We start from the raw sequence: 223,760 nt of genomic DNA, 5'->3' as shown, positions 1-223,760 counted from the left end.
CCTGCTACATGCGCGAGGGGCTGTTCGACCTTTACCGTCAAGTGCTGCGCCAGCCCGACCGGCTGCCGCTTCCCTTTCTCGCCGAAGCACTACCTAAGGCGCAAGACCCCCGCTGGTCGCGCCTGTTTGCGCGTCCGCGCACACCGGGTTTCGCATTGCCCTCGTTCCAGCGTGCGGCAAAGTAGAGCGGAACCTGCCGCCTAACCTGACGGAGACCCCATGATCGACCTTTATTATTGGCCCACGCCGAACGGCTGGAAAATTTCCATCGCGCTCGAAGAGATGGGCCTGCCCTACGAGACCCACCTGGTGAATATCGGCAAGGGCGAGCAATTCGAGCCGGAATTCCTGAAAATCTCGCCCAACAACCGGATGCCCGCGATCATCGACCGCGACGGCCCGGATGGCGAACCCGTTTCGATCTTCGAGAGCGGCGCGATCCTGCAATACCTCGCCCGCAAGACTGGTCAGTTCTACGGTGAGACCGAGCGCGACCGGATCGCAGTCGACGAATGGCTGTTCTGGCAGGTCGGCGGGCTCGGCCCGATGGCCGGTCAGGCGCACCATTTCCTGAAATACGCGCCCAAGCTCGAGCCGCCGCAAGACCTGCCCTATGCGAAGGATCGCTACCGCGCCGAAACGGGTCGGCTCTATGGCGTCATGGACCGCCGTCTGGCCGAGACCCGCTACCTTGCTGGCGACTTCTACTCGATCGCGGACATGGCGTCCTGGGGCTGGGCTTCGCTCTGGGAAGGGCAGGAGCAGACGCTCGACGACAAGCCGAACCTGAAGCGCTGGCTCGACGAAGTCGGCGAACGCCCGGGCGTCAAAGCGGGCCGCGCCCTGTCTGCCGATGAGCGCAGCGACAATTCGAGCCGCGAAGCGCAGAAGCATCTCTTCAAGCGCTGAACGCCAGACCCAATACATGAAAAAGGGCGCCTCACCGGGCGCCCTTTTGCTTTGATTGATCAGGACTGGATCAGTTGATAGTCAGGTCCAGCGTGATCTCGCAGTTCAGAAGCTTCGAGATCGGGCAGCCTTCCTTGGCGCCCTCGGCCGCCTTGCGGATGGCATCTTCGTCGCCTGTGCCCTTCACGGTCGAGGTCAGTGCGGATTTCTTCACCGCGAAGCCGTCGCCCTCCTTGTCGAGCGAGATTTCCGCCTTGGTGTCGATCACGACATCCGAGACGCCTGCCTGCTCGAGCTGCAGCGACAGCGCCATAGAGAAGCAGGACGCGTGAGCCGCGCCGATCAATTCCTCGGGATTCGAACCGGGCTCATCCTCGAACCGGGTGTTAAAACCGTAGGGCTGCGACTTCAGCGCGCCGCTCTCGGTCGAAATCGTGCCTTTGCCGCCCTTGATGGTGCCTTCCCAATGGGCCGATGCGTGCTTGCGGATCATGAATCCCTCCTATGCGTTGCATTCGCGGAGACAACGAGACGGAACGCCAGTTGTTCCGCCTCAGCGCCCGCGCCCCACCAGCCTATCATATTCCTGAATGGCGAAACGGTCCGTCATCCCGGCCACGTAATCGAGCACGACCCGCGCCAGCGCCTGCTTCGATTCGGGCCGGGTGCAGTCGCCGCCAAGGATGCGCGCGCGGGAGACTTCCTCCTGCCATTCCTCGGGCAGAAGCTCCGGGCGTTCCATGAACAGCGGAAAGAGCGCGTTGATCATTTCGGTCACGCGCTTGCGCTCCACCACGACGGAGGGCGCACGATACATACGCTCGAACAGGAATTGCTTGAGCACCTTGAGGCTTTGATAAAGCGGCTTAGAGAAGCGGATGATCGGCCCGTCCATCTGCCGGATATCGTCGACCGATTGCGGCCCGAGCGAGGTCAGCCGGTTCTCGGCCACCGCGATCACGTCTTCGACCATCACGCCGAAGACCCGACGCAGCGCCTCGTGCTGGCGGCGCGTGCGGTCGAGACCGGGATGCAGCTTGTCCACCTCGGCGAAACAGGCCCCGATCACCGGCAATTCGCACAGGTCATCCTCGTCGAAGAGCCCCGCACGCAGGCCATCGTGCAGATCGTGGTGGTTATAGGCCACATCATCGGCGACTGCCGCCACCTGCGCCTCGGCGCTGGCATTGGTCTCCAGCTCCAGATCCCAGGCCGCATCGACCTCGGCCAGCGCATAGGGCAGCTCCTCGCGGCTCGGGAAGCTGTGCGAGCCGCCCTTGTCGGAAATCGCAGGCCCGTTGTGCTTGGCGATACCTTCCAGGGTCTCCCAGGTCAGGTTCAGCCCGTCGAAGCCCGCGTAATGCTTCTCCAGCTTTGTCACGATCCGCAGCGCCTGAGCATTGTGATCGAAGCCCCCATAGGGCTTCATCAGCTCGGCCAGCGCGTCCTCGCCGGTATGCCCGAAGGGCGGATGGCCCAGATCATGCGCCAGCGCCACTGCTTCGGCCAGATCGGTGTTCAGCCCCAGCGTCCCCGCGATGGTGCGCGCCACCTGCGCCACTTCGATCGTATGGGTCAGGCGCGTGCGGTAATAATCGCCCTCGTGCTCGACGAAAACCTGCGTCTTGTGCTTGAGCCGTCGGAAGGCTGAGGAGTGGATGATCCGGTCCCGATCGCGCTGGAACGGCGAGCGGAAAGTGGACATGCTTTCGGGGTGAAGCCGCCCGCGGCTCTCGCCGGGCTGGCAGGCATAGGGCTTGAGCACTGGTAAAACCTCGTCTTGTCGGCACGCTTCGGCCCTCCTATATCTCGGATGTGACGGAAATACAGGCCCCGTGGGGTCAGGAAGGCCAATCCGATGCAACTCCCTCCGAAAGTGACCGAGCGCGCCTTTGCGCGTCTGGCGGAAATCAATGAAGGTCGCGAAGCGCCGCAAGCGCTGCGTGTGGCCGTCGAGGGCGGCGGCTGTTCCGGTTTTCAGTATGATATCAAGCTCGAAGAGACGCCTGCAGGCGACGACATCGTGCTTGAAGGCGCGGGCCAGAAGGTGCTGATCGACCCGGTCTCGCTGCCCTTCCTCGAGAACGCCACGATCGACTTCACCGAAGAACTGATCGGCGCGCGCTTCGTGATCGAGAACCCGAACGCATCCAGCTCCTGCGGCTGCGGCGTCTCATTCGCGATGTGACGATGCAGGCGATGCGCCTTATCTGAAAGGCGCATCCTCGCTTCCTCTTGATATAAATATCCCCGCCGGAGGCTCCCTTCCCTCGGCGTCACTCCTCCAGTGGCAATTTGCGAAAATCGAACCCGTCTTCCAGCGTCGGCTTGATCACATCGAAATAGGGCGAGAGATCGAAATCGCGCGGCGTGAACAGCGACGAGTGCCGGATTTGCAGGATCTCGCCCTGACTGTCGGCGCTGCCCATCTCGATATCGGGCAGGATCGGGTAATGGACCGAATGAAACGCCTCGGCGATCACGGTCGAGCAAATCGCCCGCGTCGGGTCGCCTGATCCCAAAGCCAGCATCCGCCGCCGAAACCGATGCGGCACGGGCGGGCGCGGCAGAAGATACCGCACCAGGTCGATCACGTTCTTCAGATCGTATTGCCGCCCGACGGCGCTCTGCATGTAGTCGATCACCTCTTCCAGCCGATCATGCCCAAGCCCCACGGGGCGGCAGATGCGGGTGTTGAGATGCGCATAGGCCGCGAGCCCCGCGATCCGCACGCCCGCCTCAAGATCGGCCTCGATCAGCTCGCCGCCGGGCGGGCCACCGGAATAGAAGGCCGCATGCGACCATGTGGAATGGGTGAGATACTTGATCGCCGCCGAGATCCGCCGGTCGCCCTCGACCAGCAGCACATCGCCCGGACGTAGCGTGGCGCGCAACGCGCGGGTCGGGATCACGCCGAAGGGCTGGTAGAAGCGCGTCTGCTTTTGCAGGAACCGCGCCATTCTCTTGCCGGACATCCGAGACAGCTGCGCCATGATCTCCTCCTTGCTCAGAGGTAGGTCCGGCGCGCGCTGCTGCACAGCTCAGGCGCAGAGATGTGATTTTCGTTACTTGTCGCGCGATGCGCCTGCGCTCATTTCGGCGGCAGCGGCCCGCCCATATCGAGCCCGGTATCCATCGCCGCCGCGCGCGCCTTCTCGATCCGCGCCCAAAGGGTGGGGTCTTCCTCGCCCTGCGGCCAGACCCCCGTCAGCGCAAAGCAGAAGCGCGCGGAATGGCGCGCCTCGCGCTCGATCCGCTCGATGAACTCCGCGCCATGTTCCGCCACCAGATCCTCCAGCGGCCCGGCGGCGAGCATCACCACCTGCCAGATCGTCGTAGCCCCCGTCAGCGCCTTGCGGATGAAGGTCCAGAGCACCTCGGGATATTCGCGCAGCTCGAACACACAGAGCACCGACCACGGGAACTCCTCGCCCTCGGGCTCCTCGGCATTGTCGGCCAGCCACAGATCGACCAGCGCCTCGACCGTGCGCACGTCTTCCGGCGCGCTGGCCTCGTTGCACAGGATCGAAACGAGTTCGGGGGGAAGGGGGGTGGTCATGTCGCGCGCTCCTAAACGGGGATCCATTCGAGTTTTCCCGGCAATCGCTTAACCAGCTTGTCAAGCGCGCCGATCAAACGGGGTTGGTATTCAGCGGGCGCGCCAAGGAGGAACAACAGATTTGGGGCCAATCTTGCGCGAAGAACCGGAAGTTTTCCATCTTCAACGAATCTCTCCGACCGGCGGTCGCGCAGATCGCTTGCACGTTGGATCGGATTGCACTGCCGAGCAAATTGGATGGATACGGTGATCTTGGCCCGAGCACGATAATCGTCAATTTCCTCGTGCAAAGCGTATTTGGGAGATGTCTTCCGACGCATGGATTTCACTTCGAACCCGTTGTCTGGGTCGACGAAAACAACCTGGCATGGTTCCAGCTTCAACAATGCTTCCTGATGCCACCGCCGTCTGGCGCCGGGTTCAGCGGGAACAAAATCGTTGTGGAATATTGTATCTTCAGGAACGATTTGCGCGCTTTCCGCCTCGTTGAGGCTTCGAGCTTCAGGAAGCCGGAACCTCTCAAGTTTTTCCAGAAGATCGGCGTCACAGCGTCTCCAAATCGGCTGATTGAAATGGTGCCGTTTTTCACCATCGGCATTTCCGATTTCGTCAACGCTATGAGGATCGGTTAGATACCAGTTCAGACCAAGCGGACCTCCGAACTCTGCGTGCAAACTACGCAGGATAGCGTATTTGACAAAGTCGTGACTGTCTCCGAGGTATCGTTCCTGCATAGCGTTTACTGCATCATTTCCTTGGTCGCCGACAGCGTCACGCCCTCATAGTCGCGCTCGACCCGGTCGATGTCCCATTGCAGGCGGGTCAGGAACACCACGTCGCCGTCGTGATCATAGGAGATGTGCTGTTTGTTGGCGTTGACCAGCTTCTCGACCGCAGCTTTGTCGCCCAACACCCAACGGGCCGAGGTGAATTGCGAGGCTTCGAAGCGCACGGGGATGCCGTATTCCTGCTCGATCCGGCTGGCCAGCACCTCGAATTGCAGCGCGCCGACGACGCCCACGATGAAGCCCGAGCCGATCGCGGGCTTGAACACTTTCGCAGCGCCCTCTTCGGCGAATTGCATCAGCGCCTTCTCCAGATGCTTGCCCTTCATCGGATCGGTCGCGCGCACCGACTGCAGCAGTTCCGGCGCAAAGCTCGGGATGCCGGTGAAGCGCAGCGCCTCGCCCTCGGTCAGCGCATCGCCGATGCGCAGTTGGCCGTGGTTCGGAATACCGATGATATCGCCGCCCCAGGCCTCTTCCGCCAGTTCGCGGTCGGCGGCAAGGAACAGAACCGGGTTCGACACGGCCATCTGCTTTTTCGAGCGCACATGCAGCAGCTTTTGTCCGCGGGTGAAATGACCCGAGACGAGGCGTACGAAGGCCACGCGGTCGCGGTGCTTGGGGTCCATGTTCGCTTGCACCTTGAAGACGAAACCCGCGACTTTCTTCTCCTCGGGGGCCACATCGCGCTCAGCGGATTTGAAGACCTCCGGCTCGGGGCCGAATTCGCCGATCCCGTCCATCAGTTCCTTAACGCCGAAGCTATTGATCGCCGAGCCGAACCAGATCGGCGTCAGGTGTCCCTCGAGGAAGCTCTGGCGATCGAAAGCGGGCAGCAACTCGCGCGCCATCTCGACTTCCTCTTTCAGCTTTTCGAGCTGGTCGGCGGGCACATGCTCGGCCAGTTTCGGGTCGTCCAACCCGCTGATCTTGATCGATTCCGCCACCTTGTTGCGATCGGCGCGATCCATCAGCTCCAGCCGGTCGTGCAGCATGTCGTAGCAGCCGAGGAAATCGCGGCCCATCCCGATCGGCCAGCTGGCAGGCGCCACGTCGATCGCGAGGTTTTCCTGAATTTCGTCGATGATCTCGAACGTATCCCGGCTCTCGCGGTCCATCTTGTTACAGAAGGTCAAGATCGGCAGGTCGCGCAGACGGCAGACCTCGAAAAGCTTCCGGGTCTGACTTTCCACGCCCTTCGCGCCGTCGATCACCATGATCGCCGCATCGACCGCCGTCAGCGTCCGGTAGGTATCTTCCGAGAAATCCGAGTGGCCGGGCGTGTCGACGAGGTTGTAGCGGAAGTCGCGATACTCGAAGGACATGGCCGAGGCCGATACCGAAATCCCGCGATCCTGTTCCATCTTCATGAAGTCCGAACGCGTCCGTCGCGCCTCGCCCTTGGCACGCACCTGTCCCGCCATCTGAATGGCGCCGCCGAAAAGCAGGAACTTCTCGGTCAAGGTGGTCTTGCCCGCATCCGGGTGCGAGATGATCGCGAAGGTGCGGCGACGGGCGATTTCGGGCGGGAGCGCGGGACGGTTCATCATGCGCGCTCGTTTAGCCTGCCCGCGCGCGCCTTGCAATCGCGGCGATGGGGGGCGCAGCGATGGGGGCTCCGGCCCCTCGCACCTTGAACCTTAGCTTACCAGACCCGGCACCGGCAGCCCGGCCGATTGCCAGAGCAGCACGAAATTCAGCCCCAGCACCATGAGCGCGCCCAGCACCGCGAGCCACAGAAGCGGCCCGCGCAGGGCGAATTTGCCCATGATGTCGCTGCGCCGTGCGAAGATCAGCAGTGCGACCATCGGGACGGGCAGGGCGATCGACAGCACCACCTGACTCATCACCAGCGCGTCGGTCGTGTTCACCCCCAGCCACACGACGACGAAGGCGGGCGCCATCGTGATGACCCGGCGCAGCCAGACCGGGATGCGACGGCGGATGAAGCCTTGCATGATCATCTGCCCCGCCATCGTGCCGACGACCGACGAGGAAACCCCCGAGGCGATCAGCGAGGTCAGGAAGGCTGCGGCCGCGAAACCGCCCAAGAGCGGCGTCAGCGTGTGATAGGCGGTCTCGATCTCGGCCACTTCGGAATGGCCGCTATGGAATGCCGAGGCCGCCATGATCACCATCGCCATATTGACCATCCCCGCGATCGCGAGCGCGATGATCACCTCGCGGTTGGAGAACTTCACCAGCCGCGCCTTCTGCACCGGATCACGCGTCAGGGCGCGGTTCTGCGTCAGGCCGGAATGGAGGAAAATCGCATGCGGCATCACGGTCGCACCGATGATGCCCACCGAAATCGTCAGCGCCGTCGCATCGGGCATTGAGGGCGCGAACATCCCCGCCACGGCCCCGGACCAGTCGACGGGCGCCACGAACATCTCGGCGAGGTAGCACGCCCCGATCAGCGCCACGAGCGCACCGATCACGATCTCCATCGGGCGGAAACCGCCGCGTTCGAACATCAGGATCGCATAGGTGACGACGGCGGTGACGCCCATCCCCCAGATTAGCGGCCAGCCGAACAGGAGCGAAAGCCCCAATGCGCCGCCCAGAAACTCCGCCAGATCGGTCGCCATCGCCGCGATCTCCGAGACGATCCACATCGCGATCGTCACGGGTTTCGAGAAATTCTCGCGCGAGAGTTCTGCGAGGTTCTTGCCGGTGACGATGCCCACGCGCGCCGAGATCGCCTGAAACAGCATCGCGATCAGGTTCGCCCCCAGCACGACCCACAAAAGCGCATAGCCATAGCCCGCGCCCGCCTGAATGTTCGTCGCGTAATTGCCCGGGTCCATATAGGCGACCGAGGCGATGACGGCTGGCCCGAAGAACAACAGATACCCGCCGCGCCGGTTGCCCGACAGCACGGCCTCCATCGCCGTGCGGGTGCGGCTCGTCATGTTTTCCTTGCGGGTCAGTTCAGTCATGGGGGTCCTCGTCAATGCTGCTGCTGCGAAATGTAGCCGCGGCTACAAGATTAGCAAGTGGCTAATTTTCGTTGGCAGGACAACAGGCGCCGCGCGAAGCTTTGCTTGGCATATCGGGCGCGACAGGTTATCCGGTCCGCTCCGGAAATGGTGCCCGAAAGGCCCCGACCGGTATTGAGACAAGGACCGTCAAGGCAGGCGAATGACTGAGACCGATCCCTCCCAGATCAAGGGGTTCAACCGGGCCCGAGAGCGTGCGGCGCGCGCGCTTCTGGAAGACTATGTCGAGATGATCGCCGATCTGACGGCGGAATTCGGCGAGGCGCGGATCACCGAGATCGCGGCGCGACTCGGGGTGGCCCATCCGACCGCGACGAAAGCCGTCGCCCGGCTCAAACGCGAGGGGCTGGCCGTGTCGCGGCCCTATCGCGGGGTGTTCCTGACGGAGACGGGGGAGGCGCTGGCCGATCAGGTGCGCGAACGCCACCGGACCGTCTTGGCCCTGTTGCGCGCTGTGGGCGTGCCGGAAGAGGTCGCGGAGATCGACGCCGAAGGGATCGAGCACCATGTCTCGTCGCGCACGCTTGAAGCGTTCGAGGCCTTCCTCGCTTCAAAGGCTGGCAAATAGCTCCGACAACCGCTCGGCCTCGCCCGCAAGACCCCAGGGCGGGTTCACGATGAACATCCCCGAGCCGATCATGCCGTGGCCTTCACGCGCGGGCGGAAAGCGAACCTCATGGCTCAGCGCATCGGGGAAGTCGCGGCGCAGAGTGCGCACCATTGCCTCCTGCGCGCCCGAGGCGAGCATCGGATACCAAAGCGCGATGATGCCGACATTCCATTTCTTCGCGATATGGCCGATCAGCTTCGGCATCGCCGTGTAGTCGGCCTTCTCCTCGAAGCTCGGGTCGATCAGCATCATCCCGCGACGTGGCGTCGGAGGTGTCAGCGCCAGCGCCATCTCGCGCCCGTCGGCCTTGTGCAGGACCGCGCCGCTTCGCCGCGTGGCCGTGCGCAGGGCGGAAAACTCCTGCGGGTGCAATTCACATAGCTGAATCGTGTCCATCGGCCGCAACAGCGCCTGTGCCACCAAAGGCGAACCCGGATAGGTCTGCGCGCCGTGCTGCGCCCGCACAGCGGCCAGCGCGCGCATATAAGGGTGATCGGAGGCGAACCAGCCCAGGCCTTCCACCCGCGTAATTCCGGCCGCTGCCTCTCCCGTTTTCGCCGCCTCCGCCCCGTCGAGCGCATAAAGCCCGCGCCCGGCATGGGTTTCGAGATAGCTCAGAGGCTTGTCCTTGCGCGTCAGGTAATCGAGCGCTGACGCAAGCAGCGCGTGCTTGTGCACATCGGCCAGATTTCCGGCGTGATAGGCGTGTTGGTAAGACAGCATTGGTTCGGTCTCCTTGCGCCCTTCCTGCCGTTCACTGCGCGCGAGGGCAATGCCGTTCTTCTTGGCAGAAATATCCCAGGGGCACGCGAAGCATGCGGGGCGGAGCCCCTCCGACAGATCAGCTTGGGAAAGAATAAAAGAAAACGGCGGCGCCCAGGGAGGAGGAGGGGCGCCGCCGTCTCTTTTCTGCCGTCAGGTCTCAGGGAGGAGGAGAGAGACCCTTCGGCACTGTCGACACCGCTTCAGGGAGGAGGAGGAAGCGGCGTCACACCCTCGGGTCCAGGGAGGAGGAGAGGACCCTCGGTATTTTGTGGCGGCACCCTCAGGGAGGAGGAGGAGAGTGCCGCCGAAACGATCGGCCCAAGGAGGAGGAGAGGGCCTTTCGTATCACATTGGACCTGTCGGCCCGGATATCAAGTGCTGCACTGCAGCATGCGACAGCCTGTCGCAGCTTTCCGCCGGTGATAGGCGGCGACCTCAGGGAGGAGGAGAGAGATCGCCGCCTGCTCGGCGCGGATCTCTCAGGGAGGAGGAGAGAGAGATCCGGGCAGCTCGGATCCGGCATCGCGGCGTCGTGCCGCTTGGGGCCGGTATGTTTGGTGTGGCGGCGCTCTCAGGGAGGAGGAGAGAGAGCGCCGCCGCAGTCCTGAGCCCCAGGGAGGAGGAGAGGGGCTCGGGAAGCGAATTACTTGCCGTATGCGGCCTCGTAGGCCACGCGGGTGATCATCGAGCTGTGCAGCCCGAGGTCGTTCAGCTCGCGGCTGTTGAGCGAGCGCAGTTCGTTGAGCGTCTGGCGATACACCTTGCGGCGGGCCAGGGCTTCGGTCAGTTTCGATTTCAGCGCGGCGAAGCCGCCTTCGTTCAGTTGGATGTCTTGTACGAGTGCCATCGTTTCAGCCTCATCTATCTACTTGCGAGGGCCGCTGCCGGTTCCAGCTTGTCGACCCGAATTCGTTACTTCGTGTTCCGTCGTTGGGCTAAAGATGGCGCTAATGCTGCGACTGCACAATGCCGGGAAGCCTCATTGCCGCCATGCAGAAAATGCATGAATGATTCTGACCCATTTTCGAGACGCAGACGCAAGATATGTGCGCTTGCCTTGGGGCGTTTGGGGGATTCCTGACCATTTGGGCAGTTCTCGACTTGAACTGCGCGGCAAAAACGCCACAGTTCCGGCCAAATCACGAGCAGTCGGGCCGATGACGGACCCGGGAATGGAGGAATCTGCATGGCTCTGAGCAAGGAAACGGTTCTCGCGACGTTGCAATCGGTAGAAGTGCCGGGCGGCGGGACCGCGATCAGCCGCGATCTCGTGCGCGCGCTTGCGGTGCAAGACGGCGTGGTGCGCTTCGTGCTCGAAGGCGCGCCGCAGCCCGAACTGGAAGCGATGCGCCCCGCGCTGGAAGCGGCAATCAAGGCGCTTCCCGAGGTGACGAGCGTGACGGTGGTGGTGCCCGCGGGCGCGCCGCGCGGTCTTGGCGGTGCCGCTCAGCAATCGCAACAGCGCGGCCCCGCGATCGGCGGCCATCCCAAGCCCCAGCAAGGTCCGCAAAAAGTGCCGGGCGTGAAGAAGATCATCGCCGTGGGGTCGGGTAAGGGCGGCGTAGGCAAATCCACCGTCGCCTCGAACCTCGCCGTGGCGCTGACGCGCGCGGGCAAGAAGGTCGGTTTGCTCGACGCGGATATCTATGGTCCCTCGCTGCCGCGCATGATGGGCGCGAGCAAGCGACCCGCCTCGCCGGACGGCCAGACGATCCTGCCGCTGCAGGCGCATGGCGTCACGCTGATGTCGGTCGGTCTCATGCTAAAAGAGAGCGAGGCGGTTATCTGGCGTGGCCCGATGCTGATGGGGGCGATGCAGCAGATGCTGTTCCAGGTGAAATGGGACGAATACGGCCCGCTCGACGTGCTTTTGATCGATCTGCCGCCGGGGACGGGGGATGTGCAGCTCACGCTGTGCCAGAAAACCGAGCTGGACGGGGCGATCATCGTCTCCACCCCGCAGGATGTTGCGCTGCTCGATGCGAAGAAGGCGATCGACATGTTCCAGCGGCTGAAAACGCCGATCCACGGGCTGGTCGAGAACATGTCTTCTTATGTGTGCCCCAATTGCGGCCACGAGGCACATCTCTTCGGGCATGGCGGGGTCGCTGCGGAAGCGAAGGCGCTGGGGCTGCCCTTCCTCGGTGCGCTGCCGGTCGATCTGGATGTGCGGCTCGCCGGCGATGCGGGCACCCCGGTCGCGGCGGGCGAGGGGCCGGCGGCTGAGGGCTATGCCGCTCTTGCGCAGGGGCTGGTCGACCGCGATCTGATCTGACCTCGGAACCAAGGTCACATTTGGAAAGGCGCCCGATCCGGGCGCCTTTTTTCTGGTCACAGGGGCGTTATGGGAAATCATGGCACCTTTCATGGAACTTCACGGGAGCGTAGAAGGCATGTGAGCGGAGATTCGCCATTATACTGGGCGGAATCACGCGCGCTTCACGCGTCCTCGCGCAAAATCACCCTGTGGTGAGCGCTGAAATCAGTGGTGTCGCGGGTTCAAATTGCGGCTCAAAAACCACAGGTTCCGCATTGGGTGAAATTTTTTGGGATTTTACGGGAAGCTCTGACGGCTCCGGTTTTTCTACCATATATAGTAAATTACCGCAAGGACTGCGCTATATGTGGTCTTATTTCGGCACAACACCTGGTAATGGAGTCTCTTCGCGAACAACATGCGCCCAGTATTCGGCAACTTTTTTCTTGCGTGCCATGAATTCCCATGGCATCCCTAATTCATCGGAAGCGAAGACAAATAGAGGCGCCAAGACCTCACGGCGAAATGCAGGTTTCATACAGGCCATCGCTTCACGAAAACAAAGAGATCCGGCGCGCGAGCGAGCAGATATCCCCATCCCCCCAGGTGGCGCGTGCAGTCGGGCATACCCAGTAATGGGAACGAGGGCGGCGGATTGGGCAGTGGCAGCAGCCCAATCCGCTGTTTTCATTTCGGGCCCCGCCCGGCGGGACAGGTGATAGGAGCGCGCTTTGGCGGGCATGTTCATAGGCGAATACACCTTCAAGGTGGACAGTAAGGGTCGCGTGTCGATCCCCGCACTGTTTCGTCGTGAGCTGGAAGAGGGCGACCCCGAGCGCCCGAACAAAGATCGCCCCCGCATGGTCATCGTCTACGGCGCCGACACCCAGAAAATGCTTCAGATCTACACGCAGGCCGCCTTCGAGGCGCTGGCCGCCGATATCGCGGCGCTGCCGCGCGGCTCTAAGCAGCGCACGATCCTGCAGCGGATGGTTTTGTCCAAATCGCACCCGACCGAAGTCGATCCCGATGGCCGCCTGGTTCTCCCGGCGGCTTTGCGCACGAAGATCGGTCTCGACAAGGAAGCCTATTTCTCCGGCGTGGGGGAGACCTTCGAGATCTGGAACCCCGAGACCTTCGCCGCTGCCGATGAAGCCAATATCGATCAGTGGATCGAGGAGCAGGGCGAAGATTTCGACCCGCTCAGCCTATTGTCGCAGGGGTGAGCCATGACGGATCGGGACGCCCTGCCAGACGCCCCCCACGTCCCGGTATTGCTGCGGCCGCTCCTTCGGGCGGTCGCGCCTGTCTCTGGGACTTGGCTTGACGGAACTTTCGGCGCGGGCGGCTATGCGCGCGGATTGCTGGAGGCGGGCGCGGACAAGGTGATCGGCGTCGATCGCGACCCGGCGGTCTTCGAGATGGCCGAGGCGTGGCGCGGCGAGTATGGCGACCGGCTGGAGCTGGTCGAGGGCACTTTCTCCGAACTCGATACTTATAGCGACGACTTGCTCGACGGGGTGGTGCTGGATCTCGGCGTCTCCTCGATGCAGCTCGATCAGGCGGATCGCGGGTTTTCCTTCATGCGCGACGGGCCGCTCGACATGCGGATGTCGCAGGAAGGGCCCTCGGCCGCCGATCTGGTGAACGAGACGGACGAAGCCGAACTCGCTGATATCCTTTATCAATATGGCGAAGAGCGCGCCTCGCGCCGGATCGCCAAGGCTATTGTCGAAGCACGCAAGACCCAGCCTTTCGAGACCACGCAGCAACTGGTCAAAGTGATCGAGCGTTGCCTGCCGCGCCCGAAGCCGGGGCAGAGCCATCCCGCCACGCGCAGCTTCCAAGGCTTGCGCATCGCGGTGAACGACGAATTCGGCCAGCTCATCGAGGGGCTGGAAGCCGCAGAGCGCGCGCTGAAACCCGGCGGGCTTCTGGCCGTGGTCAGCTTCCATTCGCTCGAAGACCGGGTGGTGAAGCGCTTCTTTGCGGCGCGCTCGTCGACGGGCGGCGGCGGTTCGCGTCATGCGCCGGTTCAGCAAACCCTTGATCCCGCGTTCGAAATTACAGTGAAGGGCGACGGGCCCGACGCGGAGGAACTGGCGGAAAACCCGCGCGCACGTTCGGCCCGGCTTCGGGTAGGACGGCGCACCGAGGCGCCCGCTGGCAAGGCCGATCGCACGCAACTGGGGCTTCCGAAGCTCGTCACCGGGGAAAAGAAGGGGAAACGCCGTTGAGACTGCTTGCCTATCTTGCCGCCTCCGCCTGTGTCCTCGCGCTCGCCTTCTGGGCCTATCACGTCAATTACGACACGCAGGACCGGATCGACGAGCTGCGCGACCTCAACCGCGAAATCGCCTCGCTCAACGAGGGGCTGTCCGTGCTCAACGCCGAATGGGCCTATCTCAACCGCCCGCAGCGCCTGCGCGAACTGGTCAATCTCAACTTCACCTCGCTGCGTCTCCTGCCGATGACGCCCGAGCAGTTCGGGACCGTGGCGCAGATCGCCTATCCGACGCCGCAGGCTGATGATGCCGACGCGTCGAACGCCGATTTGTCCGGCCTGTCCGACCCGATCGAGGTCAAGGCCGATCCTGAGGGAGGGAACTGATGCGCACGCCCCTTCGTCCGCTTGCTCGTATCCTCGACGCCCGCGAAAAAGGTGAGAACCCCGACGCGATCGAACGCGAGAACCGCCGTCTGCGCGGCGAGGCCACCCGTGACAAGGCGCGTCAAAGCGCCGAAGGCCGCCTGCTGGTCATGTCGGTGATCTTCCTCGCGGCCTTCCTGACGGTGGGGCTGCGCATGGGCTCCTTCGCCGCCGCGCGCCCCGAAGAGCCGCAGACCGATTCCACGACCGAGCAGATCCACGCCCAACGCGCCGACATCGTCGACCGCAAGGGCAGGGTGCTTGCGACCAACCTGCTGACCCACTCGCTCTATGCGCAGCCGCCGATGATGATCGACCCGCTGGGCACCGTGGACAAGCTGGTGAAGATCTTCCCCGATCTCGACCGCGATCGGCTGAAGAAGGATTTCACCGGTCATCGCAAATTCGTCTGGATCAAGCGCCGCATCAGCCCCGAGCAGATGCAGGCGGTCCATGATATTGGCGATCCCGGCCTTCTGTTTGGCCCGCGCGAAATGCGGCTTTATCCCAACGGCCACCTCGCCTCGCATATTCTTGGCGGCGCGCGCTACGGCACGGAGGGCGTGAACTCGGCCGAGATCCTCGGCGTGGCCGGGATCGAGAAGGAATATGACAAGTGGCTGCGCGATCCGGCCAATGGTGGGCAGCCGCTGAAGCTCTCGCTCGACCTGACCGTGCAGTCCGCGCTCGAAGACGTGCTCTCGGGCGGCATGAAGCTGATGAACGCAAAGGGCGCGACGGCGGTGCTGATGAAGGTTCAGACCGGCGAGATCGTCGCCATGGCGAGTCTGCCCGATTTCGACCCCAACGACCGCCCCGCGCCGCTTCTGAAGGGCGATCCCTCCGACAGCCCGCTGTTCAACCGCGCGGTTCAGGGGATGTACGAGCTGGGCTCCACCTTCAAGATTTTCGCGGTCAGCCAGGCGATGCAGGACGGTCTGGTCACGCCCGAGACGATGATCGACACCAAGGGGCCGCTGCGCTGGGGCAAGTTCCGCATCCACGATTTCCACAATTACGGCAAGCAGTTGTCGGTCACGGATGTGATCGTGCACAGCTCGAATATCGGCACTGCGCGGATCGTCCAGAAGATCGGCCCCGAGAAACAGCGCGAATTCCTCGGCAAGCTGGGCCTTCTGGAGCCCTCGCCGGTGGAGCTGATCGAGGCACCGACGGGCCGACCGATTCTGCCGAAAAACTGGTCGGAGCTTTCGGCGATGACCATCGGCTACGGCCACGGTCTCTCCGACAGCCCGCTGCAGCTCGCGACGGCCTATGCGACGATCGCGAATGACGGGCGCCGCGTGCTGCCGACGCTGATCGCCAAAGGCGGCCCGCGCAAGCCGCATAAGCAGGAATTCGGGGCCCCCGAAGGCGCGCAGGTCGTGTCTCCGGCGGTGGCCCGCAAGGCGCTGGCGATGATGCGCGCCGTGGTGACGCGCGGCACGGCGAGCTACGGCAATGTCGCGGGCTATCAGGTCGCGGGCAAGACCGGCACCGCCGACAAGCCCGATCCGCAGGGCGGCTATTACGACAAGAAGGTGATCTCGACCTTCGCGGGCGTCTTCCCGGTGACCAATCCCGAATATGTGCTGGTTCTCACGCTGGACGAGCCGACGGACACCTCCGGCGACACGCCGCGTCGCACCGCAGGCTGGACCGCCGTGCCGGTCGCGGCCGAGACGATCCGCCGTGTCGCGCCGCTTCTGGGCCTGCGCCCCGAACCGACCACGCCCGACATGCTCGACGGCATCAGCCTCGTCAAGAAAGACTGACCTTTCCGGGCTGGCAGCGGGTCTCGCGCCACGCGCATGAACTCGCGCAAAGAGACCGGGGGCAGGGCCTGTCGCCTTGACCTCGCAGACGCGTCGCCGGATAAGTGCGGCAAGCTGAATGAAGGACGGATACGATGGCTGCGGGCACCAAAATGCTGAGCGAATTGGGGCTGACGCCGCTGCAGGGCGCAGACTGCGCGATCTCTGGGCTGTCGGTCGACAGTCGGCAGGTCAAGCCGGGCCATCTTTTCGCGGCTCTGCCGGGCACCCAAATCCACGGGGCCGAGTTCATCCCCTACGCATTGCGCATGGGCGCGGCCGCGGTGCTGACCGATCGCGCGGGCGAGAAAGCCGCGCGCGAGGCGCTCGAAGGCACCGACACCGCCATCGTCATCACGCAAGATCCGCGTCAGGCGCTGGCCTTCGCAGCGGCGCTGTGGTTCGAGCGCCAGCCCGAGACCCTGATCGCGGTGACCGGCACCAACGGCAAGACCTCCGTGGCCACCTTCACCCGCCAGATCTGGCAGCTCATGGGGTTCGAGGCCGCGAATATCGGCACAACCGGCGTGGAAGGCAGCTATTCCGCCCCATCGCCGCATACGACGCCCGAGCCGATCACCTTGCATCGCTTGCTCTCGGATATGGCGGCCGTCGGCGTGACCCATGCCGCGATGGAGGCCTCGTCCCACGGGCTGGCGCAGCGCCGGCTGGATGGCGTGACGCTCTCGGCGGCCGCGTTTACGAATTTCACGCAAGATCACCTCGATTATCATGCGAGCTTCGAGGAGTATTTTGCCGCCAAGGCCGGGCTCTTCACCCGCGTTCTGCCCGAAGACGGGGCGGCGGTGATCAATCTCGACGATCCCAAGGGCGAGGAACTGGCGCGCTACATCACCGCGCGCGGTCAGGAACTGATCGGCATCGGCCATACCGAGCAATGCGAAATGCAGATCCTTGGCCAGCGATTTGACGCGACCGGGCAGGATGTGCGCTTCTCGTGGGAAGGCTGGACGCAGATGACCCGCCTGCCGCTGATCGGCGGGTTCCAGGCGATGAACGTGCTCACGGCGGCGGCGCTCGCCATCGCCTGTGGTGCCGACCCCGAGGACGTCTTCGCGACGCTGCCGAAGCTCTCCACCGTGCGCGGGCGGATGCAACTCGCCGCCACCCGCGACAATGGCGCGACGGTTTTCGTCGACTACGCCCATACGCCCGACGCGGTGCAGACCGCGCTCAAGGCGCTGCGCCCGCATGTGATGGGCCGCCTGATCGCCATCGTCGGCGCGGGCGGCGATCGTGACGCGACCAAGCGCCCGCTGATGGGGCAGGCCGCCGCCGAGAACGCCGATATCGTCATCGTCACCGACGACAACCCGCGCTCGGAAGATCCCGCGACGATCCGGGCCGCCGTGTTGGAAGGCGCGCCCAAGGCGATGGAAGTGGGCGACCGTGCCGAGGCGATCCTGCGCGGCGTCGATCTGCTGCAGCCGGGCGATGCGCTCTTGGTGATGGGCAAAGGCCACGAGAGCGGTCAGATCATCGGCTCTGACACCTATCCGTTCGACGATGCCGAGCAGGCCTCGGTCGCCGTCGCCGCGCTGGACGGAAAAATCTGATGGCCGTTCTCTGGACCTCGAGCGACGCGGCCGCCGCGACCGGTGGCGAAGCCACGCAACCCTTCGCCGCGACCGGGATTTCCATCGACACCCGGACGATCCACCCCGGCGATCTTTTCGTGGCGCTCAAGGATGTGCGCGACGGCCATGACTTCGTGCGTCAGGCCCTCGACAAGGGCGCAGCGGCGGCGCTGGTCAGCCGCATCCCCGAGGGCTGCTCGAAGGACGATCCGCTGCTGATCGTGGATGACGTCCTCGCAGGCCTAGAGGCTTTGGGACGGGCAGGGCGCGCGAGGGCGCGGGCCCGCGTGCTCGCCGTGACCGGCTCGGTCGGCAAGACGTCGAGCAAAGAGATGCTGCGCGCCGTCCTCTCGGCTCAAGGCACCGTCCACGCCGCCGAAGCCAGCTTCAACAATCACTGGGGCGTCCCGATCACGCTGGCGCGCCTGCCGCAGGATGCCGATTTTGCCGTGATCGAGATCGGCATGAGCAATCCGGGCGAGATCGCGCCGCTGGCGAAGATGGCGCAGCCCCATGCCGCGATGATCACCACCGTCGCGCCGGCCCATCTGGCCGCTTTCGACAGCATCGAAGGCATCGCGCATGAGAAAGCGTCGATCTTCGAGGGGCTCATCGACGGCGGCATCGCGATTGTGCCGTCCGGCCTCGAGGTGTCCGACATTCTGCGCAAGGCCGCCCAGCAGGCCGGAACCATGGTCAGCTTCGGTCCCGAGCCGGGCTCGGATTACCGTCTGATCGACGCCCGCATCGCGGGCGACGCGACCGTCGTTCAGGCCGATCACCACGGCACGTCGATCCTGTTCAAGGTGATGACCCCGGGGCGGCATTTCGCGAATAACGCGCTCGGCGTGCTTGCCTTGGCCGAAGCTGCGGGCTGCGATCCGACCATTGCCGCGATGGATCTGGGCAACTGGCAGCCCCCCGCCGGGCGTGGCCAGCGCGAGCGGGTCTATATGGATGTGGTGGACGAGGCCGAGAGCTTCGATCTCTTCGACGACGCGTTCAACGCGAACCCGGCCTCGATGTCGGCAGCTCTCGAGGTCCTGGCAGGCGCCAAGCCGCGCGACGGGGTGGGGCGCACCGCGAAAGGGCGCCGCATCGCAATCCTCGGCGACATGCTGGAGCTTGGCGACGACGAGGCGGCGCTGCACGCGGCCATCGCCGATCACCCCGCCATGGCGAAGATAGACCTCGTGCATCTCGCGGGACCGCGCATGGCGGCGCTCCGTGAAGCGCTTCCGCGCGCCAAACGCGGCGAATGGTATGAAAAGGCGGACAAGCTGGCAGAGCGAGCCCGCCACCTGATCGACCCCGGCGACGTCGTTCTGGTCAAAGGATCCAAAGGCTCCAAGGTGAGCGTCGTCGTGAGCGTATTGAAAAAACTCGGCCAGCCCGGCGCGGCCGAGGCCCATAAGGGAAAAGACTAATGTTGTATTGGCTGACTGACCTCTCGGATGGCGGGGGCGTCTTCAACCTGTTCCGCTACATCACCTTCCGCGCGGGCGGGGCATTCTTCACGGCGCTTCTGGTAGGGTTCATCTTCGGCCCCTGGCTGATCGGCATCCTGCGCCGCACGCAAGGCAAGGGGCAGCCGATCCGCGACGACGGGCCGGAGGGGCATATCTCCAAGGCCGGGACGCCCACCATGGGCGGCATCTTGATCCTGACGGCATTGCTGGTTTCGACGCTTCTCTGGGCGCGGCTCGACAACGGCTATATCTGGGTCGTGCTGATGGTCACCTATGGCTATGCCGCAATCGGCTTCGCCGATGACTACGCCAAGGTCTCCAAGCAGAACACCAAAGGCGTCAGCAGCAAGGCGCGGCTTGCGCTCGGCTTTCTGCTCGCGCTGCTCGCGTCGCTCCTGACATGGTATCTGCACCCCTCCGATCTGGAAGGGCGTCTGTCGATCCCGTTCTTCAAGGACCTCGTGCTGAACCTCGGCTATTTCTACATCCCCTTCGCGATGATCGTGATCGTCGGCGCGGCCAATGCGGTGAACCTCACCGACGGGCTCGACGGGCTCGCGATCATGCCGGTGATGATCGCCGCAGGCACGCTGGGCGCCATCGCCTATGTCGTGGGCCGGACCGACTTCACCGAATATCTGGGCGTGCAATTCGTGCCCGGCTCCGGCGAGCTGGTGATCTTCACCGCGGCGCTGATGGGCGGCGGTCTGGGCTTCCTGTGGTATAACGCCCCGCCGGCTGCGGTCTTCATGGGCGATACCGGCAGCCTCGCGCTTGGCGGCGCGATCGGCGCGATCGCGGTCTGCACCCAGCACGAGATTGTCCTCGGTATCGTCGGCGGCCTCTTCGTGGTCGAGGCGCTGTCGGTGATCATCCAGGTCGCTTATTTCAAACGCACCGGGAAGCGGGTCTTCCTGATGGCTCCGATCCATCACCATTTCGAAAAGAAGGGCTGGTCGGAGCCGCAGATCGTCATCCGCTTCTGGATCATCTCGCTGATCCTCGCGCTGATCGGTCTGGCGACGCTGAAAATTCGCTGAGAATTCCTTCCCGTATACCTCTTATTTAGCGCGTATGCGGGTGCGCGCGAAGTCGCAAAAGGGCGTCGCGGTTCCACCGCGGCGCCCTTGGTTTACGTCACCTTTATTTGAGCGAACCAAAGCGAAATCCACTGGTTGTCTCCCCGAACCGCGACGCGAGACGTCGTAAAAGTTTTAACGAGGAGAACCCGATGACCCGCAAGTTCAACATTATTCTGTCGACGACTGCTCTCGCTGCCACGCTGTCGCTGGGCACTGTTGCCAGCGCTGAAGACGGCGTGACCACCGGTGGCTCGTCCGAAAATGGCCAATATGGCTTGGTCGACTACAAGATGCAGATCGTTCCGAATGACCAGAGCTCCGACGGCACCGCACCCGCGGTCAACGTCACCTCGGGCGGTGATGTCAACAACACCGCTGGCGTCGCAGACGAAAAGGTCGGCGCTACGATGACCGACCAGACCTCCAACGGCGAAGAGTCGATCCCCGCCGAGAACCAGCTGAACAAAGATGCTGGCATCGTCGGCAACAAGGTCCAGACCGGCGTTAACGATGCAGTCGTGTCCTCGGACGGCGCTGCAATCGGTACGATCGAGAAAGTCATGAACATGGGCGACAGCGACGAAGTCTATGTCCGCACCGACGACACGCTCGACACGACCGTTTCGATGTTCAAGATCACCGTTCCGGCCTCCGAAGTCGGCTCGGGCAAGCTGATGCTGAATGCAAGCCTGTCGGACATTCTCTCGACGCTCGAAAAGCAGCAAGACCAGAAGTCGTAATCTAGCGATCTTCGCTTGAAGACCCTTTGCGGCGCGCACGGTTCCTCCCCTCCGTGCGCGCCGTTTTTGCATGTCCGGCGACTTGCGCGCTGCGTTCCCCCTTTCCCCTTCGTATTGGTTCAAATATCCCGGGGGTGCGGGGGCTGGCCCCCGCGATAGGACGACGTGATAGAACGACGAAAGACGCGAGGCGGCCCCCGCTGCCCTTGCGCGAGGCGACAGGAGAGACCCATGATCCCGGTGCAGGGCTTTGACGGACAGAAGGTGGCGGTGCTCGGGCTCGGGCGCTCGGGTCTGGCGACGGCGGCCGCGCTGCGCGCAGGCGGGGCCGAGCCGCTGTGCTGGGATGACAGCCCCGAAGGCCGCGCCCGCGCCGAGGAAGCAGGGTATAGCTGCCGCGACCTGACGCGCCACGGCGCCTTCGAGGAGGTTGCGGCCCTGATCGTCTCCCCCGGTATCCCGCATCTCTATCCCAAGCCCAACCAGGTGATTTCGGCTGCGATGGAGGCGGGCGTGCCCGTCGATAACGATATCGGCCTGTTCTTCGCCTCCTGGGCCACCGATGATTTCATGCGCTACGATCAGGCGCCGCGCACGATCTGCGTCACCGGCTCGAACGGGAAATCCACGACGACGGCGCTGATCCATCACATTCTGGAAGAGGCCGGGCGACCGACGCAGATGGCGGGGAATATCGGGCGCGGTGTGCTCGATCTGGAGCCTGCCGAGAATGGCGAAGTAGTGGTGCTGGAGCTGTCCTCCTATCAGACCGATCTGGCGCGCGCGCTGACGCCCGACATCGCGGTCTTCACCAATCTCTCGCCGGACCATTTGGATCGCCACGCAGGCATGGGCGGCTATTTCGCGGCCAAGCGTCGTCTCTTCGCGGAAGGCGGCCCGGATCGCGCGGTGATCGGGGTGGACGAGCCCGAGGGCGTCTATCTCGCCAATCAGATCATGATGGGCCGCAACGATGACAGGCTGATCCGCGTGTCCTCGGCGCGCAAGCTCGGGGATTGGGGGTGGTCGGTCTATGCGCGCAAAGGGTTCCTCTGCGAATGGCGCAAGGGCAAGCAGGTGGCCTCGATCGACCTGCGTGATGTGACCGGGCTGCCCGGTGCGCATAACCATCAGAACGCCTGCGCGGCCTATGCCGCCGTGCGCGCGCTGGGAATTGCGCCGCGCGTGATCGAGCAGGCGTTCCATTCCTTCGCCGGTCTTCCGCATCGCAGCCAGACCATCGCGGAGAAGCGTGGGGTGCGCTGGGTCAATGACTCCAAGGCGACCAACACCGACAGCGCCGCGAAGGCACTCGAGGCCTTCCCGAACATCCGCTGGATCGCGGGCGGTCTGGGCAAGGAGGGCGGGGTGGCCTCGCTCTCCGAACATCTCGGTGCGGTGAAGAAAGCCTATTTCATAGGCCACTCCGCGCGCGACTTCGCGCTGGAACTGGCCGTCGAGCATGAGATTTGCGAGACGATGGAAGCCGCCGTCGCCGCCTGCGCCCGCGACGCCGAAGAGGGCGATACGGTCCTGCTGGCGCCTGCCGCGGCCAGCTTCGACCAATATCCGAATTTCGAGAAACGCGGCGATCACTTCGCCCAACTCGTGGACGCGCTGCCCGGCTGAGGGTTGAGCGTCAACGCCGTCCGCTCTCACATCTCGCGAAAACGGCAGTCCCGCTTCGGGGCTGTCGAAGATCCCGGTGCCTCTGTCACCGAAACCGTGCGCGGCCTGTAGCTCGAACGGTGTAGCGTCCTGAACGGCATCGTTCCGCCGCACGCGTCAAACCTCCGAAACAAGACGAAAATCGCGCGCCTCAAGCCGAGTCGCGAGAGCGGCGCTGCTGGGTGATCGCTCCTCCAAACGGCGTATCTGGCGTCCAGATTTCGGCATCGCTGCCAAGAAATACAATCCATGGTTGTGATTTCGCGACGTTGAACCGATGCCGCGACGTCAAAACGCTCGCAATCTGAATCTTGGCTGCCCGGCTCAACAGGGGACACGGGGCCAGATTTTAACGCCGGGGTGGGCCGGCATTTCAGAAACGGAGAAAGACCATGAAACTGTTCAAACTCGCTTCGCTGCGTCGTCTGAAGAAGGACGAAGAGGGCGTCACCGTCGTCGAATACGGCCTTGCTCTGGCCATCGCTTTGGCAATCGCGGGCACCGTCTACACTGCCCTTGGCGATGCCGTGGAAACTCAAATGACCAGCGCCACGACCATCATGACTGGCGGCTAAACTTATCTGGCGGTTCGCGATTGGGGGCGGGCCGCCAATATCTTTTTCAATTCCACATAACGGAGAGCGCCATGCGTATCGCATCTTTGCTGACCTTCACCGCAGGACTCGCCGTGGCAGGTGGCTCGGCTTACCTGGCGCGCGATTTCTTCGAGGCGAAATACAAACGTGACCTCGCCGCCGAGCGCGAAGGGCTCGTCGAGGTGCTCGCCGCTGCACAGAACATTCCCTTCGGCCAGACCATCGAGGCGCAGAAGCTGACTTCGATCTCCTGGCCGAAAGAGGCGCTGCCGCCGGGTGTCTTCACCGATTACGCGGCCCTTCTGCCCAAAACGGGGGGAGAGCCGCGCCGCGCCCGTGCCGAGATCGCGCAGGGCGAGCTGATCCTCGCCTCCAAGGTCTCGAACTACGGCGAGAAAGTCACCATCGTTCAAACCCTCGGCCCGAACAGCCGGGCCATGGCGATCGAGGTCAACGCCTCGAGCGGCGTCGGCGGCTTCGTGACGCCGGGCGACCGCGTCGACGTCATGATGACCCGCGGCAAGAACGAGTCGCTCAAGACCGTGACGATCCTTCAGGACGTTCGCGTCATCGGGGTGGATCAGGAAGCCGATGAGAAGGTGAAAACCCCCGGCGTGGCGCGCACTGTCACCGTTGAGGTCTCGCCCGATCAGGGCCAACGCCTCGCGCTGGCGCAGAAGGCGGGCACGCTCAGCCTGACGCTGCGCACGCTCGACGAGGCCGAGAGCGATCCGCTGCCCTCGATCGGGTTGGCGGATATTCTCAGCGAACGCTCGGCCAACAAACTCGAACCCACGCCCGTGCGCACGGTGACGATCCGGCGCGGCACGGAAGTGACCCAAACGACGGTCAAGTGAGGCTCGGGGTCGATGGGGCGCATCCAGAACAGCATCCGGCGTTTCGCCCGCGAGGAAGACGGGACGATCCTCGTCTTCTTCGGGATGAGCCTCGTGGTGGTGCTCGGTCTGGTGGCGCTCTCCTTCGATCTGGGCCGGCTCGGCAGCACCCGCTCGGAGCTGCAATCCTTCGCGGATTCGGTGGCGCTGGCGGCCGCGGGCGAACTTGACGGCAATTCCGACGCGATCACCCGTGCCGATGCGGCCGCTCAACTCATCGTCGACAGCCAGACGTTTGCGACTGGCGCGCAGGTGCTGGGAGCTGCGAACGATGTGACCCTGACCTATCTCAGCGCCCTGCCGGACAGCGACAGCGACGCGACAAACGCGGTGACCACCGATCCGGCGAAGGCGGCCTTCGTGCGCGTTGATGTCAATGAGCGCGAAGTCCAGGGCGTTTTCGCAGCCGCTTTCACCACGATGGGCGGCTATGACGCGTTCGACGGCTCGGCCACGGCGCAGGCGGTGGCGGGGCTCGAAATTCTCGCCTGCGATGTCACGCCCTTGATGTTCTGCGTCCCGCCCGGGTTCGACGCCGAGAAGAATATCGGACAGATGATCCTGCTGCGTTCCGGCGGGGGTGGCGATGCCGCCTGGGGGCCGGGCGATTTCGGGTTCCTCGATCCGAATGGCGCGAAAATCGATGACGAAGGGCCCTGCGCGAAAAAGACCGGCGCCCAGCTCGACGCTTGCCTCCTCGGCGCGGTCAGCAAGATCACCCAATGCTTCAACCAGCGCGGCGTCGATCTCGAACCGGGCCAGAAGGAAGGGCGCAACGCGGCGATCTTCAACGTGCGCTTCGACATGTATCAGTCGATCATGAACGGGCTCAGCAACGATCCCGATTACGCGCCCGCGCCGAATGTCATCAAGGGGATCGTCGCCGCCAATCCGAGCGGTAAGGATGGCACCACGTCGAATGGCGGCGGAAAAAACGCCTGCATCAAGGAAAATGAAGAGCTTTCGCCCGACACGGTCGGCCTGCCGCGTGACGATTGCTTCATGGAGGGGGCCGCTGAGCCCTGCGGTCGCTTCGGCGATGGCGACTGGTCGCAGGGCCGCATCACCTACATGCAGAAGAATTATGGCATCGACATCACGGCGGAGGGTGCCACGGATCCCTTCGCGGATGCCGACACCCGCTATGACCTATATCTTGCCGAGATCGCGGCGGCGGCTGGCGGCGACATTCTATCCGGGCGCGCCGAGACGGGCCTGCCGAGCTGCGCGCCCGCGGCCGCCCCCAATGCCGACCGCCGCGTGCTGATCGTCGCGGGCATCGATTGCAGCGCCGAGACGGGCACGGTGATCAAGGGCGCGGCTACGAATGTGCCGGTGAAGGAATTCGTCAAAGTCTTCCTGACCGAACCGGTGGGCGAGGACGGATCGAGCCCGCCGACGATGGATATCTGGGGCGAAGTGATCGGATCCGCCAGCAATGGCGACCAAGAGGAGCTGGGCACGGGCGGCATGGTCCGCGACGTCGTCCAGCTTTACCGGTGAGCGCGATGCGGTGGTTTCGCGCATATCGCCTCCGCGCCCCGCGCCGGATCTGGCGCGACGATGAGGGCGCGCAGCTGGTGGAATTCGCGCTGGTGCTTCCGCTGATGCTCATCCTTTTCGCGGCGATCATCGAGAGCGGGCGGATGTTTCTTGCCTATCAGACGGTGATCGGCGGCGTGCGCGATGCAAGCCGCTACCTCGCCCGGATCACTCCGCGCAGCATCTGCGAAACCGGCGGCAGCGTCGATGATCAGGCGGCGACGCTCGCGAATATCGTCGGCAACGCGATCACCGGCGGCAGCGTTCTGGGGGGCGGGATCACCGTCACGACGGTCGAGCCGAGCCTCGACTGCATCGAAGGCAGCTACCGTTTCGGCGATGCGCCGATCGTCGAAGTGGCGGCGAATGTCACGATCACCTTCCCCTTCGCCGGTCTCTTCACCCTCATCACACCCACGACGCTCGGCACCGTCACCACGACGATCGCCGACCAGAACCGGGTCTTCGGCTCATGACCGGGCCTCTCGCATATCACGCGCGCGCACTGCGCCGCTTCCTGCGCGACGAGGAGGGGGCGACCCTTGTCGAGTTCACGCTGGTCTTCGGCCTCTACCTTCTGGTGTTCTTCGGGCTTCTCGATTTCGGGCGTCTGGCCTTTCACTATGTGAATATGCAGCGTGGGTTGCAGGTCGCGGCGCGAGTGGCAGCGGTGCGTCCGGCGGCATGTGCCGGCGTGCCGGAGACGAATGAGCGCGGCGTGACGCCGAAAGACGAGACCGAGCCGCAATTCGGTACGAATTGCAGCGCCAAGAGCTGGGTCTGCGCGGCGCCCGCCACGGTGAGCTGCTCGGGCGCGACGACGAATGCGACCGTGGCCGAGATCTGGCCGATCGTCGCCCCGGCGCTGCCCAATGGCTCGACCGCGGCGAACCTGTCCTTCAGCTATTCCTACGATTCCGAGCTTGGATTTCTCGGCGGGCCCTATGTGCCGATGGTCACCGTCGAATTGCAGAATGTGAGCTTCCAGTTCGCGACGCCGCTGGGCGCGCTGGTGGGGCTCGTGACCGGCACTGCCGATGAAAATCTTGATGCAGATATCGCCTTCCCGAGCATGAGCACGTCGATGCCGGGCGAGGATCTCGCGCAGGGCGCGGGAAGCTAAAGCAAGGGGAGACATGAAATGACCCGTAGAACCAAACCGATATTCCTGGTGCCCGAGCCGAGCGCGCGCGACCTTGCCGCGCCCGCCAAGCGCCGGCTGACCTTTTCCGCCGAGGCCGAGCGCCTGACACACGCGCGGGCGCCCGATGAGGAGGGGCAGGTCATCGCGGTCGCGCGGAGCCGCGGCGGGATCGGGGCCACGATGCTGGCGGTGAATCTCGCCCATCAACTGGCGGCTCAGGGTGTGAAAAAAGGCCAGGCGCCGCGCCGCGTCGGGCTGATCGACCTCGATCTGCAATTCGGCATGGTCGCGGGTTTCCTCGATCTCGATCCGAGCCCGGCGCTCTATGACATGGCGCGCAGTGGGGCGGTGCCGGACGAGACCTTCCTCGATCAGTCGATCCAGCATTCGAAAGACGGGCTGGAAGTGCTTTGCGCCCCCGCTGCTTTCGCGCCGCTCGGTGCGCTCGGGGCCGATCAGGTCACCGAACTCATCACGCTGATGCAGGCGCGCTGCGATTACGTCGTCGTCGATCTGCCGCATGCGCTGATCGACTGGGTCTCGCCGGTGCTGGCGCGCGCGTCGCTGATGTATCTGGTGACCGATCTCGCGGTGCCCTCGCTGCAGCAGGCTCGCCGCCTGATCGACGCCTATCACGAGGAGAACCTCGCGCTGGAGATCGAGGTGGTCGTGAACCATCAAAGCCGTCCGCTGATGCGCTCGCGGGTGCAGCAGGAGGCGGCGAAGGCGCTCGATCGCGATCTCAGCCACTGGTTGCCCGACGACCCGCGCGCCGCCAAGGAGGCTGCCGATCGCGGCGTGCCTCTTGCGCGGATCGGGCGGCGCTCAGCGCTGTCGAAAGCGATTGCCGGTCTGGCGAAGGGGCGGCTCGCACAGAGCGCGGCCCGGACGAATTGAGGGGGAGCACGAGATGTTTCGCAATTTCACGGATCGCGGGTCGAAACCGACCGAGACCGAAAAGGTGATCCCGCTCGGCAAGCCTTATGCGGGCAGCCCTCCGAAAGACGCGCGCGAGATGGCCGCACAGCAAGTTACGCCCAAACCGCCCGCGGCAGAGGTCGACGAAGACGCGCAGCGGCGAGCGCTGGAACTGAAAAGCCGCCTGCATGACGCGCTTCTGGACCGGCTCAACCTGTCGATGCTCGACAAGGTCGTGCCCGAGGAGCTGCGCCGCGAAGTGGCGGCGCTGGTGAGCGAAGAGCTGCGCGACGCGAAAACACCGCTGCGCGCGGAGGAATTCAAGACGCTGGTCGACGAACTTCTCAACGAGGTGCTGGGGCTCGGCCCGCTGGAGCCGCTGCTGGCCGACCCGTCGATCAATGACATTCTCGTCAATGGCTGCAACCGCGTCTTCGTCGAGCGTCACGGCGTGCTGGAGCGCACGGCGGTACGCTTCCGCGACGAGCGCCACCTGCTGCGGATCATCGACAAGATCGTCTCGCGGGTGGGGCGCCGGATCGACGAGAGCAACCCTTGGGTCGATGCGCGTCTCGAAGACGGCAGCCGCGTGAACGCGATCATCCGGCCCTGTGCGATTGACGGGCCGAGCCTGTCGATCCGCAAATTCGCGCGCCAACCCTATACGATGGAGCGGCTTGTCGAGACCGGGATGATGACGGGGGCTGCGTCGCGGTTCCTCCACGGGCTGGTGCATGCCCGCAAGAATATCCTGATCTCGGGCGGTACCGGCTCGGGCAAGACGACGCTCTTGAACGCGATTTCGGCTGCCATCGACCCGCGCACGCGGATCGTGACGATCGAGGACGCGGCCGAATTGCAGCTGCAACAGGAGCATGTGGTGCGGCTGGAAACCCGCGCGTCCAATCCGAACGGGCAGGGCGCGGTGATCCAGCGCGATCTGGTGAAGAACGCGCTGCGGATGCGTCCCGACCGGATCATCGTCGGCGAGGTGCGCGGCTCGGAAGCCTTCGACATGTTGCAGGCGATGAACACGGGCCATGACGGCTCGATGACCACCGTCCACGCCAATTCAGCGCGCGACGCTCTGGGGCGGATCGAGCAGATGGTGACGATGATCGGCCTCGACATGCCGCTCAACGCGATCCGCTCGCAGATCGCGTCCGGCCTCGACATCGTCGTGCAGATCGCGCGCATGTCCGACGGTCGCCGCCGGGTGCTTTCGATCTCCGAGATCACCGGGCAGGAGGGCAATATCGTGATGATGCAGGACATCTTCACCTTCCGCAAAACCGGCACCTCTGCCGATGGCGTGATCGAGGGCGAGTTTACCGCCACCGGCCTGCGCCCGCGCTGCCTCGAAGACCTGATCGCGGCGGGTGTCGCGGTCGATCCGTCCGATTTCAAGATGCGGGGGAACTGAGCCATGTGGGAGATCATCGAAAAGGACCTCGCCGCCTATGTCGCCTATAGCGGCATCGCGCTTGGCGTTCTGCTGGCACTGACCGGCGGGCTGCACCTGCTCAACCGCACCGAGACCAGCGGTGAGGCGAAAAGCCGTCGGATGAAGATGATCGCGAAAGGGCGCGACACCGAGGAGATGCTCGCGCTGCTCAAGCCCAATCCGCGCAAGGGCTGGATCGCCCGGCTGCCGAAGCGGTTCGACCTGCCGCGTCTGCTGCATCGCGCGGGCTTCCGGATCGGGCCGGACAAGTTCCTGCTGATCTGCGCCGCGCTTGCGATCGGGAGTTTCGTGCTGGCGCTTGCCCCGCTCGGCCCGCTGCGGGCGGCCTCTGCGGCTGTGACGATCGGGCTGGCGCTGCCCTTCATGATTCTGCGCGCGCGGGCGACGCAACGGATGAAAGTGCTGACGAGCCAGCTGCCCGATGCGCTCGACATGCTCGCGCGGGGTCTGAAGATCGGCCACCCGCTGAACATGTCGATCGGTGCCGTGGCCGAGGAGATGCCCGATCCGATCGGCACCGAATTCGGCATCATCTTCGATCAGGTGACCTATGGCGAAGACCTGCCCGACGCGGTGCTGGAATTCGCCGAGCGGGTGGGGCTGGAAGACGCCGACTATCTCGCGGCCAGCATCGGTATCCAGCACGGGACGGGCGGCGATCTCGCCCGCGTGCTCGAGGTGCTGGCGGCGACGACGCGGGGCCGGATCTCGATGCGGCGCAAGATCCGTGCGATCTCGGCGGAGGGGCGCGCCTCGGCGTGGTTCCTGACCGCGCTGCCCTTCATCATGTTCGGCTTCACCTCGCTGATTTCGCCGAATTACTACGGCGAAGTCGCCGATCATCCGATGTTCCGCACGATGGCGATCATCGTCGTCACGCTGATCATCCTGAATGCCGTGGTGCTGCGCCGTCTGGTGCAGTTCCGGATCTGAGCCGGGGAGAGAGACCATGTTGATGACACGGATCGAGGATTTCGCGCTTCGGATGGGCATCGCGCCCGAGACGCTTCTGGCCGCCGGGATCGGCTTCGGCCTGCTGCTGCTGATCGTCGGGCTTCAGGCTGCCTTCCAGCGCGACCGCGCCGCCGAGCGCATCGCGGCCATCGGCGGGCCGAAAACGGGGGGGCGCGCCGAGCATGGCTATCTCAAGGCGCCGGAGGCACGTCCGGGCCAGATCCTGAAGGCCTTCGTGCCCGCCGACCGCCAGACCCGCTCCAAGCTGGAACGCAAACTTGCGCAGGCCGGGCTTTCCGGCGCGAGCGCATTGCGCCGCTTCACCCTGGTCCGGATCGCGCTGGGGATCGGCCTGCCGGGCATTTTCATGGGGCTTCTGTTTGCCGCGCGCAGCCCCGAAATAGGCCTGCCGATGGGGCTGGATGCCCGTCTCGGAAGCCTGAGCGGCATGGCGACCTATCAGATCCTGACCGGGCTCGTCGCAGGCGGCTATCTGCTGCCGCTTATGTGGCTCAACAGCCGGATGCGCGAGCGGCGGCTGCGGATCGAAGAGAGCTTCCCGAACGCGCTCGATCTGATGCAGGTCGCGATCGAAAGCGGCATGGGGTTCGATGCGGCGATGACCCGCGTGGGTAACGAGCTGGCGGACACCTCGCCGGAGATTTCCTTCGAGTTCCTCTCGGTGCAGCGTCAGGTTCAGGCTGGGCGCGAGCGTGAGGCGGCTCTGCGCGACATGGCCGACCGGACCGGGGTCGAGACCGTGCGCGCCTTCGCCAATGTCGCGAGCCAGTCGCTGCGCTTCGGGGCCTCGATGGCGCAGGCGCTGACCACCTATGCCGCCGATCTGCGCGGCATCCGCGAGATGCGCGCCCAGGAAAAGGCCAACCGCCTGCCGGTGCAGATGTCCGGGGTTCTGGCCTCGTTAATGTTACCGGCGCTCATCCTGATCGCAGTCGGCCCCGTGGTGATTCGATATTTCATGAATTTCGCGCTCTGAATCGAATCGTTTCTAATTCCGCGCTTTTTCCAAGGCATTGTTTACGGGCCATTTTTTTGGCCAAAATGTCGACTTAAATGCCGAATATACAACCTTTGATTGCAAGTGGCGTCTCGGCATTCATCCACAGCGGTCTGTGGAGATAGTCCAAATGGATAGCTTAGGAATTAACGCATTTAGGGGTTACGCTTAGAGATGGCCTACGCGCTGTCACGCACATAAGTGGGCCGCATATAATAGTTTCTGGGGATGGTGGGGACCATGCGAGACTATGGAACAGCCGGGGCTTCGCCCGGGCAAGAGCGCGCTATTGAAGCGGGCATGATTGGGGCCGTTGCACAGTGGTGTGAGTGTCTGCACGGGACGAACCCGCTGCGCATGGCGTTGAAATATCTGACCGACAGTATCGGGGCCGAGGCCGTCATATTGGCGCGCTATCCGCGGGATGCGGGCGCACCGGCACGGGCGTTGGTTCATGACAGGGCGCGATCGGGCTGCCGGATCCCGCTGGAGCAAAGCTTCGCAGGCGATCTGCTGGGCGACTATCTCGACAAGGCCAAACGGGGCTCGACCTGGTATCGCTCGATGCAGGACGAGGATGTGCCGCAGGTGGTCGCTTCGGCACTCGCCCGGCGCAACCTCGTCGAAATGGTGGTCATTCCGCTCGAGATCAGCGATCGCTGGGTCGATACGCTGGAGCTGCATTTCACCGAGAAGCTGCGCCAGTATCAGCAAGCGGTGCTGACCACGCTCGGCGATACGCTGAGCCGCACCTGGCACAACCGCGCCCGGGGCATGTTCACCGAGACCTTGCTGAAATCGGCCGCCAAGCAGGCCGCGCCGCTCATCGGCTCGCCGATCCTGAGCGCGGACAACCCGGCGCGTCTGAGCCGCTCGGAATATCGCGTCTGCCTGCTGCTGCGCCACGGCCAGTCGCCCGATCAGATGCTTGCGGAGCTGGGGATCAAGGAATCCACCCTGCGCACCCATCTGAGCAATCTCTACGCCAAGACCGGCGCGCGCAATCTGGCGGAACTGACCTTCCAGCTGGTCTCTGAACTGCCCTTCGAGCTCGCCGGCGCCAGAGCCGGACGGGTCGCATGACCGGGCAGCTCCTGCCGCTGGCGGCGCTGGCCCCGGTCTTGATCTGGGTCGCGCTCAGCGATCTGCGCGAGATGCGCATCCCGAACAAGATCGTGCTGATCACGCTCGGCTTCTTTGCGCTCTGCGCGCCGTTCCTGGCTCTGCACGAGCTGAGCCTGCGCCTTGCCGCGGGCGCGATCACCTTCCTCGTCGGCTACGTCTTTTTCGTGCTGCGCGCCTTCGGGGGCGGGGACGTGAAATTTCTCGCGGCCCTGATGCTATTCGTGCCCTCTACGGCGATGGGGGAGTTTTTGATCGCCTTTTCCGTCGCGCTTTTTGCAGGCTCGGCGCTGACGATGGGGCTACAAAGCGCGCCGGTGGCGGCGCGGATTGGGCCCCGCTTGGGTTGGAAAAGTTGTTACGCACGGGGAAAGCTCCCGATGGGCGTCTCGATCGCGCTTGCGGGTCTGGCTTTGCCTTATCTGGTCGGCGGGTAGGCCCCGCCAAGGGAGGACCTATGTCACGCAAGATTTGGACCAAACCGCTCGGAGTGGTCGCTCTGGCTTTGTGCACGGTCAGCGCACCGCTCTTCGCGGACGAAACGAAGCCCGACGTCACCGAACGCGCGCAGGCGCTCGTCTGGGGCTCTGGCGATGTGAAGCCCGATCCACAGGCCGGGCTCTCGATGTTGGAGGACGCCGCGGCGCAAGGCGATCCCGAAGCGGCTTTGGCCGCAGGTGACCTGCTCCTCTGGGGCGGTCCTGTCGCTGCGGATCGTGATCGCGCCGTCGGCTATCTCGAACAGGCGGTCGAAGCTGGCAACTGGGAAGCGCACCGTCTGTTGGGCAAGCAATTGATCGGCGGCTGGGCTTTGCCACGCGACACTGCGCGCGGGGTCGACCTGCTTGAGACGCAGATCGCAAAGGGCGATGCGAAAGCGGCGCTGATCCTGGGCGAGGCCTATCTCTACGGAACGGGACTGCCGCGCGATTATGCCAAGGCGCGCGACCTGTTCGAGACCGCAGCAGAGGCGGGCGACGCGACCGGATTGTGGAAATACGGCGAGACGCTGATGTGGTCGCAGCGCGATCCGAAGACAGCGCAGGCGTTTCTCGAACGCGCAGGCGCGGCGGGTGTCGATGGCGCCTATGCGACGCTGGCCGAGGGCGCGATGTATGGCTATCTCGGTGGCGGCAAGGTTTCGCGGGCGAAGTTCGATGGCTATGCCAAGGCTGCCCGAGCGGCCGGGAACGAGCGGATCGAAGTGCTCGACGCCACGCGCCGCATCTGGGGCATCTCGATGCGCGGCGATGGCAAGCAGGCGGTGGCGCAACTGCGCGAGGCTGCCGAAGCGGGCAACAAGACCGCAGCGCGCTATCTGGTCGGGCTTCTGCGCGACGGCAATTCCTATAACGTCCGGCGCGATCCCGAAGGGGCGGCGGACTTCCTTGAAGCGCATAACGATCTGTTCACGCCCGAAGAACTTGCGAATTACGCGATGACGATCCGTGTGGCGAGGCATCGGCACGACGCCGATTTCGCGCCGCTCGCAGGAGAGATCGCGCCCGCCCGGGCCAAGATGAACGCCGCCGAGGCCCGCGATCTGTTCAAGGCCAATCCTCGGCTCGCGGTCTATATGATCCAGAAAGACCTTGCCGATAAGGGGCTGTATCGCGGCCCGCTCGACGGGTTCGCGGGGCGCGGAACGCTGCGCGCGATGGAGCGTGCCTGTGGCACGATGCCGGGCGATATGGCCTGCCGTGACGGGGTTCTGGCGCCCGAGATCGTCGGCGCGATGCTGCGCGAAGGGTGGGGCTCGTAAGTGACATCGAAGGTTCTGGTCACCGGCGGCGCGGGCTTCATCGGGTCGCATTGCTGCAAGGCGCTGGCTGCGGCGGGGCACGCCCCCGTCGTCTTCGACGATCTGTCGCGCGGCCATGCCGATGCGGTGCGCTGGGGGCCTCTGGTCGAGGGCGATCTGCGCGACCGGGATCTGGTCGAGGCAGCGCTCAAGGACCACCGGATCGACGCTGTGATCCATTTCGCGGCGCTGGCCTATGTCGGTGAGAGCGTGGCCGAACCCACCCGCTATTACGACGTCAATCTGGGCGGGATGACCGCGCTTCTGGGCGCGATGCAGGCGGTAGGGCTGGACAAGATCGTCTTCTCGTCGAGCTGCGCCACCTATGGCACGCCCGAGACGCTGCCGATCTCCGAAGACACGCCGCAAAACCCGATCAACCCCTATGGCCGCAGCAAGCTGATCTGCGAATGGATGCTCGAAGATGCCGCCGCCGCGACTAATCTGCGCTTCGCGGCCCTGCGCTATTTCAACGCGAGCGGCGCCGATCCGAGCGGCGAGATCGGCGAGCGGCACGATCCCGAGACCCATCTGATCCCGCTGGTGCTGCGCGCGGCCTCGGGGCAGGGCCTAGCGGTGAAGGTCTTCGGCACGGATTATCCGACGCCCGACGGCACCTGCATCCGCGACTATATCCATGTCGACGATCTGGCCCGCGCGCATCTTCTGGCGCTCGATCACCTGCAGGGCGGCGGCGACAGTCTGAAACTGAACCTCGGGACCGGGCGGGGCGCGTCGATCCGCGAGGTGATCGCCTCGGTTGAGCGGGTGACGGGGCGCAAAGTACCCTTCGAGGACGCCCCACGCCGCCCCGGCGATCCGGCGGAACTGGTGGCCGATCCATCGCGGGCGCGCGACGCTCTGGGCTTTAGCGCGCGTTACCGTGAACTTGACGAGATCGTGTCCCATGCCGCCCCGTGGTTCGGCCTCTGACCTCGGGTTCGTGCTCTGCCGGGGTTGAGCCTGCCGCCCAGCCATCTATCTTGCGCCTCAACGCAATTCAGGAGGCTCTCATGGCAAGCGACGCAATCGATCCGCAACTTCTCGACCGGCTGGCCGAAGTTGCCGTGCAGGTGGGTCTGAACCTGCAAGACGGTCAGGATCTGGTGTTGACCGCGCCCGTCGAGGCGCTGCCGCTGGTGCGCCGGATCGCCGCCGAAGCCTATCGCGCGGGCGCAGGCACCTTCACCCCGATCCTCAGCGATGGTCAGATCACGCTGGCCCGGTTCGAGAACGCGAAGGACGAAAGCTTCGACCGCGCACCCGATTGGCTCTATCAGGGCATGGCGAAAGCTTACGAGAGCGGCGCGGCCCGCATGGCGATCGTCGGCGAAGACCCGATGCTGCTGTCCGAACAGGACCCGGAGAAAGTCTCGCGCGCAGGCAAGGCCAACTCCATCGCCTATAAACCGGCGCTGGAGAAAATCTCGAATTTCGAGATCAACTGGTCGATCGTTAGCTACCCGACGGTGGCCTGGGCCAAGCGCGTCTTCCCCGATCTTCCCGAAGACGAGGCCGTGGGCAAACTGGCCGACGCGATCTTCGCGGCCTCGCGCGCCGATCAACCCGATCCTGTCGCCGCATGGGAGGCGCATAACGCAGCCCTGCGCAAGCGCCGCGACTGGCTGAACGAGCAGCGCTTCTCGGCGCTGCATTTCACCGGCGGCGGCACCGATCTGACCGTGGGCCTCGCCGACGATCACGAGTGGAGCGGTGGCGCGTCCGAGGCCAATAACGGCGTCGTCTGCAACCCGAACATCCCGACCGAAGAGGTCTTCACCACGCCCCATGCCGAGCGCGTCGACGGGGTCGTTCGCGCGACCAAGCCGCTGTCGCATCAGGGCAGCCTGATCGAGAATATCGAGATGCGCTTCGAGGGTGGTAAAGTGGTCGAGGCGAAGGCCAGCCGCGGCGAGGCGGTGCTGCAGAAGCTGATCGACACGGACGAGGGCGCACGACGTCTGGGCGAGGTCGCGCTGGTGCCGCATGGCTCGCCGATCTCGGCTTCGGGGCTGTTGTTCTTCAACACGCTCTATGACGAGAACGCGGCCTGCCACATCGCGATGGGGCAGTGCTATTCGAAGTGCTTCATCAATGGCGGCGAGCTGAGCGAGGACGAGGTCGCGGCCAAGGGCGGCAACAGCTCGATGATCCATGTCGATTGGATGATCGGCGGCCCCGAGACCGATATCGACGGCATCAAGCCCGATGGCACGCGCGTCCCGGTCTTCCGCAAGGGCGAATGGGCGTGATAGGCCGCTGAACCTGACTAAGTATAGCGCCCGGCACGCCGATTGGTGTGTTGGGCGCTTATTTTTTGTGCGGACGTGAGGAATTCCGCCTCATCTCGCGCAGTTCGATGCACCCGGCGTAGGATGGCGCCGCTGAACGCGGGCGCTGCTTGACGGAAACGGAAACTGGGCGAAATCTGAATATACGGGTCGGGCTTGGCCGACCCTTTTGGGCAACTCGCGCACCCTTGCGCTGTGTGAAGGGCCGCCCGGCCGACGCAGGTTTTCGATCCTCCTCCCCGAAAACGCGTTCAGGCCGGGCGGTGCCCAGCCTGACAAGCAAGAATTCGAAATTTTCGTCCGCTTAGTTGCCGGTATCGAGGCTCTTCGAGATCAGTTCTTCGCGGCTCTTGGCGAGAGAGGGATGGATCAGCGCGTTCTCGATAGCGGCGACCTGCGTGAAGCCGATACTGTTGAGCTTTCTACCCTTAGCGAATTCCGCAGCCCGCGCTTGGTCGAGCATACTGAGATGCGGGTCGGCCGGCATGAAATAGGCCGGGTCGGACCCGCTCGAGCTCTGCTTGGGCGACTGCGATTGCGGGCCAAGGTCACCGGGCGGCTGCGACGTGACACCGGCTTGCGCGATCCCGACGCCAAGGCCAAGCGCCACTGCAAGGCTGCAACCGAATGTAGCGGCGGTAAAACGGGTCGTCATAGGCAGTTTCCTCATTTCTTCTTCAGGGCCATACGGATCAGCGTTTCCTTCGCCGTGCGGTCGACATTCTGAACCAGCGCTTCCTTGATCTGCACGATCTGGCGGTCAGTCAGGTTGGACAGGTCGACATTGCCGACGAGGAAATGCACGCGTTGGATCTCCAGCGCATTGAGCGGCTGCTGCTGCTGCGCGGCGGCTAGCGACGGCAGCGCGGCGCAGGTGAGGGCGGCGATCAGGGCGATCGATTTCATCATGAGTCTCCTCAGGGTGCTCTTCCCAATGAAAATGCAGTTGCGCGCGCGTGGGACAAGCGTGGTCGCGCGCAAGTTTCGGTGAAGGTCGCTTGCCCTATGCGTCAAGATGGGGATTCACATCGCGAATTCATCATGATACCGTAACTATTAACAAGCAGAGGGCAGACATAAGCTCTCGCGAAATACGGGCAGGATCGAGGCAGTGAAGGCGGGCTATCAGGGCACCTTCGTCATTTCATGGGCGCAGACGGAAATCGACGGCACACCGGTGCCGCCGCTTGAGGTCGTGACCGTGGGCGCATGTTGGCGATGGACGGGGCAGGCGATTTGCGTGGACGGGCCCAATGATCGGCTCATCTTGCACAACGCGCGCGGCGAGGCGGAGCGGCGCACGAAAGCCGCCCGCGCGGTGCGCCGCCTGCTGGGCGAGGCCGTGGGACATCCGCGAACGCTCGACGATCCCGACGAGACCGAGACGCCCAATCAAAGCTTTACCGTGACCGATGGTTACCACGCCTATGTCGTGACCCTGATCGAGCTGCCCGAAAGCGGTACGCGCATCCTGATGTTCGCCGGTCGGATGCCGCCGGTGGACAGCGATCTCTGGGTGGTCGACCGTGCGCTTGATCTGCGCCCGAAAGCGGCGCGGCAGGGGCCTGCGGGCGTCATCTGTTTTACCCCCGGCACGCTGATCGAGACCGACCAGGGCCGCCGCCCCGTCGAGGCGCTGCGCGAAGGCGACCGCGTGCTGACCCGCGATGACGGGGCGCAGCCGATCTGCTGGATCGGTCGGCGCGACATCTCGGGCGCGCGGCTCCATGCGATGCCGCATCTGCGCCCGGTGCGGATCTCGGCTGGGGCCTTCGGTATCGCCCGGCCCGATCGCGATCTGATCGTATCGCCGCAGCACCGGATGCTGGTGCGCGGACGCGCGGCGCAGGCGCTGTTCGCCGAGGACGAGGTTCTCGTGCGCGCCTGCGATCTGGTCAACGGACGTCAGATCCGTTTCGAAGGTGCGCTGCGCGGTCTGAGCTACATCCATCTTATGTTCGAACGCCATCAGGTGCTGACCGCGAACGGGCTGGAAACCGAAAGCTTCCACCCGGCCTCCACCCGGCTCGAGATGATCGCCCGCGACCAGCGCGCCGGGCTCGAGGCGCTGGTGCCGCAGGTCGAGGAAAATCCGCTCAGCTACGGTGCCTTCGCGCGCCGGGCGCTCAAGCCCTCCGAGGCTGCGATCCTGCGCCACGATCTGGCCGCCTGAACGAGCAAATCCGCTGGAAATCGCTGCAGGCTTGGGCTGTGCGTCAGATGCACGGCTTCGTGCGCATTTTGCGCCTTTTCTCTGCCCGAACGTCGCCTTAGCTTCGGGACAAAGGAGAATTCAATGACCAGACCCGTCGTCGGCATCATCGGCAATAGAGGCCTCGTAGGTGACCGCTACCCCGTCCATGAAGGCGGGCAGCTCAACTCGGAAGCGGTGAGCAAAGTCTCCGATTGCATCCCGCTGCTGATCCCCGCCGATCCCGAATATGTGTCCGTTCAGGAATTGATGGAGGTCTGCGACGGCTTCCTGCTGACCGGCGGGCGGCCGAACGTCCATCCGCATGAATATGGCGAGGAGCCGACCGAGAAGCACGGCACCTTCGACCGTGCCCGCGACGCGATCACCCTGCCGCTGGTGCGCGCCTGTGTCGAAAGCGGGCAGCCCTTCCTTGGCATCTGCCGGGGCTTTCAGGAGGTCAACGTCGCGATGGGCGGCACGCTGCACCCCGAGATCCGCGAGCTTCCGGGGCGGTTGAACCACCGGATGCCGCCGGAGGGGACGCTCGAAGAAGGGTTCTCCAACCGCCACATGGTCACGCTCACCCCCGGCGGCCGGTTCGCGCGTCTCTTCGGCGCGGATGAGGTCGAGACCAACACGCTGCACGGGCAGGGCGTCTGCACCGCCGGTACCCGGATTGTGATCGAAGGGCGCGCCCCCGATGGTACGCCCGAGGCGATCTATGTTAAGGACGCGCCGGGGTTTACCCTATCGGTGCAATGGCATCCCGAATGGCGTGCGGCGGAAGATCCGGTCTCGCGCCCTCTGTTCGAGGCATTCGGCGATGCGGTGCGTGCTTGGGCGCGCGGCGAACGGCCCGCCGCCTGCGTCGCCTGAGCCGCTAAGACAAAACGGAGAGACAGATGAAACGCTCGCGCGTGAACGAAATCATGGCCGCGGCCGAGGAAATGATCCAGGAATTCGGCTTCCGCCTGCCGCCCTTCGCATGGTGGAGCCCGGCCGAGTTCAAGGCGCGCCTGCCGCAGGCACAGCGCATCGTGGAAGCCGCGATGGGCTGGGATATCACCGATTACGGGCAGGGCGATTTCGACAAGCTGGGTCTGTTTCTCTTCACCCTGCGCAACGGCGATCTGCGCGATCTTCAGGCGGGCCACGGCATGGCCTATGCCGAGAAGCTCCTGATCTCGCGCAAGGACCAGATCAGCCCGATGCATACACATATCATCAAGGCCGAGGACATCATCAATCGCGGCGGCGCAGACCTCGCGATCGAGCTCTATGGCTCTGACGCGGATGGCAAATTCGACGAGACCGCAGGCGGGCAGGTGATGTGCGACGGCGTCCCGCGCAATTACGAGCCCGGCGAGGTGCTGATCCTGCGCCCAGGCGAGAGCGTGACCCTGCGGCCCGGTGACTGGCATGCCTTCTGGGGCGAGGGCGGCGACGTTCTGATCGGCGAGGTCTCGACCGTCAACGACGACAACACCGACAATATCTTCCGCGAAGATATCGGGCGGTTCTCCGAGATCGAGGAAGACGAAGCGCCGCGTCACCTGCTCGTCAGCGACTACGACAAGTTCCTGTATTCATAAATATTTACTGGCTTCCTTGCGGGCGAAAGGCTTCAGCCTTTCGCCATGCTCGGCCAGCCAGGCCTGCACGCGGGCCGGGTCTTTCTTGCTCAGCTCGCGCAGCCACCACGCGATCGCTTTCTGGATGAACCAGTCGCGATCCTCGGCCAGTTGCGTGGCCCAGCCCAGAACCTCGTCACGCACCGCCTCGTCCTCGGGCTTGGGATTGCGCTGCTTGGTCCAGGGCAGGGTGAAGACGAAGGCCGCGCGCCGCGTCCACATGTGATCCGAGCGCACCCAGTCCGCCACCTCGTCAAGCCGCGCGGGCTCGGCCTGAAGCCGTTTCGAGCCCGCCTTGGCGGCGTGATCGGCAATCGCCCAGGCGTCGAATTGCGGCACCCAGCTCGCGATCAATTCCCATGCGGCACCGTCAGGGCGCAGCCGCGCCTGCGTCAGCAGCTTGGCCGCCGCGATCCGCGCCTCGTGAATGTCGCTGTCCCAAAGCCCACGCGCCAACTCAACGCGTCCCGGCACGTCGAGCTGGCCACGCCACAGCGCGACCATGTCCTCGATCGCAGGAACGGAAACGCCCAGATAGCGCCGCTCCGCCTTGTGATAGGCAGCCATTTCGGCGGCTTTCTCGGCATCCGCCCAGCTTTCCAGTGCGAAAAGCGCGTCTTCCAGCGTGGGCGGGGGCCCGAGCGGCGCGTCGGCGTCCTCTTCCTCGGCGAAGGCCTCGTACTCCGCATCCGAGGCCGCATAGGCCTCGGCCTCGGCGCGCAGTCTCGCGTCTTCCGCCGGGTCGAGTGGCGCGTAATCCGCCGCGCGCGGCCGCGCGACGCGCTTCTTGCCCCGCTTGCGGCTCATTCGACCGTCACCGATTTGGCGAGGTTGCGCGGCTGGTCCACGTCGGTGCCTTTCGCGACCGCCGTGTGATAGGCCAGCAGCTGCGCCGGAACCGCATAAAGGATCGGCGCGAAAGGTTCCGCAATATCAGGCATTTGCAGCGTGCCCCAAGTGCCGTCCTGCGCCGCGCTGATGCCCTTGGCATCGGAGACCAGCAGCACCATCCCGTGGCGCGCCATCACCTCCTGCATGTTCGAGACGGTCTTGTCGAAGAGCTTGTCATAAGGCGCCATAACGATCACCGGCACGGTGCGATCGATCAGCGCGATCGGCCCGTGTTTCAGCTCGCCCGAGGCATAACCTTCGGCATGGATATAGCTGATTTCCTTGAGCTTCAGCGCCCCTTCCAGTGCCAGCGGATACATCGCGCCGCGTCCAAGGAAGAGGATGTCCTGCGCCTCGGCGAGTTGCTCGGCCAGATGCGCGATCGGCTCGGAGATCGACAGGGCCTGATTGAGCAGGCCGGGCAGGGCGCGCAACGTATCGGCATGGGCGCTAAGCGTGGGCCCGTCGGTGACGTCCCGATCACGGCCCGCTTTCAGCGCCATGACGGCCAGAACCAGCAGCTGCGCGGTGAACGCCTTGGTCGAGGCCACGCCGACCTCGACGCCCGCGAAGATGGGCAGCATGATGTCTGCCTCGCGCGCGATGGATGAGGTGGGCACGTTGACCACGGCCACGGTCTTCGCAACGCGCTCGGAGCAATAGCGCAGCGCGGCCAGCGTATCGGCAGTCTCGCCGGATTGGCTGACGAAGACGGCGAGGCTGCGCTCGGACAGGGGCGGCTCGCGGTAGCGGAATTCAGAGGCCACGTCGATCTCGACCGGGATGCGAGCGAATTCCTCGAACCAGTATTTCGCCACCGCGCAGGCGTAATGCGCCGTGCCGCAGGCGATCAGGACAATCCGGTCAATGTTGGAAAAGTCCAAGTCTTCCGGCAGATTCAACCCGGTTTCGGGCAGATAATGTCGCAAAGCGTCAGCCAGCACGACGGGCTGCTCGGCGATTTCCTTCGCCATGAAATGCTTGTAGCCGCCCTTTTCGACTTGCGCCTGACCCAGATCGATGCGGCTTTCGTCGCGGTTCGCACGGCGACCCTCGGCGTCGAAAATCTCGGCGCCTGCGCGGGTGACGAAGGCGTAATCGCCCTCTTCGAGATAGGTGATCCGGTCGGTCATCGGCGCGAGCGCAATCGCGTCCGACCCCACGAACATCTCGCCATCGCCATGCCCGATCGCGAGCGGCGAGCCCTTACGCGCCGCGATCAGCAGATCGTCCTCGCCGTCGAAGAGCCACAGCAGCGCGAATGCGCCTTCGAGCTTGCCAAGCGTCGCCACGGCGGCCTCGCGCGCATCCATACCGCGATCCATGAACATCCGCGTCAGCAGCGCGACGGTTTCGGTATCCGTCTGCGTCTCCGGGGTAATCCCGGCCTCGGCCAGCTCGGCGCGCAGCTCGCGGAAATTCTCGATGATGCCGTTATGCACGACCGCGACGGGCCCCGAGCGATGGGGGTGCGCATTGCCTTGAGTGGCAGCCCCATGGGTCGCCCAGCGGGTGTGGCCGATGCCAGACTTGCCCGGGAGGGGCTCATGCACCAGCAGATCGGACAGGTTCCACAGCTTGCCAACCGCCCGGCGGCGGTCCAGCTTGCCTGCGTTTACCGTCGCGATCCCGGCACTGTCATAGCCGCGATATTCCAATCGCTTGAGGCTCTCAACGAGCCAGGGGGAAACCTCGTGCTTCCCCAAAACGCCAATAATTCCGCACATTTATCAATCTTTCTTCATGCGACGCGCTTTCTCCGCGCGCAGTTTCGCAAATAGCTTCGTAGCGAGGCCCGGACGGTTCACCTGCTCGGAGCGTTCGATCGCGATCGCCTCGGCAGGGACGTCTTTCGAGATCACCGATCCCGAGCCCGTCAGCGCACCGTCGCCCACCGTCACCGGGGCCACCAGCATCGTATCGGAGCCGATGAAGGCATTCGCACCGATGGTGGTGCGATGCTTCATCACTCCGTCGTAATTGCAGGTCACCGTGCCCGCGCCGATATTCGTATGCTCCCCGATATCGGCATCGCCCAGGTAGGTCAGATGGCCGACTTTCACACCCTCGGCGAGGATCGCGTTCTTCACCTCGACGAAATTGCCGATATGCACGTCCTCGGCGAGTTCCGCGCCGGGGCGCAGACGGGCGAAGGGGCCGATCGTGGCGCCGCGCGAGATGTGGCAGCCTTCGAGATGGCAGAAGGCCTCGATCACCGCACCGGATTCGATGGTCACGTCGGGGCCGAACACGACATTCGGGCCCAGCACGACATCGCGGCTGATATAGGTGTCGAGCGCGAACCAGACGCTGGTGGGCTCCACCATGGTCACGCCGTTTTCCATCGCCTCGGCGCGCATCCGTTCCTGGAAGAGGGCCTCGGCGCGGGCAAGTTCGGCGCGGGTGTTGATGCCCAGCGTTTCGGCCTCATCACAGGTCACGACCTGCGCGGTCAGGCCCTTCTTGCGCGCGGCTTCGACGATATCGGTGAGGTAGTACTCCTGCGACGCGTTCTCGTTCGACAGCCCCGCGACGAGTTCGGTCAGAAGCACCGCGTCACAGGCGATAACGCCCGAGTTGCAAAGGGTTATGCCGCGTTCTTCATCCGTGGCATCCTTGAATTCCACGATCCGATCCAGCGTGTCGCCCTGCGCCACCAAGCGCCCATAGCGGCCCGGATCGGCCGCCTCGAAGCCGAGCACGGTCACCGCCGCATCGGACGACGCCAGCCGCTCCAGCGTCTCTGGCCGGATGAAGGGGGTGTCGCCGTAAAGCACGATCACACGGCCGTCGAACCCGTCGAGCGCGGGCAGGGCCTGCGCCACGGCGTGGCCGGTGCCGAGCTGTTCTTCCTGCAGCACGATCTGCGCCTCGGGATCGACCTTCGCGACGGCTTTCTTCACCTTGTCGGCACCGTGGCCCGCGACCACGATCACGGTCTCGGGTTCGAGGGCACGTCCGGCAGCCAGCGCATGCGCCACCAGCGGCGCGCGGCCCACCTGATGCAGCACCTTCGGCAAGTCGGATTTCATGCGGGTGCCCTGTCCCGCCGCGAGGGTGATCAATGCAATCGCCATTAGAAACCTTTTCTTCTGCTCGGCCCCGTTTTAACCATTGGCTTGCTTGCCGCAAGTGGTGCGTCTTCACGCTTCCTTTCGCGGTGTTACGGAAGGAGCAAAAGGCAATGCGCACAGTGGTTTTCGACCTCGACGGGACTTTGGCGGATACCTCCGCCGACCTGATCGCAGCGGCAAATTCCTGCTTTACGGCGCGCGGCCATGCGCCGCTTCTCGATCCGGCGGGGGACGCGCTGACCGCCTTCCATGGTGGCCGTGCGATGCTCAAGGCCGGCTATGGGCGGCTGGGGCTGCCGGAGGCGGAGGTCGCCGAGCTGGTCGAGGCCGATTATCACCCGCTGCTTGCGCATTACGGCGAGAATATCGACCGCCATACGCAGCTTTATCCCGGCGCGGAGTCGGCAGTGAAAACGCTGCGCGATCAGGGTTTTGCGACGGCCGTCTGCACCAACAAGCCCGAAGGTCTCGCGCGTGATCTGATCGACCGGCTCGGGATCACCGCGCTTTTCGACGCGCTGATCGGCGCCGATACGCTGCCGCTGCGCAAACCTTCGCCCGATCCCTATCTCGCGGCGGTCGAGCGGGCAGGTGGCAAGCTGGAAGCCTCGCTGCTGGTGGGCGACACCAATACCGATCGCGAGACCGCCCGCGCGGTCGGCGTCCCCTGTGTTCTGGTGACTTTCGGACCAGAGGGGCGCGGCATCGAACGGCTCGCCCCAGAGGCGCTGCTCGATCATTTCGACGATCTGCCCGCGCTGGCCGCGCGGATGCTCGGGTGAGCGCCTCGGCGGGGCTGTGCCGCCCCAAACCACCCCTCAGACGCGGCCGCCGACGGCCATGACCGCAGCCCCCATCGGTCCATCGCGCTTTCACGCCACCGCCTTCGTTCTGATCGCGGTGTTTCTCGACATGGTGGGGTTCGGGTTGATCATCCCGGTGCTGCCGTCCCTGATCGCGGATGTCGGCCATGTCGATCTGGCGCAGGCGAGCCGGATCGGCGGCTGGATGTTCGCGGCCTTCAGTCTCGCGCAGTTCCTGTTCGCGCCGCTGATGGGCAACCTCTCGGATCGGTTCGGACGCCGCCCGCTTTTGCTGCTCGCGATCGGCGGTCTGGGCGTCGATTACCTCTTTCACGCCTTCGCGCCGACGCTGCTCTGGCTCCTCGTGGGCCGGATCGTCGCGGGCATCTGCGGCGCATCCTACGTCATCGCGAACGCCTATCTCGCCGACATCACCCCACCGGCCGAGCGTGCCCGCGCCTTCGGTCTGATCGGCGCGGCCTTCGGCTTCGGCTTTATCGCAGGGCCCGCGCTTGGCGGGTTTCTGGGCGAGCTTGGCCCGCGTATTCCCTTCTTCGTGGCCGCCGCGCTATCGGGGCTGAACCTGATCTACGGGCTGATCGTGCTGCCCGAAAGCCTGCCGCAGGGCCTGCGTCGTCCGGTGAACTGGCGCGCCTGCAACCCGCTGGGCACGTTGAAAGTCTTCGCGCGCTATCCGGGCGTGCTGCCAATGGGCACCGCCCTTGGCGTCTATCTGTTCGCCTCCGCCGTCTATCCCGCGATCTGGCCCTATTGGGGGATGGCGAAATTCGGCTGGTCCGAGGGGACGGTGGGGCTGACGCTTGCAGGCTACGGGGTCGTCGCGGCGATCTTTCAGGGCGGGCTGGCCGGTCCGCTCGCATCCCGTCTGGGCGAGGCGCGGGTGGTGGTGATCGGGCTGATTGTCGGGATCGGCATGACCATCGCACTGGGTCTGTCGACCTCGCTTGCAATGGTCCTGATCGTCCTCTTGATCACCGGGATCGAGGGGCTGGTGCATCCGATGATCGCCTCGCTGATGTCCAATGCGGTGCCCGAGGATGCGCAGGGCGCGCTGCAGGGTGGCATATCCGCGCTGATGAACCTCGCAATGCTGGCGGGCACCTTGTTCTTCACCCAAGTCTTCGGGATATTCCTCGCCGAGAACGCTCCGATCCGCACGCCGGATATGGCCTTTTACGTGGCTTCCGTGATCCTGCTGGTGGCATTGGCGCTGTTCATCCGCGCAAGAAAGGTCTGAGCGATGTCCGAGGTCTTCAAAGGCAACTTCACCCAGCAGGAGCCGATCCCCGAAGACGCGATCGAGCGCGCCGTCGAGGTGATGCGCTCGGGTCGCCTTCATCGCTACAACACCCTGCCCGGAGAGCCGGGCGAGGTGGCGCTGCTGGAGGAGGAATTCGCCGGATTGACCGGCGCGCCCTATTGTCTTGCGGTGGCCTCGGGCGGCTATGCCTTGGGCTGCGCGCTGCGCGCCGTGGGCGTGGGGCCGGGCGATCCGGTGCTGACCAATGCCTTCACGCTCGCCCCCGTGCCCGGCGCGATCGCGGCGGTCGGTGGCAAGCCCGTGCTGGTTGAGGTTACCGACCAGCTGACCATCGACCTTGACGATCTGGCGGCGAAAGCCCCGCAGGCGCGGGTGCTGATGCTGTCGCATATGCGCGGCCATATCTGCGACATGGATGCGCTGATGGAGATCGCGCGCGACCATGATCTAACGGTGATCGAGGATTGCGCCCATACGATGGGGGCGACATGGGCCGGGGTTCACTCGGGGCGGCACGGCGCGATCGGGTGTTATTCGACCCAGACCTACAAGCACATGAATTCGGGCGAGGGCGGGCTGATCGTGACCGACGATGCCGAGCTGGCGGCGCGGATGATCCTGCTGTCGGGCAGCTACATGCTTTATGAGCGGCACCGGGCCGCGCCGGGCCCTGAGGTGTTCGAGGGGCTGAAATACGACACGCCCAATGTCTCGGGCCGGATGGACCATCTGCGCGCCGCGATCCTGCGTCCGCAACTGTCGACGCTGGCGGATCGGGTGGCGCGCTGGAATGCGCTCTACCGTGAGGTCGAAGCCGGGCTTGCCGGGGCAGAGGGCATCGCGCTGATCGAGCGCCCCGAGGCCGAGAGCTATGTCGGCTCGTCTTTCCAGTTTCGCCTGCCGGGGCGCTCCGCCCCCGAGATGCTGGACTTCGTCGCCCGGGCTGCGGCCCGCGGGGTCGAGCTGAAATGGTTCGGCGCGGATGAGCCCGCGGGCTTCACCTCGCGCCATGACAGCTGGCGTTATGCCGAGGCGCAGAACCTGCCGCGCACCGATGCGGTGCTGGCGACGCTGCTGGATCTGCGCCTGCCGCTGACTTTCTCGACGGATGACGCCGCCCAGATCGCGCGCATCCTGCGCGAAGAGGCCGAGGCCTGAAGAGGTGGCGTGCTGATACTCAGCCCGCGCGCGAGATCCAGTCGGCGATCATCAGGTCGAGATGCGCGCCACCGCCATTCTTGTAAAGCGTGATCTCCTCGGCGCTTTCCCGCCCGCGCGCGCCGCCGATAAGATCGTAGAGATCGGCCTTTACCGCCTCGGGTGTGATCACCCCTTCGCGGATCGGGATCAGCAACTCGCCGATATGACCCAGCGTGGTGTCGCGGCTGTCGACGAAGAGGCTCGCCGTCGAGATCAGCGCATCGTCTGCCTCGCGCATATCGGCCTTATAGGCTCCGATCAGATCGACATGGGTGCCGGGCTTTACCCATGCACCCTGCAGGATCGGCGCGCGCGCCATCGTGGCGCTGCTGACGATATCGGCCTCTGCCACCGCTTCGGCCAGATCGGTCACCGCGCGCAGGCTGATGCCCTCGGGGGCGGGGCCAGCCGCCAGTTCCTGCGCCTGTTCGGGGCGGCGCGTCCAGAGCGTGATCTCCGTCAGCCCCGGGAAGCCCGCCGCATAGGCCGCGATCAGCGAGCGCGCGACCCGGCCGCCCCCCACGATCAGCAGTCGGTGGCTGTCGGGGCGCGCGAGAAGCTGCGCGCCCAGAACGGAATCGGCGGCGGTCTTGAACTCCGTCACCAGCGGGCAATCGACGATCGCAGTGGGCTGGCCATGCTCGGGCTCGAACACCACCATCGCGCCTTGCACCGTCGGCAGCCCCGCCTGCGCATTGCCGTCGCACACGGTGAAGGATTTCACCCCGTAGCCGAGCGCCGGAATATAGGCCGCACGGCTCAGCAGGACCGCGTCAGAGGGCCCGAGAAACGTATCGCCCAGCTCCGCCTTCGGGCGCGTATGGCCTGCGCGCAGTGCAGCTATCGCGCCGGGCCAGTCCAGCTTCTCGGCGATGTCATAGGGGATGATCTTCGGGCTCATGTCGTCTCCTTCATTGTCTCGGGCGTCACAGAGGCGCCAGCCAGCGCGCCGGGGCCGACACCTCGCGCGGCCCGTTGGCGGCACCGGTGATCGCATCGGCCAGAAGCGCACCGCAGCCCGCCGAGAGCGTCCAGCCCAGCTGACCGTGGCCCGCATTGACCCACAGATTGTCGTAAGCTTTCACCCGGCCAAGGAAGGGCGGGCCATGCGGGGTCGAGGGCCGCAGCCCGGTCCACAGCACGGGCGGCGCATCGCTCACCGCATCGCCGAAACGCGCGGCGACGTAATCGGTCAGCACCTTGGTGCGATCCTCGCGCAGCGTCCGGTCGCGTCCGGCGAATTCGGCGATCGCGGTCACCCGCAGCGCGCCGCCATAAGAGGCCACGGCCAGCATCGCGGCCTCGTCGATATAGGGGTGGCGGGGCAGGCGGCTCGGGTCTCGGACTTCCCACGTCCCCGAATAGCCCTTCACCGGGTAGATATCCGGCGCAAAGCCCAGAGGACGCGCCAGATCGGGCGTCTCGATCCCGGCGGCGAGGATCACCTGCGCCGCAGGCAGCGTCTCGTCGGCGAGGTTGACCCCGGTGATCTTGCCATGAGCCTGGGTGAAGCCGGTCACCGCGCTGTTGTAGCGAAACTGCACGCCGTGTTTGGCGGTAAGGGCCTTGGCGGCGGCGCGGGTCACCTCGTGGCAATTGCCCGCGGCATCCATCGGCGAGAGGAACCCGCCCGCAAAACCCGCCTCTGCCAAGAGCGGATCGTTTTCGGCCAGCCAGTCCGGGTCGATCCGCGTCAGCCGCCCGTCGTCATGCGCGTCGATCTCGGCGGTGGAATTGTGCAGGTAGAGCCCGCCTTCAAAGCGGATCAGCGCGTCCAGCCCCAACTCCTGCGCCATGTCGGGCAGGGCGGCACGGGCGGTCTCGGCCAGCCGCATCATCCGCGCGGTATTGCGCGCCTGCGCGGCCCCGGTGCAGTTGCGCAGGAAGGTCGTGCCCCAGCGCCACAGCGCTGGATCGAAGGGCGCGGTCAGCTTCACGCCGGGATTGCGCCCCGCCATCGCGCGCAGCAGTTGCGGCAAGGCATCCGGCCCCGCCCAGGCGCTCGCATGGCCGATCGAGACGATCCCGGCATTCGCGCGCGAGCACAGCTCAGCCGGACCGGGCAGGCGGTCGATCACCGTCACCGGCAACCCGCGGCGAGCCAGCGCCCATGCGGTCATCGTGCCGACGATCCCCGCTCCGATCACGATATGACGTGGCTGGCCCATCTGCGCTCCCGTTGGTTTCCAAGCTCTCAGGTCTCTTTGTGGCGGCAATCACTGCAAGTGACCAGCCCCTGTGCCAGTGGCTCGTGCCGCTGCGTCCTTTGCCCGCGTCCCAGCCCACGGGCCTTGACCCGACTCGGCAATTGCGCATAAATGAACGTGCGTTCAATAAACCGGGGGAGGAGATCCGATGTTCGCAGGTTCGATGGAGTTCGATCTGGGCGAGGATATCGCCGCACTGCGCGATATGGTGCGCCGTTGGGCGTCCGAGCGTGTGGCCCCGATCGCGGCCAAAACCGATCTGGATAATGAGTTTCCGAACGAGCTTTGGACCGAGATGGGCGAGCTTGGCCTGCTCGGGATCACCGTGTCGGAAGAATATGGCGGGGCCGGGATGGGCTATCTCGCTCATGTCGTGGCCACCGAGGAAATCGCGCGGGCTTCGGCCTCGATCGCGCTCAGCTACGGCGCGCATTCCAACCTCTGCGTGAACCAGATCAAGCTGAACGGTTCTGACGCGCAGAAGAAGAAATACCTGCCCGGGCTGATCTCGGGCGAGTCCGTCGGCGCGCTCGCGATGTCGGAATCCGGCGCAGGCTCGGATGTGGTGGGCATGAAGCTCAAGGCCGAGAAGCGCAACGGCTACTACGTCCTGAACGGCCATAAATACTGGATCACCAACGGCCCCGATGCCGATACGCTCGTGGTCTATGCCAAGACCGACCCGGAAGCGGGCTCCAAAGGCATCACCGCCTTCATCGTCGAGAAGGATTTCAAGGGCTTCACCACCTCCAAGCATTTCGACAAGCTCGGCATGCGCGGCTCGAACACGGCGCAGCTGTTCTTCGAGGATTGCGAAGTGCCCTTCGAGAACGTGCTGGGCGAAGAGGGGCGCGGCGTGCGCGTCCTGATGTCGGGCCTCGATTACGAGCGCGTGGTGCTTTCGGGCATCGGCACCGGCATCATGATGGCCTGCCTCGACGAGGTCGTGCCCTATTGCAAGGAGCGCGAACAGTTTGGCCAGCCGATCGGGAATTTCCAGCTCATGCAGGGCAAGATCGCCGATATGTATGTCGCGATGAACACCGCGCGCGCCTATACCTACGAGGTCGCGAAGGCCTGCGATCGTGGCGCGGTGACGCGTCAGGATGCGGCTGCCACCGTGCTTTATGCGTCCGAGCAGGCGATGGTGCAGGCGCATCAGGCGGTGCAGGCCCTTGGCGGCGCCGGGTTCCTCAACGACTCCAACGTCTCGCGCCTGTTCCGGGACGCGAAGCTGATGGAGATCGGCGCGGGCACCTCAGAAATCCGCCGGATGCTCATCGGTCGCGAGATCATGGGAGCCGTCTGATGCGAGCGGGCGCTCTCCTCCTGATCGGGCTTGCAGCGCCTCTGGCGGCGCAGGCCCAAGGGGCAGGGGCGGATTTCGATCCGGCCCCTTTGGAGAGCTGCCTGTCGAGCGCAGGCGACCCTGCGTCCTGCATCGGCAAAGCGGCGGATAACTGCATCGGTGACGATGCGAGCGTCCCCGGTCGCCGCGCCTGCTATGATGCCGAGCGCGCCCTCTGGTCCGACCATGCGGCGACAGCCCTCGACAGCTTGCGCCGGGCGGCGGCGGCCAGTGACGCGGCGCAAATCGTGGCGGGCAAGTCACCGTCGGGATTGCAGGGCGCGCAACTGGGTGAAGCGGAAGCCGCCTGGGCGCGCTACCGTGACGCCGCCTGCGCCTATGGAGCCGCGCTGCAGGGCGCGGGCGCGGAGGCGGACGAGGCGCGGTGCCTGATGCGCAAGACCGCCGAACATGCGCTGGAATTGCAGGACTGGGCCGAGACGCTGTCCGCTCATGGCAAGGGAGGGACGCAATGAAGACGCTTTGGATGATCGGTGTCGCCATGCTGAGCCTATCGGCCACTGCCGCGCGCGCCGAAGGCATTCCCGTCGCCTATGATCCGCAGGTTATCACGGCCTGTCTCGCAGCTAAAAACGGACCCGCCCGCAGCGCCTGTATCGGGCTTGGGGCTGCACATTGCATGACTGTAGACAATGCCGGGTCGAGCAATGCGGGCATGGGCTTTTGCTTCGGCGCAGAACGCGACGATTGGGACAGCCGCCTGAATGCAGCCTATCAGACGGTCGTCGCGCAGGACGGCAAGATGGATGCGGAACTGCAAGAGCTGGGTTCCGCCGCGCCGCCGCAGGTGCCTGCGCTGAAAGAGATGCAGCGCGCATGGATCGCCTATCGCGATGCGTCCTGCACCTATGAAATGTCGACTTGGGGCGGCGGCTCGGGCGCAGGCCCGGCCGGATCGCAATGCGAAATGCAACTGACTGGAGCGCAGGCGCTGCGCCTGATCGCGCGGGCCGAGCAGCTTGAAGGAGATACCCAATGAAAGGGCTTTCAATCGTCGCGGCACTAATCTGTGCCTCGCCCGCCTTGGCGCAGGAGCCGAGCGTCGATACGGACGCGGTACGCGCCTGTTTCGACGGGGCGAAGGATACCCATCCCGCCTGTATCGGCGAGGCGGCCGCCGCCTGTCAGGGTCAGCCGGGCGGCGATACGACGCTTGGCATTTCGGCTTGCCTGCAAGGCGAGGCGCAGGTCTGGGACGATATCGCGAAGTCGCAATATAAGGCGGCGCGCGCCCGTCTGCTGGAGCAGGGCGGCACGAAGCTCGCCAACAAGCTGCTCGATGCGCAAAGCGCGTGGGGGCAGTATCGCGACGCCGATTGCGGGCTGCTCTATGATATTTGGAAGGATGGCACGATCCGCACGGTCGTGGCGTCGCAATGCTACCTCGAGCGTACGGCGCAACGCGCGCTGGAACTGCGCGATTTGGGGAGGATGGAATGAAGCTTGTATCGCAGGCCCTGACCTCGTCGGAGGACTTTCAGGCCAATCGCAAGGCGCATCTCGACGCGCTGTCGCAGATCGAAAACGCGGCTGCACAGGCAGCGGCTGGCGGTGGTCCCGCCGCGCTGGAGCGGCACCTGTCGCGCGGCAAGATGGCGCCGCGCGAACGGGTGGCGGGGCTCTTGGATCCCGGCTCGCCGTTTCTGGAAATCGGCGCGACGGCTGCGCATGATATGTATGGCAACGCGGCACCCTGCGCAGGCGTGATCGCCGGGATCGGTCGGGTGCAGGGCCAAGAGGTCATGGTGGTCGCCAACGACGCCACCGTGAAGGGCGGCACCTATTACCCGCTGACGGTGAAGAAGCACCTGCGCGCACAGGAAATCGCCGAGGAAAACCATCTCCCCTGCATCTACCTCGTCGACTCGGGCGGTGCGAACCTGCCCAATCAGGACGAAGTCTTCCCCGATCGCGACCATTTCGGGCGCATCTTCTACAATCAGGCCCGGATGTCCGCGAAGGGCATCGCCCAGATCGCCGTGGTGATGGGGTCCTGCACGGCAGGCGGCGCCTATGTGCCCGCGATGTCCGATGTGACGATCATCGTGAAAGAGCAGGGCACGATCTTCCTCGCAGGCCCGCCTTTGGTAAAGGCCGCGACAGGCGAGGTCGTCACCGCCGAGGATTTGGGCGGCGGCGATGTGCATACGCGCCTCTCCGGCGTGGCCGATTATCTGGCCGAGGATGACGCCCATGCTTTGGCGCTGGCGCGCCGCGCGGTTGGTAATCTCAACTACACGAAACCTTCGACGGTGAACTGGCAATCCCCCGAGGAGCCCGCCTACGACCCCGAGGAAATCCTCGGCGTCGTCCCGGCGGACCTGCGCACCCCCTATGACATCCGCGAGGTGATCGCGCGTCTGGTGGACGGCTCGCGCTTCGACGAGTTCAAACCGCGCTTCGGCGAGACGATCGTCACCGGCTTCGCCCATGTGAAAGGCTGCCCCGTGGGCATCGTCGCCAATAACGGCGTGCTGTTCTCGGAAGCCGCCCAAAAGGCCGCGCATTTCATCGAACTGTGCTCGCAACGCTCGATCCCGCTGGTCTTCCTGCAAAACATCACCGGCTTCATGGTGGGCCGCAAATATGAAAACGAGGGCATCGCGCGCCATGGCGCGAAGATGGTCACCGCCGTCGCCACCACCTCGGTTCCGAAGATCACGATGCTGGTCGGCGGCTCCTTCGGGGCGGGCAATTACGGCATGGCGGGCCGCGCCTATTCCCCGCGCTTCCTCTGGACCTGGCCCAACTCGCGGATCTCCGTGATGGGCGGCGAACAGGCGGCCGGCGTGCTCGCCACCGTCAAACGCGACGGTATCGAGCGCAAGGGTGGCCAGTGGTCGGCGGAAGAAGAGGCCGAGTTCAAGCGCCCCACCATCGAGATGTTCGAGCGCCAGTCGCACCCGCTCTACGCCTCGGCGCGGCTCTGGGATGACGGCATCATCGATCCGCGCAAATCGCGCGACGTGCTGGCGCTCTCGCTCTCCGCCGCGCTCAACGCTCCGATCGAGCCGACCCGCTTCGGCCTGTTCCGGATGTAACTTTCATGCCTCCGGCGGGGATATTTGGACCAAGAGGAAGTGCAAATCTTCGACTTGGCCGAAATATCCCGGGAGGCTCCGCAGGAGCGGGGGCAGCGCCCCCTCCGACGCTCTCAAAGGGGAGACCGACATGTTTTCCAAGATCCTGATCGCCAATCGCGGGGAGATCGCCTGCCGCGTGATCGAGACCGCACGCAAACTGGGCGTGGCGACCGTCGCCGTCTATTCCGAGGCCGATAGCGAAGCGCGCCATGTGGCGATGGCCGATGAGGCGGTGGCCATTGGCGGCCCCGCGCCCAAAGACAGCTATCTGCGCGGTGATGCGATCATCGAGGCCGCCAAACAGACCGGCGCGCAGGCGATCCATCCGGGCTACGGGTTCCTCTCGGAGAACCCCGATTTCGTCGATGCCGTCGAGGCGGCGGGGCTGGTCTTCATCGGCCCCTCGGCGAAGGCGATCCGCGCGATGGGGCTCAAGGATGCGGCCAAGGCGCTGATGGAGAAGGCGGGCGTGCCTGTCGTGCCGGGTTATCACGGCGACAATCAGGACCCCGAGCATCTCGCGGGCGCCGCCGACACGATCGGCTATCCGGTGCTGATCAAGGCGGTCGCGGGCGGCGGCGGCAAAGGGATGCGGCTGGTCGAGGCACCGTCCGAATTCGCGGATGCGCTGGCCTCGGCGCAAGGAGAGGCGCAGACCGCCTTCGGCAATCCTGCCGTGCTGATCGAGAAATTCATCGGCTCGCCGCGCCATATCGAAGTGCAGGTCTTCGGCGATGGCGAGGAAGCGGTGCATCTGTTCGAGCGTGACTGTTCGCTCCAGCGTCGCCACCAGAAGGTGATCGAGGAGGCCCCCGCGCCGGGCATGACGCCCGAGATGCGCGAGGCGATGGGGCAGGCGGCGACGCGCGCCGCCGAGGCCATTGGCTATAAGGGCGCGGGCACGGTGGAGTTCATCGTGGACGGATCGGACGGGCTGCGCCCGGATCGGTTCTGGTTCATGGAGATGAACACCCGCCTGCAGGTCGAGCATCCCGTGACCGAGGCGATCACCGGGGTCGATCTGGTCGAATGGCAATTGCGGGTGGCGAGCGGTGAGCCGCTGCCCTGTGCGCAGGACGATCTGACGATCACCGGCCACGCGTTCGAGGCGCGTCTCTACGCAGAAGACGTGTCCGCGGGCTTCCTGCCCGCGACCGGGACGCTCTCGCATCTGCGCTTCGCCGATGGGTGCCGTGCCGATACCGGGGTGCGCACGGGCGACACGATCAGCCCGTGGTACGATCCGATGATCGCCAAGGTCATCACGCATGGGCCGACGCGGGCGACCGCGCTGGGGCAACTTGCGCGCGCCTTGGAAGAGACGGAAGTGGCGGGCACGGTGACGAACCTCGCCTTCCTCGCGCGGCTTGCGCGGCACGAGGGCTTCGCGCAGGGCAAGGTCGATACCGGGTTGATCGGGCGCGAGATCGACGCGCTCGCCGCCCCGACCGAGACGCCGGTTGCCGCAAAAGCGCTGGCCGTGATCGCCGCGGCCGGGCTTTGGGACGGCGATGCGAGCGGCTTCAGCCTTTGGCAATCGCCGCGCCGGGCCGTGTCCTTCGAGGAAGAGGTCGCGATCCGCGTACACGGACTGGGCCATGTCACGGTCGAACTGGGCGAGGAGGCCCATGCGTGCCAGCTGGCCGAGGATGGCTGGCGGGTGGATGGTGCTAAGACCGGGGCGCGGATGGCGCAGTCGGACGGGGCGATCACGATCTTCCTGCATGGCGCGCACCGTTTCGACATTCCCGACCCGCTGGCGCGTGGTGCGGATGCCGACGCCTCCGATCTGACGCTGGCGCCGATGCCGGGGCTGGTGAAGGCGGTCTTCGTCTCTGCCGGCGACACGGTGGCGGCGGGCGACCGGCTTGCCATCATGGAAGCGATGAAGATGGAACACACGATGCGCGCGGCCCGCGACGGTGTGGTGGCCGAGGTTCTGGTGACTGAGGGCGCGCAGGTCGAAGCGGGCGCGGCGCTCATTCGGCTGGAGGACGAGGCATGATCCGACTGCATCACATCCCCGGCGCGCGCTCGATGCGGGTGCTGTGGCTGCTGGAGGAGATGGGACTCGAGTACGAGCTTCAGACATGGTCGCTCACCGATGGCTCGCTGCGCAGCCCGGAGTTTCGCGAACTCTCGCCCGCCGGGCGCATCCCGGCGCTGGAGGTCGACGGGCGGTCGATCTTCGAGAGCGGCGCGATCGTCGAATACCTGACCGAGACCCGGCCCGAGGCAGGGCTGGCCCCGGTCACGGGAGAGCCGACCCGGGCGGATTTCCTCGAATGGGTGCATTTCGCGGAGACGCAGGGCAACATCCTGCAAAGCCTCAATATTCAGCATATCTTCCTGCGTCCGCCCGAGGCGCGCTCGCCCGCGATGATGGCGCTCGAGACGAAGCGGCTCGGCGTGACGATGAAGGCGCTCGAGGCGCATCTGGTCGGGCGCGACTGGCTGATCGGGACGTTCTCGGCAGCCGATTGCATGATGGGGTTCAATATCGACGCGATGTTCCGCTTCGTGCCGCGCGAGGGCTTCCCGAACATCTCCGCCTATCGCGACCGGATCGAGGCGCGGCCTGCCTATCAGCGTGCGGTCGCGAAGGGCGGGGCGAGCATGTATGCGCAGGATTTCTACGAGCTGCCCCCGATGGAGCAAAGCAATGGCTGAGACTGTCGAAATCTTCGAGATGGCCCCGCGTGACGGGCTGCAGAACGAAAAGCGGCAGATCGCGCTTTCCGACAAGATCGCGCTGGTCGATTGCCTGAGCCGGGCCGGGTTCCGCCGGATTGAGGTGGGGTCTTTCGTCAGCCCGAAATGGGTGCCGCAAATGGCCGACTCGGCGGCGGTCTTCGCCGGGATCACGCGCCGCCCCGGTATTTCCTACGCGGCGCTGACGCCGAACATGAAAGGCTACGAGGCGGCGAAAGCGGCCAAGGTCGATGAGGTTTCGATCTTCGCCTCCGCCTCCGAGGGATTTTCGCGCGCGAACCTCAATTGTTCGATCAGTGAAAGCCTGGAGCGGTTTGCGCCAATCATGGAGGCTGCGAAAGTCGATAATATGAAAGTCCGCGGCTACATCTCTGTCGTCACGGATTGCCCCTTTGACGGGGAAACGCCGCCGGAGAACGTGGCCCGGGTCGCGGCGCAGCTGCGCGACATGGGCTGTTACGAGATCAGCCTCGGCGACACGATCGGGCAGGGTACGCCCGAAAGCGTGACGGCGATGCTGCGCGCGGTGTTGGGTGAGGTCCCGGCGGAAAAGCTCGCCGGGCATTTCCACGACACCTCCGGGCGGGCGCTGGAGAATATCGAAGCCTCGCTGGCGATGGGCCTGCGGGTATTCGACGCCTGCGTCGGCGGTTTGGGCGGCTGTCCCTATGCGCCGGGCGCGGCAGGCAATGTCGCGACCGAAGCGGTGCAGGCGCGGCTCGGGGCTCTGGGCTACGAGACCGGGCTGGATACGGCCGTTCTGGCCGAGGCGGCCGCGATGGCGAAGAAGATGAAAGGGCAGGGCGATGTTTGAGACAATCAAGACCGAGACCGATGCGCGTGGCATCGCGCGGCTCACGCTGGCGCGTTCGGAGAAACATAACGCGCTCTCCGAGCAGATGATGGAGGAGATCACTGCGGCGATCGGCCAGCTTGGCACCGATGACGCCGTGCGCGTGGTGATCCTCGCTGCCGAGGGGCGCAGCTTCTGCGCGGGTGGCGATCTGAAATGGATGCAGAGCCAGATCGCGGCGGGCGCGAAAGAGCGCGCGGCGGCGGCGCGCAAGCTGGCGGGAATGCTGCAGGCGCTCAACACCTGCCCGAAACCGGTGATCGGCGCGGTGCAGGGCAACGCTTTCGGCGGCGGCATCGGCATGATGTCGGTCTGCGACGTGGCCATCGGCGTCGAGGGCGCGAAATTCGGGCTGACCGAAACGCGGCTGGGCCTGACGCCCGCGACGATCTCTCCTTATGTCGTCGCGCGCATGGGCGAGGCCCGGGCGCGCCGCGTCTTCATGTCCTCGCGGATCTTCGAGGCCGCCGAGGCGCGTGATCTGGGATTGCTGGCCAAGGTGGTTTTGCCCGAGGTGCTGGAGCGCGCCGTGATGGCCGAGGCCGAGCCCTATCTCGCCTGCGCGCCGGGCGCGGTGGGCGAGGCCAAGGCCTTGGTCCGCGCGCTGGGGCCGCGGATCGACGAGAGCGTGATCGACATGACGATCGAGGCGTTGGTGACTCGCTGGGAATCCGCCGAGTCGGATGAAGGAATCACCGCGTTTTTCGAGAAGCGCGATGCGGCGTGGAAAGCTTAAGGCAGCCTTAAGCGGCACCCTGCGGCGCGCAGGTCGAATATTCCGAAAATTCAAAGCGCCGTTAAGTTTGATCGAAGGCTGCGCTGCTGCAAAAGCGGCGCAGTCCAACGCGGGCAGGCTCTGAGCGGCGCTCGAAGCGCAAAAAATTCGCATACATTCGTATGCAAAAAGCATCTGTGGCCCGCATTTGCATGATTTTCCGGCCTGCTCTCGGTTGACCCCAATGGGGCGCAAGGCTATTGCTCGCCTAGCCAGAACCTGCGCGACAAGTCGTCGCGATGTTAGGGAGCCAAGCCCATGCATGACATGCTGCGCGAATATCTTCCCATCCTCATCTTTCTCGCCATGGCGATCGTGTTGGGCCTTGTGCTCATGCTCGCTGCGGCAGTGGTGGCGGTCCGCAATCCCGACCCTGAGAAGGTGTCGGCCTACGAATGCGGCTTCAACGCCTTCGACGATGCCCGGATGAAGTTCGACGTTCGTTTCTACCTCGTTTCCATCCTCTTCATCATTTTCGATCTCGAAGTGGCCTTCCTCTTCCCTTGGGCGGTGGCCTTCGGTCAGCTTTCCATGGTCGGATTCTGGTCGATGATGGTCTTCCTGACGGTTCTGACCGTAGGATTCGCATATGAGTGGAAGAAAGGGGCGCTGGAATGGGCGTGATGACCTCTGCCAATACCGCCGGTGCGGATCGCGAAGTCGCGACGCAGACGCTGAACAAGGAGCTGCAGGATAAAGGCTTCCTGCTGACCTCCACCGAAGACATCATCAATTGGGCGCGCAACGGCTCGCTGCACTGGATGACCTTCGGCCTCGCCTGCTGCGCCGTCGAGATGATGCAGGTGTCGATGCCGCGCTACGACCTCGAGCGCTTCGGCACTGCGCCGCGCGCAAGCCCGCGACAGTCCGACCTGATGATCGTCGCCGGCACCCTGACCAACAAGATGGCGCCCGCTCTGCGCAAGGTCTACGACCAGATGCCCGAGCCGCGCTACGTGATTTCGATGGGCTCCTGCGCGAATGGCGGTGGCTATTACCACTACAGCTATTCGGTGGTGCGCGGCTGCGACCGCGTCGTGCCGGTCGATATCTACGTTCCGGGCTGCCCGCCCACGGCGGAGGCGCTGCTTTACGGCATCCTTCAGCTGCAACGCAAAATCCGCCGCACCGGCACGCTGGTGCGCTGAGGAGAGCGAGAGATGGACGATACTGCCCTTCGCGAACTGGCCGGCCATATCGAGCTGAAGCGCCCCGATGACGTGGTCTCCACCGAGATCGCCTTCAACGAGCTGACGGTCACGATCACCGCGCAATCCGTTCCCGGTTTCACCGAGTTCCTGCGCGACGATCCGAATTGCCGCTTCACCAACCTCGTGGACATCACGGCCATCGACTGGCCCGAACGCCCGCAGCGCTTCGATGTCGTCTGGCATTACCTGTCGATGTATCGCAACCAGCGCATCCGCATTAAGGCGGCGGTCCGCGAAGAGGACATGGTGCCATCGATCACCAAACTGCACCCCTGTGCCGATTGGTTCGAGCGCGAGATCTTCGACATGTTCGGCATCCTGTTCTCGGGGCATCCGGACCTGCGCCGTCTGCTGACCGATTACGGCTTCCGCGGCCATCCGCTGCGCAAGGATTTCCCGACGACGGGTTATGTCGAAGTGCGTTACGACGAAGTGCTCAAGCGCGTCGTCTATGAGCCGGTGAAGCTGACGCAGGAATACCGGCAGTTCGATTTCCTCTCGCCATGGGAAGGTGCGAAATACATCCTTCCCGGTGACGAGAAGGGTGAGGAGGCGAAATGATGGACGGCGATATCCGCAACAATGTCTATGATGACGGCTCGAAGGACACGCTGACCGACGAGCAGCGCATCCGCAACTTCAACATCAACTTCGGTCCGCAACACCCGGCCGCCCACGGCGTGCTGCGTATGGTGCTGGAGCTGGACGGCGAGGTGGTGGAACGCGCCGACCCGCATATCGGGCTGCTGCACCGTGGCACCGAGAAGCTGATGGAAAGCCGCACCTATCTGCAGAACCTGCCGTACTTCAATCGCCTCGACTATGTCGCGCCGATGAACCAGGAACATGCGTGGTGCCTCGCCATCGAGAAGCTGACCGGCGTGGAAGTGCCGCGTCGTGGCTCGCTGATCCGGGTCCTTTATTGCGAGATCGGGCGCATCCTGAACCACCTGCTGAACGTGACCACGCAGGCGATGGACGTGGGCGCGCTGACGCCGCCGCTCTGGGGTTTTGAGGAGCGCGAGAAGCTGATGGTCTTCTACGAGCGGGCCTGCGGCGCGCGCCTGCACTCGGCCTATTTCCGGCCCGGCGGCGTCCACCAGGACCTGCCGCCGAAGCTGCTCGACGATATCGAGGAATGGGCGCATCACTTCCCGAAAGTGCTCGACGATATCGAAGGGCTGCTGACCGAAAACCGTATCTTCAAGCAGCGTAACGTCGATATCTGCGTCATCTCCGAGGAAGAGATCCAGCAATGGGGCTATTCCGGCGTGATGGTGCGTGGCTCCGGCCTCGCATGGGACCTGCGCCGCGCGCAGCCCTACGAATGCTATGACGAGTTCGACTTCCAGATTCCGATCGGCAAGAACGGCGACTGCTACGACCGCTATCTCTGCCGGATGGCCGAGATGCGCGAGTCGACCAAGATCGTCCTGCAGGCGATCGAGAAGCTGCGGATGCCGGAAAATCAGGGCGACGTGCTTGCCCGCGGCAAGGTGACTCCGCCGAAGCGGTCGGAGATGAAGCGCTCGATGGAAGCGCTGATCCACCACTTCAAGCTCTATACCGAAGGCTTCCACGTCCCCGCGGGCGAGGTTTATGCCGCCGTCGAAGCGCCCAAGGGCGAGTTCGGCGTCTATCTGGTGGCCGACGGCACGAACAAGCCGTATCGCGCGAAGATCCGCGCTCCGGGTTACCTGCATCTGCAATCCATGGATCACGTCGCCAAGGGGCACATGCTCGCCGACGTTTCTGCAATCATCGGCACGATGGACATCGTGTTCGGGGAGGTTGACCGCTAATGCTTCGCCGTCTTTACCCGGAACAACCCGATAGTTTCGAGTTCACGCCCGAGAACCTTGCATGGGCCAAGGCCCAGATGACCAAGTTTCCGGTCGGCCGTCAGGCCTCGGCGATCATCCCGCTGCTGTTCCGCGCGCAGGAACAGGAAGGCTGGCTGAGCCGTCCGGCGATCGAAACCGTCGCCGAAATGCTCGACATGCCCTATATGCGGGCGCTCGAGGTCGCGACCTTCTACTTCATGTTCCAGCTGGCCCCGGTCGGCTCGGTCGCCCACTTGCAGATCTGCGGCACCACCTCGTGCATGATCTGCGGCGCGGAAGACCTGATGAAGGTCTGCAAGGAAAAGATCGCCGCCGAGCCGTTTCAGCTCTCGGACGATGGCAAGTTCTCGTGGGAAGAGGTCGAATGCCTCGGCGCCTGCGCGAACGCACCGATGATGCAGGTCGGCAAGGATTACTACGAAGACCTGACTGAGGAGAGCCTCGCGAAGCTGATCGACGAGATGGGCAAGGGCGATGTACCGAAGCCCGGCTCGCAGACCGGTCGCTTCTCGTCCGAGCCCGCCTCGGGCCTGACCGCGCTCACCGAGTCCAAGGGCGACAAGGAAGAGTACAACGCCTCCGTTGGCTGGGCGCTGGCGATCGGCGACACGATCAAGCGTATCGACGGCACGGAAGTGCCGCTCGCAGCACCGTGGCAAAGCTCGGGCCAGCGCGGTCCGATCGGCACGATGGGGCAGGAGCGTCCGCGCTCTGCCGCGCAACAGGACGAGGCGCGCAAGGCCGCCAAGAAAACCGAGGCCAAGCCCGCCAAGGACACGCCCGCCGACAAGACCGGTGTGACGAAATCCGAAGCTCAGGCCACCTCGAAGGCCCGCCCGGAGTCCAAGCGTGAGCCCGAAGGCACCAAGGCCGACGCGAAACCCGAGACCGCGCAGGCAGAGGCGGGCGAGAAGCCCAAGCTGCTCGACGCACCGCGCGACGGCGGGGCGGATGACCTGAAGATGATCAAGGGCGTCGGACCGAAGCTCGAGACGCTCCTGCATTCGATGGGCATTTATCACTTCGACCAGATCGCTGGCTGGACCGATGCGGAACTCGCATGGGTCGACAGCAATCTCGAAGGGTTCAAAGGTCGCGCGACGCGTGACGACTGGAAAGGTCAGGCAGAGAAACTGGCCAGCGGGGCGGAGACCGAATTCTCGTCGCGCGCAAAGAAAGATGGCATTTACGAGTAATCGCAACAGGGTAGAGACCGCCGTTCGGCGGAGTGAATGGAGAGACGGGAATGGGTGATCAGACACAAGGGTGCCGCGGCAAGGCGGGTATCTGGGCAGGTATTACGGGGCTTGTGGTCACCGTATTCCTGATGGTCGTGGCGCATGAGCCTTTCCTCGTGGCTCTGTTCCTCGGTCTGATGACCTTCCTGCTGTTCGGCGCCTTCCTGATCTGGGCGTTCTGCTCCGAACATGGCGCGCCGGGCGCGGCGGACGGCGCCGGCGCATCCTCCGAAGATTCCGCAATTCCCGATAGCCCGGTCGAAACCTTCAACGCCTCCTCTCCCGAAGGGGTCGCGGCGCAAGCGCAGGCGGCAGCGGCGGCACCGACGCCCGCAGCCGAACGCGAAGTGGCGCGTGCCGACACGATGACGCCCAAGGACGAAGAGGCTACGCCCGAGGCTGACAAGCCCGAGCCCGGCCCGACCACCAAGCCTGCGACGGAAGAGGCTGAGGCCGAGGAGCCCAAGGCTGAACCGAAGGCGGAAGAGCCTAAAGCCGAAGAACCGAAAGCGGCGCCCAAGGCCAAGTCCGAGAGCGACGACACAAACCCGCTCTCTGCCATGTCGGCGCAGGTCGCGGACAAGCCCGCCGCGAAAAGCGCGGCAGGCCAACCCGAGGCCGCCGAGGGCGACGGCAAGAAGCCGCGCGGCCTCAAGCAGCCACGCAAGGCGGGGGCCGACGATCTCAAGAAGATCGAAGGCGTCGGCCCGAAGCTCGAAGAAGTGCTGAACGGCTGGGGTATCTACCATTACGACCAGATCGCGAAATGGGGCCCCGAAGAGATTGCCTATGCGGACCAGAACGTGCCGCGTTTCAAGGGCCGCTGCACCCGCGACAAGTGGGTCAGCCAGGCGAAAATCATCGTCGAGGACGGCATGGATGCCTTCCTCGAACGGGCGAAGACGAACGATTACTGAGCGGGGGTGAATGAGCCAGATCGACGAGCACGACAGGGCGTTGGGGCGTAAAGTCGCCCTTATCATTGCCGTCGCCACGATCCTCTGGCTCCTCCTGCAATGGATCGGACAACAACAGGGCTGGTCGGCGCAGATCGCGCTGATCGGCGATCTCGCGGCGATAGCCGCCTATATCTACGCGCTGGCACTCGTCTGGCGCATCTGGCGCCGGAAATCCGGCAAGTGAGGGAAGCGATATGCTGAAGGATCAAGACCGGATCTTCACCAATCTCTACGGGATGCATGACCGCTCTCTGCAGGGCGCGAAGATGCGCGGGCATTGGGACGGCACTGGCGAGATCCTGTCGAAAGGCAAGGATTGGATCATCGAGCAAGTGAAGGCCTCCGGCCTGCGCGGGCGCGGTGGGGCAGGCTTCCCGACGGGTCTCAAGTGGTCCTTCATGCCGAAGGAAAGCGACGGGCGTCCGGCCTTCCTCGCGATCAATGCCGACGAATCCGAGCCCGCGACCTGCAAGGACCGCGAAATCATGCGCCACGATCCGCATACGCTGATCGAAGGCGCGCTGATCGCCGGTTTCGCGATGGGGGCCGCGGCCGCATACATCTACATCCGCGGCGAATATGTCCGCGAGAAAGAGGCGCTGCAGCGCGCGATCGACGAGGCCTATGAAGACGGGCTGATCGGCAAGAACGCCTGCGGCTCCGGCTACGATTACGACGTCTACCTGTCGCACGGCGCGGGGGCCTATATCTGCGGCGAGGAAACGGCGCTTCTGGAGAGCCTCGAAGGCAAGAAGGGCATGCCCCGGATGAAGCCGCCGTTCCCGGCAGGTGCGGGCCTCTATGGCTGCCCGACCACGGTGAACAACGTGGAATCCATCGCAGTTGTCCCGACCATCCTGCGTCGCGGCGCGGAGTGGTATGCGGGCTTCGGTCGTCCGAACAATACCGGCGTGAAGCTGTTTGCGATGTCGGGCCACGTCAACACGCCCTGCGTCATCGAAGAAACCATGTCGATCTCGATGAAGGAACTGATCGAGAAGCATGGCGGCGGCGTGCGTGGCGGCTGGAAGAACCTCAAGGCGGTGATCCCGGGCGGCGCGTCCTGCCCGATCCTGCCCGCCGATCAATGCGAAGACGCGATCATGGATTACGACGGCATGCGCGAGCTGAAATCCAGCTTCGGCACCGCCTGCATGATCGTCATGGATCAGAACACCGACGTGATCAAAGCCGTCTGGCGCCTCTCGAAGTTCTTCAAGCACGAGAGCTGCGGCCAGTGTACGCCCTGCCGCGAAGGCACGGGCTGGATGATGCGCGTGATGGACCGTCTGGTGCGCGGCGAGGCCGAGATCGAAGAGATCGACATGCTGTTCGACGTGACCAAACAGGTCGAGGGCCACACGATCTGCGCGCTCGGTGACGCAGCCGCCTGGCCGATCCAGGGTCTGATCCGGCACTTCCGCGAAGAGATCGAAGACCGCATCAAGGCCCGCAAGACGGGCCGCACGGGCGCGATGGCTGCCGAATGAAGCAACCTGCCGGATATCACCTGGCCGAGCTGAATATCGGCCGACTGGTTGCCGAACCGGGCGACCCGCGTGTGGAGGCTTTCATGAAAGCCCTCGACGCGGTGAACGGCATTGGCAAGCGGTCGGACGGGTTCGTCTGGATGATGGAAGGCTCGGGCGAGCCCGGCACCGGCAATACCGAGGCCAAGATCGGCGGCGACCCGTGCTTCGTGTCGAACCTGACGGTCTGGGAAGACGTGGAAAGCCTCGAGAAATTCGTCTGGAACACCGTGCATCGCGCTTTCTACGAGCGTCGCGCGGAGTGGTTCGAACTTCTCGGTCAACAGCATTTCGTCATGTGGTGGGTGCCCGCGGGGCACCAACCGACGCTCGACGAGGCGCTGGAACGGCTCGAAGACCTGCGCGCGAATGGCGCGTCCGAGCGTGCTTTCGGCTGGAAAGACCTGCCGCAAGCCACGCTGTGGAAGACCCGCGCCTGCATGGCGGAGGCGGCATGATGCGGGCGGTGATCATATCGGGCTGCGCGCTGGCGCTCGGTGGCTGCATGGGCACTCCGGGCGGCAACGAGGCCTCGAAAGGCCCGCGCCGTTTGGCGGCGGTCGAGGGCTATACGGCGGCCTATGACGCAAACGGCGCGCTTGTCGTGATGCGGCAGGCTGCGCCCTTTGGAAATGACGAGGGCGCCGAGGCCAAGCGGGCCGCGAACGCCATCTGCGGCGGGGCCGTGGCCTCGTCGATTAACGATACATACCGGGACGGCGCTTGGGTCTTCCCGATGGGCTGCGGACACGCGGCCTGACCTAAAACCCGCGCGGGGGCAACCTCGCGCCCGAAGAGACGAGACGGATAGCCATGGCTGACCTGAGAAAGATCATCATCGACGGGAACGAGGTCGAGGTCGATCCGAACCTCACGCTGATCCAGGCGTGCGAGCAGGCGGGGATCGAGATCCCGCGCTTCTGTTACCACGAGCGTCTGTCGATCGCGGGCAACTGCCGGATGTGTCTGGTGGAAGTCGTGGGCGGCCCGCCGAAGCCTGCTGCCTCCTGTGCGATGCAGGTGCGCGACATGCGCCCGGGGCCGGAAGGCGCGCCGCCGGTGATCAAGACGAACTCGCCGATGGTCAAGAAGGCCCGCGAGGGGGTGATGGAGTTCCTGCTCATCAACCACCCGCTCGACTGCCCGATCTGCGACCAGGGCGGCGAATGCGATTTGCAAGACCAGGCAATGGCTTACGGGGTGGACTTCAGCCGCTACCGCGAGCCCAAGCGCGCCGCGACCGAGCTGAACCTCGGCCCGCTAGTCGAGACCCATATGACGCGCTGCATCTCCTGCACCCGCTGCGTACGCTTCACCACCGAAGTCGCGGGCATTACCCAGATGGGCCAGACCGGTCGGGGCGAGGATGCGGAGATCGCGAACTACCTGAACATGACGCTCGACTCCAACATGCAGGGCAACATCATCGACCTGTGCCCCGTGGGCGCGCTGGTCTCCAAGCCCTACGCGTTCACCGCGCGTCCGTGGGAGCTGACGAAGACCGAGACCGTCGACGTGATGGACGCCGTGGGCTCGAACATCCGCGTCGACACCAAGGGGCGCGAAGTGATGCGCATCCTGCCGCGCAACAATGACGACGTGAACGAGGAGTGGATCTCCGACAAGACCCGCTTCGTCTGGGACGGCCTGCGCCGCCAGCGTCTCGACAAGCCTTACGTCCGCGTCGACGGCAAGCTGAAGCCCGCAAGCTGGGGCGAGGCGCTGCGCGCCGCCGCCGAGGCGATGAAGGGCAAGAAAGTCGCCGGTCTCGTGGGCGATCTGGTCTCGACCGAGGCAGCTTTCTCGCTCAAGCAACTGATCGAAGGTCTGGGCGGCACCGTCGAATGCCGCACCGATGGCGCGCGTCTGCCGATCGGTAACCGCTACGGCTATGTCGGCAACGCGACGATCGCCGATCTGGATAACGCCGAGATGGTGCAGATCATCGGCGCGAACCCGGCGGTGGAAGCGCCTGTTTTGAACGCGCGTATCCGCAAGGCCTGGGCCAAGGGCGCGACTGTCGGTCTCGTCGGCGAAGCCTGCGATCTGACCTATGACTACGTCCATGTCGGCACCGACCGCGCGGCGCTTGCCGAGCTGTCGGGCAAGACGATCTCGGACGAGACCAAGGCGAAGAACACCGTCGTCATCATCGGGCAGGGCGCTCTGAACGAAGCCGATGGCGAGGCGGTTTTGGCCCATGCGATGAAGCTGGCCGAGAACTCCAACGCCAAGTTCATGGTGCTGCACACCGCTGCGGCCCGTGTCGGCGCGATGGATGTGGGCGCTGTGACCGAGGGCGGTCTGCTCGCGGCCATCGACGGCGCCGAAGTGATCTACAACATGGGCGCCGACGAGGTGGAGATCACCCCACGCGCCGAGGGTGGCCCCTTCGTGATCTATCAGGGCAGCCACGGCGACCGCGGGGCCAACCGCGCCGACGTGATCCTGCCGGGCGCGGCCTATACGGAAGAAAACGGGCTCTTCGTGAACACCGAAGGGCGTCCGCAGCTTGCCTTCCGCGCGGCCTTCCCGCCGGGCGAGGCGAAAGAGAACTGGGCGATCCTGCGCGCGCTCTCGGCCGAGCTGGACGCCAAGCAGCCTTGGGACACGCTGGCCGGTCTGCGCCGCGCGATGGTGGCAGAGGTGCCGCATCTCGCGCAGGTCGATGAGGTTGTGGAGAACGAAGTGCAGGCGATCGAGCCGCGCGACATGGGCAAGGCGACCTTCCGTCTGCCGATCCACGAATTCTACCTGACCAACCCGATCGCACGGGCCTCCGTCGTGATGGGCGAATGCGCCAGCCTCGCGAAAGCGCGGGCCGAAGCGCCGGTCGCCGCCGAGTGAGGTTGAGACGGATGATGCAGACCCTGCCCAATATCGCACCGCTCGCCCCCGGCCTTCTGGCCGGTCTGGCGGCGTGCACGCCGACTGGCGGGGCGCAGGGGGATAGCGCGGTCAAACCGGACTATCGGGGCACCGAGACACGGCTCCTCGACAGCGATCTGGTGGAGATCCGCGCGCGTGTCTCGGGCGAGGGCGCCAGCGAGAAAGCGGCGACCGATTATGCCCAATGCGCAGCCGCGCAATATGCGCTGGTGCGTGGCTATGGATTTGCGCGCCACGTGCGCACGAATGTGACTGAAGAGGGTGGCATCTGGCGGGCAGATGCGGTCTACACCATCTCGCCCGCCTTGCCGCAGGGACTCAAGACGATCGACGCGGAAGTAACCGTCGCCGATTGCAAGGATCGCGGCATTCCGACCGTATGAAGAGAGTGGGACATCATGGCTGAATTCTTCGCGACACCTTTCGGGATCTTCCTGCTGATCGTGCTGCAGAGCTTGGCGGTTATCGCCTTCGTGATGCTTTCGATGATCTGGCTGGTCTATGGCGACCGCAAGATCTGGGCTGCCGTGCAGATGCGTCGCGGGCCGAACGTCGTCGGGCCCTGGGGCCTGATGCAGACCTTCGCGGATGCGCTGAAATATGTGGTCAAGGAAATCGTCGTGCCGGCGGGTGCCGACAAGTTCGTCTATTTCCTCGCCCCGATCCTGAGCTTCGTGCTGGCGATGCTGACCTTCGCGGTGATCCCCTTCGCCGACGGTTGGGTGCTGGCCGATATCAACGTGGCCCTTCTGTTCGTCTTCGCGGCCTCCTCGCTCGAGGTGTACGGCGTGATCATGGGCGGCTGGGCTTCGAACTCGAAATACCCGTTCCTCGGCTCGCTCCGCTCGGCCGCGCAGATGATCTCTTACGAGGTCTCGATCGGCCTGATCATCATCGGGGTGATCATCTCGACCGGCTCGATGAACCTGTCGACCATCGTGCGCGCGCAGGATACCGGCTGGGGCCTTCTGGGCTGGTACTGGCTGCCGCACCTGCCGATGGTGGCGCTGTTCTTCATCTCGGCGCTGGCCGAGACCAACCGCCCGCCCTTCGACCTTCCGGAAGCGGAATCCGAACTCGTCGCGGGCTTCATGGTGGAATACAGCTCGACCCCGTATCTGCTGTTCATGGCCGGCGAATATATCGCGATCTGGCTGATGTGCGCGCTGATGTCGATCCTGTTCTTCGGCGGCTGGCTGTCCCCGATCCCGGGCCTGCCCGACGGGGTGCTGTGGATGTTCGCCAAGATGGTGTTCTTCTTCTTCATGTTCGCGATGGTGAAGGCGATCGTGCCGCGCTACCGCTACGACCAGCTCATGCGGATTGGCTGGAAAGTCTTCCTGCCGCTGTCGCTGGCGTGGGTGGTGATCATCTCCTTCCTCGCGAAATTCGAAATCTTCGGGCACTTCTGGGCCCGCTGGGCGATGGGGAGCTGATAGATGGCTTTCGACTATAACCGCGCTGCCAAGTATTTCCTGCTGGTGGACTTCATCAAAGGCTTCGGTCTGGGGATGCGCTATTTCTTCGCGCCGAAACCCACGCTGAACTACCCGCACGAGAAGGGCCCGCTGTCGCCGCGCTTCCGTGGCGAGCACGCCCTGCGCCGCTACCCCAACGGGGAAGAGCGCTGCATCGCGTGCAAATTGTGCGAGGCGATCTGCCCGGCGCAGGCGATCACGATCGACGCGGAACCCCGCGCCGACGGATCGCGCCGAACGACGCGCTACGACATCGACATGACGAAATGCATCTATTGCGGCTTCTGTCAGGAAGCCTGCCCGGTGGATGCGATCGTCGAAGGTCCGAATTTCGAATTCTCGACCGAGACCCGCGAGGAGCTGTTCTACGACAAGCAGAAGCTCCTTGAGAACGGGGCCCGCTGGGAAGCCGAGATTGCCCGCAACCTCGAACTGGATGCGCCTTACAGATGACCGACGATTTTTCGAAACTCTTTAGCAACATGATGGAGCAGTCGGCCGAGATGGCGCGGCTGTTCAATCCGGCGCTGGAAAGTTTCAATCCGGCTGCGATGGAGAAACTCTTCCCCACCATGTCGAAGGACATGATGGAGATGTGGTTCGGCAAGACCTTCAACCGCGAAGGGCTCGACAGCCGGACGCGGCTTCTGGTGACGATCGCCGCGCTCACGGTGCTGGGCGCGCAGGCGGACTCGCAGCTGCGCCTGACGATCCGCCACGCGCTCGAGGCCGGGGCCACGCAACGCGAGATCGCCGAGGTGATCTTTCAGATGAGCATGTTCGGCGGGGTGCCCGCCATGACCCGCGCGCTCGAGATCGCGCAATCGGTCTTCGACGAGAATTCGGGAGAGAACGAATGACGGTGTTTGCTTTCGCCTTCTACCTTTTCGCCATTACGGCGGTGGTCGCGGGCTTCATGGTGGTGATTTCCAAGAACCCGGTCCATTCGGTGCTCTGGCTGATCCTCACCTTCCTCTCGGCAGCGGGGCTTTTTGTGCTGCTGGGCTCGGAATTCGTCGCGATGCTGTTGATCATCGTCTATGTCGGCGCGGTCGCGGTGCTCTTCCTCTTCGTGGTGATGATGCTCGATGTCGACTTCGCCGCGCTCAAGGGCGAGCTGGCGCGCTACATGCCGCTGGGCCTCCTGATCGGGGTCGTGATGCTCGTGCAGCTGGGCATCGCCTTTGGGGCGTGGCAGACCTCCGGCATGGCGGAAAGCCTGCGTGCTGATCCGGTACCCGAGGGCATGACCAACGCGCAGGCGATCGGCCTGCTCGTTTATGACAAATACCTCTACCTCTTCCAGACGGCGGGCCTGATCCTGCTGGTCGCGATGATCGGGGCGATCCTTCTGACGCTGCGCCATCGCACCAACGTCAAGCGCCAGAACGTCATCGCGCAGATGCATCGCGATCCGTCCAAGACGATGGAAATGGTGGACGTCAAACCGGGGCAGGGGCTGTGAGCGAACAAAAGCAAGCGAAAAACGCGAGTTCGGAAACGAGGGTGAACGCATGATCGGATTGGAACATTACCTTGGCGTGGCTGCCGCGCTGTTCGTGATCGGCATTTTCGGGATCTTCGTGAACCGCAAGAACGTGATCGTCATCATGATGTCGATCGAACTCATGCTGTTGGCGGTGAATATCAACCTGGTGGCCTTCGCGGCCTATCTGGATGACCTCGTCGGACAGATCTTCACCCTCTTCGTGCTGACCGTTGCGGCAGCCGAGGCCGCGATCGGCCTTGCGATCCTTGTGGTCTTCTTCCGCAACCGCGGCTCGATCGAGGTCGAAGACGTCAACGTGATGAAGGGATAAGGGACGATGGAAACGATCATTCTCTTTGCGCCGCTGGTCGGTGCGATCCTTGGTGGCTTCGGCTGGCGGGTGATCGGCGAAAAGGGCGCGATGGTCCTGACCACGGGCCTTCTGTTCCTCGCCGCTCTGCTCAGCTGGATCGTCTTTCTCACGCTGGGCGATCAGACGCAGCACATTCACGTCCTGAACTGGATCACCTCGGGGGAGCTGGACGTCTCGTGGGCGATCCGGATGGACCGACTGACCGCGATCATGCTGATCGTGGTGACGACGGTCTCCTCGCTCGTGCATCTCTACTCGTGGGGCTACATGGCCCATGACGAGAATTTCGACGAAGGGAAGGGCGAGAACTACAAGGCGCGCTTCTTCGCCTACCTGTCCTTCTTCACCTTCACCATGTTGATGCTGGTGACCTCGGACAACCTGCTGCAGATGTTCTTCGGCTGGGAAGGCGTCGGTGTCGCCTCCTACCTGCTGATCGGCTTCTACTACAAGAAACCCTCGGCCAACGCGGCCGCGATGAAGGCCTTCATCGTCAACCGTGTCGGCGATTTCGGCTTCCTGCTGGGGATGTTCGGCCTGTTCTACATGACCGGCTCGCTGCAGCTGGACGACGTCTTCTCGGCGGCCCCGGCCTTGTCCGAGACCAATCTCGACTTCCTCTGGGGGTCCTGGAACGCGGTCGAGCTCTGTGCCTTCCTGCTCTTCGTGGGGGCGATGGGTAAATCGGCACAGCTCTTCCTGCACACATGGTTGCCGGACGCGATGGAAGGCCCGACGCCTGTGTCGGCACTGATCCACGCCGCGACCATGGTGACCGCAGGCGTGTTCCTCGTCTGCCGCATGTCGCCGGTCTATGAATACGCTCCGCATGCGCAGACCTTCATCGTCGTGATCGGCGCCTCGACCGCCTTCTTCGCCGCGACCGTGGGTCTGGTGCAGAACGACATCAAGCGCGTCATCGCCTATTCGACCTGTTCGCAGCTGGGCTACATGTTCGCCGCGGCCGGTGTAGGCGTCTATTCGGTGGCGATGTTCCATCTGCTGACCCACGCGTTCTTCAAGGCGCTGCTGTTCCTTTCGGCGGGCTCGGTCATCACCGCGATGCACCACGAGCAGGACATGCGGAACTATGGCGGCCTTCGCAAAAAGGTGCCGCTGACCTTCTGGGCGATGATCTTCGGCACGCTGGCGATCACCGGGGTCGGTATTCCCTTCACGCCGATCGGCTTCGCGGGCTTCCTGTCGAAAGACGCGATCATCGAGAGCGTCTGGGGCGGTTCCGGCGCGGGCTATGCCTTCTGGCTTCTGGTTATCGCGGCGGCCTTCACGTCCTTCTATTCGTGGCGGCTGATCTTCATGACCTTCTTCGGCAAACCGCGCGGCGATCATCATGCGCATGATCACGCGAAGGAAAGCCCCTGGGTCATGACGGTGCCGCTGGTGGTTCTGTCCTTCGGCGCGATCTTCGCCGGGATGATCTGGTACAACGTCTTCTTCGGCGATCACGCGAAGCTGGTGAAATTCTTCGGGCTTCCCGCCCATGCCGAGCAGACGGCGGATGCGGGTCACGCGACGAATGGCGAGGCTGCGCAGACCGGCGAGGGCACCCATGGCGCAACGCCGCCGGTGCCGGATGCGACCATGTCCGAAGATCAGGCCGAGGCCGAGCTGATGGACGAGGCCAAGACCTCGCCGGATGTCGGCGTCTCGACGGCGGTGATCAAGTATCCGGGCGTCGCACCTCAGGGCGCGATCTACATGGGGCAGGAAAACGAGGTCATCGACAAGGCGCACCACGCGCCGGCCTGGGTCAAGGTTTCGCCCTTCGTGGCGATGCTTGCAGGGCTTCTCGTGGCATGGCTGTTCTACATCAAGGACACCAGCCTGCCGAAGCGGTTCGCCGAGGCGCAGCCGGGCCTTTACCGCTTCCTGCTCAACAAGTGGTATTTCGACGAGCTGTACGAGCGCATCTTCGTGCGCCCGGCGCTCTGGTTCGGCTATCAATTCTGGAAGAAAGGGGACGAGGGCTCGATTGACCGAGTTATCGACGGCATGGCCGTCGGCATCGTCCCGACATTCACGAGGTTCCTTAACAGGATGCAATCGGGCTATCTGTTCCACTACGCCTTCGCCATGGTGATCGGGATTGTCGGTCTCATGCTCTGGGTCGTCCTCAACGGGGGGGCGAACTGATGCAACACCTGCTTTCCATCGTCATCTTCACGCCCGCCGTGGCGGCGCTGATCCTCGCGCTGGTTCTGCGCGGCGGCTCGCCCGAGGCGGACCGGAACGCGAAATGGGTGGCGCTGACCGCGACGTCGGTCACCTTCCTGATCTCGCTGTTCCTGCTGGCCGGGTTCGACCCGTCCAACACCGGCTTCCAATTCATGGAGAAATACAGCTGGATCATGGGGTTCCAGTACCGCGTGGGTGTCGACGGCCTGTCGATCCTCTTCGTGATGCTGACCACCTTCATGATGCCGCTGGTGATCGTCGGTAGCTGGAATGTCACCGACCGCGTGAAGGAATACATGATCGCCTTCCTCGTCCTCGAGACGCTGATGGTGGGCACCTTCGTCACGCTCGATCTGGTGCTGTTCTACCTGTTCTTCGAAGCGGGCCTGATCCCGATGTTCCTGATCATCGGTATCTGGGGGGGCAAGCAGCGCGTCTACGCCGCGTTCAAGTTCTTCCTCTACACCTTCTTCGGCTCGGTCTTCATGCTGGTGTCGATCATCTACATCTACTTCCACACCGGAACGACGGACATGCCGGGGCTGCTCGTCTACGAGTTCCCATACACACCGGTGCACATACTCGGGATAACGATCCCCGGCGGGGTGCAAACGCTGCTCTGGCTCGGCTTCTTCATCTCGTTCGCGATCAAGATGCCGCTTTGGCCGGTGCACACTTGGTTGCCTGCCGCGCACGTGCAGGCGCCGACGGCCGGTTCGGTCGTGCTCGCCGCGGTGCTGCTGAAGCTCGCCGATTACGGTTTCCTGCGCTTCTCGCTGCCGATGTTCCCGGTGGGCAACCTCGTGGTCGGCCCCTGGGCGATGTGGCTCGCGGTGATCGCGATCATCTGGACGTCGCTGGTCGCGCTGGTGCAGACAGATATCAAGCGCGTCATCGCCTATAGCTCGGTCGCGCACATGGCCGTCGTGCTGCTCGGGATTTTCTCGGGCACGCAGCAGGGCATCGAAGGCGGCATCTTCATGGTGGTCGCGCACGGTTTCACCTCGGCGGCGCTGTTCCTCGCGGTGGGTGTGGTCTACGACCGGATGCATACGCGCGAGATCTCGGCCTATGGCGGCCTTGTGAAGCGCATGCCCGCCTATGCGACGATCTTCATGTTCTTCACGATGGCCAATGTCGGCCTTCCCGGCACCGCCAATTTCGTCGGCGAGTTCCTGATCCTCGTGGGCGTTTTCCAGGTGAATACGTGGGTTGCGCTCTTCGCCACGACGAGCGTGATCCTGTCGGCGGCCTATGCGCTCTGGCTCTATCGCCGGGTCGTCTTCGGCGATCTGATCAAGGAGAGCCTGCGTTCGATCACCGACCTGAGCACGCGCGAGAAATGGATTTTCGCGCCGCTGGTCGCGATGACACTGTTGCTCGGTGTCTATCCCGATCTGGTGACCAACATCATAGGGCCGTCGGTGACGCAACTCGTCCAGAACTATCACGATGCCTTGCCGGACAACCTTCTGTCCGACCTGGTCGAACACTGAGGAGCTGAGGGATGACTTCTGCGGATTTCTCGATCGTCCTTCCGGAGTTTTTGCTCGCCATCTACGCGATGGTGGCGCTGCTCGCGGGTGTGTGGTTCGGCAAGGACAAGCTTGCGCCGACCCTGCTGTGGATCACCTCCGGCGTCATGCTGGTGATCGCAGCCTGGATCGGTCTGGCCGAGGTAGGGTCGCATGAGGCCTTCGGTGGCCTCTTCATCGACGATGCGTTCTCGCGCTTCACCAAGGTGATGATCCTGGTCTCGGCTGCGCTGGTTCTCGCGATGGGCACCGATTACATGCAGCGCCGCGGGTTGCTGCGTTTCGAATACCCGATCCTCGCGACGCTGGCCGTCATCGGCATGATGATGATGGTCTCGGCGGGCAACCTGATGTCGCTCTACATGGGGCTCGAGCTGCAATCGCTCGCGCTCTACATCGTGGCCGCGCTGCGCCGCGAAAGCGAGAAGAGCTCGGAAGCGGGTCTGAAGTACTTCGTGCTCGGCGCGCTGTCCTCGGGCATCCTGCTCTATGGCGCCTCGCTAACCTACGGCTTCGCGGGCACCACGCAATTCGCGGGTATCATCGGGGTGGTTCAACAAGGTCACCTGCCGATCGGCCTGCTTTTCGGCATGGTCTTCCTGATCGCCGGTCTCGCCTTCAAGGTCTCGGCGGTGCCGTTCCACATGTGGACGCCCGACGTCTATGAAGGCTCGCCCACGCCGGTCACCGCCTTCTTCGCCACCGCGCCGAAAGTGGCCGCGATGGCGCTGATCGCACGGCTCGTCTTCGACGCCTTCGGTCAGGTCCCGGCGGAGTGGGGCCAGATCCTCGCGCTGCTCGCGGGCCTGTCGATGGTCTGGGGCTCGGTCGCGGCAATCGGTCAGACGAACATCAAACGCCTGATGGCCTATTCCTCGATCACCCATATGGGCTTCGTCCTGCTGGGCCTCTCGGCGGGCACTGCCGAGGGTGTGCAGGCGATGCTGACCTATATGGCGATCTACGTAACGATGAATGTCGGCGTCTTCGCCTTCATGCTCTCGATGGAGCGGGACGGCCAGCCGGTGACCGATATCAAATCGCTGAACCAATATGCCCGTCAGGATCCGACCAAGGCGCTGGCGATGCTGGTGCTGCTGTTCTCGCTTGCAGGCGTGCCGCCGTTCTTGGGCTTCTTCGCCAAGTTCGCGGTGCTTCAGGCGGCGCTGCATGCGGGCTATATCTGGCTCGTGCTGCTGGGCGTGATCGCCTCGGTCGTGGCGGCCTTCTACTACCTACGGATCGTGTTCTACATGTATTTCGGCAAGGAGACGGACCCGCTGGACAACCGGATGCCCGCGATCCAATGGGGGCTTCTGATGGTCTCCGCGCTGGCGATGCTGCTCGGTATCTTCAACCTCTTCGGCATCGAGGGCGCAGCCCAGGCTGCGGCGGCGGCTCTTGTCAACTGAGCGCGATGACTGGCCCGAGGGTGTGGCGCGACATGTCCTGCCCTCGGTCGATAGCACCATGGATGAAGCGGCCCGGCTAGCGCCGGGCCTCTCCGGTTCAGCGTGGATCTTTGCGCATGAGCAGACCGCGGCCCGCGGTCGGCGCGGCCGTGCCTGGCGCGCGCCCACGGGCAATTTCTCGGCGACGCTGGTGATGCGGCCCGAGGGCGGGCTCGGGCAGGCGGCGCTCTATTCCTTCGTCGCGGCTCTGGCGCTCGAGGCGGCGCTCGCCCATGTCGGGGGCCCGCATGCGCGGCTCTCGATCAAATGGCCCAATGACGTGCTGCTGAGCGGTGGCAAGATCGCGGGTATCCTGCTGGAGAGCCTGCGGGGCGGAGAGCAGATCGCGATCGGCATCGGGGTGAACCTCGCGCAGGCGCCCGACCGCAGCGAGGTCGAGCCCGAGGCGATGGCCCCGGTCAGCCTGATTGGCGAGACCGGGATGCAGATCGCCCCGGTCGACTTCCTGCCGATGCTGGCGCAGGCCTTCGATCACTACGACCGGCAATTCCGCGATTACGGCTTCGACGCGATCCGCAATGCGTGGCTCGCCCGCGCGGCGCGTCTGGGCGAGGAGATCACCGCCCGGGTCGGCAACGAGACCTATCGTGGCACCTTCGAGACCATCGACGAGACCGGGGCGCTTATCCTGACCACGCCCGAGGGCCGTCGCGCCATCTCGGCAGCGGATATCTTTTTCTGAGCGGAAAGGGGGAGCCATGCTTCTCTGCATCGACTGCGGTAACACCAATACGGTCTTTTCGGTCTGGGACGGGACGGATTTCGTCGCCACTTGGCGGATGGAGACCAATCACCAGCGCACGGCGGACGAATATTTCCTCTGGCTGTCGGGCATGATGCGCGTGCAGGAGATCGCCGGCGAGATCACCGAGGTGATCATCTCGTCGACCGTGCCGCGCGTCGTGTTCAACCTGCGGGTCCTGTCGAACCGGTATTTCAACTGCCGCCCGCTGGTGGTGGGCAAGCCCGAATGCCGTCTCCCGGTCGAGCCGCGCGTCGATCCGGGCACGACCGTGGGGCCGGATCGCCTCGTGAACACGGTGGCGGGCTATGACCGGCATGGCGGCGATATCGTCGTCGTCGATTTCGGCACTGCGACCACCTTCGACGTGGTGGCCTCCGACGGGGCCTATATCGGCGGCGTGATCGCGCCCGGCGTGAACCTCTCGCTGGAGGCGTTGCACGCCTCCGCCGCCGCCCTACCTCATGTCGATGTGACGATGCCCGAAAAGGCCATCGGCACGAATACCGTCGCCTGTATCCAATCGGGCGTTTTCTGGGGCTATATCGGCCTCGTCGAAGGCGTCGTGCGCCAAATCCGGCTCGAACGCGACCGGCCGATGAAAGTCATCGCGACCGGCGGTCTGGCCGAACTGTTCTCGCAGGGCTTTGACCTCTTTGACAGTGTGGATTACGACCTTACCATGCACGGCCTTCGCCTCCTCAACGACTATAACAAGGATCTTCCCGCGTGAGTGACAGACTGATCTACCTCCCCCTCGGCGGTGCCGGCGAAATTGGCATGAACGCCTATGTGTACGGCTACGGCCCAGAGGGGAAAGAGCGGCTGATCGTTGTCGATCTGGGCGTGACTTTCCCGGATATGGACGGCACGCCCGGCGTCGATCTGATCTTCGCCGATCTCGAATGGCTGGAAGCGAATGCCGACCGGATCGACGCGATCTTTATCACCCACGCCCATGAAGACCATATCGGCGCGCTGCCCCATGTCTGGAACAAGCTGCGCAAGCCGGTCTATGCGCGGGCCTTCACCGGCCGCATCGGTCAGCTGAAGCTGGAAGAGGCGGGGATCCCGCCCGAGACGATCCAGATCGTCGAGCCGCGCCCGAAGGTGATCGAAGCCGGTCCGTTCAAGGTGCAATTCGTGCCGATCTCGCACTCGATCCCCGAAAGCTCCGGCCTCATCATCGACACGCCCGCCGGGCGCGTTGTCCATACGGGTGATTTCAAGCTCGACGGCAACCCGATCGTGGGCGAACCCTTCGAGCCCGAGATGTGGCATGCCATCGCCAAAGAGGGCGACGGTGTGAAGGTTCTGGTGAGCGATTCCACGAACGTCTTCTCGCCGCTGCCGGGTCGGTCGGAGGCCACGCTGGCCGAACCGATCTCGGAACTGATCCGCGCCCAGACCGGTATGGTTGTCGCGACCACCTTCGCCTCGAACGTCGCGCGCCTGAAGACGCTCGCCGAGGCAGGCAAGGCTGCGGGGCGCTCGGTCTGCCTGCTTGGCCGCGCGATGAAGCGCATGGTCTCGGTCGCGGAAGAAACCGGGGTGCTCAAGGGCATGCCCGGCACGATCTCGGCGGAAGAGGCGAGCGATGTGCCGCGCCAGAACCTGATGCTGATCGTGACCGGCTCTCAGGGCGAGCGCCGCGCGGCCTCGGCTCAGCTGAGCCGTGGCAAATATCTGGGTCTCGAGCTGAAAGAGGGCGACACGTTCCTGTTCTCCTCGAAGACGATCCCGGGCAACGAGCGCGGCGTGATCCGCATCATGAACGCGTTCTCCGAGATGGGCGTCGACGTGGTGGACGATCACGGCGGGCTCTATCACGTCTCCGGCCACGCGAACCGCCCCGATCTGGAAGCCGTCCATGAACTGCTCGCGCCGAAGATGCTGATCCCGATGCATGGCGAGCACCGTCACCTGCGCGAGCACGCGAAGCTGGCCTCGGATAAGGGCATTGCGTCAGAAGTCGCGACGAACGGCACGATGATCGACCTGACCGGCAAGACGCCGAAAGTCGTCGAATATATCGAAGCGGGCCGCACTTACCTCGACGGTTCGGTGCAGATCGGCGCGATGGATGGCGTGGTGCGGGACCGGATGCGTATGGCGCTGAACGGGCTGTGCCTCGTGACCCTGATCCTCGACGAGGAAGACCAGCCGCTGGGCGAGCCCTGGGTCGAGCTGAACGGCCTGCCGAAACTGGGTCGCTCAGGCGCGCCGCTGGCGGAAACGATCGAAGACGAGATGACGCAATATCTCGAACGCGCTTCGATCAAAGTCCTCAAAAATGACGACAAGATCGACGAGGGCCTGCGTCGCATCGCACGTCAGGTCTCGATGGAAGAGATCGGCAAGAAGCCCGAAGTGATCGTCGTCACCAGCCGCCTGACCGAGTGAGCGTGGCTCCGCGCCTGTGAAGGGCGCGGATCGCCCTAGGCGCAGGCGGGCAGGGGCGCGCGCCATCCCTAAAGACAAAGAAAAACCCCGCTGGAGGAAGCCTCCGGCGGGGATATTGTTACCAAGACGAAAGCCTCAGCTGTCCGCCTTGTCCTCGGCGGTCTCCTCAACCGCGCCGGGGCGGAAGGAGACGGTGAGGAAGTCCGGAACGTGATCGCCCATGCCCACGACTTCGTTGTCGCGCTCGCGGCGGTTGCGGCCACCGCGCGACCGGCGGGCGTTACCGCCCTCGTCGGAAGACTGGCTGCGCGATTGCGGCTTCGGAGCGCTCGCGGCCTCGGGGGCCTCGCTGCGGGCCTCTTCGGGCTGAGCCTCAGCTTTCTTGGGCGCCTGCTCTTGCTCCTGCTGCTCCTGCGGCGCGGCGCTTTGCGGCTGCTGCGTCTCTTCGCTGCGCTGGTCGCGTTTCGACCCACGCCCGCCACGATCCCGGCTGCGCCCGCCGCGCGAACGACCGCCCTTGGCGTCTTCGCGCTTGCGCGCCGGTTGCTTCGCACCTTCGGACAGCTCGAAATCTTCCGGCGGCTCGGCGCGCGGGATTTCCTGCTCGACGAGGCTTTCGATCTGGCTAAGGAACTTCTCGTCCGACGGGACCGCGATCGAGATCGCCGTGCCCTTGCGGCCCGCGCGACCCGTGCGGCCGATCCGGTGGACGTAATCCTCGGCATGCATCGGCAGGTCGTAATTGAAGACGTGGCTCACCGAGGGCACGTCGAGGCCGCGCGCGGCCACGTCGGAGGCGATCAGCAGTTTGAGCTTGCCATCGCGGAAATTCTCGAGCGTGCGCGTGCGCTGGCTCTGATCGAGGTCGCCATGGATCGGGGCGGCGTCGAAGCCGTATTTCTGCAGGCTCTTGGCGACGATATCGACATCGACCTTGCGGTTACAGAAGACGATCGCATTGGTGCAGGCCTCGCCCTCGGCCGAGATCACCGCGCGCAGCAATTCGCGCTTGGCCTTGGCCGTCTGGTCGCGGCGCGCCGGTTCGATCTGGATCAGCTTCTGGGTGATGTTCGCACCGGTGGTCGCCTGACGCGCAACTTCGACCCGCGTCGGCGCATGCAGGAAGGTGTTGGTGATCCGCTCGATCTCAGGGGCCATCGTGGCCGAGAAGAACAGCGTCTGGCGCGTGAACGGCGTCAGCTGGAAGATGCGCTCGATATCCGGGATGAAGCCCATGTCGAGCATCCGGTCGGCCTCGTCGACGACCATGACCTTCACATCGGTCAGGATCAGTTTGCCACGCTCGAAATGGTCGAGCAGGCGGCCCGGCGTCGCGATCAGCACGTCGACGCCCTTGTCGATCAGCTTGTCCTGCTCGCCGAACGACACGCCGCCGATCAGCAGCGCGCGGGTCAGCTTAGTGTTCTTGGCGTAGAGGTCGAAGTTCTCGGCGACCTGGGCTGCCAGTTCGCGGGTCGGGCAGAGCACGAGCGAGCGCGGCATCCGGGCGCGGGCGCGGCCCCGACGCAGCAGCGTCAGCATCGGCAGGGTGAAGCTGGCGGTCTTGCCGGTCCCGGTCTGCGCGATGCCGAGCACGTCCTTGCCTTCGAGCGCGGGCGGAATGGCGCCAGCCTGAATGGGCGTGGGCTCTTCGTAGCCAGCGTCGACAACGGCGGAAAGGACTTTCGGGTCCAGCTTCAGATCGGTGAATTTAGTCATGGGTTTCCTTGGTTTACCTTTGATCGCGTCCTGTCGCGACCCGCATCGGGCGGGGCCGCTATCGGGCGCTTTAGGAACCGGGCGCCCAGGAGAAGCTCCGCCGGATTACGGAGCTTGACTGCGCCCTACCGGATTGCGACGCAAAGGTCAATCTTTTCAGGGGGTGACCCGGGGCTGCGCGCGGAACATAGCGCGGTCCTGCGCGATATTCGGCCTCTTGCAAAAGGGCACGGAACCTGACCTCCTGAACGGGGTTTGATCCCGAAGCGTGACGAGGGACAGGTATGGCAGTTGCGGAATCGGCGGGTCTCGGCCCGGTATTGGCCTTTGCGCTGGTGGGTGTGTGCGGTGTCGGGGCGCAATGGCTGGCCTGGCGCCTGCGCCTGCCCGCCATCGTGATCATGCTGGTCGCAGGGCTCATCGCGGGACCCGCGACGGGGCTTTTGAACCCGAGCCGGGATTTCGGAGAATTGCTGAGCCCGTTGATCGCGCTCGCGGTGGCGGTGATCCTGTTCGAGGGGGGCTTCTCCCTCGATTTCCACCGCTTGGGCGACGCGAAAACCGGCGTACGGCGACTGGTCTTCATCGGCGCACCTCTGGGCTGGTTCCTCTCGGTGCTCGCGCTCGTTTGGGGCGCGGGGCTCAGCTGGGAAAGCGCGGCTGTTTTCGGCGGCATCATGGTCGTGACCGGCCCCACGGTGATCGCGCCGCTTCTGCGTACGGCAAAACTCGCCCGCCGCCCCGCGCGTCTGCTGCAATGGGAAGCCATCGTGAACGACCCGATCGGCGCGCTCGCGGCGGTTCTGGCCTTCGAGGTAGTGTTCACGCTGCGATCCAACTTGCCGATGGGCGAGGCGGTGTGGCATCTCGCGCTCGGTATCGGCTTTGCGGCCGCGATCGGCGGCGCGATCGGCTGGGGCATCGCGCGCAGCTTCTCGCGCGGGTGGGTGCCGGAATTCATGAAGGTGCCGGTGCTCTTCGCGACGCTTTTGGCCACCTTCGCGGTGACCGACCACGTGCTGCATGAAAGCGGGCTGCTGGCGGTCACCGTGATGGGGCTGGTGATCGGCAATGCCGACCTGCCGTCCTACGAGGAACTGCGCCGCTTCAAGGAACACGCGACCGTGCTGTTGGTCTCGGGCGTGTTCATCCTGCTCGCGGCGAATATCGAGATCGACCAGCTTGCCGCGCTCGACTGGCACGCGCTCCTCTTCGTTATTCTCGTGGTGCTGGTGGCGCGGCCGCTGACGGTACTGATCTCGCTGATCGGGACGGCACTGCCGCGCAACGAACGGCTGCTGATCGCCTTTACCGGCCCGCGCGGGGTGGTGCTGGTCGCGGTGGCGGGCCTCTTCGGGCAGCGCCTGGCGGAGATCGGCGTCGCGGACGGGTTGCGGATCGGGCCGCTGGCCTTCGTTCTGGTGCTGGTGACGGTAATCGTGCACGGCTTCACGCTGGCGCCGCTCGCGCGGAAGCTGGGGCTCGCCAATGCCGACAAGCCGGGCCTGCTGATCGTGGGCGGCTCGCGCTTCACCACGGCGCTGGCCGAGACGCTGAACAAGGCCGAGGTGCCGGTGCTGATCACCGACCCGAACCATGCCCACCTGATCCGCCCGCGCGCCAATGGGCTCAAGACCTTCTACGGCGACATTCTGGGCGAGGCGGCGGAGGACAAGGTCGAGCTGATGGCCTATTCGACCCTGCTCGCCGCCACCGACAACGACGCCTACAACACGCTGGTCGCGACCGATCTCGCGCCCGAGCTGGGCCGCGACAAGGTCTGGCAGGTGCCGCGCCAGAAGGACGACCGCGAGCGCCACGCGCTGCCGACGCAGCTCGGTGGGCGCCGCTTTGGCGAGGGGCGGACGCTGGAGAATTGGGAGAAGCTGCTGTCGGAGGGTTGGCGTTTCCGCGTGACCCGGATCACCGAGGAATACACGCTGACCCAGTGGCGCGAGAAGCGGCCCAAGGCGAAGCCCGTAATGGTCGTGGCGAAAAGCGGCGATCTGCGCTTCGTGATCGATCCGGCCGAAATGAAGGTCGAGCCGGGCGGGCGGTTGATTTCGCTCCTGCCGCCCGAGGCTTTTGAGGAAGAGACCACGCAGAAGGCCAAGGCCGGGGAGAAGCCCTCGGGTCAGCCGGGGCCTGCCGCACGGATTCCGTGAGGGCTAGTCTATCCGAACGGAGGCGGGGCGGCGGGCGATCACTGCGCCGTCGCGGCTGAGCGTGATCTGTCCTGCGTAGGTGCCTTTGGGCCAGCCGCTAGGTGGGGTCTTCTTGCCGACATAGCGGAAGAACCGGGCCTTGGACGCGTCGACCTCGCTGGTCGTCCTGATGCTGATCCCGTCCGGGCCGGTGATCGCGAACCCGATCGTGTCCCCCGCACGCAGTCCAAAACCGTAGCCCCACAAGACAAGCGCGGGTCCGGTTTCGCGGGGCGGGGGCAGGGGAGCGCCGGCCAAGACTGTCTCGAAGCGTGGCACGGTGGCGGTGAGCCCGGCGTCGAGCCAACCGCTCGAGGAATATTTTACCGGATCGGTCCAGAGCGTTTGCGTCGCATCGCTGGCGCAGGCGTCCTGCATTTCAGGGTCGAACGGGTCAACTACGGTGTCGTCGTGGCGCAGCGAGAGATGCAGATGCGGGAATTCCGCTTGGCCTGATTGTCCGACGAGGCCGAGCGGTTCGCCGGCTTTTACCCGGTCGCCCCTGTTCACGGAAATGGAGCCTTCGCGCAGATGGCAATATTGGGACTGCCAGCCATTGCCGAGATCGATGATGATCCCGTTTCCGCATTCCTTGCCCGCGACTTTCTTTCCGCTGGCATAAGCCCCGTCGCGCTCTTCGTCGCGGGTGGCGACCACCCGGCCCGGGGCGGCGGCGATCACCTGCACGCCCGCCTGCATCTGCGCTTCGGTCAGCAGCGCGAAATCGGTGCCCTTGTGGCCGTCATAGGTCAGCCCGCCGCAACCCGCATCGCGCACACCGGAGCCGGGGTCGCGGTCGACGTAGTTCTGGATGTAGCAGTCTTGGCCAAGTGTGCACTCGACCGGCATTTGCAGCTTCGGCGCGTCGGATAGAAAAGTCCCGGCCATGCAGGGCACGGCCGGGACGAGTAGGCTTATCAATACCGCGCGGAGCACGGTCTAGATCATTCGGCGGTCAGCAGGCGCGGCTTGGAGCCGGAAATCCGCTTCTTGCCCGGTTCCTCGACCTTGATGACGATCTTGTCGTCCTTGACCGAGACCTTGGCGACGCCGCCCTTGGTGAGCTTCCCGAAGAGCAGCTCTTCGGCGAGCGGCTTCTTGATATGCTCCTGAATGACCCGGCCCAGCGGACGCGCACCCATCTTGTCGTCGTAGCCCTTCTCGGCGAGCCAGTTCGCGGCGGCCGGGGTGAGCTCGATATGGACGTTGCGGTCGATGAGCTGCGCTTCGAGTTGCAGCACGAACTTGTCGACCACCTGCAAGATCACCTCGCGCGGCAGCGGCGCGAAGCTGACCACCGCATCCAGACGGTTGCGGAACTCGGGCGTGAAGGTCCGCTCGATCGCGGCAGTATCCTCGCCCTCGCGCCGATCGCGCCCGAAGCCGATTGCGGTCTTCGCCTGCTCGGCGGCGCCCGCATTCGAGGTCATGATCAGGATCACATTGCGGAAGTCGACGGTCCGGCCGTTATGGTCGGTGAGCTTCCCGTGATCCATCACCTGCAGCAGGATGTTGTAGACATCCGGGTGGGCCTTTTCGATCTCGTCGAGCAGCAGCACGCAATGCGGGTGCTGATCGACGCTGTCGGTCAGCATGCCGCCCTGATCGAAGCCGACATAGCCCGGAGGCGCACCGATCAGACGCGAGACCGCGTGCTTCTCCATGTATTCCGACATGTCGAAGCGCATCAGTTCCACGCCGAGCGTATCGGCGAGCTGCTTGGCGACCTCGGTCTTGCCGACGCCGGTCGGGCCCGCGAAGAGGTAGTTGCCGATCGGCTTCTCCGGCTCGCGCAGACCCGCACGGGCCAGCTTGATCGCGGAGGACAGCGTTTCGATCGCCTTGTCCTGACCGAACACGACGCGCTTGAGGGACTTCTCGAGATCCTTGAGCACCTCGGCATCGTCCTTCGAGACCGATTTCGGCGGGATCCGCGCGATCTTGGCGACGACCGCCTCGATCTCTTTCGGGCCGATGGTCTTGCGCCGCTTGCTTTCGGCCACGAGATGCTGGGCCGCGCCCGCCTCGTCGATCACGTCGATCGCCTTGTCAGGCAGCTTGCGGTCATGGACATAGCGCGCCGACAGTTCCACCGCCGTCTTGATGGCGTCATTGGTGTAGCGGATGTCGTGGTGCTTCTCGAAATAGGGCTTCAGACCCATCAGGATCTTGATGGAATCCGGCACCGACGGCTCGTTCACGTCGATCTTCTGGAACCGGCGGCTCAGCGCGCGGTCCTTCTCGAAGTGCTGGCGGAACTCCTTGTAGGTGGTGGAGCCCATGGTGCGCAGCTTGCCGCCCTGAAGCGCGGGCTTCAGGAGGTTGGACGCATCCATCGCGCCACCCGAGGTCGCGCCAGCACCGATCACGGTATGGATTTCGTCGATGAAGAGGATCGCGTCGGGATGCTCTTCGAGCTCCTTCACGACAGCCTTCAGACGCTCCTCGAAGTCGCCGCGATAACGGGTCCCCGCGAGCAGCGCGCCCATATCGAGCGAGTAGATCGTCGAATTGGCGAGGATCTCCGGGGTTTCGCCGCGCGTGATCTTCAGCGCGAGACCTTCCGCGATCGCGGTCTTGCCCACGCCGGGATCGCCCACCAGAAGCGGGTTGTTCTTGCGACGGCGGCACAGCACCTGAATACAGCGCTCCACCTCGTGCTCACGCCCGATCAGCGGATCGACATCGCCCTTCTCGGATTTCGCGTTGAGGTTCACGCAGTATTTCTCGAGCGCGGAATCCTTGGCTTCGGCCTGGGTCGCCCCTTCGGCCTTGGCCTCTTCCTCGGCCCCCGACACCGGGCGCGTCTCGCCGAACTCGGGGTCCTTCGCCACGCCATGCGCGATGAAGTTCACCGCGTCGTAGCGGGTCATGTCCTGCTCTTGCAGGAAGTAGGCGGCGTTGCTTTCGCGTTCCGCGAAGATCGCGACGAGCACATTGGCCCCGGTCACTTCCGAGCGGCCCGAGCTTTGGACATGGATGGCCGCGCGCTGGATCACGCGCTGGAAGGCGGCGGTCGGCACAGCTTCCGAGCCTTCGATTTCGGTCACGAGGGTGGACAGCTCATCGTCGATGAACTCCACCAAGGTCTGGCGCAATTCGTCGGTATCGACGGCGCAGGCCTTCATCACCCGCGCGGCGTCCGGCTCGTCGATCAAGGCGAGGAGCAGGTGTTCTAGCGTCGCGAGTTCATGCTTTCGGGCATTGGCGAGCGCCAGCGCCCCGTGGATTGCCTGTTCGAGCGTATTGGAAAACGACGGCATTATCTGCTCCTTTCCTCGGAGGGCGGCGCGGGAGGATACCCAGCCTAGTGTTGCCCTATAAGATTAAAGTTCGGTGGAAATCGCCGCGCTTCAAGTCTTTTCATGCCCAAAATCCGACCGGACTCCGATTCGTGCGGAAAAAACGGTCATTTAACGGGCGCGACGGTGCAGGGATACCGATGAGGCGCGCAATATCTTGGGGGGTTGCGTGTGACCTCTCCCATATGGGGAGGGTTTTCGCGCGTTCAAGCGTATTGCCGGTTACTTGGGCGACTCGCCGCGGCTTTCAGCGGTGTCGTATTGCGTGTCCTCATAGACCGGCGGACGGCGCGCGGTGCTCTGGTGCAATTCCGCGGCCAGTTCGGCCTCTTCGGGGTCAGTGTTGCCCGCGCGCTCAGGGGTGTCTTCGGCGCTCGCGGCGGGTGTCGATTTGGACGAGGGCTCCTCTTCGTCGTCGTAGACTTCCTCGTCGAGCTCCGCCTCGGTATGGGCGGCAGGCGAATGTTCCAGCAGCAGCGCCATGATGTCGGTCCGGGTCAGGATCCCGACGAGCCGTCCGCTTTCGGTCACCGGCACGACGCGCGCCTCGCGCCGGGCCAGCCGTTCGAGCAATTCGCCCACCGGCGTGTCGCCCTCGACCGTCTCGATATCGGTATGGAAGATCGCGCGGACCTCGGCCTCAGGGGGCGCCGCGCGAAAGCGCAAGGGGCGGCGCAGGATGTCGAATTCCTTGAACAGTTCCTCCAGCGCGTCGTGCTGATCGACCACGCCCAGATAATAGCCGGAATTGTCGACCACCGGCAGCGTGTGCACGTTGAGCGCGGTCATCTTGCGCACGATTTCCGACAGCGGCGCTTCGGGGCTGACGGTGACGGGGTTCTGCGTCATCAGATCGCGCACATGCGTATCGGCGAGAAGCGACTCGGCGGCGCGGTGTTCGGCCACCGCCATCAGCCGTGCCAGATCGGCGGGGTCCATATTGGCCGACTGGTTGAACTCGACCAGAAGGTTCGACAGGTCGCGCTGGCTGAGCGAGCGGGCCGGGCCGCGGGCGCGTCCGACATGGGCCGGGTGATAGGCGAGCGGGCGCGTCGGATAGGAAATCCCGAACAGCCGGTTCCAGAGCATCGCGAAACCGATCATCAGCACGGTCATCACCGCGATCGGGAAGATCGCGAAATCGAAGCCGAGCCGTCGCCCGGCCTCATGTTCCAGCACCACCAGCAGCGCGATCCCGGCCGCCGGCGGATGCAGAGCGCGCGCGGCCATCATCGCCGCAATCGACCCGCCCACCGCGAGCCCGTCCGCATAGGGCGGCGGCGTCACCATCAGCACCGCGACCGGCACCACGGCGGAGATCATCATCCCCATCATCGCGGACCATGGCTGCGCCAGAGGCGAATTCGGCAAAACGAACAACAGCACCGCCATCGAGGCGAAGCTGGAGACGAGGTAGATCCCGGCCTGTCGCGAATGGGGCAGGGTGGCCACGATGAAGGTCACGACGAGGATCGCCACCCCCGCACCGACCGCGCCCCGCAGAATGTCGACCGCGGGCCTGCGCCCCATGGAGGGGCCGAAGCGGCGCAACTGGCGGCGGACATTCTTGGGCAGGTGTGAGATCGGCATCGGTTCGCTGGGGTCGGAAAAGGTGAAACAGGTATCGCGCCTGGCACGCGCGGATGCAAGCGCGGGGGCGGCGAGGGCGCAGTGGCGCGGCGTCGCCGGTTCGGGGCTGGGTGACGACTGCACGGGCGTCTGACATCTTGCCATCATGCGCGGTGCCTCTATGGTGCGGCGCGACTTTACAGGCGGGACAGAACACGGAGACAGCGCGATGGCCGGACCGATAGACAAGACGCTGCGCACGGCGAAGACCCATGCGAAAAGCGGAGCCTTTGCCGAGGCCGAGGCGCTCTATCGCGAGGTGCTGGCAAGGTTTCCCGGCAACAAGCGCGCGCAAGCCGGGCTGGCCGAGATCGCGCAGACCCGCGCCTCCACCCGTCCGATGAACCCGCCGCGCCCGGTGATCGACCAGCTCTTCGGCCTTAAGAAGTCGGGCCGTGACCGCGAGGCCGCCGAGGCCGCCGCCCGCGTTCTCAAGCAATTCCCGCGTGCGCCGGCTGCGATGGAAGTCCGTGCAGCGGCGCTCTCGGCTTTGGACGATCACGAGGGCGCGGCGGCGCTCTATCGCGAATTGGTGGGGATGTTCCCTGACGCGCCCGACGCGCATGGCAGCTACGGCAACGAACTGATGGCGCTGAACCGCGACGGCGAGGCCGTGGCCGAGTTCGAGCGCGTGTTGGAATTACGGCCCGGCGATCCGGTTTCGCTCAACAACATCGGCAATGCGAAACGCCGGGCGGGTGACGACAAGACCGCGCGCAAACTCTATCACGCGGCCCATGAGGCTGCGCCCGATTTCGCCGAAGCACAGCTGAATCTGGGGAATATGCTGGCGAAAGATGGAGAGCTGGAGGAGGCGGAATTCCACCTCAAGGCCTTCTTGCACAAAGTACCCGATCACTATCTGACCCTGTCTTCGCTGGGCGATCTCCTTCTCGCAAAAGGCGACAAGCAATCGGCGCGCGAGAGCTACGAGCGCGCTTTGCACTACCGGCCCGGCTTCCCGGATGCACTCGCCGGGCTCGCCCATATCCAGCGCGCCACGGCGGACGATCCGCTTTTCGATGCGCTCACGGATTCGCTCGCGCAGCCGGGCCATAGCGCGAAGCAACGCGCGGGGCTCGAATTCGCACTTGGCAAGCTGCGCGAGGAGTCGGGCGAGACCGAGGCCGCTTTCGGTCACTACACGCGCGGCAATGCGCTGCGCAAAGAGGCTCAGGGCTACACCATTGCGCGCGACGTGGAGCGTTTCGCTCAGATCAAACAGGCGTTTCCCGCCCCGCCCGCGGACATCCCCGAAGCCGCGCCTGACGGCCCCGAGCCAATCTTCATCGTCGGCCTGCCGCGCTCGGGCACGACCCTGACCGAGCAGATCATCTCGGCGCATCCGCAGGTCGCACCGGGCGGAGAGCTGACCGAGCTGAGCCAACAGTTCAACGAGTTCGACTGGACCGATCCCGATCTGCTGGCGCAGAAAGCACCCGAGATCCGCGCCGAGTATTGCGAGAAACTGCGCAAGCTCGGGCAGGGCGCGCCCTTCGTGACCGACAAGATGCCGCTCAATTTCCGCTGGTTGGGCGCGATCCGGGCGATCTTCCCGCAGGCGAAGATCGTCCACACCAACCGCGATCCGCGTGCGGTGATCTGGTCGATCTTCCGGCTCAATTTCAGCTCCGATGGCAATGATTACGCCTATGATCTGGATGATCTCGTTGCCTATCATGGCCTCTATCGCGACCTGATGGCGCATTGGCGCACGCTGTTCGGCGCGACGCTTTACGATCTCGATTACGAACAGCTGACCGCGACGCCGGAGCCGGTGATCCGCGACATGCTGGCCTATCTCGAACTGCCTTTCGACGAGGCGTGTCTTCGCCCGCAGGACAATACGCGCATCGCGCGCACCGCGTCGCGCGATCAGGTTACGAAACCGATCTACAAGGGCAGCTCGCAGGCGTGGGAGAAATTCGCGCCCCATCTGGAGGCAGCTTTCGCCAAGCTCGATTAAGCCTGGGCTTGTCCTCTGAAGGCCCCGCCGATTTAGTCGGGCCTTGAGCCATGTCGCTGAGACCGGCTCTTGGCGGCGCTTGTCATCGTCCGGGTGCTCGCTATGGTCGGGACGAATTTGCGAAGGAGAGCCAATGGCCGGGTCCGTTGACAAGATTCTGCTTGCCGCGCGTGGTCATGCAAAGCGTGGGGAAATCGCGCAGGCCGAGGCGCTTTACCGCGAGGTACTCGGGCGGTTTCCCGGCAACAAGCGCGCGAAGGCGGGGCTTGAGGCACTGGGGCAGGCCAGTAAGGCGAAACCCGCCGCGGGGCCGCCGCGCGCGCTGGTGCAGCAGCTGATGGGGCTGATGCAGACGGGGCGCAATCGCGAGCTGGTCGACCAAGCGAACCGCGCGCTGCGGATCCATCCTGACACCATACTGTTGCTCGAATTCCGCGCGGCGGGGCAGGGGGCGCTGGGCGATCATGCCGGGGCGGCCGAGACCTATCGCCGCCTGATCGCCTTGCGCCCGGATCATGCCGATACGCACGGCAATCTGGGCAATGAGCTGATGGAGCTGGGCCAGCACGAAGACGCGATCGTTCAGTTCGAGCGCGTGTTGACGCTGCGCCCACGCGATCCGGTCGCGCTCAACAATCTGGGTAATGCGCTGCTCGCGCTCGGGCGCGAGGCCGAGGCGCGCACACGGTTCGAGGCCGCGCTCGAGGTCGCGCCGAATGATGTGCATATGCTCAATAATCTGGGCAATCTGCTGCTGAACGAGGGGGATTTCACCGGGGCACGGCTCCGGTTGGAAAAGGGGCTGTCGCTCGATCCGCGCCACGTGTTGCTGTTGAACAATCTTGGGATCGTACTTCTCGCACAGGGCGACATCGCGGGGGCGCAGGCACGGTTCGAGGCGGCGCTGGCTGCTGACCCGAGTTATGCCGAGGCCTGGTGGAACCTCTCGCCCCTGCATCGCTTCGTGCCGGATGACCCGCTGCTTTGGCAACTCGAGACACAGGTCGCGGCGGAAGGGCATTCGGAGCATGACCGGATGCTGCTCGAATTCGCGCTGGCCAAGGCGCAGCATGATGTGGGCAGGGCCGAGCGGGCCTTCGCGCTCTGGCGTTCGGCTAATGCAAGGCGCAAAGCAGAGCTAGGCTACGGTATCGCGCAGGACCGCAAGCTGTTTGCGCAGCTGCGCGACCGGTTCGCCGAAGCTCATCCGCCGATCCCCGAGACCGAGGCCGACCGCGCTGCCCAGGTGCCGATCTTCCTGCTGGGTCTGCCGCGCTCGGGCACGACGCTGGTCGAGCAGATCGTCACCCAGCACAGTCAGGTTGCGCCGGGCGATGAGATCGCCACGCTCGATCGCGAGATGAGCGCGATCGACTGGAGCGACCCGGAGGCCCTGACCCGGGAGGCGGGGCGCATCCGCGCCGCCTATTACGAGACGCTCGCCGGGCTGGCCGATGGCAAGCCCTTCGTGACCGACAAGATGCCGCTCAATTTCCGCTGGATCGGCGCGATCCGGGCGCTGTTTCCGCGCGCGCTCATCGTGCATGTCCATCGTGATCCGCGCGCGACGCTCTGGTCGATCTATCGCAACTTCTTTTCCAGCGCGGGGAATGGCTACGCGCATGATCTCGACGATCTCGTAGCCTATCACGGGCTCTATCGCGATCTGATGGCGCATTGGGCGACGCAGCCCGGCACGATCGTCGATTGCGACTACGAGGCGCTGACGGAAGACCCCGAGGCGCGCAGCCGTGCGCTGATCGAGGCCCTCGGGCTGCCTTGGGAGGACGCCTGCCTGCGCCCTCAGGACAACGCCCGCACGGTTGCGACCACGTCGAACACGCAGGTGCGCAAGCCGATCTACAAAGGCAGCTCGCAGGACTGGGAGAAATACGCGCCCCATCTCGAGGCCGCTTTCGCAAATCTTGATTGAGCGCGGGCTTGCGGCGCGCAGGGGCCGCTTTAATCTGCACGGACCACTGAGAAAGTCCTCCGATGCCCGACCTGTCCCATCTCCTCGCTTTCGGTGCCGTGGCGCTGGCCATGGTGCTGAGCCCCGGTCCCAACATGATTTATCTGGTCTCGCGCACGATCTGTCAGGGGCGCGGCGCGGGACTGATCTCACTGGGTGGGGTGGCGCTGGGTTTCGTCTTCTACATGCTCTGTGCGGCCTTCGGGATCACTGCGATCGTGCTCGCCGTGCCATATGCCTATGACGCGCTGCGGATGGCCGGGGCGCTCTATCTGCTTTGGCTGGCATGGCAGGCGGTGCGGCCGGGCGGGCGCTCGGCCTTTGAGACCCGCGAGTTGCCGATCGACGGGCCGCGCAAGCTGTTCGTGATGGGCTTCGTCACCAACCTCCTCAATCCGAAGATCGCGGTGATGTATCTGTCGCTGCTGCCGCAATTCATTGACCCCGCTACAGGGTCGGTGCTGGCGCAATCACTGGCGCTGGGCGCGGTGCAGATCGTGATCTCGGTGAGCGTGAACGCCGCGATCGTGCTGGGCGCAGGCGCAATGGCCCGGTTCCTCGCAGCGCGCCCGCTCTGGATGCGGGTGCAACGCTGGGCGATGGGGACGGTGCTCGCCGCGCTGGCGTTGAGCGTGTTGCGCGATGCGCGGCGGTGAGGCCTAGAACCGGTCCTTGCGGGCGCGCGCTTCGGTGAAGACTTCGACGGGCGTCGCGCTTTCGGGCAGGCCGAGCGCCGCGCGCAGTTTTGGATCGTCGCCGCGCAGGAACGGGTTGGTCGCTTTCTCCAGTGCGAGTTCGACCGGAACGGTGGGACGGGCCTGCGCGCGGGTCGCGCGAACGTCCTCCATCCGCGCCAGCAGGTTCGGGTTCTCCGGTTCGATCGAGAGCGCGAAGCGACCATTTGCCTCAGTATATTCATGCCCCGAACAGACCAACGTCTTGTCGGGCAACTCGCTGAACCGCGTCAGCGTATCGTACATCTGCTGCGCCGAGCCCTCGAAGAGACGTCCGCAGCCCCAGCTCATCAGGCTGTCGCCGGAAAAGAGCAGACCGCCCTCGGGGAAGTAATAGGCGATATGGCCGACCGTATGCCCATCGGCGGGCAGAACCTCGACATGCTCCATCCCGATCGCGAGCTTTTCGCCGGGGCTGACCTCCTGATCGAGCTTGGGCAGACGATGCGCATCCGCCTTGGCCCCCACGATTTTCGCCCCCGTTGCCGCTGACAATGCCTGAACGCCATCGATGTGATCGGCATGATGATGCGTCAGCAGGATCAGATTCGCTTTCCAGCCCCGTTCGTTCAGCGCCTTGAGAATGGGCGGCGCTTCGGGAACGTCGATCACGGTGGTTGTGTCCGTCGCCGCCTCGTGCACGACATAGGCATAATTGTCGGCGAGACAGGGAATGATGAGAAGCTCAACGGCCATGGTGTTTTCTACCGCTTTGATTATCTTGGCACATAGCTAAGCCGAAGGAAGCGAAAGGCGCAATGCATCTCGACGTTCTCGACCTGCGGAATTTCTACTACCGGACCCAGCTAGGCCGTGCGGCGCAGCGGGCAATCCGGGATCGGGTTGTTTCCATGTGGCCCGCGACGGGGCCGCAGATGGCGGGGCAGACGGTGGCGGGCTACGGCTTCGCGGTGCCGCTGCTGCGTCCTTACCTCGAGCCTGCGCGCCGGGTGATCGGGTTGATGCCGGCCGAGCAGGGCGTGATGCCGTGGCCTGCGGGGATGCCCAATGTCTCGGTCCTGTGCGACGAGGCGCGCTGGCCGCTGGAGACGGGCCGGGTGGACCGGCTGATCGTGATGCACGGGCTGGAGACCTCCGACAATTCCGAGGCCCTGATGCAGGAATGCTGGCGGGTGCTGGGGCCGGGGGGCAGGGCGCTGTTCATCGTGCCCAACCGCGCCGGGCTCTGGGCGCCGCGCGAAACCACGCCCTTCGGCTTCGGCAAACCCTACACGCTGGGGCAGCTCGACCAGCTCGCACGCCGGTCCGGCTTCGTGCCCGAGCGGCATACCGGGGCTCTCTATATCCCGCCGAGCCATCGCCGCTTCTGGTTGCGCTCGGCCGCGATGTGGGAGCGGCTGGGCACCAAGGCGGCGGGCGTGCTGGCGGCGGGCGTGGTGATGCTCGAAGTCTCCAAGCAGGTCCATGCGCGCCATGATTCCGGCCTGGGCGCGCGGGTCCGCAAACCGCTGTCGATTCTCGAAGGGGCGGTAAAACCGGCGACGGACCCGGCCTGACACGGAGTTAATGCCTCCCGCGGGAAAAACAGTCGAGACGCAACAATCACGTTCGCGTACCGCCCGTCGCGCAACTCTCATGTGTTCCGTCGCGGGAGGCGGATAATTATCGAACTGCCAACGCGTATTGAGGTGAATCACCCCCGCGCGGCGTTCCGTGACCAACCGGTCCAAATTCCTGTTAGCGCCCACAAAATCCTCCCCTCCCTGTCACCTTCCCGCGACGAAGGGCAGATTGGAGGCCTTCTGCTCACATTCTCGTGCTCAAGATGGTTGCGAGGGGGGGATTGCTCTGCTAGTGACCTCCCCGATAAGCGGCGCGGAGGGCATGTCTCAAGCGCGCCGGGGGAGCGCCCCATGGCCTGTTCCGGGTCGGGGCAAAACGCATCGGAAGGGTGGACGTGTCCGAACCAGCTTCGATTTCCGCAAGCATCGCCGGCCGCTATGCGCTGGCCATTTTTGAACTCTCGCGCGAAGCAAATGCCCTCGCCGCGCTCGAAGCCGATGTCTCCGCGCTGTCGGAGGCGCTGGCTGGCTCTGACGAGCTGCGTGAGGTGATTGCATCGCCGGTCTACACGCGCGACCAGCAGGCAGCTGCAATCGGCGCTCTGGCAGCCAAGATGGGCCTGTCGGACCCGATGAAGAACGGCCTGCAACTGATGGGCGCCAAGCGTCGTCTCTTCGTGCTGCCGCAGCTGCTCAAGGCGCTGTCGGACCTGATCGCGGACGAGAAGGGCGAAGTGACCGCAGATGTCACCTCGGCCAGCAAGCTCAGCGCCGCACAGGCCAAGAAGCTCGCCGAAGTGCTGAAAAACCAGACGGGCAAGACCGTCAAACTGAACACCGCCGTCGATGAAAGCCTCATCGGTGGCATGATCGTAAAGCTGGGCTCGCGCATGGTCGACACGTCGATCCGTTCGAAGCTCGCTTCTCTCAAGAACGCCATGAAAGAGGTCGGATAAATGGGCATCCAAGCAGCTGAGATTTCTGCGATCCTCAAGGAGCAGATCAAGAATTTCGGGCAGGACGCCCAAGTGGCCGAAGTCGGTCGCGTGCTGTCGGTTGGCGACGGTATCGCGCGCGTCTACGGGCTCGACAACGTCCAGGCCGGTGAGATGGTTGAATTCCCCGGTGGTATCCGCGGGATGGCACTGAACCTCGAGACCGACAACGTCGGTGTCGTGATCTTCGGTTCGGACCAAGACATTAAAGAAGGCGACACCGTCAAGCGCACGAACTCCATCGTGGACGTGCCGGTCGGTGAAGCGCTGCTCGGCCGCGTGGTCGACGGTCTCGGCAACGCGCTCGACGGCAAAGGCGCCATCGAAGCGAAAGAGCGTCGCGTCGCCGACGTGAAAGCTCCGGGCATCATCCCGCGTAAATCGGTTCACGAGCCGATGGCGACCGGCCTCAAGTCGGTTGACGCGATGATCCCGATCGGCCGTGGCCAGCGCGAGCTGATCATTGGCGACCGTCAGACCGGTAAGACCGCAATCGCGCTCGACACCATTCTGAACCAGAAGTCGTATAACGACGCTGATCCGTCCAACAAGCTGCACTGCTTCTACGTCGCGATCGGCCAGAAGCGCTCGACCGTGGCGCAGCTGGTTAAGAAGCTCGAAGAGACCGGTGCGATCGAATACACCACCGTGATCGCCGCGACCGCTTCGGACCCCGCGCCGATGCAGTACCTCGCGCCCTACACCGCGACCGCGATGGCGGAATACTTCCGCGACAACGGCATGCACGCGCTGATCATCTATGATGACCTCTCGAAGCAGGCTGTCGCCTATCGTCAGATGTCGCTGCTGCTGCGTCGCCCGCCGGGCCGCGAAGCATATCCGGGCGACGTGTTCTACCTGCACTCCCGCCTGCTGGAGCGTTCGGCGAAGCTGAACGAAGACTTCGGCGCCGGTTCGCTGACCGCTCTGCCGGTCATCGAAACCCAGGGCGGCGACGTGTCGGCCTTCATCCCGACCAACGTGATCTCGATCACCGACGGTCAGATCTTCCTCGAGACGGAACTGTTCTACCAAGGTATCCGTCCCGCCGTGAACACCGGTCTGTCGGTGTCGCGCGTTGGTTCGTCGGCTCAGACGAACTCGATGAAGACCGTAGCAGGCCCGGTTAAGCTGGAACTGGCACAGTATCGCGAAATGGCGGCCTTCGCTCAGTTCGGCTCGGATCTCGACGCCGCAACTCAGAAGCTGCTGAACCGTGGTGCGCGCCTGACCGAGCTGATGAAACAGCCGCAGTATTCGCCGCTCACCAACGCGGAAATCGTGGCCGTCATCTTCGCCGGCACCAACGGCTTCCTCGATAGCATCCCGGTTTCCGAGGTCGGCAAGTTCGAACAGGGTCTGCTGGATTACCTGCGCAACTCGCGCAAGGACATCCTCGACTGGCTCACGAACGAGGATCCGAAGATCAAGGGTGACGCGGCCGACAAGCTGAAAGCCGCTATCGACGAATTCGCCAAGACCTACGCGTGATTGGCCTGAAAGGACAGGGACATGCCCAGCCTTAAGGACCTTAAAAACCGGATCGGAAGCGTCAAGAACACGCGGAAGATCACGAAGGCGATGCAAATGGTCGCCGCCGCAAAGTTGCGCCGTGCCCAAGAAGCGGCCGAAGCTGCGCGCCCCTATGCCGAGCGGATGCACTCCGTGATGGCGGGGCTCGCAAGTTCGGTCCAGGGCCGGGACAACGCGCCGCGCCTGCTTTCGGGCACCGGTTCGGACAAGGTGCAGCTTTTGGTGGTCATGACCGCCGAACGCGGCCTGTGCGGTGGCTTCAACGCCAATATTGCGAAGCTCGCGCGCCAGACGGCTGACAAGCTGCTGGCCGAGGGCAAAGAGGTGAAGATCCTCACCGTCGGCAAGAAAGGCCGCGATGCGCTGCGCCGTGAATACGGTCAGTACTTCATCGGCCACGTCGATCTGAGCGACGTCAAACGCCTGAGCTATGACGACGCGCAGAAGATCGCCCGCGACCTGATCGGTCGCTTCGACAATGGCGAGTTCGACGTCGCGACGATCTTCTTCTCGATCTTCGAGAGCGTGATCGCGCAGCGCCCGACCGCGAAGCAGATCATCCCCGCTTCCTATGAACCGGAAGAGGGCGAAGAAACGCCGAGCGTCAATTACGACTACGAACCCAGCGAGACGCAAATCCTCGAGGATCTGCTGCCGCGTGGGGTCGCGACGCAGATCTTCACGGCTCTGCTGGAAAACGGTGCCTCGGAACAAGGTGCGCGGATGTCAGCGATGGACTCTGCGACGCGCAATGCGGGCGATATGATCGACAAGCTGACGATCGAATACAACCGCACGCGCCAGGCCGCGATCACCAAGGAACTCATCGAAATCATTTCGGGCGCCGAGGCGCTCTGACGGAACCGGAGAAAAACAGACATGGCAAGCAATGGTAAAGTGACCCAGGTCATCGGCGCCGTCGTCGACGTGCAGTTCGACGGCGAGCTGCCTGCGATCCTCAACGCGCTGGAAACCGAGAACAACGGCAAGCGCCTCGTTCTCGAAGTGGCTCAGCACCTCGGCGAAAACTCGGTGCGTACCATCGCAATGGACGCGACCGAAGGTCTCGTGCGCGGCGCCGGCGTGAAAGACACCGGCAAGCCGATCTCGGTGCCGGTCGGCAACGCGACCCTCGGCCGCATCCTGAACGTTATCGGCGAGCCCGTGGACGAGAAGGGCCCCGTGGAAGCGGACGAAACCCGCGCCATCCACCAGCCCGCGCCGAACTTCGAGAGCCAGGCGACCGCCTCGGAAATCCTCGTGACCGGCATCAAGGTCATCGACCTGCTCGCACCCTACTCCAAGGGCGGTAAGATCGGCCTGTTCGGCGGCGCTGGCGTCGGCAAGACCGTTCTGATCATGGAGCTGATCAACAACATCGCGAAGGTGCACTCGGGCTACTCCGTGTTCGCCGGTGTGGGCGAGCGGACCCGTGAAGGGAACGACCTCTACCACGAGATGATCGAATCCAACGTCATCAAGCCCGACGATCTGTCGAGCTCGCAGGTGGCACTGGTCTACGGCCAGATGAACGAGCCTCCGGGTGCGCGTGCGCGTGTCGCTTTGACCGGCCTGACCCTGGCAGAGCAGTTCCGCGACCAGTCGGGCACCGACGTTCTGTTCTTCGTGGACAACATCTTCCGCTTCACGCAGGCGGGTTCCGAGGTGTCCGCACTTCTGGGCCGTATCCCCTCGGCAGTGGGCTACCAGCCGACGCTGGCCACCGACATGGGCGCGATGCAGGAGCGCATTACCTCGACGAAAGCTGGCTCGATTACCTCGATCCAGGCCGTCTACGTGCCCGCGGATGACCTTACCGACCCGGCTCCGGCCACCACCTTCGCCCACCTTGACGCCACGACCGTTCTGTCGCGTGCGATCTCGGAACTCGGCATCTACCCGGCTGTGGACCCGCTGGACTCGTCCTCGCGTATCCTCGATCCGGGCATCGTCGGCGAAGAGCACTACAAGGTCGCCCGTCAGGTGCAGGAGATCCTCCAGCGCTACAAGGCTCTGCAGGACATCATCGCCATCCTCGGTATGGACGAACTGTCCGAAGAGGATAAGCTGACCGTGGCTCGTGCCCGTAAGATCCAGCGTTTCCTCTCGCAGCCCTTCGACGTTGCGAAAGTGTTCACCGGTTCGGACGGCGTTCAGGTTCCGCTCGAAGACACCATCGAGTCGTTTAAGGCGGTTGTTGCAGGCGAATACGATCACCTGCCCGAAGCAGCCTTCTACATGGTTGGCGGCATCGAGGACGTGAAAGCGAAAGCCGAGAAACTCGCCGCTGCGGCGTAAGGAGGCATTATGGCCGACACGATGCAATTCGATCTCGTTGCGCCCGAGCGCAAGCTGGCCTCGGAAGAGGCGGCGGTCGAGGTCATGGTGCCTGGTGCGGATGGTGACCTCACGGTCATGCCCGGCCACGCGCCGATGCTGACCACGCTGCGTCCCGGCAAGCTGACGATGGTGACGCGGTCGGAAACCCAGAGCTACGCGGTGACGGGTGGCTTCGCCGAGATCACCCCCGAGGGGATCACGGTTCTGGCCGAGCGTTCGCTGCCCGCGGAAGAGTTCACCAAGGAAGTCCACGATCGCCTGATCGAGGAAGCCCGCCGCGTCCATGACGAGGCGCATCCTTCGGTGGCCGACATGACCGCGAAGCTGCTGGCTGACATGGAGGCCCTCGGCTCGCATATGCTGAGCTGAGACCTCTCGCGAAAAGATTTAGGAAGCCCCGGATTTTCCGGGGCTTTTTATTGTCTGCAGTTGCGGTAAGCTCTGCCTCAGGTTGAAAGAAAGAGGCCCTCTCGCGATGATCACGATCGAAAGCCACCGTCTGGGGATGCAACGCGGCTCGCTCGTGCTGTTCTCCGACTATCAGGATGGCGGCGCCATGTGGACGGGCGAGGGCCCGCGCGAACTGCGCAAGAAGGTTGCCTTCCCGGAAGCTTTCCGCGCGACGCCGATGGTGCAGGTCTCGTTGTCGATGTGGGACGTGGACGGCAAGCATAATTCGCGGATGGATATCTCCAGCGACGGCGTCACGCCCGAGGGCTTCGTGATCGTCTTCCGCACCTGGGGCGACAGCCGTGTGGCGCGGGTGCGTGCGGACTGGCTGGCACTGGGCGGCGTGTCGCATGAGGATGATTGGGACATCGACTGATCCGTACCGACGCTGCCCATGAAAAACGCCCCGTCCATCGGCGGGGCGTTTTCTTATGCGTGGGGGAGGGCGGTTCGCAAACCGCCCCGCCGTAAGATCAGTCGAGCGCCTTGAAGTTCAGCGCCGCACCTTCGTCCTTGATGCCCGAGAACCAGCGCGCCGTGACGGTCTTGGTCTTGGTGTAGAAGCGGAAGGCGTCCGGGCCGTACTGGTTGAGGTCGCCGAAGGCCGACTTTTTCCAGCCGCCGAAGGTGTAGTAGCTCAGCGGAACCGGGATCGGGAAGTTGATGCCGACCATGCCGACATTGACGTTCGCCGCAAAGTCGCGTGCGACGTCGCCATCGGCGGTGTAGATCGCGGTGCCGTTGCCGTAGGGGCTGTCGATGACCAGATCGAGCGCCTCGTCATAGGACTTCGTGCGCACCATCGACAGGACCGGGCCAAAGATTTCCTCTTTGTAGATGTCCATGTCGGGGGTGACGTTGTCGAAGAGCGACGGGCCGACGAAGAAGCCGTCCTCATAGCCCTGCAGCGAGAAGTCGCGGCCGTCGACGACAAGGTTCGCGCCCTGATCGACACCCGAATTGATGAGCGACTTGATCCGCTCCTGCGCCTGCTTGGTGATGACGGGGCCGTAATCCACGTCGTCGCCGCCGGTATAGGGGCCGACTTTCAGCTTCTCGATCTTCGGCACGAGACGCTCGACCAGCGCATCCGCCGTGCCGTCGCCCACCGGGACCGCAACCGAGATCGCCATGCAGCGCTCGCCAGCGGCGCCGTAGCCCGCGCCGATCAGCGCGTCGGCGGCCTTGTCCATGTCCGCGTCGGGCATGATGATCATGTGGTTCTTCGCACCACCAAAGCACTGCGCGCGCTTGCCGTTGGTGGCCGCACGACCGTAGATGTATTGCGCGATCGGGGTCGAACCCACGAAGCCCACGCCCTGGATCGTCTCGTGGTCGAGGATCGTGTCCACGGCTTCCTTGTCGCCGTTGACGACCTGCAGCACGCCGTCGGGAAGACCGGCTTCCTGCGCCAGTTCCGCAAGCATGATCGCGGTGGTCGGCACGCGCTCGGACGGCTTGAGGATCATCGCGTTACCGGCCGAAAGCGCCGGGCCCATTTTCCACAGCGGGATCATGGCGGGGAAGTTGAACGGCGTGATGCCGGCCACGACGCCCAGCGGCTGGCGCATCGAGTAGAGGTCGATACCGGGGCCCGCGTCGCCCGTGTACTCGCCCTTGAGCATCGCCGGTGCGCCCATGCAGACCTCGATCACTTCGAGGCCACGCTGCACGTCGCCCTTCGCGTCGGGGATGGTCTTGCCGTGCTCTTTCGACAGAGCCTCGGCGAGCTTGTCCATGTCGCGCTCGATCAGCTGACCGAATTTCATCATCACGCGGGCGCGGCGCTGCGGGTTGACCTTCTGCCATTCCAGCTGCGCTTTCGCGGCGTCCGCGATTGCGGCATCCAGCTCGGCCGGGGTGGCCAGCGCGACCTTGGCGATCTGCTCGCCAGTGGCGGGGTTGAAGACTTCGCCGAAGCGGCCCGAAGTGCCCGCAACGCGCTTGCCGTTGATCCAGTGACCGATTTCTTCCATGAGACGCTCCTCCTACAGATAATCTTGGCTTGGGCGCACTCTAGCCTTGCGAAATTGAGCATAAAAGAGGAAGTAGCTCAAAAGCGTTTTGCATTTTTGCAAAGAGGAGCGCGATATGGACTGGGACGACCTGCGGATTTTCCTTGCCGTCGCACGGGCCGAGAGCCTGTCGGGCGCCGGGCGGCGGTTGAAGCTGGACGCGGCCACCGTAGGACGGCGCATCGCGCGGCTCGAAGAAGGGGTGGGGGCGAAGCTTTTCGTGAAATCGCCGCAGGGCTACGCGCTCTCCGAGTCGGGCGACCGTCTCCTTCCCCATGCCGAGGCGGCGGAGCAGGTCTTCGCGGGCGCCGATGAAGAGCTGTCCGGCATCGCGGGCCAATTGACGGGGCAGTTGCGGATCGGCGCGCCCGATGGCTGCGCCAATTACCTTCTGCCACAGGTCTGCGCGAAGATCGCCGAGGACAATCCCGGGCTGGAGATTCAGGTCGTCGCCTTGCCGCGCGTTTTCAACCTCTCGAAACGCGAGGCGGATATGGCAATCGCGGTCTCACGCCCGACCGCAGGCCGTCTGACCGTGCAGAAGCTGAGCGACTATCACCTCAGCCTCGCCGCCCATCGCGACTATCTCGCGAAGGCGCCCCCGATCACCTGCAAGGAGGATCTGCGCCATCACCGGATGATCGGCTATATCCCCGACATGATTTTCGACAAGGAGCTGGATTACTTCGCCGAGACCGAGGCCGAGGTGATGGGGCTCGCCTCGAATTCAGCGGCCGTGCAAACCCGGATGATCGAGGCGGGCGCAGGCGTGGGCATCGTCCACGACTTCGCGATCCCCTTCGCGCCGGGCGTTCAACGGGTGCTGGGCGACGAGATCCGGCTCAACCGCGCCTTTTGGTTAATCCGCCACGCCGACGACCGCCGATCCGAGCGCCTGACGCGCTTCGCCGAAGCGCTGGGGCAGGGGCTTCGCGACGAGGTTGCGCGGCTCGAACACGCTGCGGTTGAAACATAACTGGCGGCCCCGTGAACCGCAAAGCCGTTGACAAATCTATGAAAGCAGTGGGACGCTTGGGTTTAGACGACGTTTTTCAAGGAGACGCCGATGCAGGTTATGCAGATTCTCAAGAACAAGGGCGAGATGGAAGTTTTCACCGTCGCCCCCGACATGAAGCTGAGAGAGGTGATTGCCACGCTTTCTTCGAAACGCATCGGTGCGGTGATCGTCTCGCAAGACGGGGAAACCGTCGACGGGATCGTCTCGGAACGCGACGTCGTGCGTGAAATCGCGCGGCGCGGTGCGGATTGCCTGGTGATGACCGCCAGTGATGTCATGACCCGCGACGTCAAGCATTGCGCCCCGATGGACAGCACCGAAGAGGTGATGAGCCTGATGACCGAGGGCCGCTTCCGCCACATGCCCGTGCGCGAGAACGGCAAGATGGTCGGCGTGATCTCGATCGGGGACGTGGTAAAGGCGCGTCTGAACGAGCTCCATATGGAGAAAGAGTCGCTTCAGGGCATGATCATGGGCAACTGATGCCGCATTGCGGCACCTTCCCGCTTGCATTTAGCCACGCAATATAGTTGCGTGCGCTGAGCTTTTTGGCGGGCGACGAGGGAGGATGCCATGCGGATCGGTCTTTACCCCGGAACTTTCGATCCGGTCACGCTGGGCCACCTCGATATCATCGAGCGCGCGATGGCTCTGGTGGACCGGCTCGTGATCGGGGTCGCGATCAACCGGGACAAGGGACCGCTCTTCTCTCTCGAAGAACGCGTCGCCATGCTTCAGGACGAATGCGCGAAGATCACCGACCGTCGCGGCGGCGAGATCGTCGTCCATCCCTTCGAAAACCTGCTGATCGACTGCGCCAAGGATGTCGGCGCCAGCGTGATCGTGCGCGGCCTGCGCGCGGTGGCCGATTTCGAATATGAATTCCAGATGGTCGGGATGAACCGCGCGCTCGACGCCTCGGTCGAGACGGTGTTCCTGATGGCCGATGCTCGGCGTCAGGCGATCGCCTCGAAGCTGGTGAAGGAAATTGCGCGGCTCGACGGGGATGTCTCGAAATTCGTCACCCCCGCCGTGCGCGATGCCTTGGTCAAGGCTTACGCCAAGGCCTGATCAGCCGTTCGAGGCGGAGTTGCCCGACGTGCCGCTCTGCTGCGATTTCTGCTGCATCTGAGTGCTGCCGCTCGCATTTGCCGAGGATTTCGTGGCGTTGCCCGCCTGCTGCGGCAGGTTGTCGAGCCCCCATTGGTCGATCACCACCGAATCCTCGACTCCTTTCAACGCAAGGTTCGCCTCGTAGTAATTGCCCGACTTGATGAGCTTGGACGCGTCCTGCAGATGGGCGAGCGACGCCTTCGCGGGCACCATCGCCGCCGAGATCGACACGTCGATATCGTTGTCCTTCAGCGTCTTGGCTGCGGCTTTTGCGTTGCCCTGTGCCATCTGCTGATTGGCCTTGCCGACCGCTTTCTGGTTGTCCGGCGTCACCGTAAAGCTTTCGCCAAGCGCAATGGAGCTGTCGAAGGGCAGGTAGGTCACGCCTTTCTTGCCCGCTTTCGAGGGCACGCCCCATTTGCTCTCGGCCTTCTCGGCGGACTGCATTTTCGCAGTGGCGTCCTTGGTCATCTTGGTCGCCATGTCGGTATTGCCGTCGAAGATCGCCAGACGCGCCGCGCGCACTTCGCGCATCGCCGTGTAGGCGTCATTTACCGTAGTCAGCAAGTCCTTGTCGGTCGAACTTGCCGTGGTCTGCGAGACCGCGTCATTGCCTTGGCTCTGCGCGCTCTGCATCGCGGCGCCGCTTGAGTTGCTGTTGGAACTCGTGGTGGCGGCATTGGCCATCTCGAAGCTCGCGGGGCCCGCGATCAGCGCGGAGGAGAGGGCGAGGGCGAGGAATTTCTTGCTGCGTTCCATGGGATATTCCCTTTCGTGATGGGGTTCAGCTAAGGCGGAAGGCGCCGGGCGGCGCGCTCCATGGCCCTGAAACGTCCCGGATTTCAAAGGGTTCTATCACCATGCATCAAGGCTCGCGGCGCGCGTGAGAGGGTGCGTGCATGCTCTGCGAGCCGTGTGTGAGAGGTGAGCGCAAAAAGGGCGGCCCAAGATGGACCGCCCCTTTGGCTTTTTCGCAATCTGTGGGGCGGTGCCCCGATCACGCTCAGATCAGCTTGCCCATCGCGACGGCGGTGTCCGCCATGCGGTTCGAGAAGCCCCATTCGTTGTCGTACCAGCTCAGGATACGGACCATGCGGCCTTCCATGACCTTGGTCTGGTCCATGTGGAAGATCGACGAATGCGGGTCGTGGTTGAAGTCGCTCGAGACGTTGGGCTTGTCGGTATAGCCGAGGATGCCTTTCATCGGGCCGTCAGCGGCGGCTTTGATCGCGGCATTGATCTCTTCGACGCTGGTGTCCTTGCCGGCCTCGAAGACCAGATCGACGACCGAGACATTCGGGGTCGGCACGCGGATCGCGACGCCGTCCAGCTTGCCGTTGAGCTCCGGCAGCACCAGACCCACGGCTTTCGCAGCGCCGGTCGAGGTCGGGATCATCGACAGCGCGGCCGCACGGGCGCGGTAGAGATCCTTGTGCATCGTGTCCAGCGTCGGCTGGTCGCCGGTATAGCTGTGGATCGTGGTCATGAAGCCCTTCTCGATCCCGATCGCGTCGTTCAGCGCCTTGGCGACGGGCGAGAGGCAGTTCGTGGTGCAGGACGCGTTCGAGACGACGAGGTCGTCCGCAGTCAGCGCACCGTCGTTCACACCGAAGACGATGGTCTTGTCAGCACCGCTGGCAGGGGCCGAGACCAGAACGCGCTTCGAGCCGTTCTCGAGGTGGAAGGCCGCCTTGTCGCGCGCGGTGAAGATGCCGGTGCATTCCAGCGCGACATCGACATCGCCCCAGGGCAGTTCTTTCGGGTCACGGATTGCGGTGACCTTGATCTTGCCGCGGCCGGCATCGATCCAGTCTTCGCCGGTCGTGACCTCATGGGGGAATTTGCCGTGTACGGAGTCGAATTGCAGCAGATGCGCGTTCGTCTCGACCGGGCCGAGATCGTTGATGGCGATCACTTCGATGTCGGTGCGCCCCGACTCGATGATCCCGCGCAGCACGTTGCGGCCGATGCGACCGAACCCGTTGATGGCAACTTTAACCGTCATATCCGTCTCCTCTGGCTGGCTGCCCGGCAGGGAGTTGCACGGGCAGGTCTTCCGTTAACGCTAACAAGCGCGTTCAGCGCCAAAGGTCAACGGGGTGCAGCCCGATGCTAGCGCCAGAAAGCGACATATTGAACGAGATCGGCAGTTTTTTTCGCCAGAAACAGCAGGATGCGGCCGTCATCGGCCAACACATCCGCCAAAATGAGCAAAATGAGGAGGCCCCCGAGCCAGAGCGCGATCCGATTGGTCATCTATCCCCTTCGCGCGCCCTTGTTTGGCGCGTCAGTGCACGAGTCGCCCCATCGCCCCGGCCACATCGGCCATGCGGCAGGAGAACCCCCATTCGTTATCGTACCAGGCCAGAACGCGGACAAGCTTGCCCACGACCTTGGTCTGGTCCGGCGCGAAGATAGAGGATTGCTGCGTGTGGTTGAAGTCGATCGAGACCTTCGGCTCGGGGTCGTAGCCCAGCACCATGCCCATGTAGCCGGCGGCGGCCTCGCGGACGATCTCGTTCACCTCGTCGCGGGTGACGGTCTTGCGCGCCTCGAAGGTCAGATCGACCGCGGAAACATTGGGGGTCGGGACGCGCAGCGCGGTGCCGTCGAGGCGGCCTTGCAGCTCGGGCAGCACCTCGCCCAGGGCTTTCGCGGCGCCGGTGGAGGTCGGGATCATCGCCATCGCGGCGGCGCGGGCGCGATAGAGATCCTTGTGGCGACGGTCGAGCGTGGGCTGATCGCCGGTATAGGAATGGATCGTCGTCATCACGCCCGATTCGATGCCGATCGTGTCATTGAGCACTTTGGCGAGCGGCGCGAGGCAGTTCGTGGTGCACGACCCGTTCGAGACGACGTGATGCGCGGGCGTCAGCTCGCGATGGTTCACGCCGTAAACCACGGTCTTGTCGACATCGGTGGCGGGAGCGGAGACCAGAACCCGCTTCGCGCCGCGGCCCAGATGGACGGCGGCCTTGTCGCGGGCGTTGAACTTGCCGGTGCATTCAAGGACGACATCGACGCCGTCCCAGTCGAGTTCTTCCGGGTCATAGGTCGACATCACGTCGATCGGGCCGCGCCCGAGGTCGAGCGTGTTGCCCGCCACTTTCACCTGCCCGCCGAACCGGCCGTGGACGGAGTCGTATTTCAAGAGATGCGCGTTGGTCTCGATCGGGCCGGTGGCGTTGATCTTGACGACCTGCACGTCATTGCGCGCGGCTTCCGCGATATGCGCGAGCGTGCAGCGCCCGATGCGGCCGAAGCCGTTGATCCCGATGGTGACGGTCATGATGATCTCTCCGAAGCGCGTGATTTCGGCGTTGGATACCATTGCATGCAATTCGGGAAAAGGTTTTGAAACAGTATGTTAGCGTAAACACGAGGTGTTTGCGATAACATTGCGGGGCAGGGTGCGGCTTTGGCGCGAAGACTGGCGCCAAACGGGGCGCGGCGACAGAATCTTTCGCTCAATCGTCGTCCTCCGCGACGAGGAATATCTCTCCCGCGGCTTCCATCTCCCGGATTGCGGCGACGACCGCGCTCATCGCCTCTTCGGCGTCTTTCTCTTTCACCTTGCCCAGATTCGCCATCTCGTCGCGCAAGCTTTGCGCCATGCGCTGGGACATGTTGGCGAGAATGAACTCCGCCGCGGGCTGCAACGGGCCGGTCGCCCCGGCAAGCGCGACGGTCAGTTGCGTCTGATTGACCACGCGCAGCACTTTCGGGATGTCGCGTGTATCGATGCGGGCGGGGATATTGGCGAAGGTGAAGATCGCCTTCTTCACCTCGTCGGCGAAAGTCTTGTCCTCTTCCTCCAACCCTTTGAGCACCGCGTCGCGGGTGGCCGAAGCCGAGTAGTTCAGGATCGCGCCCACCCGTTCCACCGGCCCGGAATCGAAGGCCTTGGGCGGGGCGGCATCGAGCTGCGCCGCGAGCGCCTGCCCGATCCGCAGCACGGTTTCGGGCGCGACATTCCCGGTCAGCGAGACCGCATAGGCAATCCGCCGCGCTTTCTCACCCGGCAGCAGCCCAAGCAGTTCGGCAGATTTCGCGACCGACAGCTTCGACAGCATCACCGCGCCCACTTCGACGCTTTCGTCTTCCAGCACCGGCAGAAGCACCTCCGCGGTGAGGCCCGCGATCCGCTGCCACGGGTCGGCGCGCGAGGAGCCGGAGGCCAGCCTGCGCAGGCGGTTCGAGGCCGAGGGCGAGAGCTGCCCGTCGAGCAGCGACAGCGCGCCTTCCAGCCCGCCGGGAAAAGCGATGCCGACAGCTTCCAATTCTTCGCAGAACTCTTCCACCACGCTCGCGATGGTGGCGCGGTCGACCAGACGCAGCTGTGCCACAGCCTCGGTCAGTTCGGTCTGATGATCGTCGCTCAGCTCCGTCAGCGGCAGTTTCAGCCCTTCGGAGGCGAGCAGCCGCACGATGATCGCAGCTTTCTGGCGCCGCGAGAGCGGCCCCGGCCGGGCGGATTTGTCGCCAGCCGAGTCGGACCCGGCCATATGACCGAGCGCCATGGGCGCGATCGCATTCACCGCGAGAACCTCCGTGCTGGGCATCGGCCGCGCGGGCGGCCAATGCGGTTTCGCGGTCAGCTTTGCACGGAGGCCGTTAAGACGGGATTACCGTCTCAGCGGTTAGCTGGACTGCAGGACGCAGGCACTCGCGTCCTTGTCCCAGACCTGGCCCTGCGGGCAGGACATGGAAGCTTGGTGGCCGCTAAAGCACTCGGCCGACGCGGCCAGAGGAGCGAGGATCAGCACGGCGGCTGCAAGGATGGTTCGGGTCATCTGCAATCTCCCTTTGCTAGATGCCCTAGGGTAAGCCCGAATCGCACGCGCCGCCTATAGTCGGCTGACATAGGCGGCGCGGAACGGGCTTGTTTCTCGATTATTCGCCGAAAACGCGGGCGAAAATCGTGTCGACATGCTTGGTATGGTAGCCCATGTCGAACTTCTCATTGATGCCGTCGACGCCGAGAGCGGCCACGACATCCTTGTCGGCGAGCAGCTGTTCGCGGAAATCGACGCGCTCTTCCCAGACCTTGAGCGCATTGCGCTGCACCATCGCATAGGCGTCTTCGCGCGACACGCCAGCCTGCGTCAGCGCCAGCAGAACGCGCTGGCTCATCACCAGACCGGGGAACTTGTTCATGTTCGCGAGCATGTTCTCGGGGTAGATGATCATCTTGTCGACGACGCCTGCCAGACGGTTCAGCGCGAAATCGAGCGTCACGGTCGCGTCGGGGCCGATGCCACGCTCGACCGAGCTGTGCGAGATGTCACGCTCGTGCCAGAGCGCCACGTTCTCCATCGCCGGGATCACGGTCATACGGACGAGGCGCGCAAGCCCGGTGAGGTTCTCGGTCAGGACGGGGTTCTTCTTGTGCGGCATCGCCGACGAGCCTTTCTGGCCCATCGAGAAGAATTCCGCACCTTCGAGCACTTCAGTGCGCTGCATGTGGCGGATTTCGATCGCGACGTTTTCGATCGAGGAGGCAATAACGCCCAGCGTGGCGAAGAACATCGCGTGACGGTCGCGCGGGATCACCTGCGTCGAGATCGGCTCCGGCTTGAGGCCGAGCATCTTGCAGACATGCTCTTCCACGCGCGGGTCGATATTGGCGAAGGTGCCGACAGCGCCCGAGATCGCACCGGTCGCGACTTCTTCCTTGGCGGCCTGCAGTCGCGCCTTGTTGCGGTCCATCTCGGCGTAGAAGCGCGCGAAGGTCAGGCCCATCGTGGTGGGCTCGGCATGGATGCCGTGCGAGCGGCCCACGCGAACCGTGTCCTTGTGCTCGTAGGCGCGCTTCTTCAGCGCGGCCAGAACCTTATCGAGATCGGTCAGCAGGATGTCGGCGGCGCGCACGAGCTGCACGTTGAGGCAGGTGTCGAGCACATCCGACGAGGTCATGCCTTGATGGACGAAACGGGCCTCTTCCGAACCCACATGTTCGGCAAGGTGCGTCAGGAAGGCGATCACGTCATGCTTGGTGACGGCTTCGATCTCGTCGATGCGGTCGACGTCGAACTCGACATCCTTGGCCTTCCAGACGGCCTCGGCATTCTCTTTCGGGATCACGCCCAGCTCGGCCTGAGCGTCGCAGGCATGCGCCTCGATCTCGTACCAGATTTTGAACTTGGTGGCGGGTTCCCAGATGTCGACCATCTCTTTGCGGGCATAACGCGGGATCATCGGCGGCCTCTTGATTGCGTGTGGTTGCGCGCTTGTTAGACTGCACCTGCCTTTGGGGCAAGGGAGAGCCAATGCCGCAGCTGTCGGATTTCGAGGGGAACTGGGTGCTGACGCGCCAAATCCTGCATAGCGACGGCAATAAAGCCCGTTTTGACGGTCATGCCTGCTTCGCACCCGAAGGGGTCGGGCTGCATTATCGCGAGAGCGGCGAGCTGGTGATGCCGGGCGGTCAGAGCTTTCACGCCGAGCGCAGCTATTTCTGGCGGGCCGAGGGCGGGCAGATCGCCGTGGCCTTCGAGGATGGGCGCCCCTTTCACAGTTTCGATCCGCTGAGCCCGGCCGCGAGCCATTGGTGCGACCCCGACGATTACCGGGTGAGCTATGACTTCGACGCGTGGCCGAAGTGGCGGGCGATCTGGCGGGTGCAGGGACCGCGCAAAGATTACGAGATGATCTCGGACTATGTGCGCAGCGCGGGGCAGCCCTGACGCGGGCGCTCTTGCCGCGCGCGGGGACGCGCGGCAATCTGCGGGGATGAAAGACCTTGTCGCCACACCGATCCTGCAAAATCGCCTGAGCTTCGCGCCCTGGGCCGACCCGCGCACGCGGCGGCTGCCGGGGGTGATCCCGGTCACCTATGAGGATTGGCTCGAGGTCGATGATGCCTACGCCGCCCAGATGGGCCTGCGCGACCGGCTGATCGGGGAGGCGCGCGATCTGGTGCTGGGCTTGTCGGATCACGGACGGCCTGCGGCACAAGAGCTCTACGATCTGGTGCTGCCGATGCTTCCGGCGCTGGGGTTTGCCTGCAGTGCGGAGACGGCTACGCGACCCGATGGGGCGGTGGTTGCGCTCGATCGCACGGACCCGCTGGCAACGCTCGGGCGGCTGCTGCAATGCGATCTGTGCCTGATGGAAGCCGATGAGGCCGCGTTCGGTCATGCCGAGCACGTGCCGACCGGCGGCGTGCTGTGTTTTCCCTCGGGCTGGACGCTGCGCGAGAAATTCATGCGCCCGATGATGCGAATTCACGAGCCGATCGAGATCTACACCGACGATCTCGGCAAACGGGTGCAGCGCTTGCTCGATGGCGTGCGTGAGGGCAGGGGGCTGATGCGGGGGACTGCCTCGCGCTCTGCCGCGCATCTTCACGATCCGCGCTCGGAATACGAATTCGCCCACGCGCCCGCCGATGCCCCTTATATCCGGGTGGAGCGGCAATGCCTGTTCCGACTGCCGCGCACGAATGCCGTGATCTTCTCGATCCACACTCAAGTGGTGCGGCCCGAAAGCCTGAGCCCGGATCAGGCGCAGGCCTTGGCCGAGCACCCGATCCGGCAGGCGGATTAAGCTTCCTGCATCAGCCGCCAGCGCGTCTCGGCCATACCTGCGAGACCATGCCGGGGATCAGAAGCGCGTCGATCAGCCACCACAGGCCTGCGAGGCCAAGTGGGATGAAGCCGATCAGGATAGGCGACAGGAGCGTGCCGATCCCGGTCAGCGCCAGCATCACCACGCCGGAGAAGACGCGGCCCATATACATCCGGTGCACGCCAAGCATCGGCAGCATGAACCACAGCACATAGCCCAGAAGGGCGGACTTCTTCTCATTCGCGACGCGCTGCTCGATATAGAGGGCGCGGGCATCGTCTCGGGTCATGTTAATCTCCATAACATCTTCCCAGCCGATATGGGCAGTTGCGCCGCGCGATCAAGAGGGTCGCGGACAATCCGCCGTCTCGGCGGGTCTGCGCGGGCGTCCGGTTTCATAACCTTTTAACTAAAAGTGACCTTAGGGAAGTTTGGGCGCTAATCGCCTTATGCGCGAGTGCCGCGAGGCTGCGGATTTCCGCAGTGCTGAAAAAATGTGACATATAAAACAATAAGATAAATAACAGTGATCAACGACTTGTGATTTTTTTCCGTGATCTCTTTGTAGCCCCGAGCCGCAACAATTGTCGGCTTTCGTCACAATTATGGACGAATCAAAGATGAAAACCGGGTTAAAGAAAAGCGGGCTTGAAGGTTCGCACTCTGAGGTAGGGTAATAGGGGCGAAAATGTCGGATCTCTCGACCAATTTCGAGCTTGCAAGTGTAACGAGTACCAGCCGGGACCGGTCGCGCATTCTGCGCTACGAGGGCATGGGCAAGCGTCTGTTCGACATTCTCGCCGTGCTCGCGATCCTTCCGGTTCTGCTGCCGCTGATCACGCTTCTGGCTCTGGCGGTGCGCGCCGATGGCGGTCCCGCCTTCTATTCGCAGATCCGCGTCGGGCAGGGCGGCAAGCGCTTCCGCTGCTACAAGCTGCGCACCATGCATGTCGATGCCGAGGCGCAGCTCGTGCGTCTGTGCAACGAGAACCCCGCGCTCGCACTGGAATGGTCGGTGAACCAGAAGCTCGACGACGATCCGCGGATCACCCGCATCGGTCGCTTCCTGCGCCGCACCAGCCTCGACGAGTTGCCGCAGTTCTTCAACGTGCTGTTCGGGTCTATGAGCCTCGTGGGGCCGCGCCCCTTCATGCTCGATCAGGAAGCCAGCTACAAAGGCGCGATGGGCCTGGCCTATTACAAGATGCGCCCCGGCATCACCGGGCTGTGGCAGGTCGCCGGGCGTTCGACCACCGCCTTCGTGGATCGCGTGCGCTTCGACGAACGCTATTACGCGAAACTGTCGCTGCTGAACGATCTGTGGCTCTGCGTGATGACCATCGCCGTGGTGCTGCGCCAGACGGGCAAGTAATTCCAACACCGGTTGCGAGAGAGAGACGGCTTGTAACCTGCCAACGGGCGCTCCCTTCGGGGGGCGCCCATCGTCTTTCAGCCTTCGACTTGCAGGAAGCGCAGTCCGCCCTTGTCGAGCCAGGCAGCACTCAGGAGCCCGGTCTCATAGGCGCCGGTATCGACCGCGATGCGGCCTTGATCGGCGACAGGTTGCTCCACGACCCAATGGCCGAAGGCGATCCAGACCCCATCGCGCCGGGTCATCTGCCCGAACCGGGGATGACCCCAGAGCAGCGCATCGCGGCTTTGGCGTTCCATCGGGTGATAGGGATCGGCTCCCGCATGGGTCGCGGCGAAGCGACCCTCGCGCCACATCGCGGGGCGCGCATCGAGCCATGCCAGCAGGTCCGGCCCAAGCGCGCGAGCGAGATCCATGCGCAGCGCGTCCAGCACCTCCGGATCCGTCTCGCGCGGATCGGGCGGCGCGATGCCGTAGCTTTGCAGCGTCTGTAATCCGCCCACGCGCAGCCAGCCGGCGGTGCGCGCATCGGGGGACAGCAGGAAGTCGAGCATCATCCGCTCGTGATTGCCCATCAGGCAGATCATCCGCGAGGGATTGGCAAGCTGCGCGGCATGGAGCGTCGCCAGCACCCGCGCCGAATTCGGGCCACGGTCGATCATGTCGCCCAGCGTAATGATGCGGGCCTTTGCGCCTTCCGGTTCCTGCCCGATCCGCTCGAACATCTTGCCCAAGAGATCGGCGCGGCCGTGAAGGTCCCCGATCACGCAGATCGGCGCCTCCGGACGAGGCAGGCCATTGGGTGCCGAGGAGGGAGCGGTCTCTGGTTTGAGACGGGAGAGTAGAGAGCGCAACATATGGGGAAATCCGGAGTTATGCGGGGTGGAAACCAACGCGTGGCTGCGACATAACCGTCGTAAGACGTGAGCGAAAGGGGCTCACATAAAAATGGGCGGCAAACCGCCCCCGTGGCAAGGGCGGGTCGTAAGGGGCATGGCGAGACGCATTCTGATCGTGGTGGAGAACCTGCCGGTGCCGCTGGATCGCAGGGTCTGGCTGGAGGCCACAACATTGCGCGCGGCGGGCTATGAGGTCTCGGTAATCTGTCCGATGGGGCGCGGCTGGGACGCGGCTTACGAGGAAATCGAGGGTATCCATATCTACCGCCACCCCGCACCGCCCGAAGCCCATTCCGGCGCGGTGGCCTATGCGCGTGAATATTGGCACGCGATCAAGGCGTGGTTCCGGTTGGCGAAACAGGTGAAGCGCGAGCGCGGCTTCGACGTGATCCAGGGCTGCAACCCGCCCGACCTGATCTGGCTTCTGGCCTGGCGCTATCGGCTGTCGGGTGTGCGCTACATGTTCGACCATCACGACGTCTGCCCCGAGCTGTTCGAGGCCAAGTTCGGCAAGAAGGGGCTCCTCTGGAGCGTGATGCGCATCTGGGAGCGGATCACCTTCGCCAGCGCCACGGTGTCGATGGCCACGAATGAGAGCTTCCGCAAGATCGCGATCACCCGCGGTGGCATGGCCCCCGAAGACGTCTTCGTCGTCCGCTCCGCCCCGCGCGTCGAGACCTTCCTGCCCGGACCCGGCGATCCTGCCTATCGCAAGGGCGCGAAGACCGTGCTTGGCTATATCGGCGTGATCGGGCAGCAGGAGGGGATGGACCTTCTGGTGCAGGCGGTCGAGCATCTGGTGCGCAAGCTCGGCTACAGCGATCTGCATGTGGTGATCGTGGGCTTCGGGCCCGAGTTGCCTACCGTGGAGGCCGATGTCGCGGCGCGGGGCCTGAGCGATTATTTCACCTTCACCGGCCCGCTCTACGGCGAGGATATGCTGGCGGCGATGAATGCGATCGATATCGGCGTCGCGCCCGATCCAAAGAACGCGATGAACGACATCTCCACCATGAACAAGGTCATGGAATACATGACGCTCGAGAAGCCCTTGGTGCAGTTCGAACTCACCGAAGGGCGGGCCTCTGCGGGCGAGGCCGCGCTCTATGCCCGCGCCAATGATCCGAAGGACTTCGCCGCCCGGATCGCGGCGCTGATCGAGGCGCCCGAGCGCGCGCGTTCGATGGGCCGGCTGGGCCGGGCGCGGGTGCTCGATGCGCTGTCCTGGGATTTTTCGGCCCGACAGCTCCTTGCGGCCTATGATCGGATATTCTCCAAGATGGGGAAATAAAACCTGCAGATCGAGCGGAATTGTTTCTTATAAATCATTCTTTTTGCTCAAGTTTCGCCAAGATTCCAGTTGCGCGCCGCCCCATTTGCGCCACAAACTCAAGGGGCGGACAGCAAGACGGTTCGCCCTATATCGTTAAGCATTCGGCTTGGAACTTGTATGGCGCATTGGAGGACATCGGCGGTGGCGTTTACCGCACTGGTTGTGACCGGTGTTGCCAGCTCTGCCTTCGCGGGTGATCTGCGCGAAGCCACGCCTCATGCGACCGCTGATCTGACGGGCCGTGCGCTCTACGATCCGGTGGTGCATGCGCTCGCGATCGGACTGACACCTGCGATGGCCGATGCGCGCGTGGATCGTGCGATCAAAGCCGTGGAAACCTGCCCGCTTGTGTTCGATACCCGCAACCCGATCCCGGGCTGCTGGGGCGGGAGTGTCGCGCTGGGCTCGTAAGCCCGCTCAATCCGGAATCGAAGCGCTCAGCCGGGGCAGGGACTGCCCGATGAAGCGCGTCAGGCGGCGGTCGGCTGCGCGGATATCCTCGTCGCGGCGGATCGGCGTGACATAGCGCACCAGCGCGCCATCGGTCCGTGCGCGCGTGATCCCGTCCACGATAACCGACAGCTTCGCGCGCCAGTCGCTCGTCATCGCGCGGCCACGCCCGTCGAACCAGTAATAGACCAGTTGCCGGTTGAGCCCCTTGGTGATGATCGCGCGGTTGACCTCGAAGGGGGCGCGGTGGGGCAGGACGATGCGATGCGGTCGGAAGGCGCTGACCTCCCAGCCGCCGACCGGCAGGCACACCTCGGGAGAATGGATGCCGTCGCCTTGGCTCTGATCGGCATACCAGGCGACAAACAGGTTCACCGGCGCGTCCTGAGCGGGATCGGTATAAACCGCGTTGAGATAATCGCTCGCTGCTAGGACTTGCTCGGTCGCTGGCTCCAGCGGGCGGCGCGTGCCCTGCCAGCCATCGATCTGCGTCGGGAAGGACGACAGCGGCGCGCGCTCCGGCGGGAGCGTCGTCATCTGCGGCAGGCCCGACCAGAGCGCCAGCGCGACCCCCGTCAGGATGACCGCCAGCCCCAGATCGCGCGACGGTGCGAGGTTGCGCAAGCGGCGCGCTTCCGGCGCGAAACGGCGATAATCGAGGTCGAGCGCCTCGGAGAGCGGTTTCGGCTCGGCCACCAGCCGCTGCAGCCCGATCGCGGTGAGGCTTAGGATCGCAATCGCTGCCCCGAAGATCACCCAGCCCTCGAAGACATGCAGGAAGCCCTCGGCCTGTTCGATCCCGTAGGCGTCGACAAGGATCGCGACCATGCCGATGCGCAGAGAATTCAGAAGCACCGTCAGCGGCGCGGCCATCGCGAAAAGCACCGCCTTATGCCAGAACGGTCCGCGATAGAGGATGCCGAACAGGTAGGAGAAGCTGAGGATCGGGAAGAGATAACGCAGCCCCGAACAGGCATCGGCCACCTGCAGCTTGTAGACGCCGAGGTCGATCACATTGCCGCTCAGATGCACGGGGATGTCGGCGGCGCGCACCAGCATCACGCCCAGCTCCGACGAGACGAGCTGCAGGGCGATGGTGAGCTTCCAGTAGAGGATCTGCGGCAGCGGCAGCATGAAGATCAGATGCAGCACCGGCTTCCAATGGCGTTTGCCCGCCCGCCAGCCCATGCTCAAGAGCACCGCGCCCATCATCCAGATAATCAGCGCATAGGTCACGAAATCGGCGATTTGCGCGCGGGTGCCGAAAACGGCGAGGGCGAGCGCCACTGCGATCACCGCGACGCCTTGCCAGCGCTGCGGGCGGGCCTCCAGCGTGAGCGGTGCATGATGCAATTCGCGCGCGAAAAGATAGAGCGAAATCAGCGGGATCAGCGGCCCGTGGCTATATTCCGGCGTGGACCATGCGGCCCCGAGGCTCGCGATCCCCAATGCGAAGAACGGATAGGAGAGGACGGCCAGCGTCAGCAGGCCGAGCGTACCCCATGGCAGGGCACGCACCTCGCGCAGAGGGGGGCTCGTGGTGATCATCTCGACTGCTCGCTCATAGGCCGTCTGACGCGGCGCTTAACATGAGCTTACCCTGCGAGAGCTTTGATCCAAAGACAAAATCAGCGCTGGGCCGGGGCCGGGCGCGGGGTGTTGCCCGACGAGCCCTCTCCGGTCAGCGCTGCAAGCTGCGCCTTCGCGCCCTGCATCGCGGGCGGCAAAGGCTCGCCGGCAAGACGCAGCGCATCGCGCAGGGCGGCTTCGGCCAGATCGGCTTCTTCCAGCGCGATCAGCACGGCGGCGTAGTGATATTGCGCGAGCGCGTTCTCCGGCAATCCGGCGGCGGCAGCGGCGAGAAGGGGGCGCGCGGCCCCGTAATTGCCCAGCCGGTATTCCGCCCAGCCATAGGTATCCTTGAAGGCGGGTTCGGGACGCTCGCGGAAGCGTTTCGCGATCTGCGCCGCATGCTCGAGGCTAGGGCGGTCGTCGCGATGGGTGCTCAGCAGGCTCGCGAGGTTATTGGCGACGATCAGATCGCCGCTGTCGCGGGTGTAGAGATCGTCATAGGTCGCGATCGCCGCGTCGAACCGGCCCGACTTCTCCTCCGAGCGCGCCCGGTAGAGCAGCAGCAGCGGATCGGCCTGCGGCGCCTTTTCCAGCGCCGTCTGGATCACCGCGAGCGCATCGCCCTCGCGTCCTTGGGCCGCGAGCAGGCGATAGAGCTGGCGGGCCGGGCGCGGATCCGCCGGGTCTTCATACATCAGCGTGCGCAGCCCGGTCTCGGCCCGGTCGGTGTCGCCCTGAATCGCACAGAGGTTGGCCTCCAGCAGCCGCAAGCCGCGATTGCCGGGTTGTTCGTTCAGTTGCGCCTCGAGATAGGCGCGCGCCTCGCCGCCCCGCCCGGAGGCCAGTTGCGCCTGCACCACGGCCGAGACCGCCGCCGCCGAGACCGCAGGGGCCGTGGTGACGCCGTCTTCGCCGGTCGGGGGCATCTGCACCAGGGTTTTCAGCGTCTCGATCGCGCTCTCGCTGCGGCCGCGCCCCATCAGGATCGCGGCGCGGATCGACTGCGCCAGCGCCTCCGTGCCCGGGGCCGACGATGCGGCAAGCCGGTCCGCGATGCGATGGGCAAGCATCCAGTCGCGATCGGCCAGCGCCAGATCGGCCTGCCGCTTGAGCAGTCCGGGGCTGTTGGGGGTTACCGCCACGGCCTCGGCCAGAACCGTCCGCGCGGCGCTGGCGCGGTCATGCGCGAAGAGGAAATCGACATAGCGGATCGCCTCGGGCGCGGCGCGCCCCGCCGCATCATAGGCCTGGCTGAAGCGCCCCATCGCCAGATCGGGCGCGCCTTCTCGCAGATCGGCCTCGCCCAGCAGGGTCAGGGTCTGCGGATTGTCGGGGGCTTGCTGCAGCGCGCTGCGCAGATCGGTGATCGCCAGATCGAGGCGATCCTCCTCGATCCGCCACGCCGCGCGCTGCTGCAGGGCAGGGACGTTGGTCGGATCGGTCTTCAGGATGGCCGCGATCTCGGTTTTCGCCTTATCGCGCTGCCCGTCATGGTCGAGCATCCGGGCGTAAGCGCTGCGCAGCTGGCGCATCTCCTCGCTGTCGGGATGGCTCTCGATCAGCGCCTGCATCCGCGTCAAAGCCGCCACCCGGTCTCCGGCCTGAAAATCCAGATCGGCCCGCATCGCGGTGAAGATCGCCTCATTCGACTGGCCCTTCGACTGCGTGATGAGCGAGTCGAGTTCGGCCCGTGCTGCCTCGGCGCCTTTCGCGCGGGCCAGAAAGCGCACGAGTTCCAGATAGCCGCCTGTCTGCTGCTCGCGATCGGTCGCGAGCTTGCGCAGGAAGCGCGCCGCCCCCGCCGGATCGTCGCGCAGCACATACCATGCGATGAGGGCCGTGCGGGTTTTCGGGTCCTCCGGGAATAGCCCCTGCATCACTTCGAGCTGCGCGCCGATTTCAGCGTTCTCACCACGCTTCGAGATCAGCTCCAGCTTGAGAACCTGCAGCCGGTATTGCGCCGGATCGCGGGCCAGCGCCGCATCGAGCGCGGCCAGCGTCGCGGCGTCGTCGCCCTGTGCATTGCGCGCGTCGATCAGCACATGCCAGCCGGTCAGGATCTCGGGATGCGCCACGGTCAGCGCCTTGGCCTGCGCTGCGATCTCGGATTGGCGGCCCGTATCGCGCGACAGGCTGGCCTCTCGCAGGTCGAGTGCGAGCTGCACCGCCTGCGCGCCGGGATCGTCGGGCGCGAGTTCCAGTACAGCGTCGACCTGCTTTTGCGCGCGCGGCAGATTGCCCGTGCGCAGCGACAGCTCCGCAAGGATGCGATGCACCTCGACCGTCTCGGGATACTGTTCGAGCAGACGCAGATATTGGCTGAAGGCTTCCTGCAGACGTCCCTGCGCCAGCAGCAGATCGGCATAGGCGCGCCGTGCGGCCTTATGGGTGCCGTCATATTCGAAGACGTTGCGCAGCTCGACCATCGCGCGGACGGGGTCGCCCTCGGCCAGAAGGGTCTCGGCCGATTGGTAATGGGCTTCGGCCTTGTCTGCGTCACTCTTGCAGCCGCTCAATGCGAGTGCCGCGCAAAGCGCGAAAAAGCTCGCGCGCGCATACTGGTATCGGGGCATCTGTCTTGCCTGCTCTGCTACTGCGCTCTGACTGGCGCTTGGCAGAAAGGCTAGCTGCTCCGACGTCATCTATAAAGAGATTTGAACGGCGCCCCCCTGTCTAAATAGCCAGTTTTCCTAGGAATAGACGCGTTTTTGCGACAGTTTCGCCTCAGCCACTCGCGAATTGCTCACGAATTCTTGCGTAAGGCGGGGAGATGCAGCTTACTGGCGCAAACAAATCCCAGAGGCCAAAGGCCCGGTACAGGCATGAACGAAATCTACACCGAATTCTTCGGGTTGGCAGAGCGTCCTTTTTCGTTGCTGCCCGATCCCGATTTCCTGTTCTGGTCTCCAGAGCACAAGCACGCGGCGACCATGCTCGAATACGGGCTGTTCTCGCGCGCGCCGATCACGCTGATCACCGGCGAGGTGGGGGCGGGCAAGACGACGCTGCTGCGTCACCTGATGGCGACGATTTCCGACGATGTGACGATTGCGCTCGTGTCGAACGCGCGGGGTTCGCGCGACGACGTGATCCGCTGGATCATGCTCTCGCTCGGCCAGCGGGTGGAGGCGGGCGAGGATTACGTCCTGATCTACGACCGGTTCCAGCAGCTTCTGATCCAGGAATATGCCGCCGGGCGGCGTGTGGTGGTGGTGATCGACGAAGCGCAGAACCTCGATACGGGCGTGCTCGAAGAGTTGCGCATGATCACCAATATCAACGCGGACAAGGACGAGCTGGTGCAGCTGATCCTGATGGGGCAGCCGGAACTGCGCGACCTGATCGCACGGCCAGAGCTGCGCCAGTTCGCGCAGCGTGTGTCTTCCGGCTTCCATCTCGGGCCGATGCCCGCCGATTGCGCGCAGCCCTATATCGCCCATCGCCTGCAGGTCGCAGGCGCGACGCGCGAAATCTTCACCCCCGAGGCCGCGCAGAAACTGCACGCCCATTGCGGTGGCCTTCCGCGGCTGATGAACCAGCTGGCCGATCTGGGCATGGTCTATGCCTATTCGGCGCGCTCCCATACGGTAACCGGCGAGATCATCGACAAGGTGATCGAGGACAACGTCTTCTATCTGCCGGTCGAGACCCAGCGCGCCAAGCCGCGCGTGATCGCCCCCGCGCCAACCGCTGCAGCATCCGCTGAGGCCGCGCCCGCCTTCCTCCACAGGGGAGGGCGCTGATGCGGGAGCTCCGCTTCTACGCTGCTTTGTTCGCCCGGCGGATCCACTGGCTTTTGCTGGCGGTGTTGCTGGGCGCGCTTGTCGGTCTGGCGGCGGGGCGGATGATCACGCCGATCTACGAGGCCAAGGCGCTTCTCGTCGTCGAAGGGGACCGCATCCCGGACGGTCTGGCAGCCTCGACCGTGCGCACCGACACCAATGCCAAGCTGCAGGTGATCCGCAAGCGGGTGCTCTCGCGCGAAAGCCTGCTCGACATGGCGCGGCGGATGGCGCTTTTCCCTGACCTGCGCACCGAGTCCGGCGCGCGCAATGCCGATGCGGTTTTCGAGGCGCTGCAGAACTCGGTCGAGATCGAGATCTCCGAGCAGAGCAAGTCGCGCTCCGCCCCGAAAGACGCGACCTTCATGACGGTGTCCTTCCGCGCAGGCGCCCCGGCTCGCGCTGCGCGGGTCGCGAACGAGCTGGTGACGCGCATCCTCAAGGAAGATAGCGATATCCGCACCAAGGCCGCACGCGACACGCTCGATTTCTTCTCGCGCGAGGTGGATCGGCTGGAAGGCGAACTGGCGAAATCCTCCAGCGCGATGTTGCAGTTCAAGCAGGAGAACGGCGACGCGCTGCCCGAAGAACTGCCGCTGCTACGCGACCGTCTCGCCGCAGTGCAGGCGGGTGCGGAGAGCCGTCTTGCGCATGTGAACGAGACCGAGACGGAGATCGACCGGCTGGTGCGGCTGCGCGAAGCGGCGGGGCGTGTGGTCGACCGCGACGCGATCTATCCGCCCGCGGCGCGTGAACTGGCCCGGCTCGAGGCGCAGCGAGACGCGCTCAAACCGCTACTGCCCGCCGATGACGCACGCCTCGCGGCGCTGGGCGCGCAGATTCAGGAATTGTCGCAGCAGGTGGAACTGCCGCTGCCAAAAGCCAAATCCGCCTTCGAGAGCCGTCTGCGCGAATTGACCGATACGCTTTTCGTCGCGCAGGCCGCAGGCGATGCCGCCGATCTGAAAATCGCGCAACTCCGCGAGGCGATTGCGAAAGTGCCCGCCAACGCATCGGCGCTCGAGGCGCTGCGCCGCGATCACGACAATCTCGCCGATCAATACGACAGCGCCGTGAAAGCGCGCGCCGTGGCTGAGACGGGCGATACGATCGAGTCGCTGGCCAAGGGCGAGAAGCTGACCGTGATCGATCAAGCGGTCGCGCCGGGCGAGCCGGTGAAGCCCAATCGCAAGACGCTCGCGCTGGCAGGCGTCGGGGTGGGGCTTTTGCTTGGTCTCGTGGCGATTGCGCTACGCGAATTGCTCAGCACCGGCATCCGCCGCCCCGAAGACCTCCAGCGCCATCTGGGGATCTCGGCTTTCGCGACGCTGCCCTATCTGAGCACGCCCGAAGATATGCGCCGCCGTCGTCGTAAGGTGCTGGTCTCCGGCTCCATGGTCGGTGCGGCTTTTGTCGCCGTGCTGGTGCTGTTCGGCGCGTTCTACATGCCGCTCGACCGGCTGTTCTGAGGCAAGGAGGCGAGAGATGGCGGAAAGATTGCGAGACGCGATTGCCAAGGCCCGCGCCGCCCGCACGGGCCGCGCAGCCTCCGAGCCTTCGGTCCGGGCGCAGGTCTCTCCCGGCGTCGACGGTATCACGGCGGGCGCGTGGCAGGCTTTGACGCCGATCGCCCCGAATTTGGGCCGGCTGCGCGGCAAGCGCATCGTCAGCCCGGATGGCAGCGCCGAGAGCGCCCCGATCGACCTGATGCGCACCAAGATCGTGCAGCAGATGCGGGCCAATGGCTGGCGGCGGCTGGCGATTACCTCGCCCTCGGCGGGCTGCGGGAAATCGACCGTCGCGCTCAATCTCGCGCTGAGCCTCGCGCGACAGCAAGAGCGTCACACGCTGCTCATCGAGGCCGATTTCCGCAAACCCTCGCTGTTGAAGCTGCTCGACGCGCCGCGCGGGCCGCAGATCTCCGAAGTGCTCGCAGGCACGGCCGAGTTTGCCGATCACGCGTTGCGGCTGGGCGGCAACCTCGCCATTGGAGCGAATAGCAAGCCGGTGGAGACCCCGGCCGAGTTGATCCAGTCGCGCCGCGCCGCTGAGGCGCTGGAACGGATCGAGACGATCTACGCGCCCGACCTGATGATCTTCGACACCGCGCCTGTGCTGGTCAGCGACGATACGCTCTCGCTCGCCGCCCATGTCGATTGCGTGCTGATCATCGCCGCGACCGAAGAGACCACGATTCAGGAAATCGACATCTGCGAGCGTGAGCTGGCCGAACGCACCAATGTCATGGGCGTCGTGGTCAACAAATTCCGCTTCGCCGCCCCCGAATACGGCTACGCCTATGGCTACGGTTACGGGGCCGCGACGGAGGAGGACTGAGCGGCCCACCGCTTTGCCTTCGGTCACGCCCGTGCCATATAGCTTCGGTAAGCGCGCGGCCCCCGCCTGCGGGGGTTCTGACCGCGCCAAACCCTGCTGACGAAAGGCCGCCATGACCCGCATCATCTCTTCGCTGTCCGAGATTTCCGCCCCCTATGACGCGCTGTTTTGCGACCTCTGGGGCTGCCTGCATAACGGGGTTAAGGCGTTTCCCGCGGCAGTCGAGGCGCTACAGGCCTATCGTGCGAAGGGCGGCAAGGTCGTGCTTCTGACCAATGCTCCGCGGCCCGCGAAATTCGTGATGGAGTCGCTCGACAAGCTGGGTTGTCCGCGTGACGCCTATGACCTCGTCGTCTCCTCCGGCGATGCCGCGCAGGATGCGATGTTCGCGGGCGCCGTGGGCAAGAACGTCTGGCATCTGGGCCCGTCCAAGGATGACGGGTTCTTCACCGAAGTGCCGGAAGAATGGCAGGGGCAGGCCGAGATCACCCGTGTCGATTTCGACGAGGCCGAGGGTATCGTCTGCACCGGCCCCTTCGACGAGGTGAATGAAGTCCCCGAGGATTACCGCCCGAAGTTCCTGCTCGCGAAGATGCGTGAGCTGCCGATGCTTTGTGCAAACCCCGATATTGTCGTCGATCTGGGCGACAAGCGCATCTACTGCGCCGGCGCGCTGGCTGCGCTTTATGAGGAAATGGGCGGCGAGGCGATGTATTTCGGCAAACCTCATCCGCCGATCTACGATCTCGCGCGGCGCAAGCTGAGCCGTCTGGGCGGCGCGGAGGATGCGCGCATCCTCGCCATCGGCGACGGGATCAATACCGATGTGGCCGGCGCTGCGGGGGAGGGGATCGACTGCCTCTTCATCTCCAGCGGTCTGGCGCATGATCAGTTCGGGGCCGATCCGCAGAACCCCGATCCCGAATTGCTGCGCACCTGGCTGGAGGCGCGTCAGCGCGACCCGCTCTACACGATGGGTCATCTGACCTGAGTGGAGTGTAAAATTCAGGCGGTAACTTTGTTGCGCCTTTTGTCGCGGTAGGGTAAAAAAGTTGCGCAGGCACCTTGCCTGTGCTCTGCCGCATGTGCTATGCCGCAGTGCAACATAAACTTCCGGCTGGGACCTATGGATATGCTCGACAACCTGCCCCGTGGCACGATCTGCATCGAAGATCTGGAAATCGGCATGGTGCGCTACCTCCGCAAGGAGGTCACCGACCGCGACATCGAGATGTTCGCGGAGGTCTCCACCGACCATAACCCGGTCCATCTGGACGACGCCTATGCGCAAGACACCATTTTCGAGGGTCGAATCGCGCATGGCATGCTGACCGCGGGCCTGATCTCGGCGGTGATCGGCGAGCAGCTTCCCGGTCATGGCACGGTCTATCTGGGCCAGTCGCTCAAATTCATGGCCCCCGTGCGCCCCGGCGATGTGGTCTATGCCGAGGTGAAGGTGACGGCGATCGATCATTCGCGTCGCCGTGTCACGCTTGAAACCCACTGCGCGGTGGGCGATACGGTGGTCGTGAAAGGCGAGGCGCTGGTTCTGGCGCCCTCGCGCAAGTTCGACTGACCCGGCGACCTCGCCGGAGGGCGGGGTGGATGAAACGCTTGACCACTTGGAAATCGCTGGAGAAATCCGCGCGCGGGGCCTCCGTCGCGATGGGCAATTTCGACGGCATCCATCTCGGCCATCAATCGGTGATCGATCAGGCACGCGGGAAAGATGCGCCGCTGGGCGTCATCACCTTCGAGCCCCATCCCCGTGAATTCTTCGCAGCCCGGGCAGGCAAGACCCTGCCGCCGTTCCGGCTGATGAACCCCGAGGCGCGGGCCAACCGGCTCGCCAAGCTCGGGGTCGAGCGGCTCTATGAGCTGCCCTTCAACGAAGAGCTGGCCGATATGAGCGCCGACGCTTTCGCGCGCGAAGTGCTCGCCGAAGGTCTGGGCGTGACCCACGTCGCCGTGGGCGGTGATTTCCGCTTCGGTAAGGGGCGCGAGGGCGACACGGCCATGCTGACGGAGCTCGGCGCGAAATACGGCTTCGAGGTCACCGTCGCACCGCTTCTGCATGTCGAGGGGGTGGAGGCGTCCTCGACCGCGATCCGCACCGCATTGGCCGAAGGCCGCCCCGAAGATGCCGCCGCTATGCTGGGCCACCTGCACCGGATCGAGGGCGCGGTGCTGCATGGCGACAAGCGCGGCCGCGATCTGGGCTATCCGACCGCGAATATGTCGATGGCCGGGCTGCATCTGCCCAAGCTCGGCGTCTATGCGGTAAAGTTCGACGTGCTGACCGGGCCGCATAAGGGCAGCTATACCGGGGCTGCGAGCCTCGGCGTGCGCCCGATGTTCGGTGAGAATACCCCGAACCTCGAAACCTATGTCTTCGATTTCAAAGGCGATCTCTACGACGAGCATGTCTCGGTCGCGCTGGTCGAATTCCTGCGCCCCGAGATGAAGTTCGACGGCGTAGAGGCGCTGGTCGCGCAGATGGATGCCGATTGCGCCCGCGCGCGGGAGATACTGGCCGAGCGCTGAGGGTCGCGCCCGACCTCGGGTGGGCGCTTTATGTCGTCAGTGGCTGGGCGCTTTATCTCGCAAGCCCGGATGACGCTTGAACCCGCGACACCATCGCCAATGCGCCCTCCCGGGCGGAGGTCGGGCGCGGCCCGGGGCTGGTCGCCCCGCGCCAAAAGTCGTCGGTCTGCCCGTCCCGCCATGTCCAAATCGCAGATCCGCTCACGATCCGCCGATCTGCCCTTTCCATTTCCCCGCCGCTGCCCCATTTTCCGCGCCATGACCAAACTGCGCCCCGAGTTCTGGAAACTGCCGCTGAAAAAGCTCACCGCCCCCGAATGGGAGGCGCTGTGCGATGGCTGCGGCAAATGCTGCCTGAACAAGCTCGAATACGAGGATACGGGCGAGGTCGTCTTCACCCGCGTCGCCTGCAGGCTGCTCGATGGCGAGAGCTGCAGCTGCACGCAATATGACATTCGCCACCAGTTCGTCCCAGAATGCGTCACGCTCAGCCCGAAGACGATCCACAAGATCGCCTATTGGATGCCCGCGACCTGCGCCTATCGGTTGCGCTTCGAAGACAAGCCGCTCCATGACTGGCACTACCTGATCTCGGGCTCGCGCGAGACGGTCCATGAGGCCGGAGAAAGCGTGCGCGGCTGGACCGTGCCCGAATTCGAAGTGCCCGAAGAAGAATGGGACGAATACACGATCGAGGATCTCTCATGAATTTTGCCTCCGACAACACGTCCGGCGCCCATCCCGCCATTCTCGAGGGCCTGATGGCCGCGAATGAGGGGCATGTGCATTCCTATGGCGACGACCCGATCACCGAAGGCGTGCAGGCGAAGATCCGCGAGATTTTCGAGGCGCCCGAAGCGCGTGTCTATCTCGTCGCGACCGGGACGGCGGCCAATGCGCTCTCCTGCGCAGTGCTGACCCAGCCCTGGGGCGCGATCTTCTGCCATCGCAACGCCCATATCGAAGAAGACGAATGCGGCGCGCCCGAATTCTACACCGGCGGCTCGAAACTGGTTCTGGTCGACGGGCCGGATGCCAAGATGGACCCCGACGCGCTCGCGCGCACCATCGCCCATACCGGGCGGGGTGGCATCCATAATGTCCAGCGCGGCATGGTCTCGATCACCAACTCGACCGAGGCGGGCGCGGTCTATTCGCCCGAGGACGTCAAAGCGCTGACCGATGTCGCTCGCCGCTTCCATCTGCCCGTGCATATGGACGGCGCGCGCTTCGCCAATGCGCTGGTGTCCGCGGGCTGCACCCCGGCAGAGATGACGTGGAAGGCGGGCGTCGACGTGCTTAGCTTCGGCGGCACGAAGAACGGCTGCATGGGCGTCGAAGCGGTGGTGATTTTTGACCCCAAACGCGCCTGGGAATTCGAGCTGCGCCGCAAGCGTGGCGGCCATCTCTTCTCGAAGCACCGCTTCCTCGCGGCCCAGATGCAGGCCTATCTGGCCGACGATCTGTGGTTGAAGACCGCGCGCCATGCCAATGAAATGGCACGCAAACTCTCGGAAGGCATCGGCCAGATCGAGGGCGCGAAACTGATCCATCCGACGCAGGCCAACGCGGTCTTCGCCGCCCTGCCGCGCGGGGCGCATAAGCGCGCGAATGCGGCGGGGGCCTATTACTACCTCTGGCCGTTCGACCAGTCGCTGGAAGGCCCTGAAGACGAGCTTCTGGCCGCGCGACTGGTCTGTTCCTGGGCCACCACGCCCGAGGAAATCGACGCCTTCCTCGGCCATCTGGCGTAATCAGCGCCGAGGATCAGCGCCGCCCGGGCAAGTCGCGAAACGCGATCTTCTCGGGCGGGCCGTCCCATTCCGGATGCTCTTTCTGCGCGGCTCTCAAGGCCGCGCGGAACCTAGCGATCGCACCAAGGCCCGGAATGCGCGGGATATGCGCCAGTTCCCAGTGAATGCCGTTGATCGGATCATCGAAGAACACCGCGTAATAGCCCGGCGCATAAACGGGATATTCCTGCGGGGCGTCCGTTACCGACAGCCCTCGCGGGATCAGGAAGTCGCGGTGAAACGCATCCACCTCGGCGCGTGATTTCGCCCAGAGCGCGATGTGGTGGATGCCCACGGCCCGCGCCTCGCGGTCCAGCTTCTCGCCCGAGCGCGCAGGCTGGATGCCGATATAGGAATGCGGCATCGGGAAGCGCGCCATGTAATAGGTGGAGCGATAGCCGATATCGAGCGTCCAGAAGCTCTTATACCCAAGCCATCCGAACATCGCATCGTAGAAGGCGATCGACTTGTCATAGTCGAGCACCGAGAATTCGACGTGATTGATCCCGCGCCAGCGCATGAGCGGCTTCCTCCTGATGGTCTTCACCCTAGAGGAGACGCGCAACGGTGCAATGACGTCTCACGTAGACGGGATCGGGTAGGGCGGGTGCCATGGTTGCGCAGGGCCCGCCTGCCGCACTGTTGCGGGCGAGACCTCGAAGAGCACCAGATGGCTCAGATCAGGACGCGAGCGCGAGGCGTAGAGCAGCCCCTGTGCGCCACCTTCGCGTGCCCGATCCGAGAAGCGCCAAGTGGGCGAGGGCGCGCCGCTCGCTCTCCCATCTTGCCAGACCACAGACGCCGCCGCCTGATCGGGCGTGCCGCGCAGGTCGTCCATCGCCTCTGTCATGATCTCCAGCGGCACGATCACCCGCGGCGGGTCAGCGGTCCGCACATAGCGCCGGAGCGCCACGGCAGCCCCCTCGGCACTCAGCGAGGCATAGAGCGCCACCTGCCCGGAATGATGAAACCGGCCCTCCGGATGGCGGGCCGGTTCGCAAGCCTCGTCGGCACGGTCGGCGGAGAGGATCCGCCAGACCGTGCCGTGGAAAGGGATCACTCAGCCTCGCCCTGCTCGGCGAGGAACTTCTCGGCGTCGAGCGCGGCCATGCAGCCCATCCCCGCCGAGGTGACGGCCTGACGATAGGTGTGATCGGTCAGGTCGCCCGCCGCGAAGATGCCCGGCTGCGAGGTGCGGGTCGAACCCGGCTCCACCCAGACATAGCCGCCCGATTGCATCTTCAGGCTGTCCTTCACGAGTTCGGACGAGGGCGCGTGCCCGATCGCCACGAAGAACCCGTCGCAGGGGATGACCTTCTCGGACCCGTCGGCGGTGGATTTCACCCGCACACCGGTCACGCCGAGCGGATTTTCGTCGCCGAGGATTTCCTCGACCGTGTGATTCCACTCCACTTCGATCTTGGGGTTCTTGAACAGGCGATCCTGCAGGATCTTCTCCGAGCGCAGCGTGTCGCGGCGGTGGATCAGTGTCACCTTGGAGGCGAAATTGGTCAGAAACAGCGCCTCTTCCACGGCGGTGTTACCGCCGCCGATCACCACGACTTCCTTGCCGCGATAGAAGAACCCGTCACAGGTCGCGCAGGCCGAGACGCCGAAGCCCTTGAACTTCTCTTCCGAGGGCAGGCCAAGCCATTTCGCCTGCGCCCCGGTGGCGAGGATCACCGCCGCGGCCTCGTAGGTCGTGCCCGAATCGCCTTTCGCCACGAAGGGACGCTTCGAGGTGTCGAGCTCGGTGATCATGTCCATGATGATCTCGGTGCCCATCGCGCGGGCATGCTCTTCCATCTTCACCATCAGGTCGGGGCCCTGAATCTCGCTCTCGCCGGGCCAGTTCTCGACCTCGGTCGTGATGGTCAGCTGGCCGCCCGGCTGCATGCCTTGCACCAGAACCGGCTCGAGCATCGCACGCGACGCGTAGACCGCCGCCGTGTAGCCCGCAGGGCCGGAGCCGATGATCAGAACCTTGGTTTTCTTCGTCTCGGACATGCCTGCCTCCTTGGAATTCTGCCCGACGGATATAGTCGGAGCGAGGCCCGCCGAAAAGCCCCCGCTTTCCGCGACAAATAGCACTTGCGGAGCGGTCCGCGAAATATTATTGCGCATCCTCTCTTCCAGCGGTAAGTTCTGCCGCAACCCACGAAGGATTATTTCAACATGCCCACCTCCCGGCTCGACGACATCGACCGCAAAATCCTTGCCGAACTGCAGGCGGACGGGCGGATGACGAATGTCGAACTGGCCAAGCGTGTGGGCATTTCGGCCCCGCCCTGCCTGCGCCGTGTGCGCACGCTCGAGGAGGCGGGCTACATTCGTGGCTACCATGCCGATGTGAACCCGCGCGAGCTGGGATTCGAAGTGCAGGTCTTCGCGATGGTGCGCCTGCACAGCCAGGCCGAAGCGGATCTGTCGAACTTCGAGTCGCGCTGTCGCGAATGGCCGCTCGTACGCGAGTGCCACATGCTCAATGGCGAGATCGATTTCGTGCTGAAATGCGTGGCGCCGGACCTCTCGAGCTTCCAGAGTTTCCTGACCGGCCAACTCACCGCCGCCGAGAATGTCGCCAGCGTGAAGACCTCGCTGGTGATCCGCTGCGCCAAGGACGAGCCGGGCGTGCCCTTCGACGTGCTCGAAGAGCGCATCGCCAAGCTGGCTTGAGCCTTACTCTGAATTGAACCGTTGTCGGAGGGGCGCTGCCCCTCCCTTCGCTGTCGCGAATTCCCACCCCGGGATATTTTCGCCAAGCCGAAGGGCGGGCGGCGCCCCCTTTAGCGGGTCTCTTTCGGGCGCAGCACCAGCCAGATCAGCGCGGCGCCCGCCAGCGTCAGGAAGGGGATCATCGCGAGGTTGACCGCCTGCCAGCCCGCTTGGGCATTACCGCTCTGGGTGCAGTTCATCAGCCCGCCCGAGGCGAGCGAGGCGAGGAAGACGCCACCGAAGACGACGAAATCGTTCATCCCCTGCACATGGCCGCGCTCTTCGGGGCTATGGGCGGAGGCGAGCATCGAGGTCGCGCCGATGAAGCCGAAGTTCCAGCCCAGCCCCAGCAGCATCAGGGCGATGTAGAACTGGTCCAGATCGACCCCGGTCAGCGCCACCGCGCCGGAGGCTGCGAGAATCACGAGGCCGGTGCCCACGATCACCTCTTTGCCGAAGCGCGCGATCAGGTGGCCGGTGAAGAAGCTCGGCAGATACATCGCCAGCACGTGGGCCGAGACGATATTGGCCGCGTCGCCTTGCTCGAACCCGCAGCCGACCACGGCCAGCGGTGTCGAAGTCATCACGAGGTTCATCAGCGCATAAGAGACCATGGCGCAGATCATCGCGACGAGGATCACCGGGTCTTTCAGCAGCTCGCGCCGGGTGCGGCCCTCGTGATGTTCGTGCTTCTTGCGCCGCCCCGGAGCCGGGATGTCGAGGAAGGAAAACAGGATCGGCCCGAGCGCATTGATCCCGATGATCGCGAGGTACGTCGCCATGAATGGCACGACCATCGCCTCGCTCGTGAGTTTCACCAGCTGTGGGCCGATGATCGCGGCCACAAGCCCGCCCGCCATCACATAGGAGATCGCCTTGGGCTGGAACTCCGCGCTGGCGGTATCGGTCGCCGCGAACCGGTAGAACCCCTGCGCCGACATATAGGTGCCGGTGAAGAACGACCCCAGCATGAACAGCGCAAACGACCCGTGATAGAGCGCATAGGCCGCGGTCGCAGCCCCCAGCGCACCCATCGCATTGGCGAGGATGAAGCCCGCGCGGCGGCCTTTCGCGGCCATGAATTCCGACATCGGCTGCGCCGAGAGGACCGAGCCCAGAATGATCAGCGACAGGGGTAGCGTCGCGAGGCACGGATTGGGCGAGAGCATCTGGCCCGCAAGACCGCCCACCGTGAAGATCATCGGCATCTGCGCGCCCAGAAGCGCCTGGGCCAGAACCAGCACGATCGTATTGCGCTTTTCGCGAGAGGCGGGTGGGGCGGTCATGTCACTCATGACAGCTTGCTAGCGTGGCGATTGGGGGCTGGCAAGCGGGCGCGGCATGAGGCAGGGTGTCGCGCATGGTTGGACGTATCATTACCTGCGAAGACGATATCGCCGAGGGCACCGAATTTCTCTGCCGCACAGAGCCGCGTTTTGCCGAGGTTTGCGCGCTGACGGGGCCGTGGCCTCTACGCCGCCGCGAGGACGGGTTCGAGGCGCTGCGCGACGCGATTATCGGCCAGCAGGTCTCGGTCGCGGCCGCCAATTCGATCCGCAACAAGGTGATCGGCGCGGGCTATGGCGATCCGGTCTCTATCGCGGGCGCCTCGGAAGAGGACCTGCGCGCCTGTGGCCTCTCGCGCCAGAAGGTGCGCTACCTGCAGGCGCTCTCCAATTCCGGCGTCGATTTCGAGGGTCTGCGCGCGATGCCCGACGAAGAGGTGGTCGCCCAGCTTCTGCCGATCCCCGGCATCGGGCGCTGGACGGTGGAGATGTATCTCATCTTCGCTCTGGGCCGCGCCGATGTCTTCGCGGTGGACGATCTGGCGCTGGCCGAAGGGGCGCGGCTGCTGTTCGATTTGCCCGAGCGGCCGAAGCGCAAACAATTCAATGAGCTGTCGGCAGTCTGGTCGCCGTGGCGCGCGGTTGCGGCGCGCGGCCTCTGGGCCTATTACGCGGCCTGTAAAGATCGTGAAGGAGTTGCCCCATGACCCGCAAGCTGGAAGCCGGACGCAAAGAGCCGCAATCGGGAACGGTGAAATCCGCCGTGGTGTTCCTGCATGGCTATGGCGCGGATGGGGCGGACCTGCTGGGCCTCGCCGATCCGCTGGGCCAGCACATGCCCGACACGCTGTTTCTCGCGCCCGACGCGCCCGAACCCTGCCGCGCGGCCCCTTATGGCCGGCAATGGTTCCCGATCCCCTGGATCGACAATTCCAGCGAAGCGGAATCCGCTCAAGGTCTCAAGGACGCGGCAGCCGACGTGGATGCCTTCCTCGATTCCGTGCTGGAAGAGCAGGGGCTGACGCCCGCGCAGCTCGCCGTGATCGGCTTCTCGCAAGGCACGATGACCGCGCTCGAAGTGCTGCCGCGCCGGGCCGAGCCCGTGGCGGGGCTGGTGGCCTTCTCGGGACGCCTTCTGCGCCCGGAAGCCTTGGGCACTGAGGCGATCTCCAAACCGCCGGTTCTGCTGATCCATGGCGATCAGGATCCGGTCGTGCCCTTCGCCGATATGGGCAAGGCGGGCGATGCGCTGGTCTCGGCGGGGTTCGATACCTATGCCCATGTGATGAAGGGCACCGGCCACGGGATCGCGCCCGACGGGCTCTCGGTGGCGCTGTCCTTCCTGCAAGACAAACTGCCGGGCTGAGATGCCCGCGGCCGCCGATCGCCGCGGCACCTGCAACCTTGCCAAACGCTCGCGTAGCGTCATTTCTTTGTCATGGCTGTTTGCTACCCATGCCGCATGGCAGCAATCGCGAGATCAAGAGGCTTGCCAGATCGCGAACGCCATATATAGTCATGGATAAGGCAGGGGCGGACCCCGCCCCTGAGCCGAGGCAGGCGACAGGGCGAGGACGGAGTCACCCATGCTGGACGAGTGCGACAGGACGAATTTTCGAACCCAATTCACCCGCGAACCGGCGGCGCTGAGACAGCACCCGGCACTGGTGCTCAACGCCGATTTCCGGCCGCTCTCCTATTACCCGCTGTCGCTATGGCCTTGGCAGGAGGCGATAAAGGCGGTCTTCCTCGACAGGGTGACGATCCTCGCCGAATACGAAGAGGTGGTGCGCAGCCAGAGGCAGGCCTTCAAAATCCCCTCCGTCGTCGTCCTCAAAGAATATGTCCGACCCCAGAAGCGCGTGGCTTTCACGCGCTTCAATCTTTTTCTGAGGGACGAATTCAAGTGCCAGTATTGCGGCAAGCGGGGCGATCTGACCTTCGATCATGTGATCCCGCGCTCGCGCGGTGGAATCACCAGTTGGGAAAATGTCGTGGCCGCCTGCGCGCCGTGCAACCTGCGCAAGGCCAACAAGCCGCTGGAGCGCTCGGGGATGCATCTTCTCAAGCCCGCGCGCCAGCCCCAGCCCGAGGATATGCTGCGCATCGGGCGGCGCTTCCCGCCGGGCTATCTGCATGAAAGCTGGATGGACTTCCTCTACTGGGACACCGAGCTGGAAGCCTAAAGAAAAGGGCGCGCCGCATCCGGCACGCCCATCTTCGTATTGGTGAAAATATCCCGGGGGGCTTGCGCAGCAAGCGGGGGCAGAGCCCCCTCTGGCTTGGTTGAATGTCGCCCTCCGGCGACGGGGGCCAGAGCCCCCTCCAACCTCTTCAGTGCCCCGCCGCGACCTGACCGCCATTCGACAGCTTGTCGATGATCGTCTCGGTCGCGTGGTTCATGCCCACGACCTTCACATCCGTGCCGGACATCCGGAACTTGCCCACCGCCCGGTCCAGCGCCGAGACCGAAGAGATGTCCCAGATATGGGCGTGGGTCAGGTCGATCACCACGCGGTCGAGCTTCTCCTGGAAGTCGAAAGCGCGGTTGAACTCTTCCACGGTCGCGAAGAAGATCTGGCCCTTGATGTAATAGGTCCGCAGGTGATGCGCCTCGTTGTAGCGCGAGGAGATCTCGGTCATCCGCGCGATCTTGCCCGCGAAGAAGATCCCCGAGAGCAGCACCCCCACCAGAACCCCGATCGCGAGGTTATGCGTTGCGACGACAAAAGCGACGGTGGCCAGCATCACCACGTTGGACGACATCGGCATCGTGCGCAGCTGTCCCAGCGAGGCCCAGCTGAACGTGCCGATCGACACCATGATCATTATCGCCACCAGCGCGGGCATCGGGATGCGGCCCACCCATTCGCCCAGCACCACGCAGAAGATCAGAAGCGCGATCCCGGCGGTGAGGGTCGACAGGCGCGTGCGGCCGCCCGAGGTCACGTTGATCACCGACTGGCCGATCATCGCGCAGCCCGCCATGCCTCCGATAAAGCCGGTGCAGAAATTGGCGATGCCCTGACCGAAGCATTCCTGACGACGGTCCGAGCGCGTGTCGGTCATCTCGTCGACGATGTTCTGCGTCATCAGGCTTTCCAGCAGGCCGACGACCGCCACGCCCACCGAATAGGGCAGGATGATCTGCAGCGTCTCGAAGGTGAACGGCACGTTGGGGATCAGCAGCGAGGGCAGCTGATCGGGCAGGGCGCCCATGTCGGACACCGTGTGCACATCGTTGAGCCCCAGCCCCATCGAGACCGCGCTGAGAACGAGGATCGCGATCAGCGGCGAGGGGATGGCGCGGAAGAAGCGCGGCAGCAGGTAGATGATCGCAAGGCCAAGTGCCACCAGGGCATAGGTCGCCACGACCGGCACATTGGCCGGGTTCAGCTCGGGCCATTGCGCCATGAAGATCAGGATGGCGAGCGCGTTCACGAAGCCCGTCATCACCGATTTCGACACGAAGCGCATCACCGTCCCGAGGTTCAGCGCCCCGGCAATCACCTGCAGCACGCCCGCGAGCACCGTCGCGGCCAGCAGGTAATCGAGCCCGTAGCTGCGCACCAGCGTGCCCATTAGCACGGCGGTTGCGGCGGTCGCGGCCGAGATCATACCCGGGCGGCCGCCGAAGAAAGCGGTGATCGTGGCGATCATGAAGGAGGCGTAGAGGCCCACTTTCGGGTCCACGCCCGCGATGATCGAGAAAGCGATGGCCTCGGGGATCAGCGCGAGCGCCACCACGAGACCGGAGAGAATGTCAGCGCGGTAGTTGCCAGTCCACTGGCTGCGCCATTGCGACAAGGTCATACGGTTGTCCTGCAATTAGAAAGGCCCGCGACCGGGGAGGGGCGGGCCGGAGGGATGTGAGATTTGGCGAAGCCAATACCCGGGTGACGTAGCGATGCCAAGCCCCGCGGGTCGGGTTTTAAGAAAAATTCAAAGAGGATTAAGCCGGATTGCCCGATTTCGTGGCAAATTTGGCGAGACTGGTGGCCAGATCGCCATAGCCCGTAAAACGCCGCTCATAGCGCAGGCCGAGCCGCTCCGCGGCCTCACGCGCCTTCGCGTCGAGCGCGGGATCGTCGGTCTGGGCCTGATAGATCAGCCGGTCGTAATTGCCGAACATCATCGGGATCAGCTCCGGGTGACGGTCGAAGCCCATCGGCTTCCAGACGAAAGCGTCGAACTGACGGGTCAGGAAATCGGTGAGGTAGAAGGCCGTGATCTCGTCCTCGGCGGTTTCGGCAAAGGCCGCGTTACCTTCAAAAAACGAATAACAATGGGGGCCTTCGACCATCTCGACCCCCAAAGACTTGCACTTTTCCAACAATTGCCCGCCCGTGCCGCAATCGGCATAGACCACGAAGATATCGTCATATTGGTCGCGATAGCGCAGCACCGCCTCTTCGACGGCGGCGGTGATCTTCTCGGGGTATAGGTGCAGATTGGCGGGCAGGCAGGTCAGGTCGATGTGATCCCAGCCATTGATCCGCTTGAGCGCGAGAATCTCCCGCGCCAGCGCCCCGCAGGCGATCAGCAGAAGACGCCCCGAGCCCTCGGGAGCTAAACCATTTTCGGATAGGATCGTGTCGCCGGGAAGCGAGGCAGCTTTCTGGGCGGTCATTCCACCCGTGCCATCATCCGGGCAACGCCTGCTGCGACGAGAACCATCAGCCCGAGCATCGCCATCGGCACGCCCGATGCGGCAAAGGCCCAGATCGTCAAGCCCGCCAGAACGATCACAAACAGGATCAGCAGCAGAAAATGTGGCAGCGGCATTTCTCGTTTCCCCCTTCTCTTCAAGTATGGGGCGGGGAAGCGCACATGAAAAGGCCCCGATGAAAAAATCGGGGCCTTCTCCATGCATATCAGCCTAGATGCGCGCGCAATCGGCGATCAGGCGCTCATCTGGTTGTGCTTGCGAGCGATGAAATCCTTCGCCGTTTCCACCGCCACGGCGGCGTCGCGGCAATAGGCGTCGGCACCGATCGCCTTGCCGAATTCCTCGTTGAGCGGCGCACCGCCCACCAGAACGATGTAGTCGTCGCGGATGCCCTGTTCCTTCATCGTGTCGATCACGACCTTCATATAGGGCATCGTGGTGGTCAGCAGCGCGGACATGCCGAGGATGTCGGCCTCTTCGCGCGCGATCGCTTCGAGGTAGTTCTCGACCGGGTTGTTGATGCCCAGATCGACGATCTCGAAGCCTGCGCCTTCCATCATCATCGCAACGAGGTTCTTGCCGATATCGTGGATATCGCCCTTCACCGTCCCGATGACCATCTTGCCCATGCGTGGCGCGCCGGTTTCCACCAGCAGCGGCTTGAGGATGGCCATGCCGCCCTTCATCGCATTCGCCGCCAGCAACACTTCCGGCACGAACAGGATACCGTCGCGGAAGTCGTTGCCCACGATGGTCATGCCCGCGACGAGGGCCTTGGTCAGGATGTCATACGGCGTCCAGCCGCGATCGAGCAGGATGTGGGTAGCCTCTTCGATCTCTTCCTTGAGACCGTCATAGAGGTCATCCATCATCTGCGCGGTGAGCTCGTCGTCGTCGAGTTCCGAGAGGATGATATCGTCGTCGTCTTCGGCCATGTCCAATAGTCTCCTGCTAGCCGGTGTTACCCTGTGGTGAGGCCGTGGCCCCGTCAAGTCTTGGCGATTTGCGACATGCGCGGTGTTTTGTCCGACCTCGCATGGTGTTGGTGGGTCCGCATCCGGACTCTACTTGGCAAATGTTCCCATTTCGTTCTAAATTCCGGGCATGAGTCTGCCATTCGATCTTCCCCCCGCGCCCCCGTCCGAGCGTCTGCGCGCGCGCGGTGCTGCGGCGCGCCCCGTGGGCCGGTTCGAGCCCTTCGCCCGTGCGCCCGAGCATGACGGCTGGGACATCCCCGAAGAGGAGCGCCTGACCCGCACCGAGGTCTCGGTGGAGCGTCCGCGCTCCGTCATCACCCGCAACCAGTCGCCCGATGTGCCCTTCGAGCGCTCGCTCAATCCCTATCGCGGCTGCGAGCATGGCTGCATCTACTGCTTCGCGCGGCCCAGCCACGGCTATCTCGGCCTCTCGGCGGGCTTGGATTTCGAGACCCGGCTGATCGCACGGCCGGAGGCGCCGCAAGTACTCGAAGACGAGCTGCGCAAGAAAAGCTACCGTCCGAACGTGCTCGCCATCGGCACGAATACCGATCCCTACCAGCCGCTCGAGCGCAAGATGGAGATCATGCGCGCCGTGCTGGAAGTGCTGCAGGCCTATCGCCACCCGGTCTCCATCGTCACCCGTGGCTCGACCATTCTGCGCGATCTCGACATCCTCGCGCAGATGGCCGAGGCCGGATTGGCGCAGGTCGGTGTGTCGGTCACGACGCTCGACGCCAAACTCGCCCGCGATCTGGAGCCGCGCGCACCCAGCCCGCCGACGCGTATCCGCATGATCCGCGAATTGTCGCGCGCCGGCATCCCGGTCCGCGTGATGGCCGCGCCGATGATCCCGGGGCTCACCGATCACGAGCTGGAGGCGATCCTGACCGAGGCGCGCAGGGCAGGGGCCAAGGCCGCCTCGATGATGCCGGTGCGGCTGCCGCATGAGGTGGCGCCGCTTTTTGCCGACTGGATGGAGCGGCATCACCCCGGCAAGGTCGAGAAGGTGCTGGGCCGGATCCGCGACATGCGGGGCGGCAAGCTCAACGATCCGCGCTTCGGCGCGCGGATGAAGGGCGAGGGCGAGATGGCCGAGCTGTTGCAGCAGCGGTTCAAGCTGAGCTGCAAGCGGCTGGGCTTCTCGCGTCATCTGCCCGATCTCGACGTGACGCAGTTCCGCGTACCGCCCCGGCCGGGCGATCAGCTCGAACTGTTCTGATCTCGTCTGAGACGCGTGCATGCTCCATCCGCCGGGAAACCCCGGCCCTTCCTTCGTGTTGGTTCAAATATCCCGGGGTGAGGCCGCAAGGCCGAGGGGCAGAGCCCCTCAAACCGCGCTTAGCTGCGGCGACGGCCCCGACGTTCGCGCTTGGGCGCATCGCCGCTCAGCCCGTCATCCTCCGACGAGAACCCACCCAGAACCGAGGAAATCTGATCGAGCGTCGGGCGCTCGCCGCGCGGACGCGTCTCCAGCGCCTCGCGCATCGCCACCAGATGCTCGGCCATCGTGCCGCAGCAGCCGCCGATGATCGTCGCGCCGCAGTCGCGCGCCATCACCGCATATTCCGCCATCAGTTCGGGCGTGCCGTCGTAATGGATATGACCGTCGACATATTTCGGGATACCCGCATTGCCCTTGGCGATGATCGGGCGCTCGGTCCCGGTGGCGGCAAAGCCCAGCACGGTGCGCAGAAGGTCCGATGCGCCGACCCCGCAATTCGCGCCGAAGGCCAGCGGCGGATGAGCCAGCTTTTCGACCATCGAGACCATCGCCTGCGAGGTCAGGCCCATCATCGTGCGGCCTGCGGTGTCGAAGCTCATCGTGCCGCACCAAGGCATGCCCGCCAGATGGCAGGCTTCGGCGGCGGCCTTGTATTCTTCCTGCGCCGAGATCGTCTCGACCCAGAGGATATCCGCGCCGCCCTCTTTCAGACCCTCGGCCTGTTCGTGGAACATCTCGACCGCCAACTCATGCGTCAGCGTGCCCATCGGCGCGAAAATCTCGCCGGTCGGGCCCATCGAGCCCGCGACGATCACGGGACGCGACTGCTTGTCGGCCACGTCGCGGCCGATCTCGGCGGCGAGGCGGTTGAGCTCGCGCACGCGGTTCTGCGCATTGTGCAGTTTCAGCCGCGAGGCATTGCCGCCGAAGCTGTTGGTGAGAAACAGGTCCGAGCCCGCTTCGACGGCCAGCGAATAAAGCTTCGCGATCTTCGCGGGCTCGTCGGCATTCCACAGTTCCGGCGCATCGCCCGAGGCCAGCCCCATGTTGAACAGGTTGGTGCCGGTCGCGCCATCGGCCATCAGCCAATCGCGGGTTTCCAGAAGGCGGCTCAGCGCGTCGGTTTTCGGGGCGGTCATAAGGGCCTCGTCAAATGCAAAGGGCCGCGTCGGGCGCGGCGGTTGGGTTTGTCCTGCCATGACAGGCGGGAATTGGCAAATTCGTTTCCTTCATGTTCTTGATGAAGGCGCTGCAATCTCGGACTGAAATGCAAAAGGCCGGACGCGCTTGGCATCCGGCCTTTCAATCTGCGTCATCGGCGAGGGCTCACTCGGCCTCGTCGACCACCTGACGGCGCGCCTCGGCCATGCATTCGGCCATCTTCGCGCGGATCGTCTGTTCATCGGCCTTGTCGCCAAGATCGCCCGAGAGCTTGCGGTACACGTCTTCGTGGCCCGCTTCCTCGAAATCGGAGGTCACGACCTCGCGGACATAGGCGTCGGCCTCGGGGCCGGTTTTGCCCAGAAGCTCAGCGGCCCATTGGCCCAGCATCTTGTTGCAGCGGGCATCGGCCTTGAACTGCAGCTCGGCATCATGCGCGAACTTGTTCTCATAGGCGTTTTCGCGATCGTCGAAGGTGGTCATGGCCCACGTCCCTCCCGGTAAAGTCTCCGTTACCTCCGATATGCACATGCACGGCGTGCGCCGCAAGAGGAAAGGGCCGCGTTTTGGCCGGTTTGACGGGGCTGTGCATCTGCGTGAAGTGGCGTGCGCTTTACCTTGCGAGACTCGCGGGCTTGTCCTATAGGGCGGGCAACACCCTTTCGCGGACGGCGCGCAGGGGCGGGCGCGGCATTCCCAACGGTATGCGGCGCAGGCCCTGGCACCGCCGCGCCAAGTGAGAACGGAGACGCGATGGCACCCCGGCGCAAGAAGATCTACGAAGGCAAGGCGAAGGTTCTGTATGAAGGCCCCGAGCCCGGAACGCTGGTCCAGTATTTCAAGGACGACGCGACCGCCTTCAACGCGCAGAAGAAGGACGTGATCGAGGGCAAGGGCGTGCTCAACAACCGCCTGTCCGAGTATTTCATGACCGGCCTGACCAATATCGGCGTGCCGAACCACTTCATCAAACGGCTCAACATGCGCGAGCAGTTGATCCGTCAGGTGGAGATCGTGCCGCTCGAAGTGATCGTGCGCAACTTCGCCGCCGGTTCGATCGCGAAGCGTCTGGGCATGGAAGAGGGCACGCCGCTGCCGCGTCCGATCGTTGAATACAGCTACAAGAACGACGAGCTGGGCGATCCGCTCGTGCCCGAGGAATATATCATCGCCTTCGGTTGGGCGAGCCAGCAGGACCTCGATGACATCGTGGCGCTTGCGCTGCGCGTGAACGACTTCCTGACCGGCGTGTTCTACGGCGTCGGCATCAAGCTGGTCGATTTCAAGATCGAGATCGGTCGCGTCTGGGATGGCGATTTCATGCGCCTGATCGTGGCTGACGAGATCAGCCCCGACAGCTGCCGCCTGTGGGACGTCAAGACGGGCCAGAAGCTCGACAAGGACGTGTTCCGCCGCGATCTGGGCAGCCTGACCGATGCCTATACCGAAGTCGCCAAGCGCCTTGGCGTGCTGCCGACCAATACCCAGCCGATCAAACCGACGCTGATCAACTGAAAGGACCGCTCGTGATGAAAGCCCGCGTTCATGTCATGCTGAAGGATGGGGTGCTCGACCCGCAGGGCGAGGCCGTCCGTCACGCATTGGGCCATATGGGGTTCGGCGGCGTCGAAGGCGTGCGTCAGGGGAAGGTGATCGAACTGGACCTGAGCGCCACTGATGCAGCCTCTGCCGAGGCCGAGGTGAAGGAAATGTGCGAGAAGCTCCTCGCCAATACCGTGATCGAGAAATACACCATCGAGATCGCCTGATCCGGGTCGGGTGGGGGCGCTGCCCCCCTTGGCCTGCCGGCCAATTCCCCCCGGGATATTTGTACCAAGCCGAAGGCCGTACAGGCCTTACCCGACAGGTTCGACCCTTAAGGCCAGGAGTTTGCACCCATGAAAGCCGCCGTCATCACCTTCCCCGGATCGAATTGCGACCGCGACCTGAGCATGGCCTTCGCGGCAGCCGGGGCGGATGTCGTCAAGGTCTGGCACAAGGAAACCGCATTGCCCGAAGGCATCGACATCATCGGTGTGCCGGGCGGGTTCTCCTATGGCGATTATCTGCGCTGCGGCGCGATCGCCTCGCGCTCGCCCATCGGGCAGGCGGTGGCCGATTTCGCAGGCAAGGGCGGCTATGTCATCGGCATCTGCAACGGTTTTCAGGTGCTCACCGAGATGCGGCTGCTGCCGGGCGCCTTGATGCGTAATGCAGGGCTGAAATTCGTCTCGAAACCGCTGGCTCTGCGCGTCGCTACGACCGACAGCGCCTATACCTCGGGCTATGAGGCGGGGCAGGAGATCGTGATCCCGGTCGCCCACCATGACGGCAATTACCAGATCGACCCCGAAGGCCTTGCCCGCATCGAGGGCGAGGACCGCGTGGCGTTCCGCTACGTCGAGAACCCCAACGGCTCCGTCGACGATATCGCGGGCGTGCTGAGCGAGAACCGCCGGGTGCTGGGCATGATGCCTCACCCCGAGCGCGCGATCGAACCTGCGCAGGGTGGCGCCGATGGGGCGGCGCTTTTCCGCGCGTTGAGCGGGATGCTGGCAACCGCCTGATCTCGCGCGCTTGTTGCGCTCTGGGCCTTGGCTTAGACTTCGCGCATGACGCACGTGCAGACACGTTCGACGATTTTACCTGACGAGCCGCCCGAAGGTGAGGGCGGGCTCGGTGTCATGGCGCGCTCGCCGCGCGCCCGTTGGTTGCTGCGCGTCGCTGTAGTGCTGATCCTCGCGCTGGCGGGGGCGGTGATGTGGATCACCAACCAATGGCTGACCCAGCGTTTCACCGAGACGACGCGCGTGCGCACCGAACTGCGGCTTGCGCTTTACACCGGCAACATCATGTCGGAGTTGCAGCGGACATCGGTTGTGCCGCTGTTGCTCGCGCGCGATCCGGAGCTAACGCAAGCTCTTGATACAACGGATTATTCCACCGCATCGGCGCAGCTGATCACGGCCAAGAAAGAGGTCGCTGTGGCCTCGATCCGGCTGTTGGATATGCAGGGCCGGGTGGTGGCGTCGACCAATCGCACGCAGATCGGCACGCCCTTCCCGAATGCGCCCTTCTTCGTCGATGCGACCCGCTCGCGCGGGACGATCTTCTCGCTCAACGAGCCCGAGGCGGGCGGCACCGAGTTCGATTATTCGCGGGCCGTCATCCAGAACAACAAGCCAGTCGGCGTGATCGTCGTCGAGGCGGATCTGTCGAAATTCGAACGCGCTTGGGCCGGGATTTCCGATGCGCTGGCCGTGGTCGACAGCGAAGGCAAGATCATCCTGACGACCGAGCCGCGCTGGCGCGGGGTGACGATGTCGGAGGCGCTGGCCGCGCGGTCTGCCCCCTCCGCGATCGAACGCGCGCTGCAGGCGACCGCGGACTGGGCCAATGACGCGCCGGACGCCTATCTCAAGGGTCGCGCGGTGATGCGCACCGAGGCGCGCATTCCCTTCCGCGGCTGGAAGATGATCGCCTTCACCAGCTACGATTCCGTGCGCGAGCGGGTGAATGCGGTGCTCGCGCTCGAGATCATGGGCTTCGCGATCCTGCTGGCGTTGGTCTTCTACGCGCTGTCGCGGCGGGCGCGGCGGCAAAGTCAGGAATTGCGCGCGGAATCGGCGGAGCTGCGCCAGCTCAACACCCGGTTGAGCCGCGAGATCGCCGAGCGCGAGAAGGCGCAGCAGGATCTGGCCGTGGCCGAGCAGACCATCGCGCAAAGCTCGAAACTCGCGGCTCTGGGGGAGATGTCGGCGGCGGTGAGCCACGAATTGAACCAGCCCTTGGCCGCGATGAAGACCTATCTGGCAGGCGCGAAACTGCTGTTGCAGCGCGCCCGGGTCGAGGAGGCGCTGTCGTCCTTCCAGCGCATCGACGACCTGATCGGCCGCATGGGCGCGATCACGCGGCAGCTGAAATCCTATGCCCGCAAGGGCGGCGAGGCCTTCGAGCCGGTGGACCTGCGGGTGGCTCTGTCGGAGGCGCTCTCGATGATGGAGCCGCAGCTGAAAATTCGCAAATTGCATATTTCGCGCACCATGCCGCGCAGTCCTGTTATGGTCATGGCGGACCGCATCCGGCTGGAGCAGGTGATCATCAACCTGTTGCGAAATGCACTCGACGCCACCAAGTCGGTTGAGGAACCTCAAGTGGAGTTGTTGCTTACCTCGGGTGAGACGGCCGTGCTGAGCGTGCGTGATAACGGTCCCGGTATTTCGGATCTCGACAAGCTGTTCGAGCCGTTCTGGACCACGAAGAAACCGGGGGAAGGGACGGGGCTGGGCCTCGCGATCTCATCCTCCATCATCAGTGATTTCGGGGGTCGTCTGACCGCCCATAATTCCGAAAGCGGGGGCGCAGTGTTCGAAGTTCAGCTGCCCCTCCTGGCGGACAAGAACAGGGCCATAAAGGCCGCGGAGTAAGACATGGCAAGACTAATGAAGGTAGCGATCGTCGATGACGAGGAAGATATGCGGCAGTCCGTCAGCCAATGGCTGGCGCTGTCGGGCTTCGACGCCGAGACCTATGCCAGCGCCGAAGACGCGCTGAAAGTGATCGGCCCCGATTGGCCGGGCGTGGTGATCACCGACATCCGGATGCCCGGCATGGACGGGATGGCCTTTCTCAAGCGGCTGATGGGCATCGATAGCGGTCTGCCGGTCATCATGATCACCGGCCACGGCGATGTGCCGATGGCGGTCGAGGCCATGCGCCTTGGCGCGATGGACTTCATGGAAAAGCCGTTCTCGCCGGATCGGATGACCGAGCTGGCCAAGCGCGCCACGCAGGCGCGCCGCACGACGCTCGACAACCGCGCGCTGCGCCGCGATCTGGCCGAGGGCGAGAAGGTGATGGGCAAGCTGATCGGTACCTCCGAGCCGATGGAGCGGTTGCGCGAGGATATTCTCGATCTGTCTCAGGCCGACGGTCACGTGCTGATCGATGGCGAGACCGGCACCGGCAAGACGCTGGTGGCCCATGCGCTGCACGCGACGGGCCCCCGCGCGGGCAAGAAATTCGTCGTGGTCAGCTGTGCCGCGCTGACCGAGGAAGCGCTCTCGGCCAAGCTGTTCGGCCCGGTCGAAGAGGGCGGTCTGCCGCTGATGGAAGAAGCGCGCGGCGGCACGCTCTGCCTCGAGGATGTCGAGGCGCTGAGCCAGTCGCTGCAGGCGCGGCTTTTGCAATTCATCAACGATCAGGGGGCGCCTGCGGAAACGCGCATCGTCGCGATCTGCAATACACATGGCGAAGGCAAGACGGTCGAGGACGCGCTGCGCCCCGATCTCTACTATCGCTTGGCCGCGCTGAAGATCACCCTGCCGCCGCTGCGCGCGCGCGGCGAAGATATCCTGACGCTGTTCAACCGCATGTCCGAGCAATTCGCCGACGAATATGGCTGCGACGTGCCGGAAGTCACCGCGCAGGAAGCGGCGCAACTGCTGCAGGCCCCGTGGCCGGGCAATGTGCGCCAGCTGATCAACGTCGCCGAACGCGCGGTGCTTCAATCGCGCCGTGGCTCTGGCTCGATCGCATCGCTGCTGATGACCGATGACGAAGAGGCGGGCCCGGCGGCGATCACGACCGAGGGCAAGCCGCTCAAGGAATATGTCGAGAGCTTCGAGAAAATGCTGATCGACAATACGATGCGGCGTCATAAGGGCTCGATCTCGGCGGTTATGGAAGAGCTGTGCCTGCCGCGCCGGACCTTGAACGAGAAGATGGCCAAATACGGCCTCGCCCGCGCGGATTACCTTTAAAGGAACGCGTGCCCGCATCTTCGCCTCTAGGTGCGGGGCATGAGGGTGGCCTTCGAACAATACGACGTGAGCGGCGCGGGCCTGAATGGCACCGCGCCGCGGCATTTTCCGGCCTGCGGCGGCAAAACCCCGGAACGGGCCTGCCTAATCGCTGAACATCGCGAGAATCCGGGGTGCGATTAACCCTTCCCTTACGAAAATTCGATTGTGTTCCCGTAGGCTGTGCCGCTATGGTCAGAACCAGTCGGTTTCACGCCATAAGTGTGAACCCACCGAAATTCGCTGATGCCTTGGCCGATCCGGCGCAGATGATGCGCAAGGGGCCCCGGCTCAACCGATTGGCCGAAAGGCCGCAAGTTTGTCTCCCTCTTCCGCATTTGCCGGGACGGAGGCCGTTAATTGGGCGCCAAGCGGCTAAGCCGACCGCGCCTTGGAAAGAACCGCGATGATGCGTGACGGGATATCGCAGATGAGGACGGGCAGGCTCCACGCCACCGCCGTCTGCGCGCATGTCCGCACCCTCGCCTCAAGGACAGTTTCAGCCCAAGACAGCGCCGCGCCCCCGGGCCGGTCGCAAAGGGCTGACCTATTGGATTTACATGGCAAAGAAGATGCTTATCGATGCCACCCACGCGGAAGAGACCCGCGTCGTGGTGGTGGACGGCAACAAGGTTGAAGAATTCGACTTTGAGACCATCAACAAACGGCAGCTCGCCGGAAATATCTATCTCGCGAAAGTAACGCGCGTCGAACCGTCGCTGCAGGCGGCCTTCGTCGACTATGGCGGAAACCGGCACGGCTTCCTCGCCTTCGCGGAAATCCACCCCGATTACTACCAGATACCGGTCGCCGACCGCGAAGCGCTGCTGGAAGAAGAACGCCAGCTCGCCGAGGCCGCCGCCGAGGAAGAGGACAAGCCGAAATCCTCGCGTCGCCGCCGTTCGCGCCGGTCGTCGAACAAGGCCGAGAAGGCCAAGCAGGACGAAGCGGTCGTCAGCTCGGACGAGATCCCGGGCATGGGCGTCGTCGATCCCGAGGCGGAAGGCGAGAGCGCCGACGCCTCCAGCGACGAGACCAAAGCCGAAGCGCAGACCGACAGCACCGAGGCCGAGGACGCGCCCGCTCAGGAGGCTGATGAAAAGCCCGCCGCTGCGGCTGAGACCGCGTCCGACGAGGACGACAGCGACGACTCCGACGAGGATGACGACGACGCGGGCGATGACGCGGCTGAAGCCGATAGCGGCATCGAATCCGTCGCCGACGAGGATGTCGAAGAAGAAATTCGTCCGGCTCGCAAGCCGCGTCCGCGCCGCTACAAGATCCAGGAAGTGATCAAGGTCCGCCAGATCATGCTGGTGCAGGTCGTCAAGGAAGAGCGCGGCAACAAAGGCGCTGCGCTGACCACCTATCTCTCGCTGGCAGGCCGCTACTGCGTGCTCATGCCCAACACCGCGCGCGGTGGTGGCATCAGCCGTAAGATCACCAACGCCGCCGACCGCAAGAAGCTCAAGGAAATCGCGGGCGAACTGGACGTGCCGAAGGGCGCGGGCCTGATCGTGCGCACGGCGGGCGCGCAGCGCACCAAGACCGAGATCAAGCGCGACTATGAATACCTGATGCGCCTGTGGGAGCAGATCCGCGACCTGACGATGAAATCCGTCGCACCCGCGCCGATCTACGAGGAAGGCGATCTGATCAAGCGGTCGATCCGCGACCTCTACAACAAGGATATCGACGAGGTTCTCGTCGAGGGCGAGCGCGGCTACCGCGCGGCGAAGGCGTTCATGAAGATGATCATGCCGAGCCACGCCAAGAACGTGAAGCACTACGCCGAGTCGCTGCCGCTCTTCGCGCGCCATCAGGTGGAGAGCTACCTCGCATCGATGTTCAACCCGACCGTGCAGCTCAAGTCCGGCGGTTACATCGTGATCGGCGTTACTGAGGCGCTCGTTGCTATCGACGTGAACTCGGGTCGGGCGACCAAGGAAGGCTCGATCGAGGAAACCGCGCTCAAGACCAACCTGGAGGCCGCCGACGAAGTGGCCCGCCAGCTGCGCCTGCGCGACCTCGCCGGTCTGATCGTGATCGATTTCATCGACATGGACGAGCGTAAGAACAACAACGCCGTCGAGAAGCGCATGAAGGAGCGTCTCAAGACCGACCGCGCCCGCATTCAGGTCGGCCGCATCTCCGGCTTCGGCCTGCTCGAGATGAGCCGTCAGCGTCTGCGTCCGGGCATGATCGAATCCACGACCCAGCCCTGCACCCATTGCCACGGCACCGGCCTGATCCGTTCGGATGACAGCCTCGCGCTGAGCGTCCTGCGCGCGATCGAGGAAGAGGGCACCCGCAAACGGACCCGCGAGGTTCTGGTGCGTGCGCCCGTCGCGGTTGCCAACTACCTGATGAACGCCAAGCGCGAGCATGTCGCGGTGATCGAGGCGCGTTACGGCATGTCCGTGCGCATCGAAGCCGCGCCGGAACTCGTCTCGCCCGATTTCACCATCGAGAAGTTCAAGACCGCGACGCGTAATGTCGCGGAAGTGGACAGCCCCGTGGTGTCGGCTTCGGCCAGCCTGATGGCCGAGATCGATGACGCCGAGGACGAGGCGGAGATCGAAGTTGAAGCCGAGGCGGAGGCCGAGGAGCAGACCCAGAAGGTCGAGACCGACGCCGAGGAACAGCCGAAGAAGAAGCGTCGTCGCCGTCGTCGTCGCCGGAAGTCCAATGGCGAAAACGGGGAGAATAACGACTCCGCAGAGAACGGCGATCAGTCGTCGGATGACCAGAACGCCAAGGACCAGTCCACGGGCGATCAGTCCTCGGACGTGACCGAAGGACAGGAAGCGCCCGCCAAGGCCGAACCCGCGCATGCGGCAGAAGCTCCGGCGGACGAGGCCAAGACCGAGGCGCAAACCGACGCGAAGACCGAGGCTGAGCCCGCGGAAGAAGCGCCGAAGCCCAAGCGCCGCTCGCGCGCCCGCAAGAAGGTGGAAGAGCCGAAAGCCGAAGCCGAGACCGCGGAGGCCCCCGTTGAGGGCACCGAGGCCAAAGCCGAGGAAGAAGCGCCCAAGCCGAAGCGTCGCACGCGGTCGCGCAAGAAGGTGGACCCGGAGGCCGATGCGCAAGCCGCCGTCGAAGGCAGCGCCGCAGAGGTCAAGGCCGACGCCGCAGAGGCAGCCGAAGAGGCGCCCAAGCCGAAGCGTCGCTCCCGTGCGCGCAAGAAGGTCGAGGAGCCCGTCGCAGCGACGTCCGAGACGCCCGAGCCGCCGGAAACCCCGCAGCCTGACGCGCCGACCGAGCCGCAGGAGACGCCGCAGCCCGACGCACCGGTCGAGACGCCCGAGCCCACGCCGCAGGAAACCCCTGTCGACGTGCCGCCGGAAGCGCCGCCCGCGCCCGAACCGGAAACTCCGTTCGAGCAACCGCCGGAAACGCCGCAGCCCGATGCGCCGGTCGAACTGCCCGGAGGTCCGGCCTTCGCCGAGACCGAGGCGGAGGGCGAGACCATGACCGAAGAGGCGCCCAAGCCCAAGAAACGGGGCTGGTGGAGCCGCTGAGGCACCTTCAGATTTGAGAAAGGCCGGGCAGAGCGCTCGGCCTTTTTCGTTTTCGTATTTCGTTTTCCGCGCTCAGGCGGCCAGGTCCTGTGCCTGTCGGGTCAGTTGCAGCGCCGCCCGCGCCGCCTCGCGGCCCTTCTCGACGAAATGGCTGCCAAAGATCGCCCGGTGGTGATCGGTCTCCTGAAACTGATGCGGGGTCAGCGAGACCGACAGCACGGGCACGCCCGTCTCCAGCCCCACCTGCATCAGGCCATTCACCACGGCCTGCGCCACGAAATCATGGCGATAGATCCCGCCATCGACGACCAGCGCCGCCGCCGCGATGGCGCCGTAGCGGCCCGTGCGGGCCAGCTGCTGCGCCTTCATCGGCAGCTCGAACGCGCCGGGCACGTCGAAGACATCGACCTGCGCCTCCGGGATCTCTTCGAGAAACCCCTCGAGCGCACGGTCGACGATATCGGCGTGCCAATTGGCTTTGATGAAGGCGTAACGGGTGTGTGTCATCGTAATCTCCTTGCATAGCGACACGTCACCCAAGGCGATCACATGCAGTCCGCGCCCACGCGCAAAGGCACGGGGTCGGCTGCATATTCTCTTCCATCCGGACTGTAACCGTCGGCTCAGGCCTCGCACCTGATCTGCTGACCCTCGCACGACAGCGAGGCGCTCGCGGGCTCGCGGATTTCGCCGCATACCGCCGGTGGGGAATTTCGCCCCGCCCTGAGAATGGCCGGAGATTGGCACGCGTTCTTCCGCTCGGCAAGGGGCTTAGTTGCTCGCTCTGGATGCGAGGGTCATCACCCCTTGCGCACCAGATAAACCTTCACGCCTTCCCAATCCTCTGCCTCGACCAGTTCGTGTCCGGTCTGCGCGCAGAAATGCGGTACGTCGATCCAGCTCGCCCCATCGGTCGCAACCAGCTGGACCAGTGCGCCGGGCGCGGCCGACTCGAGCGCTTTGCGCAAGCGCAGAACGGGCAGGGGGCAGAGCAGCCCCTTCGCATCGATTTCGATATCGGGCGTCATGGCGGAGGTTCTCGCGCGCCCGCGCTGATTTGTCCACGCTGTTGTTATCTCACGACCCGGTGACCGCGCGCGAGGAATGGGGTAGAGGAGGATCATGTTTGGAATCGATCTCGTCTCCGCTGCGTTCCTGCCCGCCGCCTTTGTGGCGCTCTTTGCGGGTCTGTTGTCATTCCTCAGCCCCTGCGTTCTGCCGATCGTGCCGCCCTATCTCGCCTATATGGGCGGGGTGAGCATGGGGGATCTGCGTGAGGGCAAACGCTCGGCCGTGGTCCCGGCGCTGTTCTTCGTGCTGGGCCTGTCGACGGTGTTCCTGTTCATGGGGTTCGCCGCCTCGACCTTCGGGCGGTTCTTCCTGACCAATCAGGTGCTGTTCGGGCGGATCGCAGGCGGGGTGATCGTGATCCTCGGCCTGCATTTCCTCGGCGTGTTCCGTATCCCGATCCTCGACCGCGAGGCGCGGCTGGATGCGGGCGACCGGGGCGGCTCCTCGCTGGGTGCTTACGTGTTGGGCCTTGCATTCGCCTTCGGATGGACGCCCTGCATCGGCCCGCAACTGGGCGCGATCCTGTCGCTGGCCGCCCAAGGCGGCGATCAGGCGCGCGGGACGGCTCTGCTGGCGGTCTATGCGCTGGGTCTGGGCATCCCGTTCCTGCTGGCCGCGCTGTTCATCCAGCGCGCGATCGGCGTGATGAACCGGCTCAAGGCCTATATGGGCATCATCGAGAAGACGATGGGCGCGCTGCTGGTCGTCGTGGGGATTCTGCTGCTGACCAATGCGTTCTCGGCGATCAGCTTCTGGCTGCTGGAGACCTTCCCGAGCCTTGCCGTGCTGGGCTGAACCCTCAGGCCACCATCTGCACCGCGCGGGCCAGATCCGCCTCGAAAGCCCGCATCATCGCGGGCTTTTCCATGTCGGGCAGGCGCAGCAGGTAGGACGGGTGGACAGTGATCAGAATCGGCGTGCCGTCGTCGAGCATCTCCACCGTGCCGCGCCGTTTGAGAAGGCCCCGCCGATCCCCGGTGAGGCTTTCCAGCGCGGTCGCCCCCATCGCGAGGATTGCCTTCGGCTTCACCAAGCCGCGTTCTTGGTCGAGCCACCAGCGACAGTGATGGATTTCCTGCCGGTCGGGCGACTGGTGGATGCGCCGCTTGCCGCGCGGAGTGAATTTGAAATGCTTCACCGCATTTGTGATGAAGGTGCGTTCACGGGACAGACCCGCACGTGCTGCCACCTCGTCGAAAAGCTGCCCGGCGGGGCCGACGAAGGGGCGTCCCTCGAGATCCTCGAAATCTCCCGGCTGCTCGCCCACGATCATCAGCGGCGCATCGAGCGGCCCTTCGCCCGGCACCGCCTGCGTCGCGTTTTCCCAGAGCGGGCAGCGGCGGCAGCCATTCAGCCCGGCCAGCAGCTCCGCGCGGTCGCCCACGGGCGGCGGCGTGACGCGGTCGCTTGCCAGCCGCTCGGTGATCTTGCCCGCGCGGGCCGGGGCGAGCGTGGGTGCGTTGGCCGCCATCTCCTCGGCGCGGGCCTGCGCGGTCGCGATCATCTCGGGGATCAACCCGGCCTCGGGCAGATTGTGCCAATATTTGCGCGGCATCTCGGATTGCATCGCGCCGACTTTCAGCCGCGCCGGGTTGAAGATGTTGCGGAAATAGGTGCGCCAGAGGTCTTCGGCGGCATCCTCGGGCAAGTCAGGGCGCGGTTGGCCCTCGGAGAAGCGCGGCTTGCCAGCTTCGAAATGCGCGGTCAGATCGGGGGTGAAGATCGACCAGTCCATATCTCCGAAGCGTTTGACGAAGAACGGCGCGGTGAGTTCGCAGATGTAATGCGTGGGCTCGAACCACGCGGCAAAGCGGCGGCGGGACGCGCCCGGATCGCCGATCTCGCGGAAGCGCACGAAGGCGGTCATCTTGTGGCGGTCGCGCGAGACTTCCTTGGCCATGCGGTTCAGCCGGTCGATGCGCGGATCGGCACGGTCTTCCAGCAGGCGCTTGTCGCGGCGCAGTGCCCAGAGCACGGCGTAAGCCCGTGCGAAGCGCTCGGGGTCGCGATGGCAGATCACGAGCCGGGCGAGGTCGACAAAGCCCTTCGGCACGCTCACAGCGCCGCCCGTGGGGGTAGGGGCGTCCTGGGCGAAGAGATCGGCCTCCGCCGCCCCGCGATGCCACAGAAGCTCCTCAGGCGGGATGCCAGCGCCCAAGGCTGCGCGGGCCTCGTCTCGCCACGCCTCGAACGTGCCGATCTCGGGCAGGGTGATCGTGCGCATCACAGCAGCTGCAACTGCTGCGGCGGTGGGGCGAAACGGGCGCGCAGGTCTGCCGCATCGGTCAGCGCACGCGGGTGCCAGTCCAAGAGCGTGATGAAAGGCTTCGCCTGTTTCAGGTTCGCCCCCATCCGGCGCAGATCCTCGTAGCGCAGCGTCCGGTGGCGGCGCGTCGCCAGCACCCGACCCACCGTCTTCACCCCCAGCCCCGGCACGCGCAGCAGCATCTCGCGCTCGGCCCGGTTCACGTCGAGCGGAAACAGATGCCGGTTCGCCAGCGCCCAGGCGAGCTTCGGGTCGACCGTCAGATCGAGATTGCCATCGGTGGTGCCTTGCGAAATCTCGTCCACGTCGAAGCCGTAGAAGCGCAGCAGCCAATCCGCCTGATAGAGCCGATGCTCGCGCATCAAGGGCGGCTTGATCAGCGGCAGTGCGGCGGAACTGTCGGGGATCGGCGAGAAGGCCGAGTAATAGACGCGCTTGAGCGCATAGCTCGAATAAAGCCGCGTCGAGGTCTTCAGGATCGTCGTGTCATTCGCCCCGTCCGCGCCGACGATCATCTGCGTCGATTGGCCCGCAGGCGCGAATTTCGGGGGTCGCTTTCCGGTGAAGCTGCGCTCCTTGCGGGTGTCGCGCAGCAGCCTCACATCGCCCATCGCGCGGCGGATCTGGGCGGGGTCCTTCTCGGGGGCGTAGTCGTGCACCGCGCGGTCGGTCGGCAGCTCGACATTGATCGAGAGGCGGTCGGCGTAAAGCCCGGCCTCCTCGATCAGCTCGGGCGCGGCATCGGGGATGGTTTTCAGATGGATATAGCCGCGGAAATTATGCTCCACCCGCAAGAGCTTTGCGATCCGCACCATGTCGGTCATCGTGTCGTCGGGCGAGCGGATGATGCCGGAGGAGAGGAACAGCCCCTCGATATAGTTGCGGCGGTAGAATTCCAGCGTGAGGGTAACGACCTCCTCGGGCGAGAACCGCGCGCGGGGGGTGTTCGAACTGACCCGGTTCACGCAGTAGGCACAGTCGTAGATGCAGAAATTCGTCATCAGGATTTTCAGCAGGCTGATGCAGCGCCCGTCCGGCGTGTAGGCGTGACAGATGCCGGAGCCTGTGACCGAGCCGATCCCCTTGCCATCCTTGGAGTCGCGCCGCTGCCCCCCGCTCGACGCGCAGGAGGCATCGTATTTCGCCGCATCCGAGAGGATCGCCAGTTTCTGATCGAGGGTCATTCTTGCCATGCGTTCACTATATGTTCACATTTTTCGCCTTTCAATAAATCCATGACAAAGGGGCGCGAAAATCGCGCCCCTTTGGAAAACGTCGCTTCGGTTTCAGGCCGTCAGGCGGCGATACATGTGCCAGCTGGCATGGCCCAGAACCGGCAACACAATGAACAGGCCAAGGAAGACCGGCAGCATCCCGATGAATAGGCTTGCAGCGATCACCATGCCCCAGATCGCCATCGAGACCGGGTTGGCGGCCACGGCCCGCATCGAGGTGAGGATGGCGGTGATGATGTCGATCTCGCGATCCATGATCAGCGGCAGGCCGACCACGGTGAAGGAAAACAGGATCGCCGCGAAGGCCGCCCCGATCGCGGAGCCGATCGCCAGCATCATCAGCCCGTTTCCGGTCAACAGGATCTCGGGCGAGCTGGAGACATTGGTGAAGGCCGACAGCCCCATGAACAGCGCGAAGGTCGTGTGGGCCACGAAGACCCAGAACATGAACATCATCAGGATCAACATCGCCATCGAGGGCGTCTGGCGATCTTTCTCGGAAACGCAGCAGGCGATTACCTCACGCCAGACCAGTGGCTCTTGAGCTTCCAGCCTGCGACTGACGGTGTAGAGGCCCATCGCGGCAAAGGGCGCGAGCAGCGGAAAGCCGAGCGCGAAGGGGATCAGCCACCATTCCTCGCCCTGGGCTGCGAATACGGTCCAGAGCACGATGCCACCGAGCACATAGAAGCCCGAAAACATCAGCCCGAAGGCCGGGGCGCGTTTGAAATCGTTCCATCCTGCCTTCAGGATGTCTGGTATTTCCGAGACCTGAAGGTCGCGGATATGCGGCACCTCGGAGGGCGGCGACGCGATCGTTTGCATGTGTATTCTCCCTGACTGAGGGCCCTCTCCCCAAGGCCCGCAACTTCACGTTGCGTCACGCAGGCGTGATCTGTCCAGAGAATTGCGTGCTGCGTCGCCGCGAGGCTCAGCCGCCCATCCGTTTCGTCAGCCGTAGAGAGAGGGCATAAGGCAGTCGTTTCAATAGCTTGAGCTGCCATGTGAGGCGGCGGGGGAAGTGGGTCTCGAAGCGGTTCTTGGTCAGCCCGTCGGCGATGCGGCGGGCGGCCTCATCGGCTTCGATGACGAAGGGCATGGCGAAATCGTTCTTCTCGGTCAGGCGAGTCTTCACGAAACCGGGAGAAATCAGGCGCACGTCGATCGCGGGCGCATATTCCACGCGCAGGCTCTCAACGAGGTTGATGACGGCGGCTTTCGAGGCGGAATAGAGCTGCCCCTTCGGCAGCCCGAAGATCCCCGCGACCGAGCCGAAGATCACCAGTTGCCCGCCCTCGCGCAGCAGCCCCGGCGCGGCCTGCGCGAACCACAGCGTGCCGAGCAGGTTCACCTCCACCAGCTTGCGCGCCGCGTCGCGCTCGATTTCATCGACGCGGCCGGGATCGTAAAGTGCTGCGGTGATGATCATCGCGTCCAACGGCCCGTGGCTCAGGATCTCGCCGCGCGCATCGTCGAGGCTTTCGGGGTCGGAGACGTCGCAGGGGACGACCTCGCCCTGACCCAGTTCCGCCTTCAACGCGTCCAGCGGCTCGACCGAACGGGCCGACAGCACCAGCCGCGCCCCGCGCGTAGCCAGTTCGCGCGCCAGCGCTTGCCCGATGCCCGAGCTCGCGCCCATGATCCAGATGCGTTTGTCCTTGAAGTCCACGGTGCTCATCCTCTCGCTACTGGAGAGGATACGCGCCAAAACCGCTCAGGGTTTCATTCCAAGCGCGGTAAGGCACTCGGCCAGCAGCTCGTCGAGCGGGCGCGTGCCCGACAGTTCCAGCACCGGCTCGGACCGGCCTGCCAGCCATTCGTGATGGCGGCTCAGCGAGCGCCCAGAGAAATAGGGATCGTCATAGCCCGCAGCCCAGGTCAGGAAAGAGCCGTGATTGGCCTCCATATCGCCGCCCTTGCGGATACGGGTTCCGAAGCGCGCCGCCTCGCGCTTGCGCAGGCGCGCAAGGCGGATCGGTGTGGGAGCGGTGAGGAAGACGATCAGGTCGGCGCCTGCGATTGCGGGCTCCCCCCAGCCGTCGAGCGAGCCGGAAATCACCCAGCCCTCGGGCTCTTTCGCCGCCTCCATCAGCGCCAGCCGCTCAGCGGGGCGGCGTTTGACGGTGTAGGGCGGGTCGCTCTCGGCCCAATAGAACTGATCGGTGTCGAGATGGACGACGCCCAGCCGGTCGGCCAGACGTTCCCCCAGCGAAGATGTGCCCGATCCTGCGGCGCCGGTAATATGAACCCGCGCCGCCATTCGCGATCAGCTTTCCGCTTGCGCGTCGGCGCGGGATTTGCCTTCGAGGCCGAGCGCCAGCGTCGCCGCCATGAACCCGTCGAGATCGCCGTCGAGCACGCCCTGCGTGTCCGAGGTTTCGTGTTGCGTGCGCAGGTCCTTCACCATCTGGTAAGGCTGAAGCACGTAAGAGCGGATCTGGTTGCCCCAGCCGGCCGAGCCCTTGTTCTCGTGGGCCTCGTTGATCGCCGCGGTGCGCTTTTCCAGCTCCATCTGATAGAGGCGCGATTTCAGCGCCTTCATCGCGATATCGCGGTTCTGGTGCTGCGACTTCTCGGAACTGGTGACCACGATCCCGGTCGGGTGGTGGGTGATCCGCACCGCCGAGTCGGTCGTGTTGACGTGCTGACCGCCAGCCCCCGAAGAGCGGAAGGTGTCGATGCGGATATCGGCGGGGTTCACCTCGATCTCGATATTGTCGTCGACCACCGGATAGACCCAGACCGACGCAAACGAGGTTTCGCGCGTGCCCTTGCCGAAGGGCGATATCCGCACGAGGCGATGCACGCCCGATTCCGATTTCAGCCAGCCATAGGCGTTAGGGCCGGAAATCTTGTAGGCGCAGGATTTGATCCCGGCCTCGGCGCCCGGTTCTTCGGATTGCAGCTCGACCTCGTAGCCGCGCTTTTCGGCCCAGCGGACATACATCCGCTGCAGCATCGAGGCCCAGTCGCAGGCCTCAGTGCCACCCGCGCCTGCATTGATTTCGAGGAAGGTATCGTTGGCATCCGCCTCACCATCGAGCAGGGCTTCGAGCTCTTTCGATGCGGCGGTCTCTTTCAGCGCGGCCAGCGAGGCTTCGGCCTCGGAGACGACTTCCTCGTCGTCTTCCATCTCGCCCATCTCGATCAGTTCGACATTGTCCTCCAGATCCTGCTTGATCCGGTTATAGGTCTCGAACTTGTCCATCAGTTGCTGCCGATCGCGCATCAGTTTCTGCGCGCGCGCCTGATCGTCCCACAGGGTGGGGTCTTCGATCATCGCGTTGAATTCCTCGATCCGGTGCGGCGCGGTCTCGAGGTCCATCCGCTGGCCCAGCAAGGTCAGGGACTTGCGGATCTGTTCGACGGTGTTCTGCGTCTCGGCGCGCATCTGTCATCCTCTTGAAGCTTGGCCCGCGTGATACGAGATCGGGGCGGCGCCCGCAAGGCGGCGCGGGGGAAATTGCGTGGGCCGCGCGGCGTTGAAAAGCGGCGCGGCCCTTGTGTCTGTGGCCTCCGTGGTGCGGAGCGAGGCGTAGCTCAGCTTGCCTCCAGTGCTGCGATGATCGCGCCGAAATCGCTGGCCTTGAGCGAGGCCCCGCCCACCAGCGCGCCATCGACGTTGGAGGTCGCGAAAATCTCTTCCGCGTTGGAGGGTTTGACCGAGCCGCCATAGAGCAGGCGCATCCCGTTGCCCTCATCGGCGAAGCGCGCGACCAGCGTGTTGCGCATGAAGTCATGCACCTCGGCGATCTGCTCCAGCGTCGGCGTGCGGCCCGTGCCGATCGCCCAGACGGGTTCATAGGCGATCACGCAATTGGCGGCGGTCGCACCGTCGGGCACCGAGCCCGCAAGCTGCTCGCCGATCACGTCGAGCGTCTGTTCGCCGTCGCGCTGCGCCTCTGTCTCGCCCACGCAGATCACCGCGATCAGACCTGCGCCAATCGCCGCCTCGGCCTTGGCGCGCACGATCAGATCGCTTTCGTGGTGGTCCGCGCGCCGCTCGGAGTGGCCGACGATGACGTAGGAGCCACCCGCATCCGCAATCATCTGCGCCGAGATGTCGCCGGTATGCGCGCCGCTCTCGTTCATGTGGCAATCCTGCCCGCCGACCGCGAGCTTGCCGCTTGCCGCCTCGGCCATCGCGCCGATCAGCGTCGCGGGCGGGCACAGGAGCACGTCACAGGCGGGGGACGGATGCGCTTCGGTCAGCGCCGAGACCTCGCCCAGATTGCTCTTGAGCCCGTTCATCTTCCAATTGCCGGCGGCCAGTTTCTTGCGCATGTGCGATTATTCTCCCTGATGTCGTTGCGGCCGACATTAGGGCAGGGGGCGCAGGCTCGCAAAGGACAAATTGGCGCGGGGGCGAGACTTAGCCGTTGGTCTGGGGGGCTTCCATATCGGCGAACTTGATCGACTCGCCGCAGCCGCATTCATCGACCACATTCGGATTGCGGAACTTGAAGCCCGATTCCAGAAGGCCGGTCTCGTAGTCGATCTCGGTGCCCAGCATGAACATCTGCGCCATCGGCGCGATCAGCACACGGGCGGGGCCCTTTTCCACGACGATATCCATCGGCCCGGCCTCGGCCGCGACCTCCATCGTGTATTCCATGCCCGCGCAGCCACCTTTCTTCACGCCGATGCGGAAGCCAGCCGCATCCTCGCGCGACATCAGCTTGGCGATCTGCGCGACGGCGGCGTCGGTCAGGGTGACGGGATCTTGTCCGGGGACGTTGAACATGGGGGCTCTCCTTCACCGAGTAATTTAGTCGGGGACGGGCAGGATTCCAAGGGGCGGAAGCTGTCCCAAAAGCGCGAGCGTGGCGTAAGAGGCGGCGAGCGCCCAGCCGAAAGAGGCCAGCGTGCCGATGATCACATATTCGGATTTCGGATTCGCCCCGTCCTTGGAGACCGCCTCGAAGCGCAGGATCGACTTCGCCGCGATCAGGAAGCCGATGCCGGAGGGTTGACCGGCGAGTACCAGCAGAAAGATTAGTCCGCGTTCGAGCAGCCCGATCATCCGCCCGCCTTGGGGCAGGCCTTCGGGCGGGGCATCGTTTTCATATTGCGCCATCAGCAGCCCCACCGCGAAGCCGCCCGCGCGGGTTGTGATCAATAACCCGGTGGCGAGCGTCAGGGCGCCGGGGAGCCATGCGAGGTTCGCCCAGAGCGAATTAGCCCAGAACGTCGGGAAGGCGGCGGCGATGAGCCCGGTCGCAGCCAGATGAGCGGCTTGATCGCCGAGGAAGGCGGCGAGGGGATGCGTATTGGGCGCGAAGCTCTTGGCCACATCGATCACGAGATGGCTGAGCGCTACCAGCGCCAGCACCCCGATCAGCGCCCAGCTCAGCTGCAGCCCCACCAACAGCGTCAGCCCCGCGAGGATCGCGATGTGCTTGGCCAGAGCCGCTCCCTCCCGCCCGGCCTTCTTCGCCGCCATGTCGCTGCTTTGAAACGCGAAATCGGTGAAGGCATGGGCGAAGAGAAGCGCTGCGAAAGTCTCGATCATGGGGTCTCCTCGATCATCGCTAGGGCCTCCACGATGGCCGGGTAAGCCGCGCTTGCCAAGGCCTGTGCCAGCGATTGCCGGGTGATCCCGATTTCTTTCGCAGCTGCGGTCTGGGTCGGTGGTTTGATGCGCAGCATCGGCGCAATCGCGCTCGCCTGCGCCGGCGTCCAGTCTTCCGAGATTTGATCGAACAGCCGCAGTGCCGCGCCAAGCGGCCCGCCCGCAGCATGGGCGATGCGCGGCTCCTCCAAGCTATCGAGTAGTTGGCCCGAGGCGGTGAAGACCGGCCCTGATGCCCCGTTCAGGTCGCCATCGGGCGGCAGTGTGCCGTCCCCCTCGGCAATCGCGATCCGGGTCGCGAATGCCTCGCCCAGAGCGCGCAACTCGGCCTCGATCAGCACGGCCAGCCTTGCCTGATAGCGCGGCTCGGTGATCGCGATCTGCCAGCCATCGCCGCGATTGCGGGCGAAAGCCGTGTCGCCCAATGCGGGCCGCAGCACTGCCGCCGCGCCCTCGATCGCATCGAGCGCCGCGCTCAGCTCCGACGCCGAGAGCCGGGTCGAGGCGACGATATCGCCGGTGAGGACACAAAAATGAGCCATGCGCAGGTTATAATGCCTGCGCATGGCGATATGCAAGTAAAAACGCCTGCATTAACTATTTAGCAGGCAAATTGGCCTGCGTTACCCATCGAGGAAAGGATAATCCGTATAGCCCTCAGCACCGCCGCCGTAGAACGTGTCCGGGTTCGGCTCGTTGAGCGGCGCGTCCTTCTCGAAGCGCGTCAGCAGGTCCGGGTTCGCGATGAAGAGCTTGCCGAAGGCCACCGCCGCCGCGCCCTCTTTCAGCGCTGCTTCGGCCATCGCCTTGTCGTAGCCATTATTCGCGATATAGGGCGCTTTCGACTTCGCGCGCAGCGTCTCGATCCCGTCCTCGGGCCATTCGCGCGGACCGCCGGTCTGGCCTTCGACGAAGTGGACATAGGCCATCGGCTTGGTGTTGAGGAACTCGACCACCGTGCCGAACAGCTCCGTCGTGTTGCTGTCGATGCCCACGTTATTCGCGTTCGACCAGGGCGAGAGGCGGATGCCCACACGTTCGGCGCCGAGGATCTCGGTCACCGCGTCCACCACTTCGCGCAGGAAGCGGGTGCGGTTCTCGATCGAGCCGCCATATGCGTCCTCGCGTTTGTTCGAGGTGTCGCGCAGGAACTGGTCGATCAGGTAGCCATTCGCGGCGTGGATTTCGACGCCATCGAAGCCCGCGGCTTTCGCGTTGCGCGCGGCGTTGCGGTAATCCTCGACCGTGGCGGCGATCTCTTCGACCGTCAGCGCATGGGGCGTGGTGGTCGCGACGAAGCCTTCACCGTCGAAGGTTTTCGCCTCGGCCGAGATCGCCGAGGGGCCGACAGGGTCGCGCCCATCCAGAAGCTGCGGCACCGAAATCCGGCCCACGTGCCAGATCTGCGCGACGATCTTGCCGCCAGCGCCATGCACGGCCTCGGTGACCTTCTTCCAGCCCGCGACCTGCGCGTCGTTGTAGATACCGGGCGTCCAGGCATAACCCTGACCCATCGGCGAGATCTGCGTGCCTTCGGTGATAATCAGGCCTGCGCCTGCGCGCTGGCGGTAATATTCCACCGTCATGTCGGTCGGATGCAGATCGGGCGCGCGGTTGCGGGTCAGCGGGGCCATCACGAAACGGTTGGCGATCTCGATCGCACCGAGTTTCGTGGGGGAGAATAGCGTATCAGCCATGTCGGTCATCTAGTCGGGCCTCTCATCGGGTTTGACGTTCGGCAGCATGAGATGGGTCTTGCAGCGCGATGGGCAAGGCGGCGGGAAGCGCAACGCCCCTGTGCGCAAATGCGAGAAAGCAAAAAGGGAGCCGCGTGGCTCCCTTCCTCTTGGTCGAAATATCCCGGGGGGCACCCGCAGGGGGCGGGGGCAGAGCCCCCTCCGAGCCTCACATGAAGCCCAGTTCCAGCCGCGCCTCGTCGGACATCATGTCCATGCCCCATTGCGGATCGAAGGTCATCTCGACATCGACATCGCGCAGACCGCCGACGCAGGCCACGGCATCGTGAACCCAGCCCGGCATCTCGCCCGCGACGGGGCAGCCCGGCGCGGTGAGCGTCATGATCACCTTCGCGTCATTCTCGGGGCTGATCTCGATCGTGTAGACGAGGCCGAGATCATAGATGTTCACCGGAATTTCCGGGTCATAGACGGTGCGGCACGCTTCCACGACATTTTCGTAGAGCGGGTGATCGGTCGTCGAGGGCTTGATCAGCGGCGTGCCTTCAAGCGGCTCTTCGGGCGTGGCGGTCATGGAAGCCTCTTTCATCGGCGGGGGCGCGCGCGGGCGCCTATCGAATTACTCGACTGTTTATCTAGGTGATAGGACCCGAGCCGTAAAGGGAGGCGTGGGCTGTCTGCTGATATGTGATGGCGACGGGCGGCCCTTCGATGCGGTGCGCCGAGATGTAAGATGCCGCGCGGGGCGACCAGCCCCGGGGCCGCGCCCGACCCTCCCCCCGGGAGGGCGCATTGGCGACGTCATCGCGGGTACGACTGCCTTGCGGGCTTTCGCGATAAAGGGCCCAGCCATCGAGGATGCAAAGCGCCCACCCAAGGGTCGGGCGCGGCCCTCCGCCTCATGAACACACTCCCCTCCCAACGCTCCTGCCTTGACGCCCCTCGCGCTTCGCGCCAAACCGATCCCATGTTGCCCGAAGAGAAACTCGACCAGATCCTCGCGCGCTTCGAGTACCTCGAGGCGCTGCTCAATGCTGGTGCGGAGCCCGCCAAGATCGCCGAAATCAGCCGCGAATACTCCGAATTGAAGCCGGTCGTGACCCAGATCGAAGCCTGGCGTCAGGCGCGCGCCGATCTGGACGAGGCAGAAGGCTGGCTCACCGACCCGGAAATGCGCGATCTGGCCGAGGAGGAATTGCCGCGCCTCAAATCCCGCATTCCCGAGATGGAGCAGGCTTTGCGCGTGGCGCTTCTGCCCAAGGACGCCGCTGACGCGCGGCCTGCGATCTTGGAGATCCGCCCCGGTACGGGGGGCGAGGAAGCGGCGCTTTTCGCGGGCAACCTGCTGCGGATGTATCAGAAATACGCCGAGAAACATGGCTGGCGGTTCGAGATGATGGAGCTGACCGAGACCGAGCTGGGCGGCGTCAAGGAAGCCGTAGCCCGGATCGAGGGCGAGGGCGTCTTTGCACGCCTGAAATACGAATCCGGCGTTCACCGCGTGCAGCGCGTGCCGGAAACTGAGGCCGGCGGGCGCATCCACACCTCTGCCGCTACCGTGGCCGTTCTGCCCGAGGTCGAGGCGGTCGATATCGACATTCCCGCCAATGACATCCGGATCGACACGATGCGGGCCTCCGGGGCGGGCGGCCAGCACGTCAACACGACGGACTCGGCGGTGCGCATCACCCATATCCCGACCGGGATCGTCGTCACATCGTCGGAGAAATCCCAGCACCAGAACCGCGCCAATGCGATGGCCGTTCTGCGGGCGCGGCTGTTCGAGGCCGAACGCGACCGCGCAGCCTCCGAGCGTGCCGAGACGCGGAAGTCGCAGGTGGGCTCCGGCGACCGTTCGGAGCGCATCCGAACCTATAATTTCCCGCAAGGGCGGCTGACCGATCACCGCATCAATCTTACGCTCTATTCCCTTGATAAGGTTATGGAAGGCGAGATCGACGAGGTGGTCGACGCGCTGATCGCCGACGATCAGGCGGCCAAGCTCGCGGAGATGGAGGCGTGAGGGCGCAGGACGCGCTGGTCGCAGCCACCCGGAGATTACGCGAGGCCGGGATCGAGGGCGCGCAGACCGATGCGCGCAGGCTTTTGGCCCATGCGTTGCAGGTGGCGCCCGACCGGCTGACGCTCGCGCTGCAAGACCCGCTGCCAGAGGACGCAGCCGCCCGGTTCGAGGTGGCGCTGACTGCCCGCGAAGCCCGTCAGCCCGTCGCTCAGATCACCGGCAAACGCCTGTTCTGGGGGCACGAATTCCGCGTCACCCGCGACACGCTCGACCCGCGCCCGGAGACGGAACTGCTGGTCGAGGTGGCGCTGGAACGCCCCTTCGTCCACGCGCTCGACCTTGGCACCGGCACCGGCTGCATCCTGATCTCGCTGCTGAAATCCATGCCCTTCGCGGCGGGAACGGGGACCGATCTGTCGGACGCCGCGCTGGAGGTCGCGAAATCCAATGCCGAGGCGCTCGGTGTGGCCAAACGCGCCAAGTTCCTGATTTCAGACTGGTTTGCCAATGTGCCGGGGCGCTACGACCTCATCGTCTCGAACCCGCCCTATATCGCCCAAGACGAAATGGCGGGGCTCTCGCAGGATGTGCGCGACTGGGAGCCGCTCTCGGCGCTGACCCCCGGCGGCGATGGGCTCGACGCCTATCGTGCGATTGCACGCGGGGCAGGGGCGCGGTTGCTGGCAGGTGGGCGTCTTGCGGTGGAGATCGGCCCGACGCAGGCGCAGGCGGTCAGTGACCTCTTCGCGGCCCAAGGTTTCGAGCGGATCGAGACGCGCCAGGATCTCGATGGGCGCGACCGCGTCGTTTTGGCGCATAAATCCGGGGATACGGCGGATTGCGGCGCTTCCTGAGCGCGAAATCGCGCAAAAACTTGGGGAAAACCCCGCGAATCGGCGGAAATCGCGGATTTGACCGATTTTCTGACTTGAAAGGTGGCCCCCCGCATGTTTAGTCAAGCCTGTGCAGGGCGGATATTGATCCACCGCACGGCTCAGCTTCACAGCGCGGGTGTTAGGAACGAAACCGGGCAAGTATGCCCAGCGTGACAGTTCAGCCCGCAGGCCACGCATTAGCGGCCATTTCCGAAAAGCCCGTGACAACGGGCCAAGAAAACGAAAGCCATGAGATCTTCGAAATCCCGTTCGCGCAATAAGTCGAACCGTCAACGGTCGATGGGCAATATCGTTAACCGCGTCTTCGACAGCTCCGGCCCCGAAGGCAAGGTGCGCGGTACGCCGCAGCAGATCATCGACAAATATCTTCAGCTTGCGCGCGATGCGCAGCTCGGCAACGATCGCGTGGCCGAACAGAACTTCCTGCAGCACGCAGAGCATTACACGCGAATGCTGGGCGAGGCGCAGAAAGAACAGGCCCGCGAGCAAGAGGCCCGCAACCAGCAGCGCCAGCAAAACAACCAGAACAATGGCAACCAGAACAATGGTGGCCAGAATAACGGTGGTCACAACAGCGGCGGCCAGAACAACGGTGGCAACGGTCAGAATAACGGCCAGAACCACGCTCAGCAGGACGAGGGCCAGAACGAGGCCCAGTCGAAGGGTGAAGCTCAGGACAACAATACGTCCGAGCGTCGCGAAGAGCGCAGCGAGGCGAAATCCTCTGGTCGCAACAAGCGCGCCGAAAGCCCCGAGATGATGCCGCCGATGCCGCAGCTGGAGCTCGAAGAGGATTCCACCCTCGTCGAGACGCCCGAAAGCCGCAGCAGCGAAGAGGCGCCGAAACCCGCGGAACAGCCTGAGAAGGCGGAGAGAGCGGAAAAGGCCGAAAAGCCCAAGCGTCCGCGCGCCCCGCGCAAGCCGCGCGCCCCGAAAGCCGACAAGGCTGAAAAGGCAGAGGCGAGCGCCGAGCTGCCCAAAGCCTCGGGCGAGTAAAGCCTCGGACAAGAGATAGCAAAAGGCCCGCCGGATCGGCGGGCCTTTTTGCATGATGGGGCAGGGGCGGCGCTCAGACGGTCAGGTCTTTGTCCAGAAAGACCCGGTCATAGCCACCGTCCGTCCGGCGGTCGCGCTCGATAAAGCCGAGCCGCGCATAGACCGCGCGGCTCTCCTCCATCGCGGCATTGGCGTAAAGCCACAGCTTTGTCGCGCCGATCTCGCGTGCGCGCGCCTCGGCGAACGCCATCAACTGCCGCCCGATCCCTTGCCCCTGTGCGGCCGGGTCGACGGCGACGGGCTCGATCTGCAATCGGGGCGGCGTGCCGTCATCCGCAAAAAGCCCGATATAGCCCGCGACCCCGCTCGTTCCCTCGCAGACCCAGAGATGCGGCAGCTCGGCGGCGTGATCGGCCAGCATCGGCGCGGGCGGGCGTCCGATCCGGGGAATGTAGGGGGAGAAGGCCGCCTCGGCGATCTCGGCAATGCGCGGCAGGTCGTCTTCGCGCGCGGCGCGGATCATTCCTGACCCGCGACGATGCGCGCAAGCCGACAGAACTGCTCCAGCGTCACGCGTTCGGCGCGCTCGGTGGGGGCGATCCCGGCCTGCTCCAGCTTCGCCTCGATATCGGGGGCCACGCCTTTCAGCGAAGCGCGCAGCATCTTGCGGCGCTGGTTGAAGCCAGCAGCGACGACCCGGCTGAGCGTTGCCGCATCGGCCGGATAGCGCGGCTCGGGCAGGGCGCGCAGATGCACCACCGCGGAATGGACCTTCGGCGCGGGCGTGAAGGCCTCGGGCGGCAGGCTCATCGCGATCTTCGCCTCGGCACGCCATTGCGCGAGGATCGCGAGCCGCCCGTAATGTTTGCTGCCCGGTTTGGCCACGATCCGCTCGGCCACCTCGCGCTGGAACATCAGCGTCAGGCTCTCCCAGAAGGGCGGCCAGTCTTTCGGCGTCAGCCAGCGCACCAGAAGCTCGGTGCCCACGTTATAGGGCAGGTTCGCGGCGATCTTGATCGGCGGTGTCAGATGCGCGAGCGGGTCGACCTGCAGCGCATCTCCATTGATCACCTCGAGACGTCCCGGATAGGCCTCGGCAATCTCGGCCAAGGCGGGCAGGCAGCGCGTGTCCTTCTCGATCGCGAGGACCTTGCGCGCCCCTTCGGCCAGAAGCCCGCGCGTCAGACCGCCGGGGCCGGGGCCGACCTCCAACACGTCCGCGCCCGTCAGATCGCCCGCAGAGCGCGCGATCTTTGCGGTCAGGTTCAGGTCCAGCAGGAAGTTCTGCCCAAGGCTCTTCTTTGCGACGAGGTCATGCGTCTGCAGAACCTCGCGCAGCGGCGGCAGCCCATCGATCGTCGCCATCACGCAGCCTCAGTCATGACGCGCGGCTCCCATTCGGGCCGCCATCTCCAGCGCCGCGATCAGCGAGGCAGGGTTGGCGCGGCCCTGGCCCGCGATGTCATAGGCGGTGCCGTGATCCGGCGAGGTGCGCACAAAGGGCAGGCCGAGCGTGATGTTCACCCCGCCGTCGAAATCGAGCGTCTTGATCGGGATCAGTGCCTGATCGTGATAGGCGCAGATCGCGGCGTCGTAAGTCTGACGGGCGCGGGCGTGAAACATCGTATCGGCGGGCATCGGGCCCGCTACCGCGTAGCCCTCTTCGCGCAGACCGTCGAGCGTGTCGGCGATCCAGTCGCCTTCCTCGGAGCCCATCGCGCCGCCTTCGCCTGCATGCGGGTTCAGCCCCGCCACCGCAATCCGCGGGGCAGAGAAGCCGAAATCGCGCCGCAGCCCTTCATAGGTGATCCGCACCGTCTCGCGCAGAAGCTGCGGGGTCAGGAGTTTCGGCACCTCGGAGAGCGCGACATGGATTGTGGCGGGCACCACGCGCAGCGGCGGATCGACCCGCGACGAGGCCAGCATCATCACCACCCGCTCGACGCCCGCGAGATGGGCCAGATATTCGGTATGGCCGGGGAAGGTGAACTTTGCCCCGTCCTTCAGGGCCTTCTTGTTGATCGGCGCGGTGGTCAGCCCGGTGCCTTCGCCGCGCATCACCAGATCGACGCCGCGCGCGATCACGTCGATGACGGCTTTCGCATTGGCCGGGTCCGGCTCCCCCGGCAGGGCGGCGGCGGGGAATTGATGGGGCAGCACCGGCAACCCGGCGCTGGCATGGCGCAGCGCATCGGCGGGGCGGTCGATCTCGCGGATCTTCGTGCCGCGCGGCAGATGCGCGGGATCGCCGATCCAGACGAAGGGCAGCTTCGCGCCGCAATGCTCCCAGGCGCGGGCGGCAATCTCGGGGCCAACCCCCGAGGGATCGCCGCAGCTGAGGATCACGGGGCGGTCGGGCGCACGGGCCGCGGTGCGATCGGTCGGCTGGGCGCTCATTTGCGCACGATCACCGCGTCGGCTTCCAGATCGGCCATGTAGCCGTTGGCATAGGCTTCGAGGGCCTTGCTCTCCAGTGCCGCGCGGACCTGATCGCGGTCGGGGGCCGACTGGTCGCCCTCGGGGGCCACCTTGCGATCGCAAAGCATCACCAGAAGATCGTTTGCGCCCTGCGGGATCACTTCGCTCTCGCCCACGTCGAGATGCGCCAGCGCGAGACCGACATTGGTCGGCACCTGCGCCTGCGCCACGTCCTCATGCATGGTGAGCGCGCTCGCCGGGAAGCCCTTGCCGATGGTGTAGAGCTGGTTGCATTGGCGCGCCGCGGCCACCTGGCTCTGGATCTTGGCCGATTGCTGCGAGCCGGTCTGGCCGATCGCGAAGGTCATGTAGCTCAGCGACTGCGGGCCCGACGGCGCGTCGCCGTCACCGATCGCGCGCAGCATGAAGACCGCGACCGCGCCCTTGAGTTCGATCGGCTGGGTCGCCGTGCCCGGCTTGAGCTTGAGCACCACGCCGCGCAGTTGCGGCGGCAGCTTGTCGATCGGCATCCAGTCCAGACGCCCGCCGCGATCCCGCGAGGGGGCGGCCGAATATTGACGCGCGAGTGCTGCGAAGGCGCCTTCGCCCTGCGCGGCCGACAGTTGGCGCGCCTGACCCATCGCCGCGCGCTCGCGGCCCGGCGGGGCGGGCACGATCGCCTCGGAGATCAGCACTTTCACGCCCTTGCCAGTCTGGCTTTCGGGCTTCATCGCGCGGTCGATGTCCGCTTTCGTGATGTTCACCTGCGGCCCGAAGCGCGCCCGGACCACCTGACGCCAGACGAGACCGGCCTCGGTGAAGTTGCGGAAGGTGTTCGGATCGACGCCTTCCTTCTGCAGCGCCTGCACGAATTGCTCGCCGGTCATGTTCGCGCGGCCCGCGAATTCGTCCATGCCCTGCTGGATCGCAGCTTCGTCGAGCTTGATGCCGATCCGATTGCCGGCCCAGACGCGCAGGCGATCTTCGATCAGCGCCTTCTCGGCATCCTCGCGGGAGTTCGAACCGGCATTGAGCAGCTGCATGAAGCGCTGGCGCTGGCTGATCTCGTAATCGGTCACGCCCATCCCGTTGACGGTAACGACGGGCGCGAAGCTGCCGCCCGATTGCGCCTGCGCCGTCCCTGCGGCGAAAGGCAGGGCGAGCATCAGCGCCAGAAGGGTGAGCAGTCGGGTCATCATCGTCATGAGCGTGCCTGTCCGTTTCGTCTCGTTCAGTCTTGGCCCTTTGGGCCTCGTTGATCCTCTGGGCCCGCTGGGCCGCTTTGCGATCCTCAGCCTCACCCTCCGCAGGTTCGCCGCGCGGGCGCACCGCCACTCGCGCCGAAGCCGACGAGTTGGACGGAAAGGCCGAAATCGGTCTCCGGGGCTACACTAGTGGATGACGTGAAGCGGCGCGAGAGGGAAAGATCAACCGCGATGCATTCGGTCTGGTAGCGCAGGCCGAGCTTGGCGCGCGCGGCGCGCTCGGCGGTGAAATCGTAACGTGTGCTGAGCGTGCCCGACCAGCCGTTGCCCCAACGCCATCCCGTGTCGAGCATCAGTTCCGACATGTTGTCGTCGCGCCCTTCGGCGGGGTTTTTCTCGAGCCAGAGATATCCTGCCGAGACGTTGAAGTCGTCGCCGGCCCGCGACAGCCGCAACTCGTCGCGCGACACGGAGAAGTTATCGTCGAACAGCGCGCGGTTCGACAGCGTCAGCCCGTTCGCGGTGGCCAGATGGGTTGCGAGGAGCCAGTCGGATTTCGTCCCCGACAGCCCCGTGCCCTGCGAGAACTGGCTCAGATCGCGCTGGCGGAAGACGCGGCCCGCCGCGACGCCCAGCGACCAGCCGGAGCTGTCATAGCGCGTCCAGCCGAGCCCGACATTGGCGCGCAGGCCGGTCTCGCGCGCATCCTCGCCCGGATAGCGGGTCAGCGAGAACAGGTTGCCGCCGTCGAATTCGGGCAGCTGGCTGTCCTCGTTCGGGGCGTCGGCCAGATGATCGGGCGCCCAGACGATCTGCGCCACCGGCTCGATCACATAGGCGGCGCGCCCGCTCGTCTTCACCCAAGGCCAGCGAATTTCCGCAGCGACGGTGGGTTGGCCGCGCAGGATCGTGTCGCTGAAGGCGGGGTCCTGATTGGTCTCGATGATGTCGCCTGCGAATTGCGCCTCGAGCGAGCCCAGCATACCCGGCCCGAACAGCCAGTTGCGCCGCCAGTCGGCGGTGAGCGAGCCACGCACCATGTCGCGCCCGTCGGGGCGTCCGTCGCCATTGAGATCGAGCGTCGAACTCGAAGCGCGCCGCGTCGCCAAGGTAGAAAACCGCAGGCTGCCCTGTCCGCCGATCCCAGCGGGGCGGAAGGTGCGGATCCATTCGCCGGTGCCGCTCAGCATCGGTTCGGTGGAGTTGTTCTCATCCGCGCGCAGCGAGTGAATATTGCCGACGCGGGTCCAGATCATCTCGTCGCGGCGCACCCGTTCGAGTTCGACACCCGACCACAGCCGGTCGTCGTCGCCGAGCCCGTAATTGAGCAGGTAGCTGTCGTCGCTGACCAGCCGAAGCTGTGCGGTCAGGCGGAATTCGCGGGGCAGCTGCGCCTCGAGATCGCCGAAGAGATAGCCGCGCGTGCCGCTGCGAATGTCGTCATTGCTCAGCGCGCCCGACCATTCCATCTTGCCCCAGTTGAAGGCCTGCCGGTAGCGCAGGTTCAGCGTCTCGGTGCGCGAGGTCGCGAAATAGGGCGTCACCGTCAGGTCGCGGCTGGGCCCGAGCGCGATGAAATAGGGCACCAGAAGCCCCGGTCCGAGACCGCTCGTGGTGCGGAATTGTGGGGCGAGGAAGCCCGTCATCCGTCGCACGCCCGGCGCAGGCAGACGCAGCCGCGGCAGATAGGCGATCGGCACGCCCGCCGCGCGGAACTGGGCATCCTCGAAGACGATCTGACGCGTGGTCGCGTTATGCACGACGCGGCTCGCGCGGATTTCCCAAAGCGGCGTCGGATTGGTCCGGCAGACCTCGCAGGACGAGGCCACGACCTTGTTCATGATCGTGATCGCGCCGTCGCGCCGCTCGATCCGGGCGGCGGCGAGTTGCAATTCGCGCGCCATCACCATCCGGGCGCTGAGCAGGATGCCGTTCTGCAGATCCGAGGACAACTCCGCCTGCGAGGCGAGGATCACCGCCTGCGACTGGCCAGGCTGCACCAGCCGGATCGGACCTTCGAGGTAGAGCTTGTCCGCCTTCTGGTCATAGACCACGCGCTTGGCCGAAAGCCGGTTCGACTTGTAGAAGACCTCGACATTGCCCTCTGCGACCAGCTCGTTCTGATTGCGGATCGAGACCCGGTCGGCCAGCAGCGTCGCCAGTTCGTCCGAAGAGGGGATCGCCGCGTCCTGTGTCGTGGTGGAGGCTGTCGCGGTGGCGTCTTGTGCGCGCACCGTCTGCGGTCCCGCCATGCCAAGCGCGACGATCAGCGCCAAGGCGCTCGCCCGTCCTGCCAAGGCGCCGAATTGCCGCCGCATCACCCATCCTCCCGGTGCAGTAGCCGCGCCAGCGGCAGCATCAACCCGATCACCGGCGGCGCCCAGGCCGCGAGTAGAACGGGAATCTGTCCGTTATCGCCCAGAACTTGCGCGATATTGCGCAGGAAGAACAAGCCCAGACCCGCCGCCAAGGCCAAAAGAACTTTCGCGCCGATGCCTCCGAAGCGCACATGATCCATCGTGAAGCTGGCAGCGATCAGCACCATCGCGGCCAGCAGCACCGGCAGCGCCAGCTCCATCTGGAACCACACGATATGGCGCCGCGCCGAGAAGCCCGCATCTTCCAGCGACGCGATGAAGCTCGGCAATTGCCAGATCGGCACGGCGGAGGGCTTGCCGAAACTGTCGCGGATGCTGGCGACCGTCAGATCGGAGGGCAGCGAGAGGCTGTCCTGGGTGGTGGCGTCGCGCTCGGGATTGGTGGATTCGCCCAGCGGCCAGTCCTTCACGTCCTGCAACTGCCATGCGCCCGGCACCAGCGTCGCGGTCTTCGCGTCGATCCGGCGCACCGGGCCGCGATTAGGGTCGAAGATCAGGAAGGTCACGCCGTGCAGGGTTGTGGCGTCGCCATTGGCGCGCTCGGCATGGATCACCGCCTGCGCCAGCGACTTGCCGTCCGAGGCAAGGCCCGCGCTTTGCCGCATCCACACGCCCTCGCGCCCGATCGAGACGGTCGAGCCACCATCGGACGTGTAGTGATCGACGAGCGTCTCATAGCGCTTCGAGGTGGCGGAGACGAGCGGGTTGCCGACCAGCAGCGCCAGTAGACCAATCACCAGCGCCGCCGCGATCGGGGCTGCCAGCATCCGCAGCGCGGACCGGCCCGCCGCCCGGATCACCACCAGTTCCGAGCTGCGCGCCAGTGCGACGAACAGCGCCACCGCCGACAGCATCACGATCAACGGCAGGATGGTGTAAATCGTCTCGGGAATGTTGAGCGCAGAGAGTACCGAGAGCTGCAGCAGGCTCAGCCCCTGATCGGAGAAGCGGCGGATTTCCTCGACCACGTCGATCAGGAACAGGATGCCCCAGAAGCTCGCCGCGACGATCAGGAAGCTGCGGAGGAACCGTTTCGCAAGATAGAGCGCAAGCGTCACGCGGCAGCCTCCCGTTTGGGCCGGATACGGCGCGGACGCCCCGACCACCACAGCATGAACAGCACCATCACGATCCCGCCCAGCGTCGGCGCAATCAGGCTCGGCCAGAGCGAGGGGTCGCGCCCGGAACTCGTCTCGGCAGCGTTTTGCAGCACCTGCACCACGATCAGCCCGCCAATGGCGAGCGACATCTGCCGCCACATGCCGAAGCGCGAGAATGTGCCCATCATCAGCGCCGAGAAGCCGATCAGCGCCGCGATCGGCGCCAGAAGGGGCTGGGTGATCCGCCGGGCAAGCTCCAGCCGCAGCGCGTCGCGGGCTGCCTTGGCGCTCTCCGCACCCGGTGTCGCATCCAGACCTGTCCCGGCCATCATCGCGGCGAGGCGCGGCGTCGTCATCTCGTCGATCTTCGGTGCCCGCGCTTTCCCGGCCTTCAGGAACGAACCGATATCATAGGTGAAATTGCTGAACCGCGTGACCGACAGGCGGTCCGACGGTTTGCGCAGGGTCTGGGCCATGCCCGAAAACATGATCAGTTTCGGCCCCGTCTCGGTCTTCACGATCACGCCCTTGTCGGCGGTATAGACCGTGCTCGTCTGCGCCGAGCGGCTGTCGGAGACGAAGATATCCTGCAACTCCCCCAGATCGGAAATGCGCCGGATATAGATCGAGATGCCCGGCGCGGGATGCTGGAACGTGCCTTCGGTGAGGAATTTCGCGGTCAGGTTCTGCGCGACCTCCTGCTGACGCTCGGCCAGCCGGGCCTTCGCGGCGGGGACGAGGAAATTCACCAGAAGCGCCATCATCACCGATGCGATCAACCCGAAGACCAGTACCGGACGCGCCAGCCGCCAGTTCGAGGTGCCGGTGGCGCGCATCACCACCAATTCGCTGTCCTGATCGAGCCGGTTGAACGCGTAGATCGTGGCGGCGAAGGCGGCGACCGGCAGCACGATGCGGATGACGTAAGGCAAGGTCAGCGCGGTGAATTCCAGCACCACCGTCGCGGTCTGGCCATCCGAAATCAGGCTGTCGAACATGATCACAGCCCGGTTGACCCAATAGACGGAGACCAGCACGAGCGCGAAAAACCCGAACAGCGCCATCAATTTGGACAAAACATATCTGTCCAGTTGCGTCACGACCCTCTCAATACCCCCGAATATTTCCCTTTCTCTAGCCTGTCGGGCGAAGTGAGGGAAGGGCACAGCGGGGGTGCTTTTCATTTTCCGGAGGCAGGGCTAGGCTCGCGCGCAATTTGATGCCAATCGCGACCGAGCGCCGCCGACGCGCGCGCCGGTCTCATCTTCGGAGAACCCCACATGACCCAACCTGTTGCTATCGCCTTCAAGGAAACCGATCCGGAGGTCTTCGCCACCCAAAGCGGGCGGATCGCGCTGGTCGTGGGCGGTGACGGCAAGCTGGGGCAGGCCGGGCGCAAGCTGGATCGGGCGATGAAAGGCGCGATCAAGCGCGCGGTGGACTCGGAGGCCTTCGCGGGCTTGGGCGCGGGCGAGGCGATGGAGCTGAGCTGGCCCGCCGCGATCGCCGCCGAAGCGGTGCAGCTGGTGCGGCTCGACCGCAAGGCCAGCGCCGACGAGGCCCGCAAGGCGGGGGCTGCGATCGGGGCCAAACTGGGGGAGGCGGGCGCGCTCGTCGTGGCGCAAAACCATCCGCGCGCCGCCGATCTGTCGCTGGGCCTCGCGCTGCGCGCCTATCGCTTCGACTATCACACCGGCGAGGACAAGAAGGCCTACGGGCCGGTGACGATCATGGTCGACAAGCCCGAAGAGGTCGCCGCCGCCGCGGCCCCGCATGCAGCACTGGCCGAGGGCGTGTTCTTCACCCGCGATCTGGTCAACGAGCCCGCCAACATCCTGACCACCGACGATTTCGCCGCCCGCCTCGCCGCGATGCAGGAGCTGGGCCTCGATGTCGAAATCCTCGAAGAAGAGGACATGAAGAAGCTCGGCATGGGTGCGCTTCTGGGCGTCGGCATGGGCTCGGAAATGCCCTCCAAGCTGGTCGTCATGCAATGGAAGGGCGGCGAAGAGGGCGAGGCGCCCTTCGCGCTCGTCGGCAAGGGCGTCGTGTTCGACGCGGGCGGCATCTCGCTCAAGCCCGGCGCGGGCATGGAAGAGATGACGATGGATATGGGCGGCGCAGGCGTCGTCTCGGGCGTGATGCGCACGCTGGCGCTGCGCAAGGCCAAGGCGAATGTCGTGGGCCTCGTCGGGCTGGTCGAGAATATGCCCGACGGGCGCGCGCAACGCCCCGGCGATATCGTGACCTCGATGAAGGGCGACACGATCGAAGTCATCAACACCGATGCCGAAGGCCGCCTCGTTCTGGCGGATGTGCTCTGGTATGCGCAGGACCGGTTCCAGCCCAAGGCGATGGTCAACCTCGCCACGCTGACCGGCGCGGTGATCGTCGCCCTCGGCCACGAGAACGCGGGTCTTTTCGCCAATGATGACAAGTTCGTAGCCGACATTCTTAAAGCGGCGAAGACCGAGGGCGAGGGCGCGTGGCACATGCCGCTGCAGCCCGCCTATGACAAGGCGCTGAAATCGCGTTTGGCCGATATGCGCAATGTCGGCAACCGTTGGGGCGGTGCGATCACCGCGGCTGCCTTCCTCAAGCGCTTCGTCAAGGACGAGGTGCCGTGGTGCCATATCGACATCGCGGGCGTGGCGCTTCCGCCGGGTGAGACCACGCTGGCCCCGAAGGGCCCGACCGGCTGGGGCGTTCGGATGCTCGACCGTCTGATCCGCGACAAGTTCGAAGCCTGAGATGGGGCAGGTCAATTTCTACCATCTGACCCGCTCCAGCCTCGAGGAGGTGGTGCTGAACCTCGCCTCCCGGGCGGTGGAGCAGGGTTGGAAGGTGGAATTGCGCGGGACCGATTCTGCGCGGCTCGACTGGCTCGACCAGAGGCTCTGGCTGATGGGAACCGAGGCGAGCTTCCTGCCGCACGGGCTCGCAGGCGGGCCGCATGACGCGCTGCAGCCGATCCTGCTGGGCACCGCGCCCGCAGGCGATGGGCGCGAGGCGATGATGGCCGTCGACGGCGCCGAGGTCGCGGCGGAGGAAACCGACGCCCATAAACGCGTCTGGATCCTGTTCGACGGCAACGACCCGCAGGCGGTGCAACATGCGCGCGGGCAATGGAAGACCCTGACCGGCGCGGGGGCGAAGGCGATCTACTGGTCGGAAGAGGGCGGCCGCTGGGAGAAGAAGGCGGAGAGTTGAGCTGGGTGGACATCAGCGCAGGATATGCCGGAGATGCGGAGCGCTTCGCCGGTCTCTTCGCCGAGAGCTTCGCAGCCTCTTAAGGCCCTGACGAAGGTGCGCTGATCGGGGCGCTGGTACGCGATATCCTCGCCCGGACCGACCCCGCCGATCTGCACTGTTTCACCGCGCGGGAGGGAGCGGCCCTCATCGGCGCGGTCTGCTTCACCCGCCTGCGCTATGACGACGATCCGCGCCGCGTCTTTTTGCTTTCGCCGATGGCGGTCGCCCCGGCGCAGCAACGCAAGGGCGTCGGGCAGAGGCTGATCCGTCATGCCCTCGCAGAGCTGTCAGCAGCGGGCGTCGAGGCCGTGCTCACCTATGGCGATCCGGCCTATTACGGACAGGTGGGCTTTGCGCCGATTGCCGAGGCCGCCATCACCGCGCCCTATCCGCTGTCGATGCCGCAGGGCTGGCTTGGCCAATCGCTGACGTCCACGCCGCTTGGCACCATCGCGGGGAAGCCGCGCTGTGTCGCGGCCTTCCAGAGACCTGAGATCTGGTGAGCCCTACCGCAGCCGCTCCGGCTCCAGCACCATCACGGTCGGTTCGCGCGGCAAAGTCCTGAGCGAGACGATCACCTCGCTCACGCCGGGCCGCTCCACCGCGAAGACGCCTTCCATCCCGTCGAGAAAGCTCTGCAGCGTCGGCTCGCCGAACCAATGCACCGGGATCACGATGCGCGAGCGCAGTCGGTTCAGGATGCGGATCATCGTCGGCTGATCGACCGTGTAGGACCCGTCTACCGCCGCCATCACCACATCGAGCCGCCCCAGCGCCGCATATTGCGCGGGATCGGGCTCGTGATGCAGATGGCCCAGATGGCCGATGCAGAGCCCGGCCACCTCGAAGACGAAGATCGAGTTGCCGTTCTCCTCGACCCCGCCGAAGCTGCGGATCGCGGTGGGCACATTGCGGATCAGCATCTCGCCCAGATCCAGATGGTGATCGGCGGCGATGCCGAACTGATCCGACCAGCCCTTCAGCGCCACCGTGCCTTCGGGGATCATATCGGTCATATGGCTCGAATGGGCGTGGTTCATCGTGACGTAATCAGGGGCAAAGCGCGCCCCGCCGGTCCAGCCGTTGAAATCGGTGACGACCGACAGCCCGCCCTCGGTCTGCAAGAGCACCATCGAATGGTCGATGTAATGCAACCGCACCGATTGCTCCGGCACCGGGTCGGACCAGCTGGCTTTGTGCAGATACTCGATCCCCGGCGCAGCATCCGCGATCGCGATACAGTGGCTGATGCGCTGGTTTTGCGCAGTCGCCGCGAGTGGCGCGAGCGTGGCGCAGAGGGTTAGAAGGATGGAACGAAACATGGCGAGCCTCCTTTTGCCCTAGCGTAAGGCCAAAATGCGATTCCGGTCCATGCCCTTGCGTCCCACGTGGCCTTCCCTTCGCGCCGCTTTGGGTCTATCAGCCGGGGCCGAAGGAGAGCCCCAGATGACCAAGTTCAGCTTCACCCTCAAGGCCACCGATGGTGCTGCGCGCACCGGGACGATCTCGACGCCCCGCGGCGAGATCCGCACGCCGGCCTTCATGCCCGTGGGCACCGCCGCGACAGTGAAGGCGATGATGCCCGAAAGCGTCGCCGCGACCGGCGCGGATATCCTGCTGGGCAATACTTACCACCTGATGCTGCGCCCCGGCGCGGAGCGGGTGGCGCGTCTGGGTGGGCTCCACAAGTTCATGAACTGGGACAAGCCGATCCTGACCGACTCGGGCGGCTTTCAGGTGATGAGCCTGGCATCTCTGCGCAAGCTGACCGAGGAAGGCGTCACCTTTGCCTCCCATGTCGACGGCTCGAAACATATGCTCTCGCCCGAACGCTCGATGGAGATCCAGAAGCTCTTGGGCTCGGATATCGTGATGTGCTTCGACGAGTGCCCCGCGCTGCCCGCGACCGAGGAAGAAGTGGCGAAGTCCATGCGCCTCTCGATGCGATGGGCGCAACGCTCGCGCGACGCCTTCGGCGACCGTCCCGGCCATGCGCTGTTCGGCATCCAGCAGGGTGGCGTGACACGTGAGCTTCGTGAGGAAAGTGCCGAGAAACTCAAGGAAATCGGCTTCGAGGGCTATGCGGTCGGCGGCCTCGCCGTGGGCGAGGGGCAAGAGGCGATGTTCGGCGTGCTCGACTACGCGCCGGGCATGCTGCCGCAGGACAAACCGCGCTACCTGATGGGCGTCGGCAAGCCCGACGATATCGTGGGCGCGGTCGAGCGCGGCATCGACATGATGGATTGCGTGCTGCCGTCGCGCTCGGGGCGCACGGGCCAAGCCTGGACCCGCCGCGGGCAGGTGAACATCAAGAACGCCCGCCATGCCGACGACCCGCGCCCGCTGGACGAGGCCTGCACCTGTCCGGCCTGCTCGAATTATTCGCGCGCCTATCTGCACCACGTCTTCCGCTCCGGCGAGATGATCTCGGGGATGCTGCTGACCTGGCACAACCTGCATTACTATCAGGAACTGATGGCAGGCCTGCGCGCGGCGATCGACGAGGGGGCGCTGGCGCGCTTCGTCTCGGAATTCCACGAGACCCGCGCAATGGGCGATATCGAGCCTCTCTGAACCCCGCTCAGTGCGAGATCACGATGACGGCCGCGTAATGCGTCGCGGCCGCTGCCAGCACATGACCGTGCCAGATCGCGCGCGAGAACGGGATGCGCTCGGTCTGGTAGAAGATCACGCCGACCGTATAGGTCAGCCCGCCCACGACCAGCAGGATTAGCGCGGGCAGGGGCAGGGCCACGATCAGCGGCCACATCGCGATCATCCCGAGCCAGCCCATCGCCAGATAGAGCCAGAACCCCGTGCGCTCCGAGCGGTGGAAGAAGCCGAGCTTCATCACGATGCCGAAGGTCGCGAGCGCCCAGACCGTCGCGGTCAGCGCCCAGCCAGCGACGCCACCAAGGCCGATCAGCGCCATCGGCGTGTAAGTGCCCGCAATCAGAAGATAAATCGCCGCGTGATCAAAACGCCGCAGCACCGCGCGCGTCGGCGCATGCAGGGTGAGGTTATAGGCGGCCGAGAGCGAGAAAGAGGCGATCAGCCCCACGGAATAGACCGCGAGCGGCCAGACCCGGCCGTCCGGAGCCGCCAGCGACGCCCAGACGATCAGCGCGCTGACGCCTGCCACGGCGAAAACGACGCCCAGCACATGGACGACGCCATCGGCGACATGTTCGCGAAAGCTGTGGCTCAATTGGTGGCGCGTCATCGTGGTGATCCCCTCAGTCATGCCTTTAAGATAGCAACGATGAGGCGATCTCCCAAGTCGCGGCGGAAAAAACGCTGGGTCACAAGGGGGCTCTGCCCCCGGGCGCTGCCGCGCGCCCCCCGGGATATTTGAAAAGAGCGAAGACAGGACAGACGCCCATCTTCGCTCTTGAGAAATATCCCGGGGGTGAGGGCGAAGCCCGAGGGGGCAGAGCCCCCCGATCCAGATCAGATACCGTCGCCGACGAAGGCCTTCTCGACCACATATTCGCGCGGCTCGGAATTCGCGCCCTCGCGCAGGCCGAACCCTTCGAGCACCGCCATCACGTCCTTGTTGAAGGCGAGCGATCCGCAGACCATCGCGCGGTCGGTCTCGGGGTTCATCGGCTCGAGGCCGAGATCCTTGAACACCTTGCCGTTTTCGAGATTGTCGGTGATCCGACCCATATGGGGGGATTCCTCTCGGGTCGTTGTCGGGTAATATTTCAGCTTGCCGTCCACCATCTCGCCGATCAGCGGATCGTTGATCAGGTTTTCGACGAGCTGGCGGCCATATTCCAGTTCCTCGACCGTCCGGCAGGTATGCATCATGATGACCTCGTCGAACTTGTCGTAGGTCTCGGGGTCGCGCATCAGCGAGGCGAAGGGCGCGATCCCGGTACCCGTGGCGAGGAACCACACCCGCTTGCCGGGCAGCAGCGCGTCATGGACCAGCGTGCCCACGGGCTTCGGGCGCAGGATGATCTCATCGCCCACATTGATATGCTGCAGCTTCGAGGTCAGCGGGCCGTCGGGCACCTTGATCGAGTAGAATTCCAGCTCCTCGTCCCAGTTCGGCGAGGCGATGGAATAGGCGCGCAACAGCGGTTTACCATTGTCGCCCATTAGCCCGATCATCACGAACTCGCCCGAGCGAAAACGCAGGGACTGCGGGCGGCTCACGCGGAAGGAAAACAGCCGGTCCGTCCAATGGGTCACTTCGGTCACGGTCTGCGCGTCGGGCAGGGTCTTCACCTTGGGGATCTCGGTCACGGCGCTCTCGTTCATTGTCACATCTCTCTCGGGCCGGGGCGTGCGCCTCGGTCTGGCAAATATACAGATCGGATACAGCTTGCGTCAGCGCTGGCCCTTGATCTGGCTCAATTGCCGGTCAGGGTTGGGTTTATCGGATATCGCGGACGGGTGAAAGCCTCAGCCGGCCAGTCGCGCACGGTAGTCATGCGCGGCCCAATCGGCGCGGAACAGCCACTGCGCCTGCGGCTGGCGCTCGGCCAGTTCCGGCGGAATCTCGACCTCGTCGAAGCCCACGCGCCGCGCCATCGCGTATTGATCCGCGATCAGCGGGCCCGCCGCGCGCAGCCGACCCGTGAAGCCGAGCGCGCGGATGCGGCGCGCCAGCGAGAAGCCGCGCCCGTCCGAGAAGGTCGGGAACAGGACGCGGATCATCTCGGCGCCTTCGATCAGCGCAGGCAGGTAGCCCGCATCGGTCTCCGGCGCGATGTCGAGGCTCGCCCCGGTGAAGTCGTCATTGTGGAAGCCGTCGTCGCGAACGATCACGCTCATGCCACATTCTCCTTGTTCTCAATCACTTGGCCTTCACTGTTCACACGGACGGCCTTGCCGCCGATGAAGTGGATGCCGCATTCGGTCTTGGCAGCGCCGCGCCAGCGGCCCGCACGTTCGTCTTCGCCCGGTTTGACCGGCGAGGTGCAGGGCGCACAGCCGATCGAGGGATAGCCTTGCGCCACCAGCGGATGGCGCGGTAGGCGGTTCTCGACCATGTAATCCTGCACATCCTGCTTGTCCCAATGGGCGAGCGGGTTGATCTTCATCCGGCTGTCGGTCTCGATCTCGAAGAAATCGAGCGCCGCGCGCTGGCCGCCCTGAAAGCGTTTGCGCCCGGTGATCCACGCGTCATAGCCCGACAGCGCGTTTTCCAGCGGCACCGTCTTGCGCAGGGTACAGCAGGCATCGGTGCTGTACTGGTGCAGCGTGCCGTCCGGGTCGTCGCGGGCGATCGCGGCCTCATCGGCCTGGATCACCTGCACATTGGTCAGACCCAGCTTGCTTGCGACGTCGCGCTGATATGCGAGCGTCTCGGGAAACAGCATCTGCGTGTCGATGAACAGCACCGGCGTGCCGGGCGCGATTACCGAAACCATATGCAGCAACACCACCGACTCCGCCCCGAAGGACGAAACCAGCGCGACATTGCCCACATCGGGGTCCCGCAACGCCCGCTCCATCACCGCGGTTGCGGCGTGGTGGCGGTAGCGTTCGTTCAACCCGGCGACGCGGGGGGCGATATCCGTTCCATCACTGAGCGGCATGGCGTTGAGCCTCTGCATAGAGCGCTTCCTTGAACGGGTCCGGGCCAAGGCGGCGCAGCGCGTCGAGGAAGCTCTCGGTGGCGCTTTCACGCACCTCGAGATAGGCGCGCAGCAGACGCTCCAGCGCGGGGATCACCTCCGTATAGGCGAAACCGGGGCCCGCACGTTCGCCAAGCGCCATCGTCTCGGTCGCGTCGCCGCCAAGCGTGATCTGGTAGTTCTCCACGCCCGCACGATCGAGACCGAGGATGCCGATATGGCCCAGATGGTGGTGACCGCAGGCGTTGATGCAGCCCGAGATCTTGATCTTGAGCGCACCGATCTCCTGCTCCAGTCCGAGATCGCGGAAATGGGTCGCGATCTGCTGCGCCAGCGGGATCGAGCGGGCCGTGGCCAGCGCGCAGTAATCCATGCCGGGGCATGCGATGATATCCGAAGTCAGGCCGATATTCGCCGCGGCGAGGCCGCCCTTGCGCAGGGCTTCGAACAGCGCGGGCAGGTCGGCCTTCGCGATATGCGGCAGGATCACGTTCTGCTCGTGGCTGATGCGCAGCTCCGACTGGCCGTAGCGTTCGGCAAGCTCCGCCAACAGGCGCATCTGGTCTGACGTGGCATCGCCCGGAGGCGCGCCGTGATCCTTCAGACTGACCGTGACCACCGCGTAATCGGGGTTGTGATGGGGCGAGACCGAGCGCGCGGCCCAGTCACGCAGAAGCGCGTCGACACTGAGCGCGGTCTCGAAGCTCTCGCTCTCCCGGGCGGGCAGCGCGGGCGGTGCGAATTGCGCCTTGAGATCGGCGAGGATCGCTTGGTCCGCGCCCTTGAACGCCGCGCGCCGGGCCGGGAATTCGGCCTCGACCATCTCGGAAAACGTATCGATTCCAAGTTCGTGTACGGTGATCTTGATGCGCGCCTTGTACTTGTTGTCGCGCCGTCCCGCGAGGTTCCATGCGGCGACGATCGATTCCAGATAGGGCAGCAGATCGACCGCGGGCAGGAAGCTGCGGATTTCCTTGCCGATCATCGGGGTGCGGCCGAGACCGCCGCCCACGAAGACCTGGAAACCGATCTCGCCGTCACGCTCGACCAGCTGCAGACCCACGTCATGGGCGCGGATCGCGGCGCGGTCGGCCTCGGCGCCATTGATCGCGATCTTGAACTTGCGCGGCAGGAACTGGAATTCCGGATGGTCGGTGGACCATTGACGGATCAGTTCCGCATAGGGGCGCGGATCGGCGATCTCATCGGCGGCGGCACCTGCGAAGGCATCCGTCGTCGTGTTGCGGATCGCGTTGCCCGAGGTCTGGATCGCGTGCATGCCCACATCGGCGAGCGCGTCAATCATATCCGGCACATCGATCAGCTTCGGCCAGTTGAACTGGATGTTCTGGCGCGTCGTGAAATGCCCGTAGCCGCGATCCCAGGCATCTGCGATCTTGGCGAGCTGGCGCATCTGCCGGGCTTCGATCGTGCCATAGGGGATCGCCACGCGCAGCATATAGGCGTGCAGCTGCAGATAGAGCCCGTTCATCAGGCGCAGCGGCTTGAACTCGTCCTCGGTCAGGCTGCCGTCGAGGCGGCGCGCGACCTGATGGCGAAACTGCTCGGCGCGCGCGCGAACGGCGGCGCGGTCGAAATCGCTGGGTTGGAACATGGATCAGCTCCCGGGTAGCTCAATGGAGGGACCGGAGGCGCGGAAGGCCTCGCGGAAATGCGCGGGCTCGGGGCCGTTCGGGCCGAGCGTGGCGGGCGCGAGATAGGCGCCCACGACTTTCTCGGGCTGGGCATTGGCCAGATCGAGCCACATGTCCGCGATCACCGGATCGTCGAGGAAGGCGGCATCCTTGAGGCGCAGCACCCATTGGCCCGCGTCGTTCATGTAGACGACGTGGCCTTCGCGCAGATCATTGGCGCTGATCACGCCGGGGATGAATTTCTTGCTCATAGCACGGCCTCCTTGAGGGCGGTGCGGGCGTCGCGCGGGGCGAGCCCGAGAAGGATTACGGCGGGGCCTTTGGCCTCGGCGGTAACGGTGGGCAGGGTGGCGAGCGTCGCGGGGCGGATCACCTGATCGGCGCGCGAGGCGTTCTCGACCACACAGGCGGGGGTCGCGGGCGAGGCGCCATGCATCATCAGGCGCCCCTGCACGTAGCGCGCGGCGCGCTTGCCCATATAGATCGCAGCGACCGCGCCGGGGCGGGCCAGCGCCGACCAATCCTGTTCGGCCAGCCCGTCTGCGTCATGCCCGGTGAGCAGGCGCAGCTCGCGATTGCGGCCACGTTCGGTCAGGCTCTGGCCAAGCGAGGCAGCGGCAGCGGAGGCTGCGGTGATGCCCGGCAGCACCCGATAGGCGATCCCGGCCGCGTCGAGCGCGTCCAGTTCCTCGCCCAGCCGACCGAACACGCCCGGATCGCCCGATTTCAGGCGCAGCACGCGCTGGCCTTCCTGCGCGAGGCGAACGATCAGGGACGAGATGTCGCCTTGCTTCATCGAGGGGCCGAAGCCGGTCTTGCCAGTCTCGATCAGCTGCGCCTGCGGACCCGCGAGCGCGAGCACCTCGGCGCTCACCAGCGTGTCGTGCAGGATCACGTCGGCGCACATCATCTCGCGCAGCACCGCCACGGTCAGCAGGTCCGGATCGCCCGGACCGGCCCCGGCAAGGGTCACCCGGGTCTGAGTTTCGAGAGTTTCCATGTCACGCTCCTCGTCTGCGTCTTGAGCGTGAATATAGGAAATTATTCCGGTTTTTGACCATATACCCTTGCCAATAAGGACAATCGTTCCTTATGGATTTGGGAGGAGTGACAATCTCCTAACAAGCGGAGGGAAATCGGAATGGCGGTGCAGATCGACGAGCTGGATCGGAAAATCCTCGCGGAGCTACAGGACGATGCGAGCCAGTCGCTCGACGAAATCGCGCGGAAAACAGGGTCTTCCAAGACCCCGGTCTGGAACCGGATTCGTAAATTGCGCGCGGCGGGGGTGATCGGAAAGCAGACCGCGATCCTCGATCCCGAGGCGCTTGGCTTCGATGCCTGCTTCTTCGTTCTGATCCGCACCTCCGAGCATGAGGCCGAGTGGCAGGACAAGTTCCTCGCCACTCTGCGCGCGCGCCCCGAGGTGATGGAGGCGCACCGTCTGGCGGGTGATATCGACTACATCCTGAAAGTGCGGGTCGAGAATGCGCGTGCCTATGACCGCTTCTATCAGGCGCTGATCTCGGAAGTGAAAATCCACAACGTGACCGCGCTTCTCTCGATGGAGGAGCTGAAATCTACCACCGCGCTGCCGCTGTGAGGCTCAGCGCTTGGTGTAGGTGACCTGCAGCTTCTCCAGCCCGTGGAAGTGGTAGAGATCCGCGTAATAGGGGCGGCGCGGCAGATCGAGCCCCTGTAGCCGCTCCATCAACATCGGCAGGGCGAGTTTCAGCTCCAGACGCGCCAGCGGTGCGCCGATGCAGAAATGCGCCCCCGCGCCGAAGCTGAAATTGGTGCGCACGGGGCGCGACGGATCGAAGACGCTCGCATCGTCCCAAGCCGACGGATCGCGGTTCGCACCGGCAAGCAACAGCCCGATCCGCTCGCCCTTGCGCAGCACCTGTCCCTGAAACTCCATGTCCTCATAGAGCCAGCGCGTGAAGAGATGCAGCGGCGGATCGAAGCGCAGCAGCTCCTCGATCGTGCCGTCGATCCGCGCGGGCTCCAGCCAATGGGGGGCGACGGTCTGTTCGATCAGCGTCTTCACGCTGTTGCCGATCTGGTGGACAGTCGCCTCATGGCCCGCGTTCAACAGCAAGATCACGGTGGAGATCAGCTCGTCGCGGGTCAGGTGGGTGCCTTCCTCTTCGACGGCGATCAGCTCCGAGATCAGATCTTCCCCGGGCGCTTTGCGGCGGGTCTCGATCAGATCGCCCAGATAGGCGGCGAAGTCCGCCGAAGCGCGCGCGGCGTCTTCCTCGAGGCTGATATCGCGGCGCGCCTGATACATCTGCACCATCGCGTTCGACCACGCCAAGAGCTTGTCCGCGTCGCTTTCGGGTACGCCCAGAAGCCGTGCGATCACGATCACCGGTAGGGGCTTGGCGAAATGCTCCAGCAGGTCGCAGCCGCCCTCGGGCATCTCGTCGATCAGCCGTTGGCAGAGCGCGGCGATCTCGTCTTGCATGCTCGCGATCCGGCGCGGGGTGAAGGCCTTCGTCACCAGCTTGCGCAGCCGGGTGTGGGTCGGCGCCTCCAGCTCCAGCATCGAATGGCGCTCGATGGCGTAGAAGGGTTCGAGATGCTTGGGGATGTCCACCGCCTGCTCGGGCGGTGCCTCGCGCCCCAGCCGCCGGTCGCGCAGCGCCATGCCGACAATCGCGGCCCGCGCGGTGACGCGAAACCCGTATTCGGGCCATTGCACGAAGGGGCCGCCTTGTCGCACCCGGTCGTAGAACGGGTAGGGGTTCTGGACGAAGTCAGGATCGAGCGGGGATTGGGAAAGGGTCTGCATCGGCGCTCCGGTTACTCGGGGCCAGATTGGCCGCAACGCGCCCGGGGATGCAAGACCAAGCGAACGCTCCGCCTTGCATTGCCGCGCGGTAGGCCGCAAGGAAAGGGGCGGGAGAGTGCTGATGCTGGGCCGTGTCGCCATATTGCTGATCTGGATCGCGCTGACGCTCGCCGCCTCTATCGGGGTGTGGCGGGTTTCGGCACGCGAGGGTCTGGCGCGGATCGAAGCGCAGGGGCAATCCGATCTGCGGTTGGCCTCGGATCGTCTGGTGGCAGCACTTCTGCAATTTCGCGAAGTGGCGGTGCTGGCTGCCGATCATCCCGACGTGGTCGCGCTGGCGGCGCGGTTCGCCGAAGGTGGCAAGGAGGTCGGCACATGGCGCGATGCGGCGGTGAGCCTGACGCTGCAACGCCTTGCCGACCATGCGGGCGCGCGCGACATCTGGCTGATCGCGCCGGGCGGCACGGTACTCGCAGGTCCGGCGGATAGCCCCGACCGGGTCACGATGAACCGGGCGCTGGCGCGGGCGGCGCAAGGCGCGACCGGGTCGGAGCATTTCGTGGACCCCGATACCGGCGATCGGCTGTTCGTCTTCGCCGCGCCGGTCTTTGCCTCCGGCGGCAATGTTGCGGGGATCGTGCTGCTGCGGCTGAATGCCGAGGATGTCGAGGCCGAGGGGCGCGGCAACCCGGTGCCGGTCTGGTTCACCGATGATAGCGGCGTGAGTTTCCTGACCAACCGCACCGATCTGGTGTTGCTGTCCGAGCCCGGTGCAAAGCCCGATCCCGCGACCTATCCGGCGGGGTCGCTCGCCGGGGTGCTGCACCTGCGCGAACGCAACCTTGCGGGTCATCGTCTGGTGTCGGGAGATGGCTCGCTTTCCGGTCCCGCACTGGACGTCTCGCGCGCCTTGCCGGTGATCGAAATGGAGGGCCATGCCCTCGCTGCCGCCGACCCGGTGTTGCGCGCGGCGCGGCTCGCTGCGCTTTCGACCGCGGCCGGGTTTCTGGCCGTGGGGGCGGTAATGTTCGCCCTGTGGGAGCGGAGGCAGGCGCTCTCCGAGGCCAATGCCGCGCTCGAGGCCCGCGTGGCGGAACGCACGGCGGAACTGTCGACCGCGAACGAAGAATTGCGGCGCACGCAGGCTGAACTCGTGCAGGCGGGCAAGCTCTCGGCGCTGGGGCAGATGTCGGCGGGGATCAGTCATGAGTTGAACCAGCCGCTGATGGCGATCTCGTCTTACGCCGAGAATGCCGAACTGCTGCTCGATCGCGGTCGGACCGAGGAGGCGGGCGAGACGCTCGGCAAGATCGGCGCGATGGCGCATCGCATGGCGCGCATCATCCGCAACCTGCGCGCATTCGCGCGGCAGGAAAGCGAACCCGCGACCCGCGTCGGGCTGGCTGCGGTGGTGGAGAGCGCGCTGGAGATGCTCGACGAACGGCTGCGGCGCGCGGGCGTCACCGTGGACTGGCAGCGCCCCGACTTCCCCGCCATCGTGATGGGCGGCGAGGTGCGATTGAGCCAGGTCGTCATCAACCTGATCTCGAACGCGATCGAGGCGATGGAAGGCCAGTCTGAGCGCCGCCTGACGATCCGCATGGGGCGCGCGGACGGGATGATCCGCCTCAGCCTGCGCGATACCGGGCCGGGCATCGCCGATCCGGACCGCATCTTCGATCCGTTCTACTCGACCAAGGAGGCGGGATCGGCGGAGGGGCTTGGCCTCGGCCTCTCGATCTCTTACGGGCTGGTGCAAGGGTTCGGCGGCAACCTGCGGGGCGAGAATGTGCCCGGCGGCGGGGCGCGTTTCACCATCGAGTTGCGCGAAGCCACGGCCCAACCCAAACCGATCGAGGTGGAGACATGATGCGCCGGGTTCTCTTTGTCGATGACGACCGTGCGGTGCGCGAGGCGCTGGGCCAGACGCTGGAACTGGCGGGGCTGAAGCCGACGCTCGCGGGCAGCTATATCGAGGCGAAGGACCATATCTCGACTGAGTTCGAAGGCATCGTGGTCACGGATATCCGGATGCCGGGCAAGGACGGCTTCGCGCTGCTGGATCTCGTGCAAAAGGCCGATGCGGAGCTGCCCGTGGTGCTGCTGACCGGGGAGGCGGATGTCCCGATGGCTGTGCGCGCGATGGCGGCGGGTGCGTTCGATTTTCTGGAAAAGCCCTGCACGGGGAAAGACTTGCTGGCCGTTGTCGAGAAGGCGCTGGAGACCCGCGCGCGGGTGATGGAGGCGCGGTTCTCGCGGGCTGCGGGCAAGCGCGGCGATGCGGCGGCGCGGATTTTGGTGGGTAGCTCCCCGGTGGCGGAGGGCTTGCGCGAAGCCGCGCGCCGCGCCGCGCGCTCGGGCGCCGAGGTGCTGATCACCGGCGCGCCGGGGGCGGGCAATTCCAAGCTGGCCGAGGTGATCCATCTGCTCTCGACCAATGCGCGGCGTCCCTTCGTGAAGCTCGCCGCGGCGGGCCTCGACGTGGAGGCGCTGGAGGCGGGCTTCGCACAGGCCGAGGGCGGGACGCTGTATCTTGATGAGGTGGCCGACCTGCCGCGCCCCGCACAGTTCGCGCTGATCGAACTCTTGGAGACGCGGCCCGCCACGCGCCTGATCGCGGGCACCTATCGCGATCTGCCGGGCGAGGCGCGGGCAGGGCGCTTCCACCCCGATCTCTACTGGCGGCTGGAGGCGTTGAAGGTGCGCATCCCCTCGCTGTCCGAGCGCCCCGAGGATATTCCCGCGCTGTTTCGCCATTACGTCGCCACCGCCTGCGAACAGGCCAACCTGCGCGCCCCCGAAATCCCGCCCGAGATGACCGCGCAGTTGATGGCGCGCGACTGGCCCGGCAACGCCCGCGCGCTGATGTCCGAGGCGATGCGCTTTGCGATGGGGCTCGAGGCGGGCGAGCCGCCCGAGGAGCTTGGTCTGTCCGAGCGCATGGCGGCGGTGGAGAAGTCGCTGCTGGCCGAGGCGCTGACCCGCGCGGGCGGCAATGCGACCGAGGCGGCGGCGGCGCTGAAACTGCCGCGCAAGACCTTCTACGACAAGCTCGCGCGCCACGGGCTGCGCCCCGAGGAGTATCGGGACTAGCGGCGGGCGAGGATTCGCACGAAGCCGCGTCCATCTGTGCGGGATTTCGCACACACCTCGGCGCGCTGTAATGAAGGTGTCCTCGTAAGGCCCTGATTCCGCGTGGATAATGTCTTCGTCACAAGAGCTTCACGAAACAGTTGATCGGATCTCTCGGCGGCTTTTTGCTGACCCCAATGCCGGGGAGGACCGGCGTGACATGAATTCCGGGAGGACATTATGAAGAAATTTACCGCCGCCGTTTCGGCGCTCGCTCTCATGGCTTCGGCCTCGGTCGCTATGGCCGATCCGACGGGCTGCGACGAAGGCGAAATGGTCATCAAGTTCAGCCACGTCACCAACACCGACAAGCACCCGAAAGGGATCGCGGCTGCGCTGTTCGCCAAGCGCGTGAACGAAGAGATGGACGGCAAGGCCTGCGTCGAGGTCTACCCGAACTCCACCCTCTACAACGATGATCAGGTGCTGGAAGCGATGCTGCAGGGCGACGTGCAGATGGCTGCGCCGAGCCTCTCGAAATTCGAGACCTTCACCAAGAAATACCGCATTTTCGATCTGCCCTTCATGTTCAAGAACATGGATGCCGTCGACGAATTCCAGAATTCGGACATCGGTCAGAATATGAAAGAGGCGATGGTGCGTCGTGGTCTGCTGGGCCTCGATTTCTGGCATAACGGCCTCAAGCAGTTCTCGGCCAACAAGCCGCTGCTGGTGCCGGGCGACGCCAAGGGTCTGAAGTTCCGCGTGCAGCCCTCCGACGTGCTTATCGCGCAGATGGAAGCGCTCGACGCTTCGCCGCAGCCGATGGCCTTCTCGGAAGTCTACGGTGCGCTGCAGACCGGCGTTGTCGACGGGCAGGAAAACACCTGGTCGAACATCTACGGTCAGAAGTTCTACGAAGTGCAGGACGGCATCACCGAGACCAACCACGGCCTGCTCGACTACATGGTCGTGACCTCGGTCGACTGGTGGGACAGCCTCGACCCGGCGATGCGCGATCAGATCAAGTCGATCCTCGACGAGGTCACCAAAGAGCGTAACGCCGCGATCAATCAGGTGAACGAAGAGAACCGTCAGGCGATCCTCGACGCCGGTGCGACGATCCGCGAACTGACGCCCGAGCAGCGCCAGCAATGGGTCGACGCGATGAAGCCGGTCTGGGACCAGTTCAAGGATGACGTCGGTCAGGAAAACATCGACGCAGCGCAGGCGATCAACGCCAAGCACTGATCCGAACGGACGGGCGACGACCCCCACTCGTTGCCCGATCTCACGGCGCGCGCGGCCCCCCACATATCCGCGCGCGCCACTTTCAACTCTCGACCTCAGACCGGAGTGAGCCATGAGCCAGCGCTATGAGCCGCGCAACGGGTTTTCGCGGGCGATCCATCATCTGGAGGAGACGCTGATCGCGTTGATCCTCGGCACGATGACCGTGATCACCTTCGTCAATGTCGTGCTGCGCTACGTCTTCAACTCCTCGCTGATCTGGGGGCTGGAGACGACGTTGATCCTCTTCGCCTGGCTGGTTCTGCTGGGCATGAGCTACGCGGTGAAAGTGACCGCGCATCTTGGCGTCGATGCGATCATCAACATGCTGCGCCCCGGGCCGCGCAAGGCCATGAGCCTCGTCGCGGCGGGCCTGTGCATTCTCTACGCGGTGCTGCTGCTGAAAGGCGCATGGGATTACTGGGCCCCCTTCGCGGGCTTCGATCAGACCTCGGGCCGCTGGTTCCCGACGGGTTTTCAGGACACCCGCGACCGCGCCTTCTACGAGACCGATCAGGTGCCGATCGCGCATTGGCTCGCCGTCTGGCTGGGCGATCGGTTCAACATGGGCGAGGCCTATGACAAGCTGCCGCGCTTCATTCCTTATCTGATCCTGCCGATCGGCGTGACGCTTCTGCTGATCCGGTTCGTGCAGGCGGCAATCGGGGTCGCCGTGGGCAGCCGCGCGGCGCTGATCGTGAGCCACGAAGCCGAAGACCAAGTGGCCGACGTGGCCCATATCAACAAGGGTGACTGAGGCATGGATATCCTGTTCCTTTTCGTGATGGTGATCGGCTTCATGCTGATCGGCGTGCCGATCGCGGTCTCCTTGGGCCTCGCGTCGACGCTGTTCCTGCTGATCTTCTCGGACGCCTCGCTCGCCTCCATCGCGCAGTCGCTCTACGACGCGATGGACAATCACGCGACGCTGCTGGCGATCCCGTTCTTCATCCTCGCCTCGAGCTTCATGTCGACGGGCGGGGTGGCGCAGCGCATCATCCGCTTCGCCATCGCCGTAGTGGGCCACCTGCCGGGCGGTCTGGCCATCGCGGGCGTCTTCGCCTGTATGCTGTTCGCGGCGCTCTCGGGTTCGTCGCCCGCCACCGTGGTCGCCATCGGCTCCATCGTCATCGCGGCGATGCGGCAGGTGGGCTACTCGAAGGATTTCGCCGCTGGCGTGATCTGTAACGCGGGCACCTTGGGCATTCTGATCCCGCCGTCGATCGTGATGGTGGTCTATGCCTCGGCGACCGACGTGTCGGTGGGCCGGATGTTCCTCGCGGGCGTCATTCCGGGCCTGATGGCCGGCGTGATGCTGATGGCGACGATTCTGTTCTTCGCGATCAAGCGCAACCTGCCGAAAGGCGAGTGGCAAGGCTGGGGCGAAGTCGCCGCAAGCTTCGTCGACGCGTTCTGGGGTCTGATGCTGATCGCGATCATCATGGTCGGCCTCTACGGCATCCCCGGCATCACCGGGGGCATCTTTACCCCCACCGAGGCCGCTGCCGTCGCCGCCGTTTATGCGTGGTTCGTTGCGAACTTCATCTACCGCGACATGGGGCCGCTCGATCAGGGCGAGAAGAAGATCGCGCTCTGGCAAAAGCCGCAGGCGCTGATCACTGCCGTCTGGCACAAGGGCACGCGCGACACGTTGTTCGAGGCGGGCAAGCTGACGATCACGCTGATGTTCATCATCGCCAATGCGCTGATCCTCAAGCACGTGCTGACCGACGAGCAGATCCCGCAGAAGATTACCGAGGCGCTGCTCGGCGCGGGTCTGGGCAAGATCATGTTCCTCGTGATCGTCAACATCATCCTGCTGATCGGCGGTCAGTTCATGGAGCCCTCGGGCCTGATCCTCATCGTCGCACCGCTGGTCTTCCCGATCGCGATCGAGCTGGGCGTCGATCCGATCCATCTCGGCATCATCATGGTGGTGAACATGGAGATCGGGATGATCACGCCACCGGTGGGGCTGAACCTCTTCGTGACCTCCGGGGTGGCGGGGATGCCGATCATGCGGGTCGTGAAGGCGGCCGCGCCCTTCCTTGCCGTGCTCTTCGTCTTCCTGATCCTTGTCACCTATGTGCCATTCCTGTCGACTTGGTTGCCGACGATGGCGATGGGGCCGGAGACGGTCGTGAAATAAGCCGAGCGGGGCAGGGACCGAACCCGGTCTCATGCCCCGCCTTTCCAACCTGGCGCGCCCGTGGCATTTCCACGCGGCGCGCTTTTCTATGGGCAGGTCTAGGGGGCTCTGCCCCCCGCGCTGCGCGCTCCCCCGGGATATTTCCACCAAGGCGAAAACACGGGATATTCTTTCGGCTTGGCCGAAATATCCCGGGGTGAATTCGCGAATGCGAAGAGGGGCAGCGCCCCTGTTGCCCGCTCGGGACATGGCACCGGCGCAAAATAAAAGGGCGACCCGATCGGCCGCCCCTCCTGCTCTGGCTATCGCCTGATTTTATTTCTGTTCCGACCCCGTCGGCGCCGGCGCTGCGGCGGCGGTCTCGGAGGCCGGGGGCGCGAGTTTCCGCGTGCCCTGACCGGTCTGCAGCGGGTCGTCCTGACGCTGAACCGAACCTTCGAAATGCGCACCGCTCTCGATCGCGATGGTCTTGTGGATGATGTCGCCTTCGACGCGTGCGGTCGAGGTCAGGCGCACCTTCAGGCCGCGCACACGGCCCACGACGCGACCGTTGACCACGACGTCGTCCGCCATGATCTCACCCTTGATCGTGGCGCTTTCGCCGACGGTCAGCAGATGGGCGCGGATGTCGCCTTCGACGGTGCCTTCGATCTGGATGTCGCCGGTCGTCTTGACGTTGCCGGTGATGGTCAGGTCCGAGGAGAGAACCGAGGGCGCGGGCTTCGAGCGCGGCGCGGCGCTCGGCGTGTAGTCGCTCGAGCTGGACGTCGGGCGGCTCGGAGCGGTCGAGCTCTCACCGGTTTTGGGCTTGTCGCCGTCGGCCTTGGGGCCCGGTTCATGGATTTTCGATTTAGAAAACATTCTTACCAGCCTTGATGAAGGTCATCGGGTTAATTGGCTTGCCTCCGAGCCGGATCTCGTAGTGCAGATGCGGTCCCGTGGAGTGTCCGGTATTGCCCATATCAGCAATCCACTCGCCTTGCGACACTTTTTGCCCGACTTTCACGTGGAATTTGTTGAGGTGGCCGTAGCGGGTGGTGATGCCGAACTCGTGGCGGATCTTGACGATATTGCCGTAGCCACGCTCGTGCTCGGCGGCGATCACGACGCCATCGGCAGGAGCATAGACCTTGGTGCCGATCGGGGCGGCCATATCGACGCCCTCATGCATCCGGCCCCAGCGCCAGCCGAAGGGCGACGAGAAGCGGAAATGCGCCTTCACGGGCATCGAGAAGGGCAGCTTGTCGACGGCGATGCGATACATGTTCATCTCGTCGAGCTTGCGCAGGATGTTCTCGGCGCGCGCGGTGTCGCCATCGAGATCGGCCGTGCCCTTGGTCGAGAGCGAGATCGGCGAGAGCGGCCCGCCGGTGCCCGAATAGCCCCGTTTGATTTCCTTGAGCACGTGATCGGGGTCCATGCCGGCCTGTTTGAAGACCTTGTCGAGCGGCTCCATCGAGATTTTCACCGCCCCTTCGAGCGTGGTGAAGATTTCGTCGTTGCGCTGTTCGAGGAGACGCTTCTGCAGCGCGATCTTGTCCATCTGCAGTTGCGCGGTCTTGGCGTCGGCATTTGCGGTGTCGCGTTCCTTCGCGGTCTCGCCGAGCGCGGTGGACAGCATGTCGACCGTCTTCTCCATGTCCTCGGCGCGGGCGATCGGCGTAGGACCCGCATCGGGGCCTTTGCCCTCGGCCTTGGCCAACGCGAGCCGGGCGGTGTCGCGCTCGTCCATGGTGCGGCGCAGGGTGGCCTGGATCACGCCGATCCCGGTCTCCAGCTCGCGCTTGCGTTCTTCCGAGGCGAGCAGCGTGGATTGCATCTTCGAAACCTGCTCGAGGGCGGTCTGGAAACGGTCCTGCGCGGCGAGGGCTTCGGCGGCGCGGGCGTCGCGCTCTTGCGAGAGCGCGTCGAGGCGGCGCTCGAAGGCGAGTTTCGCGACCTTGTCGTTCTGCTCGGCCCCGCCGGAGGAAATTCCGTCGATGAAGAGCATCGAGGTCGCGGCCATCGACCACACGAATACGCCTGCGCCGATCGCCAGTACACTCGCTTGGGTGAGGGGGCGCAGTCGGACGAACCGCGTGGCGCTGTCTGATTTCAGAAACAGCCGCTGTTCGGGCAGGATGCGCTCGAGACGGGTGTTCAGGCGGTCGAGAATGCGTCTAGGCAAGCCGGTCGGTCCTGTGTTTGTTGCGGATCAAGCGCGGCCACGGGGCCGCACGTCACTTGCGGCGGCGCACCCGTCCTGCTTGTGGATAAGTCCTCCGCCCTTGGCCAAAGGGATTACCAAGGGGGGCAGGTCCCGGCAACCTCTTTCCCCCTCGCATTTGGTCACGGTTCCCTCGCGCGCGCGGTATGAGCGGTTTTCTGCCCAAAAGGGAGGGTGGCCCGGCGGTTTCGTCCCAGCTGGTCATCTGGGCGTCACGTTGGTGTGATCCGCACTTGCCGATGGGCGCGCGTCACACAACGCCCCCGCGGCGCGGCATAAGCCGCCCGCCGGGGTGCCATGCGGGGCGCTGCGCCCGCGTGGCGGCTCAGCCCAGTTCGCGGGCGGCTTCAAGCACCGCTTCGGCGTGGCCTTTGACTTTCACCTTCGGCCAGACCTTAGCCACCTTGCCGTCCGCACCGATCAGGAATGTCGCGCGAACAATGCCCCAGAAGGTTTTGCCATACATCGATTTTTCGGCCCAGACCCCATAGCTCTCACAGGTCTCGCCACCATCGTCCGAGGCGAGGTAGATGCCCAGATCATGCTTGGCGCAGAAATTCTCGTGCTTCTTCAGGCTGTCCTTCGAGATGCCGATGACGACGGCGCCGGCCTCGGCGAAGTCCGGAGCGAGGCGGGTGAAATCGAGCGCCTCGGTGGTGCAGCCGGGCGTGTTGTCCTTGGGGTAGAAATACAGCACGACCGGACGGCCCGCAAAGGCCGACAGCGTCAGATTTCCGTCTTCCGTGATCGGATTTCCGAGCGTTTCGAAGCTCTTGCCGCCCGTGGCGGGAAGGGCGAACTCCGGCGCTTTTTCGCCTGTCTCGATCATTGGGGAACCTCCTTGCAGTTTCGGGGCTTACTTTCCACGCCCGCTTGCGCGAGACTTAACCACGAGGCAGGAGACCCGGGCAAGACCGCGCGCGGTGGGCCCGGCATAAGAGACGGGGTCGGCACGCGCCGCCGCCGAGGGAGAAAAAGCCCCGATCCAACGGGCGCAAGACGAACGGTATGGAGAGACAGCGTCCCGATAGTCGCGAAACGTCCGGCGCGCCCGAAAGGGCGAGCGATGCGTCGTTGAGCGATGCCGAGACGCCCAAACCCGAGGCCGAGACCCAGCCCGGGGCAGCGACTCCGGTGAGCCGCGGCCGCCGTGCCCGCACCGGTCTGCTTCTTGTTCTCAGTTTCCTGTTTCTTGGGGTCGTGGCTGCCGGCGCCTTTCTCGTCATCACCCACCGCGCGGTCGCCGTGCCGCAATGGATCGTCGCGCGCATCGAGACCCGCGCCAATGACGCCTTGCAGGGCCAGATGCGGGTCCGGCTGTCCGGCGGGATCGATCTCTATGTCGATGACGGCATGCGCCCCCGGATCCGGCTGAACACGGTGCGGCTGGAGCGGCCCTCGGGCCTGCCGATCGCGGTCCTGCCGGAATTGCGTATGACGCTCTGGGCGGAGCCTTTGCTGCGCGGGCGGGTCGAGCCGCGCTCATTCAGGCTGCGCGGGGCGAGCCTTTCGTTGCATCGTCTGCCCGACGGCAATCTGGATCTCGATTTCGGCGGCGGCAATCGCTTCGCCAATATCGACTTGAATAACGCCTCCGATCTCATTGAGACCTTTGAGAAAACCCTCGAGGTTCCGGCGCTGTCCCGGCTGCAGCAGATTAGCGCGGAGGATCTGCAAATCCGGCTGATGGATGAGCGGCTCGACCGGCTCTGGAAGGTCACCGATGGCCGCTTCAAGCTGACTCAAAGCGACAGTGAAATCTCGGTCGCGCTGGGGTTCGATTTGGGCAGCGGGCAGACGAAACCGGCGCAGGTCGCGCTGTCGATGACCACGCAGAAAGCCAGCCGTGAAGCCAGTTTCGGGGCCGCGGTGACTGCGCTTCCGGCGCGCGATCTGGCGGTGCAGGCCCCGGCGCTCGCGGCGCTCGGCGTGCTCGATGCGCCGATCTCGGGGGCGCTGCGCTCGGGGCTCAACGACAAGGGCGAGCTGACCGGGATGAACGCGATGCTCGAGATCGGGCGCGGCGCGATCCGGCCCAACGAGGGCGTGAACCCGATCCCGATCGAGAACGGCAAGCTCTATCTCAACTACGATCCGAAACGGCAGCGCGTCGAGGTCTCGACGCTTTCGCTCAACAGCCGGGCGCTGCGCCTGAAGGCGGCGGGCCATACCTATCTGCGCGATCTCGAAGGCGGCGTGCCGAAGAAGATCGTCGGCCAGATCGCGATTTCCGATCTGCAGCTCGATCCGGCGGGGCTGTTCGAGAGCCCGGTGCAATTCGCGCAAGGGGCGGTCGATTTCCGGCTGAACCTAGATCCGTTCCGTATCGATATCGGCCAGCTGGAACTCAACGATCAGGGCGACACGACGATCTCGGCGCGCGGCAAGGTCAGCGCCGAGAAGGATGGCTGGAAAGTCGCGCTCGATGCCGGGATCGACCAGATCGACCAGACCAAGCTGCTCGCGCTCTGGCCGCCTGCGGTGGTGCCGAAGACCCGCGAGTGGCTCGAGAAGAACGTGACCACGGGCCAGCTGCGCAATGCCCGCGTGGCGCTGCGGCTCGTGCCGGGCGCGCAGCCGAAACTGGCGCTTGGCTACGAGTTCCGGGGCGCGGATGTGCGGATCATCAAGACCCTGCCGCCCGTGCAGCAGGGCCGAGGTTTTGCCACGATCATCGACACGCGGCAGGCGCTCAAGGTCGAGGAGGGGCATGTGACCGCGCCGTCGGGCGGGCGGATCGAGGTGACGGGTTCGTCGCTCATCGTGCCCGATATCCGCATCAAGCCCGCTCCGGCGGAGGTCACGCTGATGACGCGCTCGCCGATCCCGGCGGCTCTGTCGCTGCTCGATCAGCCGCCGTTCGAATTCCTCAGCAAGGCGGGCATGAGCACCGATGTGGCGCAGGGCTGGGCCGAGGCGCGCTCGGTGATCCGCTTGCCGCTGAAGCCCAATGTGCCGCAGGACGAGATCGATTTCGACGTGACCGCCCGGCTGACCGAAGTGAAGAGCGACACGCTGGTGCCCGACCGGCCGCTGCGGTCCGATTTGTTGACGCTGAAGGCCGATCCCCAAGGGATGACGATTTCGGGCAAGGGCACTCTGTCCGGTGTCGGGTTCGATGCCGCCTGGACGCAGAAATTCGGGCCGGAGAACAAGGGGCGCTCGGAGGTCGCGGGCACGGTCGATGTCAGCCCCGATGGGCTCGACCGGCTGGGGATTGCGCTGCCCAACGGCATGGTGCGCGGTTCGGGCAAGGGCCGTATCGCGCTCGACCTGCGCAAGGATCAACCGACGCGGTTCACCTTCGCGAGCGCCTTGCAGGGGATCCGCCTGTCGATCCCGGAAATCGGCTGGAGCAAAGCGCCGGGCAGTGCGGGCGATCTGAAAATGTCCGGCACGCTCGGCGCGCCGCCGCAGGTCGACAGCCTGTCGCTGAGTGCTGCGGGGCTGAAGACGCAGGGCGACATCACCTTGAACAAGGGCGGCGGGCTGAACCGGGCGCGGTTCTCGAGCCTGAGCGTCGGCAACTGGTTCACCGGCAGCGTCGATCTGATCGGTCAGGGCAAGGCGCGTCCGCCGAAAGTGAATGTCACCTCGGGCAGGCTGGACCTCGCTAAGGCGGAATTGGGCGGCGGTGCGGGCGCCAGCGCGAGCGGTTCCGGCACCGCGATCAGCGCGTCGCTCGACCGGCTGCAGATCACGGATGGCATCGCGCTGACAGGCTTCCGCGGCGATTTCAGCACGCGGGGCGGCCTCTCGGGCCGGTTCCAGGGGCAGCTCAACGGTAGCGCGCCGATCGACGGCACGGTGATCCCGGCTGCGGGTTTGCGCGTCGCGGTGCGCGCGCAAACCCGCGACGCAGGCCGCGCGCTGGCGGCGACCGGGATCTTCACCAAGGCCCGCGGCGGGCAGGGCGCGCTGGTGCTGACGCCGCTTGGGCAGAAAAGCTATGACGGCAAGCTCACGGTCGCAAACCTGCGGGTGAAGGACGCGCCGGTTCTGGCCTCGCTGCTGTCCGCGGCCTCGGGCGTGGGGCTGCTGGAGCAGCTCAGCGGCGATGGCATCCTGTTCAGCTCGGTCGATGGCGCCTTCCGCTTGACGCCCAACGGGGTGAGTGTCACACGGGGCGCCGCCGTGGGGGCCTCGATGGGGGTGACGATGACGGGCAACTATTACCCGCAATCGAAGACGCTGAACATGAAGGGCGTGATCTCGCCTTTCTATCTCGTGAACGGGATCGGTCAGGTCATCTCCAAGCAAGGCGAGGGGCTTTTCGGGTTCAACTACTCGCTGCGCGGAAGCTCCGATGCGCCGAAGGTCTCGATCAATCCGCTCTCGGTGCTCGCGCCGGGCGGTCTGCGCGAGTTGTTCCGGGCGGGGCCGCCCAAGGTGCTGAGCGAATAAGGCTGACGATGAAGCTAGACGATTTCGATTTCGAGCTCCCCGAGGGGCTGATTGCGACGCGGCCCGCGCGCCCGCGCGATGCGGCGCGGCTGCTGCTGGCCGAGGGCGATGCGATCCATGACCGCCATGTGCGCGATCTGATCGACATCTTCCGCCCCGGCGACCGGCTGGTGCTCAACAACACCAAGGTGATCCCGGCGCGGCTGGCAGGCACCCGGACCCGGCAAAGCGCGCAGGGCGAGGTGGTCGCGAAGGTCGAGGTGACGCTTCTGGAACCCGCACCGGGCGGCGAATGGTCGGCGCTGGCCAAGCCTTTGCGCAAGGTGAAGGAGGGCGAGGAGATCGTCTTCTCCGACGCGCTCTCGGCCAGGGTCGAGGCTATCGAGAACGGCCAGCTGCGGCTCAGCTTCAATCTGTCGGGCGAGGATTTCGACGCGGCGCTGGCCGAGGCGGGCGCGATGCCGCTGCCGCCCTATATCGCGGCGCTGCGTGCCCCCGATGAAGAGGACAAGCGCGATTACCAGACCGTCTTCGCGCGCCATTCCGGCGCGGTCGCGGCTCCGACCGCCAGCCTGCATTTCACCCGCGAGCTGCTGGAGGCGTTGGCCGCCAAGGGCGTGGAGTTCACCGAAGTCACGCTCCATGTCGGCGCGGGCACCTTCCTGCCTGTGAAGGTCGAGGACGTCACCACCCACAAGATGCATGCCGAATGGGGCGAGGTGAGCGAACAGGCGGCGGCCGAGATCAACGCGACGAAACAGGCGGGCGGCCGCGTCATCCCCGTCGGCACCACCGCGCTGCGCCTGATCGAGAGCGCGGCGCGCGCCGAGGGCGGCGCAAAGGGCCATATCGTGCCTTTCCGCGACGCCACCGACATCTTCATCTATCCCGGCTTCGAGTTCCGCATCACCGACGCGCTGATGACGAATTTCCACCTGCCGAAATCGACCCTGCTGATGCTGGTCTCGGCATTGATGGGCCAAGATCGTATACGCGAAATTTACGATCATGCGGTTAAGACGGGCTATCGTTTCTTCTCTTACGGCGATGCGTCGCTTCTAATTCCGTAGAGTCGCTTTCAGGGCTTGGAAATGTCTTCGCCGCGGACTAGATGCCGCGACACGACGCAATCCAAATCAGTCCCCGGGAGTCCAAGACATGTTGTTAGTGCTGCGCCAGACATGGCCGCTATTGCTGGGCATCATGCTCTTGATGGTCGGCAACGGGATGCAGGGCACGCTGCTTGGTATCCGCGGCAAGATCGAGGGTATCGACACTTTCTACATGTCGCTCGTCATGTCGGCCTATTTCGCGGGCTTCCTGTTCGGGTCGCGCATGGTGCCGGAGATGATCGCGCGCGTCGGTCACGTGCGGGTCTTCGCGGCGCTCGGTTCGCTGATCTCGGCGATCCTCGTCCTTTATGCCGCCTTCCCGAACTGGCCCTCCTGGGTGGCGCTGCGCGTGCTGATCGGCTTCTCTTTCTCGGGCGTGTATATCACGGCGGAAAGCTGGCTGAACGCGGGCTCGACCAACGAGACGCGCGGGCAGGCGCTGTCGCTCTACATGATCATGCAGATGTTCGGCATCGTCACGGCGCAGGCGCTGCTGAACGTGGGTGATCCGGCGGGCTATCTCCTCTTCGTGATCCCCTCGGTGCTGGTGTCGCTGTCCTTCACGCCGATCCTGCTCGCGGCCTCGCCCGCACCCAGCTTCGAGACGATCCAGCGAATGACCTTCAGGCGGCTCTGGGAGGCCTCACCGCTGGGCATGGTGGGGATTTTCCTGCTGGGCGGCATCATCTCGGCGATGTTCGGCATGGCTTCAGTCTGGGGCACCGCCGAAGGGCTCAACGTGAAGCAGATTTCGGCCTTCGTGGCGGCGATCTATGTGGGCGGCCTCTTCCTGCAATATCCGATTGGCTGGGCTTCGGATCGGATGGACCGGCGCCGCGTGATCATGGGCGCGGCGCTTGTAGGTGCGGTAGTGACCTTCGCGATCTTCGCGACGAACCCGCCCTTCTGGGTGCTGCTGATCGGGGCTGCGCTGATCGGCGGTGTGGCCAACCCGCTCTATTCGCTGCTGATCGCCTACACGAACGACTATCTCGATTATTCCGATATGGCGTCCGCTTCGGCGGGGCTGATGTTCATCAACGGGCTTGGTGCGGTGGCGGGGCCGCTGGTGACCGGTTGGCTCATGAGCGTCATGGGACCGGGCGGCTTCTTCCTCTATATCGGGGTGCTCTGTGCCGGGATCGCGGGCTATGCCGCGTGGCGGATGACGCGCCGCGAAGCGCCTTCGGCGGACGAGACCGGCTCCTACACGCTGCTCTCGCCGACGGCGACGGCGGTCGCGGTCGAGGCCCGTCTCGAAGTCGCTCAGGAAGAAGCGGAAGCCGAAGCGGAAGCCGAGGCCGAGGCGGAAGAGCCGTCCGAGGCCGACAAGCGCACCGAGACCACCGGCTGACGCAAGCCCCCTTTGCCTGCCCCTGCGCTTGCCCTACCATGATCTGAAGATCAGGCGGGGCAGGCACGGCAGGGGAGGGCCGTCACCATGGATCGCATCAACGAGATTATACGCTTCTGGCGTATCGAGGTCGGCGAGAAATACTGGTATCAGTCGAGCGAGCAGATCGACGCCGCGATCCGGCGTCGCTATGCGCCGCTCTGGCAGGTGGGCGCGCAAGGTGCGCTGAGCGAATGGGAGCGTAACGCGGAGGGCGCGCTGGCGCTTTTGCTGCTGCTCGACCAGTTCCCGCGCAACATGTTCCGCGAAGACCCGCGCGCCTTCCAGACCGACCCGATGGCGCGCCGCCATGCCGATCGCGCGATCGCCGAAGGGTTCGACCTGAAGATCGGCCCGCCGCTGCAGCAATTCTTCTACCTGCCTTTCATGCATTCCGAGGAGCTATCCGATCAGGATCGCGCCGTGTCGCTATTCGCCGAGCGATGGCGCTCGGAAGACAACCTGCGCCATGCGCGCGCGCATCGTTCAGTGATCGAACGGTTCGGGCGCTTCCCTTGGCGCAATTCCGCGCTAGATCGCGAAACGACGCCCGAGGAACAGGCATTTATGGAACAGGGCGGCTACCGCAAAGCGCTTGCGGATGCGGATGAGTTGAAGCTGTCCGTAAAATAGTTTAATGCCAAACCAGTTTCTGACCGGAGGGAAGACATGGCATCGAAAAGCTACGACATGATTGTGATCGGGGCAGGGCCGGGGGGCTATGTCAGCGCCATCCGGGGCGCACAGTTGGGCCTTAAGGTCGCGATCGTGGAGCGCGAGCATCTGGGCGGCATCTGCCTGAACTGGGGCTGTATCCCCACGAAAGCGCTCTTGCGCTCGGCCGAGGTGTTCCACCTGATGGAGCGCGCGAAGGATTTCGGTCTCAGCGCCGAGAAGTTCGGCTATGACCTCGACGCGGTGGTGAAGCGCTCGCGCGGGGTGGCAAAGCAGCTCGCTTCCGGCGTCGGCCATCTGCTGAAGAAGAACAAGGTCGATGTCGTGATGGGCGCGGCGAAGCTTGCCGGCAAGGGCAAGGTTTCGGTGAAAACCGACAAGGGTAGCGAGGAACTGACCGCCAAGAATATCGTGCTGGCCACCGGCGCGCGGGCGCGCAACCTGCCGGGGCTCGAGGCCGACGGCAAGCGCGTCTGGTCCTACAAGCATGCGCTCAACCCGCCGCATGAGCCGAAGAAGCTGCTGGTCATCGGCTCCGGCGCGATCGGCATCGAATTCGCCAGCTTCTTCAACACGCTGGGCGCCGAGACGACGGTCGTCGAGGTGATGGATCGTGTGCTGCCTGTCGAAGACGAGGAAATCTCGAAATTCGCCAAGAAGCAGTTCGAGAAGCAGGGCATGACGATCCGCGAGAAGACCACGGTGACCAAGCTCGACCGCAAGGCTGACAAGGTCATCGCGACGCTCGATAAGGGCGGCAAGACCGAGACGCTGGAAGTCGACACCGTGATCTCTGCGGTCGGCATCGTCGGCAATGTCGAGGATCTGGGCCTTGAAGAGGCGGGCGTTAAAGTCGACCGCACTCATGTCGTGACCGATGAATACTGCCGCACCGGCGTCGACGGGCTCTATGCCATCGGCGATATCGCGGGCGCACCGTGGCTGGCGCACAAGGCGAGCCATGAGGGCGTGATGGTCGCCGAGCTGATCGCGGGCAAGCACGCCCATCCGGTCAAGCCGGGCTCGATCGCGGGCTGCACCTATTGCCAGCCGCAGGTCGCCTCGGTCGGCATGACCGAAGCAAAGGCGAAAAAGGCGGGCTACGACATCAAGGTCGGCCGCTTCCCCTTCATCGGCAACGGCAAGGCAATTGCCTTGGGCGAGAGCGAAGGTCTGGTGAAGACCGTGTTCGACGCGAAGACCGGCGAATTGCTGGGCGCGCATATGGTCGGCGCGGAAGTGACCGAGCTGATCCAGGGCTATGTCGTGGGGCGTCAGCTCGAGACCACCGAGGAAGACCTGATGAACACCGTCTTCCCGCACCCGACCCTGTCGGAGATGATGCACGAGTCGGTGCTCGACGCTTACGGGCGCGCGATCCACTTCTGATCGGATGTGCCGAGGAATGCGAAAGGCCGGGGGTGACCCCGGCCTTTTTCGTTGCGCGGTAAGGGGCGCGCCCGAGCCTCGGGTGGGCGCTGCGCGTCGCCTGTGGCCGGGCGGTTTATCCCGCAAGCCCGCAAGTCGGATGTGCCTGCGCTGACATCGTCAATGCGCCCTCCCGGGGGGAGGGTCGGGCGCGGCCCGGGGCTGGTCGCCCCGTGCTGGTCATGACCAAGGCCCGTCTTTTCCCTTCCGCCGCACTTTCGGCATCGACCGCGCGCCGCTCCAAACGCCCGCCTCGGGGGCAGGGGCCGCACGTTCCCGCCGCGCACCACCGCCGCCCGCCATCTGCCGCAGCGCGGCCACGCGGTTCTCGGTCGAGGGGTGGGTGGCAAACAGGTTATCCGCGCCATGCCCGCTCAGCGGGTTGATGATGAACATATGCGCGGTCGCGGGATTGCGCTCGGCGGCGACATTCTCGACCCGGCGCGCGCCCGCCTCGATCCGCTGCAGCGCCGACGCCAGCCAGAGCGGATTGCCGCAGATCGCAGCACCTTCCTTGTCGGCCGCATATTCGCGGGTGCGCGAGATTGCCATCTGCACCAGCGCTGCCGCCATCGGGGCGAGGAACATCATCGCCAGCGTCCCCATGATCCCCATCCGCTCGCGCGAGCCGCCGAAGAACAGCGCGAAATTCGCCAGCATCGAGATCGCACCGGCAAAGCTTGCCGTCACCGTCATGATCGCGGTGTCGCGGTGCTTGATATGGGCCAGCTCGTGGGCGATCACGCCGGACAGCTCCTCGCGCGACAGGCTCTGCATCAGCCCGGCGGTCACCGCCACGGCGGCATTCTCGGGGTTGCGGCCGGTGGCGAACGCGTTGGGCTGCGGGGTGTCGATCAGGTAGACGGCGGGCATCGGCAGATCGGCATTCTTCGCCAGCTGGCCCACCAGCGCGTTCAGACCCGCGCGGTCGCCCGGCGCCACCAGATGCGCGTTATGCATCCGCAGCACCATCTTGTCCGAATTCCACCACGAATAGACATTCATCCCGGCGGCGAAGATCAGCGCGATCACCATGCCGGTCGCGCCCCCCATCAGGTAGCCCAACCCCATGAACAGCGCCGTCATCGCTGCCATCAGCATCGCAGTCTTGGCATATCCCATCGTGATCATCTCCACGCGAAAACACTCGGTCTCGATATAGGCACGCGCCGCGCCCGCGCAATTCCGCGGGGCGCGCAAAACAAAAGGGGCCCCGGCGGGACCCCTTCAAAATCATGCGATGCAGCGCGCGATCAGCGTTCGATCTCGCCGCCGCCTGCGTGCCAGTCGCCCAGACCGCCGATGTTGTAGACATGCTCGTAGCCAAGCTGGGCGAGCATCTGCGCCGCACCGGCCGAGCGCGCGCCCGAGGCGCAATACAGAGCGACCGGCTTCGACGTGTCCAGCTTGGGATGTTTCTCGGGGCTCGACGGATCGGCCTTCATGCGGATCGTCGCGAGCGGGATATGCAGCGCGCCCTTGGCCTTGCCCGAGCTTTTGACTTCCATGCCCTCGCGCACGTCGACGACGGTCAGTTCGCCGGCTTTCGCCTTGGCCACGGCGTCTTTCGCCGAGATTTTCTCCACGCGGCCACCGCCGGACGGACGAAGGAAGTTCAGCATCTCAATACCTCTTGCGTTCGCTGGACCCGAAAGATCCGTTTCCCGCCTCATGTGGCAAATGCCGGGAGGCTTTCAAGAGTATTAGCGCGGAACGGAGGGAAAATACATTCAAGAAATGGAATTTAAGGCCGATCTGCCACGATTTTGATCGTGCTGCGAGGCGGGCGGGCGGCGCGCGGATTGCGGCCCGCATGCGCGCAGTGCAGAAAGTTCACATTTCGTTCGCAGATTTGGATTGGAGACTCGCGCGGAAACACCTATCTAGGGCTGGTGATAAAGGGGGCGTGGATGGCTGAACTGAAGTTCATCGAAGTGCGCGGCGCGCGCGAGCACAATCTCAAGGGCGTGGATGTCGATATTCCGCGCGACCAGTTCGTGGTGATCACGGGGCTTTCGGGCTCCGGGAAATCCTCGCTGGCGTTCGATACGATCTATGCCGAAGGGCAGCGCCGCTATGTCGAAAGTCTGAGCGCCTATGCGCGCCAGTTCCTCGACATGATGGGCAAACCCGATGTCGATCACATCTCGGGCCTGTCGCCCGCGATCTCCATCGAGCAGAAGACCACGTCGAAGAACCCGCGCTCCACCGTCGGCACCGTGACCGAAATCTACGACTACCTGCGTCTGCTCTACGCCCGCGCGGGCACGCCCTATTCGCCTGCCACCGGTGAGCCGATCGAGGCGCAGCAGGTGCAGGACATGGTCGATATCGTGATGCAGATGGAGGAGGGCACGCGCGGCTATCTGCTCGCCCCCATCGTGCGCGACCGCAAAGGCGAATATCGCAAGGAATTCATCGAGCTGCGCAAGCAGGGCTTCCAGCGCGTGAAGGTCAATGGCGAATTCTACGAGCTGGAAGAACCGCCGACGCTCGACAAGAAATTCCGCCACAACATCGATGTGGTCGTGGACCGTGTCGTCGTGCGCGAGGGGATGGAGACGCGGCTGGCGGACAGCTTCCGCACCGCGCTCGACCTTGCTGACGGCATCGCGATCTTCGAGAGCGCCCCGCGCGAAGGCGAGGGCGATCCCGAACGCACGACATTTTCGGAAAACTTCGCCTGTCCGGTCTCGGGCTTCACTATTCCCGAGATCGAGCCGCGCCTGTTCTCGTTCAACGCGCCGTTCGGGGCCTGTCCGGTCTGTGACGGTCTCGGCGTCGAGCTGTTCTTCGACGAGCGCCTGATGGTGCCCGATGTGACGCTCTCGGTGCAGGGCGGGGCGCTGGCGCCGTGGGCGCGGACGAAATCGCCCTATTACACCCAGACGATCGAGGCGCTGTCGAAACATTACGGGTTCGATCCGAAGAAGCCGTGGAAGGACCTGCCGGAAAACGTGCAGGAGCTGTTCCTGCGCGGCTCGGGCGATCAGGAGATCAAGTTCCGCTTCGACGAGGGCGGGCGCGTCTATGAGGTCAGTCGCACCTTCGAGGGGATCATCCCCAATATGGAGCGCCGCTACCGCGAGACCGACTCCGCCTGGTCGCGCGAAGAGATGGAGCGGTATCAGAACAACCGCCCCTGCCACGCCTGCGGCGGCTATCGACTGCGGCCCGAAGCGCTGGCCGTGAAGATCGGCGGCAAACATGTGGGGCATGTGGTCGAGATGTCGATCAAGGAGGCCCATGACTGGGTCGCCACCGTGCCGGGCAGCTTGTCGAACCAGAAGAACGAGATCGCGACGGCGATCCTCAAGGAAATCCGCGAACGCCTCGGTTTCCTCGTGAACGTGGGCCTCGATTATCTGACGATGAGCCGCGCGGCAGGGACGCTTTCGGGCGGCGAGAGCCAGCGGATCCGACTGGCGTCGCAGATCGGCTCGGGGCTGACGGGCGTGCTCTATGTGCTCGACGAGCCCTCGATCGGCCTGCACCAGCGCGACAATGACCGGCTGCTGCAAACGCTGAAAAACCTGCGCGATCAGGGAAATACCGTGATCGTGGTCGAGCATGACGAGGATGCGATCCGCCATGCCGATTACGTCTTCGATATCGGCCCCGGCGCGGGCGTCCATGGCGGTCAGGTCATCGCGCGCGGCACGCCCGACGAGATCGCCGCCGATGCGGCCTCGCTGACGGGGCAATATCTGTCCGGCAAGCGCGAGATCGCGGTGCCGACGGAACGGCGCAAGGGCAACAAGAAGAAGCTCAAGGTGGTTGGCGCGACCGGCAACAACCTCAAGAACGTCACGGCCGAGTTCCCGCTGGGCAAGTTCGTCTGCGTCACCGGCGTCTCGGGCGGGGGCAAGTCTACGCTCACTATCGAGACGCTGTTCAAAACTGCCTCGATGCGGCTCAACGGCGCGCGTCAGACGCCCGCGCCCTGCGACACGATCAAGGGGCTGGAGCACCTCGATAAGGTCATCGATATCGACCAGCGCCCGATCGGGCGCACGCCGCGCTCGAACCCGGCGACCTATACCGGGGCCTTCACTCCGATCCGCGACTGGTTCGCCGGTCTGCCGGAGGCGAAGGCGCGCGGCTACAAGCCGGGGCGCTTCTCCTTCAACGTGAAGGGCGGGCGCTGCGAGGCCTGTCAGGGCGATGGCGTGATCAAGATCGAGATGCACTTCCTGCCCGACGTCTATGTCGAATGTGAGACCTGCAAGGGCAAGCGCTACAACCGCGAGACGCTGGAGATCCAGTACAAGGGCAAGTCCATCGCGGATGTGCTCGACATGACGGTCGAGGATGCGCAGGAGTTCTTCAAGGCGGTGCCTTCGATCCGCGAGAAGATGGACGCGCTGATGGAGGTGGGCCTTGGCTATATCAAGGTCGGCCAGCAGGCGACGACCCTTTCGGGCGGCGAGGCTCAGCGGGTGAAGCTGTCCAAGGAACTGTCGAAACGCGCCACAGGTCGCACTTTGTACATTCTGGACGAGCCGACGACCGGTCTGCACTTCGAAGATGTTCGAAAACTGCTAGAGGTGCTCCACAGTCTCGTGGAGCAGGGGAACACTGTCGTGGTGATCGAGCACAATCTCGACGTCATCAAGACCGCCGACCATATCATCGATATCGGTCCCGAGGGCGGCGATGGCGGCGGTGAGATCGTGGCGGTCGGTACCCCCGAGCAGGTGGCCGAAAACCCGCGCAGCCATACCGGCCATTACCTCGCGCAGATGCTGGGAGTGAAGGTCGCGGCGGAGTGATCCGCCGCGCCGATGACTTTGACCGTAACCGCGGGCTCAGCGCTGCGCGGTGCGCCCGATGACTTCCATGACCTTGTGGTCTTCCGCGCCCACTTTGTAGATCACGCCGCGTACTCTGTAGTAGCGCCAGGCGCCCGTCACGATCGGCAGGTCGTAGCGGCGCAGGTTCAGGATCATCGAGTGCTGATAGACCGGGAAGTCGTCGCCGACGCTGAACTCGGGCTCCATCTGGCCTTGCAGTACCCAGCGCGCCGTTCCGTTGGTCGTGGCGACCTTGCAGAACGTGTCCCCCGTCGTGAGCGTCTTGCACTCCGGCGCGGCTTTTGCAGCGGTCTTGGTCTCGGCTGTGGCATTGCCCATGTCGATCTTGCCGCCACGCATCACTTGGACCCCTTGCGCCGATCCTTCGGCGGAGGCGAGGGCGGGCAGGGCGCAGAACAGCGCGATCAGGGCGAGCGGGCGTGTCACGATCCTCATCACGAAAGCCTAGCCACGCAGATGCCATCGGGCAATGAAATTGAGAATCGACGCATGTTTCTGTCCTCCAAGCTTTTGAGGACAAGAAAAAACGGGCGGAGTGGTTCCGCCCGTTCGTAACTTTCCGTCTGGACTGTGGCTCAGAAGCCGACGACGTCCGAAGCTTTGCCGATCTGGGCGATCACTTCGCCGTTCTCGGGGCTGACTTCGTAGATGTAGCCAAACGAGCGCCAGTAGGTCGCGTCAGCCTTCAGGCCGAATGCGTCGGGCTGACGGAGGCGAACGTGGTTCTCGGTGATCTGCTGGCCAACTTGCCACAGAAGGTTGTTACGAACCGAGGGCTTTTCAGCATTTGCCTGGTTTGCGACCGAGACGCTCGAAGCGAGTTTCGAACCTGCGGCGCTCATCGGACCATCTGCGAGAGCTGCCATCGGGGTAAGGGCTGCACCGATCACCGCGATCAGCGCGATACGGGGAAGATAAGTCATGCGCGTTTCCTTTCGTCTTGGCGGACCAAATGCCGCATTGCGGCGAAAAGGTCCATTGCAGATTCCGCATTACCGCTATGCACGCGTTTGTGTGCGATTGTGTGCCGGTGGTTTTGCTAGGGCGCTGAAAATGCTTAAATAAATTCTAATGGTGGTTTCAGAAAATATGAAAGACCCGCGCAAACACGCGCGGGTCTTCACTTTTCGTAACGTCATTTTGAACGCCGTTTCTGCGTTTGCGCGGTCAGTTCCCGAGGATCGAGCGCGCGAGACCGATCAATGCGAGCACTTCGCCGGTCTGACGGTCGACCTGATAGACGTATCCGTTCGAACGCCAGTAGGTCCGATTGTCGTTTAACCCGTAGCGATTCGGGTCGCGGATCAGGACGTAGTCACCAATGATCCGGTCGCCGCGACGCCAGCGGTGGTCGGCGTCTCGCCATGCGTCATCGCGCTCGTCGTCATGGCGATAGCTCTTCTTGGCGAGGCCCGGCGGGCGACAGCCATTGTTCTTCTTGGCCAGCCCCGGCGGGCAGCCCTTGTAATTGCGCTCCGCGTGGCCGCGGTCGTTCTTCCACTTGCCGTGGCCATGCCCGTCGGCAAGGGCCGCACCGGGCAGAAGGCTCGCCCCGAGGGCGGCGGCGAGGGTAAGCTGGGTCAGGCGTTTCATGTGACCTCTCCTTTCCATAAGCGCCTCAGGCGCGTCTCGGGATATAAATGACCATACCTGCCGGGCCGTTCCATTGCGGAATCGAAACATACCTTCTCACAAGCAAGACCCCGCCGAAGACACACGGTCCTTCGGCGGGGTCCGGCTCGCCCGAGGGCGAGCTTAGGTCGTAGGGGTCACTTCTGGCAGGTATTGACGCCCAGCATCGAATAAAGCGGGCAGGTGCCCAGCAACCCGGTCGCAAGCGGGATCAACCCGATCCAGTACAGCCAGTGATAGGGGCCGGGCGGGGTGACGAAGAAGCCGATGATCAGGGCCAGCCCGACCACGATGCGCAGAGTGCGGTCGATGCCGCCGACATTGTTCTTGAACATGCAAAGCCCTTTCGGTGGCGCAGTTTCCTTTGATCTTGATACTGTTACGCAAGCTCAAGCGGCAAGGATTAACTGCGGGAGGCGCGGTGACGCGCCCCCGCTCAGCTGCGCGAGCGCTTCTCGAAACGCGGCAGCATGGCCGAGAAATCGCGCCCCTTGCCGCCTTCGGCTTCGACGAAAGCCGCGTAGAGCGCGGAGGCGAGCTTGCCCATCGGCGTGTCGGCATCGGCGCTCTCGGCGGCCTGCTGGCTCAGCCGCAGGTCCTTGAGCATCAGTTCGGCCGCGAAGCCCGGCTTGTAGTCGTTGTCGGCAGGCGATTGCGGCCCGACGCCCGGCGCGGGGCAATAGGTGTTCATCGACCAGCTCTGACCCGAGGAGGTCGAGACCACGTCGAACATCTTCTCGCGGTCGAGGCCCAGCTTGTCGGCCAGCGCGAAAGCTTCGCAGGTCGCGATCATCGTCACGCCGAGGATCATGTTGTTGCAGATCTTCGCCGCCTGACCGGCGCCCGCTTCACCGCAATGCACGGCCTTCTGGCCCATCACGTCGAAGAGGGGCTTCACGATCTCGAAGCTTTTCGCGTCGCCGCCCACCATGAAGGTCAGCGTGCCGTTGGTCGCGCCGCCCACGCCACCGGAGACCGGCGCGTCGAGCGCGCCGAGGCCCCGCTCCGCCGCCATCGCCGCGACCGCTTTCGCGCTATCCACGTCGACGGTCGAGCAATCGCACAACACCGCATCTTCCTGCATCGCCGGGATCACTTCCTTGGCGACGTCGCGCAGGATCTGGCCGTTGGGCAGCATGGTGATGACGACCTCGGCCTCCTGCGCGGCCGCCGCTGCGGTCGTCGCCTGACCCACGCCCTCGGGCGGCGGGGCGGTGAGGTCGAAGCCGATCACTTTGTGACCCGCGGCGACCAGATTGGCCGCCATCGGCCCACCCATGTTTCCAAGCCCGATAAATGCGATTTTCATGGTGTCTCCTCCCAGATGGCCCATTCGGGGCCGAGCGGCTCCAGCATCTGCGCGACCGCCTCTTCCGGCAGCGCATCCAGAGCGTATTTCCATTGCGGATTGCGATCCTTGTCGATGATCTGCGCCCGCACGCCCTCGAGAAAATCACCTAGCTCCGCCGCACGCCAGGTAAAGCGGAACTCATGGGTGAGGGCGGCGCGGATGGTGTTCTCGGCGCGGGTCATTCGGATCAGGCGCAGCGTCGCTTCCATCGAGAGCGCGGAGTTGCGCAGCACCGTCTTGTAGGTCTTCTCGGCGAACTCGCTGCCCGAGGTCTCGAGCTTGGCGATGATCGCGCTGAGGCTCTCGGCCCAGAAGATGCGGTCGATCTCGGGGCGCAGGGCCTCCAGCTTGCCGGGTTCGGGCGAGGTGCGCGGATGGGGCAGGATGTCGATATTGCCGGTCTCGATAAGCCGGGTCTTCAGATCGTCCCAATCGGCCTCGGGCACGAACATATCGGCGAACCCCGCGTACAGCGCGTCTGTCGCGTTCATCCGCGCCCCGGTCAGGCCGAGATATTCGCCCACATGGCCCGGCGCGCGCGCCAGCAACAGCGTGCCGCCCACGTCGGGGATCAGCCCGATGCCGCTTTCGGGCATCGCCACTTGCGTGCTTTCGCCCACGATTCGGTGGCTGGCATGGCCGCCAACGCCGACGCCCCCGCCCATGACAAAGCCCTGCATGAAGGCGACGATGGGTTTGGGATATTCCGCGATCTTGGCGTTCATCCGGTATTCGTCGCGCCAGAAATCGCGTCCCGGCGCATAGTCGCCCGCGATCCCGGCCCGGTAGACGGCGGCGATGTCGCCGCCCGAGCAGAAGGCGCGATCGCCCACCGCGTCGATCACGACAAGATCGACCTCCGGGTCGTCGCGCCACGCGTCGAGCGCCGCCTCGATCGCCATGGCCATCTCGTGATCGAGCGCATTGAGCGCCTTGGGTCGATTGAAGGTCAGCCGTCCGGCGCGACCTTCTTTTCGTGCGATCATCGTTTCTTCGGTCATCCACGCTCCGCCAGCATCGCGCGGCTGACGATCAGCCGCATGATTTCATTCGTGCCTTCAAGGATCTGGTGCACGCGCAGGTCGCGTACGAGCTTCTCGATCCCGTAATCGGCAAGATAGCCGTAACCACCATGCAATTGCAGGCATTGGTTTGCCACATCGAATGAGGCATCCGTCACATAGAGTTTAGCCATGGCGCAGAACTTCGTGGCATCATGGGTCTTGTTGTCGAGCTTCCACGCCGCGTGACGCAGGAAGGTGCGCGCGGATTCCAGTTTCACCTCCATCTCGGCGAGGCGGAATTGCAGCGCCTGGAACTGGTCGAGCGATTTGCCGAAGGCCTTGCGCTCGCCCATATAGGCCAGCGTCTTGGTCAGCGCGGCCTGCGCGCCGCCCAAAGCCGAGGCCGCGATGTTGAGACGCCCGCCATCGAGGCCTGCCATGGCATAACTGAAACCTTTGCCCTCTTCGCCCAGCAGATTCTCCGCCGGAATGTGGCAATCGTCGAATTGCACCTGCGCGGTCGGCTGGGCTTTCCAGCCCATCTTGCGCTCCAGACCGCCGAAACTGAGACCCTTTGCGCCGTCCTCGACGACCACGGTGGAGATGCCCTTCGGCCCCGGATCGCCGGTGCGGACCATCGTCACATAGACATCCGAATAGCCGCCGCCCGAGATGAACGCCTTGGTGCCGTTGAGCACCCAGCCTTCGTTCGAACGCTCGGCCTTGGTCCGCAATGCCGCCGCGTCCGAGCCCGAGCCCGGCTCGGTCAGGCAGTAGGAGAAGACTTTCTTCATGCTGACCAGATCGGGCAGCCAGCGCGTCTTGTCCTCGTCCGAGCCGAACTTGTCGATCATGCCACCGCACATGTTGTGGATCGACAGGAAAGACCCAACGGCGGGGCAGGACATCGCCAGCGCCTCGAAGACGAGCGTGGCATCGAGGCGCGACAGGCCAGATCCGCCGTAGTCTTCGGAGACGTAGATGCCGCCCAGACCCAGCTCGGCCACTTTCGGCCAGAGCTCTTTCGGGATCGTGCCAGCCTCTTCCCACGCCTCGGCATGGGGGGCGATCTCGTCTTGCCCGAAGGCGTAAGCCATATCGAAAATGGCCTGCTGTTCCTCGCTGAGCGCGTAATCCATGAAACTCCTCCCCGAGCTCACTTTCGGCAAAGGCTCGACCTCAACCGGATGAATTGAACACCCGTTTAATTTCGAATCCTTGCGAGAGTTTTGCAAGGGGGGAGCATCGAGGGAAGGGGGCGGGTGCTCAACCCGCCAGATAATCCGCGATCACCGAGTGCGAGCCGCGCGCCCAGACGTCGTTCAGAAGTGCTGTGAATTTCGCCACGACCTCGGCATTCTCGGCCAGATCTCCGTAAATCTCCGACATTTCCAGCCACGCGGCGGGACGGTCCTTCGCCAGCTTCGACTGCGCGACGAGGTGATCCCAGTTCGGATCGTTCGGCGCGATCTCCGCCCCGGTCTCGCTGGTGCCATAGCAATAGCGGCACCACAGCGCGCTTTCGAGGATCAGCCCGGTGCAATCGCGACCCTGCGCGACGCAGTCGTTGATCGAGGTGATGATGAACTTCGGCTGCCGGTTTGACCCATCGAGGCACAGGCGGCGGATCGTGTCGGCCACTTCCGGGTTCGAGAAGCGGTCGAGGATCAACTGCTTGTAATCGTTCAGATCTGTCTCCGGCACCGGCGGCACGATGGGCAGGATCTCGGTCGTCTCGATCTTGTCGAGATAGGCGCGGATCTGATCGTCGGCCATCGCCTCATGGGCGTATTCGATGTCGCGCAGCCCGGCAGCATAGGCGATGATCGCGTGCCCGCCGTTGAGGATCCGGATTTTCATCGTTTCGAACCGGTCGACCGCATCGGTGAAGGTCACGCCGACCTTCTCCAGCGCGGGGCGGCCTGCGGGGAAATTGTCTTCCATCACCCATTGGCGGAAAGGCTCGCAGGTGACGGGGGCGGCGTCTTCGATCCCGAAGCTTTGGGCCAATGCGCGCTCGCGCGGGCCGGTGGCCGGGGTGATCCGATCCACCATCGAGTTCGGGAAGGCGACATTGGCCTTGATCCACGCGCTCAATTCCGGATCGGAGAGTTCCGCCAGCCCGCACACCGCGTCGCGCGTAACATGACCGTTATGGGGGACGTTGTCGCAGCACATCACGGTGAAGGGCGGCACGCCCGAGGCACGGCGCGCCTTCAGCGCCGCAATGATCGCACCGAAGGCGGTCTCGGGGGCGTCGGGGTTGGCCGCATCGGCCTGAATGTCGGGATGGGTGGGGCTGAACGTCCCGGTCTTCGGGTCGATGTAATAGCCGCCCTCGGTCACGGTGAGCGAGACGATCCGGATCGTGGGTTGCGACATCGCGGCGATCAGCGGCGCATTGCCCGAGGCGACCTCGGCGAAACCAACCATCGAGCCGATCACGCGCGCCGATTTTGCCGCCGGGTCCAGCTCGATCACACTATACAGACCGTCCTGCGCCAGAACCGCCTCGCGCATCTTCGCATCGCCCGCGCGCACGCCCGCGCCCATCAGCGCCCAGTCATGGCCTTCGCCAAGCTCGAACAGATCGTCGAGATAGACTGCCTGATGCGCCCGGTGGAAATTGCCGCAGCCGATATGAACGATGCCGGGGGTGAGCGCGGCACGGTCGTAACCGGGGCGCGCAACGTCTGCGGGAAGCTCGGAGAGGGTGTCGTTGGAAAGTGTCATATCAGCTCATCCAGTTTCCGCCGTCGACATTGTAGGTCTGGGCGACGATGTATTCGGCCTCGTCCGAGGCGAGGAAAACGGCCATGCCGGTCAGGTCGGCAGCCGTGCCCATGCGACCAAAGGGGACGGCTTCGCCCACCTCTTTTTTCTTCTGGCCCAAGGGTTTGTTCTCGTATTTCGCGAAGAAAGCGTCGACGCCGTCCCAATGCTCTCCGTCGACCACGCCGGGCGCGATCGCGTTCACGTTGATGCCGTGTTCGATCAGGTTCAGACCCGCCGATTGGGTGAGGCTGATGACGGCGGCCTTGGAGGCGCAATAGACCGCCACCAGAGCCTCGCCACGCCGCCCGGCCTGAGACGCCATGTTGATGATCTTGCCGCCACGGGCCTGCGCGATCATCTCTTTCGCCGCCGCCTGCATCATGAACAGCGTGCCTTCGACATTGATCTTGAAGACGCGGGCGTAGTCTTCGTGGGTGATCTCCACGAGCGGGGCCGCCGTGAAGATCGCTGCGTTATTGATCAGGATGTCGATCCCGCCCGAGGCGCGCATCTTCTCCATCGCGGCGTCGATGCTGGCCGGGTCGGTCACGTCGAGCTTCAGAGCGACAGCACCGATCTCGGCTGCGGTGTCTTCGGCCCGCGCGATGTCGATATCGCCGATCACGACCTCGGCCCCTTCCGCGATGTATTTCTCCGCGAAGGCGCGGCCGATCCCGCGCGCGGCGCCGGTGATCAGGGCGCGTTTGCCTTTCAGTCGCATCAGATTGCCTGCCCTTGCGCGTCGAATTTGTGAAGCTGGCTCAGATCAGGCGTCAGATAGACCGTGTCGCCCGCGTGCAGGCCGATCTCGCCGCCGCCGCGCACGTTGATGAGGCCATACTCGGTGTCGACATGCAGGAAGGTGTCCGATCCCAGATGCTCGGAGACGCCGACCGTGCCTTTCCACGCGCCTTCCGTGGTCGAGACCTCGATATGTTCGGGGCGGATGCCGATGCTGTCGGCGCCGTATTTCGCGGCCTCGTCGCCTTCGATAAAGTTCATCTTCGGCGAGCCGATGAAGCCCGCGACGAACTTGTTGCGCGGGGTGCGATACAGCTCGAGCGGAGAGCCGACCTGCTCGATGCGGCCAGCCTGCAGCACGACGATCTTGTCGGCCATGGTCATAGCCTCGACCTGATCGTGCGTCACATAGACCATCGTGGTCTTGAGCTTCTGGTGCAGTTCCGAGATTTCGAGACGCATGTTCACGCGCAGCGCCGCATCGAGGTTCGACAGCGGCTCGTCGAACAGGAAGGCCGCCGGTTCACGCACGATAGCACGGCCGATCGCGACCCGCTGACGCTGACCGCCCGAGAGCTGGCCGGGACGGCGGTCGAGATAGTCGGTCAGGTTGAGAATGCGCGCGGCATTGTCGACTTTCTCCTTCGCCGCCGCCGGGTCGAGCTTCGCCATCTTCAGCGGGAAGGCGATGTTCTTGCGCACCGACATATGCGGGTAGAGCGCGTAGGACTGGAACACCATTGCCAGACCGCGCTTGGCGGGGGGAAGTTCGGCCGACGGTTGACCGTTGATCTCGATCTCACCGCCGGAGACATCTTCCAGACCCGCGATCAGGCGCAGAAGGGTGGATTTGCCGCAGCCCGAGGGGCCGACGAAGACGACGAACTCGCCATCGTTGATTTCCAGATCGAGCGGGGGGATGACCTCGACATCGCCGAAGGCCTTGCGGACGCCCTTGAGGGTTATTTGTCCCATGGGTTTAGCTCCTTATTTCACGGCGCCGAAGGTCAGGCCACGTACCAACTGTTTCTGGCTGAACCAGCCGAGGATCAGGATCGGTGCGATAGCCAGCGTCGAGGCGGCAGAGAGTTTCGCGTAGAACAGCCCTTCGGGGCTGGAATAGGCGGCAATGAAAGCGGTGAGGGGGGCGGCTTTCGCCGCCGTCAGGTTCAGGGTCCAGAACGCTTCGTTCCAAGCGAGGATCACGTTCAGCAGAAGCGTCGAGGCGATACCGGGCACAGCCATCGGGGTGAGCACGTAGAGGATTTCGCCCCCCAGCGTCGCCCCGTCCATGCGCGCGGCTTCGAGGATGTCCTTCGGGATTTCCTTGAAGTAGGTGAAGAGCATCCAGATCACGATCGGCAGGTTCATCAGGCAGAGCACGATGACCAGACCGGTCCGCGTATCCAGAAGGCCCCAGTCGCGGAACATCAGGTAGATCGGGACGAGCACGCCCACCGCGGGCATCATCTTCGTGGACAGCATCCACATCAGCACGTCCTTGGTGCGCTTGCCCGGCACGAAGGCCATGGCCCAAGCCGAGGGGATCGCGATGACCAGCGCCAGCAGGGTGGAGCCGAACGAGATCACCACCGAGTTCATGAAGTGGCGGAAGTAGTTCGAGCGTTCCTGCACGACATTGTAGCTGTCGAAGGTCCAGGCCGAGGTCAGCACGTCCCACGGGGCCTTGATCGCGTTGCCCTCGGTCTTGAACGACAGGATGATCGTCCAGAGGATCGGGAAGAAGATCACGAAGGCCAGCGCCCATGCGATCACGGTCATGATCACGCGGCGGCGGTTGGAGATTTTGCGCGCCATTGGATTACGCCTCCAGGTTCTTGCCGATCATCCGCATCAGGAAGATCGCGACAATATTTGCGAGGATCACGGCAACCACACCGCCCGCAGCGCCTCCGCCCACGTCGAATTGCAGCAGCGACTGGACATAGACGAGGTAGGTGAGGGTGGTGGACGCGTTGCCTGGGCCGCCATTCGTGGTCACGAGGATTTCCGCGAAGGTGGACAGCAGGAAGATCGTTTGAATGAGGATCACGACGGTCGCGGCGCGCGCGAGGTGCGGCAGCATGATGTAGAAGAACCGCGACAGCGCACCGGCACCGTCCATCTCGGCGGCCTCCAGCTGCTCGGAATCGAGCGATTGCAGCGCGGTCAGCAGGATCAGCGTCGCAAACGGCAGCCACTGCCATGCCACGATAATCGTGATCGAGAGCATCGGCGCATGGGCGAGAAAGTCGTAAGGTTGCAGCCCTATCGCCTTGGCGAGATAGGCAAAAATGCCGTTCACCGGATTATAGAGCATGTTCTTCCAGACAAGCGCGGACACGGTCGGCATGACGAAGAAGGGCGCAATCACGAGGACTCGCACGATGCCTTGGCCGAAGATCGGCTGATCGAGCAGCAGCGCGAGCAGGATGCCACCGAAGACGGTGATCAGAAGCACGCCCCCCACCAGTACCAGCGTGTTGATCAACGCGGTGAAGAAGGCGGGATCGGTCAGGAAGTAATAGTAATTGTCCCAGCCAACGAAACCGCCCTGACCGGGCATCAACAGGTTGTAGCGCTGGAACGAGAACCAGATCGTCATGCCCAATGGCACTGCCATCCAAAGAAACAGCAAGATGACGGATGGCGAAATCATAAGGCGCGCGGCAGAGCGCGAGGCTTGCGTGGACATCGGTCCGGCTCCGGTTATCGGGATTTGCAAAAAGAGGCACGGGGCGGTCAGACCCAATATGACCGCCCCGGCCAGGGAGGGGGCAGGTTACTTGATGTAACCGGCCTTCTTCATCTCACGCTCGGTCAGGCTTTGTGCGTTTTGCAGCGCCTGATCGGCCGAGACTTGCCCTGCGAGAGCCGCCGAGAACTGCTGGCCGACAGCGGTGCCGAGGGCCTGGAATTCGGGGATCGCGACGAACTGGACGCCGGTGTACGGCACGTCGTTCACCGAAGGATGCTGCGGGTCAGCCGCGTCGATCGACTTGATGGTCAGATCGGCGAAGGGGGCCGCTTCTTGATACTTCGGGTTGTCGTAGAGCGAAGTACGGGTGCCCGGGGGAACGTTCGCCCAGCCTTCTTTCTCCGCCACGAGCTCGGTGTAGTGCTTCGAGGTCGCCCATTCGATGAAGGTCTTGGCGGCGTCTTCCTTCTGGGTACCAGCCGGGATCGCCAGCGACCAAGCCCAGAGCCAGTTCGCGTTCTTGTCGATGCCTTCCTTGTGCGGAGCCATCGCGAAGCCGACCTTGTCAGCCACGGTCGAGTCCTGCGGGTTGGTCACGAAGGAGGCTGCAACGGTCGCATCCATCCACATGCCGCACTTGCCCTGCTGGAACAGCGCCAGGTTCTCGTTGAAGCCGTTCGACGAAGCGCCGGGCGGGCCGTAGTTGTTCATCAGGTCGAGATAGGTGGTCAGGGTCTCTTTCCACGCTTCGCCGTCGAATTGCGGTTTCCAGTCCATGTCGAACCACTGGCCGCCCATCGAGTTGTTCATGGCGCTCAGGAAGGCCATGTTCTCGCCCCAGCCGGCCTTGCCGCGCAGACAGATGCCGTAGACTTCATTGTCCTTGTCGGTCATCGCTTTGGCGGCTTTTTCGATGTCGGCCCAGGTCGGCTTCTCGGGCATTTCCATCCCGGCCTTTTCCATCAGATCCTTGCGATACATCACGAAGGAGCTTTCGCCGTAGAAGGGCGCGGCATAGAGCTTGCCGTCGACCGTCAGGCCCGAGCGGATCGCGGGCAGCAGGTCGTTCACGTCATAGCTGTCGGGCATGCCGTCGAGCGGCACGAGCCAGCCCTGCTTGCCCCAGATCGGAACCTCGTAGGTGCCGATGGTCAGCACGTCGAACTGACCGCCCTTGGTGGCGATGTCGGTGGTGACCTTCTGGCGCAGGACGTTCTCTTCCAGCGTGACCCATTCGACTTTGATGTCGGGATGCTCGGCATAGAAGTCGTCCATCAGGCCCTGCATGCGGACCATGTCGCCATTGTTCACGGTTGCGACGGTGATGGTGGTCTCGGCCGCTGCGGCAGTCGCAAGCGCGCCAAGAGCACAGGCGCCCATGAGCGCCCGGATCGTGTAAGTCATAGATTTCCTCCCTTGAGTTTTGAGCATATGCCCAAACTGTGAGAAAATATTCACAAACGCGACCTAAACTGTCAATCCAGAATTCCTGCGATGTCTTGATTAATTGTTAACGCTGACAGTAACGCCTTGTTTCGGCGTCAGTCTTCCAACAGGGCCTGGGCCGTCGGCTCATCGGTCACGAGCCCGTTGAGAAGCCCGCCTGCGAGGGCTGCACGAATCGCGACCAGTTTCGATGGGCCGGCTGCGATGCCGATCACCGGGGCCTCGCGCTTGGGCTCGATCCGGAACGAGCCGAAGCGCGCCGTGGTGGGGGTGGCGATGTAATTGCCCTGCGCATCGTAGAAAGAGCCCACGAGCTCGCCCACGCCGCCTGCGGCACGCAATTCCTCCAGCTCGGCGAGGGTGACGAAGCCGTCCTTGTAGACCGGCGCGTCCTCGCCCAACTGACCGACGCCCACGAAGGTCGCATCCGCCGCCGCCGCAAGCCGCTGCACCGCCTGCACCGGCTTGAGCTTGTCAAACATCGCGCGTTCTTCCACCGTCTCCGAGATCACCGGCACCAGCATCGGGTAATGCGGCAGGCGCAGCTTGTCGGCCATACGCATGATGACGTCATAGAACGAGGCCGAGCCGTCGGGCGCGATGTTCCCGATCAGCGAGACGATCTTATGCGCGGTCGCGGGGCGCTGCATCACCTCGTTCACCATCGCCGAGAGCGAGCGCCCGGTGCCGAAGGCGATCACCTGCGGCTCGGAGCGTGCGAGGATGCGTTCGAGAAGCGTGGCAGCGAAGGCGGCGGTGGCCGCGGACGGATCGCCCCGTTCGCCCAGCGAGGGCGCGACGCGCGCCGTCTGCAGGCCGAAGCGCCGGATCAGCGCGGCTTCCAGTTCCAGACAGGCCCCGATCTTGTGCTCGATGCGCACCCGCACCAGCCCCTCGGAGACCGCGCGGCTCACCAGCCGCTGCGCGCGCTGGCGCGAGACGCCCAGCTCGGCGGCGATCTGGTCCTGCGTCATTCCGCCGACATAATAGAGCCATCCGGCCCGTGCCGCCTCGTCATCGCGCGAGGTTTCGGCGTCACTCATACGGTTCACGAATCTGTCTCCCTAGTCGCCTCATTCTGGAAGAACTCGGTGAAATGCGCAAATTCGCGATGCGGCTGCGCGTCCTCCGGCGGGGTCAGATCGCGCCCGGCCAGATGACTGCCGCCGGTGAAGCGCCAGACTTCCATTCCCGCTGCAAGCCCGGCGCGGATGCCGTTGAGACTGTCCTCGATCACCAGCGTGCGGGCCGGGGCCGCGCCCATCTTCTTTGCCGCATGGATGAACAGATCGGGCGCGGGTTTGCCATGCGCGACCTCGCTTGCCGTGAACAGCCGGTCGCCCACCATCTTGCGCAGCCCCGCGATTTCCAGCGAGCGTTCCGCGCGCGGCTGGCTCGACGAGGTCGCCACGCACCACGGCACGTCCAGCCTCTCCATCACATCGGCCACGCCCGGCATTACCTGCAACTCGCGCTCGAATGCATCCAGCAGCCTTGCGCGATATTGCGCCTCGAACTCCTCCGGCAGATCGAGCCCGAATTCGTAGCGGATCTGCTTCATCACGGTGGGGTAGGACCGTCCGAGGAAATGCCGCGCGACATAGTCGAGGTCGATCGACACCCGCAGCTTCGCCAGCTCGTCGATCAGCATCTGCGCCGAGATGATCTCGGAATCGATCAACACCCCGTCGCAGTCGAAAATCACAAGCTCGGTCATGGTTCCTCCCCCTGTCCTTCGCGCAGCGATAGCGCGCGAAAGCGGGGATGGCCAGAGGTGGGAGGGGGCGTCAGGCTGCGGTCTTCTGCGCACCGATCCCGGTCACGCGCAGCACGATCGCGCCCGCGCCGAACAGGAAGATCGCCATCATGCCGAGCCAACCGACCCAGGGGATCATGCAAATGAGCGCACCGATCACCGCCCCGCCGAAGGCCGCGAGCGCGCATTCTCCATTGGTGACGGGATGGCCGCGCCCGACCAGATCATGCGCCCAGGCGCCGATGACCCAGATGCCCACGATATAGCCGCCGAAGCCCAGCACCAGCACCCCGAGCAGCGAGAACGGAATAAGCACGATGCCGATCACCGTCATCGCGAGCAGCAGGATCGAGCCGACCAGCGCCGAGAGCCCGATGAACCCCGCAAGCCCTGCGCGCAACGGATGGGCGAGGCTGCGTTGGCGCATCCGGTCCATGAAGCCCGGCGCGAAGACGGCAAGAAGCGTGGCCACGATCCCGACCACGAGCACGCCGCCCAGCCAGTCGCGGGTCTCGATGAGGTAATTGCGCTCCGGGGCTGCGCGCGTCTTCGCCTGCTCGAACTCCTTCGCCTCATGGACGCTGACCCGATCTGCCGGGGCGACGCTGGCGGGCACGCTCACCTCGCCGGGCGTGTCGGTGTAGACCTGGACCTTGCCTGTGACCGTCGCGCCATCGCCCCAGGTGACGGTCTTTGTCCCCAGCACCAAATCGCCCGAAATTTCGCCGTTGATCAGCGTGTCGTCGGCCCCGATGATCACGCTGCCCGCGACCGGCGCCTCAAGCCGGACCTGCTGGCCCATCGCACGCAGGTTGCCCGAGATCGGACCCTTGATGGTGAGCGCCTGACCCGCAAGCGTGGCCGCGCCCGCGACCGGGGCCGCGAGGTCGATATCCTGTCCCGCCGCATAGAGGTCGCCGCCCACCCGCGCGCCAATCACGATATTCTGGCCCGCGAGATGCGCTGCGCCGGTAATCGGGCTGCCCAATGTCACATGCTGACCGGCGGCGAAAAGATCGTGGATGTTCTCGCCCGTCGCACTCACGGTGCGGCCCGCGAGATAGGCGTCTCCACCGAAGCGCCAGTCTTGAGTTTCCTCAGCCGCCGCGACCGAGGCGGCCAGCGCGACAGCGAGGCAGGCGAGGGATTTGACGAGGAAATTGCGCGACATGACCGGGACCCTCCAACGAAATTGACGTTGGGGGAAGTATAGCGCCATTCGTTCGCTGCCCCGTGACATAGCTCAATGCACGCATGAAAACCTGCGATTTACGCATGTGAAAAGGGGCGCCCCTTTCGGAGCGCCCCTTCCCATTAGATCCCTGAAGCGGGAACGGCTGATTACATCATGCCGCCCATGCCGCCCATGCCGCCCATGTCGGGGGCACCGCCAGCGCCTTTCGGCTCCGGCTTCTCGGCGATCATCGCTTCGGTGGTGATCAGCAGGCCAGCAACCGAAGCCGCGTCTTCGAGCGCGGTACGGGTCACTTTCGCCGGGTCGATCACGCCGAACTCGAACATGTTGCCATATTCTTCGGTCTGCGCGTTGAAGCCGAAGTTCAGGTCGTCGCTCTCGCGGACCTTACCGGCCACGACAGCACCGTCCACACCGGCGTTCTCGGCGATCTGACGCAGCGGCGCTTCGAGAGCGCGCTTGACGATCGCGATACCGGCTTCTTGGTCGGAGTTCGCACCGGTGAGACCGGCGAGCACTTTCGCGCCCTGCACGAGGCTGACGCCACCGCCGACGACGATGCCTTCCTGAACGGCCGCACGGGTCGCGTTCAGAGCGTCGTCCACACGGTCCTTGCGCTCTTTCACTTCGACTTCGGTCATGCCGCCGACGCGGATGACAGCAACGCCACCGGCCAGTTTCGCGACACGCTCTTGCAGCTTCTCGCGGTCGTAGTCCGAGGTGGTTTCCTCGATCTGGGTGCGGATCTGGCTGACGCGCGCTTCGATCTCGGCCTTGTCACCAGCGCCTTCGACGATGGTGGTGTCGTCCTTGGTGATGGTCACCTTCTTGGCGGTGCCCAGCATGTCCATGCCGACGTTC

At 64.6% G+C, this 223,760-nt stretch carries 220 protein-coding genes and 1 riboswitch (2 of these 221 cut by a window edge); of the genes, 124 read left to right on the top strand and 96 right to left on the bottom strand.

What is annotated here, in order from left to right; all coding sequences use genetic code 11:
• Both BMI85_RS02135 and BMI85_RS02130 read left to right on the top strand, forming a co-directional pair.
• Positions 1 to 185: the end of an alpha/beta fold hydrolase gene (locus BMI85_RS02135; RefSeq protein WP_078599347.1), read on the top strand. 733 nt of this gene lie to the left of the window's left edge; the window shows 185 of its 918 coding nt (coding positions 734-918); the start codon falls outside the window, past its left edge; the stop codon is at positions 183 to 185.
• A 34-nt stretch (positions 186 to 219) separates the two neighbouring features.
• Complete coding sequence (locus tag BMI85_RS02130; RefSeq protein WP_078599346.1) at positions 220 to 909, top strand: glutathione S-transferase N-terminal domain-containing protein; 690 nt, start codon at positions 220 to 222, stop codon at positions 907 to 909.
• A gap of 70 nt (positions 910 to 979) precedes the next feature.
• Here BMI85_RS02130 and BMI85_RS02125 read toward each other — a convergent pair whose 3' ends face one another.
• Both BMI85_RS02125 and BMI85_RS02120 read right to left on the bottom strand, forming a co-directional pair.
• Positions 980 to 1,402 (bottom strand): OsmC family protein, encoded by a 423-nt coding sequence (locus BMI85_RS02125; protein WP_078599345.1) that lies wholly within the window; start codon positions 1,400 to 1,402, stop codon positions 980 to 982.
• A gap of 60 nt (positions 1,403 to 1,462) precedes the next feature.
• Positions 1,463 to 2,674 carry a deoxyguanosinetriphosphate triphosphohydrolase gene (locus tag BMI85_RS02120; protein ID WP_075774417.1) on the bottom strand — a complete coding sequence of 404 codons (1,212 nt, stop codon included), beginning with the start codon at positions 2,672 to 2,674 and terminating at the stop codon, positions 1,463 to 1,465.
• A 93-nt stretch (positions 2,675 to 2,767) separates the two neighbouring features.
• Here BMI85_RS02120 and BMI85_RS02115 point away from each other — a divergent pair, with 93 nt between their 5' ends.
• Positions 2,768 to 3,097 carry an iron-sulfur cluster assembly accessory protein gene (locus tag BMI85_RS02115; RefSeq protein ID WP_078519481.1) on the top strand — a complete coding sequence of 110 codons (330 nt, stop codon included), beginning with the start codon at positions 2,768 to 2,770 and terminating at the stop codon, positions 3,095 to 3,097.
• Positions 3,098 to 3,185: 88 nt separating this feature from the next.
• Here BMI85_RS02115 and BMI85_RS02110 read toward each other — a convergent pair whose 3' ends face one another.
• The 5 genes from BMI85_RS02110 to BMI85_RS02090 all read right to left on the bottom strand — a co-directional run bounded on the left by BMI85_RS02110 (position 3,186) and on the right by BMI85_RS02090 (position 8,195).
• On the bottom strand, positions 3,186 to 3,902 hold the full coding sequence (locus BMI85_RS02110) for a lipo-like protein (protein WP_078599344.1): 717 nt from the start codon (positions 3,900 to 3,902) through the stop codon (positions 3,186 to 3,188).
• A 98-nt stretch (positions 3,903 to 4,000) separates the two neighbouring features.
• Positions 4,001 to 4,468 (bottom strand): DUF6869 domain-containing protein, encoded by a 468-nt coding sequence (locus tag BMI85_RS02105; protein ID WP_078599343.1) that lies wholly within the window; start codon positions 4,466 to 4,468, stop codon positions 4,001 to 4,003.
• Between the two features lie 11 nt (positions 4,469 to 4,479).
• The gene (locus BMI85_RS21000) at positions 4,480 to 5,202 is read right to left on the bottom strand and encodes a hypothetical protein (RefSeq protein WP_143594959.1); all 723 of its coding nucleotides are present in this window, start codon (positions 5,200 to 5,202) and stop codon (positions 4,480 to 4,482) included.
• 5 nt (positions 5,203 to 5,207) lie between these two features.
• Entirely contained in the window at positions 5,208 to 6,803 is a 1,596-nt protein-coding gene (locus BMI85_RS02095) for a peptide chain release factor 3 (RefSeq protein WP_078519478.1), read from the bottom strand.
• 90 nt (positions 6,804 to 6,893) lie between these two features.
• The gene (locus tag BMI85_RS02090; protein ID WP_078546530.1) at positions 6,894 to 8,195 is read right to left on the bottom strand and encodes an Nramp family divalent metal transporter; all 1,302 of its coding nucleotides are present in this window, start codon (positions 8,193 to 8,195) and stop codon (positions 6,894 to 6,896) included.
• Positions 8,196 to 8,397: 202 nt separating this feature from the next.
• Here BMI85_RS02090 and mntR point away from each other — a divergent pair, with 202 nt between their 5' ends.
• On the top strand, positions 8,398 to 8,823 hold the full coding sequence (gene mntR, locus BMI85_RS02085; RefSeq protein WP_078599342.1) for a manganese-binding transcriptional regulator MntR: 426 nt from the start codon (positions 8,398 to 8,400) through the stop codon (positions 8,821 to 8,823).
• Here the strand turns inward: mntR and rlmJ are convergent.
• Both rlmJ and BMI85_RS02075 read right to left on the bottom strand, forming a co-directional pair.
• Positions 8,806 to 9,588, bottom strand: a complete 783-nt coding sequence (gene rlmJ / locus BMI85_RS02080; protein ID WP_078599341.1) for a 23S rRNA (adenine(2030)-N(6))-methyltransferase RlmJ — start codon at positions 9,586 to 9,588, stop codon at positions 8,806 to 8,808. The two genes, mntR and rlmJ, sit on opposite strands and share 18 nt — an antisense overlap.
• 685 nt (positions 9,589 to 10,273) lie before the next feature.
• A complete protein-coding gene (locus BMI85_RS02075; protein ID WP_078519474.1) occupies positions 10,274 to 10,477 on the bottom strand; it encodes a DUF1127 domain-containing protein in 204 nt (67 codons plus the stop codon).
• A gap of 339 nt (positions 10,478 to 10,816) precedes the next feature.
• Between BMI85_RS02075 and BMI85_RS02070 the strand changes: the two genes are divergently transcribed.
• Positions 10,817 to 11,905, top strand: coding sequence for an Mrp/NBP35 family ATP-binding protein (locus tag BMI85_RS02070; RefSeq protein WP_078599340.1), 1,089 nt, complete (start codon positions 10,817 to 10,819; stop codon positions 11,903 to 11,905).
• Positions 11,906 to 12,260: 355 nt separating this feature from the next.
• Here the strand turns inward: BMI85_RS02070 and BMI85_RS21300 are convergent, their stop codons facing one another.
• Positions 12,261 to 12,425, bottom strand: coding sequence for a hypothetical protein (locus BMI85_RS21300; RefSeq protein ID WP_168174721.1), 165 nt, complete (start codon positions 12,423 to 12,425; stop codon positions 12,261 to 12,263).
• 202 nt (positions 12,426 to 12,627) lie between these two features.
• On the opposite strand from BMI85_RS21300, the gene mraZ reads away from it, so the two are divergent.
• The 23 genes from mraZ (at position 12,628) to BMI85_RS01955 (ending at position 36,616) form a co-directional block, all read left to right on the top strand.
• Positions 12,628 to 13,113 (top strand): division/cell wall cluster transcriptional repressor MraZ, encoded by a 486-nt coding sequence (gene mraZ / locus BMI85_RS02065; RefSeq protein WP_078520010.1) that lies wholly within the window; start codon positions 12,628 to 12,630, stop codon positions 13,111 to 13,113.
• Between the two features lie 3 nt (positions 13,114 to 13,116).
• Complete coding sequence (gene rsmH / locus BMI85_RS02060) at positions 13,117 to 14,124, top strand: 16S rRNA (cytosine(1402)-N(4))-methyltransferase RsmH (protein ID WP_078599339.1); 1,008 nt, start codon at positions 13,117 to 13,119, stop codon at positions 14,122 to 14,124.
• Entirely contained in the window at positions 14,121 to 14,498 is a 378-nt protein-coding gene (locus BMI85_RS02055; protein ID WP_078519471.1) for a cell division protein FtsL, read from the top strand. The genes rsmH and BMI85_RS02055 overlap by 4 nt, the downstream gene beginning before the upstream one ends.
• Positions 14,498 to 16,312 carry a penicillin-binding protein 2 gene (locus tag BMI85_RS02050; RefSeq protein ID WP_246832466.1) on the top strand — a complete coding sequence of 605 codons (1,815 nt, stop codon included), beginning with the start codon at positions 14,498 to 14,500 and terminating at the stop codon, positions 16,310 to 16,312. Before BMI85_RS02055 ends, BMI85_RS02050 begins: the two co-directional genes overlap by 1 nt.
• A 134-nt stretch (positions 16,313 to 16,446) precedes the next feature.
• Positions 16,447 to 17,928, top strand: a complete 1,482-nt coding sequence (locus BMI85_RS02045) for a UDP-N-acetylmuramoyl-L-alanyl-D-glutamate--2,6-diaminopimelate ligase (protein ID WP_078546540.1) — start codon at positions 16,447 to 16,449, stop codon at positions 17,926 to 17,928.
• Positions 17,928 to 19,376 carry a UDP-N-acetylmuramoyl-tripeptide--D-alanyl-D-alanine ligase gene (gene murF / locus BMI85_RS02040; protein WP_078599337.1) on the top strand — a complete coding sequence of 483 codons (1,449 nt, stop codon included), beginning with the start codon at positions 17,928 to 17,930 and terminating at the stop codon, positions 19,374 to 19,376. Before BMI85_RS02045 ends, murF begins: the two co-directional genes overlap by 1 nt.
• Positions 19,376 to 20,458 carry a phospho-N-acetylmuramoyl-pentapeptide-transferase gene (gene mraY, locus BMI85_RS02035; RefSeq protein ID WP_078519467.1) on the top strand — a complete coding sequence of 361 codons (1,083 nt, stop codon included), beginning with the start codon at positions 19,376 to 19,378 and terminating at the stop codon, positions 20,456 to 20,458. Before murF ends, mraY begins: the two co-directional genes overlap by 1 nt.
• 191 nt (positions 20,459 to 20,649) lie before the next feature.
• A complete protein-coding gene (locus tag BMI85_RS02030) occupies positions 20,650 to 21,240 on the top strand; it encodes a hypothetical protein (protein WP_078599336.1) in 591 nt (196 codons plus the stop codon).
• Positions 21,241 to 21,471: 231 nt separating this feature from the next.
• Positions 21,472 to 22,869: a UDP-N-acetylmuramoyl-L-alanine--D-glutamate ligase gene (gene murD, locus BMI85_RS02025; protein ID WP_078599335.1), complete on the top strand. Its 1,398-nt coding sequence runs from the start codon at positions 21,472 to 21,474 to the stop codon at positions 22,867 to 22,869.
• Positions 22,870 to 23,300: 431 nt separating this feature from the next.
• Positions 23,301 to 23,483 (top strand): Flp family type IVb pilin, encoded by a 183-nt coding sequence (locus BMI85_RS02020; RefSeq protein WP_078599334.1) that lies wholly within the window; start codon positions 23,301 to 23,303, stop codon positions 23,481 to 23,483.
• Positions 23,484 to 23,554: 71 nt separating this feature from the next.
• Positions 23,555 to 24,361: a Flp pilus assembly protein CpaB gene (gene cpaB / locus BMI85_RS02015; protein ID WP_078599333.1), complete on the top strand. Its 807-nt coding sequence runs from the start codon at positions 23,555 to 23,557 to the stop codon at positions 24,359 to 24,361.
• Between the two features lie 12 nt (positions 24,362 to 24,373).
• Positions 24,374 to 25,903, top strand: a complete 1,530-nt coding sequence (locus BMI85_RS02010) for a pilus assembly protein TadG-related protein (RefSeq protein ID WP_078599332.1) — start codon at positions 24,374 to 24,376, stop codon at positions 25,901 to 25,903.
• Between the two features lie 5 nt (positions 25,904 to 25,908).
• Entirely contained in the window at positions 25,909 to 26,418 is a 510-nt protein-coding gene (locus tag BMI85_RS02005) for a TadE/TadG family type IV pilus assembly protein (RefSeq protein ID WP_078599331.1), read from the top strand.
• A complete protein-coding gene (locus BMI85_RS02000) occupies positions 26,415 to 27,065 on the top strand; it encodes a TadE/TadG family type IV pilus assembly protein (protein ID WP_078570224.1) in 651 nt (216 codons plus the stop codon). The genes BMI85_RS02005 and BMI85_RS02000 overlap by 4 nt, the downstream gene beginning before the upstream one ends.
• 18 nt (positions 27,066 to 27,083) lie before the next feature.
• On the top strand, positions 27,084 to 27,983 hold the full coding sequence (locus BMI85_RS01995; RefSeq protein WP_078539559.1) for an AAA family ATPase: 900 nt from the start codon (positions 27,084 to 27,086) through the stop codon (positions 27,981 to 27,983).
• A 13-nt stretch (positions 27,984 to 27,996) separates the two neighbouring features.
• Complete coding sequence (locus BMI85_RS01990; RefSeq protein WP_078599330.1) at positions 27,997 to 29,427, top strand: CpaF family protein; 1,431 nt, start codon at positions 27,997 to 27,999, stop codon at positions 29,425 to 29,427.
• Positions 29,428 to 29,430: 3 nt separating this feature from the next.
• Positions 29,431 to 30,402 carry a type II secretion system F family protein gene (locus BMI85_RS01985; RefSeq protein ID WP_078599329.1) on the top strand — a complete coding sequence of 324 codons (972 nt, stop codon included), beginning with the start codon at positions 29,431 to 29,433 and terminating at the stop codon, positions 30,400 to 30,402.
• A 16-nt stretch (positions 30,403 to 30,418) separates the two neighbouring features.
• The gene (locus BMI85_RS01980; RefSeq protein ID WP_143594958.1) at positions 30,419 to 31,420 is read left to right on the top strand and encodes a type II secretion system F family protein; all 1,002 of its coding nucleotides are present in this window, start codon (positions 30,419 to 30,421) and stop codon (positions 31,418 to 31,420) included.
• Between the two features lie 378 nt (positions 31,421 to 31,798).
• Positions 31,799 to 32,524, top strand: coding sequence for a helix-turn-helix transcriptional regulator (locus BMI85_RS01975; RefSeq protein WP_168174720.1), 726 nt, complete (start codon positions 31,799 to 31,801; stop codon positions 32,522 to 32,524).
• Positions 32,521 to 33,000: a prepilin peptidase gene (locus tag BMI85_RS01970; protein WP_078599327.1), complete on the top strand. Its 480-nt coding sequence runs from the start codon at positions 32,521 to 32,523 to the stop codon at positions 32,998 to 33,000. The genes BMI85_RS01975 and BMI85_RS01970 overlap by 4 nt, the downstream gene beginning before the upstream one ends.
• Before the next feature lie 20 nt (positions 33,001 to 33,020).
• Positions 33,021 to 34,325 carry a sel1 repeat family protein gene (locus BMI85_RS01965; RefSeq protein ID WP_078599326.1) on the top strand — a complete coding sequence of 435 codons (1,305 nt, stop codon included), beginning with the start codon at positions 33,021 to 33,023 and terminating at the stop codon, positions 34,323 to 34,325.
• Positions 34,326 to 35,297 (top strand): UDP-glucose 4-epimerase GalE, encoded by a 972-nt coding sequence (gene galE / locus BMI85_RS01960; protein WP_078599325.1) that lies wholly within the window; start codon positions 34,326 to 34,328, stop codon positions 35,295 to 35,297. It abuts the gene before it with no gap.
• Positions 35,298 to 35,377: 80 nt separating this feature from the next.
• Positions 35,378 to 36,616: an aminopeptidase gene (locus BMI85_RS01955; RefSeq protein ID WP_078599324.1), complete on the top strand. Its 1,239-nt coding sequence runs from the start codon at positions 35,378 to 35,380 to the stop codon at positions 36,614 to 36,616.
• A 343-nt stretch (positions 36,617 to 36,959) separates the two neighbouring features.
• Here BMI85_RS01955 and BMI85_RS01950 read toward each other — a convergent pair whose 3' ends face one another.
• Both BMI85_RS01950 and BMI85_RS01945 read right to left on the bottom strand, forming a co-directional pair.
• Positions 36,960 to 37,310, bottom strand: coding sequence for a hypothetical protein (locus BMI85_RS01950; protein ID WP_078599323.1), 351 nt, complete (start codon positions 37,308 to 37,310; stop codon positions 36,960 to 36,962).
• 11 nt (positions 37,311 to 37,321) lie between these two features.
• Positions 37,322 to 37,561 (bottom strand): hypothetical protein, encoded by a 240-nt coding sequence (locus BMI85_RS01945; RefSeq protein WP_143594957.1) that lies wholly within the window; start codon positions 37,559 to 37,561, stop codon positions 37,322 to 37,324.
• Between the two features lie 205 nt (positions 37,562 to 37,766).
• On the opposite strand from BMI85_RS01945, the gene BMI85_RS01940 reads away from it, so the two are divergent.
• From BMI85_RS01940 to BMI85_RS01930, 3 genes are all read left to right on the top strand, one after another.
• Positions 37,767 to 38,828, top strand: coding sequence for a Hint domain-containing protein (locus BMI85_RS01940; RefSeq protein WP_078599321.1), 1,062 nt, complete (start codon positions 37,767 to 37,769; stop codon positions 38,826 to 38,828).
• 123 nt (positions 38,829 to 38,951) lie between these two features.
• Positions 38,952 to 39,725 (top strand): gamma-glutamyl-gamma-aminobutyrate hydrolase family protein, encoded by a 774-nt coding sequence (locus BMI85_RS01935; protein WP_078546578.1) that lies wholly within the window; start codon positions 38,952 to 38,954, stop codon positions 39,723 to 39,725.
• Positions 39,726 to 39,751: 26 nt separating this feature from the next.
• The gene (locus BMI85_RS01930; RefSeq protein WP_078599320.1) at positions 39,752 to 40,441 is read left to right on the top strand and encodes a D-lyxose/D-mannose family sugar isomerase; all 690 of its coding nucleotides are present in this window, start codon (positions 39,752 to 39,754) and stop codon (positions 40,439 to 40,441) included.
• Here the strand turns inward: BMI85_RS01930 and BMI85_RS01925 are convergent.
• Genes BMI85_RS01925 through glmU form a run of 3 tightly spaced genes read right to left on the bottom strand, consistent with a single transcriptional unit; the run spans position 40,436 to position 44,448 of the window.
• Complete coding sequence (locus BMI85_RS01925) at positions 40,436 to 41,287, bottom strand: DNA alkylation repair protein (RefSeq protein ID WP_078599319.1); 852 nt, start codon at positions 41,285 to 41,287, stop codon at positions 40,436 to 40,438. The genes BMI85_RS01930 and BMI85_RS01925 overlap by 6 nt on opposite strands.
• Positions 41,284 to 43,098 carry a glutamine--fructose-6-phosphate transaminase (isomerizing) gene (gene glmS, locus BMI85_RS01920; protein WP_078599318.1) on the bottom strand — a complete coding sequence of 605 codons (1,815 nt, stop codon included), beginning with the start codon at positions 43,096 to 43,098 and terminating at the stop codon, positions 41,284 to 41,286. The genes BMI85_RS01925 and glmS overlap by 4 nt, the downstream gene beginning before the upstream one ends.
• Positions 43,099 to 43,101: 3 nt before the next feature.
• On the bottom strand, positions 43,102 to 44,448 hold the full coding sequence (gene glmU / locus BMI85_RS01915) for a bifunctional UDP-N-acetylglucosamine diphosphorylase/glucosamine-1-phosphate N-acetyltransferase GlmU (protein ID WP_078599317.1): 1,347 nt from the start codon (positions 44,446 to 44,448) through the stop codon (positions 43,102 to 43,104).
• Between the two features lie 107 nt (positions 44,449 to 44,555).
• On the opposite strand from glmU, the gene BMI85_RS01910 reads away from it, so the two are divergent.
• The 3 genes from BMI85_RS01910 to BMI85_RS01900 are packed head-to-tail and all read left to right on the top strand — an operon-like array spanning position 44,556 to position 47,688.
• Positions 44,556 to 45,227 carry an HAD-IA family hydrolase gene (locus tag BMI85_RS01910; protein WP_078599316.1) on the top strand — a complete coding sequence of 224 codons (672 nt, stop codon included), beginning with the start codon at positions 44,556 to 44,558 and terminating at the stop codon, positions 45,225 to 45,227.
• 58 nt (positions 45,228 to 45,285) lie between these two features.
• A complete protein-coding gene (locus BMI85_RS01905) occupies positions 45,286 to 46,506 on the top strand; it encodes a TCR/Tet family MFS transporter (protein WP_078599315.1) in 1,221 nt (406 codons plus the stop codon).
• A gap of 3 nt (positions 46,507 to 46,509) precedes the next feature.
• Positions 46,510 to 47,688, top strand: coding sequence for an aminotransferase class I/II-fold pyridoxal phosphate-dependent enzyme (locus BMI85_RS01900; RefSeq protein ID WP_078599314.1), 1,179 nt, complete (start codon positions 46,510 to 46,512; stop codon positions 47,686 to 47,688).
• A gap of 19 nt (positions 47,689 to 47,707) precedes the next feature.
• Here the strand turns inward: BMI85_RS01900 and BMI85_RS01895 are convergent, their stop codons facing one another.
• A complete protein-coding gene (locus tag BMI85_RS01895; RefSeq protein ID WP_078599313.1) occupies positions 47,708 to 48,631 on the bottom strand; it encodes an ornithine cyclodeaminase in 924 nt (307 codons plus the stop codon).
• A 25-nt stretch (positions 48,632 to 48,656) separates the two neighbouring features.
• A complete protein-coding gene (locus BMI85_RS01890; RefSeq protein ID WP_078599312.1) occupies positions 48,657 to 49,898 on the bottom strand; it encodes an FAD-dependent oxidoreductase in 1,242 nt (413 codons plus the stop codon).
• A gap of 187 nt (positions 49,899 to 50,085) precedes the next feature.
• Here BMI85_RS01890 and BMI85_RS01885 point away from each other — a divergent pair, with 187 nt between their 5' ends.
• The 32 genes from BMI85_RS01885 to BMI85_RS01730 all read left to right on the top strand — a co-directional run bounded on the left by BMI85_RS01885 (position 50,086) and on the right by BMI85_RS01730 (position 80,087).
• Positions 50,086 to 51,246, top strand: a complete 1,161-nt coding sequence (locus BMI85_RS01885) for an isovaleryl-CoA dehydrogenase (RefSeq protein WP_078599311.1) — start codon at positions 50,086 to 50,088, stop codon at positions 51,244 to 51,246.
• Positions 51,246 to 51,761: a lysozyme inhibitor LprI family protein gene (locus tag BMI85_RS01880; RefSeq protein ID WP_078599310.1), complete on the top strand. Its 516-nt coding sequence runs from the start codon at positions 51,246 to 51,248 to the stop codon at positions 51,759 to 51,761. The genes BMI85_RS01885 and BMI85_RS01880 overlap by 1 nt, the downstream gene beginning before the upstream one ends.
• Entirely contained in the window at positions 51,758 to 52,285 is a 528-nt protein-coding gene (locus BMI85_RS01875) for a lysozyme inhibitor LprI family protein (RefSeq protein ID WP_078570245.1), read from the top strand. The genes BMI85_RS01880 and BMI85_RS01875 overlap by 4 nt, the downstream gene beginning before the upstream one ends.
• Positions 52,282 to 52,746, top strand: a complete 465-nt coding sequence (locus BMI85_RS01870) for a lysozyme inhibitor LprI family protein (protein ID WP_078599309.1) — start codon at positions 52,282 to 52,284, stop codon at positions 52,744 to 52,746. Before BMI85_RS01875 ends, BMI85_RS01870 begins: the two co-directional genes overlap by 4 nt.
• On the top strand, positions 52,743 to 54,347 hold the full coding sequence (locus BMI85_RS01865; RefSeq protein WP_078599308.1) for a carboxyl transferase domain-containing protein: 1,605 nt from the start codon (positions 52,743 to 52,745) through the stop codon (positions 54,345 to 54,347). The genes BMI85_RS01870 and BMI85_RS01865 overlap by 4 nt, the downstream gene beginning before the upstream one ends.
• A 130-nt stretch (positions 54,348 to 54,477) precedes the next feature.
• Entirely contained in the window at positions 54,478 to 56,394 is a 1,917-nt protein-coding gene (locus BMI85_RS01860) for an acetyl/propionyl/methylcrotonyl-CoA carboxylase subunit alpha (protein ID WP_078599307.1), read from the top strand.
• A complete protein-coding gene (locus BMI85_RS01855; RefSeq protein WP_078599306.1) occupies positions 56,391 to 57,059 on the top strand; it encodes a glutathione S-transferase family protein in 669 nt (222 codons plus the stop codon). Before BMI85_RS01860 ends, BMI85_RS01855 begins: the two co-directional genes overlap by 4 nt.
• Positions 57,052 to 57,915 carry a hydroxymethylglutaryl-CoA lyase gene (locus BMI85_RS01850; protein WP_078599305.1) on the top strand — a complete coding sequence of 288 codons (864 nt, stop codon included), beginning with the start codon at positions 57,052 to 57,054 and terminating at the stop codon, positions 57,913 to 57,915. Before BMI85_RS01855 ends, BMI85_RS01850 begins: the two co-directional genes overlap by 8 nt.
• Entirely contained in the window at positions 57,908 to 58,690 is a 783-nt protein-coding gene (locus tag BMI85_RS01845; protein WP_078599304.1) for a crotonase/enoyl-CoA hydratase family protein, read from the top strand. Before BMI85_RS01850 ends, BMI85_RS01845 begins: the two co-directional genes overlap by 8 nt.
• Before the next feature lie 297 nt (positions 58,691 to 58,987).
• A complete protein-coding gene (locus BMI85_RS01840) occupies positions 58,988 to 59,353 on the top strand; it encodes an NADH-quinone oxidoreductase subunit A (protein WP_078519432.1) in 366 nt (121 codons plus the stop codon).
• On the top strand, positions 59,353 to 59,877 hold the full coding sequence (locus BMI85_RS01835; RefSeq protein WP_075774728.1) for an NADH-quinone oxidoreductase subunit B: 525 nt from the start codon (positions 59,353 to 59,355) through the stop codon (positions 59,875 to 59,877). The genes BMI85_RS01840 and BMI85_RS01835 overlap by 1 nt, the downstream gene beginning before the upstream one ends.
• A 12-nt stretch (positions 59,878 to 59,889) precedes the next feature.
• On the top strand, positions 59,890 to 60,501 hold the full coding sequence (locus BMI85_RS01830) for an NADH-quinone oxidoreductase subunit C (protein WP_078539531.1): 612 nt from the start codon (positions 59,890 to 59,892) through the stop codon (positions 60,499 to 60,501).
• Positions 60,498 to 61,742 carry an NADH-quinone oxidoreductase subunit D gene (locus BMI85_RS01825; protein ID WP_078599303.1) on the top strand — a complete coding sequence of 415 codons (1,245 nt, stop codon included), beginning with the start codon at positions 60,498 to 60,500 and terminating at the stop codon, positions 61,740 to 61,742. The genes BMI85_RS01830 and BMI85_RS01825 overlap by 4 nt, the downstream gene beginning before the upstream one ends.
• Positions 61,742 to 62,980, top strand: coding sequence for an NADH-quinone oxidoreductase subunit E (locus tag BMI85_RS01820; protein ID WP_078599302.1), 1,239 nt, complete (start codon positions 61,742 to 61,744; stop codon positions 62,978 to 62,980). The genes BMI85_RS01825 and BMI85_RS01820 overlap by 1 nt, the downstream gene beginning before the upstream one ends.
• Before the next feature lie 50 nt (positions 62,981 to 63,030).
• Entirely contained in the window at positions 63,031 to 63,939 is a 909-nt protein-coding gene (locus BMI85_RS01815) for a hypothetical protein (RefSeq protein WP_078599301.1), read from the top strand.
• A 10-nt stretch (positions 63,940 to 63,949) separates the two neighbouring features.
• Positions 63,950 to 64,165, top strand: coding sequence for a DUF5337 family protein (locus BMI85_RS01810; protein WP_078599300.1), 216 nt, complete (start codon positions 63,950 to 63,952; stop codon positions 64,163 to 64,165).
• A 10-nt stretch (positions 64,166 to 64,175) separates the two neighbouring features.
• Complete coding sequence (nuoF, locus tag BMI85_RS01805; protein ID WP_078599299.1) at positions 64,176 to 65,471, top strand: NADH-quinone oxidoreductase subunit NuoF; 1,296 nt, start codon at positions 64,176 to 64,178, stop codon at positions 65,469 to 65,471.
• Positions 65,468 to 65,968, top strand: coding sequence for a DUF3291 domain-containing protein (locus BMI85_RS01800; RefSeq protein ID WP_078599298.1), 501 nt, complete (start codon positions 65,468 to 65,470; stop codon positions 65,966 to 65,968). The genes nuoF and BMI85_RS01800 overlap by 4 nt, the downstream gene beginning before the upstream one ends.
• A complete protein-coding gene (locus tag BMI85_RS01795; RefSeq protein WP_210402296.1) occupies positions 65,968 to 66,270 on the top strand; it encodes a hypothetical protein in 303 nt (100 codons plus the stop codon). Before BMI85_RS01800 ends, BMI85_RS01795 begins: the two co-directional genes overlap by 1 nt.
• Positions 66,271 to 66,323: 53 nt before the next feature.
• The gene (gene nuoG / locus BMI85_RS01790; protein WP_078599296.1) at positions 66,324 to 68,357 is read left to right on the top strand and encodes an NADH-quinone oxidoreductase subunit NuoG; all 2,034 of its coding nucleotides are present in this window, start codon (positions 66,324 to 66,326) and stop codon (positions 68,355 to 68,357) included.
• 14 nt (positions 68,358 to 68,371) lie between these two features.
• Positions 68,372 to 68,782 (top strand): hypothetical protein, encoded by a 411-nt coding sequence (locus tag BMI85_RS01785; protein ID WP_208409817.1) that lies wholly within the window; start codon positions 68,372 to 68,374, stop codon positions 68,780 to 68,782.
• A 15-nt stretch (positions 68,783 to 68,797) separates the two neighbouring features.
• A complete protein-coding gene (gene nuoH, locus BMI85_RS01780; protein WP_078599295.1) occupies positions 68,798 to 69,835 on the top strand; it encodes an NADH-quinone oxidoreductase subunit NuoH in 1,038 nt (345 codons plus the stop codon).
• 3 nt (positions 69,836 to 69,838) lie between these two features.
• Positions 69,839 to 70,330 (top strand): NADH-quinone oxidoreductase subunit NuoI, encoded by a 492-nt coding sequence (nuoI, locus tag BMI85_RS01775; protein ID WP_075774482.1) that lies wholly within the window; start codon positions 69,839 to 69,841, stop codon positions 70,328 to 70,330.
• The gene (locus BMI85_RS01770) at positions 70,327 to 70,737 is read left to right on the top strand and encodes a carboxymuconolactone decarboxylase family protein (RefSeq protein ID WP_078519420.1); all 411 of its coding nucleotides are present in this window, start codon (positions 70,327 to 70,329) and stop codon (positions 70,735 to 70,737) included. Before nuoI ends, BMI85_RS01770 begins: the two co-directional genes overlap by 4 nt.
• Positions 70,734 to 71,342 (top strand): NADH-quinone oxidoreductase subunit J, encoded by a 609-nt coding sequence (locus BMI85_RS01765; RefSeq protein ID WP_078519419.1) that lies wholly within the window; start codon positions 70,734 to 70,736, stop codon positions 71,340 to 71,342. Before BMI85_RS01770 ends, BMI85_RS01765 begins: the two co-directional genes overlap by 4 nt.
• A gap of 49 nt (positions 71,343 to 71,391) precedes the next feature.
• Positions 71,392 to 71,697 (top strand): NADH-quinone oxidoreductase subunit NuoK, encoded by a 306-nt coding sequence (gene nuoK / locus BMI85_RS01760; protein ID WP_075774485.1) that lies wholly within the window; start codon positions 71,392 to 71,394, stop codon positions 71,695 to 71,697.
• Between the two features lie 6 nt (positions 71,698 to 71,703).
• Entirely contained in the window at positions 71,704 to 73,893 is a 2,190-nt protein-coding gene (nuoL, locus tag BMI85_RS01755; protein ID WP_078546626.1) for an NADH-quinone oxidoreductase subunit L, read from the top strand.
• A complete protein-coding gene (locus BMI85_RS01750; RefSeq protein ID WP_078519417.1) occupies positions 73,893 to 75,431 on the top strand; it encodes an NADH-quinone oxidoreductase subunit M in 1,539 nt (512 codons plus the stop codon). Before nuoL ends, BMI85_RS01750 begins: the two co-directional genes overlap by 1 nt.
• Before the next feature lie 11 nt (positions 75,432 to 75,442).
• Positions 75,443 to 76,882: an NADH-quinone oxidoreductase subunit NuoN gene (gene nuoN / locus BMI85_RS01745; protein WP_078599294.1), complete on the top strand. Its 1,440-nt coding sequence runs from the start codon at positions 75,443 to 75,445 to the stop codon at positions 76,880 to 76,882.
• Positions 76,872 to 77,624, top strand: coding sequence for a biotin--[acetyl-CoA-carboxylase] ligase (locus tag BMI85_RS01740; RefSeq protein WP_269780194.1), 753 nt, complete (start codon positions 76,872 to 76,874; stop codon positions 77,622 to 77,624). Before nuoN ends, BMI85_RS01740 begins: the two co-directional genes overlap by 11 nt.
• A 16-nt stretch (positions 77,625 to 77,640) precedes the next feature.
• Positions 77,641 to 78,417, top strand: a complete 777-nt coding sequence (locus BMI85_RS01735) for a type III pantothenate kinase (protein ID WP_078599292.1) — start codon at positions 77,641 to 77,643, stop codon at positions 78,415 to 78,417.
• Positions 78,418 to 78,464: 47 nt separating this feature from the next.
• Positions 78,465 to 80,087 carry a ribonuclease J gene (locus BMI85_RS01730; RefSeq protein WP_078599291.1) on the top strand — a complete coding sequence of 541 codons (1,623 nt, stop codon included), beginning with the start codon at positions 78,465 to 78,467 and terminating at the stop codon, positions 80,085 to 80,087.
• A gap of 135 nt (positions 80,088 to 80,222) precedes the next feature.
• On the opposite strand, the gene BMI85_RS01725 is transcribed toward BMI85_RS01730, so the two are convergent.
• Complete coding sequence (locus BMI85_RS01725; RefSeq protein ID WP_078599290.1) at positions 80,223 to 81,806, bottom strand: DEAD/DEAH box helicase; 1,584 nt, start codon at positions 81,804 to 81,806, stop codon at positions 80,223 to 80,225.
• 284 nt (positions 81,807 to 82,090) lie between these two features.
• On the opposite strand from BMI85_RS01725, the gene BMI85_RS01720 reads away from it, so the two are divergent.
• A complete protein-coding gene (locus BMI85_RS01720) occupies positions 82,091 to 83,971 on the top strand; it encodes a sodium:proton antiporter (RefSeq protein WP_078599289.1) in 1,881 nt (626 codons plus the stop codon).
• A gap of 3 nt (positions 83,972 to 83,974) precedes the next feature.
• Here the strand turns inward: BMI85_RS01720 and BMI85_RS01715 are convergent, their stop codons facing one another.
• From BMI85_RS01715 to BMI85_RS01705, 3 genes are all read right to left on the bottom strand, one after another.
• Positions 83,975 to 84,898, bottom strand: coding sequence for a M23 family metallopeptidase (locus BMI85_RS01715; RefSeq protein WP_078599288.1), 924 nt, complete (start codon positions 84,896 to 84,898; stop codon positions 83,975 to 83,977).
• A gap of 56 nt (positions 84,899 to 84,954) precedes the next feature.
• Complete coding sequence (gene clpA, locus BMI85_RS01710) at positions 84,955 to 87,273, bottom strand: ATP-dependent Clp protease ATP-binding subunit ClpA (protein WP_078546640.1); 2,319 nt, start codon at positions 87,271 to 87,273, stop codon at positions 84,955 to 84,957.
• Positions 87,274 to 87,534: 261 nt separating this feature from the next.
• Positions 87,535 to 88,902, bottom strand: a complete 1,368-nt coding sequence (locus tag BMI85_RS01705; protein ID WP_168174718.1) for an HPP family protein — start codon at positions 88,900 to 88,902, stop codon at positions 87,535 to 87,537.
• A 208-nt stretch (positions 88,903 to 89,110) separates the two neighbouring features.
• Here BMI85_RS01705 and BMI85_RS01700 point away from each other — a divergent pair, with 208 nt between their 5' ends.
• The 3 genes from BMI85_RS01700 (at position 89,111) to BMI85_RS01690 (ending at position 93,535) form a co-directional block, all read left to right on the top strand.
• Entirely contained in the window at positions 89,111 to 90,907 is a 1,797-nt protein-coding gene (locus BMI85_RS01700; protein WP_168174717.1) for a tetratricopeptide repeat-containing sulfotransferase family protein, read from the top strand.
• 133 nt (positions 90,908 to 91,040) lie between these two features.
• The gene (locus BMI85_RS01695) at positions 91,041 to 92,840 is read left to right on the top strand and encodes a tetratricopeptide repeat-containing sulfotransferase family protein (protein WP_078599285.1); all 1,800 of its coding nucleotides are present in this window, start codon (positions 91,041 to 91,043) and stop codon (positions 92,838 to 92,840) included.
• Positions 92,841 to 92,902: 62 nt separating this feature from the next.
• On the top strand, positions 92,903 to 93,535 hold the full coding sequence (locus BMI85_RS01690) for a LysE family translocator (RefSeq protein ID WP_078599284.1): 633 nt from the start codon (positions 92,903 to 92,905) through the stop codon (positions 93,533 to 93,535).
• A gap of 3 nt (positions 93,536 to 93,538) precedes the next feature.
• Here the strand turns inward: BMI85_RS01690 and gloB are convergent, their stop codons facing one another.
• The gene (gene gloB, locus BMI85_RS01685) at positions 93,539 to 94,309 is read right to left on the bottom strand and encodes a hydroxyacylglutathione hydrolase (RefSeq protein ID WP_078599283.1); all 771 of its coding nucleotides are present in this window, start codon (positions 94,307 to 94,309) and stop codon (positions 93,539 to 93,541) included.
• A gap of 62 nt (positions 94,310 to 94,371) precedes the next feature.
• Here gloB and BMI85_RS01680 point away from each other — a divergent pair, with 62 nt between their 5' ends.
• The 7 genes from BMI85_RS01680 to BMI85_RS01650 all read left to right on the top strand — a co-directional run bounded on the left by BMI85_RS01680 (position 94,372) and on the right by BMI85_RS01650 (position 100,830).
• Positions 94,372 to 95,130: a methyltransferase domain-containing protein gene (locus BMI85_RS01680; protein WP_078519404.1), complete on the top strand. Its 759-nt coding sequence runs from the start codon at positions 94,372 to 94,374 to the stop codon at positions 95,128 to 95,130.
• 401 nt (positions 95,131 to 95,531) lie between these two features.
• Positions 95,532 to 96,092: a F0F1 ATP synthase subunit delta gene (locus tag BMI85_RS01675; protein ID WP_078546650.1), complete on the top strand. Its 561-nt coding sequence runs from the start codon at positions 95,532 to 95,534 to the stop codon at positions 96,090 to 96,092.
• Positions 96,093 to 97,622: a F0F1 ATP synthase subunit alpha gene (gene atpA, locus BMI85_RS01670; RefSeq protein WP_078539506.1), complete on the top strand. Its 1,530-nt coding sequence runs from the start codon at positions 96,093 to 96,095 to the stop codon at positions 97,620 to 97,622.
• Between the two features lie 21 nt (positions 97,623 to 97,643).
• Positions 97,644 to 98,522 carry a F0F1 ATP synthase subunit gamma gene (locus tag BMI85_RS01665; protein ID WP_078546652.1) on the top strand — a complete coding sequence of 293 codons (879 nt, stop codon included), beginning with the start codon at positions 97,644 to 97,646 and terminating at the stop codon, positions 98,520 to 98,522.
• A gap of 21 nt (positions 98,523 to 98,543) precedes the next feature.
• Entirely contained in the window at positions 98,544 to 99,962 is a 1,419-nt protein-coding gene (gene atpD / locus BMI85_RS01660; protein WP_078519401.1) for a F0F1 ATP synthase subunit beta, read from the top strand.
• 9 nt (positions 99,963 to 99,971) lie between these two features.
• Positions 99,972 to 100,373: a F0F1 ATP synthase subunit epsilon gene (locus tag BMI85_RS01655; protein ID WP_078519400.1), complete on the top strand. Its 402-nt coding sequence runs from the start codon at positions 99,972 to 99,974 to the stop codon at positions 100,371 to 100,373.
• Positions 100,374 to 100,479: 106 nt separating this feature from the next.
• Positions 100,480 to 100,830, top strand: a complete 351-nt coding sequence (locus BMI85_RS01650; RefSeq protein ID WP_078599282.1) for an H-type lectin domain-containing protein — start codon at positions 100,480 to 100,482, stop codon at positions 100,828 to 100,830.
• A gap of 97 nt (positions 100,831 to 100,927) precedes the next feature.
• Here the strand turns inward: BMI85_RS01650 and BMI85_RS01645 are convergent, their stop codons facing one another.
• Positions 100,928 to 102,430 (bottom strand): CoA-acylating methylmalonate-semialdehyde dehydrogenase, encoded by a 1,503-nt coding sequence (locus BMI85_RS01645; RefSeq protein WP_078519398.1) that lies wholly within the window; start codon positions 102,428 to 102,430, stop codon positions 100,928 to 100,930.
• Between the two features lie 115 nt (positions 102,431 to 102,545).
• Between BMI85_RS01645 and BMI85_RS01640 the strand changes: the two genes are divergently transcribed.
• From BMI85_RS01640 to coaD, 3 genes are all read left to right on the top strand, one after another.
• A complete protein-coding gene (locus BMI85_RS01640; RefSeq protein ID WP_078570275.1) occupies positions 102,546 to 103,445 on the top strand; it encodes a LysR family transcriptional regulator in 900 nt (299 codons plus the stop codon).
• A 90-nt stretch (positions 103,446 to 103,535) separates the two neighbouring features.
• Complete coding sequence (locus tag BMI85_RS01635; RefSeq protein ID WP_078599281.1) at positions 103,536 to 103,970, top strand: CBS domain-containing protein; 435 nt, start codon at positions 103,536 to 103,538, stop codon at positions 103,968 to 103,970.
• A gap of 90 nt (positions 103,971 to 104,060) precedes the next feature.
• Complete coding sequence (gene coaD, locus BMI85_RS01630) at positions 104,061 to 104,558, top strand: pantetheine-phosphate adenylyltransferase (RefSeq protein WP_078599280.1); 498 nt, start codon at positions 104,061 to 104,063, stop codon at positions 104,556 to 104,558.
• On the opposite strand, the gene BMI85_RS01625 is transcribed toward coaD, so the two are convergent.
• From BMI85_RS01625 to purB, 7 genes are all read right to left on the bottom strand, one after another.
• Positions 104,559 to 105,359, bottom strand: coding sequence for a YfdX family protein (locus tag BMI85_RS01625; protein WP_078599279.1), 801 nt, complete (start codon positions 105,357 to 105,359; stop codon positions 104,559 to 104,561).
• A 244-nt stretch (positions 105,360 to 105,603) separates the two neighbouring features.
• Positions 105,604 to 106,605, bottom strand: coding sequence for a type I glyceraldehyde-3-phosphate dehydrogenase (gene gap / locus BMI85_RS01620; protein ID WP_078519393.1), 1,002 nt, complete (start codon positions 106,603 to 106,605; stop codon positions 105,604 to 105,606).
• A gap of 107 nt (positions 106,606 to 106,712) precedes the next feature.
• Entirely contained in the window at positions 106,713 to 106,856 is a 144-nt protein-coding gene (locus BMI85_RS21295; protein WP_093476853.1) for a hypothetical protein, read from the bottom strand.
• 31 nt (positions 106,857 to 106,887) lie between these two features.
• Positions 106,888 to 107,889 carry a type I glyceraldehyde-3-phosphate dehydrogenase gene (gene gap / locus BMI85_RS01615; protein ID WP_078547294.1) on the bottom strand — a complete coding sequence of 334 codons (1,002 nt, stop codon included), beginning with the start codon at positions 107,887 to 107,889 and terminating at the stop codon, positions 106,888 to 106,890.
• Positions 107,890 to 108,067: 178 nt separating this feature from the next.
• On the bottom strand, positions 108,068 to 109,105 hold the full coding sequence (locus tag BMI85_RS01610; protein WP_078599864.1) for a FliG C-terminal domain-containing protein: 1,038 nt from the start codon (positions 109,103 to 109,105) through the stop codon (positions 108,068 to 108,070).
• A gap of 135 nt (positions 109,106 to 109,240) precedes the next feature.
• Positions 109,241 to 109,393 (bottom strand): chitin-binding domain-containing protein, encoded by a 153-nt coding sequence (locus tag BMI85_RS20995; protein WP_098410593.1) that lies wholly within the window; start codon positions 109,391 to 109,393, stop codon positions 109,241 to 109,243.
• Positions 109,394 to 109,493: 100 nt separating this feature from the next.
• The gene (gene purB / locus BMI85_RS01605; protein ID WP_078546667.1) at positions 109,494 to 110,798 is read right to left on the bottom strand and encodes an adenylosuccinate lyase; all 1,305 of its coding nucleotides are present in this window, start codon (positions 110,796 to 110,798) and stop codon (positions 109,494 to 109,496) included.
• A 71-nt stretch (positions 110,799 to 110,869) separates the two neighbouring features.
• Here purB and BMI85_RS01600 point away from each other — a divergent pair, with 71 nt between their 5' ends.
• Both BMI85_RS01600 and BMI85_RS01595 read left to right on the top strand, forming a co-directional pair.
• Positions 110,870 to 111,286, top strand: coding sequence for a DUF6314 family protein (locus BMI85_RS01600; protein ID WP_078599278.1), 417 nt, complete (start codon positions 110,870 to 110,872; stop codon positions 111,284 to 111,286).
• 46 nt (positions 111,287 to 111,332) lie between these two features.
• Positions 111,333 to 112,148 (top strand): DUF3445 domain-containing protein, encoded by an 816-nt coding sequence (locus tag BMI85_RS01595; RefSeq protein WP_078599862.1) that lies wholly within the window; start codon positions 111,333 to 111,335, stop codon positions 112,146 to 112,148.
• A 10-nt stretch (positions 112,149 to 112,158) separates the two neighbouring features.
• Here the strand turns inward: BMI85_RS01595 and BMI85_RS01590 are convergent, their stop codons facing one another.
• A complete protein-coding gene (locus tag BMI85_RS01590) occupies positions 112,159 to 112,458 on the bottom strand; it encodes a TM2 domain-containing protein (protein ID WP_078599860.1) in 300 nt (99 codons plus the stop codon).
• A 399-nt stretch (positions 112,459 to 112,857) separates the two neighbouring features.
• Here BMI85_RS01590 and BMI85_RS01585 point away from each other — a divergent pair, with 399 nt between their 5' ends.
• Entirely contained in the window at positions 112,858 to 113,541 is a 684-nt protein-coding gene (locus tag BMI85_RS01585) for a sugar transferase (protein ID WP_246832465.1), read from the top strand.
• A 77-nt stretch (positions 113,542 to 113,618) separates the two neighbouring features.
• Here BMI85_RS01585 and BMI85_RS01580 read toward each other — a convergent pair whose 3' ends face one another.
• Positions 113,619 to 114,308: a metallophosphoesterase gene (locus BMI85_RS01580; protein WP_244176531.1), complete on the bottom strand. Its 690-nt coding sequence runs from the start codon at positions 114,306 to 114,308 to the stop codon at positions 113,619 to 113,621.
• Between the two features lie 226 nt (positions 114,309 to 114,534).
• On the opposite strand from BMI85_RS01580, the gene BMI85_RS01575 reads away from it, so the two are divergent.
• A complete protein-coding gene (locus BMI85_RS01575; protein WP_078599276.1) occupies positions 114,535 to 115,731 on the top strand; it encodes a glycosyltransferase family 4 protein in 1,197 nt (398 codons plus the stop codon).
• Between the two features lie 183 nt (positions 115,732 to 115,914).
• Complete coding sequence (locus BMI85_RS01570) at positions 115,915 to 116,184, top strand: hypothetical protein (protein WP_078599275.1); 270 nt, start codon at positions 115,915 to 115,917, stop codon at positions 116,182 to 116,184.
• Positions 116,185 to 116,190: 6 nt separating this feature from the next.
• On the opposite strand, the gene xrtD is transcribed toward BMI85_RS01570, so the two are convergent.
• Positions 116,191 to 117,771 carry a VPLPA-CTERM-specific exosortase XrtD gene (gene xrtD / locus BMI85_RS01565; protein WP_078599274.1) on the bottom strand — a complete coding sequence of 527 codons (1,581 nt, stop codon included), beginning with the start codon at positions 117,769 to 117,771 and terminating at the stop codon, positions 116,191 to 116,193.
• Positions 117,772 to 117,851: 80 nt separating this feature from the next.
• A complete protein-coding gene (locus BMI85_RS01560; protein ID WP_168174716.1) occupies positions 117,852 to 120,368 on the bottom strand; it encodes a tetratricopeptide repeat protein in 2,517 nt (838 codons plus the stop codon).
• A 249-nt stretch (positions 120,369 to 120,617) separates the two neighbouring features.
• Between BMI85_RS01560 and BMI85_RS01555 the strand changes: the two genes are divergently transcribed.
• The 8 genes from BMI85_RS01555 to BMI85_RS01520 all read left to right on the top strand — a co-directional run bounded on the left by BMI85_RS01555 (position 120,618) and on the right by BMI85_RS01520 (position 128,212).
• Complete coding sequence (locus BMI85_RS01555) at positions 120,618 to 121,538, top strand: AAA family ATPase (protein ID WP_078599272.1); 921 nt, start codon at positions 120,618 to 120,620, stop codon at positions 121,536 to 121,538.
• On the top strand, positions 121,538 to 123,046 hold the full coding sequence (locus tag BMI85_RS01550) for a hypothetical protein (protein ID WP_078599271.1): 1,509 nt from the start codon (positions 121,538 to 121,540) through the stop codon (positions 123,044 to 123,046). The genes BMI85_RS01555 and BMI85_RS01550 overlap by 1 nt, the downstream gene beginning before the upstream one ends.
• 16 nt (positions 123,047 to 123,062) lie before the next feature.
• Positions 123,063 to 123,914 carry a CpsD/CapB family tyrosine-protein kinase gene (locus BMI85_RS01545; protein ID WP_078599270.1) on the top strand — a complete coding sequence of 284 codons (852 nt, stop codon included), beginning with the start codon at positions 123,063 to 123,065 and terminating at the stop codon, positions 123,912 to 123,914.
• Positions 123,915 to 124,026: 112 nt separating this feature from the next.
• On the top strand, positions 124,027 to 124,905 hold the full coding sequence (locus tag BMI85_RS01540; RefSeq protein WP_078599269.1) for a TIGR01459 family HAD-type hydrolase: 879 nt from the start codon (positions 124,027 to 124,029) through the stop codon (positions 124,903 to 124,905).
• A 141-nt stretch (positions 124,906 to 125,046) separates the two neighbouring features.
• Positions 125,047 to 125,490, top strand: coding sequence for a MaoC family dehydratase (locus BMI85_RS01535; RefSeq protein ID WP_075774735.1), 444 nt, complete (start codon positions 125,047 to 125,049; stop codon positions 125,488 to 125,490).
• A gap of 29 nt (positions 125,491 to 125,519) precedes the next feature.
• Positions 125,520 to 126,458, top strand: coding sequence for a bifunctional riboflavin kinase/FAD synthetase (locus tag BMI85_RS01530; RefSeq protein ID WP_078599268.1), 939 nt, complete (start codon positions 125,520 to 125,522; stop codon positions 126,456 to 126,458).
• A 258-nt stretch (positions 126,459 to 126,716) separates the two neighbouring features.
• A complete protein-coding gene (locus BMI85_RS01525) occupies positions 126,717 to 127,166 on the top strand; it encodes a YcgN family cysteine cluster protein (protein ID WP_078599267.1) in 450 nt (149 codons plus the stop codon).
• A complete protein-coding gene (locus BMI85_RS01520; protein ID WP_078539487.1) occupies positions 127,163 to 128,212 on the top strand; it encodes a low specificity L-threonine aldolase in 1,050 nt (349 codons plus the stop codon). Before BMI85_RS01525 ends, BMI85_RS01520 begins: the two co-directional genes overlap by 4 nt.
• A gap of 13 nt (positions 128,213 to 128,225) precedes the next feature.
• Here the strand turns inward: BMI85_RS01520 and BMI85_RS01515 are convergent, their stop codons facing one another.
• From BMI85_RS01515 to trxB, 3 genes are read right to left on the bottom strand one after another with little or no spacing between them, the layout of a single operon-like run.
• A complete protein-coding gene (locus BMI85_RS01515; RefSeq protein ID WP_078599266.1) occupies positions 128,226 to 128,771 on the bottom strand; it encodes a VOC family protein in 546 nt (181 codons plus the stop codon).
• Between the two features lie 60 nt (positions 128,772 to 128,831).
• Positions 128,832 to 129,311: an RES family NAD+ phosphorylase gene (locus BMI85_RS01510; protein ID WP_078599265.1), complete on the bottom strand. Its 480-nt coding sequence runs from the start codon at positions 129,309 to 129,311 to the stop codon at positions 128,832 to 128,834.
• On the bottom strand, positions 129,308 to 130,258 hold the full coding sequence (gene trxB, locus BMI85_RS01505; RefSeq protein WP_078519375.1) for a thioredoxin-disulfide reductase: 951 nt from the start codon (positions 130,256 to 130,258) through the stop codon (positions 129,308 to 129,310). The genes BMI85_RS01510 and trxB overlap by 4 nt, the downstream gene beginning before the upstream one ends.
• A 168-nt stretch (positions 130,259 to 130,426) precedes the next feature.
• Between trxB and BMI85_RS01500 the strand changes: the two genes are divergently transcribed.
• Complete coding sequence (locus tag BMI85_RS01500; protein WP_078519374.1) at positions 130,427 to 130,927, top strand: Lrp/AsnC family transcriptional regulator; 501 nt, start codon at positions 130,427 to 130,429, stop codon at positions 130,925 to 130,927.
• A 110-nt stretch (positions 130,928 to 131,037) separates the two neighbouring features.
• On the opposite strand, the gene BMI85_RS01495 is transcribed toward BMI85_RS01500, so the two are convergent.
• Complete coding sequence (locus BMI85_RS01495) at positions 131,038 to 132,261, bottom strand: MFS transporter (protein ID WP_246832464.1); 1,224 nt, start codon at positions 132,259 to 132,261, stop codon at positions 131,038 to 131,040.
• A 65-nt stretch (positions 132,262 to 132,326) separates the two neighbouring features.
• Here BMI85_RS01495 and BMI85_RS01490 point away from each other — a divergent pair, with 65 nt between their 5' ends.
• The 3 genes from BMI85_RS01490 to BMI85_RS01480 all read left to right on the top strand — a co-directional run bounded on the left by BMI85_RS01490 (position 132,327) and on the right by BMI85_RS01480 (position 134,438).
• Complete coding sequence (locus BMI85_RS01490; RefSeq protein ID WP_078599263.1) at positions 132,327 to 132,959, top strand: DNA-3-methyladenine glycosylase; 633 nt, start codon at positions 132,327 to 132,329, stop codon at positions 132,957 to 132,959.
• Entirely contained in the window at positions 132,956 to 133,618 is a 663-nt protein-coding gene (locus tag BMI85_RS01485; RefSeq protein WP_078599262.1) for an alpha/beta fold hydrolase, read from the top strand. The genes BMI85_RS01490 and BMI85_RS01485 overlap by 4 nt, the downstream gene beginning before the upstream one ends.
• 220 nt (positions 133,619 to 133,838) lie before the next feature.
• A complete protein-coding gene (locus tag BMI85_RS01480) occupies positions 133,839 to 134,438 on the top strand; it encodes an HNH endonuclease (RefSeq protein ID WP_078519371.1) in 600 nt (199 codons plus the stop codon).
• Positions 134,439 to 134,586: 148 nt separating this feature from the next.
• On the opposite strand, the gene BMI85_RS01475 is transcribed toward BMI85_RS01480, so the two are convergent.
• The 4 genes from BMI85_RS01475 to BMI85_RS01465 form a co-directional block, all read right to left on the bottom strand.
• Complete coding sequence (locus BMI85_RS01475) at positions 134,587 to 136,065, bottom strand: SulP family inorganic anion transporter (protein WP_078539480.1); 1,479 nt, start codon at positions 136,063 to 136,065, stop codon at positions 134,587 to 134,589.
• A gap of 139 nt (positions 136,066 to 136,204) precedes the next feature.
• Positions 136,205 to 136,882 (bottom strand): DUF1638 domain-containing protein, encoded by a 678-nt coding sequence (locus BMI85_RS01470; protein ID WP_078599261.1) that lies wholly within the window; start codon positions 136,880 to 136,882, stop codon positions 136,205 to 136,207.
• A complete protein-coding gene (locus tag BMI85_RS21290) occupies positions 136,879 to 137,037 on the bottom strand; it encodes a hypothetical protein (RefSeq protein WP_165756922.1) in 159 nt (52 codons plus the stop codon). Before BMI85_RS21290 ends, BMI85_RS01470 begins: the two co-directional genes overlap by 4 nt.
• 117 nt (positions 137,038 to 137,154) lie before the next feature.
• A complete protein-coding gene (locus BMI85_RS01465; RefSeq protein ID WP_078599260.1) occupies positions 137,155 to 137,856 on the bottom strand; it encodes a B12-binding domain-containing protein in 702 nt (233 codons plus the stop codon).
• Between the two features lie 169 nt (positions 137,857 to 138,025).
• On the opposite strand from BMI85_RS01465, the gene BMI85_RS01460 reads away from it, so the two are divergent.
• Positions 138,026 to 139,120 (top strand): PA0069 family radical SAM protein, encoded by a 1,095-nt coding sequence (locus BMI85_RS01460; protein WP_078599259.1) that lies wholly within the window; start codon positions 138,026 to 138,028, stop codon positions 139,118 to 139,120.
• 119 nt (positions 139,121 to 139,239) lie between these two features.
• On the opposite strand, the gene bmt is transcribed toward BMI85_RS01460, so the two are convergent.
• Positions 139,240 to 140,262 carry a betaine--homocysteine S-methyltransferase gene (gene bmt / locus BMI85_RS01455; RefSeq protein WP_078519366.1) on the bottom strand — a complete coding sequence of 341 codons (1,023 nt, stop codon included), beginning with the start codon at positions 140,260 to 140,262 and terminating at the stop codon, positions 139,240 to 139,242.
• Positions 140,263 to 140,449: 187 nt separating this feature from the next.
• Positions 140,450 to 140,767 carry a DUF1476 domain-containing protein gene (locus BMI85_RS01450; RefSeq protein WP_078519365.1) on the bottom strand — a complete coding sequence of 106 codons (318 nt, stop codon included), beginning with the start codon at positions 140,765 to 140,767 and terminating at the stop codon, positions 140,450 to 140,452.
• Between the two features lie 270 nt (positions 140,768 to 141,037).
• Here BMI85_RS01450 and purC point away from each other — a divergent pair, with 270 nt between their 5' ends.
• The 6 genes from purC (at position 141,038) to BMI85_RS01420 (ending at position 149,606) form a co-directional block, all read left to right on the top strand.
• Positions 141,038 to 141,799, top strand: coding sequence for a phosphoribosylaminoimidazolesuccinocarboxamide synthase (gene purC / locus BMI85_RS01445; RefSeq protein WP_078539474.1), 762 nt, complete (start codon positions 141,038 to 141,040; stop codon positions 141,797 to 141,799).
• Positions 141,800 to 141,813: 14 nt separating this feature from the next.
• Positions 141,814 to 142,053 carry a phosphoribosylformylglycinamidine synthase subunit PurS gene (gene purS, locus BMI85_RS01440; protein WP_078539473.1) on the top strand — a complete coding sequence of 80 codons (240 nt, stop codon included), beginning with the start codon at positions 141,814 to 141,816 and terminating at the stop codon, positions 142,051 to 142,053.
• A gap of 129 nt (positions 142,054 to 142,182) precedes the next feature.
• Positions 142,183 to 142,851 (top strand): phosphoribosylformylglycinamidine synthase subunit PurQ, encoded by a 669-nt coding sequence (gene purQ, locus BMI85_RS01435; protein ID WP_078546713.1) that lies wholly within the window; start codon positions 142,183 to 142,185, stop codon positions 142,849 to 142,851.
• 117 nt (positions 142,852 to 142,968) lie between these two features.
• Positions 142,969 to 144,711, top strand: coding sequence for an ATP-binding protein (locus BMI85_RS01430; RefSeq protein ID WP_078539471.1), 1,743 nt, complete (start codon positions 142,969 to 142,971; stop codon positions 144,709 to 144,711).
• A 3-nt stretch (positions 144,712 to 144,714) separates the two neighbouring features.
• Positions 144,715 to 146,046 carry a sigma-54 dependent transcriptional regulator gene (locus BMI85_RS01425; RefSeq protein ID WP_078599258.1) on the top strand — a complete coding sequence of 444 codons (1,332 nt, stop codon included), beginning with the start codon at positions 144,715 to 144,717 and terminating at the stop codon, positions 146,044 to 146,046.
• Positions 146,047 to 146,645: 599 nt separating this feature from the next.
• Positions 146,646 to 149,606, top strand: a complete 2,961-nt coding sequence (locus BMI85_RS01420) for an Rne/Rng family ribonuclease (RefSeq protein ID WP_078599856.1) — start codon at positions 146,646 to 146,648, stop codon at positions 149,604 to 149,606.
• A gap of 72 nt (positions 149,607 to 149,678) precedes the next feature.
• Here BMI85_RS01420 and BMI85_RS01415 read toward each other — a convergent pair whose 3' ends face one another.
• Entirely contained in the window at positions 149,679 to 150,113 is a 435-nt protein-coding gene (locus tag BMI85_RS01415; protein ID WP_078599257.1) for a 6,7-dimethyl-8-ribityllumazine synthase, read from the bottom strand.
• An 81-nt stretch (positions 150,114 to 150,194) separates the two neighbouring features.
• Positions 150,195 to 150,341, bottom strand: a riboswitch (FMN riboswitch).
• A gap of 65 nt (positions 150,342 to 150,406) precedes the next feature.
• Positions 150,407 to 150,634 (bottom strand): sulfurtransferase TusA family protein, encoded by a 228-nt coding sequence (locus BMI85_RS01410; RefSeq protein ID WP_078519357.1) that lies wholly within the window; start codon positions 150,632 to 150,634, stop codon positions 150,407 to 150,409.
• A gap of 94 nt (positions 150,635 to 150,728) precedes the next feature.
• On the opposite strand from BMI85_RS01410, the gene BMI85_RS01405 reads away from it, so the two are divergent.
• Entirely contained in the window at positions 150,729 to 151,472 is a 744-nt protein-coding gene (locus BMI85_RS01405) for a cytochrome c biogenesis protein CcdA (RefSeq protein ID WP_078599256.1), read from the top strand.
• A gap of 4 nt (positions 151,473 to 151,476) precedes the next feature.
• On the opposite strand, the gene BMI85_RS01400 is transcribed toward BMI85_RS01405, so the two are convergent.
• From BMI85_RS01400 to BMI85_RS01345, 12 genes are all read right to left on the bottom strand, one after another.
• Complete coding sequence (locus tag BMI85_RS01400) at positions 151,477 to 152,901, bottom strand: UdgX family uracil-DNA binding protein (protein ID WP_078599255.1); 1,425 nt, start codon at positions 152,899 to 152,901, stop codon at positions 151,477 to 151,479.
• Positions 152,901 to 154,136 carry a putative DNA modification/repair radical SAM protein gene (locus BMI85_RS01395; RefSeq protein ID WP_078599254.1) on the bottom strand — a complete coding sequence of 412 codons (1,236 nt, stop codon included), beginning with the start codon at positions 154,134 to 154,136 and terminating at the stop codon, positions 152,901 to 152,903. Before BMI85_RS01395 ends, BMI85_RS01400 begins: the two co-directional genes overlap by 1 nt.
• A gap of 93 nt (positions 154,137 to 154,229) precedes the next feature.
• Positions 154,230 to 155,003: a DUF2189 domain-containing protein gene (locus BMI85_RS01390; RefSeq protein WP_078599253.1), complete on the bottom strand. Its 774-nt coding sequence runs from the start codon at positions 155,001 to 155,003 to the stop codon at positions 154,230 to 154,232.
• A gap of 106 nt (positions 155,004 to 155,109) precedes the next feature.
• Positions 155,110 to 155,856: an SDR family NAD(P)-dependent oxidoreductase gene (locus tag BMI85_RS01385; protein WP_078599252.1), complete on the bottom strand. Its 747-nt coding sequence runs from the start codon at positions 155,854 to 155,856 to the stop codon at positions 155,110 to 155,112.
• Positions 155,857 to 155,892: 36 nt separating this feature from the next.
• Positions 155,893 to 156,438 (bottom strand): AAA family ATPase, encoded by a 546-nt coding sequence (locus BMI85_RS01380; RefSeq protein WP_078599251.1) that lies wholly within the window; start codon positions 156,436 to 156,438, stop codon positions 155,893 to 155,895.
• A gap of 6 nt (positions 156,439 to 156,444) precedes the next feature.
• Positions 156,445 to 157,569 carry a peptide chain release factor 2 gene (gene prfB, locus BMI85_RS01375; protein ID WP_078539462.1) on the bottom strand — a complete coding sequence of 375 codons (1,125 nt, stop codon included), beginning with the start codon at positions 157,567 to 157,569 and terminating at the stop codon, positions 156,445 to 156,447.
• A gap of 149 nt (positions 157,570 to 157,718) precedes the next feature.
• Entirely contained in the window at positions 157,719 to 158,462 is a 744-nt protein-coding gene (gene tpiA, locus BMI85_RS01370) for a triose-phosphate isomerase (protein WP_078599250.1), read from the bottom strand.
• Positions 158,463 to 158,550: 88 nt separating this feature from the next.
• The gene (locus BMI85_RS01365; RefSeq protein WP_075774555.1) at positions 158,551 to 158,922 is read right to left on the bottom strand and encodes an iron-sulfur cluster assembly accessory protein; all 372 of its coding nucleotides are present in this window, start codon (positions 158,920 to 158,922) and stop codon (positions 158,551 to 158,553) included.
• A 24-nt stretch (positions 158,923 to 158,946) separates the two neighbouring features.
• Positions 158,947 to 159,690, bottom strand: coding sequence for a DUF3307 domain-containing protein (locus BMI85_RS01360; protein WP_078599249.1), 744 nt, complete (start codon positions 159,688 to 159,690; stop codon positions 158,947 to 158,949).
• Positions 159,687 to 160,292 carry a MarR family transcriptional regulator gene (locus BMI85_RS01355; protein ID WP_143594956.1) on the bottom strand — a complete coding sequence of 202 codons (606 nt, stop codon included), beginning with the start codon at positions 160,290 to 160,292 and terminating at the stop codon, positions 159,687 to 159,689. Before BMI85_RS01355 ends, BMI85_RS01360 begins: the two co-directional genes overlap by 4 nt.
• An 81-nt stretch (positions 160,293 to 160,373) precedes the next feature.
• Positions 160,374 to 161,447: an alkene reductase gene (locus tag BMI85_RS01350; protein WP_078599854.1), complete on the bottom strand. Its 1,074-nt coding sequence runs from the start codon at positions 161,445 to 161,447 to the stop codon at positions 160,374 to 160,376.
• 208 nt (positions 161,448 to 161,655) lie between these two features.
• Positions 161,656 to 162,021 (bottom strand): DUF59 domain-containing protein, encoded by a 366-nt coding sequence (locus BMI85_RS01345; protein WP_078519345.1) that lies wholly within the window; start codon positions 162,019 to 162,021, stop codon positions 161,656 to 161,658.
• Positions 162,022 to 162,414: 393 nt separating this feature from the next.
• On the opposite strand from BMI85_RS01345, the gene prfA reads away from it, so the two are divergent.
• The 3 genes from prfA to BMI85_RS01330 all read left to right on the top strand — a co-directional run bounded on the left by prfA (position 162,415) and on the right by BMI85_RS01330 (position 165,362).
• Positions 162,415 to 163,470 (top strand): peptide chain release factor 1, encoded by a 1,056-nt coding sequence (gene prfA, locus BMI85_RS01340; RefSeq protein WP_078599247.1) that lies wholly within the window; start codon positions 162,415 to 162,417, stop codon positions 163,468 to 163,470.
• Positions 163,467 to 164,324, top strand: a complete 858-nt coding sequence (gene prmC, locus BMI85_RS01335; RefSeq protein WP_078599246.1) for a peptide chain release factor N(5)-glutamine methyltransferase — start codon at positions 163,467 to 163,469, stop codon at positions 164,322 to 164,324. The genes prfA and prmC overlap by 4 nt, the downstream gene beginning before the upstream one ends.
• A 270-nt stretch (positions 164,325 to 164,594) precedes the next feature.
• The gene (locus BMI85_RS01330; RefSeq protein WP_078599245.1) at positions 164,595 to 165,362 is read left to right on the top strand and encodes a DUF4167 domain-containing protein; all 768 of its coding nucleotides are present in this window, start codon (positions 164,595 to 164,597) and stop codon (positions 165,360 to 165,362) included.
• A gap of 73 nt (positions 165,363 to 165,435) precedes the next feature.
• Here BMI85_RS01330 and BMI85_RS01325 read toward each other — a convergent pair whose 3' ends face one another.
• The 7 genes from BMI85_RS01325 to lptF all read right to left on the bottom strand — a co-directional run bounded on the left by BMI85_RS01325 (position 165,436) and on the right by lptF (position 173,563).
• A complete protein-coding gene (locus BMI85_RS01325; RefSeq protein ID WP_078599244.1) occupies positions 165,436 to 165,885 on the bottom strand; it encodes a GNAT family N-acetyltransferase in 450 nt (149 codons plus the stop codon).
• Positions 165,882 to 166,727, bottom strand: a complete 846-nt coding sequence (gene rsmA / locus BMI85_RS01320) for a 16S rRNA (adenine(1518)-N(6)/adenine(1519)-N(6))-dimethyltransferase RsmA (RefSeq protein WP_078599243.1) — start codon at positions 166,725 to 166,727, stop codon at positions 165,882 to 165,884. Before rsmA ends, BMI85_RS01325 begins: the two co-directional genes overlap by 4 nt.
• Before the next feature lie 9 nt (positions 166,728 to 166,736).
• The gene (gene pdxA / locus BMI85_RS01315) at positions 166,737 to 167,759 is read right to left on the bottom strand and encodes a 4-hydroxythreonine-4-phosphate dehydrogenase PdxA (RefSeq protein WP_078599242.1); all 1,023 of its coding nucleotides are present in this window, start codon (positions 167,757 to 167,759) and stop codon (positions 166,737 to 166,739) included.
• Entirely contained in the window at positions 167,756 to 168,976 is a 1,221-nt protein-coding gene (locus tag BMI85_RS01310; protein WP_210402295.1) for a peptidylprolyl isomerase, read from the bottom strand. Before BMI85_RS01310 ends, pdxA begins: the two co-directional genes overlap by 4 nt.
• Positions 168,977 to 169,077: 101 nt before the next feature.
• Entirely contained in the window at positions 169,078 to 171,303 is a 2,226-nt protein-coding gene (lptD, locus tag BMI85_RS01305; RefSeq protein WP_246832463.1) for an LPS assembly protein LptD, read from the bottom strand.
• Positions 171,303 to 172,421, bottom strand: a complete 1,119-nt coding sequence (gene lptG, locus BMI85_RS01300) for an LPS export ABC transporter permease LptG (protein ID WP_078519336.1) — start codon at positions 172,419 to 172,421, stop codon at positions 171,303 to 171,305. Before lptG ends, lptD begins: the two co-directional genes overlap by 1 nt.
• Positions 172,418 to 173,563, bottom strand: coding sequence for an LPS export ABC transporter permease LptF (gene lptF / locus BMI85_RS01295; protein ID WP_078599241.1), 1,146 nt, complete (start codon positions 173,561 to 173,563; stop codon positions 172,418 to 172,420). Before lptF ends, lptG begins: the two co-directional genes overlap by 4 nt.
• Before the next feature lie 180 nt (positions 173,564 to 173,743).
• Between lptF and BMI85_RS01290 the strand changes: the two genes are divergently transcribed.
• The 3 genes from BMI85_RS01290 (at position 173,744) to BMI85_RS01280 (ending at position 176,218) form a co-directional block, all read left to right on the top strand.
• Positions 173,744 to 175,213, top strand: coding sequence for a leucyl aminopeptidase (locus tag BMI85_RS01290; RefSeq protein WP_078599240.1), 1,470 nt, complete (start codon positions 173,744 to 173,746; stop codon positions 175,211 to 175,213).
• A 1-nt stretch (position 175,214) separates the two neighbouring features.
• Positions 175,215 to 175,673: a DNA polymerase III subunit chi gene (locus BMI85_RS01285; RefSeq protein ID WP_078599239.1), complete on the top strand. Its 459-nt coding sequence runs from the start codon at positions 175,215 to 175,217 to the stop codon at positions 175,671 to 175,673.
• A gap of 101 nt (positions 175,674 to 175,774) precedes the next feature.
• Complete coding sequence (locus BMI85_RS01280) at positions 175,775 to 176,218, top strand: N-acetyltransferase (protein WP_210402309.1); 444 nt, start codon at positions 175,775 to 175,777, stop codon at positions 176,216 to 176,218.
• A 3-nt stretch (positions 176,219 to 176,221) separates the two neighbouring features.
• Here BMI85_RS01280 and BMI85_RS01275 read toward each other — a convergent pair whose 3' ends face one another.
• Entirely contained in the window at positions 176,222 to 177,037 is an 816-nt protein-coding gene (locus tag BMI85_RS01275) for an MBL fold metallo-hydrolase (RefSeq protein ID WP_078599238.1), read from the bottom strand.
• A gap of 124 nt (positions 177,038 to 177,161) precedes the next feature.
• Here BMI85_RS01275 and tgt point away from each other — a divergent pair, with 124 nt between their 5' ends.
• Entirely contained in the window at positions 177,162 to 178,289 is a 1,128-nt protein-coding gene (gene tgt, locus BMI85_RS01270; protein ID WP_075774572.1) for a tRNA guanosine(34) transglycosylase Tgt, read from the top strand.
• Between the two features lie 7 nt (positions 178,290 to 178,296).
• Here the strand turns inward: tgt and BMI85_RS01265 are convergent, their stop codons facing one another.
• From BMI85_RS01265 to cobA, 7 genes are all read right to left on the bottom strand, one after another.
• Complete coding sequence (locus BMI85_RS01265) at positions 178,297 to 178,959, bottom strand: hemolysin III family protein (RefSeq protein WP_348638968.1); 663 nt, start codon at positions 178,957 to 178,959, stop codon at positions 178,297 to 178,299.
• A 206-nt stretch (positions 178,960 to 179,165) separates the two neighbouring features.
• On the bottom strand, positions 179,166 to 179,984 hold the full coding sequence (locus BMI85_RS01260) for a ferredoxin--NADP reductase (RefSeq protein WP_078599237.1): 819 nt from the start codon (positions 179,982 to 179,984) through the stop codon (positions 179,166 to 179,168).
• Between the two features lie 144 nt (positions 179,985 to 180,128).
• Positions 180,129 to 180,500 (bottom strand): DUF934 domain-containing protein, encoded by a 372-nt coding sequence (locus tag BMI85_RS01255; RefSeq protein ID WP_078519329.1) that lies wholly within the window; start codon positions 180,498 to 180,500, stop codon positions 180,129 to 180,131.
• Entirely contained in the window at positions 180,497 to 181,267 is a 771-nt protein-coding gene (locus BMI85_RS01250; protein WP_078599848.1) for a phosphoadenylyl-sulfate reductase, read from the bottom strand. The genes BMI85_RS01255 and BMI85_RS01250 overlap by 4 nt, the downstream gene beginning before the upstream one ends.
• Entirely contained in the window at positions 181,254 to 182,921 is a 1,668-nt protein-coding gene (locus tag BMI85_RS01245) for a nitrite/sulfite reductase (RefSeq protein ID WP_078599236.1), read from the bottom strand. The genes BMI85_RS01250 and BMI85_RS01245 overlap by 14 nt, the downstream gene beginning before the upstream one ends.
• 3 nt (positions 182,922 to 182,924) lie before the next feature.
• Entirely contained in the window at positions 182,925 to 183,212 is a 288-nt protein-coding gene (locus BMI85_RS01240) for a DUF2849 domain-containing protein (RefSeq protein ID WP_078519327.1), read from the bottom strand.
• Positions 183,209 to 183,961: a uroporphyrinogen-III C-methyltransferase gene (gene cobA, locus BMI85_RS01235; protein WP_078599235.1), complete on the bottom strand. Its 753-nt coding sequence runs from the start codon at positions 183,959 to 183,961 to the stop codon at positions 183,209 to 183,211. Before cobA ends, BMI85_RS01240 begins: the two co-directional genes overlap by 4 nt.
• Before the next feature lie 141 nt (positions 183,962 to 184,102).
• Between cobA and BMI85_RS01230 the strand changes: the two genes are divergently transcribed.
• A complete protein-coding gene (locus BMI85_RS01230) occupies positions 184,103 to 184,564 on the top strand; it encodes an Lrp/AsnC family transcriptional regulator (protein WP_078519325.1) in 462 nt (153 codons plus the stop codon).
• 3 nt (positions 184,565 to 184,567) lie between these two features.
• Here the strand turns inward: BMI85_RS01230 and BMI85_RS01225 are convergent, their stop codons facing one another.
• The gene (locus tag BMI85_RS01225) at positions 184,568 to 185,758 is read right to left on the bottom strand and encodes a cytochrome P450 (RefSeq protein WP_078599234.1); all 1,191 of its coding nucleotides are present in this window, start codon (positions 185,756 to 185,758) and stop codon (positions 184,568 to 184,570) included.
• A gap of 121 nt (positions 185,759 to 185,879) precedes the next feature.
• Between BMI85_RS01225 and BMI85_RS01220 the strand changes: the two genes are divergently transcribed.
• From BMI85_RS01220 to BMI85_RS01200, 5 genes are all read left to right on the top strand, one after another.
• A complete protein-coding gene (locus BMI85_RS01220) occupies positions 185,880 to 187,628 on the top strand; it encodes an ATP-binding protein (RefSeq protein WP_078599233.1) in 1,749 nt (582 codons plus the stop codon).
• Positions 187,625 to 188,851 (top strand): sigma-54 dependent transcriptional regulator, encoded by a 1,227-nt coding sequence (locus BMI85_RS01215; protein ID WP_078519322.1) that lies wholly within the window; start codon positions 187,625 to 187,627, stop codon positions 188,849 to 188,851. The genes BMI85_RS01220 and BMI85_RS01215 overlap by 4 nt, the downstream gene beginning before the upstream one ends.
• 219 nt (positions 188,852 to 189,070) lie before the next feature.
• The gene (locus BMI85_RS01210; protein ID WP_078599232.1) at positions 189,071 to 190,081 is read left to right on the top strand and encodes a TRAP transporter substrate-binding protein; all 1,011 of its coding nucleotides are present in this window, start codon (positions 189,071 to 189,073) and stop codon (positions 190,079 to 190,081) included.
• Between the two features lie 112 nt (positions 190,082 to 190,193).
• Entirely contained in the window at positions 190,194 to 190,877 is a 684-nt protein-coding gene (locus BMI85_RS01205; RefSeq protein WP_078599231.1) for a TRAP transporter small permease, read from the top strand.
• A 3-nt stretch (positions 190,878 to 190,880) separates the two neighbouring features.
• Positions 190,881 to 192,269 carry a TRAP transporter large permease subunit gene (locus BMI85_RS01200; RefSeq protein WP_078599230.1) on the top strand — a complete coding sequence of 463 codons (1,389 nt, stop codon included), beginning with the start codon at positions 190,881 to 190,883 and terminating at the stop codon, positions 192,267 to 192,269.
• A gap of 315 nt (positions 192,270 to 192,584) precedes the next feature.
• Here BMI85_RS01200 and BMI85_RS01195 read toward each other — a convergent pair whose 3' ends face one another.
• The 3 genes from BMI85_RS01195 to BMI85_RS01185 form a co-directional block, all read right to left on the bottom strand.
• Positions 192,585 to 193,130, bottom strand: coding sequence for a polymer-forming cytoskeletal protein (locus tag BMI85_RS01195; protein ID WP_078519318.1), 546 nt, complete (start codon positions 193,128 to 193,130; stop codon positions 192,585 to 192,587).
• The gene (locus BMI85_RS01190) at positions 193,120 to 194,436 is read right to left on the bottom strand and encodes a M23 family metallopeptidase (RefSeq protein WP_078570329.1); all 1,317 of its coding nucleotides are present in this window, start codon (positions 194,434 to 194,436) and stop codon (positions 193,120 to 193,122) included. Before BMI85_RS01190 ends, BMI85_RS01195 begins: the two co-directional genes overlap by 11 nt.
• Positions 194,437 to 194,800: 364 nt before the next feature.
• A complete protein-coding gene (locus BMI85_RS01185) occupies positions 194,801 to 195,304 on the bottom strand; it encodes a peroxiredoxin (protein ID WP_078599229.1) in 504 nt (167 codons plus the stop codon).
• Positions 195,305 to 195,483: 179 nt separating this feature from the next.
• Between BMI85_RS01185 and BMI85_RS01180 the strand changes: the two genes are divergently transcribed.
• From BMI85_RS01180 to lpdA, 5 genes are all read left to right on the top strand, one after another.
• Entirely contained in the window at positions 195,484 to 198,879 is a 3,396-nt protein-coding gene (locus BMI85_RS01180) for an AsmA-like C-terminal region-containing protein (protein ID WP_078599228.1), read from the top strand.
• Positions 198,880 to 198,887: 8 nt separating this feature from the next.
• Positions 198,888 to 199,949, top strand: a complete 1,062-nt coding sequence (gene queA / locus BMI85_RS01175) for a tRNA preQ1(34) S-adenosylmethionine ribosyltransferase-isomerase QueA (protein ID WP_078599227.1) — start codon at positions 198,888 to 198,890, stop codon at positions 199,947 to 199,949.
• Positions 199,950 to 200,037: 88 nt separating this feature from the next.
• Positions 200,038 to 201,345 (top strand): MFS transporter, encoded by a 1,308-nt coding sequence (locus BMI85_RS01170; RefSeq protein WP_078599226.1) that lies wholly within the window; start codon positions 200,038 to 200,040, stop codon positions 201,343 to 201,345.
• An 87-nt stretch (positions 201,346 to 201,432) separates the two neighbouring features.
• Positions 201,433 to 202,017: a DUF924 family protein gene (locus BMI85_RS01165; protein ID WP_078546791.1), complete on the top strand. Its 585-nt coding sequence runs from the start codon at positions 201,433 to 201,435 to the stop codon at positions 202,015 to 202,017.
• A 36-nt stretch (positions 202,018 to 202,053) separates the two neighbouring features.
• Positions 202,054 to 203,448, top strand: coding sequence for a dihydrolipoyl dehydrogenase (gene lpdA / locus BMI85_RS01160; protein ID WP_078599225.1), 1,395 nt, complete (start codon positions 202,054 to 202,056; stop codon positions 203,446 to 203,448).
• Between the two features lie 219 nt (positions 203,449 to 203,667).
• On the opposite strand, the gene htpX is transcribed toward lpdA, so the two are convergent.
• Together htpX and BMI85_RS01150 are read right to left on the bottom strand one after the other, a co-directional pair.
• Complete coding sequence (gene htpX, locus BMI85_RS01155) at positions 203,668 to 204,609, bottom strand: zinc metalloprotease HtpX (protein ID WP_078599846.1); 942 nt, start codon at positions 204,607 to 204,609, stop codon at positions 203,668 to 203,670.
• A gap of 131 nt (positions 204,610 to 204,740) precedes the next feature.
• Positions 204,741 to 205,109: a rhodanese-like domain-containing protein gene (locus tag BMI85_RS01150; RefSeq protein WP_078546795.1), complete on the bottom strand. Its 369-nt coding sequence runs from the start codon at positions 205,107 to 205,109 to the stop codon at positions 204,741 to 204,743.
• Positions 205,110 to 205,397: 288 nt separating this feature from the next.
• On the opposite strand from BMI85_RS01150, the gene uvrA reads away from it, so the two are divergent.
• Positions 205,398 to 208,259 carry an excinuclease ABC subunit UvrA gene (gene uvrA, locus BMI85_RS01145; RefSeq protein WP_078599224.1) on the top strand — a complete coding sequence of 954 codons (2,862 nt, stop codon included), beginning with the start codon at positions 205,398 to 205,400 and terminating at the stop codon, positions 208,257 to 208,259.
• Between the two features lie 36 nt (positions 208,260 to 208,295).
• On the opposite strand, the gene BMI85_RS01140 is transcribed toward uvrA, so the two are convergent.
• The 17 genes from BMI85_RS01140 to groL form a co-directional block, all read right to left on the bottom strand.
• On the bottom strand, positions 208,296 to 208,736 hold the full coding sequence (locus BMI85_RS01140) for a hypothetical protein (protein ID WP_078519308.1): 441 nt from the start codon (positions 208,734 to 208,736) through the stop codon (positions 208,296 to 208,298).
• A gap of 140 nt (positions 208,737 to 208,876) precedes the next feature.
• Positions 208,877 to 209,224, bottom strand: coding sequence for a hypothetical protein (locus BMI85_RS01135; protein ID WP_078539422.1), 348 nt, complete (start codon positions 209,222 to 209,224; stop codon positions 208,877 to 208,879).
• Positions 209,225 to 209,468: 244 nt separating this feature from the next.
• Positions 209,469 to 209,894, bottom strand: coding sequence for a hypothetical protein (locus BMI85_RS01130; protein ID WP_078519306.1), 426 nt, complete (start codon positions 209,892 to 209,894; stop codon positions 209,469 to 209,471).
• 176 nt (positions 209,895 to 210,070) lie between these two features.
• Positions 210,071 to 210,268, bottom strand: a complete 198-nt coding sequence (locus BMI85_RS01125; RefSeq protein WP_078599223.1) for a DUF2892 domain-containing protein — start codon at positions 210,266 to 210,268, stop codon at positions 210,071 to 210,073.
• 101 nt (positions 210,269 to 210,369) lie between these two features.
• Positions 210,370 to 211,242 (bottom strand): 3-hydroxyisobutyrate dehydrogenase, encoded by an 873-nt coding sequence (gene mmsB, locus BMI85_RS01120; protein ID WP_078599222.1) that lies wholly within the window; start codon positions 211,240 to 211,242, stop codon positions 210,370 to 210,372.
• The gene (locus BMI85_RS01115) at positions 211,239 to 212,285 is read right to left on the bottom strand and encodes an enoyl-CoA hydratase/isomerase family protein (protein ID WP_078599221.1); all 1,047 of its coding nucleotides are present in this window, start codon (positions 212,283 to 212,285) and stop codon (positions 211,239 to 211,241) included. The genes mmsB and BMI85_RS01115 overlap by 4 nt, the downstream gene beginning before the upstream one ends.
• Entirely contained in the window at positions 212,282 to 213,427 is a 1,146-nt protein-coding gene (locus tag BMI85_RS01110) for an acyl-CoA dehydrogenase family protein (RefSeq protein WP_078599220.1), read from the bottom strand. The genes BMI85_RS01115 and BMI85_RS01110 overlap by 4 nt, the downstream gene beginning before the upstream one ends.
• Positions 213,428 to 213,554: 127 nt before the next feature.
• Complete coding sequence (locus BMI85_RS01105) at positions 213,555 to 215,021, bottom strand: mannitol dehydrogenase family protein (protein ID WP_078599219.1); 1,467 nt, start codon at positions 215,019 to 215,021, stop codon at positions 213,555 to 213,557.
• Between the two features lies 1 nt (position 215,022).
• On the bottom strand, positions 215,023 to 215,787 hold the full coding sequence (locus tag BMI85_RS01100) for an L-iditol 2-dehydrogenase (protein WP_078519300.1): 765 nt from the start codon (positions 215,785 to 215,787) through the stop codon (positions 215,023 to 215,025).
• On the bottom strand, positions 215,784 to 216,779 hold the full coding sequence (locus BMI85_RS01095) for an ABC transporter ATP-binding protein (protein WP_078546809.1): 996 nt from the start codon (positions 216,777 to 216,779) through the stop codon (positions 215,784 to 215,786). Before BMI85_RS01095 ends, BMI85_RS01100 begins: the two co-directional genes overlap by 4 nt.
• A gap of 12 nt (positions 216,780 to 216,791) precedes the next feature.
• A complete protein-coding gene (locus BMI85_RS01090) occupies positions 216,792 to 217,622 on the bottom strand; it encodes a carbohydrate ABC transporter permease (RefSeq protein WP_078546811.1) in 831 nt (276 codons plus the stop codon).
• Between the two features lie 4 nt (positions 217,623 to 217,626).
• Positions 217,627 to 218,499: a sugar ABC transporter permease gene (locus BMI85_RS01085; RefSeq protein ID WP_078546814.1), complete on the bottom strand. Its 873-nt coding sequence runs from the start codon at positions 218,497 to 218,499 to the stop codon at positions 217,627 to 217,629.
• Positions 218,500 to 218,586: 87 nt separating this feature from the next.
• Positions 218,587 to 219,906, bottom strand: a complete 1,320-nt coding sequence (locus tag BMI85_RS01080; RefSeq protein ID WP_078599218.1) for a sugar ABC transporter substrate-binding protein — start codon at positions 219,904 to 219,906, stop codon at positions 218,587 to 218,589.
• Positions 219,907 to 220,043: 137 nt separating this feature from the next.
• Positions 220,044 to 220,991, bottom strand: coding sequence for a sugar-binding transcriptional regulator (locus tag BMI85_RS01075; RefSeq protein ID WP_078570347.1), 948 nt, complete (start codon positions 220,989 to 220,991; stop codon positions 220,044 to 220,046).
• 5 nt (positions 220,992 to 220,996) lie between these two features.
• Positions 220,997 to 221,665: an HAD family hydrolase gene (locus BMI85_RS01070; protein ID WP_078599217.1), complete on the bottom strand. Its 669-nt coding sequence runs from the start codon at positions 221,663 to 221,665 to the stop codon at positions 220,997 to 220,999.
• Positions 221,666 to 221,735: 70 nt separating this feature from the next.
• Positions 221,736 to 222,875, bottom strand: coding sequence for a hypothetical protein (locus tag BMI85_RS01065; RefSeq protein WP_078599216.1), 1,140 nt, complete (start codon positions 222,873 to 222,875; stop codon positions 221,736 to 221,738).
• A 170-nt stretch (positions 222,876 to 223,045) separates the two neighbouring features.
• Positions 223,046 to 223,760: the 3' end of a chaperonin GroEL gene (gene groL, locus BMI85_RS01060; RefSeq protein WP_078519292.1), read on the bottom strand. It continues 929 nt past the right edge of the window; the window shows 715 of its 1,644 coding nt (coding positions 930-1,644); its start codon lies off the right edge, out of view; the stop codon is at positions 223,046 to 223,048.

Origin of the sequence: Thioclava sp. DLFJ4-1 (genome assembly GCF_002020145.1) — a bacterium.
Classification (GTDB): Bacteria; Pseudomonadota; Alphaproteobacteria; order Rhodobacterales; family Rhodobacteraceae; genus Thioclava; species Thioclava sediminum.
This window is presented reverse-complemented; position numbering and strand designations above follow the sequence as displayed.

Bases quoted from the DNA above. Each gene is read 5' to 3' on its own strand.
- cobA (WP_078599235.1), bottom strand. From the start codon at position 183,961: ATGGAAACTCTCGAAACTCAGACCCGGGTGACCCTTGCCGGGGCCGGT.
- BMI85_RS01640 (WP_078570275.1), top strand. From the start codon at position 102,546: ATGGACTGGGACGACCTGCGGATTTTCCTTGCCGTCGCACGGGCCGAG.
- mmsB (WP_078599222.1), bottom strand. From the start codon at position 211,242: ATGAAAATCGCATTTATCGGGCTTGGAAACATGGGTGGGCCGATGGCG.
- BMI85_RS01785 (WP_208409817.1), top strand. From the start codon at position 68,372: ATGCAGACCCTGCCCAATATCGCACCGCTCGCCCCCGGCCTTCTGGCC.
- BMI85_RS01770 (WP_078519420.1), top strand. From the start codon at position 70,327: ATGACCGACGATTTTTCGAAACTCTTTAGCAACATGATGGAGCAGTCG.
- BMI85_RS01665 (WP_078546652.1), top strand. From the start codon at position 97,644: ATGCCCAGCCTTAAGGACCTTAAAAACCGGATCGGAAGCGTCAAGAAC.
- BMI85_RS02105 (WP_078599343.1), bottom strand. From the start codon at position 4,468: ATGACCACCCCCCTTCCCCCCGAACTCGTTTCGATCCTGTGCAACGAG.
- BMI85_RS01810 (WP_078599300.1), top strand. From the start codon at position 63,950: ATGAGCCAGATCGACGAGCACGACAGGGCGTTGGGGCGTAAAGTCGCC.
- BMI85_RS01095 (WP_078546809.1), bottom strand. From the start codon at position 216,779: ATGGGACAAATAACCCTCAAGGGCGTCCGCAAGGCCTTCGGCGATGTC.
- purQ (WP_078546713.1), top strand. From the start codon at position 142,183: ATGAAAGCCGCCGTCATCACCTTCCCCGGATCGAATTGCGACCGCGAC.
- BMI85_RS01385 (WP_078599252.1), bottom strand. From the start codon at position 155,856: ATGAGCACCGTGGACTTCAAGGACAAACGCATCTGGATCATGGGCGCG.
- BMI85_RS02030 (WP_078599336.1), top strand. From the start codon at position 20,650: ATGACCCGCAAGTTCAACATTATTCTGTCGACGACTGCTCTCGCTGCC.
- nuoG (WP_078599296.1), top strand. From the start codon at position 66,324: ATGGCTGACCTGAGAAAGATCATCATCGACGGGAACGAGGTCGAGGTC.
- htpX (WP_078599846.1), bottom strand. From the start codon at position 204,609: ATGGGATATGCCAAGACTGCGATGCTGATGGCAGCGATGACGGCGCTG.
- tpiA (WP_078599250.1), bottom strand. From the start codon at position 158,462: ATGCGCAAGAAACTGGCCGCCGGCAATTGGAAGATGAACGGGCTCAAG.
- BMI85_RS01825 (WP_078599303.1), top strand. From the start codon at position 60,498: ATGATGGACGGCGATATCCGCAACAATGTCTATGATGACGGCTCGAAG.
- BMI85_RS01870 (WP_078599309.1), top strand. From the start codon at position 52,282: ATGAAAGGGCTTTCAATCGTCGCGGCACTAATCTGTGCCTCGCCCGCC.
- BMI85_RS01085 (WP_078546814.1), bottom strand. From the start codon at position 218,499: ATGTCCACGCAAGCCTCGCGCTCTGCCGCGCGCCTTATGATTTCGCCA.
- BMI85_RS01930 (WP_078599320.1), top strand. From the start codon at position 39,752: ATGAAACGCTCGCGCGTGAACGAAATCATGGCCGCGGCCGAGGAAATG.
- BMI85_RS01895 (WP_078599313.1), bottom strand. From the start codon at position 48,631: ATGAGCCCGAAGATCATCCCCTATGACATCGCCGAGAAGCTGGACTGG.
- BMI85_RS01885 (WP_078599311.1), top strand. From the start codon at position 50,086: ATGTTCGCAGGTTCGATGGAGTTCGATCTGGGCGAGGATATCGCCGCA.
- BMI85_RS01560 (WP_168174716.1), bottom strand. From the start codon at position 120,368: ATGCCCCGATACCAGTATGCGCGCGCGAGCTTTTTCGCGCTTTGCGCG.
- BMI85_RS01585 (WP_246832465.1), top strand. From the start codon at position 112,858: ATGTCGGATCTCTCGACCAATTTCGAGCTTGCAAGTGTAACGAGTACC.
- BMI85_RS01500 (WP_078519374.1), top strand. From the start codon at position 130,427: ATGCCCACCTCCCGGCTCGACGACATCGACCGCAAAATCCTTGCCGAA.
- BMI85_RS01695 (WP_078599285.1), top strand. From the start codon at position 91,041: ATGGCCGGGTCCGTTGACAAGATTCTGCTTGCCGCGCGTGGTCATGCA.
- glmU (WP_078599317.1), bottom strand. From the start codon at position 44,448: ATGGCGATTGCATTGATCACCCTCGCGGCGGGACAGGGCACCCGCATG.
- BMI85_RS01310 (WP_210402295.1), bottom strand. From the start codon at position 168,976: ATGACCCGACTGCTCACCCTTCTGGCGCTGATGCTCGCCCTGCCTTTC.
- trxB (WP_078519375.1), bottom strand. From the start codon at position 130,258: ATGTCCGAGACGAAGAAAACCAAGGTTCTGATCATCGGCTCCGGCCCT.
- BMI85_RS01475 (WP_078539480.1), bottom strand. From the start codon at position 136,065: ATGACCTTGTCGCAATGGCGCAGCCAGTGGACTGGCAACTACCGCGCT.
- BMI85_RS01075 (WP_078570347.1), bottom strand. From the start codon at position 220,991: ATGAGTGACGCCGAAACCTCGCGCGATGACGAGGCGGCACGGGCCGGA.
- BMI85_RS01900 (WP_078599314.1), top strand. From the start codon at position 46,510: ATGTCCGAGGTCTTCAAAGGCAACTTCACCCAGCAGGAGCCGATCCCC.
- BMI85_RS01990 (WP_078599330.1), top strand. From the start codon at position 27,997: ATGTTTCGCAATTTCACGGATCGCGGGTCGAAACCGACCGAGACCGAA.
- BMI85_RS01285 (WP_078599239.1), top strand. From the start codon at position 175,215: ATGGGGCAGGTCAATTTCTACCATCTGACCCGCTCCAGCCTCGAGGAG.
- atpA (WP_078539506.1), top strand. From the start codon at position 96,093: ATGGGCATCCAAGCAGCTGAGATTTCTGCGATCCTCAAGGAGCAGATC.
- rlmJ (WP_078599341.1), bottom strand. From the start codon at position 9,588: ATGCTGTCTTACCAACACGCCTATCACGCCGGAAATCTGGCCGATGTG.
- BMI85_RS01430 (WP_078539471.1), top strand. From the start codon at position 142,969: ATGGCGCGCTCGCCGCGCGCCCGTTGGTTGCTGCGCGTCGCTGTAGTG.
- nuoL (WP_078546626.1), top strand. From the start codon at position 71,704: ATGGAAACGATCATTCTCTTTGCGCCGCTGGTCGGTGCGATCCTTGGT.
- prfA (WP_078599247.1), top strand. From the start codon at position 162,415: ATGTTGCCCGAAGAGAAACTCGACCAGATCCTCGCGCGCTTCGAGTAC.
- uvrA (WP_078599224.1), top strand. From the start codon at position 205,398: ATGGCTGAACTGAAGTTCATCGAAGTGCGCGGCGCGCGCGAGCACAAT.
- BMI85_RS01815 (WP_078599301.1), top strand. From the start codon at position 63,031: ATGGGTGATCAGACACAAGGGTGCCGCGGCAAGGCGGGTATCTGGGCA.
- BMI85_RS01070 (WP_078599217.1), bottom strand. From the start codon at position 221,665: ATGACCGAGCTTGTGATTTTCGACTGCGACGGGGTGTTGATCGATTCC.
- BMI85_RS01875 (WP_078570245.1), top strand. From the start codon at position 51,758: ATGAAGACGCTTTGGATGATCGGTGTCGCCATGCTGAGCCTATCGGCC.
- BMI85_RS01610 (WP_078599864.1), bottom strand. From the start codon at position 109,105: ATGGCCGGGTCCGACTCGGCTGGCGACAAATCCGCCCGGCCGGGGCCG.
- rsmA (WP_078599243.1), bottom strand. From the start codon at position 166,727: ATGGCGACGATCGATGGGCTGCCGCCGCTGCGCGAGGTTCTGCAGACG.
- mraZ (WP_078520010.1), top strand. From the start codon at position 12,628: ATGTTCATAGGCGAATACACCTTCAAGGTGGACAGTAAGGGTCGCGTG.
- nuoI (WP_075774482.1), top strand. From the start codon at position 69,839: ATGGCTTTCGACTATAACCGCGCTGCCAAGTATTTCCTGCTGGTGGAC.
- BMI85_RS01290 (WP_078599240.1), top strand. From the start codon at position 173,744: ATGACCCAACCTGTTGCTATCGCCTTCAAGGAAACCGATCCGGAGGTC.
- BMI85_RS01935 (WP_078546578.1), top strand. From the start codon at position 38,952: ATGACCAGACCCGTCGTCGGCATCATCGGCAATAGAGGCCTCGTAGGT.
- pdxA (WP_078599242.1), bottom strand. From the start codon at position 167,759: ATGAGCGCCCAGCCGACCGATCGCACCGCGGCCCGTGCGCCCGACCGC.
- BMI85_RS01345 (WP_078519345.1), bottom strand. From the start codon at position 162,021: ATGACCGCCACGCCCGAAGAGCCGCTTGAAGGCACGCCGCTGATCAAG.
- BMI85_RS01135 (WP_078539422.1), bottom strand. From the start codon at position 209,224: ATGACTTATCTTCCCCGTATCGCGCTGATCGCGGTGATCGGTGCAGCC.
- BMI85_RS01350 (WP_078599854.1), bottom strand. From the start codon at position 161,447: ATGGCTGATACGCTATTCTCCCCCACGAAACTCGGTGCGATCGAGATC.
- BMI85_RS01975 (WP_168174720.1), top strand. From the start codon at position 31,799: ATGGCGTTGAAATATCTGACCGACAGTATCGGGGCCGAGGCCGTCATA.
- BMI85_RS01260 (WP_078599237.1), bottom strand. From the start codon at position 179,984: ATGAACGAGAGCGCCGTGACCGAGATCCCCAAGGTGAAGACCCTGCCC.
- BMI85_RS02050 (WP_246832466.1), top strand. From the start codon at position 14,498: ATGCGCACGCCCCTTCGTCCGCTTGCTCGTATCCTCGACGCCCGCGAA.
- BMI85_RS02005 (WP_078599331.1), top strand. From the start codon at position 25,909: ATGCGGTGGTTTCGCGCATATCGCCTCCGCGCCCCGCGCCGGATCTGG.
- BMI85_RS01465 (WP_078599260.1), bottom strand. From the start codon at position 137,856: ATGGCCGAAGACGACGACGATATCATCCTCTCGGAACTCGACGACGAC.
- BMI85_RS01390 (WP_078599253.1), bottom strand. From the start codon at position 155,003: ATGCAAACGATCGCGTCGCCGCCCTCCGAGGTGCCGCATATCCGCGAC.
- BMI85_RS21000 (WP_143594959.1), bottom strand. From the start codon at position 5,202: ATGCAGGAACGATACCTCGGAGACAGTCACGACTTTGTCAAATACGCT.
- BMI85_RS02000 (WP_078570224.1), top strand. From the start codon at position 26,415: ATGACCGGGCCTCTCGCATATCACGCGCGCGCACTGCGCCGCTTCCTG.
- BMI85_RS01140 (WP_078519308.1), bottom strand. From the start codon at position 208,736: ATGAGGATCGTGACACGCCCGCTCGCCCTGATCGCGCTGTTCTGCGCC.
- BMI85_RS01470 (WP_078599261.1), bottom strand. From the start codon at position 136,882: ATGACCGCCCAGAAAGCTGCCTCGCTTCCCGGCGACACGATCCTATCC.
- BMI85_RS01905 (WP_078599315.1), top strand. From the start codon at position 45,286: ATGACCGCAGCCCCCATCGGTCCATCGCGCTTTCACGCCACCGCCTTC.
- BMI85_RS01950 (WP_078599323.1), bottom strand. From the start codon at position 37,310: ATGACGACCCGTTTTACCGCCGCTACATTCGGTTGCAGCCTTGCAGTG.
- BMI85_RS01965 (WP_078599326.1), top strand. From the start codon at position 33,021: ATGTCACGCAAGATTTGGACCAAACCGCTCGGAGTGGTCGCTCTGGCT.
- BMI85_RS01065 (WP_078599216.1), bottom strand. From the start codon at position 222,875: ATGTCGCGCAATTTCCTCGTCAAATCCCTCGCCTGCCTCGCTGTCGCG.
- BMI85_RS01215 (WP_078519322.1), top strand. From the start codon at position 187,625: ATGATGCGCCGGGTTCTCTTTGTCGATGACGACCGTGCGGTGCGCGAG.
- BMI85_RS01395 (WP_078599254.1), bottom strand. From the start codon at position 154,136: ATGGCAAGAATGACCCTCGATCAGAAACTGGCGATCCTCTCGGATGCG.
- nuoN (WP_078599294.1), top strand. From the start codon at position 75,443: ATGACTTCTGCGGATTTCTCGATCGTCCTTCCGGAGTTTTTGCTCGCC.
- BMI85_RS01845 (WP_078599304.1), top strand. From the start codon at position 57,908: ATGTTTGAGACAATCAAGACCGAGACCGATGCGCGTGGCATCGCGCGG.
- BMI85_RS01210 (WP_078599232.1), top strand. From the start codon at position 189,071: ATGAAGAAATTTACCGCCGCCGTTTCGGCGCTCGCTCTCATGGCTTCG.
- BMI85_RS02125 (WP_078599345.1), bottom strand. From the start codon at position 1,402: ATGATCCGCAAGCACGCATCGGCCCATTGGGAAGGCACCATCAAGGGC.
- BMI85_RS02110 (WP_078599344.1), bottom strand. From the start codon at position 3,902: ATGGCGCAGCTGTCTCGGATGTCCGGCAAGAGAATGGCGCGGTTCCTG.
- BMI85_RS01180 (WP_078599228.1), top strand. From the start codon at position 195,484: ATGGAGAGACAGCGTCCCGATAGTCGCGAAACGTCCGGCGCGCCCGAA.
- lptD (WP_246832463.1), bottom strand. From the start codon at position 171,303: ATGCGGCGGCAATTCGGCGCCTTGGCAGGACGGGCGAGCGCCTTGGCG.
- BMI85_RS01730 (WP_078599291.1), top strand. From the start codon at position 78,465: ATGAACGCCTATGTGTACGGCTACGGCCCAGAGGGGAAAGAGCGGCTG.
- BMI85_RS01750 (WP_078519417.1), top strand. From the start codon at position 73,893: ATGCAACACCTGCTTTCCATCGTCATCTTCACGCCCGCCGTGGCGGCG.
- BMI85_RS01530 (WP_078599268.1), top strand. From the start codon at position 125,520: ATGAAACGCTTGACCACTTGGAAATCGCTGGAGAAATCCGCGCGCGGG.
- BMI85_RS01490 (WP_078599263.1), top strand. From the start codon at position 132,327: ATGGTTGGACGTATCATTACCTGCGAAGACGATATCGCCGAGGGCACC.
- BMI85_RS01525 (WP_078599267.1), top strand. From the start codon at position 126,717: ATGACCAAACTGCGCCCCGAGTTCTGGAAACTGCCGCTGAAAAAGCTC.
- gap (WP_078519393.1), bottom strand. From the start codon at position 106,605: ATGACGGTTAAAGTTGCCATCAACGGGTTCGGTCGCATCGGCCGCAAC.
- mntR (WP_078599342.1), top strand. From the start codon at position 8,398: ATGACTGAGACCGATCCCTCCCAGATCAAGGGGTTCAACCGGGCCCGA.
- BMI85_RS01700 (WP_168174717.1), top strand. From the start codon at position 89,111: ATGGCCGGACCGATAGACAAGACGCTGCGCACGGCGAAGACCCATGCG.
- BMI85_RS01130 (WP_078519306.1), bottom strand. From the start codon at position 209,894: ATGAAACGCCTGACCCAGCTTACCCTCGCCGCCGCCCTCGGGGCGAGC.
- BMI85_RS01575 (WP_078599276.1), top strand. From the start codon at position 114,535: ATGGCGAGACGCATTCTGATCGTGGTGGAGAACCTGCCGGTGCCGCTG.
- BMI85_RS01715 (WP_078599288.1), bottom strand. From the start codon at position 84,898: ATGGCCGGGACTTTTCTATCCGACGCGCCGAAGCTGCAAATGCCGGTC.
- BMI85_RS01980 (WP_143594958.1), top strand. From the start codon at position 30,419: ATGTTGATGACACGGATCGAGGATTTCGCGCTTCGGATGGGCATCGCG.
- BMI85_RS02045 (WP_078546540.1), top strand. From the start codon at position 16,447: ATGGCTGCGGGCACCAAAATGCTGAGCGAATTGGGGCTGACGCCGCTG.
- BMI85_RS01225 (WP_078599234.1), bottom strand. From the start codon at position 185,758: ATGCAGACCCTTTCCCAATCCCCGCTCGATCCTGACTTCGTCCAGAAC.
- BMI85_RS21290 (WP_165756922.1), bottom strand. From the start codon at position 137,037: ATGCCGCTGCCACATTTTCTGCTGCTGATCCTGTTTGTGATCGTTCTG.
- BMI85_RS01420 (WP_078599856.1), top strand. From the start codon at position 146,646: ATGGCAAAGAAGATGCTTATCGATGCCACCCACGCGGAAGAGACCCGC.
- atpD (WP_078519401.1), top strand. From the start codon at position 98,544: ATGGCAAGCAATGGTAAAGTGACCCAGGTCATCGGCGCCGTCGTCGAC.
- BMI85_RS21295 (WP_093476853.1), bottom strand. From the start codon at position 106,856: ATGACCAATCGGATCGCGCTCTGGCTCGGGGGCCTCCTCATTTTGCTC.
- BMI85_RS01600 (WP_078599278.1), top strand. From the start codon at position 110,870: ATGCCGCAGCTGTCGGATTTCGAGGGGAACTGGGTGCTGACGCGCCAA.
- BMI85_RS01360 (WP_078599249.1), bottom strand. From the start codon at position 159,690: ATGATCGAGACTTTCGCAGCGCTTCTCTTCGCCCATGCCTTCACCGAT.
- BMI85_RS01125 (WP_078599223.1), bottom strand. From the start codon at position 210,268: ATGTTCAAGAACAATGTCGGCGGCATCGACCGCACTCTGCGCATCGTG.
- BMI85_RS01265 (WP_348638968.1), bottom strand. From the start codon at position 178,959: ATGACTGAGGGGATCACCACGATGACGCGCCACCAATTGAGCCACAGC.
- BMI85_RS01830 (WP_078539531.1), top strand. From the start codon at position 59,890: ATGGACGATACTGCCCTTCGCGAACTGGCCGGCCATATCGAGCTGAAG.
- lpdA (WP_078599225.1), top strand. From the start codon at position 202,054: ATGGCATCGAAAAGCTACGACATGATTGTGATCGGGGCAGGGCCGGGG.
- BMI85_RS01545 (WP_078599270.1), top strand. From the start codon at position 123,063: ATGGCGGAAAGATTGCGAGACGCGATTGCCAAGGCCCGCGCCGCCCGC.
- BMI85_RS21300 (WP_168174721.1), bottom strand. From the start codon at position 12,425: ATGAAACCTGCATTTCGCCGTGAGGTCTTGGCGCCTCTATTTGTCTTC.
- BMI85_RS01255 (WP_078519329.1), bottom strand. From the start codon at position 180,500: ATGAGCGTGATCGTTCGCGACGACGGCTTCCACAATGACGACTTCACC.
- tgt (WP_075774572.1), top strand. From the start codon at position 177,162: ATGACCAAGTTCAGCTTCACCCTCAAGGCCACCGATGGTGCTGCGCGC.
- BMI85_RS01945 (WP_143594957.1), bottom strand. From the start codon at position 37,561: ATGAAATCGATCGCCCTGATCGCCGCCCTCACCTGCGCCGCGCTGCCG.
- BMI85_RS02070 (WP_078599340.1), top strand. From the start codon at position 10,817: ATGGCTCTGAGCAAGGAAACGGTTCTCGCGACGTTGCAATCGGTAGAA.
- BMI85_RS01220 (WP_078599233.1), top strand. From the start codon at position 185,880: ATGCTGGGCCGTGTCGCCATATTGCTGATCTGGATCGCGCTGACGCTC.
- BMI85_RS01090 (WP_078546811.1), bottom strand. From the start codon at position 217,622: ATGGCGCGCAAAATCTCCAACCGCCGCCGCGTGATCATGACCGTGATC.
- BMI85_RS01955 (WP_078599324.1), top strand. From the start codon at position 35,378: ATGGCAAGCGACGCAATCGATCCGCAACTTCTCGACCGGCTGGCCGAA.
- BMI85_RS01650 (WP_078599282.1), top strand. From the start codon at position 100,480: ATGATCACGATCGAAAGCCACCGTCTGGGGATGCAACGCGGCTCGCTC.
- BMI85_RS02020 (WP_078599334.1), top strand. From the start codon at position 23,301: ATGAAACTGTTCAAACTCGCTTCGCTGCGTCGTCTGAAGAAGGACGAA.
- BMI85_RS01245 (WP_078599236.1), bottom strand. From the start codon at position 182,921: ATGTTCCAACCCAGCGATTTCGACCGCGCCGCCGTTCGCGCGCGCGCC.
- BMI85_RS01820 (WP_078599302.1), top strand. From the start codon at position 61,742: ATGCTTCGCCGTCTTTACCCGGAACAACCCGATAGTTTCGAGTTCACG.
- BMI85_RS01655 (WP_078519400.1), top strand. From the start codon at position 99,972: ATGGCCGACACGATGCAATTCGATCTCGTTGCGCCCGAGCGCAAGCTG.
- BMI85_RS01995 (WP_078539559.1), top strand. From the start codon at position 27,084: ATGACCCGTAGAACCAAACCGATATTCCTGGTGCCCGAGCCGAGCGCG.
- BMI85_RS01380 (WP_078599251.1), bottom strand. From the start codon at position 156,438: ATGGCGGCGCGGGTTCATATTACCGGCGCCGCAGGATCGGGCACATCT.
- BMI85_RS01690 (WP_078599284.1), top strand. From the start codon at position 92,903: ATGCCCGACCTGTCCCATCTCCTCGCTTTCGGTGCCGTGGCGCTGGCC.
- purB (WP_078546667.1), bottom strand. From the start codon at position 110,798: ATGATCCCGCGTTATGCCCGCAAAGAGATGGTCGACATCTGGGAACCC.
- BMI85_RS01425 (WP_078599258.1), top strand. From the start codon at position 144,715: ATGGCAAGACTAATGAAGGTAGCGATCGTCGATGACGAGGAAGATATG.
- BMI85_RS01635 (WP_078599281.1), top strand. From the start codon at position 103,536: ATGCAGGTTATGCAGATTCTCAAGAACAAGGGCGAGATGGAAGTTTTC.
- BMI85_RS01230 (WP_078519325.1), top strand. From the start codon at position 184,103: ATGGCGGTGCAGATCGACGAGCTGGATCGGAAAATCCTCGCGGAGCTA.
- BMI85_RS01555 (WP_078599272.1), top strand. From the start codon at position 120,618: ATGAACGAAATCTACACCGAATTCTTCGGGTTGGCAGAGCGTCCTTTT.
- BMI85_RS01485 (WP_078599262.1), top strand. From the start codon at position 132,956: ATGACCCGCAAGCTGGAAGCCGGACGCAAAGAGCCGCAATCGGGAACG.
- BMI85_RS01725 (WP_078599290.1), bottom strand. From the start codon at position 81,806: ATGACTAAATTCACCGATCTGAAGCTGGACCCGAAAGTCCTTTCCGCC.
- BMI85_RS02095 (WP_078519478.1), bottom strand. From the start codon at position 6,803: ATGATGAACCGTCCCGCGCTCCCGCCCGAAATCGCCCGTCGCCGCACC.
- murF (WP_078599337.1), top strand. From the start codon at position 17,928: ATGGCCGTTCTCTGGACCTCGAGCGACGCGGCCGCCGCGACCGGTGGC.
- murD (WP_078599335.1), top strand. From the start codon at position 21,472: ATGATCCCGGTGCAGGGCTTTGACGGACAGAAGGTGGCGGTGCTCGGG.
- BMI85_RS01165 (WP_078546791.1), top strand. From the start codon at position 201,433: ATGGATCGCATCAACGAGATTATACGCTTCTGGCGTATCGAGGTCGGC.
- BMI85_RS01250 (WP_078599848.1), bottom strand. From the start codon at position 181,267: ATGCCGCTCAGTGATGGAACGGATATCGCCCCCCGCGTCGCCGGGTTG.
- BMI85_RS01110 (WP_078599220.1), bottom strand. From the start codon at position 213,427: ATGGATTACGCGCTCAGCGAGGAACAGCAGGCCATTTTCGATATGGCT.
- BMI85_RS01840 (WP_078519432.1), top strand. From the start codon at position 58,988: ATGCATGACATGCTGCGCGAATATCTTCCCATCCTCATCTTTCTCGCC.
- BMI85_RS01705 (WP_168174718.1), bottom strand. From the start codon at position 88,902: ATGCCGATCTCACACCTGCCCAAGAATGTCCGCCGCCAGTTGCGCCGC.
- BMI85_RS01880 (WP_078599310.1), top strand. From the start codon at position 51,246: ATGCGAGCGGGCGCTCTCCTCCTGATCGGGCTTGCAGCGCCTCTGGCG.
- BMI85_RS01355 (WP_143594956.1), bottom strand. From the start codon at position 160,292: ATGGCTCATTTTTGTGTCCTCACCGGCGATATCGTCGCCTCGACCCGG.
- BMI85_RS01890 (WP_078599312.1), bottom strand. From the start codon at position 49,898: ATGGGCCAGCCACGTCATATCGTGATCGGAGCGGGGATCGTCGGCACG.
- BMI85_RS01910 (WP_078599316.1), top strand. From the start codon at position 44,556: ATGCGCACAGTGGTTTTCGACCTCGACGGGACTTTGGCGGATACCTCC.
- clpA (WP_078546640.1), bottom strand. From the start codon at position 87,273: ATGCCGTCGTTTTCCAATACGCTCGAACAGGCAATCCACGGGGCGCTG.
- BMI85_RS01275 (WP_078599238.1), bottom strand. From the start codon at position 177,037: ATGTTTCGTTCCATCCTTCTAACCCTCTGCGCCACGCTCGCGCCACTC.
- BMI85_RS01800 (WP_078599298.1), top strand. From the start codon at position 65,468: ATGAAGCAACCTGCCGGATATCACCTGGCCGAGCTGAATATCGGCCGA.
- BMI85_RS02010 (WP_078599332.1), top strand. From the start codon at position 24,374: ATGGGGCGCATCCAGAACAGCATCCGGCGTTTCGCCCGCGAGGAAGAC.
- BMI85_RS01645 (WP_078519398.1), bottom strand. From the start codon at position 102,430: ATGGAAGAAATCGGTCACTGGATCAACGGCAAGCGCGTTGCGGGCACT.
- BMI85_RS01240 (WP_078519327.1), bottom strand. From the start codon at position 183,212: ATGAGCAAGAAATTCATCCCCGGCGTGATCAGCGCCAATGATCTGCGC.
- BMI85_RS01205 (WP_078599231.1), top strand. From the start codon at position 190,194: ATGAGCCAGCGCTATGAGCCGCGCAACGGGTTTTCGCGGGCGATCCAT.
- BMI85_RS01410 (WP_078519357.1), bottom strand. From the start codon at position 150,634: ATGACGCCCGATATCGAAATCGATGCGAAGGGGCTGCTCTGCCCCCTG.
- BMI85_RS01680 (WP_078519404.1), top strand. From the start codon at position 94,372: ATGCATCTCGACGTTCTCGACCTGCGGAATTTCTACTACCGGACCCAG.
- BMI85_RS01795 (WP_210402296.1), top strand. From the start codon at position 65,968: ATGCGGGCGGTGATCATATCGGGCTGCGCGCTGGCGCTCGGTGGCTGC.
- BMI85_RS02090 (WP_078546530.1), bottom strand. From the start codon at position 8,195: ATGACTGAACTGACCCGCAAGGAAAACATGACGAGCCGCACCCGCACG.
- BMI85_RS01450 (WP_078519365.1), bottom strand. From the start codon at position 140,767: ATGACCACCTTCGACGATCGCGAAAACGCCTATGAGAACAAGTTCGCG.
- BMI85_RS01595 (WP_078599862.1), top strand. From the start codon at position 111,333: ATGAAAGACCTTGTCGCCACACCGATCCTGCAAAATCGCCTGAGCTTC.
- gloB (WP_078599283.1), bottom strand. From the start codon at position 94,309: ATGGCCGTTGAGCTTCTCATCATTCCCTGTCTCGCCGACAATTATGCC.
- BMI85_RS02115 (WP_078519481.1), top strand. From the start codon at position 2,768: ATGCAACTCCCTCCGAAAGTGACCGAGCGCGCCTTTGCGCGTCTGGCG.
- purS (WP_078539473.1), top strand. From the start codon at position 141,814: ATGAAAGCCCGCGTTCATGTCATGCTGAAGGATGGGGTGCTCGACCCG.
- BMI85_RS01080 (WP_078599218.1), bottom strand. From the start codon at position 219,906: ATGACTTACACGATCCGGGCGCTCATGGGCGCCTGTGCTCTTGGCGCG.
- BMI85_RS20995 (WP_098410593.1), bottom strand. From the start codon at position 109,393: ATGACCCGAACCATCCTTGCAGCCGCCGTGCTGATCCTCGCTCCTCTG.
- BMI85_RS02130 (WP_078599346.1), top strand. From the start codon at position 220: ATGATCGACCTTTATTATTGGCCCACGCCGAACGGCTGGAAAATTTCC.
- queA (WP_078599227.1), top strand. From the start codon at position 198,888: ATGAAGCTAGACGATTTCGATTTCGAGCTCCCCGAGGGGCTGATTGCG.
- BMI85_RS01480 (WP_078519371.1), top strand. From the start codon at position 133,839: ATGCTGGACGAGTGCGACAGGACGAATTTTCGAACCCAATTCACCCGC.
- BMI85_RS01855 (WP_078599306.1), top strand. From the start codon at position 56,391: ATGATCCGACTGCATCACATCCCCGGCGCGCGCTCGATGCGGGTGCTG.
- coaD (WP_078599280.1), top strand. From the start codon at position 104,061: ATGCGGATCGGTCTTTACCCCGGAACTTTCGATCCGGTCACGCTGGGC.
- BMI85_RS01535 (WP_075774735.1), top strand. From the start codon at position 125,047: ATGCTCGACAACCTGCCCCGTGGCACGATCTGCATCGAAGATCTGGAA.
- BMI85_RS01330 (WP_078599245.1), top strand. From the start codon at position 164,595: ATGAGATCTTCGAAATCCCGTTCGCGCAATAAGTCGAACCGTCAACGG.
- BMI85_RS01860 (WP_078599307.1), top strand. From the start codon at position 54,478: ATGTTTTCCAAGATCCTGATCGCCAATCGCGGGGAGATCGCCTGCCGC.
- BMI85_RS01925 (WP_078599319.1), bottom strand. From the start codon at position 41,287: ATGAGCCGCAAGCGGGGCAAGAAGCGCGTCGCGCGGCCGCGCGCGGCG.
- BMI85_RS01365 (WP_075774555.1), bottom strand. From the start codon at position 158,922: ATGTTCAACGTCCCCGGACAAGATCCCGTCACCCTGACCGACGCCGCC.
- prfB (WP_078539462.1), bottom strand. From the start codon at position 157,569: ATGCGCGCCGAGACGCAGAACACCGTCGAACAGATCCGCAAGTCCCTG.
- BMI85_RS01970 (WP_078599327.1), top strand. From the start codon at position 32,521: ATGACCGGGCAGCTCCTGCCGCTGGCGGCGCTGGCCCCGGTCTTGATC.
- nuoK (WP_075774485.1), top strand. From the start codon at position 71,392: ATGATCGGATTGGAACATTACCTTGGCGTGGCTGCCGCGCTGTTCGTG.
- BMI85_RS01415 (WP_078599257.1), bottom strand. From the start codon at position 150,113: ATGACACACACCCGTTACGCCTTCATCAAAGCCAATTGGCACGCCGAT.
- BMI85_RS02075 (WP_078519474.1), bottom strand. From the start codon at position 10,477: ATGGCACTCGTACAAGACATCCAACTGAACGAAGGCGGCTTCGCCGCG.
- BMI85_RS01170 (WP_078599226.1), top strand. From the start codon at position 200,038: ATGTTGTTAGTGCTGCGCCAGACATGGCCGCTATTGCTGGGCATCATG.
- BMI85_RS01625 (WP_078599279.1), bottom strand. From the start codon at position 105,359: ATGGAACGCAGCAAGAAATTCCTCGCCCTCGCCCTCTCCTCCGCGCTG.
- nuoF (WP_078599299.1), top strand. From the start codon at position 64,176: ATGCTGAAGGATCAAGACCGGATCTTCACCAATCTCTACGGGATGCAT.
- BMI85_RS01765 (WP_078519419.1), top strand. From the start codon at position 70,734: ATGACGGTGTTTGCTTTCGCCTTCTACCTTTTCGCCATTACGGCGGTG.
- BMI85_RS01200 (WP_078599230.1), top strand. From the start codon at position 190,881: ATGGATATCCTGTTCCTTTTCGTGATGGTGATCGGCTTCATGCTGATC.
- BMI85_RS01515 (WP_078599266.1), bottom strand. From the start codon at position 128,771: ATGCGCTGGCGCGGGATCAATCACGTCGAATTCTCGGTGCTCGACTAT.
- BMI85_RS01115 (WP_078599221.1), bottom strand. From the start codon at position 212,285: ATGACCGAAGAAACGATGATCGCACGAAAAGAAGGTCGCGCCGGACGG.
- cpaB (WP_078599333.1), top strand. From the start codon at position 23,555: ATGCGTATCGCATCTTTGCTGACCTTCACCGCAGGACTCGCCGTGGCA.
- rsmH (WP_078599339.1), top strand. From the start codon at position 13,117: ATGACGGATCGGGACGCCCTGCCAGACGCCCCCCACGTCCCGGTATTG.
- BMI85_RS01325 (WP_078599244.1), bottom strand. From the start codon at position 165,885: ATGATCCGCGCCGCGCGCGAAGACGACCTGCCGCGCATTGCCGAGATC.
- BMI85_RS01400 (WP_078599255.1), bottom strand. From the start codon at position 152,901: ATGCGCACGATCACCCTGCCCGAGATCGGCACGTTCGAGGCGTGGCGA.
- nuoH (WP_078599295.1), top strand. From the start codon at position 68,798: ATGGCTGAATTCTTCGCGACACCTTTCGGGATCTTCCTGCTGATCGTG.
- bmt (WP_078519366.1), bottom strand. From the start codon at position 140,262: ATGACCGCCCCGAAAACCGACGCGCTGAGCCGCCTTCTGGAAACCCGC.
- BMI85_RS01405 (WP_078599256.1), top strand. From the start codon at position 150,729: ATGTTTGGAATCGATCTCGTCTCCGCTGCGTTCCTGCCCGCCGCCTTT.
- BMI85_RS01550 (WP_078599271.1), top strand. From the start codon at position 121,538: ATGCGGGAGCTCCGCTTCTACGCTGCTTTGTTCGCCCGGCGGATCCAC.
- gap (WP_078547294.1), bottom strand. From the start codon at position 107,889: ATGACCGTCACCATCGGGATCAACGGCTTCGGCCGCATCGGGCGCTGC.
- BMI85_RS01985 (WP_078599329.1), top strand. From the start codon at position 29,431: ATGTGGGAGATCATCGAAAAGGACCTCGCCGCCTATGTCGCCTATAGC.
- BMI85_RS01105 (WP_078599219.1), bottom strand. From the start codon at position 215,021: ATGACACTTTCCAACGACACCCTCTCCGAGCTTCCCGCAGACGTTGCG.
- BMI85_RS01590 (WP_078599860.1), bottom strand. From the start codon at position 112,458: ATGACCCGAGACGATGCCCGCGCCCTCTATATCGAGCAGCGCGTCGCG.
- xrtD (WP_078599274.1), bottom strand. From the start codon at position 117,771: ATGATCACCACGAGCCCCCCTCTGCGCGAGGTGCGTGCCCTGCCATGG.
- BMI85_RS01850 (WP_078599305.1), top strand. From the start codon at position 57,052: ATGGCTGAGACTGTCGAAATCTTCGAGATGGCCCCGCGTGACGGGCTG.
- glmS (WP_078599318.1), bottom strand. From the start codon at position 43,098: ATGTGCGGAATTATTGGCGTTTTGGGGAAGCACGAGGTTTCCCCCTGG.
- BMI85_RS01835 (WP_075774728.1), top strand. From the start codon at position 59,353: ATGACCTCTGCCAATACCGCCGGTGCGGATCGCGAAGTCGCGACGCAG.
- BMI85_RS01460 (WP_078599259.1), top strand. From the start codon at position 138,026: ATGAGTCTGCCATTCGATCTTCCCCCCGCGCCCCCGTCCGAGCGTCTG.
- BMI85_RS01185 (WP_078599229.1), bottom strand. From the start codon at position 195,304: ATGATCGAGACAGGCGAAAAAGCGCCGGAGTTCGCCCTTCCCGCCACG.
- BMI85_RS01865 (WP_078599308.1), top strand. From the start codon at position 52,743: ATGAAGCTTGTATCGCAGGCCCTGACCTCGTCGGAGGACTTTCAGGCC.
- BMI85_RS01540 (WP_078599269.1), top strand. From the start codon at position 124,027: ATGACCCGCATCATCTCTTCGCTGTCCGAGATTTCCGCCCCCTATGAC.
- BMI85_RS01720 (WP_078599289.1), top strand. From the start codon at position 82,091: ATGGCAGTTGCGGAATCGGCGGGTCTCGGCCCGGTATTGGCCTTTGCG.
- BMI85_RS01520 (WP_078539487.1), top strand. From the start codon at position 127,163: ATGAATTTTGCCTCCGACAACACGTCCGGCGCCCATCCCGCCATTCTC.
- purC (WP_078539474.1), top strand. From the start codon at position 141,038: ATGGCACCCCGGCGCAAGAAGATCTACGAAGGCAAGGCGAAGGTTCTG.
- BMI85_RS01495 (WP_246832464.1), bottom strand. From the start codon at position 132,261: ATGAGTGACATGACCGCCCCACCCGCCTCTCGCGAAAAGCGCAATACG.
- mraY (WP_078519467.1), top strand. From the start codon at position 19,376: ATGTTGTATTGGCTGACTGACCTCTCGGATGGCGGGGGCGTCTTCAAC.
- BMI85_RS01150 (WP_078546795.1), bottom strand. From the start codon at position 205,109: ATGCTGAACTTCCTTCGTCCGTCCGGCGGTGGCCGCGTGGAGAAAATC.
- BMI85_RS01195 (WP_078519318.1), bottom strand. From the start codon at position 193,130: ATGTTTTCTAAATCGAAAATCCATGAACCGGGCCCCAAGGCCGACGGC.
- BMI85_RS01735 (WP_078599292.1), top strand. From the start codon at position 77,641: ATGCTTCTCTGCATCGACTGCGGTAACACCAATACGGTCTTTTCGGTC.